The sequence below is a fragment of the Flavobacterium sp. RNTU_13 genome, from assembly GCF_046614455.1.
GTDB lineage: Bacteria > Bacteroidota > Bacteroidia > Flavobacteriales > Flavobacteriaceae > Flavobacterium.
In genome coordinates this window covers 516,297-745,130 of sequence record NZ_JBKJHB010000002.1, presented here as the reverse complement: position 1 = coordinate 745,130, position 228,834 = coordinate 516,297, and the positions used below count along the sequence as shown (strand labels likewise).

Below are 228,834 nucleotides of genomic sequence, written 5' to 3'. Positions count from 1 at the left end.
AAAGAGCGGCAGTGGTTGCCAACTCCGTTCCGCCTGTAGCAGCTGTGTACCATTTTAATGAGGTACCGTTTGCAGTTAATCCTGCTACTGTAGCTCCGTTACAGAAGGTCTGTGCCGATACTGTTGGGGCAGCAGTTGTATTTATTGTTACACTCACTGCTGTTCTTGTGCTCTCACAAGCGTTAAGTATTTGCGATACGTAGTACGTACCTGTTGCAAGCGCGGCAGTTGTTGCCAACTCCGTGCCGCCTGTAGCAGTTGTATACCATTTTATTGAAGTTCCGTTTGCTACAAGGTTAGACACCGTTGCACCGTTACAGAATGTTTGTGCCGATGCTGTAGGGGCCGGCGTAGTACACGGTATGTTTAAATTCCATGCAAGAGTAAAAGTACCCGAAGCGCTTTGGTAGCCATCCTGTACCCAATATACTCTTTGTGTACTGCCCGTTGTGTTGGTCCATGTAACCGGTGTATAATCATCGTCATCAAAGCAGGCTATACGCGTTGTGCCGGGGCATGAACCACCGTAGCCTATATAATTTTGAGAGTCGTAGCCATTAATCGTCTGGCCTATATTTAATGTAGCTCCGTTAGGAACATCTATATAAAAGAAAAGTTCTGGTGCCGTTGTTGTCGCCGCACATGTAAATGTATAATCGTTTGACGCACCTGCTGTGGTACCACTGTAAGGACTTGTAATTGATGCGAGGTTAATGGCATTAGAACAGGCATCGCCAGAAACTACTGATGAACCTACAAAAGGAGCAGATGTTGACCAGTCGCTATAGTTACCACTGCAATTGGTACGCACATGCAAATAGTATGTGGTTCCTGCTGTTATAGCATAGCCTGTAATCGATGTCCCGGGTGAAACAGTTCCACTTGCCGGCGGCGTAGACGATGTTGTTACCGCATACTGATAGCCTGTAGGTACTCCAGACGTTGGCGCCTGCCAGTTTAAGTTTACTGCCGTGGCCGACGTAACAGTTGCGGTAAGATTTATTGGCGGATTACATATTGGAGCTGTACTTCTAAACACCGTTGATGTTACCCATGAGCTATACGTTCCGTTGCAATTACTGCGTACATGCAGGTAGTAATCGGTATTAGGCGTAATCGGATAGTCCAAAACGTTTATGTTAGCTGTTTCTGTGCCGCTTGACGGTGGTGTTGACGATGTAGTTACGGCATATTGGTAGCCGGATGTGTTTCCTGTAATTGATGCTACCCATGCCAGATTAGCTGTTGTTGGCGTTATTACTGTTGCAAACGGACTTGTAGGCGCCGCACATGGAGCAGTACCCGTAAAAGGTGCTGAGGTTGTCCATGAGCTATAATTACCACTGCAGTTGCTGCGTACATGTAAATAGTATGTAGTACCTGCCGTTATAGAGTACCCTGTAACAGATCTTGAGGTTGTAGCAGTGCCGCTTGCAGGTGGCGTAACCGATGTGGTTACTGCGTATTGATAGCCTGTTGGTGTACCGGTAGTTGGAGCCGCCCAGTTGAGATTAACAGTTGTAGGCGATGTTGGTGTAGCGGTAACCGTTGCAGGAGGATTACACGCGGTGGTGCCTCCGGTAAGCGTCCAGGCAAGAGTAAAATTGCCCATTTCGGTAGAAATACGGCCACCCTGTACCCAGTATACAATTTGTGTACTTCCGGTAGTATTGGTCCATGTTATGGTTTGTATATCAGGGTTATCAAAACAGGCTATACTGTTATATCCCGGGCAAAACATGGCATCGCTGGTGTATTGAACAGAAACCTGAGAGTCATAGTCATTTGATGTTTGCCCTATGTTAAGCGTGGCTCCGTTAGGAACATATATGTAGTAATATAGGTCTTTTGAATTGTTAACATTACCATCGCATACTACCGTAGGGGTATTTGCCGAGGTATTTGCAGTAGTATTGGTATGAGGGCTTGTTAACGTAGAAAGATCTATGGCATTTGAACAAAAATCTCCATAAGTGGCACCCATAAATACAGGTGAAGTAACCCATGAACTATAACTGCCGTTACAATTTGTACGCACATGCAGGTAATAGTTTTCAAAAGCTACAAGACCATTATAATTGTTTATAGTGGTAGCGGTAGTAGGCGTGCCACTTGCCGGGGGTGTAGATGATGTAGTTACCGCATACTCATAACCAGTAGGTGTACTTACTTCCGGAGCCGTCCAGTAAAGGTTGGCCGAAGTATAGGTCATAGATAATGTTCTTGGATTTGTAGGCGGTGCACACCCGCCTGTTAGGCTCCAGGTAAGGGTAAAGTCTCCTGCACTTGTTGCAGAAAATGCTTCCTGTATCCAGTACACCCTTTGAGTACTTCCTGTACTATTAGTCCAAGTTGTAGTGTGTATATCCGGATCATCATAACATGAAATAATCGTAGTACCCGGACAGCTGTTTCCGTAAGCCATGTAATTGTGTGCATCAAAACCGCCTCTGGCGGTAAGGCCGATAACCAGGGTTTGACCGTGCAACACATCTATGTAGTATACCAAATCAGGTCCATCAAGCGTACAATCTATAGGGAAATTATTGTTATAAGCACCAGTAATTGTGCTGGAATACGGACTTGTAAGTGTTGCCAGGTTAATCGCCGTATCGCACGTATCACCCGGTGGAGGTGGTGTAAAAAACTGTGCCGAGGTTGCCCATGCGCTATATACACCGTTGCAGTTTGAGCGCACGTGCAGGTAATATTTAACGCCCGGGGTTATAACATAGCTTATTACCGAAGTATCAGTAATATTAATACCACTTGTAGGTGGCGTAGAAGAGGTGGTTACCGCATACTGGTATCCTGTAGGTGTACTGCTTGCCGGGGCCGTCCAGCTAAGATTTGCAGTAGTATTAGATGTAGCTACACCTGTTAATGCTGTAGGTGTACCGCATGGTGATGTAGCCCCCGTTAATGACCATTCAAGCGTATATCGGCCTGCGGCCGAAGCCGGGCTATAACCATCTTGTACCCAATACACTCTTTGCTGGCTTCCTGTGTTGTTTGTCCAGGTTATGTTTTGTATATCGTCGTTATCAAAACAGGCAATGCGTGTAGTACCAGGGCAAGATCCGCCATAGCCCATATAGTTTTCAGAATCATAGTTGTTAGATGTTTGCCCAATAACTATAGTAGCCCCATTAGGCACATCTATATAAAAGAACTGATCAGGGGAACTGTTGCCGTTTGCACATGCTATACTGTAGTCGTTACTGGCGCCTACAGTAGTACCATAATAAGGGCTGTATAATGTAGCAAGATTTATGGCTGTGCTACAGGTATCTGCCACAACAGCACCCCTAAACGGAGCAGATGTGACCCAATCGCTATACGTGCCATTACAATTAGAGCGCACATGCAGGTAGTATGTAACACCAGCAGTAAGCACAAAGTTATTTATGGTTATGGTTGACAACGTTGTACCAGATGCCGGTGGCGTTGCCGATGTGCTTACATGATACTGGTAGTTTGTAGGCCTGCTGTATGGATTAGGAAGCCAACTTAAATTTGCCGTTGTTGGCGATGTTACAAGTACAGCAACCTCAACCGGCGTACCACAAGTAGGATCATTTGATTTAGATACGGTAGCATCATAAGAATTATTGCTAACAACGCTGCGACCTACAGCATATGTATTTCCGCCATTGTCTGTAAATCCATCGCTTATAACATCAGTACCAGTAGATCCGAAATAGCTTCCCCACAGCTTGTTTGCTGGGTTCCTATTATCTGCAACCTGTCCGTTGTTTTCCATAAAAAGCAGACCTTGATCCGGGATTTTATTGGTATATGCCTCAAAATCAGATTTTTGAGAATAAGCGCAAATCGTAATTAGCAATGAAAATAGCGAGAGTAATAGTTGCCTCATGTGTAAATGGTTGATTTTTCGGCTCGCAAGATAACTTAATTAAGTGAACTGCAAAATACCTATGCTTGTGTATTGTTACGCTGCGATAACAACTTTCTACAATCTTAACATCTTTTACTAATAATTGATCAACATAAATTAACTTTTTATGATACTTCCTAATTGAGGTCAATTAGGAAGTTTATACCTCCTACCCTTTCATGGTTTAACGCAAAACAATTTCTGCAATACCGTATAAACTGATTAAATAAAACGGCAGAGGCTGCCAAAGGCTACCTCTGCCGTAAAGTAATGTGATGTAATAATTAGGTTTAGATTTTTAAACGCAAAATTGAGTAAGGCTTCTTTGTTTTGTTTACGTTGTTATTAAACCATGGCATTAGCTGGATTTGAGAGACAGAAACATACAGATAACCATCTTTTGAAATGCTGTAGCTGTCTGGCCATATTAATTTTTCAGTATCTGTTACTAATGTATGCATCTTTAAATCAGGAGTAATTTTTACAATGCTGCTTTTTTCAATATCTCCAAAATATAGATTGCCTTTATCATCGAACTCCATACCATCTGTTGTTACAAAGTGTCCCAAATCCTGAACACTCTCTAAAATTACCTTATAAGGCGTGGTAAAGTCTCTTAAAAGTTCGGTTTTAATCCTGTAAAGTTTGTCGTCTGTAAGGGGCTTGTAATACAGCCATGCCTTATCTGGTGAAAGCGCAATACCGTCTGAGTTTATCTTTGGGATACTACCGTCTGCCTTTTTTAGCTCTTTTCCGTAAAAAGAGAAACGATAAGCCGGATCTGATTTTACCGAAGACGATTCGTGCAACACAAAGCGGGATTCGCCGGAAGTGGTGTTAAGTACTACGATGCCACCGTTAGATGAACTGGTTAAATACGCAAAACCATTTTTATTGTCAATCCTGATATCGTTAATGTAGCTGTCTGCAGGAACTATGTTTGAAGGAAATTTGTATATCCTTTCTATAGTATTATCAGCCAGTTTTACTTTTAAAACTTTATTTGAGTTTTTATAAACGGGCCCCAGGCCTATCCCGGCTGCATCTACAATCCATAAATATCCGTTATCGTCTGCCACTACTGCCTGTACACAAACAAATTTACCTGAACCATCTTCGCCTTTCTTAAAACTGTTCCACTTTAAATCAGGATATGGAACGGGCTTACCATTTTTAATCTCTACTACCGAATACAAATGATTGTCCAGCCAATACGGGTAATTAGTAAACAAACGACCATTTGCAGCGACCGCCACCCCGGTAAGCTGATAAGAACTGTCTTTGTAAACTTCTTCCAGAACAGCTTCTTTTGGTTTAACAGCAGTAGTGTCGCTATAGGTATCTGGTTTTGCAGCATCCTGGTTAGCTTTGTTGTTACACGCAGTAAGTGTTAACAAAATAACAGATACTACTTCTATTAATTTGATTTTCATACAGTTTAAATTTTATTTGTAGCAAGTTACACAACTTAAAAACAATATTAAGATAGCTGTAATAAACATGCCGCTGCGAATATTGAGCGGCATGTTTATTACACTTTATTATAGAATTTATTTTATTGAAGCTTTTGAATTTCTTTCAATACAGCCTCTCCTACCCCGTGAGCTGACTGAGGATTTTGACCGGTTACAACGCGTTGATCTACAGTAACGTGTGGCTGCCAAAGACCTGATTTTTCGAAAATCGCACCCCTGTCTATCAGAGTAGTTTCCAGCATATACGGAACCACATGTTCTAGTTTTACTGCAATTTCCTCCTCGTTAGTAAATGCGTTAATCTTTTTACCATCCACCAGGTACTTACCGTTGCTGAGTTTAATATTTACCAATCCGGCCGGACCATGACACACAGCACTTACTATACCGTTGTTTTCATAAATCTTCTGTGCTATTTCTGCAAGTTCTGCATTATCGGCAAAATCCCACATGGTACCATGGCCTCCTGCATAATGTATAGCTACATAATTGTCCGGATTCACTTCAGATGGCTTCATGGAGTTATTAATTTTTGCATGATATTCCTCGTTTTCCCAAAACTTCCTGTTCACTTCGTCGCTTAAGTCAAAGCCGTCAACCGGAGGTGTGCCTCCTTTCGGGCTCACAAAGTCTATTTCGTAACCCGCATTGTGAAGTATTTCCCATGGATGAGAAACTTCAGATAAATAATATCCTGTGCTTTCGCCTGTGTTTCCTTTTTTGTCGTGGCTCGAAACCACAAATAAAACCTTATTTTTCATTGTTCTGTTTTTAATATATGTTAGTATTTTTATTAACCCTCAATAGCAAAATGTAACTCGCAGTAACATCATTTACTTTTAGTTAATGAGGTAACAAGCTGTTTAAAACTGATTTTCTTCTATTTGAAATACTTCCCTGGTTTCCAGTAGTGGCAGTATGCCATTAATAACAATTTCTTTAAAATGCGGACTATTTTTGTGGCACTCAAGAGCCTCTAAATCTGCGTATTCTTCATAAATAAAGAAGTTGTTCTCATTTGTAACGTCTGAATACGAACGATAAATCAAATTACCCGGCTCCTTTACGGTGTCCGCTACCATTTGAGCAAACAGTTTTTTAAACTCCTCTATCTTCCCTTGTTTAATAGCGTATTTTGCAAGAACTTTTATAGTTTTCATATCTTATTTATTGGTATGTTTAATCAATCTATTTTTACTTATTTACAGCAATTTTAAGCATACAAAGCATGCTGTAGCATACTTGTATATTTTGCTAATAGTTACAAGACAAAATTAGGCAGGCGTATCGGTATGCCACAGGAGGTAAGTCAAAAGTTTTGTGTGAGGTATGTCACACAAAAGATCCATTTACACACAACAAGGAAAACAAGAGATACACATAGATACTTAATAATCAAATCTTTAAACACGAAAATACAATTTAATTCCGCTTCGCCAAGTGAACATAGCGTCTATGACCTAAAAGCAAAAAACCGGTTGAATCACCACTATTAGCAGTAAATCAACCGGGTTAAAAAAATTACATAATTATATTATTCGCTTATTTTAGGTTCACGCTCCCATATACGGTGCCTGCCCATTTGGGTGGTAAAATCATCGGTGAAAGACTTAGCATTTCCATTGTTTATTATTATGCCCGGAAGCGAATTATCTTTTCCGTCATTCCATTTATTACCAATAGTTGTGGCCTTAATGAGGTCGTTTAAACCGTTATCAAAACCAATAACCTTGCAGTGCCTGTAAGCATCGTTAATAAACTCTATCACGTTATCATTTTCAGTTAGTTGACTATTGTCTTTAGCAGCAGGTACAAATACAGCATCAAAAAGTACCGAAGATGAAGAGAAAAAAGCGAAATCAACTTTAATTTCAGTTCCTGCATCTCCCGTAATGCTCCCTGCATGAGGCCCCACAATCTTAGCGGCTGCGCCCTTTGATTCTAACGCTTTTTTAAGGGCATTCAGCGATTTTTCGCTTACACCATCTGCGCACAAAAATGCTACCTGCCTTGTTTCTATACTGTTTGTGGTAGTAGGATTTTTAACCATACTAAGCGCATCGCTGTTTTTATAACTTGTGTCAATAGGCTTTGGCTCGTGTTTTTTAGGATCAGCATCTGCACCTATCCCATGGTTCATGGGCTTTTGTGGTTGTTTTGGAACCGCTATACCCAAACCGGAGGCAACTTTCGTAGCAAGTTCTGCACTTACGTTGCTTAGCAACCCTAACATGCGTTCGCGTATGGCTACAGTTTCTACTTTGCTTAACTCAAAACGTAGTGCTTTAATAATGTGATTTTGTTCAGGCTCTGTTTGGCTGTTAAAAAATAAGGCAGCCTGGCTAAAATGGTCCGAGAAACTTTCGCTACGTTCTCTAACTTTGTGTGCCTCTATACGCTCATAATGACTTACAAAACCTCCTTCGGCTTCCTTGGCCTGCGCCGGGTAACCATCGTTAAGCGAATTAGGGCTATAGCTTACACGCCCTACATTTATTTCCTGCCTCATGTGCCCATCACGCTGGTTGTTATGCATTGGGGCAATGGTGCGGTTAATAGGGATTTCATGGAAATTAGGGCTACCCAGCCTTGATAACTGCGTATCTGTATATGAAAACAACCTGCCTTGTAATAAGGGGTCATTACTAAAATCTATACCCGGTACTATATGCCCGGGGTGGAAAGCAACCTGCTCTGTTTCAGCAAAAAAGTTATCCGGGTTTCTATTAAGTACCAGTTTACCAATAGGTGTAACGGGCACTAATTCTTCAGGTATCAATTTGGTGGGGTCAAGAATATCAAAGTTAAACTTATGCTCATCTTCTTCGGCTACTAACTGAACGCCAAATTCCCACTCAGGGAAGTTACCCATTTCAATGTTGTCCCAAAGGTCGCGTCGATGAAAATCAGGATCGTTGCCCGAAATTTTCAAAGCCTCATCCCATACTACAGCATGAGTACCCAGTTTTGGCTTCAAATGGAATTTTACGAAGGTAGACTTTCCTTCTGCATTTATAAAGCGGAAGGTATGAATACCAAAACCTTCCATCATACGGTAAGAACGCGGAATGGCCCTGTCACTCATTGCCCACATAACCATATGCATAGATTCTGGCATTAATGATATAAAATCCCAAAAGGTATCGTGCGCAGAAGCCGCCTGAGGTATCTCGTTATGAGGTTCAGGTTTTACAGCATGGATAAGGTCTGGAAATTTCATGGCATCTTGTATAAAAAATACCGGGATATTATTACCCACCATGTCAAAAACACCTTCTTGGGTATAAAACTTAATTGCAAAGCCTCTTACATCCCTTGCCAGGTCTGTAGAGCCGCGAAATCCTGCAACGGTAGAAAAACGTACAAATACGGGCGTTTTAGTGGCAGTGTTATTAAGAAATGCTGCTTTAGTGTAGTCTGATACATTACCGTAAGATTCAAAATATCCATGGGCACCAGACCCGCGTGCATGCACAATGCGCTCCGGAATACGCTCGTGGTCAAAATGGGTGATTTTCTCACGCATTATAAAATCCTCCAGTAAAGACGGCCCTCTTTCGCCTGCTTTTAACGAATTATGATCATTATTTATCTTAACGCCATGGTCTGTAGTTATGTATTGCCCATCGCTGTATTCCCTGTTTTTTTCCAGATCCCGAAGTTTAGCGTTATCGGTTTTAGGTGTGTTACTTTTTTTCATTTGTTTTGGTTTTGTAAGGTGTGTATTAAGCAGTGAGTTGTTGTAGTTTAGCAATAGCTGCAGCATTTCCCTGCTGAGCGGCGAGGTCTTTAGCAGTAAAGCCCCTAAAATCTGTAATTGTGGCATCTGCCCCGGCCTCTAAAAGTATATCTACCAGTTCATTTCGCCCGAACATAGCCGCAAACATTAATGCTGTACCTCCGTTACCGTGTTGCGCATTCATGTTTGCGCCGTTTTCTATTAACACCCTGGCAACATGCGCATATCCTTTAAAGCAGGCCCCCATAAGCGGCGTGTTGCCACTGTTATCAGTTAAGTTAATATCGGCACCGGCATATATAAGTGCTTTAACTGCTTCTGGCTGGTTGTTATAGGCTGCAATGATTAATGGAGTAAATCCGCGTTCATCCTTAACGTCTACATTTGAAATAAGCTTAAATATTTCATGGAGAACCGGTACGTTGCCCTGCCGTGAGGCAGAGAATAAAGCATTTGTAATATCATTCATGGTTTTGATGTGTTATTCTTCTAAATGTACAAAACCTCGTTACAGCAGTTCCCCAAAATAATGCTAAATTATTGTGTATATATCTGTTACAATTTGTACCGCTACACCATTTAGCATAATGCTACCCAGTACTAATTAACTGTTTGCTTCACTTTTCTTCGGTCTTTTTAAAAAAAATGTTTTTGGCAAATCATCCCCTAAAAGATAGCCCCACGGTTCCAGTGATTCTATTCTGTCAAATATTACCTTGAGGATAGCCATTAACGGTATGGCCAGGAACATTCCCGAAATTCCGGCAATAGCCCCACCGATTATTATACCAACAATAGATGCTATAGAATTGATTTCTACCTTAGAGCTTACTACAATAGGTACTAAAACATTGTTATCTACAAACTGTACCACCACGTTTACAACTATAATTCCTATAAGTATTGTAAGGTCACTATTACCTGTTAATGATGCTGCTACGGTTAGCACACCTGCAATAAGAATGCCTATATACGGAATAAGGTTAAGCAGTCCTGTTATTACACCCAGTAATATGGCGTACTTAACCCCTATTATCATTAAACCTAATGCAGTGAGTACAGAAACTATGGCAAACTCAAACAGCAACCCCCGGATATAGCTTTGAACAGAAGTCTTTATTGTATTAAGGATATCTTCAAGCTTTGGATGGTGTTTTGGTTCAAATAGCTTGCATAAAAACTTAAGAAAATGAGTACGGTAAAGTAATATAAGAAACGTGTAAATGGGTATAAGTATCATGTTCATTAAAGAATCAGTAAATGAGGCCAATGTACTCCCCATTACAGATTTACCCGTTTCCATGGAGCCCGACGTAGCTTTTGAAACCATTTTATCCTGCTCGCGCTTACTAAGCTGAAATGTATCCTGCACATACGATTGCAGGTTACTATAGTGGTTGTGCAGGTTACTCTTTATTTTATCCCAGTCATCGGCCATATCGGCTACCTGATAGGTAATAAAATAAAAAATTGCAGCAAAAAACACTACAAACACAAATACTGCCAAAAGGCAAGATATTACATTTGGTATTTTCAGCTTTTCGTTTAAAAATGCTGCCACAGGCCGTAGCAATATGGCAAAAAGTAATGAAAGCAGTATGGGAGATAAAATTCCCTGGCCGGCGTAGCATATAGCAATAACAGCAATGATAATAAAAAGTATATGGGCAAAGCGGGCATAAAAAGGTAATGGTCTTACAGATTTTTTCATGTTTAATTTAATTGTGCCCTAAGTCGGCGTTGCATAATTCTTTGGGTAAGAGAGCGTAGTTTGGCTTTATAGTCTTCCTGTAGCCATTCGGTATAGTTCTTTGTAACCTTATCCAGGCATTTGGCGTATTGTTTTACCCTCCACTGCACCTCCTTATCCAGCATTGATGCAAGTTCCATTGCTGCACTTACGGTATCGGCATTATCAGCGCACATTAGCGCATGCTGGCGTATAGAGTCGCGCAATACGGTCTTTACTTTTGCGCCGGAGGCTACCGCCTGCTCATAGGCACTTACAACATCAAACCCCACTTCAAGACTGTTAGGAAATTTTGCTCTTAGCTGTGGAGGAATTGTGTGGTTATCAAAATCGCTATGGCCGTGCAAACCTGCATTAAACTCATCCGGATGGTCAAATATGTATTTCCAGTCCATGGGTGCATCCCATTCGCCAAAACGGTCTGTGTTGTTACCCAAATCAATTACGGTAAACCGCTTCTTTTGGGGCAGCCTCCGCGCTCCCCTGCCTATCATTTGATGGTATAGGGTAAGAGAATTGGTGGCCCTGTTAAGAATCACGCTTTGAACTGTAGGCTCATCAAAACCCGTGGTTAGTATAGATACAGAAGTAAGTATAGCCCCTTTTGTTTTTTTAAACCATTTAAGAATTTCTATGCGCTCAGCATCAGGCGTTTTATTATCAAGATGTTTGCAGGCGTAACCGGCATCATTAAACACTTGGCATACCAGGCGCGAAGTAACAATACCTGTATTAAAAATCAGCGTTTTACGGTTAAGCGAATGCTCTTTGTATGCATGAAGCAGTAACTCTAACATAGCCTTAGAGGAATACAGCAAATCAGAACTGCTTACGGTAAAATCACCATGTGGAGCTGTTTGTAACGATTGAAGCTCTACATCGTACCGCCATATCTTTGGCTTGGCTAAAAATCCCTGTTCGATAAGTGCACTTATAGGTGAACCCGTAATCAGCGTGTCATAATGACCGCGAAGCGGTAAATTGGTATCAGAACTTAGCGGCGTAGCGGTAACACCTATTACACAGGCATTACTAAACTTACCTAAAAGCTTGTGAAAAGAATTATGGTGCGCCTCATCTACAATAACAAGACCAACCGTTGCGGCATTAAACTGACCGGATTTGATTCTGTTTTTTAAGGTTTCTACCATGGCAACCATACACTGATACTTCCCCCTGATTACCTTTACAGTACTGGTAAGCACTTTTGGCGATACGCCAATGCGCTTTAAGGCACTACAGGTTTGGGTACATAATTCTTTTCTATGGGTAAGGATAATAACCTTGGTATTGTTTTGTTCTAAAAATCGCTTAGCAATCTCTGAAAAAACAACCGTTTTGCCGCCACCCGTAGGGAGTTGATACAACAAGCGCGATGGTTGCGGAGAATCGTATAAATGTTTAAATAAGTTGTCTATATCTTCTTGCTGATGATTATACAGAGCAATTGGTCTTTTTGTTTTAACTGCGACCGGAACCGAAATCATAGCGTCCATGATGTTGTAAGATTAAAGCACCAAATTAGCTTAATCCAAAAAACGCTAGCGGTAAATAAATATTAAATTTTTAAAGAATATTCATAAATTTTGCTAAAATAAGAAAATTACATAAAAATAAGCGTCCGATTTGTAACGATGCGAGTATCAAAGTCGCTTAGCTACTTATAGGCAGTAAAATACAAATATGACAAAATACATTTACACATATCAGACAATTTTATTTGATATAAAAAATTAAAGCCATCATAATTCAAAGGATAGACACCAAAGTATATATGTTTTTAATTATGATGGTTTTTTGAAAAACAAAATGTGCGTATTACATTTTAACCATTAACAACCGATAGATGATGATTTATAAGTGCTTTTGCAGCTTCCTCTCCGGAAAGTAACGCGGCACTTAAAGAACCATTTGCCAATGCATCGCCAGCAACAAAAATGGACTTAGAAAACACAACATTCTGAGGAATGTACGATACGCTTTTTATCTCAGGCAATGCCTTATTAATATGATAAAGCTTTACAAAATTAAGATTACTAAAACCACAGAACTTTTCAAGGTCGGCAATGGATCTTTGCACCAGACCATTGTCATCTAAGGTATTATCCTTAACTACAGTGACCGAAATCATTACATCGCTGCCGTCCTTAGGTACAATTCCCGGCACGTAGGAAACTGTATTTATTAATGCCTCCGGATCTGTTACTAAGCCTATGAGCTGAGAGTTACTTACACGTTTTGTCGCTTTAAAATATAGCGTAGTACATTTTTTCCATGAAGTAGCTTGTGTCTTGAAATCAAGCAATAATTTATCGCAATTTGTGGCTACAATAATATAATCAGATTTTATGACATCGCCATCCTGCAAGTAAATACTGTTATTTTCCTTATCTATTTTTACCACGCTTGCGTTTGTTCTTATAATAGATCTCTTTAAAGAATTAGCAAGGTGCTGCGCAACGTCCTGTATTCCGTTTTCGGGCACTGCTGCACTACCCTGGCTAAACATCTTGTAAATAAACTCAAACATTCTGGATGAAGTAGAGAGTTTATCTTCAAGATAAATACCTGCGAAAAAGGGCCTGAAAAATTTCTCAATCACTACATTACTGAAGCCATAACTTTTAAGGTATTCTAAAGTTGAAACTTCCCGCGAGGCGAATATGGCCTCAATACTCTTTGCCTTAAGCTGATTCGTGAGACGGTATACTAAAAGCTTATCCTTTACGGTAGCAGCAGAAGACAATAATGTTTTAAACAACATGGAGGGCTGCCGTAAGGGATCGCCCATTACAGACTGCTTACCTCCGCTAAAAATCACGGCACCCGGATGGAAATAATTTAGCTTCATACTGCCTAAATCCAGGTATTTTTTTACCGCCGGGTAAGCGGTTAAAAGTACCTGAAACCCATGATCAAGAGCGTATCCTTCAATGATGTCTGTTTTAAGACGCCCTCCAATTTTAGCGTCGGCCTCAAGCACTAATGGCGTATAGCCACTTTCTTCCAGCACCTTAGCAGCCACTAAACCGGCTGCTCCAGCGCCAATGATACATACAGATGGGGTTTTCAGCATAGTTTAAATAACTTAAAAGATTACACAAAAACAAATTTACACTTTAAACGAATTTATACCAACAAATAATGGCGCGGAGGGTAACGAGTTTTTAAATAATCATGTAAAATATATAGCCGAAGTTCTGGAAATATTCGCCACAGAGTGTAAGGGCTTGCAAAATGAGACTCAAGAAAAAACTACAGCCTTATAACTAAGAAAGCGTTGAGCAATACTTACAGTACATAATATCTTAATTTTAAACAGGGGAAAAAACCGAGCCTTTAAAAAAAGCATAGGTATTAAAATATCAGGCATTTTTTTTCGTTGTATTATCAAACTAACAGAATGAAAATAATAGCCATACCAACATTGTTACTTTTGCTTGTTTCCTGTAACCAGAATAGCTGCCACAACCTCAACCCGGTTTTTGATAAATATAAATCTGATGATTACCAATACACATACGAACTGGGAAAACAGTTACTAAAAAAGGGTATTGATAATTTTGATTATACTGTTGCAGGATGTAACGAAGAAGAACTGAAATTAACCATTCAAGGTGATAGATCTGCGCTGTCGCCACTTTGAGAATCATGCGAAAGGACGAAACAATAGTTAAACTAAAACAAGGCAAAGGTTATGTCGGCGCAAAAATCAAAGGATTAGACATGAGAGTTTTAAGAGATTTTCAGAGAACTTATTTCGTGTACGCAGGCTCAAAAAGTCTCGAAGACTAATCACACCAGCAAATTCAGCAGATGTGGTTGGTTATTAAGATAATCTACAAAAAAACCTCGCTCTTTCATATTAGTAATCAGGCTCTCAAATTCGGCCGCCTGCTTTAACTCAATGCCTACTACGGCAGTACCTTTTTCTTTGCTGTTCTTTTTAGTGTACTCAAAATGGGTAATGTCGTCTGTTGGCCCTAATACGTTCATTACAAATTCTCTGAGTGCACCCGGTCGTTGCGGAAATTTTACCAGAAAATAATGCTTAAGCCCTGCATAGAGTAAAGCACGCTCCTTAATTTCCTCCATACGGGTTATATCGTTATTACTACCCGATATAACACACACTACGTTTTTACCCTGTATTTCTTTAGCATAATCACTCAGTGCCGCCACAGATAGTGCACCTGCAGGCTCTACCACTATGGCATCTTTGTTATAAAGGCTAAGGATTACCTGGCATATACGTCCCTCGTCTACCGTATGCATATCATGCAGGGTATTTCGGCAGATATCAAAAGTATATTCGCCTACACGCTGCACTGCAGCCCCGTCTACAAACTTGTTGATTCGTTCCAGCAATACGGTTTCACCTTTTTCGAGAGCCTTCTTCATACTTGGCGCACCTGCGGGCTCTACCCCTATGATTTTAGTTTCGGGCGACAGGCTTTGCAGCACTGCACTTAACCCCGATGCGAGTCCGCCCCCGCCTACCGGTACAAAAACATAATCTATACGCTCTGGCAACTGTTCTAAAATCTCCAGGCCTATGGTTGCCTGGCCTTCTATAATATGCGGATCATCAAACGGGTGGATAAACACCGCCCTTTGCGATGCACAAAAATCAGCGGCGGCATCCTTGGCTTCGTCAAACGTATCCCCTGCCAATACCACATTAACAAACTCCCCGCCAAACATACGCACCTGTTCCAGCTTTTGGCCCGGCGTGGGTGTAGGCATAAAAATGGTACCGTACACCTTCATTTTATTACATGCAAATGCAACCCCCTGTGCATGGTTCCCCGCACTGGCGCATACTACACCTTTGGCAAGCTCATCTGCGCTTAGGGTAGCCATTTTATTGTATGCCCCTCGCAGTTTGTACGAGCGTACGGGTTGTAAATCCTCGCGCTTAAAGTAAATATTAGCACCATACATTTCGCATGCGGTACGGTTAAGTGTAAGCGGCGTATGGTTTATAATACCCTTTAAGCGTTCGGCTGCCTGTTGTACACTTTCTAAAGATGGGAAGTAAGTAGTATGGGTGTTCATAGTGTTTTTACTCCTGCAAGGTTTTAGCAACCTTTTGGATATGGTATAAATTAAACCTACAAGGTCTTGGAGACCTTGCAGGTTCTGAATTAAGTATGCAAAAAACTTCGCTGTCGCCGTGCGACTTAGTTATTCTCCGGCCTTAGGCTACGTACGGTTTTACCGGCCTGCCACATTTCGCTATTACGCAGTTCAGCAAGTTCTTCCTCCAGCTTTACACGATAATCAGGTTTACTATTGCTTGATATAGAATAGCCCGCCTCCTTACCGGTTTCCACACTTTCATATAGCTCCTCAAACACCGGCTTTGTAACATCGCGGAATTTCTTCCACCAGTCCAGCGCACCGCGTTGGGCAGTAGTAGAACAGTTGGCATACATCCAGTCCATACCGTTTTCGGCTACCAGCGGCATAAGCGATTGTGTAAGTTCTTCAACGGTTTCGTTAAAAGCTTCGCTTGGGGTATGCCCCTTAGCACGAAGCACCTCATACTGAGCGGCAAAAATACCCTGTATAGCCCCCATAAGCGTACCTCGCTCACCCGTAAGGTCGCTGTACACCTCTCGCTGAAAATCGGTTTCAAACAAATATCCTGAACCAATAGCAATACCTAATGATACTACACGCTCCCAAGCCTTGCCTGTAGCATCCTGGAAAATAGCAAAACTACTGTTTAGCCCACGGTTTTGCAGGAACATACGGCGTAATGAGGTACCCGACCCCTTAGGCGCTACAAGGAATACGTCTACATTTTCCGGGGGAATAATACCTGTTTGCTCATTAAACGTTACACCAAAACCGTGTGAAAAATATAGCGCTTTGCCTGCGGTAAGGCTCTCTTTAACTTTCGGCCACACCTCTATCTGCGCGGCATCGCTTAGCAGATAGCAAATAATCGTACCTTTTTCAAGGGCTTCTTCAATATCAAATAGGGTTTCGCCTTCCACAAAGCCATCGGCTACAGCCTTATCCCAAGACGCCGAATTTTTACGTTGCCCTACAATCACGCTAATACCGTTATCGCGCAGGTTAAGCGCCTGGCCTGGCCCCTGTACGCCGTAACCTATTACTGCTACTACCTCATCTTTTAAAACATGTTGTGCTTTTTGTAGCGGGAACTCCTCGCGGGTTACCACGTTTTCTTCAACCCCACCAAAATTTAATTTTGCCATTTTCTTCTGTTTGTTTATTATTTTAAGTTTCTTAGTTACTGAGCGGCTGAGCTTCTTAGCCAGCTACAATCAGTAATAATTATTTTGATTTCAAAATTGATTTGTTCCAACATTCCTGAACCTCTTTACCATCTGAGTTGCAACTTTAAACCTGAAACTTGGAACTAAAACCTCTACATCGTAAACACCCCATCCCTTTTATCCAGGAATTCATTCTCTACTACGGGTTCGCTGGGTTGTTCTGCTTCAAATTCCAGTGTTGCATTGTGTATGCCCTCACTTGCCTTAATGATTGCCACACGGGCACTGCGCACAAATTCGATTAACCCCCACGGTTGTAAGGCTTCTGCCAAAGCATCTATTTCTTCCCTGTGCCCCGTAGTTTCAAACACGGTATAGTCGTTACGTATCACTACCGTATTGGCTCCATACCGACGCAATAGGCGCTCTACCTTTACCTGTTCGGCAATGACTTTAGTGGGTACTTTGTACATGGCCATTTCCTGCCAAACGATTTCATCGTCTGTATTGTAAAACACTTTAAGCACCTCAACCTGCTTTTCAAGCTGGCGGGCTACTTTCTGTACCACTTCTTCTGATTCTTCTATGACAATGGTAAAACGGCTGATGCCCTTAACCTCTGTAGGTCCCACATTAATACTTTCTATATTGATTTTCCTGCGCGAAAAAACAATCGCTATGCGGGTCATTAGCCCCACGTGGTTTTCGGTATATACCGTTATGGTAAACTCTTGTTTCATTTTTTTAGTTTCAGGTTTCAGGTTTCAGGTTCTGAACGTTAAAACTAACTTGGAACCTTAAACTTGAAACAAATTAACCGCAGGCTCCGCCTGCTACATTTCATCCCTGCCCAACACAATTTCGCTTACGCTCTTACCCTGGGGCACCATAGGGAATACGTTATTTTCCTTGCCTGTCATTACCTCAAGCAGATAGCTGCCATTATGTTGCAGCATAGTTTGCAGGGCATCTTTCAGGTTCTCACGTTGGTCAACACTTTGCCCCGGTATACCGTAAGCACTTGCCAACTGTACAAAATCAGGACTTTGTATATCTACAAACGAATAACGCTTTTCATGGAACAGTTGCTGCCATTGGCGCACCATCCCCAAAAACGAGTTGTTAAGTATCAGTATTTTTACATTGGGCTTAAACTGCATAATGGTCCCCAGCTCCTGCAGTGTCATCTGGAAACCGCCATCGCCAATAACAGCAACGGTAGTACGCGTAGGGTCGCCATACGCAGCACCTATTGCCGCCGGTAACGCAAACCCCATAGTACCCAGGCCTCCACTGGTTATGTTGCTTTTGCTATGGTTATATTCGGCATAGCGGCAGGCTACCATTTGGTGCTGGCCTACATCGGTCACTATAATCGCGTTACCTTCCGTTAACTCATTTACCAGGCGGATAACCTCCCCCATAGTAAGTACCTCATCGGTAGGATACACTTCGGGGGTGATGACTTTTTCCTGCTCGCGCTCGTTACACTCTATAAATTTCTGGTGCCAGTCTGTATGTTTGCGCTCTGTTATAGCAGCAGTAAGCAATGGTAATGTTTCTTTACAATCGCCCCACACAGGTACATCGGCTTTTACATTTTTGTCTATTTCGGCAGGGTCTATATCCAGGTGGATTACTTTCGCCTGTTTGGCATACATATCCAGCCTGCCCGTAACCCGGTCGTCAAACCGCATCCCTATGGCAATGAGCACATCGCACTCGTTAGTTAATTTATTGGGTCCATAATTTCCGTGCATGCCTACCATGCCTACTCCAAGAGGATGGTTTGTAGGGATGGCACTCATACCCATAATGGTCCATGCAGCCGGTATGCCTGATTTTTCAAGGAACGCTTTAAATTCCGCTTCAGCCTTACCAAGGATAATACCTTGCCCAAATACTATAAACGGACGCTCTGCCTTGTTTATCAGTTCGGCTGCCTGTTGAATATATTCGGTACGTACAACGGGCTTAGGCCTGTAACTACGGATAAAGCCACATTTTTGATAGCCTTTAAACGCAATTTTTTGCAGCTGTGCATTTTTGGTAATATCAACCAAAACAGGCCCCGGCCTACCCGACCCCGCTATATAAAAGGCTTTCGCCAATACCGCCGGGAGTTCTTCGGCATCGGTAACCTGGTAGTTCCATTTGGTTACAGGAGTAGTAATGTTTATAACATCGGTTTCCTGAAAGGCATCGGTACCCAAAAGGTGCGCAAATACCTGCCCTGTGATAGCCACCAGCGGCGTGCTGTCTATCATAGCATCGGCAAGGCCCGTAACAAGGTTGGTAGCACCCGGCCCACTGGTAGCAAACACCACCCCCGTTTTACCCGAAGCACGCGCAAACCCTTGCGCCGCATGTATACCGCCCTGCTCATGGCGCACCAGTATATGCTTTAGCTTATCGTTATAATGATACAACTCATCATAAATGGGCATAATGGCACCGCCGGGATAACCAAAAATAGTGGTTACACCTTCAGCGAGAAGTGCCTCCAGTACAACCTGCCCGCCGCTGTGGGTTTTGGGCTCATCTGCTACTGCAGGTGTAGCAGCATTTTTCTCTATGATTTTCTCCATAGTATTATTTTTTTCGCCAATGGATAGTGCTCGTTGACGATAATTAAATCTTGTTGTGCATTAGTGTAGCCTAAAACTCATCGGTGACGCAGCCCTCAGCTGCCGATGAAACCGTACGGGCATACTTATATAATAAACCGCTTTTTACTTTTAGTTCCGGTTGCTGCCATACTGCCCTTCGAGCGGCGAGTTCCTCGTCCGTAACCAGTAGGTTTATGGTGTTATTCACCGCATCGAGTTCTATAACGTCGTTATCCTGAACAAGGGCTATTGTACCGCCTTCATACGCTTCGGGGGTAATATGCCCTACCACAAAACCGTGTGTCCCGCCACTAAAACGTCCATCGGTTATTAAGGCAACGCTTTTGCCAAGGCCCGCACCAATCAGCGCGCTGGTAGGCTTTAGCATTTCGGGCATACCCGGTGCGCCTTTAGGCCCTTCATTTTTTATAACAATAACATCGCCGTGTTTTACGGTTCCGTTAGAAATTCCTTCAATAAGATGTTTTTCACCATCAAATACACGTGCAGGCCCCGTAAACTTTTCACCTTCCTTACCGGTAATTTTAGCCACACTGCCCCCCGAAGCCAGGTTACCGTACATAATGCGCAGGTGACCATCGGGCTTAACAGGATCTGTAAGCGGACGTATTATTTTTTGGGTTTCAAAATCCAGCGAAGGAACATCGGCCAGGTTTTCGGCTACGGTTTTTCCGGTTACAGTAAGACAATCGCCATGCAACAGGCCGTTTTCCAGCATGTACTTCATTACCGCAGGCGTACCGCCATGGTTATGCAAATCCTGCATCAGGTATTTACCACTTGGCTTAAGGTCGGCCAATACGGGGGTAATGTCACTCATCTTTTGGAAATCATCCTGCGTTACCTTTACCCCTACGCTTTTGGCAATAGCCACAAAATGCAGCACGGCATTGGTGCTTCCGCCAAGGATAACAATAAGGCGAAGCGCGTTTTCAAATGCTTTGCGCGTCATAATATCGCTGGGCTTAATATCTTTTTCGAGTAGTATTTTAATATACTTACCCGCGTCCAGGCATTCCTGCTGTTTTTCAGGGCTTAGCGCAGGATTACTGCTGCTATACGGCAAACTCATGCCCAGTGCCTCTATAGCCGAAGCCATGGTATTAGCCGTATACATTCCCCCACAAGCCCCTGCGCCTGGACAAGCATTGCGTATTACTCCATTATAATCCTCATCAGATATGTTGCCTGCTATTTTTTGACCAAGGGCTTCAAACGCTGATACGATATTCAGGTTTTCGCCTTTGTAGCACCCCGGAGCTATAGTACCTCCGTACACCATAATGCTTGGCCTGTTTAGCCTGCCCATAGCCATAACGCTGCCTGGCATATTTTTATCACACCCCGGTATGGTAATCAGCCCGTCATAGTACTGACCTCCGCAAATGGCTTCTATGCTATCGGCAATCACATCACGGCTTACAAGGCTGTAACGCATCCCATCGGTTCCGTTACTCATACCATCGCTTACGCCAATGGTATTAAAAATAAGCCCTGCCAAACCCTGATCCCAGGTACCTTTTTTAACTACCTGTGCCAAATCGTTAAGGTGCATATTACAGGTGTTACCATCATAGCCCATACTGGCTATGCCTACCTGGGCTTTATTCATGTCGTCATCGGTAAAGCCTATGCCGTATAACATGGCTTTTGCTGCCGGTTGTGTATCGTCTTGCGTAAAAATACGCGAGTATTTATTCAGTGTCATTTAGTTGTTTGTTGATGGTTGTCGGTTGTTGGCAACTTCACTGCGCACAAATGAACCGACAAAAATTTAATTCATTATTCTAATTGCCGGTATGGTTATTTCTATAAACCAAAAAACCAACAACCAAAAACTTTCTCTATTAACTGTTAACCGTTAACTGTAATCTACCTTTAAACTCTTCAAGGCCTTTATCCAGCACCAGATTTTGATACGCTTTCTGTATTACACTACTCAGTGAATCTTCCCAGTCTTTTGTAAACGGAACATCATCAAGCGAATCTAAAGCCACAACTTCAGCCGCCGTACCGCAGAAAAAGGCCGCGTCGGCACCACGCATCTCATCAGGAGTAAAGAATTTTTCTACGACCGGAATATCAAGTTCTCGGCATATATCCATAACCGTAGCGCGGGTAATACCGGGCAGTATACTGCCTTTTGCGGGTGTGTAAAGCGTGCCGTCTTTTTCGTAAAACACATTAGCACCACTACTCTCTGCCACAAATCCGTTAGCATCAAGCACAAGGGCTTCATCGTAACCGGCATCTTTAGCCTCCTGGCACGCCAGTATAGAATTTACATAATGGCCGCTTACCTTGGCTTCCACCTTAAATGCCTGAGGATTTGGCCGCTGAAAGCTGCTGGTTTTTATACGCATTTTATTAGCCAGATACCCTCCGGTCCACTCCCAGGCCTCTATGGCAAGGTAGCTCTGCTGGCCTTTGCTTAAGGCCATATTTGGCGAACAAAACACAATGGGGCGGATATAAGCATTAGTAAAGCCATTGCGCTCCAGCACTTCGTAGGTTAATGCAGTGAGCTGCTCTGTAGTATATTCAAACGGTATATACATTAATTCTGCGCTGCGGCGCAAACGGTCGTAATGTTCTTTTGCTTTAAAAATTTTGGTACCGTTTTCGGTTTCATAGGATTTGATACCTTCAAAAACCGCATACCCGTAGTGCAATGACTGACCGTAAAGGTTAGTAGAAGCTTCAGATGCCTTAACAAATTCTCCGTTGTAGTAGATTATAGTCTTGTCTGTAAAATACATAGTAAAATGCTGTTATTCTGTTTGTTTATGTTTGCTTGTAAAAGAAAGGGCCCTTATCACCGTAGCGAGAAGGACCCAGATATAAATGCATGTGGATGCCTTCTCATAAGAGTGGAATAATAATGACGCTAATAATAATTTCTGGTAGTTGTTGTTTCATGGACTTTAAAAACATGGTTAAAAAAAACCGTTCCTTTATAAGGGAACGGCTTGTATGGTTGTAACAATCAGGCAGTATCCCTTACGCTTTATTGCTAATGACAATAATGCTAATAGTGTAGACTGCTATGATGTTTTGTGCTTTCATATATTATTTTGTTGATTACGAATTTATAAATAATAATTCAACAACCAAAAGAATTAACTAAGAATTATTCAACAAAAACCAATTACCAAACATATTATTCTCAACAAAAAAGCAACTTAATTACACATATAAAAATTTACACATGTAATTTTAATCATATACGAAAACAAGGATTAAAAATACCCGCTTAAATTCAGGTATCCGTAAAAATTCATGTTCGAAGAAAATTGTATAAACGATACCATTTAAAATGATAAAAACCCCATATTACAGCATGTATTTAACTGTAATATGGGGGTTTATTAAATATTAGAAAGTATATGATTTAGTATCCCGAAAGTGGAATTTCCATGGTATACTGCTTACCCACCGCCACATCTAGCTTACGATCGCGCAGCCATGGGTTATGTATTTTTACAATTTTATAGTTTACGCCCTGATTTTTTGCCCATACCGATAAATCAGGTATCGACTCTGTAACTGCTACTGCTTTTGTAGGGATTTGCGCATACATCTCGGCAGGCGTTAACCCAAAGCCATACTGAGCCGGGTGCTGCATGATTTCCTTTAAAGCAAGAATACGGAACACGTAGCGACTGGTTTCATCATTAAGCAGCAGGTCGTAGTAGCTATCTACACCTTGAAACGTCATTTGCTTATTGACCCCGGCTACCCCGGCATTGTACGATGCAGCAGCAAGCGTCCAGGAGCCAAACTTAGATTTGGCCCAAAGCAAATATTTACAGGCAGCCTCCGTGCTCTTAACCAAATGGTAGCGCTCGTCTACCAGCTCATTGATTTCAAGGCCATATTGTTTACCGGTATCGGGCATAAATTGCCATACACCCCTTGCCCCTGCCGGCGATACCACATTAACCAATCCACTTTCTATAACCGCAAGGTATTTAAAATCGTCGGGCACGCCGTATTGTTTTAATATGGGCTCTATTACCGGAAACGCCCGGTTAGCGCGTTTAATGATAAGCAAGGTCGTAGCATCAAGGTTAGCATTAACCAGCAACTCCCTGTCCAGCCGCTCCCTTACGTCACTTACATTAAGCGGAGCCTGTTCGCCTGCAAAATCTATTTGGTTAGGAAAAGCACGCTTTTCTGTTTTTTCTGTAATAATATCGGGCTTGTTTACTGCCTGCTGAACCGCAATACCGCTAAGTACAATAAGCGATGCTGCTATCCCTGTATTTTTAATCCATTCCATAATTCCGTCTCGTTTATCCTTGGTTATCTATTTTTTTATAAGTTCGGGCAAATGTTCATTCAGCCATTTTGCCTTATTTAATATCATTATGTGGGTTCCTCCCGGCACGGGTATAAAACTGGTTAAATACTTTGGCGGAAAAACCTCATCTTCGTCGCCGTGTATATGTATTACATCCATATTAGGAGTTTCGCAATCCCAGTTTATTATGGATTTAAACGCCCAGTCCAGGTATTTCTTATCGCGTACCGCTAAAAATTTTTCATACAGCTTTACCCGCTTGGCAAGCTTGCTGTTCCCTACCGAGAACCGTGCCAGCCACTCTATGTTTTGCATCATCCCCGTAGGGAATATATTATATATATGAGTACGCTTTGCAAAGACCATTCGCCTCGGAAACTCCGCATTACAGCGCACGCTCGATATTATGATGACCTTACGTACATTTACCAGCTTTGCCATTTCCTGCACCAGCACCCCACCAAATGACACGCCTATAAGTACCGCATTATTATGCTTAATACCTTTTGCTACCCGCGCAGCGTATTTGCTAAGCGGTTCGTTTACGCTTTCGGGCAGTAGCCATTCTAAATAAAAACATTCAAAAGTGTCTTCCGGCAGGTGTATGTTTTCAAATATTGTGGGGCTTGCTGCCAGCCCTGGCATAAAGTAAACCGGTATCTTGTCCATGTATAGTTTTAACGCCGTATTACGGGCTTTATCAAAATTTATTCCGAAATTTGTATAAAATTAAAGTTTTTACAGCAAAGCCGCGGTAATGCTGTTTTAATTTATACTGTTAAAATTGTATGAGAGCAAGATTATTCCCTAAAAGCGAACGCGGTACGGCAAACCATGGCTGGCTGCAGGCGAACTTTTCATTTTCGTTTGGTAACTACTACAACCCAGAAATGGTGCAGTTCGGTATGCTGCGCGTACTGAATGATGATACCATAGCACCGGGAACCGGTTTTGGCACCCATCCACATGATAATATGGAAATTATTACAATCCCTATGGAGGGCGGTCTTACACACCGCGACAGTATGGGCAATGAAGAAACCGTACGCTTTGGCGAAGTGCAGGTTATGAGTGCAGGTACCGGCATATTGCACAGCGAAATGAATGCCAGCCAAACCGAACAGGCAAAAACGCTGCAATTATGGATTTTTCCGGAACTGGAAAACGTGAAGCCCCGCTACGACCAAAAAGGATTTAATCCGGAAGCGAATAAGAACACCCTGATTAATGTGGTATCGCCTCACGATAAAAATGAAGGTGGTGCGTTGTGGATTTACCAGCAGGCATGGCTGCACCTGGGCGTTTTCGACGCCGGGCAAATCATTACCTACCCTATTCACCTGGAGGGTAACGGCATGTACCTGTTTTTGCTGGACGGACAGCTGGAAATTAACGGACAGGAAATAAATGCACGTGATGCCTATGGGGCGGTAGAATTTGAAACACTACAGATTACTACTAAAGCACCTTCGCGCATACTGATTATTGAGGTGCCAATGCAATTTAAAAACTAACACCGCATGGAAGTAAAGGACAACCAATTTAACCGCCAGTTTGAAGCCGAAGTAAACGGAAAAACCTACGCCATAGAATACAGCGTGCAGGAACGCAAACTGTTTCTAACCAAAATATTTCAGCCGGAAGGCGCCGAAGATGACACCGTGATTAACGATATGCTGAAAGAAATACTGGATAACGCCGAGGAAAAACGCCTGCGCGTAATGCCTATACATCCTAAAGTAGTAGCTTTCTTTAAAAAGAACCCGGGGTATAAAGATATGCTTCCGCCGGGCATACGGATTTAATATAAAAATACACACACGTAAATAAACCTAACAAAAACACAATGCAAAGTTTAAAAGGAAAAAATGCGCTGATTACCGGCGCAGGAAAAGGAATTGGCAAAGCTGTGGCACTCGCACTTGCCGAGGAAGGTGCAAATGTGATACTGGTAGCCCGTACTGCTGCCGATGTGGAAGCTGTGGCTAAGGAAGCTGAAGCTAAAGGCGTTAAAACCCTGGCGCTTGCCGCAGACGTAGCCGAAATTATATCTATCACTACTGCTATAGAAAAAGCGGTTGCCGAATTTGGCAAAATAGATATCCTTATCAATAATGCCGGAGTGGGTAAATTCGGCAAGTTTATGGATCTTACTCCTGACGAGTTTGAACACATTATAAAAGTAAACCTAATGGGCACGTACTACGCTACACGTACTGTACTGCCGGGCATGATAGAGCAGCAAAGCGGCGATATTGTAAACATATCTTCTACAGCAGGGCTTCGTGGTGCCGCTGCTACCAGCGCATACAGTGCAAGTAAATTTGCTGTTATGGGCCTTACCGAATCGTTAATGCAGGAAGTACGTAAGCACAACATACGTGTTACCGCCCTGGCACCAAGCACCATTGCTACAGATATGGCAAAAGACCTTAACCTTACCGATGGCAACCCGGAAAAGGTAATGCAGGCCGAAGACTTTGCAGAACTTATAGTAGCACAGCTAAAACTTAACAGGCGCGTTTTTATTAAAGAGAGTAGCATTTGGTCTACTAACCCATAATGATATGAGTGAGCTGAAGTGTCCTTTGTGCAGCGGCAGCTCACAAGTATATTACCTACACAAGGAAAGGGAGTTTTTACAATGCTCCCTTTGCTTTTCTGTATTCCTGAACCCGAAAGATTACCTAAGCATTGAAGAAGAGGTAAAACACTACAACTTTCATAATAATGACCCGGAAGATGTACGTTACCAAAATTTCCTGAGCCCGGTTAACAACCGTATCCTTGCTGATTTTGGTAAGGAACATGAAGGGCTTGATTTTGGTTCGGGAACGGGCTCACCGGTGGTTAAAGTATTAGGAGATAATGGGTATAACATCAGCCAATTTGACCTTTTTTACCATAACCACCCCGCAGTACTACAAAAAAAATACGACTACATAGCCTGCAGCGAAACCGCCGAACACTTTAAACAGCCTTATGCTGAGTTTGCGCAACTTTCAGGCCTTTTAAAACCGGGCGGAAAACTCTACATAATGACCGATCGTTTCAACCCGGAGCGCGACTTCGGCACGTGGTTTTACAAAACAGATCCTACCCATGTTTTCCTGTACAGTGATGAATCATTTAAATGGATACAGAAAGAATTTGGCTTTAAAAACATGATCATAGAGGGGCGTGTAGTGGTTCTTGGATTATGATTTTAACAAAAAACTCAGGCAATGCCTGAGTTTTTTGTTTATGCTAATACCGGTTCGTTTACAAAATTAAAACGTACCAGCCCATCTTCATCTATTTTGGTAAGTGTTACCTCATGCAGTGTATTTATAAGTTCAGGATTCCAGGGTGCTTTTACCTTCACATAGTTCTCTGTAAACCCATGTATATAGCCCTCTTTGTTCTCCCCTTCAAATAAAACAGTGCGCGTAGTACCTATCTGACTCTCGTAAAACGCCCTGCGTTTTTTAACCGAAAGCCCGCGAAGCATCTTACTGCGTTTGGCACGCACATTTGCAGGTACTGCACCGGGCATTTCTGCAGCAGGCGTATTATCGCGCTCACTGTACGTAAACACGTGCAGGTAGCTTATTTCAAGTTCGTTTAAGAAGTTATATGTTTCCAGGAAATGCTCATCAGTCTCGCCAGGGAAACCTACAATCACATCTACCCCAATACAAGCATGCGGCATTACCTCGCGGATTTTAGCCACGCGCTCGGTATATACGTTACGCAGGTAACGGCGGCGCATCAGTTTAAGGATATCATCGCTACCGCTTTGCAGTGGGATGTGGAAATGCGGCACAAACGTACGGCTTTGGCTCACGAACTCTATGGTTTCGTTACGCAGCAGGTTTGGCTCTATAGACGAGATACGCAGGCGCTCTATGCCCTCTACCTTATCCAATGCCTGTACAAGTTCATAAAACGTATGCTCGTGTTTTTTGTTACCAAACTCGCCTTTACCGTAGTCGCCTATATTAACGCCCGTGAGAACGATTTCCTTAATGTTTTGTGCGGAAATTTCGGCGGCGTTTTTCAATACATTTTCTAAGGTATCACTACGTGAAATACCACGTGCCAATGGAATGGTACAGTAGGTACACTTGTAGTCACAACCATCCTGCACTTTTAGGAAGGCGCGGGTACGATCGCCTATAGAATAGCTACCTACATAAAAATCAGCCTCGGCAATTTCGCAAGAGTGTACCTCACCCATGTCGTTTTTGCTCAGGTCGTTTATGTAATCGGTAATTTTAAACTTCTCGGTAGCACCCAGAACCAGGTCTACCCCATCTACAGCGGCAAGTTCCTCAGGCTTTAGCTGCGCATAGCAGCCCACCGCGGCAATAAAGGCTTTGTCATTGGTCTTCAGGGCTTTCTTTACAATTTGCTTAAACTGTTTATCGGCATTATCTGTAACCGAACACGTGTTGATTACATATATGTCGGCGGGGTCTTCAAAATCTACCCTGTCAAAACCATCTTCAGCAAAACTGCGTGCAATAGTACTGGTTTCAGAGAAATTCAGTTTGCAACCCAGCGTGTAAAAAGCGACTTTTTTCCTGTTTTCCATAATCAATAGCCCTAAAGCCTTAAAAATAAGTGTGCAAAGGTACAAACAAAAGTTGAGTTATAAAACACATTTCTGTCATTGAAAAGAGTAAAGCAATCTACTCATAGCAAACAACTTAAACCAACTCTAACAATACGATTATCCGAAATAACGCTCCTGTAATACCGCTACTCAAAATCGCTACATTAAGCAATTATTACATTACTCCATTAACCAAAAGCTTTCGTTTCCAGGTTGGCATCCTTATTTTCAAGCACCGAAGCCTCTTTGGTAAGAAACTCATCTACGTTGCGGGCACACTCACGGCCTTCGCTTATAGCCCAGACTACAAGGCTCTGACCACGGCGCATATCGCCACAGGTAAATATTTTATTATGCGATGTTTTATAGTTTGTGTCGTTTGCTAATACATTACCCTTAGCGTCTTTAGCTAGGTTATAGCGGTTTAAAAGTAGTTGTTCAGGTTTAGAGAAACCTATGGCTATGAGTGCCAAATCACACGGAAGTATACGTTCTGAACCCGGGTTTTCTACCGAATGTAAACGGCGACCATCGGGTGTAAACTCCCAATGCAGGTCGGCTACCTTAATACCGGTAAGATTCCCGTTTTCATCGCCAATAAATTCCTTGGTAGCGGTAGCAAACAAACGCTCGCAACCTTCCTCTTGCGACGAAGATGTTCTGTACACATCCGGGTAATCAGGCCACGGGGTATACGGGGGACGCTCGGTTCCCAATTGGTGCATCAGTGCCAATTGCGTAACACTCTTTGCCCCCTGGCGGATGCTGGTGCCTATACAGTCGCTGCCCGTATCGCCGCTTCCTATAATGATTACGTTTTTATCTTTAGCTATAATATCAAAATCCACAATATTGCTTTCTATACCGGCCCCTGCCAAAGGGTCTTTACCTGCCACACGTTTGTTTTGCTGTTTCAGAAACTCCATGGCATAGTGCACACCATTTAGTTCCCTACCCGGGATTTCTACATTGCGCGGCAGCATGGCGCCGCCTGCCAATATCACAGCGTCAAACTCATGCAGTATATCCGACAGAAATACATTTACTCCTACATTTGCATGGTACTGAAACTGTACGGCGGTCTGCTCCATAAGGGCAATACGGCGGTCTATTACACTTTTTTCTAATTTAAAATCAGGGATACCGTAACGCAGCAATCCACCTGCAGCATCGTCTTTTTCAAATACGGTAACGCTGTGCCCTACCGCATTCAGCTGATCTGCCGCTGCAAGCCCTGCCGGGCCACTACCCACAATAGCCACACGTTTTCCACTGCGTCCTTCGGGTAGATGTGGTTTTACAAAGCCTTTCTCAAAAGCAATTTCTATGATATGCTTTTCAATAGCTTCTATAGCCACAGCCGGGCGGTTGATGTTCAGCACACAAGACGACTCACACGGAGCTGGGCAAATCCTGCCGGTAAACTCCGGGAAGTTATTGGTACTGCTCAATATCTCGTAGGCTTCCTCCCACTTCTCGTGAAAAACCGCGTCGTTAAATTCCGGTATTACGTTGCCCAGCGGGCAACCGCTGTGGCAAAACGGTACACCGCAATCCATACACCGTGCCGACTGCTGGCGCAGTTTTTCATCGGTATACGGTTTGGCAAATTCTTTATAATGTGTAATGCGCTGCGCTACAGGTTCAACCTGTGGCAGTTCACGTTCATATAGTTTAAATCCTGTTATTTTTTCCTGCTTCATAAGTCGATATTTTACCAATCAGGTTGATTTGTATCAATTTTCACTTCTTTTACTGGCTCATACACACTATTAGCCATGTAATGTTGTCCTATCAGTTTATTACCTTCTTTTTTAAACTTCCATATAACTCTGAAACTGGAAGTATTAAAATTACCGGCACCTGTTTCAAGCTTTAGCACATAGTTTTTGTACGTGTAATATCCGACCTGAATTGCCATATCCGGGTTTAAACTTTCTAAAGGTTTTTTCTCAGAATAGTAGGCAAACTGTCCGGTTGGGTACAGTTGTAAGTAACTATGCCTTATATAATTTACCTGGCTGTTTTCATAGTAGCTATAGTAAACTTTACCATCAAAAATTGCCATTTCAGGCCTGAATTTCCTTTTATACCTCTTGTCTTTTAGCTCTATCCTGCCATTGATATTAGTATTTACATAATGGTCGTGTCCATTGATTATTTCTACAACACCACATGAAGAGGAAAACATTGCTACAATTATCAGAACTACAAGTTTTTTCATATTTAAACAGATAATTAAATACTGCATTCTATGTATCCTTTTTCTATTTGAACTATCCGAAATGAAGAAATCTCTTTAACTCGAAATATTGAGATTTCTAGGCTCCACTGCGTTTCGCTCAAAATGGAAAAGACGTCCACTGCACAGTCTTAATACTTAATACTTTGTACTTAATACCCTAAAACTACTTCGCCTTTGCGGCTTCAGCTTGTCTTTGCAGCGCCTTTTTGTACTCTTTAGGGAATACTTTTACAAAGCTGCCCACCTGGTTATCAAAATCTTTCAGTATAAAGTTGGCCGTGGCGCTGTTAGTATACTCATAGTGTTTTTGTAACAGTCCGTGCAGTTCTTCCCTGTCGGCATCGTTGCATTGTTCCAGGTCTATCATTTCGGGGTTGCAACGCTCGGCAAAATCCTTATGAACATCATAGATGTACGCAATACCACCGCTCATACCCGCACCGAAGTTGCGGCCTATTTTGCCCAATATCACTACGCGTCCGCCGGTCATGTATTCGCAACCGTGGTCACCAATGCCTTCTACAACCACCGTAGCACCCGAGTTTCGCACCGCAAAACGCTCACCGGCGCGTCCGTAGATATACGCCTCGCCACTGCTGGCACCATACAGCACCACATTACCCGCCACGCTGTTGGCTTCGGGTTTAAAGCCTGCATTGGCCGGAGGGCAAATAATCAGTTTACCACCGCTTAGGCCTTTGCCTACATAGTCGTTAGAGTCGCCCTCTATACGCAGGGTAAGTCCTTTGGATGCAAACGCCCCAAAACTCTGCCCTGCTGCACCATAAAACTTGAAGTTTATGGTATCATCGGGTAATCCTGCGCTTTTGTAAACTTTGGTAATCTCGTTACTCAGCAGCGTACCTACCGCACGGTTTATATTCCGTATGTTGAATTCTGCCTCCACCTTTTCGCCTTTAATAAGTGCAGGCTGGGCTTTTTCAAGCAATTGCCAATCAAGTATACCATCAAGGCCGTGATCCTGCTCCTCAGTTTTGTACAGGCTTACATTATCAGGGTTCGGTTCTTTATAAAGTACCCTGCCCAGGTCGATATTTTTATGTTTCCAGTATTCAATATCATCCCGTTGTTTCAGGTTGTCTACCTGGCCTATCATTTCGTCTACCGTACGGAAACCAAGCTCTGCCATGATTTCACGCAATTCTTCGGTAATGAACTTAAACAGGTTCACCACATGGTCTACTTCACCGGTAAAACGCTTACGCAATTCCTTATCCTGCGTAGCAACCCCTACAGGGCAACTGTTCAGGTGGCATTTGCGCATCAGTATACAGCCTTCAACTACAAGAGCAGCCGTGGCCACACCCCATTCTTCCGCGCCAAGCAGTGCCGCTATGGCTATATCGCGCCCGGTTTTCATTTGTCCATCGGCCTGAACGGTAACACGCGGACGCAGTTTATTTTTAATCAGGGTTTGGTGGGTTTCGGCAAGACCAAGTTCCCACGGCAATCCTGCATGCTTAATAGAACTTATAGGTGAAGCACCGGTACCACCATCAAATCCTGATACCAGCACCACATCGGCCTTAGCCTTTGTAACGCCCGAAGCTATGGTACCCACGCCTGCTTTACTTACCAGCTTCACGCTAATACGCGCGGCACGGTTGGCGTTCTTTAAGTCGAAGATCAGTTGGGCCAAATCTTCAATCGAATAAATATCGTGGTGCGGGGGTGGTGATATAAGCCCCACACCTGGTGTAGCATGGCGTGTACGGCCTATCCATTCGTCTACCTTTTCGCCCGGTAGCTGACCACCTTCGCCCGGTTTGGCTCCCTGCGCCATTTTTATTTGCAATTCATCGGCTTCGGTAAGGTAACGGCTGGTTACGCCAAAACGGCCACTGGCTACCTGCTTGATTCTCGAACGCATACTGGCACCATCGGTAAGCGGCTCGTAGCGGGCTTCATCTTCCCCGCCCTCACCGGTATTGCTGCGGGCACCTAATTTGTTCATGGCTAATGCCAATGTAGTATGTGCTTCCCAGGAAATAGAACCAAAACTCATGGCTCCGGTAGAGAAACGTTTGTAAATATTCGCGGCAGGTTCTACCTCATCAATAGCAATAGATTTACGTTGCTTATTGAATTCCAGCAGGCTACGAAGCGTACAAGCTTTTTCGCCCTGCTCGTTTATCAGTCGGCTGTATTTTTTAAATAAGTCGTAGTTACCGGTACGCGTACTCAGCTGCAACAGGTGAATGGTTTGCGGGTTAAATAAGTGAAACTCACCCTTACGTTTCCATTGCAGCTCACCGCCTACCGGCAGCCTGTCGTTTGGTATTTGTTTATTACTAAATGCAAAGCGGTGCTTTATCAGGGCTTCTTCTGCTATATCATCCAGCTTAAGTCCTTCAATATTGCTTACCGTGCCGCTAAAATAGGTATCTACCACCTGGCGGCTGATGCCCAGTATTTCAAATATCTGCGCACCTTGGTAACTCTGGAACGTAGAAATTCCCATTTTAGAGAACACTTTAAGCAGACCGCCTTTCATTGCATCTATGTAATTTTCTTTTAATTCTTCTGCGGTAAGATTGGTGTCTGTTTTTCCTTGCTCTACCCTATCGCGTATGGTAGCAAATGCCATGTAAGGGTTAATAGCGGTAGCACCATAGGCAATAAGGCAGGCGGCATGGTGCACTTCCCAAACGTCTCCGGCTTCGGCAATGATGCCCACTTCGCCACGGATGCCTTTACGGATAAGATGGTGGTGTACTGCCGCTACCAATAGTAACGATGGTATGGGTGCATGGCGCGAGTCTATGGCCCTATCTTGCAGGATAAGCATACGGTAACCGTCTTCTACAGCGTCAACAGCGTAACGGCATACACGATCCAGCGCTTTTTTAAGCGCATCTGGACTTCCATCGGCACGGAAATAACCCTGTATGGTTTTGCTCTGGAACGTCCCCGTATCCATACTGCGTATTTTTTCCAGGTAATGGTTATCCAGTATGGGGTGACGCAGTATAATGCTGTGTGCCGCCATTGGGTCTTCAGCCAAAATGTTACCGCTGGTTCCGGCAAAACTGGCTAATGACATTACCAGTTTTTCACGAATCGGGTCAATCGGCGGATTGGTTACCTGAGCAAAAAGCTGCTTGAAGTAGTTTGCCAAATGCTGCGGCTCCTGGCTTAGTACTGCCAGTGGGGTATCGGTACCCATAGAGCCCACCGGTTCTTTACCGGTAAGCGCCATAGGCATAATAATATCTTCTATAGCCTCGGTAGTATACCCGAAGGTTTTTTGGTACTTAAATACCTGATGATGTGCCAGGGGCGTAAATGTAATACGCGGCTCCGGCACCTTACTCATGGTAATTTTATATTTTTCGAGCCATTCGCCATAGGGCTTTTGGCTGCATATTCCTTTTTTAAGCTTGTCGTTGGTTATCAGTTCGCCTTTTTCCAGGTCTACCACCAGCATCTTCCCGGGGCGCAAACGACCTTTCTTCACCACCTCAGAAGCGTGAAGCCCGAGTACTCCCGTTTCAGAAGCCAGTATCATACGGTCATCTTTGGTTATGCTATAGCGTATCGGCCTAAGCCCATTACGGTCCAGGGTAGCACCTATCATTTTGCCATCGCTAAAGCACACTGCAGCCGGGCCATCCCAAGGCTCCATAAGGCATGAGTGGTATTCGTAGAAGGCTTTCTGAACAGGGTCCAGTGCTTCGTTTTCGTCCCAGGCTTCCGGTATTAGCATCATAAGTACGTGCGGAAGGCTCCGCCCACTAAGCATGAGCATCTCTACCATATTGTCAAGGCTTGCCGAGTCGGATTGCTTACCCGGAACTAAGGGCAGCAACATATTAATTTCCTCCTGTGTAAAATGTGGCGACGCAAAGTTTTTTTCATTGGTACGCAGCCAATTCAGGTTCCCCTGTAGCGTATTGATTTCGCCGTTGTGCGCTATGTAGCGGAAGGGTTGTGCCAACGCCCACGACGGGAAGGTATTAGTAGCAAAACGTGAGTGCACCAAGGCATACGCACTGGTCATACGCTTGCTTTGCAAATCCGGGAAATAATGGCGTACCTGCTCACTCGTCAACTGACCTTTGTACACTATGGTCTGCGACGAAAGCGAGGCGATGTAAAAACCGGTTTCGTTCTTTTTAATAATGCTGTTAATGGTGTGCGATGCATAATTGCGCAGTACAAACAGCTTTCGCTCAAAAGCAATATCCTCGGTAATATGTTCCGGACGTTGTATAAACACCTGTTCTATTTCGGGCTCTACACTCAGTGCGGTATCGCCTATCCCATGGCGGTTTACCGGCACCTTACGGTACCCTAAAATATTAAGACCAAGTTGTTCGGCAGTTTCGGCGATGATTTCCTTGCAGTCTTCCTCTAATCCCTTTGGGAAGAATACCATACCTACACCATATTGCCCGGCTTCGGGTAGTTTAATGCCAAGTTGTACGCACTCGCTTACCAAAAACGCATGGGGTACCTGAAACGAAATCCCCGCGCCATCGCCCGTGTTATTTTCACAGCCGCAAGCCCCTCGGTGCTCCAGGTTTTCCAGTATGGTAAGCGCATCAGATATATGCTGGTGACTTTTACGTCCTTTAATACTCGCCACAAAACCGATACCGCACGCATCGTGCTCATGCCGCGAATCGTATAATCCGTGTTGCTCATTCTCCATTAAAATGCTCATGTCTCCTGTTTGTTATGTAAAATCCGTTTATCTTTACTGCCGTGTGGTAATACGGCTGAGATAACGGCGGGTTAAATTATGAAAATTTTACATAATAAATGTTAAAACACAAAACATAAACAAGTGTAAAACCCTATTTTAAACAATTAAAAACAATTAAAACACCGAAACACTACACATAATTTAATATAAAAATCACAAATAATACCTTATAGTTACATTATTAAAAATTGATGGGTAATTTTTTGAAATATCTGTATATCGGGACAATTATGTTAATATTTGTTTCGTGCAATAAAAATACTGAAAACAGTGGCGACAACCTCGTTTTCAGGTATAATGAAAATGCTGCGGTTAACTCGCTCGATCCTGCCTTTGCTAAAATACGTCCGAGTATATGGGTGTGTAACCAGTTGTTTAACGGACTTGTACAGCTGGATGACAACCTTAACATACAACCCGACATCGCAAAAAAATGGGTTATTTCGCCGGATGGAAAAACTTATACCTTTACTTTAAGAAATGATGTGTACTTTCATAAAAGCGAACTGTTTGGCAATGATAGTACACGCCTTGTTACAGCCCATGATTTTGCTTACAGCATTAACCGATTGCGTAATGAAAAAGTAGCCTCACCAGGCGGATGGATTTTACAGAATGTAGAAAATTTCAGGGCGGTTAACGACAGCGTTTTTGAAATCAGGCTTACCAAAACCTTCCCGGCATTCCTGGGTTTACTTACCATGAAGTACGCATCGGTAGTACCACACGAAGCCTTTGAGAAACAAGGTTACGATTTCCGTTCGAATCCCATAGGTACCGGCCCGTTCCGTTTTAAAATATGGGAGGAAAACGTAAAACTGGTGCTCCGCAAAAATCCGCTGTATTATGAGCGAGATGAAAAAGGTGTGCAACTGCCTTATATGGAAGCGGTAGCGATCACTTTTTTACCGGATAAACAAAGTGGTTTCCTTCAATTTGTGCAAGGCAAGCTGGACTTTGTATCGGGGCTAGATCCCAGCTACAAAGATGAAATACTTACCCCGAAAGGCGAGCTTCAGCCAAAGTATAACGATAAGGTAAACATGATTACCGGCCCCTACCTTAACACTGAGTATATGGGCTTTAGGATGGATGGCGACAATGCAGCACTAAAAGACAAACGGCTGCGACAGGCACTTAACTATGGCTTTGATAAAGATAAAATGGTTAAGTACCTTAGAAACGGTATGGGTACAGGTGCCATACACGGCATAATACCTACAGGGCTGGGAGGCTATGGTGCCAAAGGCTACGAATACAATCCTGAAAAAGCCCGGGAACTGGTAGCGGCGTACAAAAAAGCTACCGGAGATAACAATCCTAAAATACAAATGAGCACCACCGCCAGCTATGCCGACCTGGGTGAATATGCGCAACGCGAGTGGCAAAAAATAGGCTTAACGGTAGAAGTAGATATTAACCCTCCTACTACGCTTACGCAAAGCATAGCTACCGGAAAGGCGCCGTTTTTTAAGGCTACATGGATAGCAGACTACCCTGACGCGGAGAACTACCTGAGCTTGTTTTACAGTAAAAACTTTGCGCCCGGTGGGCCTAACTATACCCACTTTAACAGCCCGAAATTTGACACACTGTACGAAGCGGCATTCCTGGAAACCGATGACGCAAAACGTTTTGAGCTGTACCGTCAAATGGACGAACTTGTAATGGAGGAAGCGCCTATTATTCCGCTGTTTTATGATAAGGCTTCGCGTTTTACACAAAAAAACATAAGCGGGCTGGGTATAAATCCGCTAAACTTACTGGTACTAAAACGGGTAAAGAAAAACTAACAGTTACCGGTAATCATACGTTACCGGTACTTTAGCAGATGATATTTGCGGTTCCTTTACAATTTTCTTTTCGTAACGGGGCTTTACCTCATAATCGGTATATTTTTCGTCTTTGTATTTAATGTGCTCTATAATTGCCGAAACCTTTACGTTTACGTCTATAGGCTGTACAAGGTTATCGTTAACTAACAGTACGTAAAATTTGCCCTGCTGTAACTTACTTTCGGTAAAGCGTTTATAAGCAGCAATACCTTTGCCATTATCGTAGGCTTTATAGTCTTTTTGAGCCATAAACAGGTTTTTGGCCTGCTCGTTACTGATTGCGTATTCTACATCTTCGCCGTTAACGGGTAGCACCAGGTTAGTAACGGCACCTGCAGCGATACCACCAAGAGGGGTTGTAAAAAATGTAGTGGCACCCTGTACGGCACCTACTATCATTTTACGGTTTTGTTTCCAAAACTCGTTACTCTCCTCGCCTACACCTACCCAGTACGCCCAGGCCACTACCTTTTTACTCTCATACTTGGTAACTTCGTTTACCGGAAGTGAAAATTCTACAAAAGTGCGCGTGGCACTAAAACTACTTTTAGCATTCACGCGCTGGCTCTTGTCTATAACCAGCTCCTCATAACGGTTTTCTGAAGCTACTACTTTACGGGTCTTTTGTACTTTAAGGGTATCATAGCCTACCATAACATCTTTGGTCACGGCTGTCCAGGCGGTATCCTGTACGGTAGCCCATTTTACAGCCGTATTAAAATTACGGGTGGCACTACCATCAGGAACGCGCTGTATGGTAACATTCATGGTGCGTTTTCCGCGGGCTGTGTTGGTAAACCTAAACACAAACACTCCCTTATCTGTAGCCGTAAATTCGCATTTCTCCTCACGTATGTTTTGCCCCCTGAATTTTAGCACATCCGGGTACTGTAAAATGCTTACCTCACCAAGCGCCGAACCATCCGCTTTAAGCGCTACAATAACGCGGTCTCCGGCGGCAAAGCCATACATTATTTCTTCGGTTTTATTGCCCTCCAGCTTTAATTGCAGCTCGGCAACCGTGATTTTTTGCCCAAAGCTGCCGCCTGCGATTAACAACAGGCAGCCGAGTAAAAATTGCTTCATTCCGTTATAGTTTTTTAGCTTCGTTCCAAAACACATCCATTTCTGCCAGGGTCATATCTGCCAGGGATTTACCCATTTCAGCAGCCTTACCCTCAAGATATGTAAAACGCTTTATAAACTTTTTATTAGTGCGCTCCAGCGCGTCTTCAGGGTTTACCTTCAAAAACCGTGCATAATTGATCAGCGAAAACAATACATCGCCAAATTCCGCCTCTATTTTATCGTGGTCGCCGCTTTGCACCTCCTCATAAAACTCGCCAAGCTCCTCCTGTACTTTTTCCCAAACCTGGTTAGGCTCCTCCCAGTCAAATCCCACACCACGGGCTTTATCCTGTATTCGGCTGGCCTTTACCAGCGCAGGCAAGCTTTTTGGCACACCTTCCAGCACTGATTTTTTGCCTTCTTTCAGCTTTAGTTTTTCCCAGTTTTGTTTTACTTCCTCCTCATCCTGCACTACCACGTCGCCATATATGTGCGGGTGGCGGTGAATCAGCTTATCGCAAATGCCGTTAGCTACATCGGCAATATCAAAATCGCCTGTTTCACTACCTATTTTGGCATAAAATACTATGTGCAGTAGTATATCGCCCAGCTCTTTCTTTACTTCTGTAAGGTCGTTATCCAGTATGGCATCGCCCAGTTCATAAGTTTCCTCTATGGTAAGGTGGCGCAGGGTTTGCAGGGTTTGCTTTTTATCCCACGGGCACTTTTCACGGAGGTCATCCATAATATCCAGTAAGCGGTTAAAGGCGTCGAGTTGTTGCTGGCGTGTATTCATGGCAGTAAATTTTGCGTAAAAGTACAGAAACCGCTACAATTAAACACGCACCACTGCTAAACCTTTACATTTAAGATAGATGCCTGAGGCGCAAATCCATGTGATTAATAAAATACCGTGCAAAAAAATAAACAATTACTACAAAGTCTACGGTTTGTGTACATCCTGTATAAGTAATAGATAAAATAATATATTTTTAAAAAGGAGGTTTTAGGTATTTTGGCAACGCTGTTACAACGTTTTCTTAACACATGGAACAGCTTTAAAACAAACATATTACATCATGAAAAAAAGTATATTACCCCTATTATTATTAGCCGGTGCTGCCGGATGGAGTCAAAAAAACCTTGTAAAAAACGGAGGGTTTGAAGCAGGATCTACCCAGGAATGGCGCGGTGAAGTAGCCGTGGTAAATAACTTTGACAAAAAAGCCGGAAAAAGCAGCGGCATGATAAACCAGTTTACAGGACAGCAATGGAAAGGGATAGATCAAATTGTATCTATACCAAAAGAAACCTTTGCCTTAGAGTTTAGCGTATGGATAAAAGCAGACAATATAGAAGGTGGTAAAGACGCCTGGAATGCGGGCGTAATGACCGTAGAACTTTTAACCGGTGGAGAATCAAACATAAGCTATGAAAATGTAGCGCAGGTTACCGGATCTACGGGATGGACAGAATATAAAAAGACTGTAATTGTACCTAATGGTGCCAAAAAGTTCAGGATTATGCTGGCTTTGGCACAAACTAACGGATCAGTTTTATTTGACGAAGTAACCGCCATACCCTACAGTACAGCCGACTTTGAAAAGAAAAAAGATGACGAGCGAAAAGCCGCACAGGCTGCAGCTGAAAAATTTAAAAACGGAAACTTTGAAGACGGCACTAAAGGCTGGCGTGGTAGTGTAAACCTTGTCAACACGGCTAAAGAAGGTACTTCGGCAGTAGCCATAAGTTCGCAACAGCCCACTTGGACCGGTATAGATCAAATTGCTACGGTACCTTCAGGCAGCAAAAAAATACAGGTATCGGGCTGGCTTAAAGCCGATAAAATAATCCGAGGTAAGGAAACCTGGAACAATGGCGTATTTATTTTAGAGCTGACTAAAGATGGACAAACCAAAGCCACTGACGATCAACTTATAGGGAGTGTTACCGCCAACGAAGACTGGACGTTTTTTGATAAAACCTTTGACCTGCCGCAGGATGCCGAAAAATTCAGGCTGATGCTGGCACTTAGCAATTGCACGGGTACGCTCCTTGCCGATGACATTAAAGTAACTTTCTTAAATCAATAATCCCGGAAAGTAAAGCCATGAAACGATTAATTCTAAAACTTCTGGCCCTGTGTGCACCGATATACGCAAGCGCTAATGTGGTACTGCCTTCGTTCTTTTCAGATAACATGGTGCTGCAACGCAATGCACCTGTAAAACTATGGGGGTGGTCGCACCCTAATGAGGAAATAACCGTAACCACAGGCTGGGATAATAAGGAATATAAGATAAAAGGATCTAACCAAGCTACCTGGAGCTTAAACGTACAAACACCGGGAGCGGGTGGACCTTACACCATAAAATTTAAAGGCTACAACGAGGTTACACTAAATAACGTAATGCTGGGCGAGGTATGGCTATGTAGCGGGCAGAGCAATATGGAATGGACTCCAAATGCAGGAATTACAGGTGGCGAGGCAGAAATAGCGAAGGCTAACTACCCTGATATCCGATTTTTTACGGTACCTAAAGTTACGGCTAAATATCCGCAGCAAAACCTACCGGGTAACTGGCAGGCGTGTAGCCCTGAAACCATGAAACACTTTAGTGCTATAGGTTATTTCTTTGCCCAACGCCTTCAGCAAGACCTTAAGGGAGTGGCGATTGGAGTAATCAATTCGAGTTGGGGTGGCACGCCGGCAGAAATCTGGTTTCCGGAAGAGGCCATTGCCGCTGATCCTATATTGAGCCAGGCAGCAGCAAAGCTAAAGCCCGCCGAATGGGGCCCTCATGAGCCCGGCCGCGCCTGGAATGCAATGGTTAACCCGCTTGCAGGCTATCGGATAGCGGGCGCGCTATGGTATCAGGGCGAAAGTAACGTGGGGAGCGAGGTATATAATAAAACACTTGCAGGGCTTATAACATCGTGGAGAAAAGCGTGGTCTTATGACTTTCCGTTTTATTATGTGCAAATTGCACCGTATAATTATGACGGGTACCCTGATGCCGACTGGGGTGTGAAGGTACGCGATGCGCAGCGCAGGGTACTAAACCAAGTGCCTAATACAGCCATGGCCGTAATAAGCGATGTGGGCAACCTTACCGACATTCACCCCCGCGATAAAAAGCCTGTAGGTATACGCCTGGCTAACATAGCGTTGAATAAAATATACGGCACAAACAAAGCGGTTGCCGAAAGCCCGCTATATAAAGATTTTACCGTTAAAGGCAATAAAGTTACTGTTCATTTCAGCAATGCTTCAGGACTTCATTTTGCAGGAAAAACGTCTACTTTATTTGAAATAGCCGGTGCCGATGGCAAGTTTTACCCGGCTTCAGCAAAACTGGAAAAAGACGCCGTAGTGGTAAGTTCTGCGGAGGTTTCCCGTCCTGTAAAAGTGCGCTACGGCTGGAAAAATGCCGCGGTGTCTGATCTGTTTAACAGTGCTAATCTACCCGCCTCATCATTTACAAGCGAGTAACTCCCTATAAAACAACGTGTAAAACCAAATGAAAAAATCACAAACCCTTATAGTACTGGCTTTGCTGGCGGCCGGCACAGCACAATCCCAGAAAAAGAAAAAAATGGAACAAACACAAGACATAGAAACCCGCATAGAAAGCCTCTTAGCCAAAATGACCTTAGAGGAAAAAGTAGGCCAAATGAACCAATACAACGGATTTTGGGAAGTTACAGGCCCTGCCCCTAAAGAAGGTAATGCTGCCATAAAATACGAACATCTTCGCAAAGGCTGGGTAGGCTCTATGCTTACGGTACGCGGTGTAGACCAGGTACGTGCAGTACAAAAAATAGCAGTAGAAGAAACTCGCCTGGGCATACCACTCATTATAGGTTTTGACGTGATTCACGGGTATAAAACCCTGTCTCCCATACCGCTTGCAGAGGCTGCAAGCTGGGATATGCAGGCCATACGAAAATCGGCAGAAACCGCTGCTGCCGAGGCTTCTGCATCGGGCATTAACTGGACGTTTGGGCCTATGGTAGACATAAGCCGTGACGCCCGATGGGGACGTGTAATGGAAGGCGCCGGAGAAGACCCGTTCCTTGGCGCTAAAGTAGCCGAGGCCCGCGTTAAGGGCTTTCAGGGAGATACCCGTGCAGACCTTGCCAAACCCAATACCATTGCGGCTTGCGCCAAGCACTTTGCTGCGTACGGATTTGCAGAGGCGGGACGCGACTACAACACTGTAGACATCAGTAATTCAACGTTATACAACGCTGTGTTACCACCATTTGAAGCGGCTAAAAATGCAGGTGTACGTACCTTTATGAACTCGTTTAACGTACTTAATGGTGTACCGGCAACGGGCAGCAGTTTCCTGCAAAGAGATATACTGAAAGGCAAATGGGGATTTGACGGTTTTGTGATAACCGACTGGGCATCAATACGCGAAATGATAAAATGGGGCCATGCCAAAGATGGGGCCGACGCGAGCCAAAAGGCCGTAACCGCCGGTGCAGACATGGATATGGAAAGCCATTTATATGTGTATGAACTGGTTAAGCTGGTACAGGAAGGCAAGGTAGACGTTAAGCTTATTGACGATGCTGTACGCCGCATATTACGTGTGAAGTTTGAACTTGGATTGTTTGACGACCCGTACCGTTACTGCAATGAAAAGACTGAAAAAGAGGTCATTGGCAGTAAAGCCAACCATGAAGCTGTACTGGACATGGCGAAGAAATCCATAGTGCTTTTAAAGAACGAAGGTAACCTGCTTCCGCTTAAAAAAACAGGACAGAAAATAGCTGTAATCGGTTCGCTTGCAGCAGATAAAAACAGTCCGTTGGGCAGCTGGCGTATTGCATCAGACGATAATACTGCCGTATCTGTTTTAGAAGGTTTACAACAATACAAAGGCAATGCCCTTACCTATGAAAAAGGCGCGGAACTTACTGTAAACAAGGCTACTTTCCTGGATGAAGTGGTGTACAATACTACCGACAGAAGCGGATTTGATGCGGCGAAAAAAGCTGCCAAAGAAGCCGATGTGGTAATTATGGTGCTAGGCGAGCACGGCTTTAGCAGCGGAGAAGGCCGCAGCCGTACCAACCTCGATTTGCCCGGTTTACAGCAGGAATTGCTTGAAGAAGTATATAAAATAAACAAAAATGTAGTACTTGTACTAAACAACGGAAGGCCACTTTCTGTTACTTGGGCAGATGCGCATATCCCTGCGATTGTAGAGGCGTGGCACTTGGGTACAGAAACCGGAAACGCTGTGGCACAGGTACTTTACGGTGATTATAACCCTAGCGGTAAGCTACCTATGACGTTCCCGAGGAACGTGGGCCAGGTGCCTATTTACTACGCGTTGCTAAACACCGGAAGGCCTACAAACGCTGATAATAACGTGTTCTGGTCGCATTACAGCGATGTAGAAAAAACACCGCTATACCCTTTCGGTCATGGTCTTAGCTACACTACTTTTGAGTATGGTAAAGTAACCCTACACAAAACATCTTACGCTAAGGGCGAGCCTGTAAAAGTAAGCGTAACCGTTAAAAACACAGGTAATTACGATGGTAAAGAAGTGGTGCAACTCTACATTAGAGATGAAGTAGCCAGCCTGGCACGCCCCATAAAAGAGCTTAAAGGCTTTGAGCTGGTGGCACTTAAAAAAGGCGAAACCAAAACCGTAACCTTTACCCTAACCGATAAAGAACTGGGCTTTTATAACAACGAAGGCCAGTATCTGTTAGAGCCGGGAACGTTTAAAGTTTTTGTAGGTTCATCATCTGAAAAAGTACAGGAAGCAACATTTGAACTTCAGTAAAAGTTAGCATACCTTAAACGAGAAAGCGGCGCAAATTTGCGCCGCTTTTATTTTATAGGAAAATTCCTTCAAAAAAGATATGTATATTGGTTAACGGTAATGATTCTTCCGCAATTGATGTATTTTTTTAAAAAACCATAAAACATAAATACCTGATAATCAAAAGCTATAAAATCTGGTATTTTCCGAAAAACAGCTACCTATTACGTTTTCGTTCGGCATTTGCATAATTTTAGCTTCAGAAATACATATATAGTTCTTAGCAGCGTTTACTGAACAAATGGCTTCAGTACTTTGTGTGGTGACAGGCTATAATTTTGCAACGCTTAAAAATATCATACATGGCTAAACAATGCGAAATAGAAATTCAGTATTATCAAAATCTTTTAAATCGTCATTAAAAAACCGGTAAGATTCTCTTTTCGCGGCAGGTCAAGTTTCTTGCGCAAGCGGTATCGGGCCAGCTCCACTCCCCCATCACTTATATTCATAATTTCGGCAATTTCTTTGGTACTCATGTTCATTAACAGGTACGTAGCCAAGTCCATTTCGCGCGGTGTAATAGCCGGGTATTTTTCTTTGAGCCTTTTTAGAAAGTCAAAGTGCACGTTACGTATGTGCTTTTCCAGGTTATTCCAACTTTTATCTGTATTTAGCTCTTTGCTTATTGTTTTATTTAATTTATTAAACTGCAGGCGTGTAGCCTCATCCATTTGTTCTGGATTAATATCTTTCAGCTTGTTAATAATACCATTTAACATCTTATTCTTTTTAACCACCTGCAACGAGTTGTTTACAAGCTCCTTATCTTTTGTAAGTATCTTTACTTTAAGCTGCTCGTTTTTAAGCCTTTCAATTTCCTTTTCTAGTTCATACTGTTCCTGCCTGATTTTTGTCTCTCGTTCCAGGTACAGGCGTCGCTGTTCCAGGGTTTCGTAATAGCGGCTTTGGCGCATTTTTAGTTTTACCCTCCTGCGCCCCAGATAAATCCCTGTACCTATCAACAAAATATAGAAAACATAGGCTACCGGATGCCTGTAAATGGGAGGGTTAATGCTAAAGGAAACCATAACAGGATCTGACTGCTCGCCAGAGCTATTAATGGCCTTTACCGCCATACGGTAACTACCTTCCGAAAGGTTAGTATACTCTTTTACAGGCACATTAGACCAATTACTCCATTTATCATCAAAGCCATCGAGCTTGTAGGAAAACTTTATATTTTCAGGGTTGTCATACGCCGGCGAGGAAAAATTGAACTTTACACTATTATATTTATAAGGTACAGCAGCAGGTTGTATATTAGGCTTGTTCCCGGTGTACAGCGTGTCGTTGTCAAACGAGAAACTTTTAATAAACACCTTTGGCTTGTCGGCATTACCGTAGTATAATTTGGGGTTATAATGTGCCAAACCTTCTGTTAGGCCAATAAAAATATTCCTTTCATCTATGGTATTTACCGATTCAAAAAAGTACACCAGGTTACCTGTAACTGCCGAAAACGGAGAACGTACATCTTTATACGTACCGTTTGGCTGTTTCATGAGCATACCCATAGATGACTCTGCGTAAAAATAGCAGATGTTACCTTTATTATCTTCAAAACAATAACGCAACTTAGGCAGTTTACTAAAAATGCCAGACATGTTCTTGTCTTCCACAAAACGATCGTTTGAAGCGTCATACAGGAAAAAACGATTCTGCCCCTGTACATATATTTTACCGTTAATCATTTGTGTACTGGTTATGTTCTTTACCGATTTAGACAACCCTTCATACGTAGCAGTAACCGTAAAACGCTTCATATCATTACTGAGCTTCAGTCGGTATAGCGTAAAGTTTTTTAAAAGCCACACGTTTTGCCCATCGGTAACAAAGCGGCTGTCACTTACGTTAAACCCATCTATTTGGTTACGGTACTGCCACCCTTGCGGCGTTTTTTCTAATATGGCAAACCCGTGGTAGTTACTGGCCATTAAGTAATTAGGTTTTCCGGGAATTTTCTTTAGGCCCAAATATCCCCTACGATCATCGAGCCAGCGGCCGGGCTTGCCATTTACAAGGGTAAAGAGCCCCCGGTTGTGCAAGCAAAGCATTTCATTATCTACAACCTCCAGCCCCCACGCCTGCCCTGTGGTGCCTGGTAAAAATGTAAAGTTATCTTCCTTAAAGGGCTGTTTCCATGAGTGGCTAAAAACACCTTGGTTTGTAGCAACATACAAATTACTTTGATACACCGCCGAAGCGTAGACCGAACTAAGATCAAAACTTGTACCCAGGTATGTGAACGGAGAATTAATATTCAGGTACGCTATACCGTTATCCAGCCCCAGCCAAAGATTGCCGGATGAATCAAGACAGGAGCTTAGTGCCGTATTGTTTAGCAAACCCTTCTTATTATTAATATGCTGAATTATATTGCCACTCATATCGCATATTATAATACCGTTTAATACGGTGTTAAGTTCTATAAAACGTTCATTTAAAATGCGACCGCCTAAGCTGCTGTTCTTCGCTACAAATGAAGATGCCTCGCATTTCCAGGGAGTTACCTGCCTAAAATCGTACAGGTAAATCCCCTTATCTATTGTTATAACCAGTAGGCGGTTACCTGTATACGGCAATATGCCCCATACTTCAGTATTGTTAAAAACCTCAGTATTAGGTAAGGAAGTAAGCGTACCATTGCGGTATTCCAACAAGCCGGCAGCAATATCCTGAAAATAAAGGGTATTGTTTAACACAAACGAAAACTGGAACCTGTTAGGTGCCTCCAGTACGGTTATTTTTCCGGACTTATATATGTAGGTGCGAAAAAAAGTTTGAAATATTACCTCGTCGCCAAGTATGTGCACTTTCCAAACAAAGTCGATGATTTTCTTGGAATTAGGGGTAGCGAGTTTAGATATGGAATGATACACCAGTTTTCCCTTTGCGTTTGCTTCAAAGTAGCCAAACTCATTGTACCCACCCACATATATACGCCCGGACTTATCTACCTTTAAAGAGCGCACGGTAGCGTTAGGTATTGGGTATTTAGTCCACGATGTGCCATTATACTGCAGCATACCCTCGGTGTTGGCAAAGTACATATTACCACGGCTATCCTGCCCCATTTCCCAGTTTTGAGCCCCCCCTAAATAGTCCGACTTTTTATAGTTTATAATTTTAGGCAAGCCTATGTTCTTAACCTGCCCGTTACAAAACGTGGTAGCAAATAGTGTAAGTAATAAAAAAAACGTAAACCTGCTGTTCATATCAAAAAACCAATTTTAAATCAGGTTAAAGTTACCTAAATAAAAAACATCTACATAAAACGTTGTAGTGGCAGGTAATTTCAACTCGGTTTTATGCCTAATTTTAGGTAAAAAACCTGCCTGTTTCAACGTTTCAAAATCAAGCAAAAACCCTCAAAAACACCTCAAAAATTAAGGATTAACAAAAACATAACACATTGACATATAATCAACTACAACGTTGTAATAGTAGTATTAAATTTTGTAAGGGTATTTTACACAAAGTTAAGATTTTAACAAAGATAAAAAAATATTTTTTTTAATTGATTTTCAATTCATTATAAAATATTTGATGGGTTTTTATATAGTTAAAAAAAACAAATTGATGAGTTTTTGTAGTAAATTATGGATGATAAAACACGAAAAATAGACGTATAATTGCTCATTATTAATAAATAATCAACCCAAATTTTAATGAGTATGAAATTATTAAAATTACGTTTTTTTCATGTAATTTGTCTGCTCTTCGCGCTTACCTCATGGGCGCAGGAATCTGTCGTTTCGGGACAGGTAACAGACGAAACCGGATTGCCGGTCCCGGGTGCCTCTATTTATGTAAAGGGAACCCAAAATGGTGTATCATCTGACATAGATGGTAAGTACCAAATTAAAACTGACAACGGGGCTACGCTTCAGTTCAGTTTTGTTGGCTACGCTACGCAAGAGGTAGCTGTATCCGGCAAAAAAGAAATTAATGTACAACTTGTACCGTCTACTAATGTACTTGAAGAAGTTGTTGTTGTAGGTTATGGTACACAAAAGAAATCGGTGGTTACCGGTGCAATTTCTTCTGTAAAAGCAGAACAACTTGAAAACCTTCCTTTAACCCGTATAGAGCAATCTCTACAAGGTAGGACTTCCGGTGTTACTATTTTTGCAAACTCTGGCCAGCCAGGCTCGTCTGCCACAGTACGTGTAAGGGGTGTAACGTCTTTTAGAGCAGATGCTAACAATCCACTATTTGTTGTTGACGGTGTTGTGATGGATAACATTAGCTTCATCAGCCAGTCAGACATCCTTTCAATGGAAGTACTAAAAGATGCAGCTTCTGCCGCTATCTACGGTACCAGGGCAGCTAGTGGTGTTATACTTGTAACTACCAAAAAAGGTAAATCAGGTAAAATTTCTGTTACTTACAACGGTTTTGGTGGCGTATCTCGCGCAGCACGCAAGCTAGACCTGCTGAATGCAGAGCAGTATGCTGCTTTAAGGAACGAGCAATATGCTAACGGTTATAACGGAGTTGGTGACTTTAAACTGCCTTACCCTAATGTAGGCACATACGGTAAAGGTACAGATTGGCAAAGCAAAATATTTAACGATAGCGCAGCACGTCAGCAACACGAATTTAGCTTGAGCGGCGGTAACGATAAATCTAACTTCTTTGCTTCATTTAGTTACACAGACCAGGAAGGTATAGTAACTTCGCAAATATCTAACTACCTGCGTAAAACCCTTAGGTTAAACTCTAACCACAAAGTAACAAGCTGGTTAAACGTAGGACAAACATTTACCTATTCTCGCGAAAAAACAGTAGGTTTAGGTAATACTAATGGTGAATTTGGCGGCCCTCTTGCTTCTGCCATTAACCTTGACCCTACTACACCTGCAATTGTTACAGATCCTTCAACAAGGCCAAACCCTAGCGATTATTCTCAGACGTTTGCTGTAAAAGATGCCGCAGGTAACTATTATGGTATTTCTGATGCTGTACAGCAGGAAATGACGAACCCACTTGCGTATGTACAAACAAGGCTTGGTAATTACGACTGGGCAGACAACATACTGGGTAGTGCTTTCGCTGAAATAACTCCTACAGAAGGTCTTAAGTTCAGAAGCCAGGTAAGCGGTAAACAGGCTTACTACGGCTCAGAGAGCTTTACGCCAAAATCGTACATGGGACCAAACAGCAACACACTAAGAAACAGCCTTTTCAGGTCTCAAAACCAATCGTTCCTTTGGAACATAGAAAACACTGTATCTTACTCTAAAAATATTGCAGGCCACAACTTTACAGTACTTGTAGGTCAGGGTGCTTATGTAAACAACATAGGCTACGGTCAGGGTACTACTTATTACAACCAGCCGGTAAACAACCATGCTGATGCATCATTTAACTGGAGTACTCCGGCTTCAGATATTCAAAGCTACGCTTTTGATACCGCAAAAAATACGCTAAGTTCTGTATTTGGTAGGATTACATACGATTATAAAGAGCGTTACCTGCTTACGGCGATTGTTCGTAGAGACGGTTCTTCTAAGTTTGGTTCAAATAAAAAATATGGTGTGTTCCCATCATTCTCTTTAGGTTGGAACATTAATAAAGAACAATTCTGGAAAGAAAACGACTACGTAAACCAGCTTAAACTTCGTGGTGGTTACGGTGTAACCGGTAACGACAACATTGATCAATTCGGCTATCTTTCACTTGTAGGTGGTGGTTATAACTATACAGTTGGTAATCAAGGTAACGTAGCTATAGGTAATACCCTGATACGCCCTAGTAACCAATCCCTAAGTTGGGAAGAAACGACGATGACAAACGTAGGTTTTGATGCTACCTTGCTTAAAGACTTTACATTTACTGCAGAGTACTATGTTAAAAAGACAAGCGGCATCCTTCAATATGTAACCATCCCAGGCTACATTGGTGCTTCTAACGCTCCACTAGGTAACGTTGCTTCTATTAAAAACAGCGGTATAGAATTTGAGCTGGGCTACCGTAAGCAAATCGGCGACCTTAAAATCAGTGCAAATGGTAACTTCTCTACACTTAAAAATACTGTAACAAGTGTAGGTGCAGACAGGAAGTTTAATGACGGTCCTGGTATACAATCCTCTGCTTATCCGTTAACCCGTAGTGCTGTAGGTACTTCTTACAACGCATTCTACGGCTTTATTAACGAAGGCATATTCCAAAACCAGGCAGAAATAGATGCTTACGTAGATGCAAGCGGTGCAAAAATTCAGCCTAACGCTGTACCGGGTGACTTTAAATGGGCTGACCTTAACAAAGATGGCCAGATTACAGAAAAAGACCGTACTTACATAGGTAAGCCTCTACCTGATTATACTTACGGACTTACCGTAAACCTTGAGTATAAAAACTTTGACCTTACCGTATTTGGCCAGGGTGTTGGTGGAAACCAAATATTCCAGGGAGTACGCAGGCTGGATATGATTAACAGCAACTGGCAAACAAACGCCCTAAACAGGTGGACCGGCGAAGGTACTTCTAACACCTACCCTAGGCTTTCTACATCAGACCCTAACCAAAACTTCAGCAAGCCGTCTAAATTCTATCTTCAGGATGGCGACTATTTCCGTATAAAAGTGGTTCAGCTTGGGTACTCACTTCCATCAAGCATTATATCTAAAGCAGGACTATCTAAAACAAGGCTTTATGTAACCGGAGAAAACCTTTTAACGTTTACTAAGTATACAGGTTTTGATCCTGAAATCGGTGGAGACGTAATGGGTATTGACCGCGGTTATTATCCTCAGGCAAGATCGTTTATGATTGGTTGTAACTTAGCATTCTAATTAAAATTGTGCGAAAAATGAAATACAGGAACATCAAATTAATAGTACTGGCCGCTATGGCGCTATCTGCACTAAACTCGTGCACCGATAGCTTTGTAGAAGTAGATCCTATAGCTAGTATAGATGAGTCTAACTACTACAAAACAGAAACTGAAGCCTATTCAGGGCTTGTAGCAGTATACGACATTATGAAAAAAGAATCAGGCGGATTTGAAAACATGATTGCCATGCTAAACGCCGGTTCAGATGATTTTTATGCAGGTGGCGGTAGCGCATCAGACGGTGCTGGTATACAGTCGTTCTCTAATTATACCATTAACCCTGCATCATTACCAAACAGTTTCTGGACAGATTACTACCAGGGAATTTTCAGGGCAAACGTGCTTTTACAAAAGCTTCCTACTACAAACATGGATGCTACCAAAAAAGCACGCTTTGTGGCAGAGACCAGAATGCTTAGGGCATACTACTATTTCCAGCTGGTTACCATGTTTAAAAACATACCGCTTATTACAGAGCCGGTTAACCCTACCAGCTATTATAATGTACTGCAGGCTAAGCCAGAAGACGTATATGCGTTTATAGAAAACGAACTTAAAGCTGCTATTACAGATCTTCCTACTACAATAAATGCTGAAACAGAAGCAGGACGTGTATCTCAGGGAGCTGGTAAGGCACTTCTTGGTAAAGTATACCTTTTCGAGAAGAAAAATACCGAGGCAGCACAGATACTTGCCGAAGTAAACGGAACACCGGGCGGAGCCAACCCTTACGGATATTCACTACTAACTGACTTTGCTGACCTTTGGAAAGTAGACAATAAATTTAATTCTGAGTCTATCTGGGAAGCTACGCACACCTCTAAAAGTAATGCTACATGGGGTGCCTGGGGCTCTGGAACAGATGAAGGTAACTCCTTAAACGTAATGGTAGGCCCACGTGGTTACAGTGCTGCTACACCTACTGCACCAAAGTATGAAACAGGCTGGAGCTTTAACACAGTAACTCAGGACCTGCGTGATGCACTAGTAGGCGATACCCGTTATGATGCTACAATTGCAGACCTTAGTAACCTTGTGGCAACAGGGCAGGCTACATATTCTCCGGGCTATATGGATACAGGCTATTTCCTTAAGAAATTTATGCCTACCAATGCAGACCTTACTACAGGAGGTGGTGATGTGGTGCTAAACTACAGGCAAAATACCTACGTAATACGCCTTGCAGATACCTACCTTATGGAGGCAGAAGCACTAGGTGGTACAGGCGCACGCGCACAGGCATTGCTAGACGCCGTACGCAGAAGGGCTAACATGCCGGTAATCACTGTATCTATGGATGCGGTAATGAAAGAGCGCAGGTTGGAGCTTGCGGGTGAAGGACACCGTTGGCACGATCTTATCCGCACAGGACAGGCTGCTTCTAAGCTTGCATCACGCGGATTTGTAGCCGGTAAGCACGAAATATGGCCTATACCGCTAAACCAACTGACTAACACCAAACTAATTCAAAACGATAAGTATTAATTTTTTGGAGCTATGAGAACCAATAATATTATAAAATCAAGCTGCTTTGCTGCCGTTATGGCAGCAGCAGCCCTAACCGTAGGTTGCCAGCCCGATGAAGTAAAATCAGGCAATGCGCTGTCTAACGACGATATTGATGCTTCGTTTACAGTAACGCAGATTGACGGAAACGCTAACAAGCTTAGGCTAACGGGTACTACAGAATCTACAAACAACATTTGGGATTTTGGTAACGGGCCGGTAAAAGCGCCGCAGGTGTACGATATTTTCCTTCCGGATGCTGGTACGTATACCATTACACACAAGGCTATTGGTTCGGGTGGTGCTATGAACACAGCAGTGCAAACCGTTACTGTAGCTACACCAGACCCTGTAGCGGGTAACCTTATACTAAACAACAGCTTTACAGATGGTGCTACAAACTGGACAGTGGCAAACATTAGTGCGTCTGGTGCAGAGTGGACATTTGCTAACGGTACTGCTACCGTATCTGCAAGCGGATGGAACCAAAAAGCTATTTACCAGGCGGTAAACGTAATAGCAGGTAAGCAGTATAAACTGGATATGAAAGTAAGCGGACAAGGCGCACAGGATACTTGGTTTGAAGTATACGTTTCACCAGTACGCCCTGTAGACGGACAAGACTATAACGAAGGTTTTGGTTCTGGCCCTAAGCGTTTTGCGCTTAACACCTGGGCAGGATGTGCTACCGCTCCGTTTAGCGGACTTATTTCAGATGTAGGATGTGGTGAACACACCGGTAATCCTATCACATTTGACACCGATGGTACAGTTTACCTTGTTATAAAATGTGGTGGCGGTAACAGCGGTAACATTACTCTGGATAATGTAGAATTCAGGAGAATCAATTAATTATTCATATAGGGTTAGTTTTGCAATAGCCTGTATTCATTAATTTGACTACAGGCTATTTTTTAACCATATTTTGAAAAACACCACTACAGCCAACTAATATTATCAGCGTAAATTTTATCTACAAAATGAAAAAAAACAGCATACTAGCGCTTTTTTTTGCTTTCGGAAGCATTGCCATGGCACAAAAGGGCAAAACCAATACAACCCAGCCGAAATACTCCGCAGCGGGCAAAAGCGTTACGCTATATACTACGGCAGAAAACACGCAACTACGGTTTACCAAATCAGAAGGTGGTGCTTTTAACAAAGCTATACAGCCCCTGGAAACAGAAATATGCGTATTTGTACAGCCAGATATTACATTTCAGCCTATAATGGGTATCGGTGGCGCAATTACCGATGCCTCTGCCGAAGTATTTGCAAAGTTGCCTGCCGATAAGCAAAAAGAGTTTTTAAAAGCGTATTTTGACACTACAGATGGTATAGGCTACTCTATTATCCGTACAAACATTCACAGCTGTGATTTTAGCAGCGACAGTTATACGTATATAAAAGAGGGCGACGCCTCGCTTAGCTCTTTTAATATAGACCACGACAGGAAATATAAACTGCCGCTAATAAAACAGGCTTTAAAGGAAGCCGATAACAAAGTTACATTTTACGCAAGCCCGTGGAGCCCCCCCGCTTTTATGAAAAGTACCGGTAATATGCTTAAAGGTGGCAAACTGTTACCGCAGTATTACCAGGCGTGGGCTAATTACTACGTAAAATTTATTGCCGCCTACGAAAAAGAAGGAATCCCTGTGTGGGGTATTTCCCTGCAAAACGAGCCTATGGCTACACAAACATGGGAATCTTGCGTGTACACAGCTGAAGAAGAAAGAGATTTTTTAAAAAATTACCTGGGTCCTACGGTTCGTAAAGCCTACAAAGACAAAAAAATAATTGTTTGGGACCACAACCGCGATCTTTTGTTTCAGCGTGCCAATACCATACTTAGCGATCCTGAAGCGGCTAAATATGCCTGGGGCGTAGGTTTCCACTGGTACGAAACATGGACGGGGGCAAAACCACTGTACGATAATGTGAAAAAAGTACATGAGGCCTACCCAGCCATAAACCTTATGTTTACCGAAGGCTGTGTAGAAAAATACGATGCTTCTAAAATGATGCTTTGGGCAAATGGCGAACGCTATGGCGAACAAATGATTAACGACTTTAACAACGGTACTACCGGCTGGACTGACTGGAACATTCTGCTCGATGAAAAAGGCGGGCCTAACCACGTAGGTAACTTTTGTTTTGCCCCTGTACACGCTGATTTAACTAAGGGAGAGGTTATTTACACCCCGTCTTACTACTACATAGGGCACTTCTCTAAGTTTGTTAAACCCGGGGCAAAAAGGCTAAGCTCGGCGGTAAGCCGCAGCACACTGCAAAGTGCTTCGTTTAAAAACCCTGACGGAAAGGTGGTAACCGTAGTTATGAACGCGTCAGACAACGCCGTTCAGTACCACCTTATGATTGCTAACAGCAAAGCAACGTTTATCATTCCGGCACACGGAATACATACTTTGGTATATTAAAAACAATAAACAACCAAAAAACGATTTATGAAAAAAGTAATACTATCGTTACTTATTAGTGTTATGATTCCTGCTATGGCGTTTAGCCAGGGCTTTTTGCACCAGCAGGGACAAAACATTGTAGACGGTAACGGAAATACGGTTATCCTGCGCGGGCTGGGCCTTGGCGGATGGATGATTCAGGAAGGATACATGCTGCAAACAGCAAGCTTTGCAGGCACACAGCGCGAAATCCGAAAAAAAATATCAGATCTGGTAGGCGAAACCAATACGGAGACGTTCTACCAAAAATACCGGGACAATGGTATTACAAAACGTGATATTGATTCGCTTAAAGCCTGGGGATTTAACTCGGTTCGTTTACCTATGCACTACAATCTGTATACATTACCTATAGAAAAGGAACCTGTAGCAGGGCAGCAAACCTGGCTGGATGAAGGCTTTAACCGCACAGACCAGTTACTGCAGTGGTGTGCAGCAAATCAAATGTACCTTATACTGGATATGCACGCTACACCGGGCGGACAGGGTAAGGATGCTAACATATCTGACTACGACCCGAGCAAACCATCGTTATGGGAAAGCGAAGCTAACAAGCAAAAGCTGGTGGCACTATGGAGAAAACTGGCAGAGCGCTACAAAGACAGCCCTTGGATAGGTGCTTACGATCTTATAAACGAGCCTAACTGGAACTTTACCGGTACCAACCAAAACGGATGCGACGAGGGCAACAACAGCCCACTACGCAGCATAATGGTGCAGCTTACGCAAACCATACGCGAGGTAGATCAAAACCACATGATTATTATAGAGGGTAACTGCTGGGGTAACAACTACGCCGGTATTATGCCCCTTTGGGATAATAACATGACGCTAAGCTTCCATAAATACTGGAACAGCAATACACAAGATGCCATACAGGGGTTACTAAACCTACGCAGCCAGTACAATGTACCATTATGGCTGGGCGAAAGTGGCGAAAACGGAAACGTATGGTTTAGGGATGCGATAAAACTGGTTGAAGACCTGGGTATAGGATGGTCTTGGTGGCCTATGAAAAAGGTAGAAAGCATTTCGGGTATGACCAGTGTGAAGATGCCTGCAGGTTACCAGCAATTACTGGATTACTGGGGGGGTACAGGTACCGCACCATCGGCATCAGCGGCATTTACTACACTAATGCAACTTGCCGAAAATTTTAAGATAGAAAACACCACTGTAAACACCAGCGTTATAGACGCTATGTTCAGGCAGGTACAAACTACCGATACTAAAAAGTATAAAACACACAATTTACCGGGCAAGCTTTACGCTACTGAGTACGATTACGGTACCAACGAATATGCATATAAAGACAATGATGTAGCTACCTACCACAGCGGCGGCGGTACCTATACCGCATGGAACCAGGGCTGGCAAATGCGTAACGACGGTGTAGATATACAAAGCTGTACCGATGCTGTAACCAATGGTTTCCACGTGAGCCATACGGCTCCTGGAGAGTGGATGCAATATACCCTTACAGTAGCTGCAGACACGGCTTATGATATAGACATACGCTATGCGGGTGTGGGTGGAAAGCTTCATTTTGAAGACCAAACCGGCAGGATTTCTGAAATGATAACCCTTGATAATACCGGCGGATACACCACTTGGGGAACAAAAACCTTACTGGGTGTTATACTTAAGGCAGGTACTAATAAATTCAGGATTTACGTAGATGCAGCAGGTTTTAACCTCAACTATCTTGAGTTTAAAAATGCTGTACCGGCATCGTCTGTAGCACTTAAAACTGTAGATGCGGGAACCAATGTTTTGGGTGATAAAATTTTGGTTACGTTTAACAAAGACCTTGCTTCAGGTATCAATTATACCGATAGCAACCTTACATTAAAAGCAAACGGAAACGCTGTAGCCATTACAGCTATTAATACCGTAAGCAGTAACAGCATTATCATTACCCCTGAAAGAGCCTTAAACAATACCGATGTAATTACCCTTACGTACGCAGGCTCTAACCTTGTAGCGGCAGACAATGCCGTACACAGTACCTACACAGATAAGTTGGTAATAAACCGTATAGGGAATGTACAGCAGCTACCTGGCACCATACAGGCAGAAAGCTTTTACGTAAATAACGGACTGGTGCTTGAAAATACTTCAGATACCGGAGGCGGGCAAAATATAGGCTACACCAGCCCCGGGGATTACCTAGACTATCTGGTTAATATAAACCAGGCGGGTAACTACAGAGTGGAGTACCGATATGCAAACCTGCAAACTAACGGTCAGATGTCTATTCAGCTTATTAATGCCGATACGCAAACCATAGAAACCGTTACCCTACCTCCTACCGGCGGATGGCAAACGTGGCAAACAAAAAACACACAGGTTATACTACCGGCAGGCAGGTATTACCTAAGGTTTTTAATTGTATCGCCTGAGTTTAACCTTAACTGGCTGCGCTTTACCTACACAGAGCCAGATGATGACTTTGACGGTATAGGTAACAACGTAGACCTTTGCCCTGATACCCCTGTGGGTGCTGTGGTAGATTTTAACGGCTGTCCGTTATTTACCTTACCACAAAACAACTTTGCCATTACAAACACCGGCGAAACCTGCAGAAATGCCAATAATGGAAGTATAGCGTTTACCACAGCGGCTAACCACAACTATACGGCTACACTTACCGCAACCGGATATAACCAAAGTACGGCGTTTACTACCACGGGGGCATTTACAAACCTTGATGGCGGCACTTACGAGTTGTGCTTTACTTTATCAGAAGCACTTGCCTACCGCCAGTGTTTTACGGTAGAAATAACACAACCGGCAGATCTTTCGGTGTTGTCTAAAATGAACCGCAATGCTAAAACGGTTAGTTTAAATATGGAAGGCGGAAGCCTGTATACCGTTACCGTTAACGGCGTATCTGTAGAAACAAACAACGACACCTACGAGGTTGCGTTAGCACCAGGTGAAAACACCATAGAGGTAAAAACCGATAAAGATTGCCAGGGCAAATACAAAGAAACCTTTGTACTGGATAATAAGGCCCTTGTATTCCCTAACCCGGTAGACAATGTGCTGAATGTTGTAGCGGCCTATGCCGAAAACACAACAGTTGGCATAGAGATATTCGATACAGTAGGTAAACTAATGACTGCTAAGGTTACCGCTTCTCAAACCGACGCCGTTACAATAGATACAGCTGCGCTACAAAGCGGCGTATACATAGTAAAGGTTACGGCTGGCGGTACCACGTCTTACTCTAAAATTGTAAAACAATGAAAAAGAAATTAATATACCTTTCTTTCGCAGCGCTTTTAGGAGCTGCCGGCTGTGGAGGCGACGACAACGGTTCGGCACCGGCTGGTGGTAATGCTGCTTCAGCCCTTTCTGCACCTGCAAACAACACAGAATGCCTTACCGGTACAGATGTATCTGATACCCAAAATAAAGTAACCTTTCAGTGGAATGCCTCCGAAGGTACGCAAAGCTATTACCTATACGTAAAAAACCTTAACACGCAGTCTCAGCTGCAATATAACGCTGCAACCGCTACTTCTTTTGATGTAACCCTTACAAAGGGCACCCCCTACTCCTGGTATGTAGGTGCTCGTAAATCTGACGGTACTACAGTAAAAAGCGATGTTTGGAAATTTTATAATGCAGGAACCGCTACGGTAAGCCACGCCCCGTTCCCGGCAGACCTTGTTTCCCCTGCTATGAGCAGCAGTGTAAACGGGCCGCAAATAAGCCTTAAATGGGCAGGTGCCGATGTGGATAATGATATTAGTGTTTATACGGTATATATGGATACTAACGCTAATCCTGCTACTCAGGTGGGTACTACCTCAACAGCAACAGAATTAAACGGTATAAATGTAGCATCGGGCACTAAGTACTACTGGAAAGTAGTAACTGAAGATGCTGCAGGAAACACTACTGCATCGCAGATATTTCAGTTTAAAGTGTACTAAACGCTTTGCCCTCTTTTTTATAATGCTATCCCCTGCATGCTTACGCACCGCAGGGGATTCTTTTTTAACGCAGTTTGATTCCTCTAACTTTTATTGTTTTAACTACATTTGTGTAAAAACAATATTCTATGAAAAAGAGCCTTCTTGCCCTTGTGGCAATAGTAATAGCATCATGCGCGTCTAAAACAGAGTATGCCGCATCGCCGGATAAATACCCTGCCAACCCCGAAAAGGGCATTGCCATAGGTACCTTAACCTTTGAGGGCGATACACCGGTGAATGAAATATACCGCTTCTTCTATGAGCCCACAGGTAACGATAAAACGTTTAAAAAGAAAAATGCCGGTAAAATAATAATCAATACGCCGCACAAATCGGGCGCAGGGTGGAATGGTGATTTTGGCAACAAAAAAACCTATCTGGTAATTATAGAGCGTGAACCCGGAACATACGCTTTTAACAGGTACAGTTACCTAAACCGCCTCGGCCCTACAGGTGAAGTGAGCTACAGTAAAGACTTTGCAATACCGTTTGAGATTAAAAAAGGCAGTGTAACGTATTTCGGCGAGCTAAACTACGTGGACAAGGCTGTTAAAGGAACACCAAGGATTTTTGTAGCCGATTATATGGAGCGCGACATGAAGGAATTTGAAAAAAAATATCCGGAACTTAAGGGTAAAAAAGTAGAAAATAACACTCCTAAGGCCGGAAATACCGGTGAGGGTACGGTTGATTTCAGGTTTTAATGGGCTAACCAAAACGTTTTTAACGCTTTATAACCAGAAGATAATTTTTACTAAATATTTGTTAAAACAACATTTGTATTTGCTAATTATACCATAAAAACCGCATTATTTTAAGAAATTTTAATTGAAATATATGCTAAATTTTAACATTTAATTCATTAATTAGTGTAATAAAAAACGGTCATAAATGTTAATTTTTCAAAATTTAACATTTTTAAAAAACCAAGTTACAGTCAAAAGTGTAATTTTATCATAACCTAAAATAGAAGCTTATGACTAAAATTACATTTGACACCATGCGTGAATTTATTGTAGAAAATGAATTAACAGACAGCGTGGCCATCGCACTGCACCCGGACAGTTTTGATGAACTGGTAATGGATTATCTTGATGTAAACGGACTGCTGCTTCAGCGCCCTTTTGAAATCCTTGGGATAGAGATTGTACAGGATCCTACGGGTGGCGTAGCAAAAAATGAAGTAAAATTACTGGATGTAGCATAACTGCTACTCCCCAAAAAAGTAAAATCCCGTAACGGTTTGCGTTACGGGATTTTTATATTTTTAAAACTACTGGATTACTTATTTAAGCGCTTCGGTAAGCTGCTCTATAGTTACACTATTCTGTTCGCCAGTAACAAGATTTTTAAGCGTGTACAGATTTGCTTCTACCTCAGCGTCACCCGCCATTACAGCATACGGTATGGCACGTTTATCGGCATGCTGAAACTGTTTGGCTATTTTTGCAGCATCAGGATACAACTCTGCCTTTATACCGGCTTTTCTTAAAGTGGTAATGGTACGCTGTGCATAAAGCGCTTCTTTATTACCAAAGTTAATAAACAATACTTTAGTACCCTCAGTGACCGTTTCAGGGAACAAGCCTAGCTCTTCTACCACCAGGTAAATACGGTCTAACCCAAAAGATATACCTACGCCACTCATGTTTTTTAGCCCAAAGATTCCGGTAAGGTCGTCATAGCGTCCACCACCACCTATAGACCCCATGGCAACACCTTTAGGCGCAGCTACTTCAAAAATGGCACCGGTATAGTAATTAAGTCCACGCGCAAGGGTAACGTCTAGGTCCAGTATGGCTGTGCCCAAACCAAGTTCTGACACGTTGCTACAAATAAAACGGAGCTCCTCTACACCTTTCATCCCTTCTTCAGATGAAGAAAGCAATACCGCCAGTTTTTCTATTTTCTCTGTGATAGTTCCGGTAAAATTAAATAGCGGCTGTACTTTTTCAATCGCAGCTGCGGTAATGCCTTTGGCTTCCATTTCGGCTTTTACACCTGCTTCCCCTATCTTATCAAGCTTATCAAGCGCTACGGTAAAATCAATCAGCTTATCTTTCGCGCCTATAACCTCGGCAATGCCGCTAAGTATTTTACGGTTATTTATCTTAATGGTTACCCCATGTAATCCCAGGGCGGTAAAAACGGCATCATACAGCTGTACAAGTTCTACCTCCTGCCATAATGATGTACTCCCTACCACGTCTGCATCGCACTGATAAAACTCGCGGAAACGCCCTTTTTGCGGGTTATCTGCCCTCCACACCGGCTGTACCTGGTAGCGTTTAAACGGAAACGTAATTTCATTCTGGTGCTGTACCACGTAGCGCGCAAACGGCACGGTAAGGTCATAACGCAGGGCTTTTTCAGAAATTTTAGCAGTAAATTTATTAAGGTCTACCAGCTGTTCTTTAGATATAGTTTCGGCAGAATTAGCCAATAGCTCGTTTAGCGAAGCCGGCAACTCTATGCCTTTTTTATCGTAAAAATAATTACCGCTGTTCAGTATCTTAAAAATAAGCCTGTCACCTTCCTCGCCGTATTTTCCCATCAGGGTATCTGAGTTTTCAAACGAAGGGGTTTCTATCGGCTGAAAGCCAAACAGTTCAAAATGTCGTTTAATTACCGACATGATGTACTGACGCTTAGCCACCTCTGCAGGTGAAAAATCTCTTGTTCCCTTAGGGATTCCGGGTTTTGCCATGGTATAAAATTTTGGTGCAAATATAGCCATTTCCGTATTTAGATTCCAGTTTTTACCCTACAGGGTGTAACATCCGCAGCATAAGTGCGACAAACCTGTGTACAACTGTGTATATATTTAGCATTAACTATCAATCAGGCACCGCAATATGTTTAACCTTTTCAGGGAAAATACCAAAATAGCACTAGACTCCATTAGGGGGCAAAAGCTGCGTACTACGCTTACCGTTTTTATAATAAGCCTGGGTGTATGGGCACTGGTAGGTATACTTGCGGCAGTTGCTGTACTGGAGAACAGTATAGCCAACAGTTTTGCAGGCATGGGAGCTAATACCTTTTCTATAAGCCGGTACGATAACAGCAACCGTGTGGGAAGGCAAAACGATGCCGAAAGCCGGGAAAATCCTATAATTACCTATCCGCAGGCAAAGGCTTTTCAGGACCGGTTTACGTTTCCGGGGGCTAAAACATCGCTTTCGTTTACCGCAGCGGGTAATGCAGAGGTAAAATATGCCGACAAAAAATCAGACCCGGAAATCACCGTAGTGGGTGCCGATGAATATTTTTTACCTAACTCAGGGTTAGAAATTACCTCGGGCAGAAACTTTACAAATTTTGACATTACAAACAACAATTACGTTTGTGTTATAGGCGCCGACTTTGAAAAAGGAATTCTTAAAGACGTTAACCCTATAGGGCAAACCATTTCGGTACGTGGCGCACGCTTTAAAGTTATAGGTGTGCTTAAAGCCCGAGGTTCTACCTTTGGTAACAGGCAGGATTTAAACTTGTTTATTCCTATTCAGATAGCGCGTTCAATGTTTACCGCTGCTAATATAGATTACACTATAAAAGTAAGCCTTACCAATCAGGACTTTTTAGAAGGCGCTGTGGGCGAAGCCACCCTGACAATGCGTCGCATTCGTAAATTAAGCCCTACTGCAGACACTAACTTTGGTATAGAACGCAGCGACGAACTGCTTGAAAACATGCGCTCTCAAACCGCTACACTTGGCGCCGCAGCATGGGTTATAGGAGTTATAACGGTATTTGGATCTTCGGTAGCCCTTATGAATATTATGCTGGTATCTGTAACAGAACGCACCCGCGAAATCGGGGTAAGAAAATCCCTGGGTGCCAAAAAGACGATCATAGCCATGCAGTTTTTTACCGAAACACTGGTTATTTGTTTCTTTGGGGGCTTATTGGGGCTTATACTGGGGCTGCTTACGGGTTACGGTGTATCTTTATTGTTCAGCATGGCGTTCCCTATGCCATGGCTGGCTACAATAGCTGCCCTGGGTACGGTTATTATTGTTACAATAGTTTCAGGGCTGCTTCCCGCAATTAAGGCTGCAAAATTAGACCCTGTAGAAGCGTTACGCTACGAATAATTTTAGTCGCAGTTTTCAGTCTCAGTAGGAAGTAACTGAAAACTGTGATCATATACTATTACTGGAAACTGTAACTGCGACTGAAAACTTATAAAGTACAGCTAATCATTCGGTCGTTTCCAAAAAGGTCTTTACGCAGAATAACGTTTGTAAACCCTATTTCTTCAAGAAGGGTTACGGTTTCTGCACCCAGGTATTGGTTGATTTCAAAGTACAACTTACCGCCCGGTGTAAGGTAATCAAGGGCTAGGTGTGCTATTTTCCGGTAAAATATAAGCGGATCTGAATCTTCAACAAATAATGCAAGGTGTGGTTCGTATTGAAGTACATTTGGTTTTATCTCTGCTTTTTCCAGATTACGCACATAAGGCGGGTTAGACACAATAACCTCGTACTGCTGCGGCAGTGTACTTGCCTGGAGTATATCGGTTAAAATAAAGTTTACACTTACCTCGTTGGCTTGAGCGTTCTCTTTTGCAACCGCAAGTGCATTGGCAGACACGTCTATTGTAGTTACTGCTGCCTGGGTAATATGTTTTGCAAGTGTAATGGGTATACAGCCAGATCCGGTACCTATATCCAGCACATTAAATGCAGGGCGCTTGTTGTTTTCATGAATTATCCATTCTACAAGCTCCTCTGTTTCCGGGCGTGGAATCAACGTATCTTCGTTTACTTTAAACTCAAGTCCATAAAAATGAGCCTTACCAAAAATGTACTGTATGGGTTGTTGCTGTTCCAGGCTGTTTAATACTGCTTTCCACCGCAGTTCATCGGTTGCTGTAATCTTAGCTTCAGGATGCATAAGGTAATCCATACGCCTCCATCCTGCCAGCTCCTCAAGGGTAATGTAAAAGAAGCGCTCTGCTTCGCCGGCATCTACTACGGGCACCAGCGTAGCCAAAAATAGATCTTTGTACTGCTTTAACGTCATAATGCTATGTTTTAAAGTGTCTTTATCATCCAGACCGGGCAAGAGCTGTGGCCCGTATTGCCCAATGGCGCATCCAGATATTCAAACCCGGATTTTGTATACAGTGCCTGTGCATCTTCCATAAACGGAAGTGTTTCCAGGTAAATTTTTTCGAATCCAAATTCCCTGGCAGCCTCCAGGCAGGCTTGCATTAACGCTTTACCTACACCTTTGCCCCTTGCACTCGGCATACTGTACATTTTTTGCAGTTCGCATACTCCCTGTGGACCGTTATCTAATGGCGCCACACCGGCACCGGCTACTACCGCGCCATTAAGTTCGGCCACAAAATACACCGTGTTATCTGCCTGATACACCGTACTCATATCGTTAAGCTGAGGATCAGCATAGGCAGTACCTACCTTTGGCGCATTAAGCTCATCAAAAACCCCTCTAATTATGGCAGCCAAAGCGGCATTGTCTTTAGGCTTAATTTTACGTATATGTATTTCTTGCATAAGGCAAAAATACGCTTTTGTTACGATTGCCGTATTTTAAAACGCAAAACCAGTAACTTTACCTTTTTATTTTTAGCATGAACCACGAAACGTACATGAAACGCTGCCTTGAACTTGCCGAAAACGGCATGCGTGCAGCAATGCCTAATCCCAGCGTAGGCGCCATATTGGTGCACAAAAACCGTATTATAGGCGAAGGGCATACATCGGCCTACGGCGGCCCGCACAGCGAGGTTAATTGTATAAACTCGGTACGCCCAGAAGACCGGCACCTGATTTCACAAAGTACGCTGTATGTAAGCCTGGAGCCCTGCAGCCATTACGGTAAAACGCCGCCGTGCTGCGACCTGATTATAGCGCATAGCATACCTAAGGTTGTTGTGGGTACTACAGACCCGCACGAAAAAGTGGCCGGTATGGGAATTAAAAAACTAAGGGAAGCGGGCAAAGAAGTAACTGTGGGCGTATTAGAAGCAGCGTGCAGGGAAAGTAACCGTCGTTTTTTTACATTTCATGAAAAGAAACGACCTTACATAATACTGAAATGGGCAAGCAGCGCAGACGGCTTTTTAAGTCCGGAAAAAAGGGATAAAATAGAGCCTGTATGGATAACAAATACATATTCCCGACAGTTGGTTCATAAATGGCGTAGCGAAGAAATGGCCATACTGGCCGGTACGCAGACCGTGCTGGACGACAATCCATCTTTAGACGTAAGAAACTGGGCTGGACCCTCGCCTACCCGGATAATACTGGACAAATCAGGCAAGATAAACGACAGCTTTAAAGTTAAAGACCAAAAAATCAATACAATAGTTTTGACTGAGCAAAAAGATTTTACTACCTTAGACAAACTGTTGTATGAGCAAACCGATTATGAAGGCAACATGCCCCAGGCTGTTGCCAATTTATTGTACCGACACAACCTGCTCTCTGTAATGGTAGAGGGAGGCAGTAAAACGTTGCAAAGTTTTATAAATGCAGGCCTTTGGGACGAGGCGCGTATATTTACGGGTACTACTGTATTTGGTACCGGTGTGCCCTCCCCAAAAATTTCGGGCAAGCTGGTTGCAAAACAACGAATCCTTGATGACGAACTTCAAATATTGAGGAATTATGGTACAGGCAATAATATTTGACCTTGGCGATGTTTTTTTAAATAAAAACCCTTACGCCAAAAACCAGGCCCTTGCTAACCTTGGCCTAACGAGCTGGAATAACCACCTTACAGCCCTGGAACAAAGATTTGAAACAGGAGCAGTAAACCGGACAGACTTTGTAAAGACATTACAGGGGTATACAAAAAATGCTTCTGAAATTGAAGTTATAGATGCCTGGAATGCCAGCATAGGCGATTTTCCGCTGGAACGTCTTGAGTTTTTACAAAACCTGTCTAATTCTTACAGGCTTTTTTTACTTAGCAATACAGACCCTATACATATAGATAAGTTTGAAGAAGATGCCGGTATTAGCTTCTACGGCGATTTTTACCGGTGTTTTGAAAAAGTATATTACTCGCATGAAACGGGTGTGCGCAAGCCCGATACAGCTGCGTTTAGTATGCTGGCAAAGAACCATGGCCTGCAACCAAAACGTACTTTAGTAGTAGACGACAAAAAAATAAACACCTCCGCCGCAGAAGCACTGGGTTTTAAAACATGGACACTGGAAAAAGAAACACAGGACGTTACAGAGCTTTTTGAACGCAGGATTGTGACACTTGAAAAAGCTCCATAAATTACTTTAACTGCTATGGTAATGACAGCCGGCAATTGCGTATTTTTGCAGAAAATTTTTAACCGATGAAATTTAAACACAGGCTTGCCTACTACCTTTTTGGGCTTACACTTGGCGGTTTCCTTGTTACAATGATATTTAACAAGCGTGGACAGGATTTTTGCTACCTGCCGAATTGCCGCGTACTTAAAAATATCCGCGAAAAAGGTATTTATATAGGTGACGACGCCAAGAAAGCACTAACCCAGGGATGGGTAAACCAAAAGGATATAGATAACACACTGCTTTACGGCGATGTAAATTTTGACAGTAGCAATAAACCGGTTAAAGGTGGCAAATTATACATAATAGAAGGCAAAAATGCTAATCTTGAACCCATTACACTTGAAGTAGTGAACTCTGACACAAAAGCGACTTTAGTCAACGTAAAAAAAATGTAATTTTTTTATTGCTTTAGCTTGCAGATATTAAAAACTGTGCTATCTTTGCACTCGCAATACGGAACTAACCACAGCAACGTAAAGCGATAGATAGGGGCGATTAGCTCAGCTGGTTCAGAGCACCTCGTTTACACCGAGGGGGTCGGGGGTTCGAACCCCTCATCGCCCACCACTACAAGGCTTTATTTTAGAATAAAGTTAGTTAAATCACAGAAAACCTGCACTTTACGAAGTTGCAGGTTTTTTTATTTTACCCTCCTGCACGATCAAAATTTACAAAAATGCCCATAATTTGTGGCACTTTTTGTGGCACCAAAGAAAATTTTGAAAATGTGCCACAAAATATGATGTAACACTTTGATTGTCAACCGGTAAACCTGCTTAACGACTTGATTTACAGACGCTATAATTCTAATTTTATTAATTTTTAAAATGTTGAATTATGTTAGCAACAAGTTTTGGGTTAACCTTCTTTCTGAAGACCCCGCGAAAAGAGACAAACGACAGGTTAATCTATCTTAGGATTACTGTCGACGGAGTACCAAAAGAAACCTCTACCCGCCGCCGGTGGGATGCCACCCGATGGGATCAGTCCAAGGAGCGCGCGACCGGTAACAAAGAAGATGCACGAACGGTGAACTTCTTTCTGGAAACCCTTGAGATGAAAATCCAGCAGTACCGTACAGACTTAATGTATGCCGGTAAGCCTGTGACCAGCGAGAAGCTTATGGACTATGTGATGGGCAAAGCTGCATCACAAAGCAAAATTGTACAGGAATTCCAAAAACACAATGACGAATTATTAGCCTTAGTCGAAAGAGGCGAATATGCTATTGGTACGCACGTACGTTTTGAGGTAGCTAAGAAGCACCTTAAGGAATACCTGCGCTTTAAGTACAATATGGAAGATATGGATTTCCGCGAACTCAACTTTGAGTTTGTAAAGGATTATGAGTTTTACCTGAAGACAGTTAAGAACATCAGCCATAATACGGCCGTAAAATACATTACCAACTTCAAGAAGATTGTATTACTCGCCATAGATAAAGAGATTATCACGGCCGATCCTTTTAAGCGTTTTAAGGCAAAGAAAATTAAGGTTCCTAAAAAGCCATTGAGCAGCTACGAACTTGCCCAATTGGAAAATCACACCTTTTCTACCCCACGCCTTTCTACCGTGCGGGATATTTTCGTATTCCAGTGCTATACCGGGCTGGCCTATATTGATGCGTTTAACTTGAAGAAATCCGATATTAAATTCGGGATTGACGGCGAGATGTGGATTATTACCGAAAGGCAGAAAACCGGAAGCAATATTAATATCCCACTTTTACCGAAAGCCAAAGCGATTATGGAACGCTACAAAGACCATAAGCTTTGCCTGGAACGTAATTCTGTGCTTCCGGTAACTTCCAACCAAAAGATGAATGCCTACCTGAAGGAAATAGCTGACCTGTGCGGCATTGAAAGTACTTTTAACAACCATAAGGCCAGACGAACCTTCGGAAGCACCGTAACGCTCAATAATGATGTACCTATTCATGTGGTGAAAGAACTGTTGGGACACCAGTCAGTAAAGCAAACCGAAGAGTATGCTATAACCGAACAGCAATCTGTTGGAAGGGAAATGAAGCAGTTGCAAATGAGGCTGAGCAGTAAGGAAACCACACCTCAACCACCATCACCGGATATCATATCCAAAATGCAGCAGGAAATACAGGAGTTAAAAGAACTGCTTGCACTGTCTCACGGAACTACCCATCTTAAAAAAGTTTAAATCATGGAAGATAATTTTATAGAAATAGTTCAAATCATAAAACAGTCACGCTCAAATGCGATTAAAGCTGTAAATGCGGAATTAATAAACTTATACTGGAATGTGGGTATGTACATCAGTAATAAATTAAAACTTTCTGATTGGGGAGATAAAACTGTTGCTGACTTATCAGAGTATATCCAACGTAACAATCCGGAAATTAAAGGATTCAGCCGAAGAGGCTTGTACAGGATGATTCAATTTTACGAAACGTATTCGAAAGACTACCGTCTCTTTGTGTTGGATAAATCATTAAATACTGAAAATCAACCATCTGTGATTGTGCCAACAGTGTTGACACAATTTAAACCGGCAGATATTAAAGGTAGTATGCTCTCAAAAATCAGTTGGTCACACCACATGGCGATATTCTCCCGATGTAAAGTAATGGAAGAACGTAAATATTACATAACACTTTGCATTCAGGAAAACTACAGCTTTCGAGAACTTGAACGGCAGATATCAGCAAGCTTGTTTGAACGGGCGATGACAAGCGAAAATCCTAAATCCGTTATACCGAAAAATTCTAAAACAGATATCCAAGATGTGTTTAAAGACAGCTATGTTTTTGACTTTCTAAATTTGCCGGACTCACACAGTGAAAGCGAACTGCAAAAAGGATTGCTCAACCGCATGAAGGATTTCATCCTGGAATTAGGCAGAGATTTTATTTTTATCGGCGAAGAATATAAACTAATGGTCGGGAACAGTGATTTTCACATTGACTTATTGTTTTATCATCGGGGTTTACAATGCTTGGTTGCTTTTGAGTTGAAAGCTGGTAAATTTAAACCGGAGCATATCGGGCAACTTAATTTCTATCTCGAAGCATTGGATAGAGACGTAAAGAAAGAACATGAAAACCCAAGTATTGGTATCTTGCTTTGTAAAGATAAGGATAATCAGGTAGTAGAATACGCCTTAAGCAGAAGCCTTTCCCCTACAATGGTTGCCGAATATCGCACACAACTTCCTGACAAGGAACTGTTGCAACAAAAGTTCAGCGATATTTTTGAAGATGAAGACGAACCAAATAGCAATCAAGATTAAAACTAAAAGCGTTACCAATACGGTAACGCTTTTTTTATATTTGTTTTTTAAATCAAAATAGATGTTACGATTAATCAGAACCGAACAACAGCATGAAGATACTCTCGCACGTATTTACGAACTGATGCAACTTGACTTGCACCCAGATAGTGAAGAATCGGACGAATTGGAAATTCTTTCGATGCTCTTAAAAAAAATATGAGGACGAGCATTATCCCATTCCCGAGCCCACCCCTCTTGAAGCAATAAAATACAGGATGGAGCAACTGAATATCTCTGATGCGGAACTCTCTGAAATCTTAGGTGCACGTTCACGAAAATCTAAAATTCTGTCCGGCAAGAGAAAGCTTAGCCTTTCCATGATACGTGCCTTAAAAGAACGGCTGAATATATCTGCGGATATATTAATACAACTTTACTGAAATACACTGAACCTCTAAAAATAAAATGACGTAATTGTCGCCGCAGTGATGCGACTGTTATATTTTTATAATTGTGCCATCACTGATGGCACAATTATAAAAATATGTTTTACAGCATTTTAAATTTATTTTTCGGAACCTCTATCCTGTCTTATTTTCTCCCGGTGTTGCATCCCCCAGCGGGTCATAGCACCTACAACTTCTTCTAAGGTATGGCTGTAGGGTAACAGCTGATATTCAATCGTAACCGGATATCCCACATCTACCTTTTTAACAATAAATCCATTCATTTCAAGTTCCTTAAGTTCACTTGATAGTACACGCGCAGATATGCCTTTAACCTGTTTTTGGATTTCAGTAAAGCGATTGTTACCCCTTGCTATAGCTATGATAATCATTAGCTTCCATTTTCCACCTATGGCATAAAGCGCATCGCTTACGGCCATTAACGTTTTGTGGCATTCGTCAGTAAACTCCTTGTTTACCTCACCCGGATTATTATCTCTTTTCATTCTCGGTTCATTTTAATTAGCTCCTAACCTTTAGGCAACAACTAATAAATTGTAAGCGAATATAAAATAATTTTGACAATCGATAAACGAAATATTGATCAGTATTTATACTTCCCAAAAAACTTTTTAATATAAAAAATAGAAAATTATGACACTTGAATTTTTAGAAACAAAAGACCAATTACGAAAACTAATTGATGACTATGCTACGCTGGGAGACCAGAAGAAAATAGCGGAACAAATGAATTTATTTGCAGATGAAATTGTTTATAAAGCATTTATGGGAGGCACTTTAGTATCACAAGCAGCGGGTAAAGACCAAATGGAAAAGGAGTTTAACGGTCATGCCTCATTTGTCAAAACCTACTTTACCCTAAATGGGCAGCATGAAATTACCATTGACGGTAATACAGCTACAGGTGTTTCCTTCTCACAAATAAAAATGATAAGGGAAGTAGATGGCAAAGATATACTTACCGATTACAGCGTCAGATACGATGACAGCTATGTTTTTCAAAATGGCAGGTGGCTTATACATGCGCGTGAAGGACATTTCTTAATTGTTGAAGAACGCTCCTTATCGAAATAGTCTTTAGAGTGAGCCAATGAGTAATGCTGTATGAGCTTTTCAGAAAAGAATCTATACTTTGGAATCAGTATCTTTGTGCTAAATCATCCTGTAAATATTTATGAACCAGGCAATAGAAGATAAGTTAAAAACAATAAGTTACTCAGGGATTTTCCTGTCGTGTTTCTCAGAACAGAGTGAAAAGTGTATCCATTCCACTCCGGAACACGTGTTGTTATATCTGTATTCCGGTGAACAAATCATTGAATACGGAAACAGGAAATATGTGATTAAACCCGGTGAATGTGTGCTAATACGCCGCGACCACCGCCTTTTGATGTACAAGAATAGTACTAACGAAGAACTATACAAAGGGATTTCTCTTACCTTTAGCAGGAACATACTAAGGGAATTTTACAGTAAACTCAACAAATCAGAGTTGCCTATTGATGTAACCGCCACTGATGAAGTCGTTTTCAAGGTGGCTCCCCGTGCCGATGTAACGAGTTTGTTTCAGTCATTAACCCCTTACTTTGATGAAGAGGTAAAGCCTACAGAAGGTGTAGTGCATTTGAAACTGCTTGAAGGTATTTATGCGCTTTTAAACAACAACGAAGCATTTTACCCAATATTATTTGACTTTACAGAACCCTGGAAAATAGATATTTTAGAGTTCCTGAATGAATATTTCCGTGATGACCTGAGTATGGCACAAATCGCAGCTTACACAGGGCGTAGCCTTGCTACATTCAAAAGGGATTTCAAGAAAATCAGTACCCTTAGCCCACAGAAATGGCTTATAAAAAGACGTTTGGAAGAAGCGTATGAAAAGCTTAAAGGAGGCCATAAAGTCCAGGACGTTTATATAGAAGTAGGTTTTAAAAATCCTTCCCATTTTTCAACCGCTTTCAAAAAACAGTATGGTATACCTCCCACTGAAGTATAATGAAAATGAGCTTCTGAGAAAAGCTATTTGAGCCCTGCAGTAAAGCCACTGCGGGGCTCTCTTTTTAATTTTGTCTTATCAATAAGTAGGACAAAAACGAAGGTTATGAGTAGCGATATTTTTGAACGATTATACAAGGGAGATACCATTTCGGCAGATGACGGCCAGATGGATTTGCTTCGGGAGGCTTCCTATGCCACTAAAAAATTAGTGTTGGAAATGAACCGTTCTTCAGACCCCGCTGAAATAAGAAACCTGCTGAGCCGGATAACCGGTACCGAAATACACGAAAGCACTGCCGTATTTACACCACTCCACATTAACTATGGCAAGCATACCAAAATAGGCAAAAACGTCTTTATAAACTTCGATTGCATTTTTCTGGATTTAGGAGGGATTACCATAGAGGACAACGTACAGATAGCCCCCAGGGTAAGTTTGCTTTCAGAAGGGCATCCGCTATCACCGCAGGACAGACATGCCCTTGTACCCGGGCAAATAACCATCAAAAAGAATGCGTGGATTGGTGCGGCTGCTACCATACTCCCTGGTGTAACAATAGGTGAAAATGCAGTAGTTGCAGCCGGTGCCGTAGTCACTAAAGATGTACCGAATAATGCAGTAGTAGCAGGCATCCCTGCAAAAATTATTAAAACAATTTAAATAGTAATAAAATGAAAAAGACAATAATTACAGCAATCTTATCCCTTTTTATGTTAGGGGTTAGTGCTCAAAACCAGAAAAAAGAAATGAAACAGTTAGACACAACAGACCATTACACCTTTCAGTTGAGCGATAAGGTAACACGCCAAAAAGTAACCTTTAAAAACAGGTTCGGAATAACGCTTACGGGTGACTTGTATATTCCTAAGAATAGTGGAACTGCATCGCTCGCAGCTATTGCCATTAGCGGACCTTATGGAGCAGTGAAGGAACAGTCATCAGGCTTGTACGCGAACCAATTAGCCCAACGTGGATTTATAACCCTTGCATTCGACCCTTCTTACACAGGCGAAAGCGGTGGCGAACCCCGTAATATTTCATCGCCCGATATAAATACCGAAGATTTCAGTGCCGCAGTAGATTTTTTGGGGTTACAGAAAAACATTGACCGAAATAAAATTGGCATTATTGGGATATGCGGATTTGGTGGGTATGCGCTGAATGCAGCAGCACCCGACAAACGGATCAAAGCGGTTGCCACCGCTACAATGTATGATATATCAAGAGGTACAGCAAACGGTTACTATGATAAAAAGACACTGGAAGAACGTACAAAAGAATACATACAGATAGGCGAACAACGCTGGAAAGATGCAGAAAAAGGAACGACGGCTTATGGTGCTACAGGACTAGCAAACGCGCCGGAAAATGCACCTCAATTTGTGAAAGAATATGCGGCGTATTACAGAACAAACAGAGGATTTCATCCCCGTTCGCTCAACTCCAATGCCTCGTGGTCATTGACCAACGCTGTGACCAATATGAATGCACCAATTCTGCATTACATAAAGGAGATTTCGCCAAGGCCTGTGTTAATCATTGCAGGCGAAAAAGCACACTCACGCTATTTCAGCGAAACGGCTTATGAAGCAGCGGCGGAGCCCAAAGAATTAGTAGTTATACCCAATGCAGTCCACACTGATTTGTATGACCAGGTAGATAAAATCCCTTTTGATAAACTGGAAACATTTTTTAAAGAGAATTTGAAATAATTGACTATTTATAAAAACGAAAAAGAGTCAATCCCAGAGTAAGTTATTGGCCGCGATATTGGATTTCTACTAATTGTTGCCTCAGTGCGGCAACAATTATAAGTCATTATTTTACAGTGTATTTAATTTGTCTCATCACCGATGAGACAAATTAAATACACTGTAATAAAAACTCGCACCATCAGTGCGAGTTTTTAATTATAGATTATCTGTTTTGGAATAACAGCTCAACCTCACTTCTATACCCCGGATGGTAGCAGGGTGTATAACGGATATACCCCATAACCTGAAGTTCCTTAAAGTATTTATGGTATGTTGGTAAAGTCTTTATATGCGAAAGCGCCATAATCTTACTACGACTGACCCTAATGAATTTTGACTGCTTCTGCCTGTACCCCAAATGGAGAATAGCACTCAGCAAAGCAAAATGCCAGACGTTAAGCCCGGCATCTCTCTCAAAGAACCTGATGTAATGCTGAAATTCATGTAGTTCCATAACCAGGCTCTTTATCGTTAAACAACCCCATTATATCAGCTTTGCTGTAATAATAAGAACCCAGTACCTTTTTAAACCGCACTTTGCCGGTTATCCTCAGGTTCTGTAAAGAACCTGCCGACATATCCAACAGCTTACGCACCACTCGGCTTTTAAGCCATTCAGGGTGTAAATCGTTTTTCTCCCCCGCATCCGATTGGATTAATTTTCTTACCTCACCAATAATCAGCAGCCCAAACTGCCTCAAATCATCTTTTGTTACTTGCTCTTCCATACCTCATTATTTATCCTGTTCGACATCGAGCAACCAATAAATGGTTAATGCATAAAGGTACGACAGCATTTTCAAACGATCCTAATCGAAATTCAGCGGGGATCGGAGGAGATGTGTGTGGTGTTTTAATCGTCTTTTTGTTGCTTCAACTTTAAATGCAACGCATAGCATTCATCCAATATCATGGTCTCTTCCATTGGCATTAACTGGAGTGCAATTTCAAGTACAGAAGAAATAGTTAAATTAGATGCTGTATCCTCTTCACCTAATGCAGCAACACAAACTTTCATTATATCCCTTACAGTAAGCATAAGGTCATTATATCCTGAAAAGTTAAGTTGTACTCCGAAGCCCTCCCTTCTTGGACGTTCCCAAAACACATTGAATTGGCTGGCATTTTTAATTTTTTCGGCGAAGTCTATTGCTTCTTTGATTTTATCATTTTCCATAGCTTATAAAATTAGGTGTGATTTATAGAGTTCATCAAGTTTGGCAAAAGCCAGTTGTTTTAGTTCCAAAAAGCAATCCTTACAGCGCAATTCCAGTTCATTACTGTCTTCAATAGCGTATTGGTTTACGACCTTGTAACGTATCATATCCGGGTTAGCGGATAGCAACAGGTACAATGAATTATCATCTTCCTGACGGAAATACAATGAAAAATCTTTACCAGTAATAAATTGCATCAGCGCAAACAGATGCCCAATGTTTACACGGTTTGGCCTGTACCCAAGGAATAGTTCTATAAAACCAAGGCAGCTGTTAACGATAGCCTGATGCAGCAGTGTATTTTTCAGCAGTGCATCATCGGGATTGATAAGTGATTTAGCTGTATTAAGATGGCTCTCTGCCAGCAGGGCGCGGTTACGCCAGTAGTTAACCGAATACTCCAAATCCCTTTCAAACGGCTGATCGGTAATGTTTAGAATACTACCAACCTGAAAACCGTTAACCGTAAGTTTGTTGAAGAACCAACGGTCGCTATCGCGTTTTTTAGACATCGACTGTTTACGGTGTACCAGCACTGTAACCTTATGCTTTTTACCAAAGGCTTCCCTTACTTTGGCTTCAATCATTGCAGCGGGGTTGTCTTTCGGCTCGAGAGTATAAACCAACAGATAAAAGTGATAACTGGGGTTGAAGTAATTAGACTTCGTTTTTTTAATTTCAGTATTAAACAGTTTGTAGCCAAAGCAGAATACCGCCCTTGTCTTGATGTACCCTGTAATAATTCCGTTTATTTGGTGTAGTAATTGGCCCGCAAAATAATCTTCAGGTAACTTTTGTTCAAGAATGCTAAGTCCAGCAGTTTCAGTTTGGTGTAACGTTTTAAGTTTTGCCTTGTAATCCACATACAACTTATTGTACAGGCTTCGCGCTTCTCCATAGAACTGACGCACCTTTTTGTTAGCTTCTTTCAACGTATCAATATTGACTTCTAATTCTGATTTAGATAGAATAGCGCTTCGCGAGGCATTCAGGAATTCCAGTAAAATTTTCCCTTCATCGGTATTTGGATTGATAATTTCATCAAGGGATGGCGCAAAATCTGCAACCCACCTGTACTGGCCAAATAAATCCTGACCACCTTTAAGCCCCTCTCCATGTAATTCCGATATCATCATGTATATAAACCGCAAGCCCTGATGCAGTGCATAGGAGGCTTCAAGGTGGCTTTCATTCTGCATATAATCGCTATACAAACGCAGGTACGCATCAATGGCGTAAATCATTTCGCCTGTGCGTTTTCTGAGGCGGTAAGTGTAATATTTTGTCTTGAGTTTTACAGGGTAGAAAACCTTTGCTTCGGGCAGGCAGTACACAAGTTTTTCGGCATTGCAGTGCATTATAAAATAAGGAAAACCTTTTTTATAAGCATGTTCTACCCAATGCCCGCTAAAATACTTAAACACAATATTGGGGTGGTCATCTGCCAGTTTACTATCATGCAGCGCATCGTCGTCCTGGGCATTACTATCGCTCATGATAACTGACACAAGTGTTTTGTGTGCCAGCGGTGAAACATACACTGCATCGATGTGCAGGAAACTGACCAAATGGTTTACGGCCTCTGCCAGTTCATTGTGATTGGGAAAGGCCTGCGGGATTTTAATTTCATACTTCATAAACTCCATTTTTGCTGTGAAACATCAGTGAAAAAGCTTATTTTTGCTTATACACAGCAAGTAACTACCTCATGGTAGCGTACCGAACCACAACGGGTTGTATCATACCAGTTACGGTTTGTGTTTTACCAACTGAATATTTCTTACAGAATTTTGAATACCTTTGAGTTATGAGCACAGCAACTAAAAACCACATAGGAAGAAAGATTAGCCGCATACGTGAACTACGCGATATTAAACAGGAAGCACTAGCCCAGGCTTTGGGTATAAGCCAACAAGCTGTTTCCGCTATTGAAAACAGTGAAACGGTTGAAGATGCTAAACTGGAAGAAATCGCGAAGGCACTGGGAGTGACTGTTGAGGGTATCAAGAATTTCTCTGAAGAAACAATACTTAATATTATCTCTAATACATTTACTAGTAATGATAGTTCAACTATCAATGCGATAAACATTCAACCGACTTTTAATCCAGTAGATAAAATAGTTGAACTTTACGAAAGGCTGTTACAGGCAGAAAAAGATAAAGTTGCTTATATGGAGAAATTGGTAAACAAGAACTAAAATATTATTTATACATGCCCACACTAAGTTCCATGAATATACCAACACCCAGGTCATGGGATGAATTTGAAGAATTAACTTTAGATGCATGCAAAATCAAATGGCAAAACCCCGATCTTCAAAGAAATGGTAGACAAGGACAAAGTCAAAATGGAGTAGATTTTTTTGGGTCAAATCACCTGTTCGATTTAATAGGAGTACAGTGTAAAAATTATAAGAGTAAATTAAATATAAATCTTATACGTAACGAAATAATTAAAGCTGAGTCTTTCTTGCCAAATTTAAAGATGTACTATTTTGCCTGTACAGATCGCTCAGATTCTTTGTTACAGTACGAAATTAGAGTTCTATCTCATGAAAGGACTAGGCAAAACAAGTTTCCTGTCATGATTCTTTTTTGGGATGATATCGTTCAAGAAATAATCAAAGATAAGACCATCTTTAAAAAACATTATCCACAACTAGATCTAAAACTTGACAATAACGTTCAAGACATAAATTTATACTGTATTCTAGATTTAACCTATTTGACTTCTAATCTTGAGTTTTACAATGAAATGGTTTTTGGGGAGTTTGGAGCTTTAGCTGGTGAAGACCCCCTACAAATCAATTCAGTATTACTCAAAATGAAATATGCAGCAAGTACAGTTTTACGGTCAGATGATTACAAAATAGTATCTAAACTTATAGATGATTATATAGACTATCTTTTTCCAAAAACAGAGAGAATAGATAAATTTTCATGGTCTAAAGCTAACCGTATTTCAAGTGAATTCTCGAACATTATATTAGGGCTTCAATATCAATTAGATAAAAGACAATTGGCAATTTACAATATTGCTAAAATATTAAGTAGATGGAATATTTGGGAAACGAATAGCAATGAAGAATTATGGGACGATGAAAATTGGGATAAACTAATAAAATTCATAGCGATTTTAGAATCCTCTGAAGTGCTAAATTTAATTTATAATCTTAAATCCCAATATGAAAATGGTGACCATTGGGTAAGATTAGATTTTCCTCATAAAGTTTATAACGAAATCAGACTAGCTGTAATGTATATATGATTTGTATGATACTAAAGGGATTTTATTTCGCTTATAGTTAAATCTAAAAGAAATTTAATATCTCCATTCGATAAGTCTTTATAAGTAATTGACTGTGCGTTGAAAGTGTCTATAGTGATGCAGTAGTCTTCAGAAATTTGAAAATTCTCTGAATAATTCTTTAAAAGAAATCTATATAACGCTTCGCAGAAAATTCCAAGTTCAATTTTTTTGAATCCATCGACTTGAGGAACCAGCCAAAGAGCGCCTATCTCCTTTTTACCATTTCTTTCGAACGAAAAGACTATTGTCGGTTTGATATATAAAGGAATACCATCTACTACGAGAATTTTATGTTCTGTTTGAACTCCCTGACGCGCAATTTTTTCAGGTCTCAAATTATATAATTCAAAATCCTTAAAATTTACCAATATATCTCTATTGCGTTTATACATTGAAAACGTTGTACTTTTTAAAGCAGGATTAAGCATTTTCGCTTCAAGCTCGGCAATTTTTGGGTCATAAAATTCATCACTTCTATTTTTAAAAACATTGTAAATGCAACTAGTGCTAAAAACCCAATAGTCTCGAGGTTCATCTTCTTCTCCTTCAATTTCGGATTTATCTTTTGGTAATCTCGTTTTAAGTTTAGTAACAAAATTTCTTTTGTATCTCTCAGATGTTTTACGTCGAAAATCAACCAGTTCATTAATTTTAATTTTCTCCATATTCAATGCGGTTAATGGTTTTACTTTTAATGTGTTACCTTCAAAATTAAGTAAAAATATCTGCTTCAACAAAACCTTCCGGCGCACCGTTAGGATTTGTTTTTATTACTGTGGCAAGAGCATGCTCTGGCATGCACTTTTAAAAACTAACTTTCCTCAAAAGACACTTCTACTTCAAGAAGATTATTTCCCACCACGAAACGGTAAAAAAGGCAGCTAAGTTAGCGTGCGCCGCAGGCTGCGCGCGCATAATGGAACTGTTCGCTTACTCACAGTCCCACCCTTCGGGACTTATAGCGCTCCGCATGCTTACCGCCCGCTGTTAGCTGGCTTTCTTTTTTTCCGTTTTTTCTTTGTGGAAAACATTTGTTTTTTATGGCGGAAGGCGGCTAAAAAAGAAAGTAACAACACTTTAATTTTTGTCAAATCCTTTAAAAGTAAATGTTATGGGACACAATCTGAATTTCAACGTGACAACAGGCCGTTATTCTTTTTTCAGCGTGAAGGAAATAGCCTGGCACAATCTGGGGCAAATCGTAACCGACTACACCACAAGCGCAGAAGCCTTTAAACACGCAGGGCTGGATTATGAGGTGGTTAAATCGCCACTATACACTATAGGTAATGATTTAATACAAGCTGGTCAGGATTTAGAAACTGCCGATACCCAATTAACCGTACCGAATTACTTTGCCAATGTCCGCAACGATAACAATACGGTACTGGGGGTGGTCGGTAAAGATTACCACATTGTACAGAACCGTGATGCCTTCAGTTTCTTTGATGCTATTGTAGGCGGCGAGGATGGAATTTTATACGAGACCGCAGGAGCTTTGGGCAATGGCGAACGCATATTTATAACTGCCAAACTGCCCGGTTATATCCGTGTAGGCAATGGCGATGACGTAACCGAAAAATATTTGTTCCTCACAACTTCGCACGACGGCAGCGGAAGCATTACGGCAGCCTTTACACCCATACGTATTGTATGCCGCAATACCCTGAACGCCTCACTGAAAAACATGACCAATGTAGTACGGATAAAACACACCTCGGGAGCAAAACAACGCCTTGAAGATGCCCACAAAGTTATGGGGCTGGCAAACACCCTGAGCCACCAGCTTGAAAGTATCTTTAACGAATGGTCAACCATCAGGGTAAAAAATGAAGAGGTTAAGAAGCTTATACAGCTGGCACTTTGCCCCAACAAAGAAACCTTTGACCTGCTTAAAAAAGGGGCATACGATGAACTGTCTACCAACTTCAAAAATATGGTAGAAGATGCCTTTGCCTATGCTATGGTAAACGATACCCAACAGATGGACACGACAAAGGGTACTTTGTTTGGTGCTTACAATGCCGTTACAGGCTACTATCAAAACGTAAGGAACTACAAAGACGACGAAGCAAAACTACAAAGTATTGTAATGGGCGGCACGGCACAAAACAGGGCACAAAAAGCCTTTGAACTGTGCAGCGGATTTGCCAAAAACGACAGCGGAATTTTCCTGATGAATTAGTAAAAAAACAATCTATTTCAAATCAGAAGACCAATACAAGGACAGGCCAAAAACCTGTCCTTTTCATTTACTATCCTAGTCGAAATTCAGCGGGGATTGCAATCCTCATTGATGCGTTTTAACTTTATAGAACATAAAAGCACCTGCCGGAGGTTGCCTTGTCTGCGGCAACGGCAAGATGTCCCGTTGTCGGACAACGGTCTATCTTGCGCCCTTACTCCGAAGTCGTGGGCGGTGGACTGCTACAATGTTTACAAAGCTGAAATGATAATGAAGAGGATACTATGGAGACTGAAAACAACAACCGCAAGAAGCGTATCTATGTGCGCCTGACGGACAAGGAATTTACTACACTTGAAAACCACCTAAAAAACACTACCTGCAACAAGCTGAGCGACTATGTAAGACGCTGCCTTTTTGATAAGCCCATCACGACCATTACAAGGGATGCTGCCACCGATGATTTGATTGTCAAAATGAGCCAGATGAACTTCGAGTTAAATGCAATCGGCAGCAATTTTAACCAGCTGGTGAAAAGGATAAATGCATCGTTTCAAGACACCCGTTTTTCTGAAACATTAGGGCTTATAACAATGCAGCGCGATGCTATCACAAGGAAGATGGAAGAAGTAAAAAATGAACTTCAAAAACTGGCAGAAAAATGGTTGCGGTGATCAAGACCGGGCATTCCATAAGAGGGATGCTCAACTACAACGAAAACAAGATTAAGGAAGGCAAAGCCCTATGCATCGGCCAGCACAATTACCCGCTGGATGCCGACAGACTATCCTATGCCATGAAATTAAACCTGATGCAACGCCAGGTGCAACTCAATGAAAATGTAAAACGCAACACCGTTCACATCTCCCTGAACTTTGACCCAAGCGAAGCGAACCTGCCAAAGGAAAAACTATTGGAAATAGCGGAAATGTACATGAATAAAATCGGCTTCGGGCAGCAGCCCTATTTAATCTACCAGCACCATGATGCAGGGCATCCTCATCTGCACATCACCACCATCAACGTCCAGGCTAACGGTAAGCGTATTGCTATGAACAATATCGGCAGGGATAAGTCAGAACCGGCGCGTAAGGAAATCGAACAGAGTTTTAACCTTGTAAAAGCTGAAGATCATAAAAAGATTTTCTACCGTCCCGAACCAGTATCGACAAGAGTCCAATACGGCAAAGCAGAAACTAAAAAAGCTATTGAGAGTACTTTAATGTATGTGATAAACAATTACCGCTACACCAGCCTTCCGGAATTGAATGCCGTACTAAAACTGTATAATATTACCGCTGATAAAGGGACGGAGAATTCAAGGCTTGCCAAACATAACGGACTACTATATCACGCACTGGATGCTAAGGGAAATCCGGTTGGTGTGCCGATTAAAGCAAGCAGGCTATATAGTTATCCCACATTGAAAGGGCTTGAAACGCTATTTAAGCGTAATGAAACTGTACGCTCAGATTATAAAATCCATATAAAGAGAGCTATTGACCAGGCATTTTTCAGGTCAAATATTATTATGCTGCCACAACTTATAAAAGCAATTGAAAAAGAAGGTATTGAAACGGTAATCCGCAAAAATGCGGAAGGGCTAGTTTATGGTATAACATTCGTAGACCATAAGAATCATTGTGTCTTTAACGGCAGCAGTATTGGCAAAGAATATAGCGCAAAAGGGCTTCACAATAAGTGCGATTCAAACCAAATTAAAATGACTGCTGAAGGCGAAAAAGTTGCCTTGTCAAAACAGGAACTAATTGAAATTCTTGAAGAAAATAAAGGTCTGATTCATTTTAATGAATTGCCTAAGTTTATGGATTTACTAATGAAGGCTGAAAATGATTACGAGTATGTTACTAAGGAGTTTAAAAGTCGGAGAAAAAAAAGAGGGCTAAGAAGTTAATCATCGATTTAATTGTATCAATATACCCATTACTAGGTATTTAGTATAAAAATAAATCAGGTATTTTTACTTGCTCTAATTGTTATCTCCTAACTTATCTTCAAGAAAAAATCCTATGCCTATATATTTTACTCCAGAAGGCCGGCTCATAGCTTGGTATAACCAAAAAAGTATAAGAAAATACAGACCTGTAATCTCTGCTGAATTGATCTCTAAATTTGGGAAAGGGCCATATACAGAAACTCAAGTAACTGAGATTCTATTCCATACTTTAGACTGGTATCAAAATAGATTTTTGAAGATTCTGGAAAGTGAAATTGAATTAACATTCTATCAATCATTATTCCTTCTTCATGAGTTTTCATGTCTTTTTCATCAGGAGCATCCTAATGTGTCACCTATAAAAGAGCTTGATAATAAGCAGTTTGCGGTTTATAGGAGAGTTCTTAAGCTATGTTTGGAACAGGGATGCGATATCAATATGATAAATGGATTGCCAGCTTCGCAAGAGTATTTAAAAAGCAAGGAAGATACTATTGACGATCTTCTATATCTTGGAGATTTTATATTTGCTTGTTCTAATTTGTTGGCAGAACAAACTCTTATTGAGGATTGTGTAGATTTACGATTTACGGATGCAGGTGAGTTTTATTTCGATCACAAGCATCATTATGGTTATTTAATTAGTGAATTGTTAAAATCTTTTAAAGGACACTTAGATTTTGCTGTAACAGGTAATAATGATTTACATGACTTTACCGAAGCGGTTAAACAATGTCTTGGCGTTGAATATGGAGCAGCTATTGGAACTATACAAGCTATTCATGAACATTTTGAGGGAGGTAAGTTCACCCTTGACGAGTGGTCCATTTATCCCGAAAATCTAGAGCATTTGTATGGTATACCATATGAGAAAGGAGAGGTTTTTTTTAAAGGACTTACCTTATCAAAAGATAATAAGATGTCTTTACAAGATGCTGTTTATAAACCGCATAATATAAATAAATATCTATATCGTCCTTTTCTGGTATATAACGTAGATGGGAAAGACTTAACTTTCGTTGGTGACAAATCTTTTGTAGAAAGTATTATGTCTCTTACAACAAATGCTATTGGTTGGGGAAAATACCCTGAGGAATGGAAAAATCCATGTTTTCAGCAATATGTAAAAGGAAAAGTTTCAAGTAATGACAAAATTTTAGAAGATAAAGCTGAGACTATAATTAAAAATAATAATCTAATTTATGATAGAAATTTAAAGAATCTCAAGCGATGGAATGGACAACACATAAATATTGATAATGATAAATGTGGCGAAATAGATTTTCTGTTTATTCATAACAATCGTGTTTATATTGCTGACAGCAAGCATCAAATAGCGAGGTATGATATGAATAATTTTAAAAATGATTATGCATATTTTGAAACAAATAAGAATTCATATAATAAAAAAATTAAACGTAAGATTGAATTTTTATCTACAATTATTCAAGCTGTAGAAGAACATTTTCAGGTCATCCAAAATGATAAGAACTTTAAAATTAGTCCGGAGTCCGTGGAGGGAATATTTATAGTAAATACGCCAACTTTTATAATGTTCAATAATGAATACAGAATTTATACTTTAAAATCTTTAGACGAATTTGTCAAAAATGAGTTTATTGATCAGACCTACACTCTATTTATTGAGGAAGACTATTATGACAAAATGTTGAACATTAGTTATCCGTATTTTAAAAAACCGACTTATCGGGTTATTAATGTTGATGATTATTATGACGATCAAGAAGATTGAATATTTTAGAGTTTTGATGAACATCTTACCCTACTAATTATGGAGAATGTATATTTTAATGGAATTCAAAATGAAATTATTGCATGTATTAACAGAGTACAAGTAGAGCTAAAGATAGCAGTTGCTTGGTTCACGAATGATAAGATATTTGAAACATTGCTTGTAAAGCTTGAAGAAGGGGTAAATGTTACAATTGTAATCATTGATGACTTTATAAATAATGGTGACTACGGATTAGACTTTCAAAAATTTATTGTTAAAGGGGGAAAATTATTTTACGGGAAGGAGGAAAACCCAATGCATCATAAATTTTGTATCATTGATAATAGCATCCTTCTAACAGGATCTTACAACTGGACCTATTTTGCTGAGTATAAAAACCATGAGAACATGGTTAAATTTGAATCTAATCAGGAAATCATTAAATCTTATGTGATTGAATTTAACAAGCTAATCGAATCATTGCCTGAAATTAAAACCGCAAATAAGATTTTGTTTGAGGAGATTGAAGTGAAAGATATATTCTCAATTAAGAGATACCTCGCGATGGATATTTTTTATTATGCAAAGCACAATTCAAAGATGGAGCTATTGGAGGCAGCAAAAAATATCTCACTGGACAATCAAATACTTTTACAAGAATATAAGTCAATTAAAAAAATGCAAATTGTCGAAAATTCAGCACTACAAAACACTTCTTCTAAAGCAACTGTAAAGTTAATTATACCTCAAAAAACGCTTAAGTATTCAATCGGAATTAAATGTAGACTTGAAGGAATTGACGGTAGGTTTTCCACTATTGTAGCTAAGGGCGAAAATATTCCTTGTAGCATGTCGCATGTTTACCATACCGTCGCAGACAATCAAATGCAGATGTCGATTGAAACTTTTAAGGGAGAGAATGATATAGCAGAGAAAAATGTACGGTTAGGGAAGTTTTTAGTTAGTGATTTGCCTAAAAAACCCGCCGGAGAAGCCAGTGTTAAAGTGACGATACAAATTAGAAACGATGGTAGTCTAATTGTGAAAGCGACCAGCATGGATACTGGAAATGAAATGGAAGCTAATTATTATGATAGTACATTAATGTAATAAATGATCTAGATTATGAGTGAATTTACTTTTAATAAGGTTTATGTTATAGAATCTCTCGACGATAACGAGAGGCATACAGGGACGGAGCTTTACAATGATTTATTGAGGTGGAAAGAATTTCAAATAGCCGATTTTAAGGCAGATCTTGTATTAATAAAAACTAAGGAAGAATTTCATGAGCAACTAAGCAAAATAAATGACGAGTGTGCCAATAATGGGTTTTATCCTATAATTCATTTTGAAATTCACGGAAGTAAAGACCAAAATGGCCTTGTGCTTAAATCAGGAGAGTTGGTTACTTGGGAGGATTTATCTGATGAATTACGGTTAATAAACACTACTATTGGAAATAATCTATTTGTTACTTTAGCAGTTTGCTATGGAGCGTTCTTAATGAGAATGATAAAATTGAGTGAGCCATCGCCGTTTTGGGGCATCTTAGGGTCTTTCGATGAGATTAATTTATCGGATATTTTGATTCGGTATAATGAATTTTACAATGATTTCCTTCGTGATTTTGATTTAAATAAGGCAATAGATAGACTTCATAATTCAAACAATGAAATACTATCAACATATAATTTCATAAATTCAGAACAAACTTTTATACAGGCCCAACAAAAATATTTTTTGGAAAAGTTTAGTGAAGACGAAATTGAGAATAGATTCAAAAATGGTCTTGAACAGGAAGGAATTGAAATAAAGAGCGAAAAGTTGTACAATGAATTGAGAAATAAATTCAAAGAAAAATTACTTAACTCCCGTGAAGATTATTTCTACAAACATAGAGAGAAATTTTTTATGTTAGACAAATTTACGGAGAATAGGAATAGATTTATGGTGACATTTGATGATGTTCAACCTGAGTAATTTACTCATCAAGGGTATTTTAATTGGGAAACTATTTTGCCCGAATGTAAAGAAAAGAAGTAATTTGATAAATGAAAGTTCGAAACAAACTAGACTGGAAACAATATGAATTCATCACAAAGTATATATATGAAACCTTAGGTCAAGGTTACAATATCAATATTGAAGGGTATGGCAACGATTGTAAAATCATGGGATATTCAGGAGTACCGCATCAGGTTGATGTCTTAACTTCAGAAACGGATCAAACAGGCACATTTCGAACTGCTATAGAATGTAAATATTGGGATAGGAAGGTCAACAAAGATATTGTGATGAAGCTTTTGGCTATTATTAACGATACCGATATACAACGCGGAATTATAGTTTCAAAAAGTGGCTACACGCCCGATGCGCAGCAATTTGCTAAGCATCACAATATATTGATTGTCCAGTTAAGGGAAGCCGGAAAAGAATACCCCGAACAGCAACGAGAACTTCATCTTTTCGATTTAGGGATAAACATTGGAATAACCAGAAGGCGACCTATCGTAACAAATATTGTAGCTAAAGATATTGAGAATAAATCCATTACGTTACACAAGGAAGATCAGTACTACATTTTTTTAAAACACGCTAATGGGAAAATAACCAATCTGTTCGATGAAATAATGGTATTCAATAGATATTTGCAAGAACAAGAGCCGTCTGTGAGTGTGACCAAAGAATATTCTCATAATCAGTGCTTATTATACTTCCCTGCCAGTGTACACCAAATAAAAAGTATTACATACACGGGCTTCTTAACAGTGCAGGCTACAAAAGAGCGAAAGGAGTTTTCAATCGTTGACCGGGTTTGGCTACTAATGGAAAAGATTTTCGAACAACAGACATTTGTGGTTTCGGAGAGCGGAATAATCGTTGACACAACGGGTAAAGTATAATTAGTTTCCCTTATTTATTTGGTAGCTTTTCTGTTGAAAATAATAATTACCAGCATTATTAATTCCCAATTTTCTGTTAATGGATTGATGTAATAAATCCTTATTTTTACAGGAAATCAACTCCTTAATATATGAAGTTTAACGAAGATTCCCGGGTAAAAATCCCCGCTTTATTGCACTTGATGCGCCTGGGATACAAATATATCCCTCTTAACCAGCAAATTAGAGTTGAGGAAAACAATATCTTTCCCTCTATTTTCGTCCCTAAAATCGCCACTTTAAATAATATTTCCGAGCAAGATGCACAACGTTTGCTGGATGAAATTAACCTGGAGCTTGATTATGAAGATTTAGGAAAGAAATTTTACGAACGTTTGGTTGCCACATCTGGACTGAAACTCATTGACTTTGCAGACTTTTCCAATAATGAATTTCATATTACTACCGAATTAACCTGTAAAACCGGTGACGAAGAGTTCCGTCCTGATATTACGGTGCTGATTAACGGTATGCCTTTAGCTTTTATAGAAGTCAAAAAGCCGCACAATAAAGAAGGTGTTATTGCCGAGCGCAACCGTATCAATAAACGTTTTGCTAATAAACACTTCCGTCGGTTTGCGAACATTACCCAGTTGTTGGTTTTCTCAAATAATATGGAATATGAAGATGGGATTGTTGACCCAGTTTTTGGAGCATTTTACGCTACACCGTCTTACGAACAGGTGCATTTCAATTTTTTTAGGGAGGACGAAGATTATCCGGTAAAGCAAAAGTTGCTTCTAATTGATGAGAAAACTGAGATTGACCTGCTTAAGGATAACAACCTGATTGTTATTAAAAACAGCCCTGAGTACCTTACCAATAAGCAGGAACATACACCAACGAACCGTATCTTAACTTCTTTGTTTAGCAGAGAACGCCTGCAATTCGTAATGAAATATGCTATCGCGTATGTTCAGGAAGAAAACGACGGAAAAGTTACGCATCAAAAACACATCATGCGATACCCGCAGCTGTTTGCTACACAAGCTATTGAAGCCAAATTGAGAGGCGGTCAAAACAAAGGAATTATCTGGCATACCCAGGGTTCTGGTAAAACGGCATTGGCGTATTACAATGTAAAATACCTTACTGATTACTATGCTAAGAGACAGGTTATCCCTAAATTCTACTTTATCGTAGACCGTCTGGATTTGCTAATCCAAGCCTCAGGGGAGTTTAATAATCGAGGTTTGCGGGTAAAGCAAGTCAATTCAAAGGAAGAGTTTGTTAAAGATTTACAGATCGTTGGCGCGCTACATAACGACTTAGGGGAACCTGAAATCACGGTCGTAAACATTCAAAAGTTTTCTGAAGATGCCGTTTCTGCAAAGGATTTGATGTACGACATCAATGTGCAACGGGTTTATTTCTTAGATGAAGCACACCGAAGCTACAATCCTAAGGGGAGCTATCTGGGGCATTTGATTAATTCCGACCGTTCGGCTGTTATGATTGCGTTAACTGGTACGCCACTACTCAAAGAAGTCGCTAAAGACTACGATTCAAAATTGTTGTTTGGTAATTACATCCATAAGTATTACTACAACATGTCTATTGCCGATGGCTACACACTTCGCCTTATCCGTGAACAAATTGAAGGTAACTTCAAGATGGAAATGAAAGAGGTTATGGATCAAATTAAGGTGTTGCAGGGTGATATAAGTACGCGACAAATTTATGCGCACTCTAAGTTCGCGGCACCGCTCTTAGATTATATTACGAAAGACCTTATAAAATTCCGAAGAGACCTGCAAGATTCCTCCTTGGGCGGTATGGTAGTTTGCGATTCTGCCGACCAGGCTAAGGAGCTTTTCCGTTTGTTTCAGGAACAATATGGTGTACAGGAAACAGATGCCAGCCTTCTAATGGCAGCTGAACCCAAAGCCAAATACGGTTTGCATGATGAACCAACATTAACTGCTGCGTTGATTTTACATGATGAAAACGACAAGGCTACGCGAAAGGAATTGATTAAGGCGTACAAGAAAGCGAAAGTAGATATATTGTTTGTGTACAATATGTTGCTTACGGGCTTTGATGCCAAAAGGTTGAAGAAATTGTACCTGGCCCGTGTAATTCAGGATCACAACCTGTTGCAGACACTTACGCGTGTAAACCGCCCCTATAAAAAATACCAGTATGGTTACGTGGTGGACTTTGCGGATATCTCTAAAGCGTTTGACCGCACCAATAAACTGTATTTTGACGAGTTGCAGGAGCAATTGGGAGATGAAATGGAAATGTACTCCCACCTGTTTAAATCAGAGGAAGAAATTCAAAAGGAAATACAGGAAATTAAAGAAACCTTATTTCACTATGATACGCAAAACAAAGAGTTGTTTTCACAGCAGATAGAACAGCTTACCGATAAAAAAGAGCTACTTCGATTAATCAAGGCTTTGCGTACCGCCAAAGAGTTAAAGAACATCATTGCGCTAAATGGTTACGAAGCATTAGACGGCATTGCTGATTTTGATATATGGAACCGTTTGTTGTCCGAAGCTCAAAACCGCTTGGATAACCTTAATTTCTTAGAAAGTATTGGTAATGAAGAAGCTTCGGCTAATTTATTGAACACCGCTTTAGAGGATATTGTTTTTCAGTTTATTAAAGTAGACGAGAGCGAACTCGTTTTGGCTGACGAGTTTAAAAATATATTACGCAAAACAAGAGAATCCCTACAGCATAATTTTGACCAGATTGATCCGCAATTCGTAAGTTTGCGCGAAGAACTAGAACGTATTTTTAAGAAGAAAAATTTAAGTGAGGTTTCCCAAGCTGATATGGTTGAAAACATGCATTTACTGCAAAAGATTTATGACCGTGCCAAGGAACTTAACCGCAAAAATGCTTTGCTGAAAGCCAAATATGAGAACGACGATAAATATGCCCGGATTCATAAAAGGCTAAATGAAAAAAGGACACTTAATGCTAAAGAAATGCAATTGCATAAAGCGCTGATGCAGGTAAAGCACCAAGTAGATAGCAAATTGGAAGGCCAAGAGGATGTACTAAAGAATGAGGCCTTTTTTAAACGCTATTTACTGCAATTAGTAGTTCAGGAATTCAAGAAAAAAGAAAAGATTGAAATGGATCAAGAGATGAAAAATAGTGTTTCCGCTTTAATCGCTAACGAATATTTACAACAATATCAATACAGATAATATACATGACCCAAGACATTAACTTCATGACTAAAACCAGGGCACTTATTGACAACCTAAAAAGTGTCTGTGCCAACTATGGTTTGGGAAATGATGGAAACGAATTTAAAATCATTACGCAGGTATTCTTATATAAATTTTTAAATGATAAATTCAGGTATGCCGTAAAGCAGGAAATGCCTGTTTTGGACGGATCGGACAATTTCTCTGAAGCATTACGAAACCTAAGTGAAGACGATTACTCTGATTTAGTTGATTCGTTAGATCCTAATATACCGCGACTAAGGCCGGAGCACCTTATTTCTCATTTGTTTGTAAAGCAAAACGATGCTGACTTTGCAAAGACGTTTGATGATACCTTGCGCCAGATTTCGATAGAGAATGCCGATGTATTCTCCGTGAAATCCTTTACAGGAGCCAAAGACAGTTTGTTTGATGAGCTTACACAGTTTATTTCTGACTCTTCACAGCGCGATGCTTTTGCCAAAGCATTAATAAATAAACTATTTGAGTTTAGTTTTGAAGAGATGTTTGAGCAGAAATACGATTTTTTTGCTACGATTTTTGAATACCTGATTAAAGATTACAACACTGATAGTGGCGGAAAATATGCCGAGTATTATACCCCGCATGCGGTTGCTCGCATTATGGCGCAGATTATGGTTCCCGAGCCTGTAAAGAGTGTAAAAGTATATGATCCATCAGCGGGGTCGGGCACGCTATTGATGAGCATAGCCCACGAAATTGGTGAGGAGAATTGTACGATTTACTCAGAAGATATTTCGCAGAAATCGAGTAATATGCTGCGTCTGAATCTGGTATTGAACAACCTGACGCATTCTATACCAAATATTATTAAAACCAATACGATAGCACAACCGAGCTACTTAGATGAAGAGTTTGATTACATAGTTTCCAACCCGCCTTTTAAATTAGATTTCTCTGATTTTCGTGCTGACCTGGAAAAGGATGCTTTTAAAAAACGTTTTTTTGCCGGGATTCCAAACATCCCCAAAAGCAAAAAAGAGTCAATGGCAATTTATTTGCTCTTTATTCAACACATAATGTATTCGTTGAGTGATACCGGAAAGGCAGCTATTGTAGTACCCACTGGTTTTATAACGGCTCAAAGTGGCATTGAAAAGAAAATACGTGAGCGGCTTGTTACCAACGGCTGGTTGCGTGGTGTGGTGAGTATGCCCAGTAATATTTTTGCCAGTACAGGTACTAACGTTTCAGTATTGTTTTTAGACAAAAAAGCCGATAGCGAACATATTGTACTGATGGATGCCTCTAAATTGGGGGAAACGGTAAAGGAAGGCAAAAACCAGCGTACGGTATTGACTCCTGCTGAGGAAAACCTCATAATTGAAACCTTTAATACCAAAGAGGTGGTAGCTGACCTTTCTGTAGTGGTTACCAAAGAACAAGTAATAGAAAAAAACTACAGTTTTAGTGCCGGGCAATATTTTGAGGTTAAAATTGAGTATATTGATATTACTGCTGAGGAATTTACCGAGAAAATGGACAATTTTCAAAACCGCCTCCAAAAACTATTTACAGAAGGCAATGTCTTAGACAAAAAAATTCAGCAACAATTAAAGAGTTTGAAGTATGAAAATTAATATAGGAAGGGATTTATACTTAAAAGGAAGAATTGGTTGGAAAGGATTATCAAAGGATGAATATTTAGATGAGGGTAAATATAGAATAATTAACGGCTATTCTTTAAGGGAAGGATATATTGACTGGAGTATTGCGGGATATATCACAAAAGAACGTTATTTAGAGTCGCCAGAAATAATGTTGAAAAATGGAGATATATTGATTTCGAAGGACGGCACTATTGGCAAAGTGGGTATCGTTAAAAACTTAAATTGTCAAGCAACCGTAGCCTCTGGTATCTTTGTTTTAAGAAATATAGTTCCTGAAAAGTTGGATACAGAATACTTATTTCAGTATCTTAAAAGTAATAATTTTAAAAACTTCATTAATGGAGTAAAAGCGGAAGGTTCAACAATTAATCATTTGTATCAAAGAGATTTGATTAAGTTAGAAATAGAAGTTCCAAGTGTTATTTACCAACGCAAAATCACTTCAATTTTATTGGCCTTGGATAACAAAATCGAGCTAAACAATAAAATGAATGATGAGTTAGAGTCTATTGCCAAAACGCTGTATGATTATTGGTTTGTACAGTTTGATTTTCCTGATGCCAATGGGAAGCCTTACAAATCATCAGGAGGTAAAATGGTTTGGAATGAGACTTTGAAGAGGGAGATTCCTGAGGGGTGGGAAGTGAAAAAATTGAGTTCACTTGTCGAAGTTAAAGATGGCACGCATGATTCTCCAAAATATATCTCAGATGAAGGGTATCCATTAATAACATCCAAAAATTTAAAGAAAACCGGAATTGATTTTACTGAAACTAATAGAATTTCAAAGTTCGATTTTGACCTTATAAATCAACGAAGTAAAGTTGATACTGGAGATATTCTTTTTTCAATGATTGGAAATATTGGTACAGTTTACAAAATTGAGGAAGAAATTATAAATTTTGCAATAAAAAATGTAGCTCTATTTAAAACATCATCTAATCCAGTTATAAAAAACTATTTATTTCAATATCTTCATGGTTATGACATGCAAAGGTATGTTCCTAATGTCATATCAGGTAGCATACAGAAATTTATTGCTTTGGGTTCGCTTAGAAACACTCCAATTTTATTTAAAAAGGCAATTATAGAGGAATTTAATAATATCAGTTTTTCAATATACAGTAAATTAAAAAATAACCTGAGACAAAACCAAGAACTTGCTCAATTGCGAGATTGGTTATTGCCTATGTTGATGAATGGGCAAATTACTGTGGGCGAGGCTGAGGTGAAAATAGGTATGGTGGCTGAAGAGGGTGTGGAATATAAAAAGCGTTAAGGATGAGATTAGCCTCTATATATATACATTATCATCAATACTTATTTAATGAACCTCAAACTTTAAATTTTGGCGGCGAATACTTATATTACTTTAAGATGGTTCGAAATCATATTAAGGTTACTAGGGTAAAGAACCAACAATTCATTCCCAATTTCTTTAATGTCACAAGCGCATTATCCAAAGTTGAACTGTTGAGTGCTATTGTTGGTCAAAATGGTATCGGTAAATCTTCTATTTTGGATTGTATAAGATCAATCTTCATTGGAAATGTTGGAGCCTTACCCGATGTACATATTACCGTTATTTTCGAAGAAGAAGAAGAAATTAAAGTTATAGATTCAGGATATGTTGTTTATCTAAGTGAGGGGAACCAGATAAAAAGACTCAAGTTTGTTGAAAAAAATTATATACAAACAATATATTATTCTCCACATTTCGATCTAAAGTATAACTTTAACTTCAGTGATGTTGACGCATACAATATTTCGTCTGATACATATATAGAGAAAGACCTAGAAGATTTAGATAAAAAAGATTCTAACGAAAGTGGATTTAGATATCATCCCGTTGAAGAGTTGGTGTTTAAAAATTCAATGCGCCAAATTTCGTTTCTGAGTTCAAATATTTATAGGGAGAATAATATTTTTTACAAGTTGTTAAGTATTCCGAGATATGAATCAGGAATTTTATTTTTTAGAGAGTATAAGATCGATGAACAGTATTGGAATGTACCTCGGGTATTTGGATATTTTTTCAGGAAATTATTTAAAAAAATTGATGAAGAAAATGATGGGTGGGTTAATATTAGGAAATTTAATGAGAATCATGATGTTTTAAACCAAGCGGAAATTTGGTGTTATTTATTAGAACGTAAAATAATCAGTTGCTTTTGTTCCGTTATAATTGAACAAATGAACAAACAAAATATTTATCTCGAAGAAGGTTTTTTTAACGTAGAGGATTTAGACGCTTCTACGAATAATATAGGATCTCTTGATTTATTATATTTTTTATTGGAGCATTCTTACATTGATAAAGGTCACCAAAAGTTTAAAGTGTTTAAACATGAAAATGCATTTGAATTAATTAATTACATTTTAGAAACAATTAGGAAGGTTGATGACGAATACAAAATATCAAAATCAAGTATACAATTAAATTTTGAGCAGATAAGTGAAATACTAAAATTACATCGATCGGTTTTGTTAGATCTTTTTAACTATTATCCTTCTCAAGATGGTTTATTAAGAAAAAGTTCTTACGTCGATGGTTTTATAGGATTTAGACCAACAGATAAATTCCTTAGTTCCGGCGAAAATGCATTACTAAATTTCTACTCTAAACTATATGACTTTGTCAATACAAACTTGTTAGAAGAAAGTAAATTTCTGGGGGATAAGAAGCAATATATCTTTTTATTGGACGAAGCAGATTTAGGGTATCACCCAACGTGGAAAAAGAAATTTGTTTATTCCATTATAAACACATTACCATACTTTTTTCAAAACTTAAGAATTGTACCAAATCTTCAAATTATTTTTACGACACATGATCCGCTTACACTATCAGATGTACCAAACAATTCAGTAGTCTATTTAAAAAAAGAAGGCAAATTTTCTAAAATTTTAAAAAGTGATGATTTAAATAGGCCAAAGAACACTTTCGGAGCTAATGTTCACGAATTGTTAGCTGATTCATTTTTTATCGAAGATGGATTATTAGGAGAGTTTGCCAAAGAAAAAATACAGGATTTAGTATTGTATTTAACTTATAACGAAAATTTACGTGAGACTGAGGAAAATATAAAATATACAGGAGTATGGGATAAACAGTCTGCTTCAAATCTTATACAAATTGTTGGAGAACCAATAATCAAAGAAAGGCTTCAATCACTGTTTGACAGGAAATTCTTGACATCAGAAAAAGAGAGCCTTGAATTGAGAATTAAAGAATTGCAACAAAAACTTGATGAATTAAATGAGAAGGATATTAATTGATAATTTACTTGAGGCAAAGGCAGCAGACTTTTCAGAAAATTTATTCAAACTCAAATGTAAGACCTTTAAACGCCCACTTGCTAATTTGGAGGAATTGAGGGATAGTTTGGGAAAAATAAAGCACAAACATCAAAGATTATATATACAGAAAATTATTGATGAGTATGATATAATTGTAAAAGCATCCCCTACTAAAATCAAAGACCTGATTTTTGAATTTAGTAACCTAATTGTAGGGGATTTTCTAGACACAAAAATTAATAAAAAAGACAAATTAAAGTTTCACGAGCGAATCGTGAAGGCTATGCGATATGATGAATTGAGAAATTCTGAGTTTCATCATTTTGTTGCAGTAACAGGTATAAAGACTTGTGTATATTGTAATTCGCAGTTAGCGGTTGTTACGGATTTTTCGTATTATGACAAAAAAGAGAAAAAGAGAAAGCCAAAGGTAATGGCTAAATTTGAATTAGATCATTATTACTCTAAGTCAAAATATCCTTTTCTCTGTACTTCATTTTACAATCTTTATCCAGTTTGTGGTAATTGTAATCGCGCAAAATCGGATAATCATATCGATTTTGAAGTTTATACGACTGATCCAAATAATTTGGATGTTTTTAAATTTTGGATTGATGAAAAAACAATACTTGATTATTGGTTAAGCCCTACGACAAGTCGTACAACATTAAAAGTACATTTTGAAGCCTTAGATGGTAATTATGATTTTCTAAATAGTTACAATGAAATGTTCGCAATACAAGGTATTTACGACACACAAACGGATTTGGCAGAAGAATTAGTACATAAGGCAAAAGTTTACACTGATGCTTATCAAAAAAGTTTGGTTGATAATTTTAAAGGTTTATTCCGTGATCAATCAATGATAAAACGACTTATTGTGGGTAATTATATGGAATCAAATGAGATCCATAAACGTCCTATGTCAAAATATTCTCAAGATTTAGCTAAACAGTTAGGTTTAATTTAAACGTGAAAAGTGCCAAAAATATTCACAATCGCAACCAATGGATAAAATATTAAATTTCTTAACTAAATCACTGGTTGATGAAGCGGCGGCTGTTATTGATAGTGGCGGCTTCACAGAAAACCAAGAACGTAGTAAATATGAAGTTGATATTAGTGGTAGACAGTATCCTTACAAACTTTTGGTCAACGAAGCAGCAAAAATAGCTGGAGGTGATTTAACTCACGGTGACTTTACTAGCCCAGTGAATCGAAAAGAATTTGAAGAACTCACAGGATATAATATTACCTCGATAGATGTCGAGTTAGAATACGATAATTTTAAGAAGCTACTAGAATATTTTGTTTCCCATTTAGAATGGATAGAAAACAAAGTTAAAGTAGAAAATGGTTATAGTGTATACATTGAAAAACATATAAGTAGCCAAAATTTTAAAATGACTGGTCAAGGTTATCACGGAGCCGGAATACAAAAGCAGATTGAGAACTGGGATTCCTATACTACAGGAAGAATTTGCATTAACATACAGGGCAATTTTGGATCTTACACCTCTGTAAAGTGCTATTTGAACTGGCAACACACTGGAATTAATATTCTTGCAAAATGGAAGGATGGGAAAGTTATTGGATTGTATCAAGACGAGTTTATTTGGTGGGAAAAACCAACCCGTAGAATTAATTCCGGAAAAGAATATACCTTAGATGAATTAAATCTTTTTGGAGGAGATTTAATAACGAATGAATTAGAAGATTTTTTCAGAACTTTTGAAGAAAGGCATAAACTACATATTAGGAACCAAATCAAGGCAAAGCAAATGGAACGCGTTCATAAAATTAAGGAACTACTTAATTACAAAAAACAAATCATTCTACAAGGCCCTCCTGGAACAGGAAAAACTCGCGTAGCTAAGTTGATTGCTGAATCAATGTTAGGGTTTGACGAAAAAGTTGAAATCGAGATTTTTAAAAATGCTTTAAAGAGTACAAAGAAATTTCCAGCCACAAATAACAACAACCCAATTATTGTTGACTCTTTCACCGAAGATACAATCCATTTTAAAGAAACAGCTAGTGTTAATAGTTATAGTTTTTCGCTAAAGGAGCTATATGATTGTTATCTTTCTGAAGACTACCTGAAAGATAATTTTGTGCAGTATCCCCAATACGCTAAACGATGTTTAGTGCTTCATATTCTCAAAACATATAAAAATTCAACAAGACATGAACAATTAAAAATTATCCAATTTCATCCAAGTTATACATATGAAGACTTTGTTAGGGGAATTGTTTCAAGACCTAATGAGAATGGTGATAATATTGTTTTTACAGAAGAAAATAAAATACTCGGTAAATTTATAGAGAAAGCACTGAGTAATTTTAACGACCTTAAGAAGGGCATAACCGAATTATCTTTAGAGAAATGGTTAGAAGAACAATTTGAAAAGTTTATAATTTACACATCAGAGAAATTAGAAAAAGGAGAAAACATTGAATTAACAGAATCGGTTTTTATTGTTGATTTAGATGAAGACGCTTTTAGATATAAAGGACGGGACGGTTGGAATAAGAAAGGTAATAGAATGCTGTTCAAAGATATTAAACAAGCCTATTTAGATGAAAATTTTGAACGACAGGATATAAAGCACAATCAAAACTTGTCTGGACTAGCGAAATGGCATGCCAGCTATTACATCAGAGTACTGGATATGTTTAAAACATATTTAAAAGAAAAAAACTTAATTTTTAAGCTTAATAACTTTAATACAGAGAAATCAAAAAAATACGTTTTAATCATCGACGAAATTAATCGTGCTAACCTTTCATCTGTATTGGGTGAACTTATATATGCTTTAGAGTACCGAGGAAAAGCTGTTGAAAGCATGTATGCTGTTAATGGAGATAATAAACTGATTTTACCACCTAACCTCTATATCATTGGAACCATGAACACGGCAGATCGTTCCGTAGGGCATATTGATTATGCTATTCGCCGACGTTTTGCTTTTGTCAATGTTCCGGCAGAAAACTTAAAATTAACACAGGGATTAGAGACATTTGATGCTGCTTTATTTGATGCTGTAACAGCTTTGTTTGATACCAACCTATCTCCCGAATTTGATAAGAAAGACGTTCAGTTAGGGCACTCTTATTTTATAGATAAATCAAGAGAGAAAGATGGTGTCACTATAGCGATACGCTTGGAATACGAGATCAAACCCATATTACGAGAGTATGTAAGGGATGGTGTTTTAACCGGAGAAAGTATCAAAGAAAAAATTGAAGCTCTAACTGTATCTGTCTAATGGGTATCCGTTTATACGAACATAAAAGCATTTCGATTCGCTTCATTGGTGATGAAAAACAACAGTCTGAAAAAGATGGCGGGCTTACAATAGATCACTCACAATTTCAACTGTTTCAGGCGGTAGTATCTAAACGATTTAATACCAGTACCCATTGTTTTGTTTACAAACGAAAAGAATCAGATTTTGAACTGAAAGCGGATTACTGTATTGGGCTTGACTGGTTAGGTAAAACCGGAAGATACCTGTATGTTGAACCTAAGATAAACAGTAAGTATGCCCAATTGTTCAATCAAAAAAGCGAAAGCGATCCTGAAGACGATAACTGGCGAACAAGTTTAAAGACTAATGACAATTCAGTATTTGAACTTGACTATCTAAGAATGCTTTTGCAGGTAACTTCTATTTCTGAAAGTAACGAAGAAATAAAAGACCTAGTGCAAATTGATTGGCTTTCCCAACCCATAAGAATTAATCAAAAAGATGACCGGTTAACACCTTTTCTGATTGTACGCTTTTTACAGATATTGAAAAATATTGTCCGTAAAGGACTAAAAAAGAATTATTATAAAGTAAAGGAAAATTTAAACAACAGGGTTAAAGGTAAAATTTTAGTTGGCCAGCATATTAAACAAAATATATTTAAAAACCGTTTTACAGCAACCTTTTGTGAGTACCAGCAGTTTGGTTATGACCATGCTGAAAACCGTTTCTTAAAAAAAGTGTTGCAATTTGCAACGTCTTATGTAGAGAACAACAATGACCTTTTTGGAAGCACTTATCATGATATGTTGCATACGATAGATTTTTGCCGTTCTGCTTTTGAACTCATTTCGGATAAAGTAAGCGACTATGAATTAAAGCATATCAAGCATAACCCATTTTACAAAGAGTATGATGATGCTTTGATAATTGGTAATTACATCTTAAAACTTTTTGCCTATAATATTACGCAAACCAGTAACAAAGAAATTGCAACACCTCCCTTTTGGATTGATATGCCCCGTTTATTTGAGTTATATGTTTACAGCCAAATGGTAGCCGCCAACCCAATTGACTGCAAGCAAATACATTTCCAATTTAAAACATATGGTAATGCATTAGATATTTTAGTATCAAAATCCAATTTTCAAATGATAATTGATGCCAAATACAAGCTGCATTATGAATCAGGGCAAATACATGAAGATATTCGGCAAGTATCGGGATATTCCAGATTAAAAAAGGTAAGAGAAAAATTAGAAATGAAAAATGATGACGATTCACATATCAATTGTCTGATCATCTACCCCAATATGAAAGATGGTATTGTAAATTTATCTTTCGAAAATATAAGAGCTAATCTCAAAGAATTACCTGCCTATTACAAAGTATATAAATTGGGGGTAAAGTTGCCATTTATATAATAATGCCGTACATTTGAATATTAATTTTAGCTCTGTGAAAAACGCAGGTTTAAAGACGATTTAAAAATTGTGTAGAAAGTTCATGGCACAGCCAAAACGAACTTAATAAAATATAGGAATGACGCGGGTTTTAAAGCAATAGTTCAAATCCCTCATCGCCCACCAATGAAAACTAAAGCCTGCAAGGAAATCCTTGCAGGCTTTTTTTAGGCCCAATATGGGCGTAACAAAATCCCTTCCCTTCTCTATTTCGCCCTTACGACAAGACGGGAAATAACTTTTGGCCCTCTCTTGGGATAAGCCAGGAATTTTATTCTATGCTAAATATAGAAAAAATTAATATTTACTTTAATTAAATTATTTTGATAGCCTATTAAATCACCACCCATTTGGTGTTTTTGTCTTACGTTGAATAGTTTTACTTCATTTCCTTACACACAAATAAGGTAAACAACTTTCACTTTAACATATTTGCGGTGATAGCTAATAATAAAACAGCCTTCTGAGCTAACAATTTATCTACATTTAATAAACAGGTATTTATAGCTTAGTACTAAAAATTCCTAATTTAATTTTTTTACAAATTATTATAAACTTATTTTTCAAGCTTATCTAATTGCCGGTTTCGATTTTTAAACCTCAACTATTTCAAAAAAATATTTCAAAAAAATTTAATAAATCACCGTAGATTGAAAAAGATCAAAGCATCAATACCCTTCCAAGTAAGGCCTTGCGTGGATAATCAGCGTTTCCATCAGCAGAACTATACGTCTGGCAGAAATATTGCCTTAAAAGTGTAAAATGCCCTACCAGGTGACTGCGTAAATAAAGTAAAATTTGAAGAAGAAACGGGACTTCGATGCAGTTCAAACTTCTAAATTACAGATTGCGCCAAATTGGCCAAATAATACGGAAATAATTTGACTATAAGCTATATTGAAATAAACAAGGTTGAAATTACGCTATTAGAACTTCTAATATAAAAAATCAGAAATTTTAAATTAGTAATGACATCTCCAAAAGTACCTAAAGGATATTTAGAAGAACAAAAAATTATTAAAAAACAATATGGTAAATGATCTTGTAATTAAAAAGTCGCCCTAAAAGGGCGCGGATTCAATACTCGCTGGGCAGCAGATAAAATTTTATGAATCTAGAGCTTAACACTATCTAAGTGCCGATAGTGCTAATGTTTTAAAATATTAATAAAATTGGAGTTTAATGGTAACATTACAAGTGCACATATTAATATTAAAAACATAATTACGGAATATGGTTTAAAAATGATTGATTTAAGCTACGGTACTGTAGCTAAAGACAAAAATCACCTATGAATAGGGAGTTGATTATGATTCTCTATTAATAATTGCTTGTGCATCTAATTCATGTGTCTCTTCCACTAAAATCCATAAAAAAAGCCTCCTGATTATGGACAAGAGGCAACCCAAATGTTTACACAACGGAATAATCCTTATTGTGAATTGCTTTCAAATTGTAGTGCAATATAATTAAATATCTTTTACACACAATAGCATAGTAGTAAAATACCTATTAATAGGTAATGCGTGGTTACCAAAAAAATCTTATAATTGAATATATAATATAAGATTTTTACTTAAAAATAAATCAACCATATATGAATATTGTCTTAGGATTAGACTTAGGCACAAACAGTATAGGCTGGGCCTTAGTACAGCAGGATTTTAAACAAAAGCAAGGAAAAATACTGGGTATGGGTAGCCGTATCATCCCAATGAGTCAGGATATTAAAGATGAATTTGGTAAAGGTAATTCAATATCACAAACTGCCGATCGTACCGGTTTCAGGAGTACACGCCACCTTAGAGAGAGAGGTTTACTCCGCAGGGAGCGTCTGCACAGGGTTTTAAATATCTTAGGTTTTTTACCCCGGCACTTTGCCGCGCAAATTGATTTTGAAAAGAAATTAGGGCAGTTCTATGAAGATACTGAACCTAAGCTGGCTTACAATAATAAAGAATTTATCTTTAAGAAGGCCTTTGAAGAAATGCTTGAGGATTTTAAAATGCATCAGCCCGAACTGGTTACCAAAGGCAAAAAGGTACCGTATGACTGGACTATTTTTTATTTGCGTAAAAAGGCGCTGACGCAAAAACTAAGTGGTGAAGAGCTTTCCTGGATACTACTAAACTTTAACCAAAAACGCGGTTACTATCAGTTACGTGGTGAAGAGGAAGAGGAAAACAAGAATAAGGAAGTGGCTTTTTACTCCCTTAAAATTATTGAAGTCATTGCTGATGAAGAGCCTAATAAAAAAGGTGAAACGTGGTATTCGTTAGTATTAGAAAACGGTTGGGTATACCGCCGTTCAAGCAAAATATCTTTAGAAAACTGGAAAGATAAAACCCGTGATTTTATTGTTACTACCGATTTAAATGACGATGGTACTGTAAAAACCGATAAGGATGGTATGGAAAAGCGGAGCTTCAGGGCTCCAGGCCCAGAGGATTGGGGACTGGTAAAGGCAAAAACGCAGCATGAAATTGACCGTTCTAATAAAACAGTGGGTACCTATATTTATGATGCCCTGCTCAAAAAACCTAACCAAAAAATTAAAGGCAAACTAGTACGCACCATAGAGCGTAAATTTTACAAGGATGAACTTATAGCTATTCTTATCAAACAAATAGCTTTACAGCCAGAGCTTTTTTCAGATGAACTTTACAACGATTGTATACGTGAGCTGTATCGTAATAATGAAGCACACAGGCTTAATCTCAGTAAAAGAGATTTTGTACATCTTTTTGTAGATGACATATTGTTTTACCAACGCCCGCTACGCAGCCAAAAATCTTCTGTGAGCAACTGTACCTTAGAGTACCGTATATTTAAAACAAAAGATAAAGATGGAAATACGGTTAATCAAAAAGAATACCTAAAAGCTATTCCTAAATCGCACCCACTGTATCAGGAATTTAGAGTGTGGCAATGGCTTTTTAACCTGAAAATTATCAATAAAGATAATGATACCGATGTAACGCCTTTATTTTTAAAAACCAATGAAGATTTAGAAAAGCTATTTGATTTTTTAATGTCACAAAACGAAGTTAACCATAAAGATGTACTTAATTATTTACTAACTCCGGTACTTAGAGAAAAGTTTCCGTCGGCTAAGCCTGCAGCATTTAATAAAGAACTTGCAAAAGAAGTAGCAAAGTTCCGCTGGAACTATGTATTTGACGACACCAAAGAAAAAGAAGATGATAAATCTAAAACATACCCCTGCAACGAAACGGGTTATGAAATAAGAAGAAGGCTTAATAAGATTAAAAATTTTCCGGATGGTTTCCTTACGCCCGAATTGGAATATAAACTGTGGCACCTTATATACTCTGTAAACGATAAAAGACAGTACGAACAGGCATTGGGTTCATTCGCAAGAAAAAACGGTTTGGACGAAGATACGTTTACAGAAAACTTTCAAAAATTTCCTCCTTTTAAAAGTGAGTATGACTCATTTTCAGAAAAAGCTGTAAAAAAACTATTACCCCTCATGCGTGTGGGTAGATACTGGGATTGGAATGCAATGTATACTCAAACAAAAAACAGGATTAACAAGATAATAACCGGTGAGTATGACGAGCAAATAAAAAACCGTGTGCGCGAAAAAGCAATTCATCTTATTACAGAAACTGATTTTAGAGGCTTACAGCTGTGGCTTGCACAATATATTGTATACGACCGGCATTCTGAAGCCTCATTGGCCGGTAAATGGGACTCTGTAACTGGACTTGAAGAGTTCTTAAAAGACTTCAGGCAACATTCATTACGCAACCCTGTAGTAGAGCAGGTAATTACAGAAACATTACGCGTAGTAAAGGATATATGGATAAAGTATGGAAATGGCGAGAAAGACTTTTTTAATGAAATCCATGTGGAGTTGGGGCGTGAGATGAAAAAAACGGCTGATGAACGCAAAAGGCTTACCAGCAAGATTTCGGAAAACGAAAACACCAATTTACGCATAAAAGCTTTGCTTACAGAATTACTAGCCGATAGTAACGTAGAAAACGTACGCCCGTTTTCGCCCATGCAGCAGGAAGCACTTAAAATATATGAAGACGGCGTACTAAATTCAAGCATACCTATTCCTGATGATATACTTAAAATAAGCAAAACAGCGCAACCCACTAAATCAGAACTGCAGCGCTACAAGCTATGGATGGAACAAAAATATTGTTCGCCATATACCGGACAAGTAATTCCGCTTAACAAGCTGTTTACGCATGAGTATGAAATTGAGCACATAATACCGCAAAGCCGCTATTTTGACGATAGCTTTAACAATAAAGTGATTTGCGAATCAGCAGTAAATAAACTGAAGGACAAACAACTGGGGCTTGAATTTATTAAAAATCATTATGGAGCTGAAGTACAGATAGGTAATAAATCTGTCTATATTCAGACGGAAGAAGCTTATAAAGCATTTATTAAAGACAATTATGCTAAAAGCCCGTCTAAGCGCAGCAAACTTTTATTAGAAGAAATTCCTGACAAGATGATAGAGCGCCAAATGAACGATACCCGTTATATTAGTAAATTTATTGCGCAAACCCTGTCAAACATTGTTCGTGAGGATATTAACGATGAGGGAATAAATTCGAAGAATGTATTACCAGGAAATGGGCAGATAACTTCTATACTCCGCCAAGACTGGGGGCTCAATGATGTGTGGAATGAACTGATGATACCACGTTTTGAACGTATGCAGCAATTACGGTCAGAAAAAGACATTGCCGAAGGTGTAAGCTTTATAGCCTTAAATAAGAACGGAAAGCCCATACCGGATTTGCACCCCCCTACCCTGCAAAAAGGATTTCAGAGAAAACGTATAGACCACCGCCATCATGCTTTAGATGCGCTGGTAATAGCTTGTGCAACTAGAGATCATATTAACTTACTAAATAACCAATTTGCAAAATCTGAGAAACGCTTTGACCTTAACCGTAAGCTCAGAAAATTTATAAAAACATCTTATAATGACGCAAAAACCGGGGAAAGAATAGAAAAGGAAGTTCCAAAAGATTTTTTAAAACCTTGGGAAACATTTACAGAAGATACTAAGGATATTCTTGGCGGCATTGTGGTAAGCTTTAAACAAAACCTCAGGGTTATTAATAAGACCATTAACAGATACCAAAGCTACAAGGATGAAGCCGGAAATTTGAGAATCGGTAAAGACGGTAAACCGAAAAAGGATTTTATAAAACAGGTTAAAGGCGATAGTTGGGCCATACGTAAGCCCATACATAAAGATACAGTTTCGGGTGCTGTGAAACTCAGAAAAACCAAAGAAATATCGTTAAATGCAGCGTTAGATAACCATAACGAAATTGTTGAGAAAGCCTTGAGGAAACACATTACGCTGCTTATCAAGGAAGGTTATGACAAAAAGCGCTTAATAAAGTATTTTAAAGACGCGGGTAACAAATGGAATGACAGTGATATTTCGAGGGTAAAGGTATATTATTGGGACAACGACAATGTTGCATCTCGTGTAAATCTGGATGTTTCATTCAATGAAAAACGGATTATTGAGACTATTACGGATACCGGGATCCAGAAAATTTTGTTGAATCATTTAAACCGTTATAAAGGTGTTACTGATGAAAAAGGTAAGGAAATAGCTCCTGAAACCCTCGCCTTTACCGCTGAGGGTATTGATGAAATGAATAAAAACATAGTTGCTTTAAACAACGATATTTTTCATCAGCCTATTTTAAAAGTAAGGACATATGAACCAAAGGGCAATAAATTTAATATCGGCCAAACCGGAAACAAGAAGGGCAAATTTGTAGAGGCAGCAAAAGGCACTAACCTGTTTTTTGCCATATATCAAGATGAAAACGGCAAGCGAAGCTATGAAACGGTTCCGCTGAATATAGTTATTGAACGCCAAAAGCAGGGGTTAAACTCAGTGCCTGAAACAAATTATAAAGGCAATACATTACTGTACTGCATTTCGCCAAGTGATTTGGTATACGTACCTACCGAAGAAGAAAGGGAGAATATCAAATCTATTGATTTTGAAAACCTAAGCAAGGATCAAAAGAATAGAATCTATAAGCTTGAAAAAGCGTCTGGAACCGAAAGCTATTTTGTTAGGCATGATATTGCATATTTAATTAAACAATACGACGCGAAAACAAGATTAGGAGAGTTGGAGAGTCAGAATAAGCTACAAACTACAATGACCCCAGATAGGATGAAGATATCTGAATTTTGTGTAAAATTAAATGTTGACCGGTTAGGCAATATTAATAAAGCATAATAATAGTCTGAAATTTTTTAATCTAAAGCAAATGGTAAAGCGAACCCTGTTTTTCGGTAACCCCGCTTATCTGAGTACAAAGAATGAGCAACTGGTGGTAAGTTTTCCTGATGAAGACAAACCACCAGTAACCATTCCTATAGAAGATTTAGGGTACATAGTACTGGAGCACCCACAAATTACAATTACAACCGGGGTATTAACAAAGCTCATAGAAAACAAAACTGCCGTAATAACCTGCGATAAACAACACTTACCTTGTGGCTTTTTGCAACCTCTTACCGGTCATAGCGAACAAACCGAACGCTACAGGCACCAGCTAAATGCAAGTGTACCGCTCAAAAAAAACCTTTGGCAGCAAACTATTAGTGCTAAAATAAGTAATCAGGCTTACCATTTAAATGCCAGAGAAATAGATGCAAAAAAATTAAGGCGTTGGGCAGACGAAGTTAAAAGTGGCGATGCAGAAAATCACGAAGCTATAGCTGCAGCATTTTATTTCCAGAATCTTTTTACACACATACCGGACTTTAGCCGAAATCAAAAGGGTGTGGCACCAAACGGACTATTAAATTATGGGTATGCAATACTAAGAGCCATAACTGCAAGGGCATTAATAAGTACAGGGCTGTTACCCGCTGTAGGTATTTTTCACAGTAATAAATATAATGCTTTTTGCCTGGCAGATGACATTATGGAGCCTTACAGGATATATGTTGATGCATTAGTATATGAATTAACGAAACAGGGTGATAATTTTGAGGAACTGTCTACACAAATCAAAGCGCAGTTGTTAACTATACCCGCACTTGATGTTGTTATAGAAGGAAAACGTAGCCCGCTTATGGTTGCTATGAGCCGTACAACAAATAGCTTATATGAATGCTATACAGGTGTAAGCAGAAAAATACTGTATCCGGTGTTTGAACTAACAGTATAAATATAGTATATGGAGCCTGACCATTATTCAAGATTAAACCAGTATCGTACTATGTGGGTATTAGTGTTTTTTGATCTTCCGACAGAAACAAAAACGGATCGCAAGGCCGCAACAAAGTTTAGAAAAGAGTTACTGGACGATGGCTTTACTATGTTTCAGTTTTCAATATACCTGAAGTTTTGTACCAGCCGAGAAAATGCCGAAGTGCATACAAAACGTGTAAAAAGAATTTTACCAAAACAAGGAAAAGTAGGTGTAATGCAAATAACGGATAAGCAATTTGGGATGATGGAAATTTTTTACGGCCAGAAAGAAATACCCAAGGACACCCCTGGACAACAATTAGAACTGTTTTAGGACTAAAAATCCTGCATTTATATTTTAGAGTTTACTAAAACATAGATGTTTTTTTAAATTCTAAAAGCAACATTAAATAACAGGATACCAGTTTTTTAGCACTGGTATCCTGTGAATCATCTACTAAAGATACAATTTTGAAAGCAATTCACAACAATACACCACTTTACCGTCTACTACTTTTCCTGTGAATCATCTACTAAAGATACAATTTTGAAAGCAATTCACAACATATAGTGCTTAATCATAAACTCCTTTATCCCTGTGAATCATCTACTAAAGATACAATTTTGAAAGCAATTCACAACTGTTTATTGGTTGATATTTGGTTAAAGTGTCCTGTGAATCATCTACTAAAGATACAATTTTGAAAGCAATTCACAACCATCTTGGCTTTATAGTTTGTTTCTGCTCACCTGTGAATCATCTACTAAAGATACAATTTTGAAAGCAATTCACAACTCTGTATCAATATTCTTTTCTACAAGGTATCCTGTGAATCATCTACTAAAGATACAATTTTGAAAGCAATTCACAACGTAGAATCAATTGCCCTTTCAATGGGAGATCCTGTGAATCATCTACTAAAGATACAATTTTGAAAGCAATTCACAACGTATAGCACTATCAGCAAATATTTGCTTGCCTGTGAATCATCTACTAAAGATACAATTTTGAAAGCAATTCACAACGGCCCGCAGTACATTAACGAGATTTTGCACCTGTGAATCATCTACTAAAGATACAATTTTGAAAGCAATTCACAACTACCTGCGGACCTGATATTACCACAACGTTCCTGTGAATCATCTACTAAAGATACAATTTTGAAAGCAATTCACAACTAATTTTGAAGTACAAAAAAATAACTTAAACCTGTGAATCATCTACTAAAGATACAATTTTGAAAGCAATTCACAACTGGTGGATGGGCAGGTTACCACCGTAAACACCTGTGAATCATCTACTAAAGATACAATTTTGAAAGCAATTCACAACTGTAATACCCTTTTACCTTTACGGTTTTTTCCTGTGAATCATCTACTAAAGATACAATTTTGAAAGCAATTCACAACTAAATCGGCTTCATCCCATGCATACTCGGGCCTGTGAATCATCTACTAAAGATACAATTTTGAAAGCAATTCACAACGTGTCGGTTTGCATGGTGTTTAGGTTTTTTCCTGTGAATCATCTACTAAAGATACAATTTTGAAAGCAATTCACAACAAACCAAAGACAAAGAAAACATTCGTGTTGCCTGTGAATCATCTACTAAAGATACAATTTTGAAAGCAATTCACAACCGATAACCTCATCAGGAGATGCTCCCATAACCTGTGAATCATCTACTAAAGATACAATTTTGAAAGCAATTCACAACATTTAAATTGTCGTGTATATCAATTTTGCACCTGTGAATCATCTATTAAAGATACAATTTTGAAAGCAATTCACAACCATATTTGGCGACTTTATAGCCATAACGGCCCTGTGAATCATCTATTAAAGATACAATTTTGAAAGCAATTCACAACAACCTTTAACTTTGTTATTTGACATTATCGCCTGTGAATCATCTATTAAAGATACAATTTTGAAAGCAATTCACAACTATTTCACCTAATTCCATTTATAATGTTTCCTGTGAATCATCTATTAAAGATACAATTTTGAGAGCAATTCACAACATATCAGTAAGTATATGGGTAAAGGCAGCACCTGTGAATCATCTATTAAAGATACAATTTTGAAAGCAATTCACAACGACACGTAAAGCAAAGTCGTTTTTAAGTCTCCTGTGAATCATCTACTAAAGATACAATTTTGAAAGCAATTCACAACCGATACCACCCGAAAGTAACTACCACACTTCCTGTGAATCATCTGCTAAAGATACAATTTTGAAAGCAATTCACAACTTGCTCGCTATTCAAAATCGAGGAATAGTTTAATAGATATGGTGCTTATAAACTGTTTTAATTTCGCCTCTGTGGCAGTAAATTCATAATCAGTGTTATAATCGCTATATTCAGATTCTGCATTAAATGAACCCTTGTGCTGTTTTTGACCATAAAAATAATAAGCTACGTTTCCGTAAATACCCATGCCAAATTCGCCGCCAAAACCAAAATCAAACCCCACGCCAGCAGCAGCCGATGAAAAGTTGCTGAGCAGTTTGCCATCAGTAGTACCCGTGGTTCGGGTATCAAGCGGTATTTTTATGGTGCTGTCTGTATAGGCTTCTTTGTCGCCAATCTGCATAAAGTTGTATTTGTATATCTGCTCAAAACTAAGGTGTATTGTGGCATCATCATTTAAGGCAAATCGCTCCTGAAAGCCAGCTACACCCCTGAAGAACTTTATTTCAGAATCAAAGCTAAGCTTCGTCTTATCAGTATATGCAGGCTGCCCGCCGCTGTAAGCCGCAAAAGAAGCATCAGGAAAGTCCATTATACCCAAGCCGCCCCCCAGCATAAACTTAAACCACCCTGGCAAAAATAGGAAACGCAGCTCCAGGTTATAGGTTTCGTAGAGAGTATCCGGGTTATTTTCAATAAGGCTTGTGGGCTGCAGACCAAGTGATCCTACCAATTCCCAGCGGGTAGAGGCACTCATAAGGCTTACAGCACTCTCGGCCATCTGATAAGATGGGGTTATTTTATTTAGTTCGTTTCTTAAGTATTGCACTTCGTCATCGGCTCCATACATGTTCATAAAATTATCACATTCGGTTATTACATAATCTACATAATTGTAAAAGCTCATACCATCAATGGTTACACTATTAAGATTGTACATATAATTGCTGTCATTCTTATAAGACATTACGTAACCATATTTTAGTTTAAGTTTGTATTTGCCCACCCTGTAATAATCTATGGTGGTGGTTTCTTCCACCTTTTTATTGTCGGTTTCTGTAGCATTTTTGCTATCGGCAGTTTTTTGTATCAATGGTTTGCCGGTACTGCTGTCGCTTCCGGCTGTTTTAGCGGCCTCCGTTTGATTTACTGTGGACTCTGATTCCGACTGATTATCATTGGGGTTTTGCTCCTTTGAAAGGCGTTCTTGTTCTGCTTCCTGCTCTCGCTTGTTTTTTTCGGACTCTATTTGTTCCTGCTCCCGCTGTTTTTTCTCGGCTTCCTTTTGTTCCTGCTGCTGCTTTATTTTTTCATTTCGTGCTGCGGCTTCTGCACTGTTTTTGAGTTCAATAAGCTGAGCCCTCGCATTATTAATCTGGTTTTGAAGTGAACAGGAGTTACACAACTGTGATGCGTTATCTAAGTAACCTTTTGCCGCAGCAAAATCGCCGTTGTTCATTTTGCTGTAGGCATTGTCTATGTATGATTGTATTTTGCCAAGCTTAGGTTTTATAAGGCTAACGTTACTTACCGAGGCAGACAATGCTGCGTTGCCGCTGGTAACACCACACTCTGTCTTTGCATTAAATGAGCCATTATATTCGCCAAAATTAACGGTTTTACCGGCAGGCACTTCTGTAGTAAGGCTACCGGATTTAACGGAGCCGCATGTAAGGTTGATGGCATAACTAAAAGATATTTTAATATCGTCGGTACCATTGTTTTTTACTACCGCATAATATAACTGGCTGTTTGACGGGTCTATTCCCTTAACCACAATAGTTATATTAACACCGCCTTGGTCGTTATAAGCGTCAAATTGTTTGGTTTGAGCGGAAAGTGTGAGGCCAAATAATAAAATTGACAGGCAAATTAGCGTTCTAGGGATTAATTTTTTCATATTTCGTTTAATTAGTTGTTAATTCCCAGTTCGGACTGAACAATGTGCAATTTCAAAAATAGAAAAAGAGGTAGTTTAAAACAATCACTAGTTTTAGCTATTTTTTTTTGAAATTTTACATATAAAAACTACTAATTATACGATAAAAATGAATTTTTAAAAGAAAAACCTTTGATGTATTTCTTTCGAAGGAAATTTGGTTTTAAATTTTGACACATTTCAAAACCAAAAAGTGAAAATTAACCTTTTAACAACTATTTCACTCAATGTAAAAGGCAATGGCATTGGGCTTAAATTCTGTAATTTTTCAAATATAGAATTGCTAATTTTAACCGGAGTTGTTTACTACTGGCGCTATAAGTATGTTGGCGATTTTTTTTTGGCGTGAAAGAGCTTCAATGATTTTTTTTACCTATTGTAAAATTCTATACCTACTGAAAATCCGTTTTAAAAAAAATATATTGTTTTTAAAAGGCAATAGTAATGTATTCAATTTTAAATCCATGCTTCCTTTACAGACTTTGAACCGAGCTCCACTAATGAAGTACACCCTGATTTACTAAAAATATTTTTCCGATGTGAGTTTACAGTATGCACTGAAATACACAGAAGTTCGGCAATTTCAGATGTGCTCTTACGGTTAAGAACCAGGCGCAATACCTGTTTTTCTCTTTTTGAAAATAAAGATTTACCAGGCAGTAAAAGTTGTGAATTTATCGGCACATTATAAAAGGACGGCTCGCCATCTAAACCGAGAAACGACAAACCAGACGGCACATTATCTGTCTTAAGATGTGTAATATCAGTTTTTACGCCTAAAACACGGATAACCGAACCACAATCATCTGTTTGCAGGGTTACGTTTTGCATCAGCATCCATTTGTAAGAGCCATCTGCGCAACGCAAACGGTAATCATAGCTCACTTTATATTTAAGTACTTTTTCAGGAAGGAGGTTACTAAAAAAATCGGTTACTTTTTGTTGGTATGCCACAAATCTGTCTTTGTCGTCCGGATGTATCTTTTCGAAAACATACTCTACAGTAAAGTCCTTTGGCGAAATGCCAATTATATCTAAAACTTTATCATTAACGTATTCCATTTCTACCGAAGCAATATTAATAATGTAGTAATAGAAATCTCGAGGATGAAAAACGTTGAGCATTTTTTTTATACACTTCCAAATCAAAGTTAGGCAAAGTTCTCCCGTCGTTGTTCCGGGCAATTTGATGCCACGTTTTTTTCATTTCATCAAACTTAATTATTTCCATAATCAATTATAATATATCAATTTACCTATTTCAAAAATACTAAAAACTAAAAAATCACTAACATTAGTGACTGTTTAGTTTGTTGGTTGTTCTAATTTTACATTAAAGGAATTAATTAGAAAAAACTTTGTGAATAATCTCTGTAAACTACCGCCTTTAATTCTTTTTACGGCAGCGGAAATACAGGACACAGGGAGAAACCGGAAACGGTTAAGTTAAAAATACTCAATATGAGTATCGGAATAAAATAGCCCTAGATTCATAATAGAAACAATTAGCAGAATAAGTCTTACAATTTCATAGAAACATACTGGATGAAAATATAATAAATATGCCAAATTAAACTGATAAAGCAATCATTATAAAAAACTTAAAAGTAGCCTTTATGCTACTAACAATACTTCTCACCCACCCTATCCTCGGGCAAGTAATTACAGATAAAGAATACGAAGAAGAAACGGGAAGGTACATAGGGAAAATAATTGCAGATAATGAAAAAGAGAGACAATATATCCCAAAAAAATACGAGTTTTTGGGATATAGTTACAATGCTATAATCGATGAACCTAAACAAAATGGCACTAATTACAAAACGGATAAAACGGATGACGGCAGCAGAGATGTGATTGTAGTAGATAGTTTCGGCTACAAAAATAAAGACAAGATGATTGAAGAAATCGTTTATTATTTTGACAAAAAACCGAAAATGTGAAATAGTAGAATCAATTAAACCTGTTCCTTACTCTCTGGAAAATGGCAACTACATTATATTAACCATAAATAGTGTTGAAGATGAACACTGGATGTGTAAAAATAGTGGGCTTTGCGAAATAGAAAAATACACTTATTTTGATTTGCCTGTTTACAAATGCAAGGGAAAAGAATCTTATTATAGTGTACCTTATACAGAAGATGTAAACCAGGACGGCATGATAGATATTGTAACTTTTTTGTACTTTCGTGATGCACCGAAGCCTTAGCCACTACCAGAAACTCTCCAATTTAAATTATGAAATCAATAGCTACCATTTTGTTTTTTCTAAATTCTGTCTTTGCTTTTTCTCAAACAACGAAAATCATTAAAATTCTGAATAAAGAGATAGCAAAAGAAATTATAGCTCAAAAAGACACAATTAATTACTTTGGAGAAAAGTTTGATGTAATAAAAAACTTTTCTTTGGAAAACAATGTCTTGAGTATTACATTAAAAAGGAAAAGTTATTACGGAGAAGACTTCTATAATGAAATAAGACAAGTGGAGCTATGTAAGATAAAACGAATCGTAAAAGACGTTAATATAATTTTTGAAACCGAACCCAATGCCGTTAAAATTACTCAAATCAATGCACACGGGGAAAAATCAGAAAAAACGACTGATATGTTTTTTCTGCAAATGTCCTCCGAAAAACAAAATGAGTATGTAGCAGATGATTTATTAGTTGCTTTTCGAAAGGCTGGATATACAATAGAAAAAGGATTTTGGTATGATTAAAAAATTTTTAGTTTTATTTATATTGGTTTGGTTGCAAACCAACGCTCAAAAAGCTGCAATAGACAGCTTATTTAGAGTACAAGACTATTTGTTAGAGGTAAAAAGTAGTGTAAACTCAAACGAAAGTCCAAAAAAGAAATTAGAAAAATTGAATCGTTTAATACAATCCGCAAGTACTCAAAAAGATATTTTTAGCAGGAACATTACTAAAATTTCAGGAAATACAGAGGAAACAACCCAGCTTAAATCGTCTCTAAACTTCATTTTACAATCCTTAGTATTATATACAACTGATTTAAAAAGGAATAATATGAAATCAGCAGAAAATGAATTAAAATATATGAATAAGAATATTTCTCATTTAGTTTATAAAATTGATTTTCATTGTAAGATGGCCAAAATAAAAACAGAAGAAAACACTCACAAATGATACGAGAGCGCTTTACAGATGAAAATAAGTTGCTCACAGAATTTCAGTCGGAAGTTTGGGTAAAGTGTCCTTGTTGTGAAAAAAAAGCCATTGCTATTGCTAATTGCGAAACAAAAACGGCTCGCTTATTTTGTATAAATTGCAGTTATCTTAAAGAAATATCCACAGAAACAGAATCTTCAGGTGGAAAACTAAACATAATAATGGCGGCACATAGATACTTCGATGCAGAGCTATGGCTGCAATATCAGTATAAGAGTGATGTTTTTTTGGCATATAACGACCAACATTTATATTATTTAGAGCACTATATTTCTGCAAAATTGCGAGAACATAAAACCCGTACACATTTTACTCTTTTAGAAAAACTGCCTAAGTTTTACCACGAGGGCAAAAACAGAAAAGCTCTTTTAAAAATTATTAAACATCTGAAAACTCGTTTCTAAAAATAAGTGTTCAAAGTTTATCGTACGACGACAAATAATAACATTATTTTCTAGCACTATCCTTATTTTATATTTATTTTAGAGCTTAAAAAAATATTAAAGCCACACAAGAGTTCGATTTTAGTCCTTTATAGTTTACATAATACCAAACAACATATTAATTCTTACTTTTTTTGACGATCCCTAAATTCATGCCTACACTATCATTTGATAAGGTTACAAATATATTGTTGTATGCTTTGCAAACATGACCGAAGGGCGATACACCCTCTTGCCGTTTACACCTACAATACCGGAGATACCAATAAAAAATACAGGAATGCTGGATAAGTTAAACACCTGGTTTACTGAAGAATGAGTAAAGGTACATGAAGCAGTAATTCTCGATGATAATAAAATTGAAAATCATTATTTTAGAAATAATACCACAATGCAAGTTTATGACATAAAAACAAAATATTATTATTAGCATCAAAATAAATTTAAAAAGATAAACTGATGGATATTATTGTTGAACAACTTACACAATCTAATAATAAAGGAGAAGAGTTTAAAAAAATAGCAACAATTTTATTAAAATCTATTAACGATTGGCCAATTGAAATTATCACTTTGGAACAATTTGTAAATGAAGTACGTTATTTCATTCAGAACGTTCATACCAAAAATAATATTTGTTTTACATTAAATAGAGTTAATTATTCAGTAAATTCTTGGCAAGCAGAATCATTGTATGGACTTCAAGATGTTTTCGAGTTTTATCAAGATGGAATTTCTTTATATGATATAATTAAGGATATACTTTCGAAAGTTAAAATTTAATGCTGTAATATTTCGATAATGTAGTACTGTTTCAGATTAGGTGTTTTTATAAAAGATTCTTTAATAGACTGAAATAGATACAATACCTAAATGTTAGATTTGATAATAAAGGTAACCGCTGGGTTGTCTTTGTTTTTGTAAATAATCTACTTCCACCCTAATCATTTGGGTAGCATCAACTACATAACCAACCAAACCGGGAGGGTAAGCCAGCACATGGAATATATGCCGTTTGGGGAAACACTCTTAGATGAGCATATTAACTCATTTAACTCTCCATTTAAGTTTAACGGAAAAGAATACGACGAAGAAATCGTAGCAAAGCTAAGATTCATAAAACACCAAAACCAATAAAATCAGTAGAATAAACAGGAAATTATTATTACTCAGCGCGTTATTATGACCCTAAATTTAGTATTTTTATAGGGGTGGACCCGCTGGCGGATAAGTATCCGGGTATCAGCCCTTTTGCGTATTGTTTGAATAATCCGGTGAAATTGACTGATCCCGATGGAATGGCTCCAACGCCACCTAACCTTAGTCGCATTACAATAGTTGAAAATGTTATGAGTGGTAAGAAATGGATTAATTACAATAATAACATTGTAACAACAACTACATTATTTGGAATGGAAGTAGATCGAACATCTAGACACGGAGAATGTGCAGACTATAGTAGATTACAAGTAGAACAAGGCTCAAATGGGAACTATACAGCTAAAGGTTCAAAAAGCAGAATTGATATGTATGTTGAAAAAGGAGGAGATACATCTAAACTCGATTTACAAAAAGGGGTTGATACAATTATTGAAAACTTGGCTGATGGTAAAGCTGTAATGGCAGGTGTTATGTATGATCCTGAACACGAAACAGGTAATGCAAACGGAGCAACTAATCACTATGTAACAATTGTAGGAATGGGGAGAGATGATCAAGGTGCTTATTTTTCTTATTATGATAATTATTCAGGGAGATATATACCAGCATCTGAACAAAAGTCAATAGGTACTGATATTGGTAAAAACAAGTTTAGACTGCATTTAGATAGTAAAGGAAATTATTATTTTGCTGATGCTGACAACAATATTCCTTTAAATGAAAATAAAGAAGTTAAGCTAAATATTAAAGAAAATAGACCTTCAAGATATGTATTAACCGAAATTAGAGACAATGACTAATAGTTGTATGAAAGCATTTAAAATAACAATTTGTTTATTACTTTTTTTGAATCTTATTAGTTGCTCGAAAATGGACAAAAGTCAGATTATAGGAAATTATGGAATAGACAAGGGTGTTTTAAGAGATGCTAATGTTAAAATTGAAGAGTACACTACTTTATCTTTAAATGAAGACAATACTTTTCAATTAAGAAATTACAAAGATGAAGTAAAAGTAAATGGTCAATGGGAAGTTATTGAAAATATGAATAAAGAAGAAGTTTTAATCAAATTCCATTACTCTAACAAGCAGATTACGGCATTGTTGAAAGGAACAATATTTACTTTTGAATATCCAAATGATTTTTATGATGGACGATATAGACATCTTATATATGTAAAATTATCAAATAATTAAATCATAAAACTCATTCTTTCATGAAGTTAGTTAGGTTATATTTTAGTTTTTTCTTGGCAATCACCAAGTAATGTTTCAGATGAGGTGTGATAATAAAAAGATGCTTTATTAGCCTAAAATACATAACAAAATTTCAATCTTATATCTAATAACAAAGACAACCTTAGGGTTGTCTTTGTTGTTTTTAATAATTTACTTCCACCCTAATCATTTGGGCAGCAGCAGTTACATAACCAACCAAACCGGTAGGGTAAGCCAGCACATGGAATACATGACGTTTGGAGAAACACTCGTAGATGAGTATATTAACTCTTTTAACTCACCGTTTAAGTTTAACGGAAAAAAATACGACGAAGAAACCGGAAATTATTATTACTCAGCGCGTTATTATGACCCAAAATTGAGTATTTTTATATCTGTTGACCCACTAGCGGAGAAGTATCCAAGTTGGTCGCCGTACAACTTTTGTATGAACAATCCAATCTATTTTATTGATCCAGACGAACGAGAAGTAAAAAAACCACCATTGAGAGGAACTAAAGAATTTAATAGTTTTGTAAAGGATATAGTTAATAAAAATAGTTCTTCTGTAAATTGGAGTTATAAAGATGGTACTTGGCGTTATGATGCAAAAAAACAATCTTGGATAAGAATTGATGAAACCAAAGGGAATAATATTAGTTTCAGTCCTTACAAAACTAGCACTACACACAAAATAATAAAATCAGGAGTTGTTTTAGCAAATGCTTATAGTGTTTATAATGAAGTTGTTGCAGGTGTTGGGGCTTTATTAGCACCAGAACCAACAGGCGTTGCAAAAGCGATTGGATTATATGGTATCGCTGACGGAGCCACGAGAATACTAAGTTCTCCATTAGCATTATACGGTACTATAACTGAAAATGAAATGCTTGAGAATGCTCCTTCAAATGTTCTTGGTTTAGTTGGAAATATAATTGATAATATAAATTCTCCAACTGAATCATATACAACAGGCGGTAGTGTACAGTTTTGGGGTGAACTTACAGGAGATTTTGGATTGTCAAGGAGAAATCTTATCAATACGTTAGAAAAAGAAGCTACTACAAATATGGACAAAATAATTAAAGGAGGGAAAATTGTTAAAGGTTGTCTATTTTTACCTGTAAACGGAACTATAAAATCTAAAAAATTACAAGAGAATGAATGATTTTTTTAGAACAGAAAAAGAGTTTTATATTATTGTCTTTCTTTTTATAGTTACACTTTTACTAGTGATTTATTTAATTAGAAAAACATTTTTAAGGCTAAGAAAGTTAGACAAAGATGATTTAATTAAAGAAAGAGATAAATCATTAAATAAATCTAGTAAATCTATTATTCCGAAAATGATATTAGATTTGTTTTCTTAAATTATATTTTTAGTAAAAAAAGATAGATAATAAGCATAAAAAAACCTTGCAAATTGCAAGGTTTTTTTATTATAACATTGCTGCATTTTTAGCAAAAAATTCTTAAAAAATCAAATTGAAAGAATTCTTAAAAAACTTTCATGTTGAAGCTTTGGATTTTGAATGTGTTAATGAGGGCTAAGAGCTAATGACAGAAAAAATCTTCGTGTCTTGATAGAGTTAATGATATTATAATGATTCCATAATCGGTAATGTTTAAGATTAGGTATTTTTACGAACTGATACTTTAAAAGCCGGTAATATTTCAGATTAGGCGTTTTTACGAACTGACGCTTTAAAAGTCTGAAATACACAACAAAATTTCAATCTTATAGATAGCATCAAAGGCAGCCTTAGGGCTGGCTTTGTTGTTTTTTAGGCTTTAAATAGCTTTTAATTGACTTATATCTCCGTGTATGAAATAAGGCATGAGAATAGTACGAAGTTTAAAAGATAGATTTTTTAAAAACAAATTACCTGATAAGCGAAAAATGCCCACGATACTCTGTACCGTCCTGCTGCTGAATTACAAACCAATAATCAGTGGCGGGCAAAGGGTGGCCGTTAAAGGTACCGTCCCACCCCCTGTCATTTGGTTTTACAGTGGTTATTAGCTTGCCGTAACGGTCAAAAATAGTTACCAGGATGCGTGCCGTGGCAGCATATTTAATATGCCAGTAGTCGGACTGACCATCCCCATTAGGGGTAAAGAATTTTGGATAGTTTAGCACCGCCACTGTTTTAACTGTAACTCCACATCCACCTTTGTCTTTTACATGCACAGTATACAGCCCACTCTCAAGGCCGGTAAATACGTTATCCTGCCCGTACGTGCCCCCGTTAAGAGCATACAGATTGTCTGGGCTAAATGGTAAAACTGTAATGCTGTTGTTGTTTCCTGCAAAATCAGTGGTAATTATATCGCTTACATAAGGCGCGTTATAAACATTTACGGTAAAGTCCTGTGTGTTTTGGCAAGTAACCCCTCCAACTACAGTAGTAATGGTGGCAGTATATGTTCCTCCTGCATCTGTAAAGCTTGCGTTTTGACCTAGTGCGCCGTTAGACCATTCATAACGATAGTATCCCCCTGGCAGCGACAGATTCAGTTTTTCTCCCTTACAGATATTATACACGGCTTCCAGGCCGAAATCAGGTTTTGGGATCGCAATGAGCAGCTGTTTAATTATGTAAGGACAAGAGCCAGGCGCCACCACCCTGTAATATACCGTTGTGCTGCCAGCCGTAACGGATAGTGTAGCATCAAGCGTATTGTTAGCTGTACCGTCTATAGCATCATTATAATTGTTATAATAGCTAAATTGGTAGTTATCTTCAGGCAAGGCTGCAGTAATCTTAGCCTGCTGTGAGGCGAGGTTAAACAATACCGGGCCGTTAACTTCGCACTCTATATAATCGGACAAGTCTAAATTAGTGGCATGGCCTGCCTTTAATTCAATGGTTCCGGTACCTATACATCCGGCACTGTTAACCAACTTTACATAAAGCGTATATAAAGGCGTAGTGGTGGTAAACGAACCTGTATTTACAATCGGTATAGCATTAGACAAATCTGATGCAGACGCATAGAATGTTACCGCATATTCATTACTAAGATTTAGAGACGGCAGGGCATCAGCAAGATTAAATATCTGCTGGCCAGTGCCAAAACATTTTTCCAGCGTATAGGCAGGGACAACAGGTGGAGCTATGCTTTGTAGCAACAGATTAGACACCGCATTACACCCACCTGGCAGTGCTACAACAACAAAAATTTGGGAAGACGTGGTAACCGTATAAGCCGTAGGGTTTGCGACTGCATTTATTTGCTGCTGCGCGTTTTGCGGATCGTCATAATAAGTAAATGTTGCACCCGGTATCTGGGTAATTAATGCTTGTGCCTGTGTAAGGTTAAACGGGGTGCCGTTACAACCGGAAAGCATTACGTTAGGCTCTACCGCTAATGCGGGTTGATTTACTACAACCTGCTGTTGCTGTGTGGTTACATTACCGCTGCTGTCAGTATACGTCCAGTTGATAGTATAATTACCGGGCACATTGTACACTAACGGATTTATAGTTGTTGCCGTTATCATGCCATCGCATCTGTCGGTAGCAGTAGGTATCTGGGTTACGCTAAGGGTGCAGTCTGCAGTAAGTGGAGGCAAATTGGTTACGGTAGGTACGGGCAGTTCTGTATCGCCTACTACAATCTCTATAGTTTGGGTGGCATCGCATCCCGTAGTGCCAGTTATGGCACAGCTGTATGTACCCGCCTTCAGCGCTGTAGCCGATGGTATTACTGGGTTTTGCTGTGTAGAGGTAAAACCATCAGGACCGCTCCAAAGGTAGTTTGCCCCACCCTGGGCGGTAAGGTTTATGGTTTGGCCTATACATACGGGTGAATTTGAAGACACTGTACTAAACGAATTACAATCGCGAAACTTTACAATATAAGTAGCACCTACATTTGCAGGAGAAATACTACTTTGATGTGCACCTGGTGTGGCTATGCCGGTCATACTGCCATTTGTTATGCCGTGCATGTAAATATCTCCTGCGGTATCAGTTGCTACTGCGCAATTTTGTTCCGCTTTATCACCGCCATAATAAGTGCCCCATATGCGCTCTCCCGCTGCACCAAGTTTAACAAGATATGATTTAGAATATGTGCCTTTAACAGGCATGTAAGCATCGGGTGTAGCTATGTTTTCATTAGAACTCGCATCTCCGCAAAATAAGGCTTGGTCGTTTTGGTTAACTGTAAGTCCGGTGATTTGGCTGGGAAAATAAGTTCCGTACAGTATGTTTTGGTTCTGTGTGTCAAAACACATCACAAAATAAGAGTCGGTGCCGTTGTCGCTAATTACATAGCTAGGAAATAAACTACCTGGAGTGCCAATGTTATTTGTACTGCTGGTACGCCCCTGTAAATACAATTTTGAGCCACGCAGTGCAGCTCTAAACATATAATCATACCCAGAGCCACCTGCATAAGTGCTCCATAATCTTGTTCCCGCAGTGTCAAATTTACCTATAAAGATTTCCGGTGTGCCATCCCAGTTTGGCTTATATGTACCGGGTGTTGTCATGTTTGCACTGTTTGTTGTACCGGTAACATAAATATAACCATCATCAGATATATTTACAGTACTTAGCCCATCGGGTCGCGTTCCTCCAAAATATGTTCCCCAAAGGCGTGATCCTGAAGGCGAAAATTTTGATATAAAGCCATCATAACCTCCAGAGAGAGCCGGCTGGAAGCTACCGGTTGTGGCCATATCCTGCGTGCTTTCAGTTTCGCCAACAAAGTAAATGTTGTTGTCGCTGTCGTGTGTAATAGAAACACCACCGGCATTGTCGTTACCATTGGCTCCGTAATACGTTCCCCAAAGCCTTTGCCCTGAAGAATTAAGTTTAACAATATAACAATCAGAATAGCTACTTTTAGAGGCCTGGTAAGCTCCGGAGGAAGTTACATTAGGGTAGCTACTATTGGTTGAGCCACAAAATATAACATTAAAATCAGAGTCTACAGTAATGGTTTTACCGCCAACAGGATAATATGTACCCCAAACCTGCGAGCCATTACTAGATAGTTTTGAGATATAGGCACCACTGCTACCTGATGTATAGGTAGACATAAAAGTTCCTTCTGTAGCCACAAATTGGGTACTGGCTGTTAAGCCGCTCACATAAACATTGTTAAGGGCATCGGTGGTTATATAACCGGGAAATGCGGCAGCATACCCGCCAAAATAAGTACCCCAAAGCCGTACAGGCACAGGGTCTATAATTATTTCCTTACCTTTTAATGAGGTATTAGCAGCAAACCCATATACATTTTTGCCCAGTCGCCTGTAGTTTATGCCAAGCGTTTCTTTTACGGTACCTGATTCTGTCCAGCTCAGCGGAATGGTTTCTTCAAAATCACCAAAACGTACACTGCATTTTATTACATTATCCTGAAGCCGGTTCCTGGCTCCTTTAATCCTGAACTTTATATCGCTTATATTGCCATTTTCATGCACTACAAAATTGTATTCTACGGGCTTTGAAGTATCATCAGGAATAGAAAACACCAGGTCTATGCCCGTATATAAATTCTGATACACTACTTTTTTATAGCTATTAACCATTTCTATCCCGGCAGACTTCCATGGCATGTTGTAGTAGTTAGTGTGCGACGCCAGTTTTTCCTCCCCTATTATTTTGACAAAGGGGTTGGCTCCCTCAAAGTCAAAATCTACCCTGTGTAGTTGTGTGGTATAGATATATTCAACCGTATCTTGCTGTGTGGACAAAAGGCCATAATGCTTTATCTTTTTTTTGCGGTGCTCGGTCCGGTAAAAATCATAACTAAATCCTGATTTACGCAGCTGTATGTTCATCCCGGGGGCATTCAGAAGAAAAGCAACATTATTATTCGGTTTGTTATGTTGGTTGCAAAGCTGGCCTTTGTTTTCAACAAAACCAGTACCGCCTGCATTTTTAAAATCGTTTTGCGCATGCAGCAACGTTACAACTAACAACAATAGTAGGGATATACTCTTTTTCATGGTAATTGGTTGGAGTACAAAATTACAAATTCTTTAGGACTGGTGAAATGTTTATTTTTGAGTTATTAGAAAACCTCTAAATTGGCACAAGCTGTTTGACTACGACCTTTGGGCGTCCTCCGTTATATGTACAGATTGTGCAGATATACAGCAGGATTTTAGTCAAAGGAAACAAAATGCGTTCATTCAGCGCGCAAGCAACAAAACGAATATTACTTTCAATCGCTTTTCTGTTGGCGATGACACATTAAAAGCGGCTGAAATTATAGAAGCAAATTCGAATTAATAGCCTAAATTGGCACTCCCATACATTTTACGATAAATAGATGAAAAACCTGAAATATATTTTTGTATGCTATTGTATCTTCATAAATTATGTTTTCCCGCAGGGTAAATTTGATAACTATCAGTTTAGGAATATACAGGAAACGAGTTCTAAAAGAGCTATCTCATCTATTGTTCAGGACAATAACGGTTTTTTGTGGATTGGTACAATCGGTTCAGGATTATTTCGGTACGATGGCGTTAACTATGTAGGATATCGGTATGACCAAAAGAAAAAAGGTTCGCTAAATAGTGATGTAATCTTTACCACATTTGTAGACTCATATAATAACTTATGGGTTGGCACAGATGAAGGATTGTGTTTATACAACAGGGATTTAGATAATTTTACAAAAATTACTATTGAAGATAGGATTAAAAACGGATTTCATGAACCGGTTACTATCAAAACAATTGCTCAGGATAATAGTGGTAATTTAATTTTGGGTACCTATGGCTTTGGATTGTTCAAACTCAATATTAGAACTCAGAAAGCTACACCGGTAAGGTCGAAATTATTTCAAAAACCAAATTTTTTGATAAAATGTTTCGCAAAAAACAGACAGGGAACTATTTATTTGGGAACCAGCTATGGCCTGTTAGAGATGGAACCTAATGGGAATATAAACCAGGTTTATACCGACAAATTTAAAACCAAGGGCGTTTCAGATGATATTGAAAGTATGGTTATAGATAAATTTGGGTATATATGGCTTGGTACATTTTCAAATGGTTTAACTAAAATTAAGCCTGAAACAGATAATTATGAGTATGAAAATTATGCAGTTACCAAAAATAAAATCTTATCTGTTATACAAAGCCGGCACGATTACATTATATGTGGTACCGAAAATGATGGGTTACTTATTATTGACTTTAAGGGCCGTATCGTAAAAAAGTATTTACACAATAAATACGATGATTTTAGTTTAAAGTCTAATTCAGTATGGTCCTTGTATGAGGATAAAGAGAAACGCCTTTGGTTAGGCTACTATAATAAAGGACTTGGCATATTTGATAAACCTAACAGTAAGTTCACAGCTATAGAATCGCTTGTAAATAACGACAATTCACTACAAACAAGTTATGTAACATCTGTTGTTAAAGACAAGGAAGACCGGCTGTTAATAAGCAATGAAGGCGGTGGCCTAGACATTTATAACCTCCGCGACAAAAATTTTATCCATGTTAATGACAAAAATCAAGGTTATTATTCCGGCTTAGATGCGCATTACATTCAGACCATATTTATAGACAGCAAACAAAATATTTGGATAGGAAGCTGGGATCGTGGAATCTACTTTTTAAAAAAAGGGACTACAAAGTTTATAAATTACAACACAAAAAATACACCGGGGCTAAAATCAAACGGGGTGTTTAGTTTTTCAGAAGATTCCGGAGGGAGAATTTGGATTGGTACGTTTATAAAGGGACTACATTACTTTGACAATAACCGCAATACATTTGTGCATTGTAGCTCTAAACCATTTTCAGATAACGGATTAGACAATGCCCTTATACGTAAAGTTTTGGTAGATTCTGATAATGTTTTATGGGTAGGCACCATATTGGGCCTGTATCAGGTACGTTTTGTTGGCAACTCAGGTTTTAAGGTAACCCCTATGCATAGCGCAATGTTAAGTGACATGCCCAAACACAAAAGCGTTCAAACTATATTGTCTATTTATGAGTCTAACGACAAAACAATTTGGGTTGGAACAGATGGTGCGGGGCTGTTTAGCTACAATAAAAAAAATAAGGCTTTTTTAAACTATAATGATTTTCCCGGCTTTACAGAGAAATCTGTACGCGCTATAATTTCAGATAATAACGGAGCTTTATGGGTAAGCGGCGGAAATGGGCTTACCAAACTTGACCTTAAAAACAAATTCAGCACTAATTTTAATAAAGACGACGGTCTTATAGATAATGATTTTAATAACAATGCGGTTTTTAAAGATGGCAATGGCAATTTATATTTTGGCGGATATGAGGGAGTAAATTATTTCAATCCTAACCAAATCAAAAAAAATGAGAAATCACCAAGGCTGTATTTTAGTGATTTAAAATTATTTAATTTCTCGGTAAAGCCACAAAATGACTCCTCTCCCCTATCTAAAGTAATTTCCCAAACAAAAGAAATTACCCTTAACCATTCGCAGTCGGTTTTTACGATAGAATATGTAGGGATAGATTATAATTTCCCCAAGAAAATTCAGTACGCATATTACCTTGAAGGCTTTGAAAAAAGCTGGAATTATGTAGGAAGTAAAAGAACGGCTACCTACACTAATTTACCACCCGGGGAATATATTTTTAAGGTTAAGTCGGCTAACGGCAACGCATCATGGAATAAGGTACCCTTAGCACTGAAAATAATCATTTTACCACCCTGGTGGAAAACCTCGTGGGCATACCTTGCTTACACATTACTGCTGGCTTCTGTAGTGATATATCTTAACAAAATTTACCAGGACCGTTTCAAGGCAAAGCAGGCTATACTTTTAGAAAAAGAGAAACTAGTACAAACTGAAAACTTAAACAATAAGAAACTACAATTTTTCACCAATATATCGCATGAGTTCAGAACTCCGTTAACCTTAATAATAAATCCGTTAGAAGATATATTACGGAGCAAAGGCATACCTGAGGAAATTAAAACCAAACTGAAAACAATACACAAAAGTTCTACCAGGCTATCCAGGTTAATTAACGAGCTTATGGACTTTAATAAAATACAGTTTAATAAAATACCTCTTAAAGTAAGAAAGATTGACATAATAGGATTTACAAAAGATGTTGTAAGCTATTTTGATGATGAGGCTATTGCCAGAAACATTACGCTTGATTTTAAAACCGATACAAATGAGCTTGAAGATTGGTTTGACCCAAATATGCTTGAAAAGATAATTTTTAATATTCTTTCTAACGCGTTTAAGTTTACACCCGATGATGGTTTTATAGACGTTATTATTGAAAATTCAAGACCTGACAACTTTTTAGTTATTGAGGGAAATGCTGTTCCTGCGATTTCCATTTCCATAAAAAACACCGGTTCGGGTATAAATGAAAATGATTTGGAAAGAATCTTTGACCGGTTTTACCAGGTGGATAATTTAAATAAAGCATACTACGGCAGTACCGGGATTGGCCTTGAGGTTGTAAAAGAATTTGTTGAGCTACATAAGGGTAAAATATATGTTGAAAGTAAAGAGGGAGAAGTAACGACATTTAAAATTTTGTTCCCCGCAGGCAATTCTTTTTACCATGAAAGTGAAATAGTTCATGAATCGTACAAGCGTAAAAAAAGTGATAAACGACTAAGCACTGAATTAAATGAAAGCCAAGATATTGATTATGAATTTGATGAAGAAGTTCAGGAAGAGGTTGTAAAAACCTACACTGTTTTAATTGTAGAAGATAATGTAGAGCTCAGGTCTTACCTTAAGGAAGAGCTCAGCAAGTCATATAAAGTAATTGTAGCAGAGAATGGTAAAAAAGGTTACGAGCTTGCTGTTGAGAGGTTACCTGATTTAATTATAACAGATGTTGTTATGCCTGTTATGGATGGTTTACAGCTTTGCAAGCAGATTAAAGGTGACTTAAAAACGAGTCACATCCCTTTGTTGATGCTCTCTGCAAAGGCTATGGTAAAAGACAAGTTAGAAGGAATTGATTCCGGCGCAGATATGTATTTAAGTAAACCTTTTGAGTTGGATATCCTCAAGGCAAGCCTGGCACAGCTTATTACAAGCAGGCAAATTATTTTTAAGAAATTCTACACAGGGATTACAAAATTGGGTATGGACAAAACTACTACCCTGGATAATGAGTTTATTCAAAAAATCCTGCAGTGTATTAATGAGAATATAAGCGATCCGCAACTAAGCGTAGAATTTTTATCTGAAAAAGTGTTCCTGAGCCGAAGCCAGCTGTATCGAAAAATAAAAACGCTTACGGGCGTGTCGGTAAATGAATTTGTTAGAAACGTAAGACTAGAAAAAGCAAAGCAACTGATAGAATTAGGCAATAACAATATAAACGAAATTACCTATATAGTAGGGTTTACCTCTCCTTCGTATTTTTCTAAATGCTACAAGGCTAAATACGGCAACCTGCCTACACAAGATAAAAAACCTAAAAAATAGACAAAGTTTGATTGCTATACATGAGATTTAAGCTACTAATTATGCCTCCATTAAATGGAGGCATTTTTATTTTATACCAACTCCGCTAATTTTAGTTTACAAAACTCTGTGCACAAAATGTCTATTTAGAAAAAATACGCGCTATTTTTTATCGGTAGTAGATTTTACACCCCTTTTTATGACGATAATTCATTAACATTTTTATTTACAGTGTTTTGAATTTGTCTAATAAAACGTTTTCATAAGCGCATAATGCAACAAATGTGCTATAATATGCTTCATTTATGTCATATTTCCGCGCTTTAACAATTTACATTCGTCATGTATCTGATACGTATTTTTTAACATTTCCCAGATAGCTGTATTTATCAGGTTAATGTCCATTTAAAAGTATATAACCAAACTCTAATTTTATAACTAACACAAAACTCTATGCAGAAAATTACATTAAAAAATGTCCTGTGTTTACTACTATGCATGTGGGCAAATTTTCTCTGTGCCCAGACCGTAAAAGGTAAAGTAACATCCGGGGGTGTAGCGTTACCGGGGGTAAGCGTAATAGTAGAAGGTACACGCAACACAACGGTTACCGATACCGACGGCAATTTTGTTTTAAACAACGTGGCAGATAATGCCCTTCTTACCTTTAAATCTTTAAACTATATTGACGTAACCACTCCTGTTAATTTTAAATCAGTAATGCAGGTAAATATGATTTTTGAACCCCAAAAATTAAACGAGGTGGTAATCGTAGGATATGGTACCGCAAAACGGAAAGATATAAACGGTGCGGTTTCTTCGGTTAAGGCATCTGAAATTCAGGGTAAGCCATTTACATCTATCGATCAGGCTCTTGTGGGCAAGGCCGCAGGTGTAAATGTTACGCAAAACTCTGGTACGCCCGGCGGAGGTATCTCGGTTCAGATCAGGGGTATTACTTCTATTAACGGAAATGAGCCGCTATACGTTATAGATGGCACACCGGTATTTGCCGATAAAAACAATGATTCTTTCTCGTTTAGCGCCTTAGGCGGAGGGAGCGGACAAACAAAAAACTCTGCTTTGGCTGGCTTAAACATGTCTGATATAGAATCTATTGACATTTTAAAAGATGCTTCGGCAACTGCTATTTATGGCGCAAACGGCGCAAATGGTGTGGTTTTAATTACAACCAAAAAAGGGAAAAAGGGAAAATCGACTGTTTCTTATGAAACCTACATGGGTGTTCAGCAGGTTATAAATTTTGTAGACGTGTTGAATTTGCCACAATATGCAAAGTATCAAACAAAAGTTTTGGAGTTAAACGGCGAGCCTATCCCCTATCAGTATCAAAGGCCCGACTTACTGGGAAAAGGTACTAACTGGCAGGACGAACTTTTTAGGTCGGCTGCCATATACAATCACCAGCTGTCTTTTTCAGGCGAAAAAGAAGGGACAAGATACTATTCGTCTGTAAACTATTTTAATCAGGAAGGGGTTGTTTTAAACTCAGCTTTTGACAGAATGTCGGTACGATTAAATGTTGATTCTGATGTGAAGCCCTGGCTAAAAATTGGCAACAACGTTTCATTAAGCAGGTCTACCCAAAAAGTTGTGCGAAATGACGACAGGGGCGGCTTAGTAATGAACTCGTTAAGGCAGTCTCCTGAGTTGCCGGTAAGATATCCGGACGGTTCCTTTGCCGGGCCTATAAACGGCTTAGGTTCTTCTGCAAATGAGGCTACTAATCCCATTGCATTAGCGCAGTATAACAATGCCCAAAATGAACGGTATAAGATGAACGGAAACTTGTTTGCTGACATTACGTTTACAAAAGGATTGGTTTTCCGTTCGGAACTAGGGTATGATTTAAATTTTGCAAAAAGTAGTTCGTTTGTTCCAGCCTACACGTTAGGTAACGTTACCGAACTCTTAAACAAATCGTTTAAACAGCAAGACCAAAGCTATTACTGGAATGTAAAGAACTATTTAACATACGATAAGACGCTTAACGACAAACATAATTTTACATTACTACTAGGCCAGGAGGCGCAGGAAAGCCGTTATGAATATTTAAGCGGTTACAGGACCGGGGCATTCCTAAGTTCAAACTTCCCTAATTTAAATTTAGGTGATATTGACACGGCTTTAAACGGAAATGGTTCAGGAAGGTGGTCTATGACGTCTTACATTTCCAGGCTGAACTATAGTTTTTCAGATAGATACTCCCTTACAGGCTCTATGAGGGCCGATGCTTCCTCAAACTTTGGGCCTAATAACAAGTGGGGCTATTTCCCTTCACTTTCAGGCGGATGGACGCTGAGTAATGAAAAGTTTTTTGAACCACTTTTAAACACTGTAAATTACCTAAAATTTAGAGCCGGTTATGGTTCTGTAGGTAACCAAAACATCCCTGCTAACAGGTATCAAACGATATTAACCTTAATAGCATCTCCATTTGGCGGCTCATCGCCTACAATTGATAACTTAGGCAATCCTAATATTAAATGGGAATCACTTAAATCGTTCAATGCCGGATTTGATGTAGATGTTTTTAACAGCAGGGTAAAATTAGCCTTTGATTACTACATAAAAAACTCATCGGATTTCCTTACAAAACAAATCAATGACGAGTCTAACCAAAGTGCGCTTAACTATTACCTAAATACTGGTAAAATTCAAACAAAGGGTGTTGATTTTACATTAAATACCAGAAATATAGATTCGGGTGATTTTACGTGGGACAGCACATTTATTATATCAAAATATAAAAATGAACTGACCAGCTTCCAGGGTGAGGGAAAATCGTTGCTTGGAAAAGTACAATTTGACCTTTATACCGTTACCAGAACTACCGAAGGGCAGCCGGTAGGCCAATTTTACGGTTATGTTACAGACGGGCTATTTAAAAATGCTGCTGAGTTAGCCGCCGGCCCCGTACAGGAAGCAGGTACGTCAGTAGGCGATATTCGTTTTAAAGACCTTAATAAAGACGGTAAAATCGACTCTAAAGACCAAACTAATATAGGCAGTGCAATACCCGATTTTACCTACTCTGTTACAAACAATTTTAAGTATAAAAACTTTAACCTCTCTGTAGTGTTAACCGGTAGTCAGGGTAATGAAATTTACAACTTTACACGTCATTACATAGATGGTATTTACCCGGGATTCGGAGACAGGTATGGTAATGTAAGCACGCGCGCTTTAAATGCTTTTGAGGCCGGTGTAAATGAAAATACAAATGAGCCAAGGATTACACTTACTGACCCTAATGGTAACGGAAGGATTTCAAACAGGTTTGTGGAAGACGGTTCGTATTTAAGGATTCAAAATGTGTCGTTAGGCTATACTTTACCAAGTACTATATTCGAAAAATCTATCTTCTCTTATGCAAGGATATATGTAAATGTGCAGAACCTGTACACGTTTACAAAATATTCAGGCTTTGACCCTGCATTAGGAAACTTAGATCAGAATATAACATTGAGTGGCATTGATTTAGGGCGATACCCTGTTCCAAGAACCACATCAGTGGGTGTTGATATAAGATTTTAATTATTATTAAAATGGTTAACTTATTAATTAGTATAGTTATGAAAAAAAGTTTAAAACTTTATATAATGGCAATGCTCACAGCATTGCTGTCTTTGATTTCCTGTTCGGACGAGTTTTTAAATGCTCCGTCTGAAAACCAGCTTACACCAAGTGATTTACCTGAAGGGGTAACAGCATTTGACGGAATAGCCGAGAGTTTATATTTTAAGCCCTGGTTTTCTTTCAACGATAAATTTTTAATTGCTGTAGGAGACATGTATGCCGGTAATGCCTTTACGTTTGACGGCGCCTATTCTCAATTCCTAAATGCCCAGGTAACATCTCAAAACCCAATTTTAACTGAAGGATACGTTTCACTCTTTTCGGTTATAGACCAGTCTAATAATTTAATGAGCCTGGTGGAAGACCAAAAGGCTACATTACCCGAACAGTCGTATAAAAGTGCCATAGCCATTTCCCGCTTTATGAGGGCAAACGCTTATTTCTACCTGGTAAGGACTTTTGGTGCTGTGCCTATTGTAGACAGGGCCGGTGCCGCAGCACAGCCAAAAAGAAACCGCGTTGAAGACGTTTATAAATTTATAAAGCTAGACCTGCAATATGCAGCTGAAAACTTGCCCGAAACCGCCCCAAAGAGAGGCTATATCACTAAGCTTGTAGCTAAGGGTATTTTGGCAAAAGTGCATTTAACGTTAAATGAGTATGCAGAATGTGCTGCGTTAACGCAGGAAATTATGGGTGAGCAATATACACTTATACAGCAGTACGGAAACTTATTTAGCAGCCCGGAAAATAATAATAGTGCAGAGAGTATGTTTGCCCTGCAATGGAAAGCTATTGCTACCGAATGGGGAACCCAGAATACCAACCAGGCTTACATAGTTCCTGCGGGTACGGGTATAACAGGAGGTGCAGACGGATGGGGCGTTTACCTGCCTTCTATTTCTTTACAAAGCAATTTTGAGCCTCAAGACGGCAGAAAAAAGAGCACCATTATGACAGATGGCGACTTCTACCCTGAGTTGCTAACCAGCAAAGGAGGCTTTACATACAAAAAAATATTATCTGCTACAGGAGCTAACTTCAGGAAGTATATTGTGGGTTCTGCCGCCGAAAGGAATGATGTATTTTTTATGCGTACGTCTCAAAACACTATTATTTTAAGGTATTCAGATATTTTGTTAATGCACGCCGAGGCGATTTTGGCCGGAGCCAACTCTACAACCGATGCCTCTGCACTTAATGCATTTAACCAGGTAAGGACCAGAGCGGGATTACCAATTAAAACTGTGCTTACAAGAGACGATTTATTTAAAGAAAGGCGTGTTGAATTTGCCCTTGAAGGCCAATATTTCTTTGACCTGAAACGCCGTGGCCTTGCAGAAGCAACCTCTATAATCTCGCAGCAGGAAGTAGGTTTTTATTCAGATGATGCAAGGACAGTACTGGTTTCAAACAGGATTACACCATCAAGTACTTACTTTGAACTACCGCTACCTCAATCTGCAATAGATACTAACCCATCGCTTTTAGAACCTCCGGTTCCTTTTAACTTTAATTAAAACCTTTACACCATGATAAATAAAATAAAATATAGCCTTCTACTACTCTGCACCCTGGCTTTTTTTGCGGGCTGTCAGGACGATAACGAGGGTCCCGTAACTATAGATGCCATGGTTGCAGAACCCGGTGATTTACTAAACCAGGCCTACCCCTTAAACAAAGTGAGGGTTGAAGGTACCAGCCTTACAGGACTTAAGAAAATAACGCTTGATAATAAGATAGATGTTGCGTTTAACCCCAATTATAATTCTGATAAGTCTTTTATTTTTACGGTTCCCTTTGATGAAAAACTCGGGAGCAGGTTTGGCATTCAACCTATTACGTTTGTTACTAAAAATGGTACCATAACTAAAAATATTGAAATTTTACAACCCACCCCTACCATAACCAATACCGTACCGGCTGTAGCCACACCCGGTTATCCTTTAGAGGTTGTAGGTACATGGTTTTATAATGTATCGTCAGTAACCTTAGGTGGCAGCGCAGTATCTTTTTCTGCAAATTCGCCTACTTCAATAATCGTAGCCTTGCCTGCAAACGCAGTGTCGGGTTCAGAGTTGGTAGTTACCACTCCGGGAGGTACGGTATCTATAACCATAGAATTTGCAACCGTAGTTATTGTATCAGATTTTGACGGAGGTGGCGTAAGAGAGTCATGGGTTTCTTACGGCGATGTGGCTTCGTTTAACGCGGCTACTTCTGGTGGGCCTACTGGCAATTATGCAGCACTTACCTGGGCAGGTTCTACCACTAATGGTTATAACGGCACTAGTGGTGGTGGTGGTGCAAGTTTTTTAAGCCCCACAAATAATGATGCAACAAGGACTTTTATAGATATAGATGTTAGTGCAAATGTTGTAGGTGCACAATTTGCCATTCAGCTTAATACTATAGATGGCGTAAACTATGGGTACAATTTTAAAGTAACAGACGTAAACTGGTCTACAAAGACCATAACACTTGCCGATTTTAAAGATAATTACGGTTTTGGGAGTAATACTGCCGCTACGCTTGATGCATCAAAAGTTAACGAAATTAAGGTAGGTATTGCACAGGGAGATACCCCTAACCCCAGTACAATAAAGTATGATAATATAAAGATACGTTACAATTAATCACTGATTTTAAGGGTTAGTCTTTTGTAAATCAGCATTAAAAAATTACAGAAGACTATCCTTTATCATCTCAGATGAATAAAATACAATACAAAAGATATGAAGAATATGATTTTACTAGTCTTAACCAGTGCCATGCTTTTTTTAAATTCATGCTCAAAAGACGATAATGCAGGTGCCGACGCTTTACAGGCACCTGTGGCAAACCCTGCAAAAGATATAACCAATACAGGTTTCAGAGCAAAATGGATGTACGTATCTACCGCCCAAAGTTACCTTTTGGATGTTTCTGCAAGTGCTGATTTTGAAACGTTTATTCCGAATTACAGTTCAAAACCCGTAACTGATTTAAATGAAGTTGTAACAGGATTAGATGGCGGTACACGATATTACTACAGGGTAAGGGCGAAAAGGAACGAAGAAATTTCGGCCTATTCTAATGTAATTAGTGTAGTAACTAACGGTGTAAGCAGCATTCCGGAAGACCCTACTTTCCTGAAAGTAAAGGTAAGCCAGCTACAAAATCCTTTTTATGTAGGTATGGCCGTAAAAGCAGATCAATTGGTAAGCGGAAATCCATACGACGTGATATTAAAGAATGAATTTAGCAGTATTTCAGCCGAATATGAAATGAAAATGAACCCTATATCTGTAGCCAGCGGCGTTTATAACTGGGAGGCTGCAGATAAAATTGTGGCTTACGGAAATAAAAACGGCATCAATGTTCACGGGCATGCTTTAGTATGGCATATGGCGGTTCCAAACTGGTTAGCAAACTATCAGGGTACTGACGCTGAATTTAGTAACGAAGTAAAAAAATACATTACCGATGTTGTTACCCATTATGCAGGGAAAGTAAGGTCTTGGGATGTAGTAAACGAAGCGGTAGACGACAATACCGGTAACCTGAGAAACACCATATTTCTGCAAAGAATGGGGCCAAACTACGTTAACCAATGTTTTCAGTGGGCCAGAGAAGCGGCTAATGCTGCCGGTGATACTGATTTATTGTTGTTTTATAATGATTATGCTACATCAACTAATATTCCTAAACAAAACAGGATGTACGAACTAATTGATGCTTTAAAAGCAAGTAACCTTATAGACGGTATTGGGTTTCAAATGCATAATACATACCTGAGCCCTACTAAATCGCAAATAGAAACGGATATTAACCGGGCTGTTGGCAAAGGTTTAAAAATTCATATTTCGGAGCTTGACATACAGGTAAATCCGTTTAATGATATTTCGACTTTTACAAACGAAAGAAGATTAGATCAAAAGGATAAATACAAAGAAATTGTAAAAATATACAATGCAATTCCTGCGGCTAATAAATATGCGCTTACCATTTGGGGAATGAGGGATAACGACTCGTGGATTCCTTACAACACCGAGCTAAATCACCCAGGAAACGACTGGCCATTATTATACGATTCTAATTTTGCAATAAAAAGTGCCCATACCGGGTTTCTACAAGGTTTAGATTAAACACACAGCATCAAGCCCTTTTTAAAAACATATTTTTTGAGTAGTTAAGTGGTTCCCGGGTTAATGCTTTAACCTGGGAATCTCTTTAATAGAAATTATGGTTGCTAAAACGGGAAGTTGGTACACCAAGAAAAGGTTACACTTACAGAAAAATAAATATTTCTCCGTTACGCGGTTGACTATACCCCAACTACTCCAAAATTTTTCATAATACAAAATATATGATAAAAACATTTACGGTTGCAATTTCAATGTTTACTCTGTGCGCTGTACACAGCCAGACACAGATGCCTACACAAGGTAAACAGGATATAGAGCAAAAAATAAACACATTAATGGCTAAGATGACCCTTGAAGAAAAAGTGGGCCAAATGAACCAGTACAATGGCTTTTGGGATGTTACCGGGCCGTCGCCTAAAGAAGGAAACGCGGCACTTAAGTATGAACACCTTCGTAAAGGATGGGTAGGCTCTATGCTTAGTGTGCGCGGCGTTAAAGAGGTGCGTGCCGTACAAAAAATAGCGGTGGAAGAAACCAGGCTGGGCATCCCTCTAATTATTGGTTTTGATGTAATACACGGCTACAAAACCCTATCCCCTATTCCATTGGCCGAAGCAGCAAGCTGGGATATGGATGCCGTAAAACGTTCTGCCCAAGTAGCAGCAGACGAGGCGTCGGCATCGGGCATTAACTGGACGTTTGGCCCAATGGTAGACATAAGCCGCGATGCACGCTGGGGACGCGTAATGGAAGGTGCAGGCGAAGACCCGTATCTGGGTAGCAAAGTTGCTGCGGCGCGCGTGCAGGGCTTTCAGGGAGATACAAAAGCTGACTTAGCCAAACCCAATACTATTGCTGCCTGTGCCAAACACTTTGCCGGTTACGGCTTTGCTGAAGCTGGCAGGGAGTATAACACTGTAGATATGAGCAATTCTACATTATACAACATAGTGCTGCCTCCTTTTAAAGCAGCTAAGGATGCAGGCGTACGCACTTTTATGAACTCATTTAACACACTTAACGGTATACCTGCTACGGGCAACAGTTTCCTGCAAAGAGATATACTAAAAGGTAAATGGGGTTTTGATGGCTTTGTAATTACAGACTGGGCATCCATCCGCGAGATGATTACCTGGGGATTTGCCAAAGACCGTAAAGAGGCATCGCTTAAAGCGGTTTCTGCCGGTGCTGATATGGATATGGAAAGCTATGCGTATGTAAACGAATTGGTAAAGCTTGTTAACGAAGGAAAGGTTGACATTTCGCTCATAGACGATGCAGTTAAACGGATATTACGCGTAAAATATGAACTCGGGCTTTTTGACGACCCGTACCGCTATTGTAATGAGAAACGCGAAAAAACGGTTATTAACAGTAAGGCAAACCATGAGGCGGTGCTCGATGTAGCAAAAAAATCTATAGTGCTGCTAAAGAACGATAACCACCTGCTCCCGTTAAAGAAGACCGGGCAAAAAATTGCGCTTATAGGTGCCCTTGCAGCCGATAAAAACAGTCCCCTGGGCAGCTGGAGGATAGCATCTGACGATAACACCGCAGTATCGGTTTTAGAAGGAATGCAGCAGTATAAGGGTAATTCTCTGCATTATGAAAAAGGGGCTGACCTGATAGTAGGCAAAGCTACGTTTCTTGATGAAGTAGTATACAACACTACAGACCGCAGCGGTTATGAAGCGGCTAAAAAAGCTGCTAAAGAGGCCGATGTAGTAGTAATGGTATTGGGTGAACACGGTTTTAGCAGCGGTGAAGCCCGCAGCCGTACAAGCATAGACCTGCCGGGCCTTCAACAAGAACTTTTAGAAGAGATATATAAAGTTAATCCTAACATTGTTTTGGTGTTAAACAACGGCAGGCCATTGGCGTTACCTTGGGCAGCCGCCCATATTCCTGCAATTGTTGAGGCCTGGCAGCTGGGCACAGAAACAGGTAATGCTGTAGCGCAGGTGTTGTATGGCGATTACAACCCAAGTGGCAAATTACCCATGAGCTTTCCCAGAAACCTGGGCCAGGTACCTATTTACTACAACTTGCTTAACACAGGAAGACCTGTAGACGCCGATAAAAATGTATTTTGGTCACACTACAGCGACGTTGAAAAAACGCCGCAGTTTGCTTTTGGTCACGGCCTTAGCTATACCACATTTAAATATAGCGCACCAAAAGCTAATAAAACAACGTACACTAAAGGCGAAGCGGTAAAAATACAAGTAAACATTACTAACACAGGTGCGTATGACGGGAAAGAAGTGGCGCAGCTGTACATACAGGATGTTACCGCAAGCCTGGCACGACCAATTAAAGAGCTTAAAGGCTTTGAAATGGTTTCGCTTAAAAAAGGCGAGAGCAAAACGGTGACATTTACGTTAACCGATAATGAATTAGGCTTTTACGATAATAATGGAAATTATATTGTTGAGCCCGGTATATTTAAGGTTTTTGTAGGTACAAGCAGCGACGATGTTCAGGAGCTTGAATTTGAATTAAAATAAGATATTGATTATCAAACAATAATACAATATCAAACACAAACCTTCAGTTGAAACTGAAGGTTTGTGTTTATAATAAACCGGATATTAAAACTTGCAGGAATTTTCATAATCCGATGTAATTTTTTTACGAGGATATTTAGAACTCATATTCCTAAACTCAAAATATTAGTTTCAAAATCAATTATTACTCTCTATCTCAATCAACTTTTTCCCCTTTGCGCCTAGGTAATAAACAAGTAATTCATTATAGAGCCTGTACCCCACATCAGAATTAGTAAACATTATTATTCCGCTGTTAGTCTTTGGAAGCAGAAATGTAAGACATTGCGTTCCGTTGTCAGAACCTCCGTGAGAAATAGCGTACTCCTTATCCCCTAAATCATAAAGCTCAAACCCAAGGCCGAAATATTTGTTATCTTTTGTCTTTACTTGTGGTTTTATCATTTCCCGGTATACCTCTTCACTCAGGGTGTTACCGCTTAAAACACTTGTAAGAAAAACACCATAATCTGCTACTGTCGTATGCAGGTCGTCAGCAGCATTAGCTGTTTTGTTTTTTGCATTAATATAGGGTTTGGCGTCACTGTTGTATCCGGTGGCAAATCTTGATTCATACTCCCTTTCGTTCCAAAGGTAAGAAGTGTCATGCATACCCATTGGTTGAAATATAAGTTCCTTAGCCAGTTGCTCTAAAGGTTTTTTAAACTTTGCTTCTAATGCCTTGCGTAAATATTCAAATCCCTCGCCTGAGTATTGGTATTTAGTACCCGGCTCAAACTCAAAACTTAGCGTATTACTTTTATTCAGGTACCTCCAGTTAGGGAATCCCGATTGATGGCTTAATATCATTCTTGTAGTTAGTTTCTTATGCCTGGGATCATTTTTAACTTCCTTATCAATCCAGTAGTGATAAATAGGCTCATCAAGGTTCCATTTTCCAAGACTTACTAATCGTAGCGTTACCATAGCAGTTACTGTTTTAGCCAACGATGCTACATTAAACACCGTATTAAACGGTGCCTGTACACTATCTTTAAGCGTACCATAAACTTTTACCTGCTTTAACTTCCCTCCTTCTATGATGCCCAAACCAAGTGTCTTTACATTGTTCTGCTTGAGCCAATTCTCAACTGCCGCATCATTATCTAAAGATATCGGTTTAATATCGCCTGAATAAGGCCTATGATCAAAGCTTGAGGAAATAGCTAATTTCCAGCTTCCATTTTCTAATTGCCACACATTAGAAAATTTCGCAATACCGGGTGTAGATCCGGTAGGGTCATAAAACAGGTGGCTGCCGTTTTGAACAGCACCGTATAAAACACCGTTTCTGTATAACGGATACACAGTAACAGACTCATTTTGCAGCACTCTTTTTACCTGTCTTACAGACGGATTTTTGCAAAGCCCGTTTTTAATATTATTTAAAAACTGTTGCTTGTTTGATACCCCATCTTTATCATGCATAAAAACAAGCTTATCACTTAACAGATTTTCAAACTGGCTAATATCGCATGTATTAAATCCTACCGAAAATAGAAGGCTGTCTTTTTCAAGAATTGTTTTGTATAGTGTGTCAGATTGGTTTAACTGGGCATTAGCCCCTGTTGAAAAAAGCAGTAAGAAGATAGAAAGTAATAGGACTTTGTTTGTCATGGTTTTTTTTTTGACAAAGGTTATCATTGCGATAAATTACACAAAAAAAACAGCCCGACAATAACCCGCCAATTACGCGACAGCGTTTATATAATACTGAAATTCAGCTTAAAATGCAGTCGTTTATTTCTATCTAATTCGGCAAGGTTAATCAATATTAACAGCACATTAGACAACGCTATACAGGCTATAAGCACAATGGTAAACGAGCTTCCGAGTTTTAACAAGATGCCTAATATAAAAACGATGGGTGCAAGAATAGTCCATAGAATCTGTAGCGATATTATTTGTTTCGCAATAGTATTGTTTTGTTTTAACAACCGCGATAAAACCAATGGGGTAATAATGTTTAACGGAGGTAAGAGAACGAACAATATTGAAGACAGATTGATTAGTTTTACTTTGGGGATATCAATGTGGGTTAACGTATTGTCCGAATCAACTGCATTTGTATCGGCAGTTGTAGACACAAATACAGTATCTTCGTTAACATCGGGGTTACCCAGCAAATCATTTTCTGAAACCTGCAGCGCTTTAGCCAGCGCTTTAAGTGTGTGTCCTTTTGGTAATACTCCCGACTCAATTCTCTGAATGGTTCTTACGGAAATACCGGAATTTGATGATAACTCTTCCTGCGTAAGATGCTGGCCTTCTCTTACCCGCTTTAATGCTGACATATACTTATATTGCTTTTAATACTAATCATTTGATTAGAAACCGCAGCAAATATAAGAAACATATATAGCTTATAATAGGTCGGCATTATTAGTTAAAGCCAGATTTTACTTCAATTAATTAATAAAATCAATGCTAAAAAACCTTGTAAATAAGGACATCATACGCTTTAAGCTGACGCTCCCCATACAGGATTTCAGCTTTTTTAGGAACTGAACAATAATATGGAGTCCCAAAATTAATAACCACTGTAACCTTTTCTGCATTCAATACGCGGGTGAACGAAATCCTGTTCTCATTATATGATAAATTTGTACATAAACCGTACTGTAAGGCTAGTTCTGTGTTACGTAGGGTGATTAGTTTTTTATAGCGGTTTAGTATAGACTCCTTATCGGCAGAAAGTACCGCCGCGTTGTTATTTTTAAAGTCAGCATTAACTTTAATCCAGGGCTTACCCGCAGAAAAGCCAGCATATTCGCCAGCATCCCATTGCATAGGGCTACGTGACTTATCCCTGTTATGCTGGTTAGCTATAACAAGCGATTCTGTTTCGGGTTTGCCTTGAGTCACGGCAATGTTATAGTGTGTTTTTGCCTGTATGTCTACAATTTCCGAAAAAGAATCTGCTGTAATGTTGCGCATTCCAAGTTCATCTCCATAATACACAAACGGAACGCCGCGAGCCGTTAGCGTAAGGGCTGCCAGGGCCAGTGCTTTATCTGTATTGCCATCAGCAAGCCTGTCGCGCATGCGTGGCATATCATGGCTACCAAAAAACAGCGTAGGATAACCGTTCATTTGATGCTCCATACCTTGCAGCTCATCACATATTTTCTGTACAGAAAATGTAGCCATGCTGCCGAAATTGAAGTTAAACACCACATCCATCATGTCCGATGCCTGGTATTGTTTCAGTACGTCGAGTTTATCACTGCCTATTTCGCCTACCGTAAAACGCCCGGGATAAGAAGACACCACCTTTTTTAACTGCTTAATAGCATTTTTTACGCCCGGCTGGCTAATGTCATACAAATGTTCCTGAACGCCATCTTTTACCGGATTGTCTTTTGTAATGCCGTCTGTAGTAAGAAAATTTATTACATCAAACCTAAAGCCATCGACCCCCATATCAAGCCAAAAACGCAGCACATTCTCTACCTCCTGCACTACCTTTGGGTTTTGCCAGTTGAGGTCGGCCATGGTTACGTCAAACTTGTGGTAGTAATATTGCCCTGATTCAGCATCCTTTTTCCAGGCCGTACCTCCAAAAAAAGACTCCCAGTTGTTAGGCGCATCCCTCCAGATGTAATAATCCCTGTAAGGACTTGTTTTTGATTTGGAAGCTTCCTTAAACCAGGCACATTCAGTAGAGGTATGGTTTACAACCATATCAATAATTACTTTAATATCCCGGCTGTGTGCTTCGTTTAAAAATTCCTTAAAATCATTGTTAGTACCATACACCGGGTCTACCGCGTAATAATCGGCTACATCATACCCATTATCTACCTTAGGTGATTTTAAAAAAGGTGTAAGCCATATACCCTTAACTCCCAGGCCTTTTATATAGTCCAGTTTAGAGGTTATTCCTTTAAAGTCGCCATAGCCATCCCCATTACTATCGGCGTAGCTGGGCATGTAAATTTGATAAAATACGGTTTCTTTCCACCACGTTTTTTCCTGGGCACACATGGTATAGGTATGCAATAAGCAAAGGAGTATGGCAACACCTGATATGTTACTTCTTTTTCTGCACATTGTAGTCTACTACTACATTATTAACCAACAATTTGGTATTACTATAGGTTACTTTACCGTTTGCAGGCGTTGTAACAATAACTGCAGAACCTTTTGCAGGAATAGTAACCTTTACAGATTTACTGTTTTTCGCCACAAAGCTGCCTGTAACGGTGTTATAAAAGCCCGACTTACCTTTAGGGGATGAAACCGTAATGGTTTTAGATTCATTATGCGGGTTATAATACAAGTAAGACGGATACGCTGCATTACGGAAAAAGTCGGTAGCCAACAGATTAAGCTGCAATATACCTTCTACTCCGGTCTTTTTAATAATACTGCCAAAAATACCCGCATGCCCACTGCCGTAAACACTCAGCTGGCTTTCGGCTGGGTTTTTTCCGGGTACCCAAAGCGGGCCATCTCCCTGGGCTACCGGTGCAGGTACATTTTGGTACTGATCCATATTAGATTTCTTTATAATACCTTCATAAGCAATAACCCCTTTGCTTACATCTGCAAGTTGCGGTATGGTTTCATGCTCATCTGGCATATACTGCGGATAAAAAAACTTAGAAGCATTAGCCGCGTTAAGCATCCACTTCCCTACTGCAGTGGCGTACGCTTGGTTGTAACGCACCATAGGTACTACAGGCCAAGCCATATCGTAAGTGTTCATTAAAAAGCCGTATCCTCCGCGGTCTACAGTACTCCCTACTGTACCCGATATATCGAAGCCATTCCAGTTCCCTACCAGTACGCCCCAGCCTTCTCTACACACGGCAGTACCGTCAAAAGTCCAGTCCAGCATTTTGTCTGTATCGTAATGCGTACCCTGCTCTGCATTTATACGTGCAGAAAGGTATGCACCAAAAGGCATAAGCAGCTCATAGGTAGGGTTTATTTTTTGCGACTCTAATGCCGAAAGGGCAGAAAGTGCGCCGTCAAGGTATTTTTTATCGCCAAACTTCTTGTATGCGGCATACAGCACCCATGCATGTCCTGCGGCAGCATCGGGCTGAGCGCAAATATTGTTTTTCATGGGCTGCATTTTTCCGTAATCAAAAAAAGAATAGTCATAGTTCCCTTTCAGTATAGCGTCAGCACCATAGAATTTATCGGCTATAGACCGTGCCATTTTCTCAAGGCCGGGTTGTTTAGGATACTTATCGTATATGGCGTAAAACAGTAGGTTTGGGTACACATCATACCACCAGTCGCGACCATAACCGCCACCCAGCAGCGCCACCTCAGGGCAGGTATTGTTCATCATTATATTCCAGCCGGTTTCGCTGTTATAATAATTTTTCAGCATAGCCACATAGTTTATGCCCCTGTCATTGGTTTTATCTACCCCTACCAGCGTAGCGCCAAGCGTAGCCCCCATATTAGCCAAAGCCTCATGGAACATACCCTTATTATTATCCGGTCCCTGCCTTACATCGCCTATAGCGGTATACATTCCTACCACATCCTGCGGAAAATTTTTATGTGATTTATCCATCCACACCAACGGCCAGAATTTTCCTTTGGCATTAAAGTCAAACACCGTTGTATTAAAATCGCGCGCCAGTTTATGGTAATCTATAATCTCAAAATGAGACGGCATATCGGGCATTTTATCTACACGTGGTATGGCTTTTTGCTGTACCTGGGCGGTAAGCGCAGCGGCGGTTAACAGAGATAATAAGGTAAATTTGAAGGTATTCATAATGGCTTTTAGATAAGGTTAGAGGCTGCTTCTTCCATAATTCTCTCCGGTGCAGCGGTTTCGGGTTCTTTGGCAATCCTGTTACCCTGGGCTATAATATTTTTACTGATGAATATAGAACATAATTGTAAAACGGCAATAATTCCTACGGCGTAACGCAAGGCAAAATCTTCAGACACCGTAAAATACAATACCAGGAATGTAGCAGCCCCAAGCAACCTGCCTACATACAAACCTGATTCATGGTTAAGTATGTACACAAATTCGCCACGCTTTTCTATTTTAGAAACTATATCTATAACACGCAGCTGTATAGGGTAATACGCCAAGTCCATAAGTGGTTTTGCTATAAGCAGTAGTAGTAGAAATATTATTACACTGGTTTTATTAAACAGTGCGCCGTTAATACAGGCACCCACCGCGAATAATATAAGGCCTACCGAAAATGTTTTAACGCGGTCTGATGGCTTGGAGAAACGGCCAATGATGTAAATAATTATGGCTGCCAGTACCGCACCAATACTTTGTGCATTACCCAGGGCACCTTCTTCACCTAATATTTTAAATATAAGCATAGCAGGAGCCGTAACCAGGAATCCCTGAGCCAGGCCTTTAAACATGGCCAAAGAAAGTAACTTATACCAAAGCGGGTGAAACTTAAAGAAGATGTACTTTTTTTCCGATGGGTTTACAAATTTCCCCCTGTAACACACCACCGAAGCGCAAATGGTAACAATAAACACAATGCCTGTTATGATTACGTAAGCATTCTGCTTGTCCTGATCTGTAGTTTTAGATTGTATGAACCAGCCTATGGCTACCGGAATTACAATGGCAATTATGGTATAAAAAAACGTCTCGAGCCCATAGTAATAATTACGGTTTTCATCGTTTGTAGTAGATATGGCCAGATAATCGCGGTTAGACCAATATAAACCGAAAGACAACCCCATGGTTATACCTGCTACACCTATCCCCATAAGGCTAAGTGATTTAAGTGACATCATTATAATCATGGAAACCCCGCTAAGCATCATGCCGAGAGAATACAGTTTCCTGATATTGATGTATTTAAGCAAAAAGCCATTTATAAGAAATGTAAGCGGTATGCCGGTATAAATAGCCAACTGGTAAATAACCACTTTACTGGTATCGCTGGAGTTTCGCATAATATAAGCCGCCACAAAAATATCTATAACCGGCTGTACTATAGCATACACTAAATTAGTAAGCACCAGTATTTTAAAGTTGTGCGACTGACTTTTAAAATGCGTTATCTCGTTTACTAGTTTCTTAAGCATCAGCTATATTTTAAAGTTGACAGTATTTCTTTAACCGATAGTGTAGCAGCACATACAAACTCATCTGAGGCGCCGTAATACATTGTAATAGTATCGCCATCATTTGCTACTACATGTCCGTTTGTAAACACCACATTACCGAAAAATCCGGTTAGCTCATAATACGCAGACGGTATCATTAACGGCTCTTCGCTACGGGCTAAAACGACCGATGGGTCATTTAAATCTAACAATAAAGCGCCCAGGCAGTACTGGTGTTCTGCATTAGCTCCATGATATATTTCCAGCCAGCCTGCCGGTGTTTTTATGGGTGCAGCACCGGCGCCTATACGCTTGCTGTCCCAACTGTTTTTGCGTGTGGTAGCTATACACTTGTGGTTTCCCCAGTGTATGCCATCTGGAGACGACGCTATCCATATATAGTTGCCTCCTATGTCTACACTGCTGGGGCGGTGAAGCGCATAGAAAAGGCCGTTTATTTTCTCTTCAAAAATGGCGCAGTCTTTATTGTGCGCCGGGAATATAAGACCGTGTTTTTCAAATGTCTTCCAGTCTTTAGTAGTACGTAGCCCCACGCCTACTCCTGTAGGTGATACCGAGGTAAACGTAAGGTAATAGGTGCCGTTAAGTTCTGTTACGCGGCAGTCTTCTATACCGAAGGTTTCCTGTGCGCCTTCCCCCATTAACCTGGGGTAACCCTCAGGTTCATAAAAACTAATGCCATCATCGCTACACAACAGGCGCAGGTGCGATAAGGTAGTTAGGTAATCAGCCCCTTTATAGTTTATTACACGGGCATCTGTAGCTATAAGCTCCGGATCGTTTTTGTCAATTTCAATAATTTCTATACCGCCTGTACCGGTAAGCACCGGGAACGATATAATGTTTTCTTGTTGTTTTGGCCTTTCGGCAACGCGTACAATAAGCCAGGTTTTACCATTAAAGGTAAACGCACCCGGATTTAGCAGGCAGGTAATTTCCAGCCCTTCGCGGCTGGGTTGTAAATCAGCTGGGGATAACAGAGGATTTGCTGTAAAGCGTGTTGCAATATCTTTCATTCTTTTTGTAATTAAACAGGTTAGGTTAGCCCGGACAGCCACTAATTACCGGCCGGGCACTAACCCAAACATGTATTAGTAACCTTGGTTTTGTGTAAGTGTACCTGCCGAAGCGTCTATTTCACTTTGAGGAATAGGATATAGCATATGCCTTGGCTGGAAGTTTTTACCATGTGCCTGCATAACCTCCTGGGCTATGCCCCAACGCTTAAGGTCGAGCATGCGCTGGTTTTCAAAACCAAGCTCTACCCTGCGCTCGTGTATAAGCCAGGTGCGCACGGTTGCAGCATCTGCAGCTGTAGATCTGTCCTGAAGTGTACCGGCCGGCACCGCATTGCCGTTAGCATCTACCCCATTACGGGCACGTTGCCTTATCTGGTTGATTATGGCAACAGCTGCGGCAGTATCGCCGTTGTTAAGTAGCGCTTCTGCTTTCCAAAGTAGAGCATCAGCATAGCGGATGTATACCTTATTATTCGGCGCATCATCATTACCTTTATTAGCCCCATTAAGGCTGCCCAGCATTTTGTTCACATTCTGTGCCCCTACATTTACGGTATAAAGCAGCCTTGGGTCATTAGCCTCAAACTCATTAAGAAAACTTTGCGAAGGCGCAAAGAACCCCCAGCCCAGTGGTGCACATATACCGTTACCGCGCCTGGGAACTACATTGGTTTGGTGATCAAATGCAAAAATCACTTCGTTATCTGTATACTCTGTGCTAAATGAATCAAAATAATTAGTATTTAAACCGTAACCTAAGGCTGCAATCTGATCTACAAGAGCAGGAACCTGCCCCCAATTTTGGTTGTACAAGTTCGATTTTGCCATAAGTGCCAGCACAGCTGCTTTAGAAACCCTCCATTTTTCTGAATCAGAAGAATATTTGGTATCAGGTAAAAGATCTTTTGCCTGGTTTAAGTCTAACATTATTTGATCCCATACTTCTTTTGGCTCTACTTGCCTTGCAAGGTCAAAAGCTTCTTGATAAGAAGTAATGGGTCTTGTAATCAATGGAACACGCCCAAAATTTGTTACTAAGGAAAAGTAATAGTAGGATCTTAAGAAATAACTCTCTGCCAAAAGTTGCTTTTTTCTCTCAGTAGTGATACCCGTTATCGTTTCTATATTTGGGTTAGTAAGAAATGAAATAGACTGATTGGCTTTTTTTATGCCTTCAAAATTATATTTCCAAAGCCCGTTAGGCCCTCCGTTAGTGGATGTAAATGTAAAGTTGTTAATATCATCCATCCACGGTTGGTCGCCATCGCTAACCCATTTCTTCTCCATATCGTCCGAGGCAATGTCTTGTAAAACATAATCGTTTTGAAATACAAGACCACCAGCCCAGTCCCAGCTTCCGTAAAGGTTTAGCGTATTTGCCAATGGCATATAAGAATTCTTTACAGAATTTTCAACTATGGTTAATGTAGGGGTTTCGTCTAGCTTGCCTTGTGTAAGTAGTCCTATAGGGTCTTTTTCAAGTGCGTCTTCGCAAGAGGCAAAAACTATAAATCCTGATAAAAGTGCCGTTTTTATATATCTTTTCATATAGCTCTTTTTAAAGTTTAATTCGTGCGCCAAAAAGGAATCCTTTTGTTTGAGGATATGTACCTTGGTCTTTTAATGCAGTAGATTCAGGATCAAGTCCTTTGTACTTAGTAAATGTCAATAGATTTTGAGACGATACATAAATCCTTAGTCCCATGGTATCTTTTAGCAGGCTGTTAAATGTATAACCTAGCTCAATGTTTTTTAATCGTAAGTAAGATGCATCTTCTACAAACTTGCTCGATACAAACCCACCACCGTTATTATTGAAAGTAAGGCGTGGTGTTGTGTTGCTGGTGCCTTCTCCATTCCAGCTGCTAAGTACATCTGTAGTAGAGTTAAACGGACGGCTGTCGTAGTTCAGTATCTGAATCATATCGTTGTAACGGTCTACATCCTGCACTCCCTGGAAAAGAAACGAAAAATCAAAGTTTTTGTACGATGCGTTGAAATTTAAACCGTAGGTAATTTTAGGTATTGGGTTACCTATAAACGTACGGTCATCTGCATTTATCTGTCCGTCATTGTTAAGATCCTTAAATTTCATGTCACCAGGCCTTGCTCCATTTGAATTTGTATTAAGGTAGGTGTCAATCTCATTTTGATTTTGGTATATACCATCAAAAACATATCCGTAATAAGAGTTTATAGGCTGCCCTACCTCTATTCGGGTATTAGTACTATTATTGGTTATGTTAGAAACATATTTGTTTAGCTTTCGGGCATCATTAGTTAGTGTAGCCATGTTGCCGTTAATACCGTATTTAAAGTCGTTGTCGTTATCTCTCCAGCCTATATTTAGTTCAAAACCTTTATTAAGTACTTCTCCTGAATTTATAAAGGTAGGATCTACCTGTCCTGCTGTAGAACCCGGAGGTGTAGTGGCTAATATTATATCAGAGGTTATTTTATGGAAATAATCAGCTGACACAGATAATTTTCCGTTTAAAAAGCCTAAGTCAACCCCTGCATTTACCTGCGTGGTAGTTTCCCATTTCATATCTGGGTTACCAAAGCGCTTTATACCCACTTGTCCGTTCTCATTTTTTACAAGTACCTGATAGCCATAAACGGGTATATTTTGATTACCATTTTGCCCCCAAGTTGCACGTAGTTTAGCAAATGAAAAAGTTTTTTGCTCTTTCATAAAGTTCTCATTACTAATTACCCAGTTAGCTGAAATCGCAGGGAAATATCCCCATTTGTTATTCGGCCCAAATTTTGAAGAGGCATCTGCCCTCATTGTACCAGTAACAAAGTATCTTTTATCATAGCCATAGGTTGCAGAACCAAAGACTGAAAATAAACTCCACTCTGTAGCTGAACCCGAAGAATAGGGATATGGAGTATTTGCACTACCTGTACCACCATAATCAAGATACTGCCACTCTGGTGTAGTTAGGTCGTAGTTAGACCGGGCTCCTCCCATTAAATCCAGTCTGTTTTCTATAAGCTCTGTACCTGCAAAAGCATTTACTTCATGTAATCCATTAAAAACCTTGGCATAATTAAGATAGTTAGACCAAGTAAATGTCACATCTTGCCCACGATTTTCGTTAAGGCTATTTGGCCTATTGTTACGGCCAAGTCCATAATAAACATTAGTCGGGTCGGCAATATTAGGATCTCCGTAATTTTGAGCAAAGTTTTTATTGTGTAAAAATTTGGCATCAACACCCAAGTTACTTTTTATTTTTAGCGACTTATCTGCTAAGATTGCAAATTCGGCAAATGCATTTCCAAACAACTGAAAGTTATCCCTCTTATCATTTGTAAAGTGAACTATAGCCAGCGGGTTAGAACTGTATTCGTATATTTTGCTCCATCCTCCATCAGGGCCGGTATAAAAAGGTAAGTCCGTATAAGGATCTGCTATGCTATAGGTAGGGTCGTTAACATCCTTGTATACCGCTAAAACCGGTGGACGTATAAGTGCATGGCGAATAACCCCAGGGGCATCGCCACTGGAAGATAATTTGTCTTGAGACTGATAACTTATTTGCATATTTGTACCTACTGTAAACCTATCAGTAAGTTTAGCGTTTAAATTAGTCCTAAAGTTTACGCGCTTATATTTATCGTTGTTTTCAGTTACGATACCATCCATATTGTAATATCCTCCTGAAATTAAATAACTTACCTTATCTGACGCACCTGTAGCAGAAACCTGTACATTTTGAGAAATACCTGTGGTAAAAAGTTCATCAAGCCAATCGGTATTTGCAAGATCAGTTCTGGTTCGCCTGTCTATAGCATATGGGCTCTCTGCATTAGGATCATTACCTATGGTATTATGCCATGCCATATCTTTTACAGTTAAGTACTGATCTGTATTAAGCAGTTTAGGTAAACGTGTAGCTGTATAAACACCCGTAAACATATCGGCCTCAAGAGTAGATTTACCCTGTACACCTTGCTTAGTAGTAATTACAATAACGCCGCCGGCAGCTCTTGAACCGTACATAGCAGCCGATGCAGCATCTTTAAGAACAGTCATTGTCTTGATGTCGTTCTGGTTTAGAAACGTAATATTTTCTGTAGGGGTTCCGTCTACAACGTACAGCACATTAGTACTGTTAAATGAAGCTACACCACGCACACGTATTTCACTACCATCGCCCGGAGCACCGGTGTTAGCTGCAACAAACACACCTGCAACCTGCCCCTGAAGTGCCTGCGACACGTCTGGTATGCGTGTTTTAGCCATATCATCCAGGTCTACCTGGGTTACAGCTCCTGATATTGATACTTTACTCTGGCTGGTGTAGCCTGTTACCACAACTTCGGTAAGTTGTGCAGCGTCTTCTCTAAGGGTTACATTTATAACACCCGATCCGTTATTAGGAATCTCCTGGGAGATATATCCTATGTACGCAAATACAAGAACGTCGTTAGGCTTTGCTTCAATAGTATACTTACCATCCAGGTCTGTAACAGTATTGGTAGATGTTCCTTTTACTATTACGGTAGCCGATGGTAATGGTCCGTTTTTATCGCTTACCGTACCAGATACGGTTTGGGCAAAGAGTGAGCCCACTGATAACATTGCCCAAGTAAGGAGCAAATTATAAATAAGTTTCCTGCTCATAGGGCTAAAGGATTTTGGTTAATAGACTGAGTAATTTTTTTCATGTTAATACTAAGTTTTGTTTAAATGGGTTATGGTCAATTTTCGGCTTTACGAAAACGTTGTAAATGTAGATAAGGCATAAAAAAACAGTGTACACTATTTCTTCAAAAGTGTACACTGCATGTTAAATCACTGATTATCAGTTTTCCGAAACAGCAGGCTTTTTGGCTTTAAATTGCAACTGATAATTTTTAGGGGTGGTATTATATATCTTTTTAAACTCCCTGTAAAAGTAAGAGCGGTTGTTAAAACCCGATTTATAGCAAATTTCAGATACCGTAAGTACATTTTTGCGCAACAATAACGCGGCGTATTTAAGCCTCATGGTACGTATAAGGTCGCCGGGAGAGAGGTTAAAAATTTCCTTGGTTTTACGATACAGCTGCGAGTTAGATATGCCGAGTTCTTTTTCTACAAAGGCACTATCTAGATTTTCATCTTCAATGTTTTTTTGTATAATTTCTATAACCTGTTTTATAAAAATCTTCTCTTCACTTTCTATCGGCATCTGCGGCAGGCTTTCTACTAAATTGTCCTGCGCAAAATGTTTTAATATAAGCTCTTTTTCTTCTAATAACTTTTGAATCCTTACCAAGAGATGATCTGGATAAAAAGGTTTTGGTATATAAGAATTGGCGCCGCTCTCTAACCCTTCTATGCGGTGCTCTACCGAACTTTTGGCGGTAAGCATTATAAACGGGATATGGCACGTGCGCACATCTGTCTTTATGCGCCTGCACAGTTCTACACCATCCATAACCGGCATCATAACATCACTTATTATAAGATCTGGCTGTTGCAGGTCTGCCATTCGCAGGGCTTCTTCTCCGTTAAATGCAAAATCCAGATTATACATTTCCGAAAGCAAATCGGCAAGATAGGTATGTATCTCTTTTTCGTCTTCTACAATAAGCAGGCGTTTGCGGGTATCCTGAGCCTTGCTTATAGAGGCCAGCTTACTGTGCTCGTTTTCAACAGATGTATCCGGCTCTTCCAGGATATCTTTAAGGTGTTTTGAAAGTAGCACCGAAGTATTGTTTCTATCCAGTTCTTTCTCCGTGAACGATTTTTCCCCACACGGTATTAAAATGGTAAAACTTGTTTCCTCATCGGGTATGCTCACCACGTCAATATCGCCTCTCAGCACGGTAACAAGTCGTTTTACATAGGCAAGGCCTATACCTGTACGGAACATCTCTGTATCAGACATTTGGTTAGGCCCCGCCAGGAAGAACCTGTCAAAGAGTGAGTCTAATTTCTCTTTCGGTATGCCTTTACCGGTATTTTTAACCACAATTTTCAATACATCTGTACCGGTATGCTCTACCTGGCAGCTAAAACTTACCTTACCACCCTGCGGAGTATACTTAAAAGCATTTGATAAAAGATTGAATAGTATCTTTTCTGTTTTTTCCTTATCAAACCATCCTGTAAGGCTGTGTGGTATATCAAGAGAATAATCAATGTTTTTATCGAGTGCCCAGTCGTCAAATAACTCGGCTATTTGTTCCAGTATGCTTACTAAATCAAAATCTCTCACGCAAATTTCAAGATGGTCATGCTCTGCTTTTCTAAACTCTAGCAACTGTTGTGTAAGAAACGAAAGGCGCGATGCATTTCTGCGTATCATTTTTACAAACTTGCGACTGCGGTCGTCAAGGTTATTCGCTTCAGACAGTTTTTCCACAGGCCCTGCTATGAGCGTAAGCGGCGTAAGGAACTCATGGGCTATATTGGTAAAAAAGGTAAGACGGTTTTCATGAAGTTCCTCCTCGCGCTGGCGGAACAATATATTTTGTTGTAACGATTGGCGTTTAAGGTAATAGCTTCGTACAAACAGCATAAAGCACACTGTAAGCAAGGCATAAATGGCTAATGCCACATTTGACTGCCACCAAACAGGCGTTACTCTAATATCTACAGTATGTACGGGCTGGGTCCAAACGCCATCTGGGTTAGACCATTTCATGTACAGCGAATAGTTGCCCGGAGGTACGTTTGTAAACGAAATTATTTTACGGTTACCTATGGCGTTCCAGCTTTTGTCAAAGCCGCGCAGTTCATACGCGTATTGGCACTTGTCGTTGTTGCTGTACGTAAGAGCGGTAAGGTATATGTCGAAAAAATTTTGGTTATGGTTTAAGGTTATTGCAGGTACAGCAGCATTTTCAGGAGAAACCAGTAACCCCTGATAGTAAGGCACAGGCTGGTTATGGCCACTTATACGGTCTATAAATAAATCAGGCACCTTGCCCGACTGGCTGATCGTTTGGGGTAAAAAATAATTGAATCCCTTAATACCACCCATAAAAATATGTCCCGAAACCTCATCGATGTAAAAAGCGCCATCGGCAAACTCATTGTTTTGCAGGCCGTCGGTTTTTACATAGTTGGTAAATTTTTTCTGCGCCATATTAAAATCAGAAAGCCCGAAGTTAGTACTTAGCCATACGCTTTGATCTTTATAGGGTACAATGCCGTGTATGGTATTGTTAGGTAGTCCATCTTTAACGGTATAACTTTTAAAAACAGGCTTTCCGCCTTTAAAATCCTGTAATAGATTAAGCCCATAGCTTGTACCTACCCAAAGTTTGCCGCTGTTGTCTGTAGCAAGGCACAATATGTCGTTGTTAGACAGGCTCGCAGTATCTTGCGGATTGTTCTTAAATGTTTTAAACGTTTGGGTATTTAAGTCAAAAAGACTAAGGCCTCCCAAACGTGTACCAATCCAGAATTGGCCTTTATTAGCGGGTATAATGCTAAAAATGATGTTACTGTTCAAGGCTGCAGGGTTGCCCGCCTTAGCGGTATACCGTTTAAAACCCGATACTGCCAAACGTCCGTCTTTTCGTGCAATTGAAAATTTTATCATGCCGTAACCGTTAGTTCCCAGCAATATGTTACCATCTGTATCCTGGCAAATCGAATACACAGAAGTAAAATAATCGCATTGCGCGCTGCCCTGTATTTCGGGCCAACTTACCATTTTGTTTGTAACCGTATCATACACTGTTATACCGGGGCTGTCTGTACCTATGTATATAAGGCCACCTTGCCCTTTACAAAGAGAATATACAGCATTATCTACAGGGCTGTTACCTTCGTTGTAAACTGAATATACCAATCCATCGGTAGTGTCACCTTCTAAACCCGACGTTATATGAAGAAGCCCCTTACCTTTAGTACCTACCCAAAGTGTGTTGCCGTCTTTAAGAAATGAGCGCGTAATACCACCGTTAAGCGCCGGCAACTGCCCCTTCGAAATATTTTTAAAAAGCCGCTCCTGGGGTGACGCCTTTAATAAGCCATCGCCATCGGTTCCCAGCCATACTATACCTTCAGTACCTTGGGAAACGGAGGTTACCTTGTATTTATCAAGAAAACCCGCCCAGGAGCCCGAAGTGGCATTTCCTGCAAAATCCTTAACAATGCATCCCTGCCTGGATTGCAGCACTATGCTCTGCGCGGTTATACCTATTATTCCTTCAACCCCGCTGCTAAGATTTGTCTTTCCCGTAAAATTTGAAGAAACAGTGTAAGCCTCACCTACAGCAGAAACGAGGCAAAGCTTTTTATTTGGCAAAATCTTGAATGATTTTATGCCTTTAGCGGCTAATTTTACATCATTTACCTGTATTGCATTTGCGGAAGTTGGGGCAAGGTTTATGCTGTACAGCGCGTTATCATCTGTAAGTGCAAACAGATTTTGTCCACAAAACTCAAAACGTGTTATATTTTTATCCTTCAGTGCCGGGATTGATAACTTTGTAAAATCACTTCCGGAAAAATAGCCTATTCCCCAACCTTTTACAGCGCAGTATATGTTTTTATTAGCATCTGCAGCAAGGTTAAACTGCGATTCAGATAATGGAGTAGCAGCGTCTGCCGAAAAGAAATAACGCGTAAACGTATCTGTACTTTTGTTGTAACGGTTAATGCCGTGCATGGTAAGTATCCACAAATCTCCCTTACCATCTTCCATAATCTTAAGCACTACCTGATTACTTAGCGAGCGTGCATTATCAGGCTCGGGCCTGAAAATTTTAAAGCTACTGCCATCATAGCGGTTAAGCCCGTCCCAGGTGCCTATCCAGAGTAAACCCTGTGAATCCTGAAAAGTACAGTTTACAGAACTGTTAGAGAGCCCGGCAGTATTATCAAGCTCCTCTAGCACATACTTGCTATACTTTTCCGGCCTTGTAGAACTGTGCCTACTAACATGTTTAAGCTGTGCGCTCTTTTGGTCATCTTTCGCGCAACTCACCGTTAGTACAGCAAGTAGAATGAATGCAGAACATATAGTAACTACGGGTGGAGTGCACTTAGCTGAAAAGAATTTATGTATCGAAAAAAAAAAATGCTGTGGGTTAAAGAACATGGGATTTTTATATTGTAACTTTAAAAATACAAAATATCCGCATTATAATTACGATATCGATAAAAGAATTAAAATAATTAAGCCGTTTACCTGTCAAAGCGGAATAGGTTTGCATCTTTATTTTCCTTACCCTGAATCATATCCCTGATTATGGCTGCGCCAATTTGACTGAAGGTAATACCGTTACCACCAAAACCTAACGAAAAGTACCCATTAGGCTTACCTTTATACGGGCCTATGTAAGGAAGTCCGTCCTTAGTTGACCCAAAGGTACCTGTCCAGCTAAACTCAGGCTTAAAATCAAGCTCCGGAAACAATTTGTCAATATCGGCTTTAAGCAGGTTAGTTTTCTTATTAATAAGTTTATCGCGTTTCCAGTCGGCATGAAAATCTTCATCCCTACCCCCAACCAACACGCGGTTGTCTGCTGTAGTCCTTACGTATAAATAAGGGTCGGCAGTGTTCCATATAAGCACCTCATCCTTCCAAAAATTGCGCTCATTATATTGTTCGCTTACTACTGCATAGGTGCTCAGCAGTTTTACAATATCTTGTTCTATAAAGTTTACCACCTCATAGCCTACTGCATATACAAGCTTTTTAGCCTTTATGGTACAACCGTTTTCGGTAGTAAGGGTTACTCCCCTGGTACTGTGCTTAATATCTGTTACAGGACTGCGGTCAAAAATGGTACCCTCCTCATATTTGTACCTTAACAAACAATGTGCCAGCATATACGCATTAGTCTGCGCCGCCAGTTCAGATAGAATTCCTCCATAGCTGTCAAAACCATATTGCTCCTTAATCTCCTCCGGCTCCAGCCAGGTAACATCAAAGGCAGCTTCTTTCCTGGCATCATATTCCTTCTTAAGCCAGGTAAGGTCGTTTTTATAAGCAGCATAATACAGGCTCTTTTTCCGCTCAAAGTACTTAATGCCTACATCGTAGGTAATCCTTTCCAGTTCCAGTATGGCATCGCCACAAAGCCTGTAGGCGCGTTCGGCATCTTCCTTACCTATCATCTCTATAAGCCGGTAAAGCGGTGTATCTATTTCGTATTGTAACAAAGACGTGCTGGCGCTGGTACTGCCTAGGCCTATGGTACGGGCATCAATAGTTACACAGGGTATGCCGGCCTCTACAAGATAGTACCGCATGAGCGCGCCGGAGATGCCGGCGCCCAGCACTACCACTTCGGTTTCTATATCATGATCTAATTTTGGGTATGTAAACGGAAGCCCGTCTCGTACGAGCCATAAAGGATATCCTGCCTTGAGTGCCATAAGTCGCTGTTTTTATTATAAAGTTATAACCTAATTTTAACCCGAAATAAATTATAGGATATGTTTAACTATTGATTAGGGCACCACATTTTTTTATAGCTTTGCAGCGTAATATCATTAACTGTAAAAATGATAAATCCAAGTGCCAGTGGTTGGATAGATAAGCTTTTCTTAAAGCTGTCTGCCAGATTACCCCAGTACGAAAACTCGCACGCCTTTTACAGGGCAGTACGCGATAGCGGCTTTATATACGGGCACGTGGCGTCGTTTACAAACCTTGACCAAAAGGAAACAAAAAACTGGACAGTAGAAGAAACTACAAAAGTAGCGCTGCTAAATACCCTGTTTGACGTTTACAGGCTTATAACCAAAACTTCAGATAAATCAGACTTTATACCGCGCGCCATAGCATTTTACAAAGAAATGCAACCCGAAGGCTTTGGCTTGCTTTATAAGGTAATTCCTGCCGGCACACCATCTTTAGAACTGGAAAACATACTGGATGAGCGCATAAAGACAAACGACAATATTATAAGCCGCAGCTTTAGCCATATACTTACCAATGCTTTGTTATTTATGGATGTACTGGCGTTCAGGCAGTTTCTTATAGAAGGCGAAAGGCCGCACAAATACCTGAAAAAACTGGAAGAAACTGTGGTAGGCATAGTAAACCTGGCACTTAACAGTAAACAGGACAAAACTCAGTATGATGATCTGTTGATTAAATTATTTGAGTCGTCTGTACGGTATACAAAATTGCAACACATAAGTGTAGACAGCCTTGAAGATGCCGGTTTTGATTACTTTGAATCAAAATCAGAAAAAAACTATTTGCTTGATGTAGCAGCCATGGCTATATGGAGCGATGGTACGGCGCAGGCCAGCGAAATTGCTTTTCTACACCAGCTGAACCACAGGCTGGGATTACGCACGGAAGCCGCTGACGAGAGTATGCAGTCTTACGGGGACTTTGTGCAAAAGTACCGAAAATACATACCGTACTTTAACTATAGTAATCCTGTAAAACACTTTTACGGACACACAAGCCAAAGTGTGATTAACTTAATAACCCGTAATAAAAACAGGCTTACAAAGGAACTGCTTAACAATGGCGAACTATTGCTGCTACTAACCCATAGCACACACCGTAACTTAAACGATAAGGAGAAGAAGAAGATAAAGAAACAACTGTTAGAGATTTGTAAAACAGTTCCGTCTCTTACCATTTTCCTGCTGCCGGGTGGTAGCTTGCTGCTTCCGCTGCTTATTAAGTTTATTCCGCAGATTATACCCAGCGTACTAAACGAAAACCTTGAGGAAGAGGAACCTGTATAAAATTACCTATATTTGATAGTATTTATATCAAATTTTATGAAAACCAATTTCCGCAATTACCTACCTATTTTAGCGGCTCTATTCATAATATCTATAATATACTGGATAACCGGAAACATTATTAACGTATACCACAACACGGTTGTAGGCGGGCTGTATGAGGTATTTTGGGTACCTATGATTGCAGCCTTTGTATTGCCACCAGTGGTATCGCTGGTACTATGGTACAGAGGTAAAAGAAACGGATTTCCGGCAAAGCCTTACCTAATCTTCGGAGTCGTTTCTGCGGCTATAGTTATAGCAGCGCTAACGGCTTAAAATAGCAAGCCCCCGCCATTTCTGGTCAGGGGCCCGCACACACATCACCTTAAAAATCTTTATGTGTTACAGCATCTGTGTTAGGATGCCGTACTGGTTTCTATATTGTTTACGCTGCTTAGCGTAGTTAATTTATTTTGATTAAGATACCCGTGAACAAACAGCTCCTCGCCTCTGTCCCATAGTTTCTTAATCACAGGATTACCGGCTATCTCGTAAAGGTAACGCTCAAAGTTAATTACCCCGTTTACAGGCAGGTTTGCTGCATTTACAATAATATCCCTAACCCTTAAAATGTTTACCACGTAGTCTAAAACACTCGCCAGGTTAAAATTACTATGGGCAGCAGTGTCTGCAGTTAGCGGCACCACAGCAACGCTATTAGTCTGTAATGTTTGGCAACTTGCATGCCCATCGCAATAACTGATAATCAGTGCCGGTTGTTTGTTATCATTTAAACCCTCTGCCGAAAGCAGTCCGGTTGATAGATTAATTGTTTTTTTACCTTTTCCTTTCCCGGAGTCAAAGGTAGTAAAATTATTTGTGCTCATAATCACAAGAAGTTTAGCAGCACCTAAGAGGCACCACAAATGAAAATTGTTGCTTAAAAATACCGGGAACATTACCTGAAAAACGCATAAATCCAAACACTACAAATGCTACAAACACTACAAACCAAATGATTAATGTCTGGAGCAAATTGTTATGAATACAGAGTACGCAGGTGGTTTCAGGAAACGATTCCGTTTAAAATTAAAATCCCGTTATGTTTAGCAACGCTCAGGAGGGGGTAAAAAAATATCTCCAAAAACACTTTCGTGTCCAAGGAGATTACAAGTAGGTATTTTTGATGATTTAGACACAACAGGAATAATGGCAGGTTCATATACGTAAACCATGCCCACTTTTATTTCTTTGATGTCTTTGTGGATTTCTTCTTCGTCAAGGCTAAGTACCACACAGGTTTCGGTATCGTCATCAGCAAGGATGCACACAATTGTGGGCGCCGCCAAAAACGTTATAAATAACAAAACCACTATGCTTACTATAGCTTTCATGTGGCGCAAAATACTACTTTTTTGCGAAAAGAGCTGTAAAAATTGTATTAAATTTCTTCCTCAGCCCATGCTTTCATCATCCACACGGTCTTTTCCTGTTCTTTAATAAAATCGCTCATCATGCTGTTAGTACCTTCGTCGTTTATATTGGCCGATTCTTCCAGTATAACACGCTCTATTTTAAGCAAATCAGCAAGCGAATCTATAATAAGGTTTACTGACTCAGTGTCTTTGCTAATGTTTTTTCCTACCCTTAGTTTGTTGTTTGCCACGTAGTCTTCAAAGGTATGCAGCGGCGTAGCACCCAGTGTAAGTACCCTTTCGGCTACCATATCTATTTTCTGCTGTGCATCGTTATACAGCTCTTCAAACTTTACGTGTAACTGAAAAAAGCGTTTCCCGCGAATGTTCCAGTGAATGCCGCGCAGGTTTTGGTAGTATACCTGGAAGTTGGCAAGCAGTATATTTAACTCAGCAGCAATAACTTCAGCTTCTTTTACGGGTAGCCCTAATACGTTTGTTTCTTTTTCTTTTGTTTTCATGGTTATTTGGAACTATAAATTTGTTAGACTTTACTGACATAAAATTACCGTAAATTTACCCTTTAAAACCATAATAAATATCAATCGTTTTTATAATTTTATCATAAATATCTATATCATGACGATTACACAACTACAGTATGTACTGGCCGTTGCTGAACACAAAAACTTTACCTCTGCTGCCGAAAAATGCTTTGTAACTCAGCCTACCCTGAGTATGCAGATACAAAAGCTTGAAGAAGAACTGGATGTGCAGATTTTCGATCGTAGTAAAAAACCCATTCAGCTTACAGATGTAGGCGAAAAAATAGTACAACAGGCCAAGAATATTGTAAATGAATCGACCCGTATTAAAGATATTGTAGACCAGCAAAAGGGCTTTATAGGCGGCGATTTTAAACTGGGCATCATACCTACGGTTACTCCTACCCTGCTGCCTATGTTTATGGCAGCGTTTATAAAAAAATACCCTAAAGTAAACCTGATTGTAGAAGAACGCCCCACAGAAGAAATCATCAGGATGCTAAAAAACGGCCAGCTCGATGCAGCCATAGCCGCAACTCCGCTGGAAGAAGACACCATAAAAGAGGTAGTACTATATTATGAACCGTTTGTAGCCTATGTACCCGAAAGCAACCCTGCTTTTGCTAAAAAAGAGTTTGAAATAGAAGATCTGGAAATGAACCTTAACAACATTTTGCTATTGCAGGATGGGCATTGTTTCCGTAACAATATTTTAAATATATGTAAAGCCAAAGGACTGCAGCAGGACAATCATTTTAGTATAGAGTGCGGTAGTTTTGAAACCATGATGAAACTGGCCGATGAGGGTCTTGGCATGACACTTTTACCCTACCTGCATACGCTTGACCTTTCTGAAAAAGCAAAAGCAAAACTACGCCATTTTAAGGCACCACAGCCATCAAGAGAGGTAAGCCTTATTTACAACAAGAAGGAGCTGAAAGTACATATTATAGATGCTTTGCGCAGCACTATAAACGGCGTGGTGCGTGGTGCAATTGCTTTCCAGGATGTGCAAATTGTAAGCCCCACAAATAAAAAGTAGCGCAAAACTCTCACAAACACATCTGCTACGCTTGCAAAAAAATATCCCGCCCATACCATAAGCCAGGGGCGGGATAACCTAAAAAACAGAAGCTGGAAAAAAATTCCTAGTTAAAGTAAAAACCGGCAGGTAAAACGCCTACAGTGTAGTCGTGCTCTTTAGTACCGGTTAGTGAGTAAACATAAACTTTTCCTGCAGAAGAATAATCTCCCGCATCGCCTACATATATATGATTGTTTTTAACTGCAAAAGCATACACGCCATATACACCCTGGCCTGTAGTGCTAAACAGGGCTGTTGCAGGTAGTACTGTTGCTGTAAGTGGCATACTGTAAATATCTGAACCTTCTGTGTAGTACAGTGTACCGTTATTTTCTACAAGGTTAGCAGGGTGCTTAGCGGCAGTAAAATTCAACGTACTTGTTACCGTATTATTGCTAAGATTAATGATGCTAAGGCTACCTGATGTTTCGTCTAATCCAGGTGCCCAGTCAGGTATACCAGAATTAAGCACATAAAGCTTACCGTTGTTTATGCACATACTCTCTGGCACATCGCCTACGGTAATTGTAGTTTCAAGTGTGTTAGTGCTGCCGTTTATAACCGATACTTTACTACCAAAACCGTAACCGCCTTTGTGGGCTACGTACAGCTTACCGTTTTCTTGTAAAATACGCTCAGGGCCTTCAACAACCGGTATTTTACCGGTAACCGCATTGGTTGCCAGATTTATTACAGCTATATAGTCGTCTGTTGCATCACTGGCAACACCCCAGTTTGTTACATACGCCTTACCGCCCTGAAAAGCAATATACCTTGGGTTTTTAAGCCCTTCCTCTATGGTAGCTACGCGTTTAAATGTGTAACGGTTAACCACCTCTATTTTATCAGAGTAGTTAAGCACCACATAAGCATAACCATCGTTAAGGCCTATATCCTGGCCCGTATCGCCCAGGGTAAAGCCCGGGTTGTTTGCTGCATAAACATTGTTTTCCAGCGTAAAGTCTTCAGCTATAAACGATACACCCGCATCGCCATGGCCAAAACCTCCCTGGTTAAGTACAATAACACCGTTATCATAAGCACCTTTAGGTGCATTATTGGTTTGTTCGTTATCATCACACGACACAAAAAACAGCGAACCTGCTATAAGCGTAAGAACTAGTTTGTTTAATTTCATTTGGTCTTATTAAAATTTAAAAATCATATACATATTATAATTGCGCCCCGGCATGGGCCTTGAAGCCACATTCATATACTGTTCATTGTACAGGTTATTTACCTGGGCACCCAGGCTACAACCTTTCAATACTTTAAACGTGTACTCTGCCCCTGCACCCGAAACATTGTACGCGTTGATAGGGCCGCTGTCATCTGAGGTAAAATATACCCTTCCGGTAAACAAATGGCGGTAATACACCGAAAGTCTCCTGTAAGCATAAGATGCCGATGCTACGGCGCGGTGCTTTGGCACATACATAAGCTGGTACGGGTTACCATCTTTTTTAGAAATAGTGTATGAGTAGGTAGCTGCCAAACTTACAGTATGGCTGCCAAAAGTTTTATTATATCCGAAAACCGACTCGGCGCCATAACTACGGGCTTTATCTACATTTTCGGGTCGCCATACACCATCGGTTCCGGGCAACCAGCGCAGCATATCTTTAAAGCGTATGTAGTATCCTGTAATGGTTAACGATGCCCCAAATTTGGTAAAAACGTTAGAAAGCTCTGCCTGAGTGGAGATTTCAGGCTTAAGGTTAGGGTTACCGGTTCCGCTCCAGTACAGGTCGTTATAGGTGGGTGCCCTAAAATTTCGCGAGCCATTAACACGCACTGTATACAATGGACTTATGGTAAATTTCCCTCCGCCAGAAAATAACAATGGGCTGCTGTATGCAGATCCTGATTCTTTCCTGATGCCAGCCTCATACGTAACTACATTGCTTACCACCTGGCTCCACAGCAACGCACCGGAGTAAGTGGTTCTGTCTGGCTTACCAAAACTGCTACCGCTCCCCTGATTAGTAGTTACATCGGCAATGGCATTCAGTTTCATTTTTGGCGTAAAATGATACATGGCATCATAGCGGCCTATAAAGGTGTTCACCTTGCCAAAGGAATGTAACGGTGAACTAAAGTCTTCGTAATACCTAAAAAACTCATGTAACCAGGCAGCTTTTACCCTCGATGTAAAGTTACCGTACAAGCCGGTCCATTCCAGCAAATTCCGGGCGTTTACATCATCGTATAAACTTTTTGAAGGTGCTGCCAGCGTGCGGCTAAAGTGGCGTTCTCCACTAAACAGCGTACTGTAAAAACGCAAAATGTTTTTAGCACTTATTTTGTAACCAAAAGCCGCATTGTAGCTGTTGTTATGGTACTGTCCGTTATCGTTATAAAGGGTGTACCCGGGGTAGCGAAAGCGATTTTGGCTGCTGTTGCGCGATGCCGAAACGTTAATGCTGTACTTTTCGGTACCCGCCTGCACTTTATAGTTTAGCCCATACGTTTCAAAGCTGCCATAATCTGCACGGAACTCGTTTTCAAAACGTTTTTTAAACAGTAACTCATTGTCCAGGTGTATGCTGCCGCCTATGGCACTGCTGCCATAAACTACACTACCACCACCTGCCCGTACCGATACCTGGTTAAAATCGCGCGCGTTAACGGTACTGAAATCGGTTTGCCCGTTAAGCTGAGAGTTGATATTTAACCCGTTCCATATTACGGCGGTCTGCTGTGCCGATGTACCCCTGAATGATGGCGAAGAAACCATACCGGGGCCGTTCTCTTTAAAATAAACGGCTGTATTAGCCAGCAACAAAGCAGTAAGCGATGCCCCGCTACGTGCCATTACCGAATCTGTTAGCTGCTGTACCGACTGCGTTTGAGAAAAATCACGCAGCTGTGTATCGGCTATTACCAGCTCTTTAAGGGTAATAGTATCGTTTTGGGCATGTGCTACCGCACATCCTAAGAGGAATAAAACTGTAAAAAGATTTTTATATGTCATAATCTGTAAGCCTTTTTTCCCGAAGGCTTCATTTTAATTATGAGTAAGGCAGGTCTCCTGGCTTGCGTACTGTTGTTTAACCTTCCCGCACATTGCTGTACAGTGGTTTAAAGTAGATTAACAACAGCCTCCCCTAAGGGATAAGCTTACAGTTGCGGGAACAGCTCAGGCCTTAAACCTGATTCCCTTTTAATGCGCCGTTGCCGGTAAGGCAAGGCACAACCTTAAACAGTTGCAAAGATAAACGTTTTGTGGTAACTTTTAATTTATAACTTTGCCACAATTCAATTTTTTTATGAAAAAGCTGCTCTGCATCGCCATTATTGCAGTTATGGTGCTGTTTTCCTGTAAAAAAGACAATAACACCGCCACTGCCACCACCCCCGTACAAAACAGCATTAAGTATGCTAACGGGCTTCAACTCTACAAATACAACGGATATAGCATTGTAAAAGTTACACAGCCATGGCCGGGCGCGGTAAAACCTTACACCTATGTAATGCGCCAAAAAAACGCAACGTTGCCCGATAGCCTTAAGCAGTATACAGTGGTAAACGTGCCCGTAAAAAAACTGGTTGCAACAAGTACCACCCACATTCCGTCACTCGAAATGCTTGGGGTAGAAAACACGCTTACCGGATTTGCCGGAACCAAATATGTTTCGTCTGACAAAACCCGTGCGCTTATAGATTCGGGGAAAATTAAAGAGGCGGGCGATAACGAAACGCTTAATGCCGAGGTGGTGATAGACCTGATGCCTGACGCTATTGTGGCCTTTGCTGTAGATGGCACTAATAAAACGCTGGCTACCCTGCAAAATTCGGGGCTAAACGTGCTTTATAACGGCGACTGGACAGAGCAATCCCCCTTGGGAAAGGCAGAATGGATAAAATTTTTCGGTGCCTTATACGGCATGGAGGAAAAATCTGAAAAAATATTTAACAGTATTGAAAAAGATTACTATGATGCCCAAAAGCTTGCAAAACAGGTTACTGCAAAACCTACTGTAATGGGCGGTGCAATGCTTAACGACCAATGGCTGTTGCCACAGGGCGAAAGTTGGGCAGCGCAGTTTTTTAATGACGCCGGAGCTTCTTATATTTGGGCTCAGAGTAAAGGAACGGGAAGCCTTAGCCTGCCTTTTGAGCAAGTGCTGGATAAAGCATCGAATGCCGATTTTTGGATCGGGCCAAGCCAGTTTACTTCATTTAGCGAAATGCGAAGCGCCAACCCGCATTACGCAGAATTTAAACCCTTTAAAACAAAAAAAGTGTACTCTTACAGTATAAAAAAAGGAAAAACAGGTGGACTGATTTTCTATGAAATGGCCCCTAACCGGCCAGATGTTGTACTGAAAGACTTTATATACATTTTTCATCCTGAACTGTTGCCCGGGTACCAGTTACAGTTTTTTGAACAACTAAAATAAGCAACTTACAACCATCATGGCCGATCTTCGCCGGAATAGTATTTTATTTTTTATCATGGCCCTGGGTGTGCTTGGGCTCTTTTTAGCCAATGTAAGCCTGGGAAGTATAAAGATTCCGTTTAGCGAAGTTATAAAACCCTTTATAGGCGAATATGCCTCAAGGCCATCATGGGATTATATCATTACAAATTACAGATTACCCAAAGCCATTGTGGCTTTACTTGCGGGCATAGCCCTATCGGTAAGTGGATTGCTTATGCAAACCCTTTTTCGAAACCCTCTTGCCGGGCCCGATGTTTTAGGGCTTAGCAGTGGTGCCAGCCTTGGTGTGGCACTGGTTATTATGGGATCTGGTTTGCTGCCCGCCGCGCTTGGTTTGTATTTAACTTCAGAATACGGATTGGTGCTGGCGTCTGTATCAGGCACATTTGCTGTGCTGGTGCTTGTGCTTGGCGTGGCACAACGCCTGCGCGATACCATGTCTATACTCATTACGGGGATTATGTTTGGTAGCTTTACCGGTGCTATTGTGGGTGTGCTAAGCTACTTTAGCCCAGCCGAGCAACTAAAAAAATATACGTTTTGGGCCTTGGGCAGTTTAGGTAATCTTTCATGGCAGTCTGTGGGCATACTAGCCCTGCTTACATTTATAGGTATTATAATGGGTATTGCCTGTATAAAACCACTGGATGCACTGCTTATGGGCGAACGCTATGCGGCAAGCATGGGCATAAACATAAAACGATCAAGACTACTTATTATATTAGCCACAAGCTTATTAACGGGGTGTGTAACTGCTTTTGCAGGCCCTATTTCGTTTGTGGGGCTTATAGTACCGCACATAGCGCGGCTACTGTTTAAGGCCAGTAACCACCGTGTGCTGTTTTTTGCCACGCTGCTTACCGGCGCCATACTTATGCTGGCGTGCGATATACTTACTCAACTACCGGGAACCGATGTAGTGTTACCTATTAACGGCATTACCTCTATTGTAGGGGCACCGGTAGTGATAGCACTGTTAATAAAGAACAAGAAAGGGAGCTTCAGATGAAAAGCAGGAAGGTAATTTTGCACGCCGACAATATAACCATAGGCTACAGCGACAAGCGCGGCAATATAGTAGCCGAAGGTGTAAACATAACGCTGAGAAAAGGCACGTTTACGACCCTGATAGGTGCTAACGGCATAGGAAAAAGTACCCTGCTGCGTACCCTTAGCGGGCTACAGAAGCCCCTGTCCGGAGATATAATGCTAAAAGGACAACCGCTTTTTAAATACACCCCTAACCAGCTGGCGCAGGAATTGTCTTTAGTACTTACCGAAACCCTGCCGAACGGAAACCTTACGGTTTACGAGCTGGTGGCACTGGGCAGGCAGCCCTACACTAACTGGATAGGGAGCCTTAACGAATATGATAATGCATTGATAAAGAAATCACTGCGCCTTACAGATACTACCCACTTATCGCACAAAAAAATAAACGAAATAAGTGATGGGCAACTTCAAAATGTGCTTATAGCAAGAACATTAGCCCAGGATACTTCGCTCATTATATTAGATGAACCTACCACACACCTTGATTTACCGCACAAAATAGCTTTGCTACGGCTGTTAAAGAACCTGGCTGAAAAACAGGATAAATCAATACTATATTCCACGCACGACCTTGACCTGGCGTTACAAATGAGCGAGGAAATTGTGGTAATGAAAAAAGGCCACCTTGAGCAAGGTAGCCTTGTGGAGCTAAATGAACGCGACAGTTTATCTGATTTATTTGATGATGAAAATATTTTTTACGACAAGCAAAACAGTCGTTTCATATACAGATAATCAAATGTAAGAACACCATACCTCCTGAAAAATACCCATTGATGAGGATTTTAATAAAATTTTGGGGAGAGTATAACATAACCTAAACACAGTTACTACTCCATGTGTTGTAATTTTATAATATTCATTATAAACTATCATGAGACATGGACAACCAATTTAAATTTAACTATCCTGGTGATAAGCAACAGCTTATTTTTAAGATAAAGAATGCCATAGGAAACAAAGGAAGCCTTATAGGCAATGAGCAACAAGGTAACTTTAAAGGCAGCACGCCAATAGGTAGTTTTGAAGGCGATTATGCAATTAACGGTAATGATATTGTTGTTACCATCCATAAAAAACCGTTCTTGGTTTCTAACAGCCGCATTCGCGACGAGTTTGAAAAAGCCCTTAAAAACACTTAGCCATGAAACTTTTAGCCCTTTGCCTACTTGTGAGTTTTAGCGCACTGTGCCAGCCGCGTGCCACAGTAACATCGGGGCGGGTTAATACCGCCAGTGGTACACTACCCGGTATAGAAGGTAAAAAACTTATAGACCTTACAAAATCGTGGATTACAGAAGTACAGCGCAGTGGTGGGCAGTTTGAAATCAGTAACGTTTCAGATGGCAGTTTTACGCTATCCGGCTATAAGAAGAATGCGTTTTATTACCGTGACCGTGGCGAAACCCATTGGCAGGATGCCAAACTGGTTTTTAATGTAAGCTATACGGCTAACGCAATAGAAATAAAACCTACAGTGCCCGAAATATACAACCCCGGGGGGACCCCAATAACCTATACCTTACCCGATTACTTTTATGATGGTAAACTTAAAGAGGGGTACGACGGATTAATCCCTTCACTGGAAAAAAGCATTAACAGTGTAATTACCAGCTACTACAATTTTATAGTTAACTACAACTAAAACCAAGCATTATGAGCAACGAACAACCTAATAAAGATAAAAAGGTAAATAATAGCCAAAAAGACGGATCTCTGAACGAGGGCTTTAGCGGCGAAAACCTTCCAAAAAACTACAACCCTGCCAAGGCGAAACTAACAACTGAAATTGAAACCGATACGGAAGGCAACACCGAAGCGGTAAAGCGCAACCGCGACCCTGAAGAAAAACAGGCTGCTGCGGTAAACAGTACTTCGGGCTACGCAAATGAAGATGGAAGTACTGTAAAGAAAAGCCGAGGCACGAGCACAGATAGCCAGGACGAAAAAACAGCCGAGAATCGGGATTTTAACAGCGACGTTGATGGAAAAAGACAGGTTGAGGCTAACGAACCGACAAAAAAATAAACTTTAACACCTTTTTGCCGCATCTTGTAAGATAGGTATTTCAAAAGTAGTGTTAATCTGTTTTCGCTGGTAGATTTGATGCTGTAAATTAGCATAACTATTTGATTACAAAACAAAACCATTTAAATACTTATCTCATGGAACGTCCGGTAAATATATTAAGTAAAAACAACAGCAGGCTTAACAGTGCTGCTGCGATACAAAGGAGCAACCCTCTTTTTGACAACTCACTGCGAAGCATGTCTGCAGGTGATTACATCAATATCCACCAGAAACAACATACCCGGGTTACAGGCCGTTTTAACTGGCTGGCACCCGAAGAAGATTAAAGTACACAAATTTTTTCATGAAAAGGCGGAACCTTACCTTACGGTGGTTCCGCCTTTGTCGTTTTAAAGATTTTCGAGCTGGTTTGTTTTTTTGTTGCTGCTTATCGTCCAGAAAAAGCCCACAAAAAAGAACCTGCTGGCGGGCTGTGTAATGGCCTGGCGGGCATATACTCCGTTAGCATCGGGACTATTAGCGTAAGTATACCCAAACACGTTATCTGAACCCAAAACATTTGATGCAGAAAAGTAGAGTATTTTTTGCTGGCTAAGTAAATATGCCCAGCTTACACTAAGGTTGTTATAGCTTTTAGTATGCCCGTTCATAAACACAGCCTGGTTAGGATCATCATACGGGCGGCCGCTGTTATAGCTATGTGTAACCCCCAGCTGAGACCGAAGGTCGCTAATCCAGTACTTGGTTACTATACTAAAATTATGTTTGGCTATAAATGAAGGAGTAACGGATGCGCTGTAATTTTTATAATCGCGCTTACTGTCTATGTATGAATACGAAATCCAATAATCAAGGTTTTTAATGGTTTTGCTATCGCGGTAAAAAAGGTCTATACCCTTGGCAAAACCATATCCGTTATTGTTGTAAAGGCTGTTGTACTGCGCTGTAGGTGTATTGTACTTTACAAAGCTATGATAATCTTTATAGTACGCCTCTGCCCTAAAGGTTTTGCCTTCGTTATTATACATGTAGTTAAAAATGTAATGGCTGGTACGCTCATAATTAAAATCAGTATGGTACTTTAGGTAATCTTGCCTTGGGGTTTGATGAAAATCGCCATATGCCAACGAAAACTGACCTGTTTTTCCGGCTTTGTACGCTAATGCTGCCCTGGGTTCTGCTACAAACTGGCCTATTACGCTGCTGTAGGTAGCCCTTGCACCTGCTTTTAGTGCAAAGCTTTTAGAGAATATAACATCCGTTTCGGCATAAGCAGCTGTAATACTATTGTTATAACCGCTTGTAAAATCAGTAACTGCCGGTTGGTTGTAATTTTCAGTAAAATCGGTTACAAAATGATCGGCTCCAACTGATAGCTTTACCCTCCTGCTAAACCCCTTTGTAAGTTTTACCTTAAGGTGAGCGCTATTTTCGGTATTGATAACCTTATCGGCATTAAGTCGTATATTGTTGTTACTGTAGCCATACCCTACCCCGCTTTGCAGCGTCCATTGTGTACCAAACTGCGCTTTATATGACGTATTTACATACAAGTTATTGTTTGTTATAGCAGTGCGTATAGGAGCGGTATAATTTACATCATTCTGGTCCAGGCTAAAATCGGCGCGGTCAAAGGCTGCATAAAACTTCAGCATGCCATTTTGGGTTTTATAGCGGTATACCGTTTCGCCAGAAGTACTTTCGTACGGCTTAATCCATTTTACATTTTGTGGTACCACCCATTGATACGGCGCCAGGTTAATATAAGAAAGGTTAAGGCTCACCGAACTACGCTCCCACTTTTTTGTATGGCCAAGGCCTCCGCCCACAGTCATTACAGAAACATCGGTTCGGTTTTGATCGGGTTCCTCTATGGTATTAAGCAGCAACACGCTCGACAGCGCTTCGCCAAATTCGGCAGAATAACCACCGGTACTGAAAGTCATCCCCTTAAACAAAAACGGAGAAAAGCGCCCGCGTGTTGGCAGGTTATTTGCCGTGGCTCCGTAAGGCTGTGCTACACGTATGCCGTCTACAAAAGTTTGTGTTTCATCGCTTTCGCCACCACGTACAAAAAGGCGCCCGCTTTCGCCTACGGTTTGCGTACCCGGTAGCGTTTGCAGCGCAGCAATAATATTACCGGCAGAGCCTGCGGTTGTAACAATATCAAGCGGTTTAAGCGCGGTAACTTTTGTGTTATCGCCAGCACTAAACGTACCTGCAGATATTACCACGGTATCCAGGGTGTTTACGCTTTCGCGAAGTTTGTATGCCTGTGGCTTATAATTTTCTATGGTAATGGTTTGTTTAAAATCATCAAAACCTAAAAAGGTAATTACCAATACCTGTGTGCCGGTAGCATCTGTAGTGAAGGTAAAGTTTCCGTTTTCATCGGTAGTTGCACCGTCGTAGGTGCCTTCTATATACACGTTTGCTGCAATGGCGGGATGGCCTTTAGCATCGGTCACCGAACCTGATATTGCAGTCTGCGCGTGTAACAATGCTGAAAAAAATAAAACTAAAAGGGTAATTGCCTGTTTCATGGTGTTTGTTTTGATGCAGCAAAGATGCACCGCTTACGGCTAATGTAATAAAAAAGCTTACCCAACTGTAAAACCACGCGGACGAACTGTAAAAACATGATATTAGCAGCGCAACGAAAACGTTTTAAGATTTTTTTAATACATTAGCAGCGTCTAAAACGTCTACTTTCATGAAGCTACGTAGCCTTTGTGTTGCCTTTAGTGCCGTTATAGCTTTATCGTGCAGCGATGATACAGAAAATCATTCGCTAAACGGCACCTGGTACCTTACTAATACTACTAACACAGATGGGTCTTCGCTTAGTTACACCAAAGGCGATGTCACCTGGACGTTTAATGAAAATGCAAACACCATTACCGTAAATAACAGGGTTATAGCACTGGTGCCAAACAGTAACCCTGTGGACATTGCAAGCGGGGATTACTCTTATTCTCTAAAAAGGCAAGATAACCTTACGTACCTTTATGTAGACAATAAAGCGGTAGGCGCGCTGGCTAATACGGCAGACAACCTGGTGATAACTAACGACAGTACTACTATGATTTTCCGCAAATAAATTACTACCTTTGCACCGTAATTATCGCTTACAAACCAACCAAGAATGAAACCAACATCCTGCAAAAACAAGCCTACTACGCTATTATATTCTATTATTACGGCATAGCGTATTTATTGCTGTCACTTAAAATTTCCAACAAACAACAAAATCAATTTACATAATGGTATTTACTACAAATGCAAAACAACTTGCTTTTATGCTGTTCTTTGTAATTACGGCAGCCTTTGCACAGAGTAACTTTAAAAACGGCTACTTTATAGATAATAATGGCACTAAAACAGCGTGCCTTATTGAGAATGAAATATGGCTTACTAACCCTACGTCTTTTAAATACAAACTTTCTGAAAATGGAGAGATTAATAAACGTGATATAGAGAATACCAAGGAATTTGAAGTAGAAGACTTTCACTACATACGCTTCATTGTAGATATAGACTACAGCACTAATAACGTAGAGCGCATGACGTATGATAAAGAACCTTCTTTTAAACCAGAACAACTTTTTTTACGCGAGCTTTCGACAGGTGCCGCTACCTTGTATCATGTACAGACTAATGCGTTAGAGCGGTTTTTTATGTCTAAAGACAACAGCGCCCCTACCCAGCTGGTGTATAAACCCTATAAATCAGGAAACGGTATACTGAAAAACCGCAGCTACAGAGGGCAACTATATGCTGCCATGAAGGACAAATTTAGTAATGTAAACGATTTTAAATCTGTAGATTACAACACTAATGATCTTATAAAGCTTTTTAATAACTATAATGGAAATAAAAACGAAAGTAAAGTACAGCGTATGGAAGCCGAATCTAAAGGCAGCTTAAGTTTTACAGTATATGCAGGTGGCGGTATATCAACAGTTAATAATTACGTACGAGGAACCCTTGAAGAGTTTAACGGTACCGCGCCAAGTACTATTGTAGGGTTAGAGCTGGAGCATAGGCTTCCGTTTAACAAGAAAGCGTGGAGCATTTTCACAGCGCCGTGTTTTGAACAGTTTAGCATCAATAAAAGTATTACCGGGTACAGCAACGCCAGTTTCTCCACGTACGAATCTACGCTTGACTTAAAATACTCTAGTATTAATATTCCGCTGGGATTGCGCTATAATTTAAATTTTAATGAAAATAATCGCTTAAGTTTCTCTGCTGCTTACATGTTTTTCATTGCCAGTAAAAATTCCTCTGCAACCTACGGGCGTACGTACGAAAAAATAACGCTGCCGATGGGAACAAAAGCTTTGTTAGCTAACAGTAATACCATTTATTTTTCGGCTATTTACACGTATAAACGCCTGGGGCTGGAACTAAGGTATTTACCGAGCCGCGTTATTAACAGAAATTCATCTCAGATAACCAGCGAAGTAACTAGTGTTTCGGGGCTGCTTCGCTACAGTATTTTATAACCAATTAATGACATAACTTATAAGCGGTTTAAAGCGAATTAAAAGTTTAAAATATCCTAAAGGCTAACCACCATAAACAAGCCTATTTAATTGTTTAGAAATATATTTTACCACAAAACCATGAAAAAATTACTAACAGGATTATTACTCATTACATGTGTAAGCCTTTTTGCGCAAATCAGATTCGAACCAGGCTACTACATTGACAATCAAGGCAAAAAAACAGACTGCCTTATTAAAAACGTGGCCTGGAAAAATAATCCTACCACATTTGAGTACAAGCTTACTGAAACCGATACCGAAAAGCAGCAGCAGATAAGCCAGGTATCGGCATTTGAAACCGGTGGGTATAAATTTGAGCGATACACTGTACAAATGGAACGCTCATCTACTGATATAAAATCCCTGGACAATAAAGCGGTACCAGACTTTACTACTGAAACACTTTTTCTTAAAGTTCTTGTAGAGGCAAAAATAACGCTGTATGCTTACGAAGATGGCTACGTACGGAAGTTTTTTTATAAAACACCTACAGATAATGTACCGCAGCTGTTACTTTACAAGCAGTATGAAGAAGACCAAACGGTTAAAGAAAACAGGCGTTATCAATACCAACTCGCATTTTTGTTTGCATATAAAAAGTTGCCACAAAGCGCTTTTGCCGAAGTAAAATATAACCAGACATCTTTAAAGGATTTCTTTATAAAACACAGCGCTGTAGAAGGCACGGCAAATGTGGTAGACAAAACCCTTAGCCAAAACAAAGGGAAGTTTATGCTTAGGGTAACTGCCGGAGCTGCCATAACATCTTTAAAGAGCGAGGCTTCTATAGCAGTTATCGACAATTTTGAATTTGATAAAAAAACTATATTTAACGCCGGAATCGAAGCTGAGTTTATACTTCCGTTTAATAATAACAAATGGTCTGTTTTTATAAGCCCCTACTTTACATCATACAAAAACGACGGAACAAAGGTAAACACAGCAAGTACCGCAGGACAGGATAAATGGAGTGCCGACTTTAAAGCTGTAAGCGTTCCGCTGGGTGCACGTTACTATATGTACTTAAATCAAAACTCTAAAGTATTTTTAAATGCCGCTTATGTTATAAACACCAATGTAGGCAAAGGGAAAATACAAAAAAACGCGTCTGTTTTTGATCTCTCTAACCGCATGAACTGGCTTGCAGGTGCAGGCTATTCGTACAAACGTATTAACCTTGAACTTCGTTACTCATTTAATCGCGATTTATTTAACTACAGTGCCCGTAGCGCTATTTATAACAGCTATGGCGTAGTGGTTTCGTACCAAGTTTTATAGTTTTAAAAAAACTTAAAATAACACCCCATAATTTAAAATTATATAGGCAACAGGTAGCATTACATAAGGGTAATGTTACCTGTTGTTTTTTTACATACTTTATAAGCACGTAAATATCAAAAGGTAAAAAACGTACAGATTATTTATATTTGTATTGATGACTATTTGCAAAACTATAAGCTAAGCATTAATAACCCGTTATAAATACCTGTACAACACAACCTGGGCTACGCAGGTAGCGTATAGCACGGTTGTACGGAATAAATAATTTTCAATACCTGGAACTCTGATGATAAATTCTGTAAAAATACACCACACCGCTATTATTTGCGGCAACTATGAGGTTTCTAAAAAGTTTTATACCGAAGTACTTGGGCTTACCATTATAGCCGAAAACTATCGCGCAGAACGGGAATCTTATAAACTGGATCTTGCCCTGAACGGCGAATACATTATAGAGCTGTTTTCTTTCCCAAACAGGCCTGCGCGCCCTACCCGCCCTGAGGCGATAGGGCTACGTCACCTGGCATTTCAGGTACCTGATATTGACACAACACTTAGATGGCTGGATGAAAAAGGGGTAATCTATGAGCCTGTAAGGGTAGATGAAATAACGGGATGCCGTTTTACGTTTATTGCAGATCCGGATGACCTTCCTATAGAATTTTATGAAGTTACTGTATAGTAAAGTTATAAAGACGCGCTTTGCCACACAGAGGATTTAATATGATTTTTTTCTAAAAATCCTAAAACAGAAATATAGAATTAATGGCTACCTTTGGCCTAAATAATTACACAGAATATGGTTTACAAATTTAGGGTAATCCTGGATGCTGAGGAAGATGTGTTCAGGGATATAGCTATATTAGAAGAAGATACGCTTGAGGATTTACACAATGCGATTATAAACGCATTTGGTTTTGATGGGCTTGAGCCGGGTTCTTTTTACACCAGCGACGACGAATGGAGCCAGGGTGATGAAATTCCGCTTTTTGATACCGGCGATACTCCGGGCGAGCAAAAAGTAATGGCCGATTACCCGCTAAATACCATACTGGATGAGGATAATACCAAGATAATCTACGTGTATGATTTCCTTAATATGTGGACGTTCTTTGTAGAGCTTGCCGCCATTGAGGAGCCGGAAGCAGCGGCATCTTACCCGGACCTGCTTTTTGCCCACGGCGAAATGCCTGCAAATGCGCCTGAAAACGCTTTTAGCACCAATATGGAGGATGACATATACGGCGAGTTTGACGATGACTATGACGAAGAAGACATGGACATGTTTAACGATGAAGATTTTGAAGACATAGGCGGATACGACGACCATAGCTGGAATTAAGTAAAGCTTCTAAGCTGACGCAAAAAGTCGCTTAGATACTTAGTTTCTTAGATCCTTAGATTTTTACCGGTATGGGAAATTTCAGAACACTTTTAATTTGGCAAAAAGCGATGTTGCTTGTTACACAGACTTACAACGCAACAAAACTGTTTCCGAAAGAAGAAATATTTGGGCTTACCTCTCAAATAAGAAGATGTGCAGTTTCTATTCCCAGTAATATAGCCGAAGGATATGGACGAAAATCAAATCCTGAATTTATACGGTTTGTTAACATAGCATCCGGCTCACTTTTTGAGCTTCAAACGCAAATTGAAATAGCCCTGAATGTGGGGTTATTAAATGAAGTAGATTTTAAAAACCTTTATGAAAACACCAGAGAATTAGAGATTATGATTGTTTCTTTTCGGAAGAAACTTAAAGAGAACCTTTAGGTGACTGCAAAGAAGCTAAGTAACTCAGATTCTCAGAAACTCAAAAAAAATGATTAACCTATTTAACGCACATATAGATAACCTATCGGTTCACCGTGTAGGGAATAAAAGCCGCAGCGAGGCTATATTTTTATCTGAAACCCCATACACGCTGAGCGACGAGCTTGCACCACTTCTAAAGGAGTATTTCTTTAAGCCTTTTAGGGAGAAAGAAGAAAACTACTACCAGTTTGCGCACGATGTAGACCTGGATTATAACGATATGTATAACTATGTGTCTGAAGTATTTAATAACCCGGGGTCTGCACACGAGGTTTCTAAAAAAATTACCAAGCACCTGTATGAGCAGAGCAACCATCCGCATATAAAAAACGGCGAGGTTTACGTAATTTATCTTACTAATCTTACCATAGACAACAACCCGGTAGATGCGGTGGGTATTTTTAAAAGTGAAATAAAAACCGATTTCCTTTTAGTAGACGAGGAAGGCAGTAACCTGGAAATGAGGCTTCAGCAAGGGATAAACCTTAACAAGCTAGATAAAGGGTGCCTTGTGTTTAACTACAAGAAAGAAGAAGGTTATAAAATACTTACCATAGACCATAACCGCTATGATGCGCGTTACTGGCTGGAGCACTTCCTAAGTGTAGATGTTTTTCAGGATGAAAACTTTATGACTAAAAAGTACATGCAGTTTGTAAAAGACTTTGCAAAAGATGTGGTACTGCCTGCAGAGGATAAAAAGGAAGAAGTAATGTTCCTTAACCGTTCTGTAAATTACTTTGCCAAAAACGACGAGTTTGAAGAAACAGCGTTTTTAAATGAAGTTATAGACAACCCAGATCTTATACCGGAGTTTAAAAACTATAAAGTAGAAAAGGCGCCTAAGTATAGTATTGAAGATGTAACCAATTTCCCTATTGCAAACGCAGCAGTGTCAGACGTGCGCAAGAAGATAAAGAGCGTTATAAGCCTCGATACCAATATAGAAATCAAACTTGACTTTATAAATCCTGAAAGTGCAGAGAAATTTGTAGAAAAAGGATGGGATGAAGAAAAGCAAATGTATTATTACCTTGTGTACTTTAACAAAGAACAAAAGAGCTAAATACACATACTTTAAAATCCGCAGTTTACCCTGCGGATTTTTAGTTTAAATCAACTAAAATCCTAAAATAGTACCGTTTTCAAAAATTTTAAGTTTTTATTAGTATCAACTTATAATACATAAGTAAAAAATAACATCACACATTACATTAATTAACGTTTAATCGTTAAAAAACTGCTATTCAACTATATATTGCGTTTATTGACATATATACAAAACCACTAATATAACGTTTTCGTAAATTTATGTTATAAAAATATAACTTTATGAAAATCAACACTACACCTCCACAGAAAACACTTTTCGCTTGCTTACTAAGCATTGTTGCTATATCAAATTCTCTTGCTTCAATTGCCACTCCCTCTACCAGCACTGTAGTGCCATCACGGTTTTGGCTCGATCTTAAATCAGAAACAAATGCTGCCAGTCAAATGGCAGTAGCTTATCTGCCACAGTGCACCTTGGGAGTAGACTTTGGGTATGACGCTGCAAAGTTTGCTGAAGCTAATGTAATGAGCATATATTCCCTAATAGATAACATACCATTTACTATACAGGCGCGTCCTTCCTTTACGCAGGAAGATGTGGTACCTATTGGCATACAAACCGTAACAGCCGGAATACACAGTATATCGCTTAACCGCTGTGACGGTGTTTTTGACCAGGGACAAGACTTATTTGTTCTGGATATGGTAACAGGGAATATTATCAACTTACACGAACGCCCTATAGTTGCTGACCTTGATGCCGGTACATATGACAACAGGTTTGTTATGGGATATTCTTACGATATACTGCAAACACTCGCCACTAAAAAAGCACTGGCTACACAACTAAAAGTGTATACAACCAACAATATTATTACTGTAGAAAGTGGTACGCCGGTACAAAACATAATGATCTATGATATAAGCGGAAAACTGCTTTACAACAGCTCAGGATTACAGTCGCAAAACATTGCTATAAATGGAGAGGCATGGAAAAGCCAACCTATTATTTTACAGATTTATACGGGAAATAAACGCACCACTAAAAAGATAGTATACTAAAAACAAAACGCCGAAGGATATCCCTCGGCGTTTCTGTAAATTATATATTGGATTAACTAGTCTATTGGCCTTCTACGACCGCTGATAAGGTTAAACAGTATCATGATAACAGCTACCACAAGTAGCAAATGTATCAGTGCATTAGCGGTATGCCATGCAAAACTGCCCAGAGCCCAGCCGATTATAAGTAATACGGCTATAACATATAATAAACTTCTCATAGCAATTTTTTTTTTAATGGTTCTTATTTAAGAGCGTCTGTTTTTTCTTTAAGTGCTTTTGCGCTTGCAAGATGCTCTTTTAGAGCAGGAAGCATATTAGCAGCCCACATTTTAATATCCGGGTCTTTAGCTTTTTCAGCCGCTTTTTCAATTTTGCTTACCGCTTTTTCATGACCGCTTACAAGATCATCTGCAAAAGCTTTATCAAAGTCGTTACCCGTCTTTTCATTAAGCTTGTTGTACTCTTCCTGTTTGTCTTCTGTAAGCGCTACAGGGATTGTAATGTTCTTTTTACCGGCAAGTGCTTTTACATCGCTTTCAGCTTTAGTATGAGCAGTTTCCATCATTTTAGCAAGTGCCTTAACGTCTGCGTTCGTACTTTTTTTCTGAGCCAGTTTAGAAAGCTCTATTTCTGCCCTGTTGATTTCGGCAGCAGCTACAAGATAGCTTGAGTCGTCTTCAAGGCTGTCGTTTGGCATATCTTCGAATTTCTCTTCGTTTGAGTCTTCAGCCATTTCTTTAGGATCTTCTTGCTTAGGCTCTTGCTTACAAGATACTAGCGAAAGGCTAAGAACTGCTGCACCAAGAAACAGTTTGCCAAGTAATAATGATGTCTTTTTCATAATTAGGTTATTTAATTGTTTATACAGGCAAATTTATAGGGTTAAACCGCACAAATATGTTAGCGACTTCACAAGTAATGTTATACAAATACTAATATTTAACCATAATTATTAATATATCACAATTTTCAATTGGATGAATTTTAAATTTTGCAGTTAATTTAAGAAATTACCGTTTATCGACATTTTAACACACTTTAACGACACTTACTGCCCTACGGTAGAAAATTCTCACCTAAACACCAGTATATCAGTACTTTTGACATGTAAATAAAACCCCAAAAAAATGAACACCTTTACAAAAACTACCCTTTCTGCAATAATTACGCTTTTCATGAGTGTAAGTGCAGTATCTCAAAATCAAGCATATAGTGCTGCAGATATCACCTCTACCCTCCCATCAAGGGTTTGGATAAACATTACCGCTCCTAACGGCGGTGTAAGCCAGGCTGCAATAGCCTACCTGCCACAGTGCACCTTCGGCATGGACTTCGGATATGATGCAACCATCTTTGCGGAGAATAACACAATAGCCTTATATTCAATACAAAACGATGCTCACCTTGCCATACAGGCCAGACCTGCATTTAGTAATATAGATGAAGTTGCACTCGGGTATAACGCCACAATAGCAGGTTCATACACAATATCTATAGATCATGGCGATGGTGTGTTCGCACAGCAACAGGAAGTATATATAAAGGATAACGTAACCGGTACGGTTAACAAACTAAATGACAGCCCTTACTTCTTTGATACAGAGGCTGGTGAGTTTAATACGCGCTTTACCCTCCAATATACAAATACTACTATGGGCACTGCGCCTGTAACAGCGATTAGCAGTGACGTAACCATACTGAATGCTAACGGATTAATAAACATTCAGGCAGAAAACGCTACTATAAATGCCCTACGCATATACGATATAAACGGACGCACCCTTTTTACGCAAAACAGCGTAAATGCACAGCAAACTTCTGTAAGCAGTGTAGCTGCCCAAAAACAGGTTCTCATAGTACAAGTGATGACTGACAAAGGCGTTACAAGCAAGCGGATTGTTTACTAACAGGAACCTTTCTTCTGTTTTAGGAAGAGGCGCCCCGCAATGCGGGGCGTTTTTTATAAAGGCCTAGCCAAAAAAAACCTACCTTTGCAAAAATAAAGACAATGAATAACAACGATATATTTAAGAAACTTCGTGTGGCACTTCAACTGCGCGATGACCAGATTGCAGAAATACTGGAGCTGGCAGACTTTAGGATTTCTAAGGCAGAACTGGGTGCTTTTTTCCGTAATGCAGACCACCCTAACTATATGGAATGTGGCGACCAGGTGTTGCGTAACTTCCTGAATGGATTAATTATACACCTGCGCGGTACTAAAGACAACCCTAAAGACCCTAACGCTGTACTGGAGCAAAATAAGCAGGCATTAAAAACGGCTAAGCCAAAAACACAGGCCGACGGTAAGCCGGCTGCCAAGGCACCCGCCGCAAAAAAACCGTTTAAAAAGGCGGCTCCGGCAAAAGCAAAAAAACCGGTTCCGGTGGTAGAGAAAGTCCGTTTTAAAAACGGCAAGAACAAATAATGATTTTGAAAGTTTTTTCTATAAAAAAAAAATCAAAACTATATAAAATTAGCAAAAAACAATCTTCGACATTCGGGGGTTGTTTTTTTGGTTTTTAACAATACTGTAAACGCCTTGCTCGTAATGGTTAGCAAATATTCTTCCGCTTTTTGATTAAAATTTATCAGCGTTTTCAGGCAAAAAAATGCTTTTTAGGCAAAACACCGTGTATAGCACTTTACAACGTACTGAACGATCGCCTTCAGTACTTTTTATAAAACGCTGTTGTAACTTTGCAGCGTGGAGAAAGTAAGTAAGATTACTTCTTTTTGCGAGTCGATTTTGTCACTGCCTTTTTTACCTCGGCAGGTGGGTTGCGGAACACGCTGGTTTTAAAATCGCCCAGGGGTTCGCGGTGGCGGTAGCGTTCTATGTCTTCCCACGTGGCGCATTTTTCGTTGTAGGTTTCGCCGTCTACTACTATAGGCAGGGTTACGGTTTCTACGCCGCTAAGCTCCTCGCCCAGATAGTCTTCCATATCAAAAACCGAGTAAAACCATTCGCGGTCATACTGTATTTTTCGTATCGACATGTCTTTCCGTATCAGGGCTTCGGTAATCTTCTTCATAGCGCAAAAATAAAAACCAAAGATACGGCAAACAAACCTGCCGCACTTTGGTTTTAATATTTGTTTAGTGTAATTATTTACTGCGGTTTGTTGCCGCTAATCATTTTAGATACAATGCCGCGCTCGCCGCCCAGCTCAGCGCCCAGTACCCCTGCGGTGTGCAGCAGTATAAACGCTATCATGTAAACCGTACCTTTTTCATGCAGTTCTTCCATTTCGTGGCCTATGCTTTGCGGGCCAAATTCCATAAGCAATGCAGAAACCAACGACACCGCAAGCAATACATAAAAAATAACATAAACCCATGATTTAAAACGGTCTTTACCACTTATACCCGCCTTAAACGGACTGGGGAATGCAGCTCCCTGTTTAAACGTAATGATCATTCGGATAATATATAGCCCTAGCATAATATAGCCTGCAAGTTCATGGGTTTCCCACATGGGGTGTAGTATGTGGTGCGCAATTTCCCGGGTTACGTCCTTATCCGCAGTAATACCCTTTTCGGTAAGCCCATGGCTTATGGTATCGCTCATGGCATGGCCGTTCATAAAGCCGATGCGAAGGAAAACCGTAAGCATAAGGTACAAAAATGTAAACGCCATAGCCCAGTGTATGAGCCTGCTGGCCAGCGAAAAACGTTTGTCTTCCATAAAATTGAATGTTTTAAAGGTGTGGTGTAAAAAACTTAGTCAACGTGCCCATCGGGCTCTATATGGATGTGAATATACGCAAATTGTGGCAATACGTGTTGTATGTGGTCTTTAACCGCATGCGCTATGCTGTGCCCCTGCTCTACCGTAAGGTCTTTGTTAACCCATACGTGCATATCGGCATGGTTCATTACGCCCATTTTACGTATGTGTACTTTTTGCACAAACACCACCCCGGCTACCTCACTGGCCAGTTCTTTTACACGCTCATTAAGTTCAGGCTGAAGCTCCTCATCCAGCAGTTCCCCTATGGCGGGGCGCGCTATAAGCCAGGCATTTATAACAATAACTATGGCTGCCAGCAGTGCCGCCCAGTCGTCGGCCACTTCATAACCCGGGCCGCCCAGTATGCCTATGGCAATGCCTATAAATGCTGCGCCGCTGCTTATGGCATCAGACCGGTGGTGAAACGCATCGGCCTTAACCGCGCCACTGTTTATTTCCTCGCCCGTTTTAATAACGTAGCGGTACAATATTTCTTTGGTAATAATCACGCCCGCCAATATAATCAGTGTAAAGGCCTTAGGTGCCTTATGCGGCGTACGTATGTTATGAATACTGTCTACACAAATAACCCCTGCCGCAAAACAAAGTGCCAGGGCTATACCCAAGGCTATGAGTGCCTCTGCCTTTCCGTGTCCGTAGGGGTGCTCTTTATCGGCAGGCTTACCACTCCACTTAAGCCCCACATACAGCATGCCGCTGCTTACTATGTCGGTAGTGCTTTCTATGGCATCGGCTATAAGAGCGTAAGAGTTGCCCATAATACCGCCAAGTGCCTTAACCACAGCCAGTATGCTACTTACTACAATCCCTATAAGGGTAGTTTTTAGTCCGGCAGCATTCGCGGCCTCGTTGCCTTGTTGCATGTGTAAAGGTATATTAAAAGTGTGCCTGCAAAAATAAGGGATATAGTGGTTGTAAGGGGTTATTTTTTGCTTAAAGTTTGAGGGAGTTGCTAATGGAAATACTACCAATGTTTTAGTATATTTGGGGAGAACAAAATTTCAACCATGAAAACGAAAATACTCCTATTACTACTGTGTTTAAGTTTTCTATGCTGTAAAAAATCGGAGAAACGCAACAACGAGATAACCAAAATAACTCTTTCTACCGGTGTCTGTGGCTGGATATGCCCGTACCAAACCATTGAAATTGACAGCAGCCTTACATTGCGCTACCACGGTATGGAGAATGGAAAACTCAAAGGATATTTCATTGGAAAAATATCTGAGAAGCTTTGGGATAGCATAAACCACAGATTTGAAATAATAGGCTACAAAAAATTTCACTCGAAATATACTGCAAAAGCAAGTGATGATACGTCTATGTACCTGAAAATTGATTACCAAAACCAACAAAAGTGTGTAAAAGCACAATCATCAGGATTACCCAATTATTTGGACAATACACTTTATTGGCTAATTACCTTAAAAGATAGCATAAAACTAAGACAAACTACAGACACGTTGAGTTTTGACCACGAAAACATAAACCACACCAACCATCCATTGCCAATCCTAATAGAAAAGAAATAATTTAGCTGATGTAGTGCGGATTTGCAACCAAACGTAGTATATTACTTTTTTGATTTACAATTACATTTTTAATGAAACCAAAACATCTACTATTATTACTAACTATCTTTGCACTGCAGTGTACCTTTTCCCAAACTCCTGAAAAAGTAATTGTGTTTAAGGAAGACCCGCACAACCTGTATAACTTTGAGCCTACCGATACCACCAGCCTTTTCTACCTGAAGCTGGTGCCAAAGGTAAAGCCCACTGCCTGCCTTGTTATACTGCCATCGTCTGGTGAGTTGGTAGAAAGTGTTATGGCGCAAATAACCCTGCACAAACTTGCTGTACAAAAAGGGATGCTGGTTGTTTTTCCGTCTATTAACTGGGGGACCAATAGATTTAATGAGGAACATAAATTCCTGGATGTAATTTTTAAGCAAATTGTAGCGCAGTACAAAATACCTAAGGACAAATTTGTTATCGGCGGTTTTTCGGGTGGCGGTATGATTTCGCTTAGCTATGCCGAAAAGGCAAACCGGGAGCCGGGCGCCACGTACATTGTGCCAAGGGCAGTTTTTGCCTTAGATCCTCCTGTAGATTATGCACACCTGTACCATCATGCCAAACGCGATGTAGAACGCAACTTTTCTGAACCCGCCGTTAACGAAGGTAAATGGATTATGGACTCCTATAAAAAAGAATTTGGTGGAAGCCCGGAAGAATTTCCGGAAGAGTACCTTAAATATTCTATCTACTCGCACAGCGACCCAAATGGTGGTAACGCCCGCTACCTGCTTAACACGCCGCTACGTATTTATACAGAACCTGATATTGAATGGCAAATGAAAAACAGGCACCGCGACGCATACGACATGAATAGTACTGACCTTTCGGCTATGGTTAACTTATTGCAAACCAAAGGAAACAAAAAAGCCCAACTTATAGTTACGCACAATAGGGGCTATCGCCCGGATGGTACAAGGCATCCGCATTCGTGGAGCATTATGGATTCTAAGGCGTGCCTGGACTGGATAGTATTACAACTAAAATAGCTGCATTTCACAAAAAAACTTTTTTTTCATCATACCATACAACCATTTGCTGTCGTTATACGTCTATCCTTACAAAATCAATGAGTATAACAAAAACCAGCATTTAAAAACTTTTGATGAAAAAACTAATCACCTTACTGCTGCTTACCGCAGGCTTTTTACTAAACGCCCAGATTAAAGGAAAAATAACCGACAAAGAAGGGCACGGCATTCCGTTTGTATCGGTATCCATAGAAAACACGTACAACAACACCACCGCTAACGAAAACGGCGGTTATGAACTCCCCGTAAAACAACCGGGCAAATACACCGTGGTTTTCCAGAGCATTGGTTTTAAAACCAAAAAGGTTACGGTAAACGCACAGTCACTGCCACACCTGCAAAACGTAACCCTGGACGATGATAACTACGAACTGAAAGAGGTGGTTGTTAACAGCGGCGACAACCCGGCTAACGAGATCATCCGCCAGGCCATAGCGCACAAAAAAGAAAACAGTGAAAAACTGGGGCGTTTTGAGGCCGACTTTTACAGCAAGGGTATTTTTAGGGTGGGGAACCTGCCTAAAAAACTAATGGGTATGAAGATAGAAGGCCCGGAAGGTTTAGACAAAAACGGCAATGGCGTTATTTACCTGAGCGAAACCGTATCGCACCTTACCTTTGAGCAGCCCAATAAGCTAAAAGAACGTGTTATAGCCACTAAAGTAAGTGGCAGCGATAATGGCTTTAGCTACGGTACGGCGCTTACCACTTTTTATAATTTTTACGATGATTATGTGGATTTTGAGGTGAAAATGGTATCGCCTCTTGCTAAGGGAGCCTTTGGTTACTATAAGTATAAATTTGAAGGCAGCACGTTTGATGAGCAGGGGCACGAAATCAACAAGATTAAGATAATACCCCGCCGCGACAAAGAGCCTGTTTTTGAAGGTTATATATACATTGTAAGCGGTAGCTGGGCCATATATGCTGTAGATGTAGATATTAAAGGCTACCGTGTGCAAATGCCGCCGCTAAAATCACTAAAGCTACAGCAAAACTTTAGCCACAACACAAGTAATGGCCTGTGGGCAAAAAACTCACAAACGTTTGACTTTGAAGCAGGAATGTTCGGTATAAACTTTACCGGTAAGTTTACACACGTATACAGTAACTACGTGTTTCACGATAAGTTTGATAAAAAAACCTTTGGTCGCGAAGTGGTATCGTATGAAAAAGATGCCATTAAAAAAGACAGCACCTACTGGACAGCTAACCGCCCTGTACCACTAACTGATGAGGAAACCAAAGATTACATAAAAAAAGACAGCCTGCGCAAAGTTCGCGAAAACCCTGCAAGGCTGGATTCTATAGCTAAAAAACACAGCCGCTTTGGGGTATTAAGCGTAATATCAGGCCATAGCTGGAACGGCACAAGGCGCGACAGCACCAATACTAAAAACATAATCACATCTCGCTTTACCTACAATGGTTTTGAAATCCCTATGTACAACACCGTACAGGGATGGAATACAGAGAACGGTTTTTCGTATTCTAAATACGGGGGCAAGCTGCCATTTACCGCTTCGGTTACCGCAAACTACGGCCTTGCCGAAGACCGTTTCAGGTTCCGTGGCGCGTTTTCGCCTTACATAAGAAAGGTGGGTACATTCCACTTTACGGGCGGAAACAGCATAGTGCAGTTTAACCCTAATGAACCCATATCGCCACTGGTAAATACCATTAGCTCGCTGGTGTTTAAAAACAACTACATGAAACTGTATGACAAAACCTTTATGGGCGTATCGTACAGTAAAACACTTTTCGACAGGCTTTCGTTAACGGGCGGTGTAGAATATTCGCGTCGCAAAGCACTGTTTAACAACACCGATTATGTGCTTATAAAAAACACCGACGACTATTTTTCTAACAATCCGCTAAACCCGCTTGATAATACATCGGTACCGTTTGCCACACACTACGTAACCAAGGCTACGGTAGACGGGCAGTTTATTTGGCCTTACGATTACATGAGCACACCGTACGGAGGGAAAGTAAAACTGAGCGATGACAACCTCCCTACCCTGGGTTTCCATTACGAAAAAATATTTGCGGCGAACAAAGAACAATACAAATACGACTTTGTAAGTGTTTCCTCTACCTACCGTACCAGCTTTGATAATAAAGGAAACTTTGGCATAGCGGTAAACGCCGGTAAATTCTTTGGTGCCGATGGTATTTCGTTTGCCGATTATAAACACTTTAACGGTAACCAAACCCATTACACTACTATGGATAGCAGGCTGAAGTCGTTTAACCTATTACCGTACTACACCGCAAGCACAAACAACTCGTACCTGGAACTGCATGCAGAGCACGATTTTAACGGCTACATTATGAACAAAATCCCGCTGCTAAACCTGCTGCAATGGAACCTTATTGTAGGCTACCACGGCCTTATGACGCCCGATACCAAACCTTACCACGAGTTTACTGCCGGTTTTGGAAACATAGGCCTAGGTGCTTTCAGGATACTGAGGGTAGACTATGTACACTCGTTCCAGGGTAACGTAGCTACAAACGGCGTTATGTTCAGCCTGGCGCTTTAAACCGTAAAACATATAGGTCTATATACAAGAACCGCCTGCTCTGTGAGCAGGCGGTTCTTGTATAAAAAAATAGTGATTGTCTAAATCTTTGCACGAGATGAAAATACAATAACAAACAGTGCCATAAGTGCCACAAACGCAAAAGATATGCGAAGGTTAAACGCTTCTGCCAGCAGGCCTATAACCGGTGGCCCTATAAGGAATCCTAAAAAACTAATGGTGCTTACTGCTGCTATTGCAGGGCCCGGAGCCATAGTGGTACTTCTGCCTGCCACGCTATACACCAGCGGTACCACGCTGGATATACCCGAACCTATAAGCATAAGCCCTATAATGCCCGGTACTAAATACGGGAATACAATTACCGTAAGCAGCCCTGTAAGGCTAAGTGCCCCGCTTACCTGTAAAGTACGCTTAAGCCCAAAACGTGCCGAAAACCTATCGGCTATAAAACGCCCGGTAGCCATCATACACATACCGGCGGTAAAGCCAAGCCCGGCATTAGCATCGGTAGCGTTGATTACTTTTTTAAAATAAATGGTCGTCCAGTCAAACATGGTACCCTCTACCACCATAGAACAAAATGCTATAACGCCCAGGGTTATAAGTGCCGCATCGGGCTTTGCAAAGGCTTTCTTTTTTTCGGTTGCAGGCGTGCGGTCATCATTAAGGTGGCGCCAGCAAATAAAAACCGATGCCACTACTACTACAGCCATTATAATAAAGTGCATTGAAGGCGGTATGTGGTTCCCTATCATAAGTGTGCCCACACCCCCACCTATAAATCCTGCCATACTCCACACCCCGTGAAACGACGCCATAATAGGCTTTTTAAACAAAGCCTCTGTAGCCACGGCTTGCGCGTTTACAGATACGTTTACCGCATTACTAAAAAAACCGAATACCATAATATTTGCTGCCAACGTATAAATACTGGGCATAAAACCAAGCCCGGTTAATGCTACGGCGTACCCTATAAGTGCTGTGCAAACCACCTTTCGGCTGCCAAAACGGTTTACCGCCCAGCCCGATACCGGTAACGAAAGCATAAGCCCTACCGGCATGGCAAAAAGCACCGCACCAAAAACACCTTCGGAAATAGAAAGCTTTTGCTGTATTGTAGCAATACGCGAAGCCCAACTGCTAAAGCAAATACCGGCCATAAAGAACATAGCCGCCACGGCAGCCCTTATTGCTGCAGGAGATTGTTTCATATTGTAAGGGGTGTAAATGTAATTGTGAGGTGCAAAGATACCGATTAGTGTACGATTTACAATTGTACTGCAATAATCTGCCCGCATTATTTCCACAATGTTAATTTTCTGCCGAAAAATTACCAACTATACATTTTTTTATAAGAACACTTGTATATGTCAAAAAATTAGTGTTATTTCGACACTTATTATTTTTAGTGTTATTTTAACACTATAACGTTTTATAAACCTAAATTGAAAACCAGGCCTTTGGCCGAAACAAAAACATCAAATTTTACAGCTTAAGTTATGATAAATCTAAAGACATTCGAAGTATGGTTCGTTACCGGAAGCCAAAACCTATATGGCGAGGAAACGCTTAAACAAGTTGCAGCACACTCTCAGGAACTGGCAAAAGGACTTGATGCCAGCGGAAACATTCCGGTAAGGGTAGTATATAAGCCTACCGTAAAATCTACACAGGAAATATACGATACCCTTGTAGCGGCCAATACTGCTGAGAATGTTATAGGCGTTATTGCATGGATGCATACCTTCTCCCCTGCTAAAATGTGGATCCGCGGCCTTGCTGCGCTAAAAAAACCGCTACTACACCTACACACGCAGTTTAACAGAGATATTCCGTGGAACTCTATAGATATGGACTTTATGAACCTTAACCAAAGTGCACACGGCGACCGTGAGTTTGGTTTTATGGTATCGCGCATGCGCAAAAACCGCAAGGTGGTGGTAGGCCACTGGCAAGACCCTGAGGTAGAAAAACAAATAGGCGACTGGAGCCGTGCGGCTGCCGGCTGGTATGATTGGCAAGGTGCCAAAATTGCCCGTTTTGGAGACAACATGCGCTTTGTAGCCGTAACCGATGGCGACAAAGTAGAAGCAGAACTACAGTTTGGCTTCTCGGTTAACAGCTATGGTATAGGCGACCTTGTAGCCATTATAAACGAAGTAAGCCACGCAGAAATCAAAGAACAAATTGCGGTTTATAATACTGAGTACACTGTAGCAGATGACCTTAAAGAAGGCGGGGCACGCTATGCATCGGTTTATGAAGCTGCCAGGATAGAAGTTGCTCTGCGTAAATTCTTAGTAGACGGTGGTTTTGTAGGCTTCTCAGATACGTTTGAAGACCTTCACGGTATGGTACAGCTTCCGGGCCTTGCTGTACAAAGGCTTCTTGCAGAAGGATATGGCTTTGCAGGTGAAGGCGACTGGAAAACAGCAGCCCTTGTACGTGCCTTTAAAGTTATGGGCGCCGGCCTGCCGGGCGGAAACGGCTTTATGGAAGACTATACGTATCATTTTGACCCTAATAACGAACTGGTACTGGGTTCGCACATGCTGGAAATCGACGCATCGCTTGCGGCTACCAAGCCAAGCCTTGAGGTGCACCCACTGGGCATAGGCGGAAAAGCAGACCCTGCGCGCCTTGTATTTAACGTAGCTGGTGGTGCTGCCCTAAACGCGTCTATCATAGATGTAGGAAACCGTTTCCGTATGATTGTAAACGAAGTAGAAGCAGTAGAAGTAGAAAACGAGCTACCGAAACTACCTGTAGCGCGCGTACTGTGGAAACCGCTACCGGATATGAAAACCGGCTGCGCAGCATGGATTTACGCAGGTGGTGCACACCACACGGCATACAGCCAAAACCTTTCGGCTGAAATCATTCAGGACTTTGCCGAAATGGCCGGAATAGAATTTATAAGAATAGGCAAAAACACTACCATAGACAGCATTAAAAATGAGTTAAGGTGGAATGACGCCTCGTTCAAATAAGACCTTGTAGTATTTTAGGCGGCACAAAAGTGTCGCCTATACACAAAAAATACTATATTAGGCACCGCTATAACCAAAATCCTTAACACACACAATTATGGGCAAATTTGCTATTATTGATTATGTAATATTCATTGTATACTTTTTTCTTGTTGCCGGTTACGGTTACTGGGTGTACCGCAACAAAAAAAGCTCTGAGGAAAACGTATCTGACTCTAAAGACTTTTTCCTTGCAGAGGGCTCCCTTACCTGGTGGGCCATTGGCGCATCGTTAATCGCTTCTAACATTTCTGCAGAACAGTTTATAGGCATGAGTGGTAACGGCTTTGTAGTAGGTGTGGCAGTAGCCGCCTATGAGTGGATAGCCGCCCTTGCACTTATTATAGTGGCTGTATGGTTTATACCCATGTATCTTAAAAACAAGATATCTACCATGCCACAGTTCCTGGAAACCCGCTATAACCAAACCACAAGCCTTATTATGGCAGTGTTTTGGCTGTTCCTTTATGTATTTGTAAACCTTACTTCCATTTTATACCTGGGTGCCATTGCTATAGCCGGTATAGCCGGGCCAGAGTACTTCCACATCATTGTAATAGCTATGGCCATATTCTCACTGATTATCACACTTGGTGGTATGAAGGTTATTGGTTTTACCGATGTTATTCAGGTAGTAGTGCTTGTGGTAGGTGGCCTTGCCACTACTTATATAGCGCTGACCAAAGTAGGCGAACACTTTGGCCTTGGTGCCGATGCTATTGCAGGATTTAAAGCCATGATGCAGGACGCCCCTGAACACTTTAAACTAATGGTAGACAAGCCTACCGCAAGCTCGCCTCAGGCCGATATTAATAAATACCTTATGCTGCCGGGTATAGCCATGTATTTTGCAGGTATCTGGATTGTAAACCTTAACTACTGGGGTTGTAATCAGTACATTACCCAGCGTGCCCTTGGTGCCGACCTTAAAACAGCACGTACGGGTATTCTTTTTGCCGGTTTTATGAAGCTTGCCATGCCTGTTATTGTAATGCTTCCGGGTATAGCTGCTTATGTGCTGTATAAAAACGGTGCACTGCAAACCGAAATGGGTGTAGGCGAAGCCTTTAAGGCAGACAACGCATACTCTGCGGTACTTACCTTCCTGCCTACAGGACTAAAAGGACTGTCGGTAGCTGCGCTTACTGCCGCTATTGTAGCCTCACTTGCAGGTAAGGCAAACAGTATCTCTACCATCTTTACCTTAGACATTTACCAACGCTACATTAACAAAGACGCTTCTGAAAAGAAACTGGTTATTGTAGGGCGTTTAGCCATACTTGCTGCTATTGTATTCTCTGTAGCGCTTACCTGGAATGATACATTGGGCATAGGCGGAGAAGGCGGCTTTACCTTTATACAAAAATATACAGGTTTCTTTAGTCCGGGTGTATTTGCCATGTTCCTGCTGGGTATGTTCTGGAAACGTACTACAGGAGCGGCAGCGGTAGCAGGCGTAATTGCAGGTTTTGCATTATCTATCTTCTTTAACAGCTTTGCCGTTGATATTTTTGGCGCTGAAACGCTGCTTTGGACTGCCTACAAAAATGGCGAAGGCATTTACGAAATACCGTTCCTTATTAGTATGGGGTGGTCGTTTGTGTTTACCATGCTGCTAATGATAGTAATGAGCTTTGCCGGCCCTAAAGTAAATCCTAAGGCCTTTAGCATTGATACCAAAATGTTCCGCGTAGAGCCTACTACACTCGTACTTATTGTACTAACATTACTCTGCCTTACGGTACTTTACGTACGATTCTGGTAAGAACAAAACTAACTTAAAACTCACACGTATATGAAGTTCTTTATTGACACTGCTAACCTTGACCAAATCAGGGAAGCCCATGAAATGGGTATCCTGGACGGGGTTACCACTAATCCTTCGCTTATGGCAAAGGAAGGCATTACAGGCCACGAGAACATTATTAACCACTACAAAGCCATTTGCGAAATTACCGATGGCGATGTTAGCGCAGAGGTTATTGCCACAGACTACGAAGGCATGATACGCGAGGGCGAAGCTCTTGCTGCACTACACGAGCGCATAGTGGTAAAATTACCTATGATAAAAGACGGCGTAAAAGCTGCAAAATATTTTTCTGAAAAAGGGATTAAAACTAACGTTACCCTTGTATTTTCTGCCGGGCAGGCATTACTAGCCGCTAAGGCAGGTGCTACCTATGTATCGCCGTTCCTGGGCAGGCTCGATGATATTTCTACAGACGGCCTTCATCTTATTGAGGAAATCCGCCAGATTTATGATAACTACGGTTACGAAACCGAAATCCTGGCAGCATCTGTACGCCATGCCATGCACATTGTAAACTGCGCTAAAATAGGTGCCGATGTAATGACAGGCCCGCTTAGCGCTATGACTGCCTTACTTAAACACCCGCTTACCGATAACGGACTTGCACAATTCCTTGCAGACCACGCGGCAGCGGCTTCTAAAAACGCTTAATATTTTATGGAAAAGATAACCGATATTAAAAAACTTGAGGCTATAGTAAGCCAGGTACGCAGAGACATAGTGCGTATGGTACACGGCTGCCAGAGTGGCCACCCGGGTGGCTCGCTGGGCTGTGCTGATTATGTTACCGCACTGTACTTTAACGCCATGGATCGCAAAGAAGGCTTTGACATGAACGGTACAAACGAAGACCTGTTCTTCCTTTCAAACGGACACATTTCTCCGCTTTTCTATAGCGTACTGGCACACGCAGGCTACTTTGATAAAGCGGAACTGGCTACATTCCGTAAGCTGGATTCGCGCCTTCAGGGGCACCCTACCACGCATGAACACCTACCGGGTGTACGCATTGCGTCGGGTTCTCTTGGCCAGGGCATGAGTGTAGCCGTAGGTGCTGCACTTGCCAAAAAACTAAACGGCGATAACAAACTTGTATACGCTCTTTTTGGCGATGGCGAGCTTCAGGAAGGCCAGATTTGGGAAGCGGCTATGTTTGCCCCGCACAACCAGGTAGACAACCTTATTTGTGCGGTAGACTATAACGGTCAGCAGATAGACGGGCCTACCAGCAAAGTACTTTCGCTAGGCGACCTTAAAGGTAAATTTGAAGCCTTTGGCTGGACGGTAATAGAAAGTGCCGGCAACGATATGGCGGTTCTTGTAGAAACACTGGCGCATGCCAAATCGCTTACAGGCCAAGGCAAACCAATTATGATACTGCTAAAAACCGATATGGGCTTTGGTGTAGACTATATGATGGGTACCCACAAATGGCACGGTGCCGCACCAAACGATGCCCAGCTTGAAGCTGCTCTTGTACAACTTGAGGAAACACTTGGAGATTATTAATTTAAAGATTGAAAAATTTAAACATTGAAAGATTCGTAGTGATGGATGACATCCTGAATTTTTAAATCTTTCAATCATTAAATTCTTAAATGAAAAACTAATGAAAAAATATACCTATACAGAATCAAAAGATACGCGCTCTGGCTTTGGAGCCGGATTGCTTGAAGCGGGCAGGAAAAACGAAAACGTGGTGGCACTGTGTGCAGACCTTGTTGCCTCGCTAAAAATGCAGGACTTTATAAACGAGTTCCCGGAGCGTTTTATACAGGTGGGTATTGCCGAAGCTAACATGATTGGCATAGCGGCAGGGCTTACCATAGGTGGCAAAATTCCGTTTACCGGAACATTTGCTAACTTCTCTACCGGTCGTGTATACGACCAGATACGCCAGTCTGTAGCCTATTCAGACAAAAACGTAAAAATATGTGCTTCGCACGCGGGTCTTACCCTGGGTGAAGACGGTGCTACTCACCAGATCCTTGAAGACATAGGTCTTATGAAGATGCTTCCGGGTATGACGGTAATAAACCCATGCGATTATAACCAGACTAAAGCCGCTACTATAGCTATTGCAGAGCACGAGGGCCCTGTATACCTGCGTTTCGGTCGTCCGGTAGTGCCGGTATTTACCGATGCTGACCAGAAGTTTGAAATAGGTAAAGCATGGATGGTAAACGAAGGTGCCGATGTATCGATATTCGCTACAGGCCACCTGGTATGGGAAGCCATACAAGCTGGTGAAAAACTAGCCGAGCTGGGTATTGATGCAGAAATCATCAACATCCACACCATTAAGCCACTGGATGCCGAAGCAGTACTTAAATCAGTAGCCAAAACCGGCTGCGTGGTTACTGCCGAAGAGCACAACCGCCTTGGTGGCCTTGGCGACAGCATAGCCCAACTGCTTGCTACTAACAACCCTGTACCACAGGAGTACGTAGCGGTAAACGACAGTTTCGGCGAAAGCGGAACCCCGGCACAGCTAATGACAAAATACGGCCTTGATGCAGAACACATTGTTAAAGCCGTACAAAAGGTTATTGCACGTAAAAAATAATGTTCTAAAAAAACCATTTATTAAATTCAACTCCAAAGCCATTTTACTGAGCCAATAGCTCTTTAAAGTGGCTTTTTTACAAAAACTCACGCAAACGTTTTACTAATAACCAAATTTTTAAAAAACCATGAAAAAGTACGTTAGCGTTGCTACCCTCGCTTTAATCCTGGCGTCGTGCGCATCGGGCAGTAAAGCACCCGGTATGGTAACGAGCCCAAACGGTAAACTGCAGGTAGATTTTGGCCTTAATAAAAGTAAGCAGGCCTGGTATGTTGTAAAAAATAACAACCAAAAAGTGATTGACACCTCTTTAGTAGGTGTTATACGCAAAGACGCGGATTTTTTTAATAATCTTAAAGAAACATCTGTAGGGGATAATGGAAAGATTACCGATAGCTACACCATGCTACAGGGTAAAAAAACAAATATTACCTACACGGCTAACCAAAAAGTATTACACCTTGAAAACGATAAGGGTGAAAAAATGGACGTTATTTTTAATGTTTCAGATAACGGTGTGGCGTTCCGCTACAGTTTCCCTGATCCGTCTGGCGATGTAAAGTACATTACCGAAGAAAAAACATCATTCAATTTTAATAAAGATGTAAAAGCGTGGCTTCAGCCCATGAGCGAAGCAAAATCAGGTTGGGAACAGTGTAACCCTGCCTACGAAGAATACTATCAAATGGGCGTTCCGGTAGACACTAAGGCGCCTATAGGCCAGGGATGGGTATTCCCTGCGCTGTTTAATGAGGGTGACACGTGGCTTGCCGTTACCGAAACCGGACTGGGCAGTAATTACTGCGCATCGCACCTGGACTATAGCACAGAAATGGGAGCCATGAAAATCGTGTTCCCGCAAGATAAAGAGCGCTTTGCCCCTACTGCGGCACTTTACCCTGAAGCAAAAACTCCTTGGCAAACACCTTGGCGCGTGATTGCTATAGGCAGCCTTGCTGATATTGCCGAGTCTACCCTGGGTACAGACCTTGCCGATAAGGCGGTTACCACCAAAACCGATTTTGTGCATCCGGGCAACGCTGCCTGGAGCTGGGCCATACTTAAAGATGATTCGGTTAACTACGAAACGACTAAAGAGTTTATAGACTACGCCCAGAAAATGCACTGGCCATACTGCCTTATTGATGCCGACTGGCACAAACGTATAGGTATCGACAAGGTTAAAGAACTTATTGCCTATGGTAAGGAACGTAATGTAAAGATTATCCTTTGGTACAACTCTGCCGGTACATGGAACACCGTGCCTTATGGCCCTAAAGACAAATTTATTACCGAAGAAAGCCGTGATAAAGAGTTTAAGTGGCTGCACGATATAGGGGTAGCCGGTGTAAAAATCGACTTTTTCGGTGGCGATGGCCAGAGTATGATTGCCTACTACCATGACATCCTGAAGTCGGCGCTGAAGCACGAAATACTGGTTAACTTCCACGGGGCTACCCTGCCACGCGGCTGGCAACGCACCTACCCTAACCTTATGACCGCCGAGGCTATTAAAGGTTTTGAATTCATTTCGTTTGAACAAAAAGTAGCCGATGAAGCACCGGCACACATGGCCATGCTACCCTTTGGCCGTAACCTGTTCGACCCAATGGACTTTACACCAATGGCACTGTACGAAATACCAAGAATTAACCGCAGGAGCACCAGCGCGTTTGAGTTGGCACTCCCTACCCTGTTCCTTTCGGGCATACAGCACCTTGCCGAAACACCAAAAGGTATGAGCCATATGCCAGACTATGTTGTGGATTACCTGAAAGACATTCCTGTGGCTTGGGACGAAACCAAACTATTGGCAGGTTTTCCGGGTAAGGATGTGGTTATGGCACGCCGTAAGGGCGATACCTGGTTCATTACAGGCATTAACGGCGAAAACAAAGCCAAAGACCTTACCATAGACCTTTCGTTCATTAAAAAGGACGGATACAAAATAACCGACGGTAACGGGCAACTGTTTGAAAAAACAGCCGTGAAACCGGGCAAAACTACGGTAACGCTAAAACCATACGGTGGCTTTATTATGAAGTTTTAAACGTAAACCAATACCGATTACCATTATGAAAAAGCAGCCCTACAGGGCTGTTTTTTTATGTCTCTGAAAAAGCTCTTATAAAAAAGGAACACAGAGCTACACGGAGGAAGCACAGAGATTCACAGAGAAAAAGAGATTACACCTTTGGTGTGAGAGTACAAAGCGTGTCGGATAATTACGCCCGGCTTTGTGTTCTTGCGCTTTGAGCGCAATCTTGTTTACTTAATATAAAACTTCGTGAATCTCTGTGCTTCCTCCGTGTAGCTCTGTGTTACCAAAAAATCCCCATACGGAGGAGTGGCTAAAAGCCGGGGGGGGGGGAATCGAAAATTCGTGCAATTCGTGTAATTCGTGTCAAACAAAAACAAAATAAAAAAACCGGTTCCCTGCCAGGAACCGGTATCATTAGCAAATAAGTAACCCAAACTTATTGTAACTAACCTAACAAACTATCATTAGATGCTATTTTTTAGCAGAAAATTTGTAAATGGTGGTAGAGGTATATTTCTCTCCCGGGTTCAGCACTGTGGTAGGGAATTTCGGCTGGTTAGGCGAATCCGGATAATGCTGTGTTTCAAGACAAAGGCCACTGCGTTTTTCATAGTTACCACCTGCTTTGCTTGGTTTTGTATTATCGAGGAAGTTACCGCTGTAAAACTGCACTGCTGGCTCGTCTGTAAATACCTGCATATAACGCCCTGATGCTTTGTGGTACAGGCTTGCCACTTCCTTAACCTTTTTACTGCTGTCTGTAAATACCCAGCAGTGGTCAAATCCCCCGCCTTTTTCAAGTTGGTCGTCTTTAGCATTAATGTCCTTACCTATTTCTTTGGCAGTTGTAAAGTCAAACGGTGTACCTGCAACGGCTTTAAGCTCGCCTGTAGGGATAAGCGTTTTATCTACCGGAAGGAATTTATCTGCCTTGATTTCAAGCTCATGATCCAGGATGGTTTTAAACTTGCCGCTCAGGTTAAAGTAACTGTGCTGCGTAAGGTTAACCACTGTTTTCTTATCGGTTTCAGCCTCGTATTTAATTTCAAGGGCGTTGTCGTTAGTAAGCACGTAGGTAACGGTTACTTTAAGGTTGCCCGGGTAGCCTTCTTCGCCATCTTTAGCCGTATAAGAAAGCTTAAGCGTTGGCGCATCGCCCTCTACAGGCTCTGCAGTCCATACCCTTTTGTCAAAGCCTTTACCACCGTGTAGCGAGTTAGGGCCATCGTTAACAGTAAGTTGGTATTCCTTACCATCAAGGCTAAATTTACCTTTAGCTATACGGTTACCATAACGGCCTATCACCGCACCAAAAAAGTACGGGTTAGACGTAAGGTATAAATCAGGCGAAGTATAACCCAATACCACATCTTCAAACTTACCATCCTTATCCGGAGCGGTAAGCGAAAGGATATCTCCACCCATAGTGATTACTTCCATCTTCATACCGTTAGCATTGGTAAGGGTGTATTTTTCAATTTTCACCCCTTCGGCTGTAGTGGCATAATCAGATTTTTCAATCCCTGCTTTAGTAGCGACGGGCGCGGTAGTTTCGGTCATTGGTTCTTCTTTTTTTTCTTCCTTACAGCTAAAAAGCAATGAGGCGGCCATTAGCGTGCACAAGGTTATTTTCACGTTTTTCATGATAATTTTGGTTTGTGTTATAGCATTATGTTTACCGATATTGCCCGGTTAAGCACTGTGCTTTCCCCGGACAAGCCTGTGAGGACAATATCGGTAAAATAATTGTAAACTACTGCCCGTAGTAAGCATCTTTACCATGCTTACGGTCGTAGTGTTTTTGTATTAGCGAATCTTTAAGGCGTGGTGCCGCAGGATTAATCTGTAAGGTTAGGTAGGCCATCTCAGCCACCGCCTCAAGCACCTTGCTGTTATACACTGCCTTGGCAGCATTTTTACCCCAGGTAAACGGCCCGTGGTTGCCCAGCAATACCATTTCTACTTCCTGATAAGAAAGCCCTTTTTCTTTAAAGCAGTCCAATATCTGGATACCTGTATTGTGCTCGTAGTTCCCCTGAATCAAGTGGTCTGCCATAGGAGAAGCACACGGTATATCTGCTGTAAGGTGGTCGGCGTGCGTGGTACCAAATACAGGGATATCGCGCTGTGCCTGTGCCCATGCTACAGAGTACGTAGCGTGGGTATGGGCAATACCGCCTATGTGTTCCCAGTGCTTGTAAAGATACGCATGCGTTTTTGTATCAGAGGATGGTCTCATGCTGCCTTCTATAATGTTATTGTCAAAATCAACAATTACAATATCTTCCGGCTTCAGGATTTCGTAAGGCACGCCGCTCGGCTTTATGGCAAAAACGCCATGCTCGCGGTCTACCGCGCTTACATTACCAAAAGTATAGATAACCAGTTTCAGCGCATCGAGCTGCATATTGGCTTCATAACACTCCTGTTTCAGGTCTTTATATATGGACATATTCTTTCTTTTTGATAACGTTTTCTACAAAACCTCCCAGCTCAGCATACGACTGCATCAGCAGCTCATATTTTTCTACCTGGTCTGTTTGCGGGAAATATTCTGCCTCAAAATCAGAACCCATTTTTTTGCTGGCTTCAATTACATCACCATACACACCACCAGCTACGGCAGCGTAAATAGCAGCACCCAGTGCCGGTGCCTGGTCGCTTTCGGCAACTTTAATAGGCATATTAAGTACATTGGCAAGTGTTTGCATAATAAATGGCGACTTACGTGCCACACCACCAATACCGATTACCGAGGTAATTTTAACGCCTTCTGATTCAAAACGATTTACAATCATTTTAGATCCGAAGCAGATAGCGTTTACAAGCGCCTTAAAAATATGTGGTGCCTTAGTACCCAGCGAAAGACCGGTCATAGCAGCTTTAAGCTCTTGGTTAGCATCAGGAGTACGGCGGCCGTTAACCCAGTCGAGCGCTACCGGAACGGCTTCATGCAATGGAATCGCCTCTGCCTGCTTGGTTAGCGTACGTATAAAGTTAGCATCTATCTCGTCGGCAAGCTTGGCTTTTTGCTCATCAGTAAGGATGCTTGATGTAAGTACAAGGTTATCTATAGGCCAAGAAAGCACATTTTTAAACCATGCAAGTACGTCACCAAAGGCACTTTGACCTGCCTCAAGGCCTACAAGCCCTGGTATAACAGAGCCATCTACCTGTCCGCAGATACCTTTTACGGTATTGGTACCAATGGCACTATCCTGCGCAATCATTATATCGCAGGTAGAAGTACCCATTATACGTACCAGTACGTTTTCGTCTACTTTAGCTCCTACCGCGCCAGAGTGCGCGTCAAAGGTACCTACAGCAACAACGGTTTTAGTCGTCAGTCCAAGCTTTTCGGCCCACTCGGCATTAAGGTTACCTGCAACAAGGTCGCTGGTATAGGTTTCATCATATAAATTACCCCTTAGCGTAGCAAGGTACGGGTGCAGTTGCGAAAGGAATTCTTCCGGCGGTAGCCCGTTCCAGCTTTCGTGCCACATGGCTTTGTGCCCTGCAGCGCAACGGCTGCGCTTAAAGGTTGTAAGGTCTTTTTGGTCGGCAAGCAAATACGTCATGAGGTCGCAATGCTCCATCCAGGTATGTGCAGCGTTTTTAACCGCTTCGTCTTCGCGAACAATGTGAAGAATCTTAGCCCAGAACCACTCAGACGAGTAAATGCCCCCTTCGTACTTGGTAAAATCCTCTCCACCCCATGAAGCTGCAAGCGCGTTGATTTCACCTGCTTCTTTAATGGAGGTATGGTCTTTCCAAAGCACCATCATGGCATTAGGGTTTTCCTCAAAGCCCGGAACCAGTGCCAGCGGTGTACCATCTTTTGTTACAGGCACAGGTGACGACCCCGTGGTATCTATACAAATACCCACTACACTTTCAGGGTTTACCTCGCTGGTAGCCACTACTGATTTTATAGTATTTTCAAGACCCTCAATATGATCTAAAGGGTGCTGACGGAACCTGTTTGAAGGTGCATCGCAGTACATCCCTTTTTTCCAGCGGGCATACCAATGCACGTCTGAAGCAAGCTCTGCCCCATTTTCTGTATCTATAAGTACTGCCCTTACCGAGTCTGTACCGTAATCTAATCCTATTACATACTTTTTCATTGTAGCCTATAATTGTGTGTTTTGTTTTATTTACAAATATAAGATTCTATTTTAATAAATGTATTTTTTACACTTATATTTTTTCACGAAATTCTTACGCGTAGGATTACAAAAGAATAAGCAGGAATTTCGGACTCAATCTTGCTCTTGCCTGTTTTAAATTTACTTTCTTTAGGCGCTACGGTTTCTTTAGTAAAATCGTTTTCTGCCTTAAGGTTTTCGTTTTTAAGTACCGTCATTTTACCTTCTGCTGCCAGTTTTTTACCCTTTACATCCAGCCTGTAACTTTGCGCTTTATCTGACGTATTTACCAGTTTCACAATGATTTCGTTACTGGCTTTATCCAGCACAGCCGAGGCGTACATACCATTTTGGCCTGTTACCGCTTTACCATCTGCAGTAAGCGATAGCAGGTTAGTACCGGCATTGTTACCGTATAATTTTTGTACGTAGTAGTTTGGCGTGGCATAACTCTGCAGGTTGTTAAACCAAATAAGGTCTGGCGTCCACTGCCAGCCATCGGCATGGGCAAACAGCGGCGCATAGCTGGTCATGTATACCACATCGGCATTGCGCTCAAGTCCGGTCATAAATGCTGCTTCAGAAAGCGCTGTTTCCCAACTGTTACGGTTATCAGGGCTGGCTATGTCTACGGTTTGTACTGCATATTCCCCTGCAAATACTTTTGGCCCTTTACGGTCGTACTTGTCATAACGGGTAGCGTTTTTCCTAAACCAGTCAGGGCTGTTGTAGTAGTGTTCGTCTACGTAGTCTGCCTTAAGCTGTTTTAGTTGCTCCCAGCCATAATCAAAGTATTCTCCAGAAGGGAACGGCCCACTACCCGAAATAATTTTTATGTTAGGATATTTAGCACGGATGGCTTTTTCAAACACTTTGTAGCGCGCTATATAATCAGGCCCCCACTGCTCGTTACCTACACCTATCATTTTAAGGTTAAAAGGTTGCGGGTGTCCCATATCGGCACGCAGTTTACCCCACTTGGTTGTTGTGGCACCGTTTGCAAATTCAATAAGGTCCAGTGCATCCTGTACATACGGATCCAGCTCGGCAAGTGGCACAAGCTCACCAGTGTTAAACTGGCAGGCAATACCACAGCTTAGTACCGGCAGCGGCTCTGCCCCTATGTCTTCAGCCAACTGAAAATATTCAAAAAAGCCAAGGCCAAATGTTTGGAAATAATCCGGTGTTTTCTTGTGGTCAAACTCTACGTTCCAGCGGTTGATAAGGGTTTCGCGGTCGTCTACATTACCTACGGTTTTTTTCCATTGGTAACGCTGCTCCAGCGTGCGGCCTTCTACAATGCATCCGCCCGGAAAACGCAGGAAGCCCGGGTTAAGATCGTATAGTTTTTGCACCAAATCTTTACGTAATCCTCCCGGCCTGTTTTTCCAGGTATCCTGCGGAAAAATAGAAACCATGTCTATATTTATAATACCCTTACCCGTAAACGTTACCCTAAGCTTACCTTTAGCTACGGTCTTTGTAGCTTTCATTTGGGCGGTATATTTTTTCCATTCTTTACCTGCAGGGCTTACCGAAGTCTCCGCCACTACATTACCTTGTTCGTCTAAAAACTGAAAGTTAATTTTACTTATGTTCCCTTCCTGGTTCGCAGCCATTATTGAAACATTGTACGCATCGCCCTCTTTAATACCCATGCCGCGGAAACCTTCATTAATAAGGCTGTACCCCTTATCATCGTTTACCTCTATGCTGGCGTAGTTTTTATTTCCTGATTTTTTAGCCTCTACAACATTGGCGTAGCCCGACTTTTTGTTTAAGGAAAGTTTATCGCTGTTTGGCTGAGCCCATCCCATAAGCGGGGTGTCAAATTCAAACGAACGGTTTTTTACCATTTCGGCATAAAGCCCGCCATCGGCCCCCAGGTTAATATCTTCAAAGAAAATACCGTACATGGTAGGCTGAATTTTTACGCCTGTTTCTTTGGTATCCAATACATACTTGTTCTGCTGTGCTGTGGCAAAAAGGCCGCTTAGCGCAATAGCCGAAAACGCAGCATTTCTTAAAACGTGTTTTTTCATTGTATTATTCAGTTTGTTCTTTTAGTTACTTTATTTTGACTCCGGCAACCATACCTTCATTTCGTTAACACCGCGGTTACTCCAGGTGTAATACGGTATGGCTGTAAATGTTTTTCCGTTAGTTTTTCCCTCAATCGTGTAAATTCCTTTAAGGAGTGTGGGCATTTTTTTTACCGTAAATTTAGTCCGCGAATTTATCGTTGCAACTTTCATATCAGCGTTATCAGCAGCTTCTACCGTATACACTAGCGGGCCACGCTCTAAGGCTAACTTACCTTTATCCTCCGCTATTTTTTCACTGGCCTGTACTTCCCTAACTTCCATTGGGAATGTAAGCGCAACCACATCGCCTTTTTTCCAGGTACGGTCTATGGTATAGTAACCGTCGTTAATGGCTAAACTTTGCTTTTTTCCATTTATGGATAATTGAGGTGACGCTTTAAGTGATGTAGTATAATGATATAATCCGCCCGGCATTACCTCATCTCTCGCCCAGCCCGGAACCCTCAGTTTTAAAGTGAACACCCCCTGCTTCTCCGGGGTAACGGTAACCTTAACGGCACCATCCCTAGGGTAGGCGGTTTGCTGGCTTATTTCCACGTTTTGAGAGGCCAGCGTTACCTGTGCGTTGTTGCTCATGTAAAGGTTTACATAAAGAGTATTATCTTGCTGGGCATAAATAAGTCCGGGGATAGATGGAATAAAGCGAATAAGGTTTGTAGGGCAGCACGAACAGTCGAACCAAGCCGACCTTGTACACGCTCCACGGTTAAACAGGTACTTACCGTCGCTCTCCAGTGCATTAGGGTAAAAAAACTCGGTCCCCTTTAACGACATACCCGAAATAAGCCCGTTATACATGGTGCGCTCCAGCACATCGGTATATTTTACATCTCCTGTAAGGTTAAACAAGCGGTTGTTCCAGTACACCGAACCTATGGCTGCACAGGTTTCGTTATATGCGGTTAGGTTTGGCAACTCATAGTTGTCGCCAAAAGCCTCGCCATCGTGGCGGGCACCTATACCCCCCGTTATGTAAATTTTCTTCTCTACCATGTTATGCCAAATCTTATCTATGGCGGCGCGGTAGGCAGCATCATTATATATAGCTGCAATATCGGTCATTCCCGCATACAGGTATACGGCACGCACCGCATGCCCCACCGCCTCATCTTGCTTTGTAACCGGAAGATGGTCTTGCGCGTAGGCACCGTATTGTTCCTTTTTATTAGGGTCTCCCCTGTGGTCCAGGTAAAACTTAGCCAGTTTAAGGTAGTCTTCCTTACCGGTAATCTGGTACAGTTTTATAAGCCCTGTCTCTATGATTTCGTGCCCCGGTACGGCAAGTATTTGCCCCGGTTTGTCGCCAAAGGTTTTTACAAAAAGGTCGGCATTCTTAAGCGCAATATCCAGAAAATTACGTTTTCCTGTAGCCCAGTAATGTACTGCAGCAGCTTCGTACATGTGCCCGGCGTTATATTCTTCATGGCTCATACTCATATACTCCCAACGCTCACCTTTCTCTACCTTTACCCAGGGGGCAGGTGGCTTAGCCGGGTTAATGGTACGCCAGGTGGTAAGGTAACCATCTTTCTCCTGGCCTACTTTTATAATGCTGATGAGCGAATCCAGTAACACTTCAAGTTTTTCATCGGGTGCGCTGATAAGCGAGTTAGACGCGCCTTCAATAATTTTGTAAACATCGCTGTCGTCAAAAGGCATTTGACCTTTTACCTCGCCTTTTTTTACACCGCCTGCAATAAGAAAGTTTTCAAAACGGCCTTCCTCAGTGCATTTTTGTATGGCGTAGGCAATGGTTTTTTCCTGTACGCGCTTTATAATAGGCAGCCAAAACCCATCGGTTACCTTAACCTGGCTTATGGGCACTGCCTGTATAGGATACCCAATAGGTTTTTGAGTGGCTGCCTCACTCTTAGTACCAGACTGTGCAAAGCCCGTAACGTTAAACGCTACGAGTGCCAGTACGCTGTATAGTATATTTTTTTTCATGTAACTGTAACAGAAAATTAGTCCATAGGCAGTACGGTGGGCCAACCCTCTTTCCACTGTATTTCTTTAATAATCAGTTTAGGTGTACCTTTTTTTGAAACATCGTACCCATGGAAAACCAAATAGTCTTTATTATCAAAGGTATACGCGCTGTTATGGCCTACACCCGCCCAGTTTTTATTGCCTTCAATAACCAGTCTACCACCACCCTGAAAAAGTTCTTTGCCCGAGGCATCTACATACGGTCCGGTAACGGTTTTGCTGCGGCCAACAACCACCTTATAGGTACTGTTTTCGCCACGGCAACAAAAATCCCATGATAAGAACAGGTAGTACCAACCGTCTTTTTTAAACACAAACGGCGCTTCCAGCGCGGCATCTCCGGGATCTTTATCGTCCAGCTTAAAACTGCGCTCCCTGCGCGCCAGAGTATGCCATTCCTGCGGTTGCTTTGCTATAGAAGTTAAATCAGGATTTAGCTTAACCATTTTAAGCCCATCCCAAAACGAGCCAAACGTAAGGTATGGAACGCCTTTTTCATCAAGTATTAAATTAGGGTCTATAGCATTCCACAGGTCGCGATTGGGTACAGATTCTATTACAATGCCGTGGTCTACCCACTTAAAATTTTTATCTTTCGGATTCAGGGTTTTGTTAGTTGCCACCCCTATGGCAGAGGTGTTTTTAGCAAACGAAGACACTGAATAGTACAGGTAGTACTGCCCATTGTGATAGCTTACATCGGGAGCCCAGATGTGCCCTTTAAAATCAGGTGCTACCGTAGTGGCCCATTTTGGCTGCTCTGCAAAAACAGGTTTTTCAGGCGTCCAGTTTTTCATATCTGGCGATGAGTATACCGATATGCCGTGACCGGTACAAAAAAGGTAGTATATGTTTCCCTGCTGAATCATTACCGGGTCGTGTACCACCGTTTCGATTGCCGGCAGCGCCTTCTGCGAAAAAGCGCTACCGCAAACGAAAAACAAAATGAATATACTCCAATGAAATGAGCATTGCTTTTTCATACGCTGTTACTTTTGAATGCCTTCTGAGGTCATTATTACTCGTTTCATAGTACCATCCGGGTTATAGTACAACCTGTCTATACAAACCGAACGGCGAAAACTGCCGCCATTTGGCTGAATGGCACCATTGTGGTAAATAAAATACCACTGACCTTTAAACTCTATAATACTTTGGTGGTTGGTGTTAGAGTTACCGGCAAGTTCATTTAGTATACCTTTATATTCCCACGGGCCTTCTATACTCCTGCTCATGGCATAGGCTATTTTTTCAGGAAACTCGTAAGCATAAGAAAGGTAGTACCAGCCGTTTCGTTTGTGTATCCACGGAGCCTCGGTAAAATGAGGCAGGTCTACCGTTTGTATGTCGCCTTCGGTTTCGGTCATATTCTTTTTTAGCTTAACAAAGTGGCACACGGTGTTTCCCCAGTACAGGTAGGCCTGCCCTTTATCATCTATATAAACCGTTGGGTCTATATCATCCCATGTAATTTGCGTTTGGGTAGTCATGTCATTTGTTATAAGTGCATGTCCTAAGGCATCTTTAAACGGCCCCAAGGGCGAATCACTTACCGCTACACCTATGGCTTTCCCCTTTATTGTTTTATGCTCTGCACATACGTACCAGTAAAACTTACCGTTTCTTTCTATTACCTGAGAGGCCCACGCATCGCCGCTTGCCCAACTGAACTCGCTTACTTTTAGCGGAACTCTATGAGATTTCCAGTGTACCATATCTGCAGAGGAGTACACCAGCCATTCGTTCATCTTATAGAAATTGAAATCGTTTGGTGCCTCATCATGCCCTGCGTACAGGTATACCGAATCCTTATACACCAGCGCAGCAGGATCGCCCATGTAAGTATCTTTTATAATAGGGTTGTTTAACACCGGCTCTTTGGCGGTAACCGCTTTTTTTTGTGCGTTACAAGCCAATGAAAGCACGGCAGCCATACAAACCAAACCTATCTTCTTCATAATTGTGTGTGTTGTTTATCGGTTACTTTAAACAAAGCCGGCCTTACATACGTTAAGGCCGACAGTGTTTTTAGTTTACTTTTTTACCCCATACTGCTGTACCGGCATTGTTTAAGCCCGATAACAGTATGGTGCTCTCCACTTTATTTTCCCAGTCGCGACCGCGTTCTGCATATACCTTATCGGTAAATCCGTTACCCCATGTAAGGGTAATCCACGGTGCACTGTACGTCCAGTGGTTATTGGCATTACCATTAATGGTTCCCGCAGCATCCAGCGTCATTGACACAGACGACTGAAAATCGGGGCTTACCTGAGTTTCGGCATAACCAGGCACTACATTATACCCCAGTACAATTTGCTCATAGTTACCGGCAATATCTGCAGCCGTAATGGCGGTTTGCTCTACCGCAGCATAGCGCTCCGGAGAAACTACAGGCCAGCCGTTTTCAGTCCACAATACTTTACGTACGTGCAGGTCCATATAAAAGCTGTCGGCTCCCGGCCTGCCCTGGTGCGCCATATAGTACTGGTTGTTACCATCGCTAAATACGGCACAGTGAGCTACACCCTGCCAACCCGATTGGTTGTTGAATTTATACGGAGCCAGTACCATAGGGCTATCGTCCTGAACGTTATTAATATCGTTTCCTGCATAATCAAGGAACGGGCCTTCCGGCGAATCAGAGCGGCCTACACGCACATTGTATTTGGTTTGTAGCCAATCGTATGATATAAAAAGGTAGTACTTATTAAACGTTGGGTTATAAATAACCTCCGGCCCTTCAATGTTTCCATTTACTACGCCGTTAGTAAATCCGCGCTGCGCTACCCTGATACCTTTATCTCCATTAGCCTTCGCCAAACCGGTTGAAGGGTTAAGTTCCAGCTTGTAAATACCATCCCACGCAGAGCCGTAATACATAAAGTGTCGGCCACTTTGGTCTATAACCACAGTAGGGTCTATAGCATTAGTTTGTACGGTACTGTCGTCTTTAGAAGTTACTACAAGGCCTTTCTCTGTCCATGGACCAAGTGGCGCGCTGGCGGTAGCCATACCTATTACACTAAGGCGTGCGGTAGGCGAAGACAAAGAGTAATACAACCTGTACTCGCTACCCACCTTCATAATGTAAGGTGCCCAAAGCGAATTAAAAGGAGTGCCTCCGCTACTGGTTATAAAATTAGCACCCTGAGATGGCAGCGAATTAAACACCCAGCCCATAAAATCCCACTTAATAAGGTCTTTTGATTTTCTTATCTGGATTCCCGGGCGTATATCGGCACCGTAACATACGTCTGTACTGTAACAGTAGTAGGTGTCACCATCTTTAAGAACAGAAGGATCGTGTACGTTACGATATCCCCACTGGTATACGTTAGATGGGCCATACCCCGGATAGGTATCAGTAATGGTATTAATATCAAACGCTGTGGTGCCTCCGCCCCCGCCTCCGTTGTTATTACCGCTTGGTGCAGGATCATCTCCCCCGCATGATACTGCCGCCATACCCGTTAACAGGCAAAGCATCAATTTATTTATATTTTTAATGATTGTATTCATAGCAATGTTGTCTTGTGTTATTTAGCTTCAAAAACCACTACAGAGAATGGAGGAAGCGTTACGCTTAGTGTACCGTTTTTGTATTTAAAGTCTTTAAACGCTTTTGGTGTAATTGCATTTGGATTTTCAAACGTATTACAGTCTTGTAGTTTACCTGAAGTAATGATTTTAGCAGTAAAATCTTTTAGGTTAAGACCCGATAGGTTAATGTCTGTAGTTACTTTTTCTTTAGCATGGATGTTTACCAATGAAATGTGCGTTTTGCCATCCTTTACCGAAGCAGATGCAGAAATAGCGGGCAACGATTCGTTACCTAATTTGTATTCAGCAGCAGAAACTGTAACCGGAAGCAACTTTGCATCCTGATGTACTTTGTACATATTCATTACATGGTAGGTAGGTGTAAGCAGCATTTTATCTCCCTTAGTAAGTATTACTGCCTGCAATACGTTTACAGTCTGTGCCAGGTTAGCCATACGCACCCTGTCTGCATGGTTATGGAAAATATTAAGCGTACAACCGGCAATCATAGCATCGCGCATGGTATTTTGCTGATACAGGAAACCAGGATTTGTACCTTCTTCCACATCGTACCAGCCACCCCATTCGTCTACAATAAGGGCTATTTTTTTCTCCGGATCGTATTTATCCATTATGGCGGCGTGCTTGGTTACCAGCTCATCCATAAATAAAGCCGACTTCATGGTTGAGAAATACAGTTTTTCGTCAAACTTAGTGGCTGAACCTTTATTATTCCAGTCTATTACAGAATATGAATGCAGTGCAACACCTTCTATCATATTTTTAGGAATGTCTCGCATTAATACCTCTGTCCAGTGATAGTCCCCCGCATTAGCACCCGACGCTATACGGAACAGTTTACCACTGTTAGACCAGTCTCCCATAAAAGTAGCGTATTGCCTGTATAGGTTTGCATAGTGCTCAGGAGTCATGTTACCACCACATCCCCACATTTCGTTACCTACACCCCAAAACTTAACACCCCATGGGGTTTCACGGTTATTCTTTTTCCTAAGGTCGCTCATTGGGCTTTTGCCACCGTGGTTTACATACTGTACCCATTCGGCAAATTCCTGTACGGTACCGCTGCCTACGTTTGCTGCCAAATAGGGCTCTGTGCCTATTGTTTCGCATAGATCAAGAAAGTCATGCGTACCGAAACTATTATCTTCTGTAACGCCACCCCACCATTGGTTTACAATAGTAGGCCTTTGGTTCTTTGGCCCGATACCGTCTTTCCAATGGTAGGTATCGGCAAAACAACCACCAGGCCAGCGCAGGTTAGGTATTTTCAGTTCTTTCAGTGCTGCAATAATGTCGTTCCGTACACCATGTGTATTTGGTATAGCACTGCTTTCGCCCACATAAAACCCATCGTATATACAACGCCCCAGGTGTTCAGAAAAATGCCCGTAAATATGCTTGTTTATCGTAGGCGCATCGGCCTTTGCAGTAATGCTTACCGTTGCTTTTTGCTGCGCGCTAATGCCTGATGGCAATATAGAAACAGCAGTAAAAAGTAATGTGGTAAAAATTGTGTTTTGTTTGCCCATAAAAGTGAGTTTGGAGTTTAAAATTTGGCTTTTTTTAATACCTGTGCGGCGGGCCCTCACATACCCGCCGCACGGCATCAAAACTGAAAAAATGTATTGTATTAGTACCCTGTGTTTTGCTGGGTACCCGGATTGTTATCCATTTCCAGCTGTGGTATTGGGAAATACTCCCTACCGGTTTGATACGTATTAAACTCTGCATCGCGCGTTTTAAGCCATGCCAGTTTAGAAGCATCCTGTAACCAGCCCCAACGGCGAATATCGTCAAAACGGTGGCCTTCGGCAGCAAATTCAAGGAAACGCTCATGTCCTATCTGCTCCCTCATTTGTGCCTGGCTCATTCCTGGTTTTACCGTAGCAAGGTCTGGCAGTCCTACCCTGGTCCTTACCTGCTGAATATAGCTGTAAGCCTGGGTGGTTTGGCCTAGTTCGTTTAAGCACTCCGCGTACATAAGCAGTACATCGGCATAGCGTAGCAAACGCTCATTAATACCACTCCTCCAGTCGTACTCATTAGCAAACTCGCCATCGGCATTTTCATATTTTCTCCAGAAAAGGTCATTAAGGTCTGCAGGGCTTGCTGCATACACTTCCTGGAACGACCTGCCGTATAGCGTCATACCCGGTTTGTTGTATATAATGGTAGCATCCAGCCTTGGGTCTACACCTCCCGATGTTGTTGCCTCTTCCTTAAATTCATTAAACAGTGCCCATGTAGGCTGCATATCTGTCCACCCGAAGCTGCGTGGTGCATAAGTAATGGCACGGGCACTGGTTTTACCCCAGTTAGATGCAGGTGCACCACCCCAGCCTAGTCCTACACCACCGGCATCGCGGCTAAATTGTACTTCAAAAATAGACTCTGAGTTGTTTTCGTTAGCAGTAGTAAAGTTATCCCTGTAATTTGAAACCAGTGAATATATACCAAGATTCATCACACTTTCAAAAGAGGTTTTAGCCCCTGCGTAATCCTTGGTAAATAACTGTGCCTTACCAAGGTAAGCAAGCGCAGCACCTTTTGTAGCACGGCCTTTATCTGACTGGTCTGGGCCGGTAACATCGGCGTAGGCGACAGGTAGCAGCTCTGCAGCCTTAGTAAGGTCTGCTTTTACCTGAGCCCAGCCATCTTCCTGAGTTTTTTGCGGGTGGTATACCTCATCGCTACTAAGCGGGATAGGTACGTTTTTAAACATATTTACCGCGTGGAACAGGTAAAGCCCCCTTAAAAAGTACGCCTGGCCCAAAATTCGGTTTTTATATGCTTCATCTGCAAAGGTTATACCCGGTACATTATCCAGCACCTGGTTAGCACGGTATATACCCTGATAGTAGGTTTCATAAGCCCATCCGTAAATAGAGGCATCTGCAATACTGGAGTTAAACCTACCCACGTTTGCCATAGCAGCCCACGGACTGTTACTACGGGAGTCGTCTGCCTTACCATCCAGTAGTAGCGGCGTACTCCTCATATAGGTACCATCTGTTAGTAAACTTCCGTATACAGCGTTTACTGCTTTTAACGCGTCATCTTCGGTCTTCCAAAATTTAGCTTCGCTGTCAAAGTTAGGATCTACCTGTACCAGGTCCTCCTCTTTTACACAACCGGTAAGCGTTAGTGCCAGTGCCGGAAGTAGTATTGCATTTTTTAGAGTAAATATTTTTTTCATGACTTTTTCATATTTTTTTTTAGAAACTAGCTTCAATACCAAATGAAATTGTTCTTGGGTTAGGGAATGATCCCGGATCAAAACCTCTTGAGAATAATCCATCGTTAGCATTAAAATCAGGGTCTACGCCTTTATAAGGAGTTATGGTAACAAGATTAGATCCCTGTGCAAATAAACGAATACGCTCTATAAATTTATTTTTTTCAAGCGGAACATTGTACCCCAGCTGAAGGTTTTGCAGCCTTAGGTAATCACCCTTTTGGATAAAACGGTCTGACGGCCTTGCGTTAGCGTTTGTTTCCAATACATCAGGGCGCGGTACGTTAGTGTTTGTATTGTCCGGAGTCCAGTAATTAAGCTCGTCTGTATGGTGGTTAATAAGGCCTCCTATCATCAGGCTGTTGTATAAACCGTTATACACTTTATTACCTCCATGACCTTGCCAGAATACGTTAATATCAAAGTTTTCATAGCTTGCATTAAAGGTAAAACCGTAGCTGTATTTTGGTATAGTAACACCCTGGCGTGTGCGGTCGTCATCAGTAATTTTTCCGTCGCCGTTTATATCTTTAAACTTAATATCACCCGGCTGTGCACCTGGCTGGTTAGCATGGCTGGCTACATCTGCTGCATCCTGAAATATACCTTCTACCTTATAGGCATACAGTTCGCCTATACTATAACCTACCTCTGTAATAGAGTTTGCGCCGTAAATTGGAAGTCCGTCGTTAGATATTTTAAGGACTTCGTTTTTAAGAAGACCCAGGTTAGCGTTTACATCCCACTTAAAATCGTTATCATGGTTGGTGTAACCTAAGGTAAATTCCCATCCTGTATTCCTCATTTTACCTACATTGGTACGAATGTTAGCAGGGAAAGCACCTGTAGAATATGGCAGTGGCTGACCGGCAAGGATGTCGTCTGAAGTTCTTACATAATACTCTGTAGTAAACTGTAATTTGTTTTTAAACATGGCAAACTCTAATGCAACGTTAGCAGTAGTTACATCTTCCCATTTAATATTAGGGTCTTTAAGGTCTACTACTATGGTACCGGGAGCAAGCTGGTTATTAAAATTATAACCGGCAAATGGATTAACCACCGCAGCATAGTCGTAGTTAGCTATAGTGTTGTTACCCAGTAGACCGTAACCACCCCTTAGCTTAAGAGTATTCCACCAATCTGGCAGCTTAAGATCGTTGCTGATTTTGTACGCACCAGACACTGAATAATAATTACCTACATTATTCTTTTTAGAGAATTTAGAAGACTTATCCTGACGGAAGTTTAATGAAAGATAGTAGGTTTCATTATAGTTATAATCTGCTCTACCCAAGTAAGAAAGCCTTGTTTCCCTTGCAAAGTTTTCACCTCCCGAAATATCATCGGCATATTCAATATGAGAAATTTCGTTAACATCGTAACCTACACCACGTGCCCACAGGTACTCGTTTTTCCAGTCTTCCATAACCATACCACCCATCAAGCTTAACCTGTGTTTTCCAAAGGCAACGTCATAGTTAAGGAGGTTATCCATAATGGTCCTGGTGTTTTTTGTGGTGTTTACATCTAACGACGCTTCTTCTTTAGTAGTAATATAATACCACCCAAGATCACTCTGTGGCACATAAAGCCTGTTTTTAGCATTGAGCTGATCAGCTGTAATCCTTGTAGTGTACTTAAGGCCCTTAACAAGTTCAAGCTCACCCCAAACGTTAGCTATAAACCGATTTCTTTTTGAGTTGTTTTGTAGCAGGTTATTCCATCCTATAACGTTTAGTACAATAGCCCTTTGTGTAAGGTTATCTGTACCACCGTAGCCACCAAGTCTGTTAGGATCGTACACCGGCATTGTAGGTATGGCGGTTAGTAACGCACCAATTTGAGATTCGCCGTTGTACGAGTTAAAGTTTTCTTTACCAGAATCTGTGTAACCCAGTTTTGCACCGTACTTAAATTTACCTTTTTGCCCGCCTACATTTACTGTAGTTGCATAACGCTCATAAGCCTGAGGCGTTTTAAGGTAACTGGTGTTTTTAAAGTAATCTACGTTTACACTGTAGTTCATGTTTTCGGCACCACCTGTAAACGTAAGCGCGTGGTTATCTACCTGCCCTGTACGGTAAGCAGCATCCTGCCAGTTAGTATCTACATTCTTAATAAAGTACGGGCTGCTCGGGTCGTTACCCGGAAGTATAGCCTGACCAGAGTTAAGGTATGCCTGGTTAGTAATTTGCTGATACTGTTCCCTGTTTGTAACCGGTATACGCTTTGCCACGGTCTGGAAACCTGTGTAAGCGCGGTAGTTAATACTGGTTTTACCGGCCTTACCTTTTTTAGTAGTAATAATTACTACACCGTTTGCGCCACGAACCCCGTAAATAGCAGCCGAAGATGCATCCTTTAATACCTGCATAGATTCAACTTCGCCCGGAGCAAAATCATAAGGTGCATCGGTAATCATGCCATCTATTACAAATAGCGGGTTGTTGTTGTTAAAAGATGAAATACCACGGATTTTAATGTTTACAAAACCACCCGGCTCTCCAGACGATTGTACTGTAACACCCGCTACCTGGCCCTGAAGCTGTTTTGCCACATCGTAAGTAATGGTTTTCTTAGCATCTTCAACTTTTACTACACCTACCGCACCGGTAAGGTCGGATTTTTTAGCGGTTCCGTAACCTACCACTACAACGTCGTCTAGCTGGGTAGCCGATGCAGATAGTTTTGCATTAATTACAGTTTGATTACCTACTGTAATCTCCTGAGACGCGAAACCTACGTAAGAAAATACTAATACATCGTTTGCGTTTGCCTTGATAGAGTAGCCCCCGTCAAGGTCTGTAGACACACTGTTTGAAGTTCCTTTTACAGTAACGCTGGCCATGGGAAGTCCCATTTTATCGTCAGATGATGTTACTGTTCCTGTTACAGTACTTTGGGCTGATGCTGTGAGTACCGTAAAGAATACAAACATAAATCCGGCTAACCTGGATTTTAATACCCTGCCGGCGGTGTCTTTTAATAATGTGGTTAATGCCATCATAAAATTAAAATTTGGTTCGTTTAATAAATGTATTTTTTACACTTCCAAATTTAATTAAAGATTGTTTAAAAAAGCAAATCTTTTTTTCATTTTTTTAAAAATTAAAAGAAATAATCTAATAACCTCGTAATACTATATCGTTCTCGCAGAAAAAATGTATTTTTATGCCAAAATTGCAATATTCTTGCTATTTGTTCCCGTTGTTAGTAACTTGCCGCCAATTCAGAAACCAATGAATAGTTATCACAAAGAAGAAAAAGTGCTCTTAGCAGTAGACTGTATTATATTTGGATTCGATAAAAAGAATCTAAAAATACTACTGATTAAAAGGGATTTTGAACCCGAAAAAGGAAAATGGTCGCTTATGGGCGGTTTCCTCAGAGACGATGAAACCCTGGATGAGTCGGCTAACAGGGTACTACACCACCTTACAGGACTTAGTAATGTATACTTGGAACAGCTGCGCGCCTATAGTGCGCTAGACAGGGATCCTGTAGGCAGAACGGTTTCGGTGTCCTACTACGCACTTATTAATATTACAGAGCATACCGAGATAAACTCTAACTTCTCGGCAGAATGGTTTGATATTAATGAGTTCCCCAGCCTAATTTTCGACCACAATATTATGGTAGCAAACGCCCTTACGCGCCTGCGCTACCGTGCTTCTACCAAACCGGTAGGTTTTGAACTGCTTCCGGAAAAGTTTACCATGAAGCAGCTTCAGTCTTTATACGAAGCCATACTGGGTGAAAAGCTGGACAAGCGTAACTTTATAAATAAGATAAACGGGTTAGATATTTTGGTTAAAACCGAAGAAAAAGACATGAAATCATCCCGCAAAGGATCATTCCTATATATGTTTGACCAGGAAAAGTACAACAGTAAAGTATCAGACGGCTTTACCTTTAAACTATAAAACAAAAAAGCAGATTGTAATCAATCTGCTTTTTTGTTATTCGTTATTTGTACGCTGTTTCCATTGTCGTTTCAGCGCAGGATAATCTATGGTAAAGGCGGGCTCCTGGTTTACTAGCCTGCGTTCTTCAAAAGCCTTACGCAAGAAACCTTCTATCATGAAGTCTTCTGCTTCTGTGGCGGGTGTATAGCCTTTTTTAAGGTCTATGCTAAAAAGGTGCGCCATACGATTGCTCCAAAAAGCCTTCCATCCGCTTTTTTGCTCACGTATAAGATCGTAGGTAGTTTTACCGGTTTGCCTGTATATAAGTTTTACCAGTATTTGCCCTTCCTTACGAGATAGCTTTTTTAACTGGCCCTCAAACTCATCCTCAAGATATTTTTCTACCATTTTAGCATACTTCTTCTTATCCTTCTCAGTTTTAAGGCGTGCCATATTCTGGTTTAGCATGGTAAGCCTCTCGGCAGCTATTTTAGCATACGGGTATACCTTAAGCACTCGCCTGCGCAGTTGCAGCAACTGCAGCTTTTTATCGGGCGATATAGAGTCTTTTACATTAGAAATAATAAGATCGGGCAGCTGGGTAGTAAACACTATAGAGTCTGCAGCAATACTGTCTTTTTCAGTAATCTGGGCAAAGGCCGTTGTACCGAAAAAGAACAGTAACAAAACAAAGTAGAATGTTGGTTTCATCCGCATAAAAATTGTGTTCAAAAGTATACAATTATACGTAACTGTGCTATGTTATTTATATTTTAGCCAAAAATTAAATTTATGTCTGCAAAAACCATACTAAACGATGCCTCAATGGCATTTTTGGAAAAATATTTAAACAATGCCTCCCCTACCGGATATGAAAGCGAAGGGCAAAAAATATGGATGGAGTACCTTACACCTTATGTAGACACGTTTATTACTGATACCTATGGCACAGCAGTGGGCGTAATTAACCCAGATGCTCCTTATAAAGTAGTGATTGAAGGCCATAGCGACGAGATTTCATGGTACGTAAACTACATAAGCGATAACGGCCTTATCTATGTTATACGCAACGGCGGCAGCGACCACATGATAGCCCCCAGCAAGCGCGTAAACATACATACCAAAAATGGTATTGTGAAAGGCGTTTTTGGGTGGCCGGCCATACATACCCGTATGCGCGGCAAGGAAGAAGCCGTAAAAATAGAAACCCTGTTTATAGACCTGGGCTGCAATAACAAGGAAGAAGTAGAGAAACTGGGTGTACATGTAGGCTGCGTTATTACCTACCCAGACGAGTTTATGGTACTAAACGAAAATAAGTTTGTATGCCGTGCCATAGACAACCGAATAGGCGGATTTATGATTGCCGAAGTAGCGCGCCTTCTAAAAGAAAACGGTAAAACGCTTCCGTTTGGGCTTTATATAACCAACTCGGTTCAGGAGGAAGTGGGCTTGCGCGGGGCAGAAATGATTACTAAAACCATTCGCCCTAACGTAGCTATTGTTACAGATGTATGCCACGACAGCACCACGCCTATGATTGATAAAAAAATTGAAGGCGATACACAAATTGGCAAGGGTCCGGTTATTACCTATGCCCCGGCGGTGCAAAACAAACTGCGTGAATTAATTGTAGATACAGCAGAGAAAAATGAAATCCCGTTTCAGCGCCTGGCATCGAGCCGGGTTACCGGTACCGATACAGATGCTTTTGCGTACAGCAACGGCGGTGTAGCTTCGGCTCTTATTTCGCTACCACTTCGCTACATGCATACCACAGTAGAAATGGTACATAAAGAAGATGTGGAAAACGTGATTAAGCTGATATACGAAACGCTGCTTAACTTAGAAAACGGAGAAACTTTTTCGTATTTTAAATAAAAGTTGCTAAGTTGCTTAATAAAAAAATCCCGTGAGCATAATTATTCACGGGATTTTTTTGTATTATGATGTCTCTTCTAAAAACTTAGAAGCTAAGTAGCTCAGCCGCTTAAGAATACATCTTCTTTCTTAGCTCCTGTATTTTATCGTCATCAAGGTAATCGTCAAACGTCATGTAACGGTCTATAACACCTTTAGGGGTAATTTCTAAAACGCGGTTGGCTACGGTTTGTGCAAACTCGTGATCGTGCGTGGTAAACAGTACAGAACCCTTAAAGTTTTTAAGCGAGTTGTTAAACGCGGTAATACTTTCAAGGTCAAGGTGGTTTGTAGGCTCATCGAGCATTAGTACGTTAGCGCGTAGCATCATCATACGGCTAAGCATACAACGCACTTTTTCCCCTCCCGAAAGTACACGGCCGGTCTTAAGGGCTTCTTCACCACTAAAAATCATTTTACCAAGGAAACCACGTACATAAACCTCATCGCGCTCCTCCTCTGTTTTAGCCCATTGGCGCAGCCAGTCTACAAGAGTTAAGTCATTATCAAAAAACGCATGGTTATCTGCCGGAAGGTAACTCTGGTTAGTAGTAATACCCCACTCAAAAGTACCCGAGTCAGCTGTCATGTTACCATTAAGTATTTCATAAAAAGCAGTAGTGGCACGGCTGTCTTTAGAAAACACCACCACCTTATCGCCTTTAGCCATGTTAAGGTCTACGTTTTTAAACAACACTTCGCCGTCTATAGAAGCAGAAAGGTCTTTAACGTTAAGTATTTGGTCGCCTGCCTCACGCTCCTGGTCAAAAATAATGGCAGGGTAGCGTCGGCTCGATGGTTTAATATCGTCTACCTTTAGCTTTTCAAGCATTTTTTTACGGCTGGTAGCCTGCTTACTTTTAGCCACGTTAGCACTAAAGCGCATAATAAACTCCTGTAGCTCCTTCTTCTTTTCCTCAGCCTTTTTATTTTGCTGGGCACGTTGCCTCAACGCCAGCTGGCTAGATTCGTACCAGAAGGTATAGTTACCGCTAAAGTGGTTTATTTTACCAAAATCGATATCAGAAATATGTGTACAAACCGCATCCAGGAAGTGACGGTCGTGCGATACAACAATAACCGTATTATCATAGTTAGCCAGGAAATTTTCAAGCCAAGATATGGTTTCAAAGTCAAGGTCGTTAGTAGGCTCATCCATAATAAGCACGTCTGGGTTGCCAAAAAGGGCCTGTGCCAATAGCACACGTACTTTAAGCTTACCATCCATATCGCCCATTAAGGTGTAGTGAAACTCCTCGCCTATACCAAGGTTGCTTAGCATGGTAGCCGCATCAGAATCGGCATTCCAGCCGTTCATTTCTTCAAAAATAATCTGGAGCTCGCCTACCCTTTCGCCGTCTTTATCGCTAAAATCCGGCTTAAGGTAAATTTCGTCCATTTCTTTTTTTACAGCAAACAGGGTTTTGTTGCCCATCATTACCGTTTCAAGCACCGTATGCTCGTCAAACATGTTGTGGTTCTGGTTCAGTACGCTCATACGCTTACCCGGTTCCAGGTGTACACGGCCCGATGTAGGGTCCATATCTCCTGAAAGAATTTTAAGGAACGTAGACTTACCGGCACCATTTGCACCGATGATACCATAACAGTTGCCCTGGGTAAAGGTTGTGTTTACTTCGTCAAACAAAATCCTTTTGCCAAACTGTACTGATAGATTTGAAACTGATAGCATGATAAAATTTTTTGCAAAAATAGAAAAAATAAGCATTTATTTGCAGTTGCAAACTATATACCTCATTTTGCTTATTTTAACTGTCTTTTAACAACAGGCGGAATAATATGGGGTAAATTTGTGGTTGCGCGTTTTTAAAGACCCAAATGTATCTGAACAAGCCCTTTACAGCACTATTGTTTTTTTCGCTGCTGCTACTTAACGGATGTGCCGGAGATAGTTCCGGTTACAAAGCCTATTTTTCGGGACAGATAAAAAACCCGAGGCAGCCCTATGTGTTGTTTTGCAGGAACAATACCGTTACAGATACCCTGAAACTGGACAAAGAAAACCGCTTTAGCATTGCATTTGACTCACTTACCCCGGGTATATACAGCTTTAAGCATGAGCCCGATTTCCAATATGTTTATTTTGATAAAAATGACAGCATATCTGTTTCTATAGATGCGGATGATTTTGATAAGTCAATAGTGTTTAGCGGAAAAGGTGCCGAGAAAAACAACTTTATGATGGAGTTGTTTACTATGATAGATACAGACAGGCGAAACTCTTACGACAGCTTTTCGCTTGATTACAAGGGATTTGAACGATTTGCCGACTCTACACACACCAACCGTTTAAACTTTTACAACGCAAAGAAGAAAGAACTCGGCTGGAGTGTGGGCTTTGACTTTTATGCTAAAAACCGTGTGTGGCTTAATTACTACGGTTATCAGGAATTTTATCCTTACCTGTATGCAAGGCGTAACGGCGAAAGCATAAAAGAATCACTGCCGGCAAACTACTACGATTATCGAAAAAAGATAGACTTTAACAACAGCAAACTAATCCATTTTTCTCCATTTATACGCTATTGCGTGGGCTACACCACTAACCGAGCGTATTATAAAACGTTTAAAAAAGGTGGAGTAGACGAGTTTTCTATAGACTTTAACCTTAACAGGCTAAACGCAGCCGACTCACTTTTTGCTAATAAAGACCTGAAGAATATTGTTTTAGATAATATTGCCTTTGGCTACCTGCTGGAAGACGAAAACATAGCGAACAACAACCGGTTCCTGGAGCGTTACAACACGCTTTCTACAAATAAACGCCCGGATAATGAAATAAGGCAGCTTAGCCTTGCCATAAAAGACCTTACACCAGGCACTTATTTACCCGATGTAAAACTTATAACTACCGATGGTAAGCCGTATAACGTAAGAAATACCATAAAACGAAAAACGGTTATATTTTTCTGGACCGGATGTGCACGTGTGCTGTTACAGCAGGTATACAACCGCGTAGGCGAACTACAGAAAAAACATCCGGAGATTGATTTTGTAGCCATTAACGTAGATAATGATACCGAGTGGAAAAAGAACCTGGGAGCCTATGAGCACAAGGGCGTTACACAGGTGCGTAGTACTGATTTTGAACAACTGCACCACAAATGGGTATTAAACAAAATAAACCGTACTATAGTGCTTAACAGCAATGGCACCATACACAATGCGTTTACTAACCTGCTTGACGAATCTTTTGAAAAAGAGCTAAAATAAACCGCTTTTACTAAATACATTATAACAAAAAAGGTTACTCTGCAGAGTAACCTTTTTACTTTACCGTAAGGTGTTAATACTTATTTTGTGCTTTCCATACCGGTAAGGCATCCCTGCAATTCCGGTCGGGTTGTTGTAAACTTGTACAGCCAATCTACTAACCTTTCCAGGTCGTAAGGCAGCAACATTTTAAAAGCTTTTTCTACTTCCTTGCAAAAAAGTACGGGATCAAAACTTACGTTTTCCAGTACCATCTTTGTGTAATTAAACATGGATGCAGGCATATGTAATAAAATTTAAAATGAGGTTAGGTTTTTAAGAACGATGAAGTAAAATTATAAAATTAAATTCGACTAAAAAAATGAATTTGATAATTTTTATAGATTAAAATTTTTAATAATATAATTTTAAGCTTAAAAAACCTACTTATATCCTCTTAACATTTCTCGCTTGCCCGGTGGGCCGGGTAGCTTTTCTGTGCTAAAGCCTGCCGCTTTCATGGCATTTTTTATAACAGTGCGGCACGCATAGGTAACTAATATGCCGTTAGGCTTTAGAGCCTTATACATTTTGGCGAAAATCTCCTCACTCCACAGCTCCGGTTGTGCATGGTAACCAAAGGCATCAAAATAAATCAGATCATACAAACCTTCGTCTGTTATATCCTGAAAAAACTTATGCTGCTTAACCAGCGTAAAATTACCGGGTAGCACTACAGGCTGCTCCCACCCGGCGCGGTGCATTTGCTCATAAACCCCCATATAGTTTATGGCGTTAAGTTCGGTTACGTAGTTTAGCTGCATGGCTTCTTCTACCGCTACAGGGTAAGCCTCTACCCCAGTGTAGTGTATCTGCTGGCCTGATTTAAGTGCTTCGAGGTAGGTTATAAAAGCATTAAGCCCGGTACCGAAACCTATTTCTAAAACAGCAACGGGCTGCCCTTTAGTTAAGGCCAGCCCGTTTTGTATGAATACATGATACGCCTCGCGTATGGCACCAAACTTAGAATGGTAACTCTCCTTCATGTCAGGAAGGTGTATGGTTACAGATCCGTCGCCGGTTATAATGATTTCTCTTTTCAAAATGGTAGATTTATTTAAGCAAAAGTACCTAAAAAAATCATCATTTTACTTTATATAAAGCTTTTGAATCCTGGGTATAGGCCCGCCGCATTTTCCTTCGTGGCATTGTATACACGCCGAAACCGCATCGTTAAAATGCTGTTTGGCGTTTTTAGGGTCTTTGTAAATGAGCTCCTGTGCCTTTATAAAGTTAGCCGCATTTTCCTTAAAAAACGCATCCCTGTCAGACTCGTCTGTCATGGCAGCTGAATGTATTTTTATTATGTGCTGCGGAAAGCTCCCTACCGTATCGCCTTTTATAATACGCTGCTTTAGCTGTTCATTTTCCACATACATTTGTTCCATGAGCGCAGCAAGCTCGCTCATTTCATACATCTTAAATTTTTTCTTAGGCTTTGCGCAGGCCGCTGAAACAGTATCTGTTTTCTTAGCATCGGTTGCCGCTGTTTCTTTTTTACAGGCAGCAAAGGCCATGCAGATGCAAACTATAAGTAATAACTTCTTCATTATTCGCTTATAAGCACACCATCGGCCATAAAGCCGTATTTAAATTCAGGCTTTGTGATTTTGGCAATCTCAGCTTCGCTTTTACCACCGTCTTTAGCATAGTGCTTTAATTGCGCTACCGAAATCTCGCTTACAAACGCCTTACCGTGTACTATAGCTTCCTGCCCACCTGCATTTAACGGCACAAAAAATCCGTAGTCTTTAAATTTTACAAACGATTCTTTACCCTGGGTAAGATCTAGTGACATCCAGCAGCCTTTCTTTTGGCAAACTTCCTTTATATCAGTTTTAAACTTTACAGTAATGGTATCTCCAGGTTTAAGGGTACTGTATTTTTTAAGCATTTGCGCCTTAGTAATGGCATTGTCTGCAGTAATTTTATCGCCAAACGACTGATAGTTTTCCTTAACGGCAGCAGTGGTTTTAGCTGCCGGTGCTTTTTCTTTTGCCGGTGTTGTAGCATCAGGCGTTTCGGCTTCTTCGGCCTCAGGCGTTTCGGCAGGTGCCACACTGTCTTTAGTAACGGTATCAGTATCTACCATAGTAGTATCTTTACCTTCTATAACAGTATCTTCGGCTTTAACCTCGGTTTCATTTTTTTTGCAGGCTACTAGGCTTAGCAGTGCGGCTGCAAGTACAAGTGTTTTTTTCATTTGTAACTATTTGGGTTAATGTTGTGACAAATTTATACAGTTTCTTTAATTATGCCAACGCCAGAGAGTTATTTATATTTCTTTGTTTCAGCCCTTTGTTTTTTTATTTTTCATTTTTTTAACCCAAAACAGCCCCAACGATGATTTTTTAGTAAATTTGCGAGAACGCGAATAACTCTAAACTACAATACACTAATGAGCGCTAACCCTACTTTTGCCATTGAAGTGCACAAAGCCCAAACCTCAAAAATAGGTGACGTTGACTTCAACAACCTGCCTTTCGGGAACGTATTTACAGACCACATGCTGTACTGCGATTATAAGGATGGTAAGTGGGGTACCCCTGTTATTACGCCTTATGCCCCTATGCCCATGGATCCTTCATCGAGGGTGTTTCATTACGGCCAGGCGATTTTTGAAGGCATGAAAGCGTATAAAGACGAGAACGACGACGTATGGCTGTTTAGGCCTGACCAAAACTTTATCCGCTTTAACAAGTCGGCTGTAAGGCTCGCCATGCCCGAAGTACCCGAAGATGTTTTTATTGAGGGGCTTAAGCAACTGATTAACCTGGATAAAGAATGGGTAAAAAAAGGTAACGGAAACTCACTATACCTGCGCCCTTTTATGATAGCTACAGGCCATGGCGTTATAGCATCGCCATCGCAGGAATACCGCTTTATGATTATTATGTCTCCTGCCAAATCCTACTACTCTGGCGAGGTAAAAGTACTTATAGCAGAACACTTTAGCCGCGCGGCAAACGGTGGTATCGGTGCTGCAAAAGCAGCAGGTAACTACTCAGCTCAGTTTTACCCAACAAAACTGGCTAATGAAGAAGGCTACCAGCAGGTTATATGGACCGATGATGCTACACATACAAAACTGGAAGAAGCAGGCACAATGAACGTGTTTTTCCGATTTAATGACACCCTGTGTACCGCTCCTACAAGCGAGCGTATACTGGATGGTGTAACCCGTAAAAGTATTTTAGAACTTGCCGAAAGCGAAGGCCTTAAGGTAGAAGTGCGCCCGGTATTAGTTACAGAACTTGTGGAAGGCATTAAAAACGGCTCACTTAAAGAAATTTTTGGCGCCGGTACCGCTGCTGTTGTAAATCCTATTATTGGGTTTAAATACCAGGATACCTACTACGAACTTCCAAAACAGGAAAAACCGCTTTCGCTGGAAATTAAAGAAAAGCTAACAAGCATACAGTATAAACTTGCCGAAGATAAATTTGGCTGGACAGTGAAGATATAGTCTGTCATCAATAGCATTCTATACACTGACACATAACAAAAATGCCTTAGAATTTCTAAGGCATTTTTGTTTTCAGTTTATGGTTCGTGGTTTATTGTTTATAGTTCCACTCAGAACCACAAACTATAAACTACAAACCTGAAAGAATTTCGGCGAAATCGGGCTTAAAATAATTAGGTCCTTTCATTACCTTGCCATCTTCACGGTAAATTGGCTCACCGTTATCATCCAGCTTGCTCATGTTACTGCGCTGTATTTCATCAAATACCTCCTCTATTTTGTGTTGCAGGCCGTGTTCTATAATGGTTCCGCATAAAATGTACAGCATATCGCCCAGCGCATCGGCTACCTCGGTAAGGTCGTTATTCTGCGCAGCTTCTAAATATTCTTCATTTTCTTCCTTCATAAGGCTGTAACGCAGTGTATTAAGGTTTTCACCAAGGCTTGCGCGGGTAGTTTCGCCTACTCCTAGTTTAAACGACTTATGGAACAGCCCTACGGCATCTAATTGTTTTTTCATGACACTGAATTTTTGTGCCCTAAAAATACCCTGAAATAAAACCGCTTGTTGTAGCTTTGCATAAAAGATTTCAACATGTTTACAACAGGACAGATAATATTTGCAGCATTGTTTGTGGTGGCGTTTGTCACCATTATTACAATTATGTACCGTAAAGACCTGCCTTTGCACAAGCTGTATTATAAACGCACGTATTTGGTGCTACTGGCATTCTTATCATTTGTAGCACTCCTCTTTATTATAAAAGTACTCACCAAAGACACAGTGCACTAAAGGCAAAATTAAAATCCCCACCAATGGGGATTTTTTTATTACAGTATTTAGATAATTTTTGTAATATTAATTTTAAATTAACCAGGTATGCCACACGCAATTTATTCAGGAGAAGGAGAGTACAACAGCGCCACCTTAATGGCTGTTTACAAAGCCTATTTACCAAAAGAGTACGACGAAAAGTACGAGTTTAAAACCGATACCATCTACAATCTTTCTTGCAAAGACTACCCAAACAGGATTTTAATGTTTATGCGACTGGTAGAAGTACAAAATACAGATCTTACCAACTACACCGCAGACGGAACTACGACAGACGAGCCACAAACCATACTGTTTAGCCTAAACAGCGCTTTTATACAGGACATAAGCCTGGATGTTGAACCGCTTGACTTTACAAAAGATATAAGTCTTGTACTCTTCCATGATGCTTATTATGATATCAGTTACGTAAAAGATTACTTAGCTTGCAGCCCTGACGCCGACTTTGAAACAGGGCCCCTAGTAAATGACGATGAGCAATTAGAATCCCCTGTAATGATTATGCCTAAACGAGGCATGACCGGATTAGTAGTAAAAAAAATAAAATAACAAAACTGTTTGATGCTATTAAAAAGATATTTTTTAAAAACTGCCTTTATACTTATTTATATGGTAAGCATGAAGGCAGTTTGCCAATATAACAAGACACTTTTAGAACTTAAGAAAAAATCCGGAAAAGAATTGCCTGCAGTATTGATTAAAGAGATTAAAGCCCTACCCTATAAGTCGTATAAAGGAGCCGATAAAGCTTTATATAATAGAATATTAGCTGATTACTACGAAAGTACTAATCAGGACGATAAGGCTTTGACATTGTTGCTTGAGGCAAAAAAAATATACAAATCTATAGATAGCACAGACGCCTTAATGGATACCAATCTGGGTATTTACTCCGTTATTTATTACAGCAACACCAACACTACAGACCCTATTAATTACTTACGGGATTACATAACATATATAGAAAAAACCGACAATAAAGACAAAAAATCTACGGCTTACGTATATTTAGCCGATTACTATCAGGAGGGCAGAAATGCCGAACTAAGCAGAAAATACTACAAGAAAGCACTAAAGCTTTGCCAGGAAATAAAAGACGATCGTGGGATTTACATTGTATATACTAATATGTCTATGTTATACACTGGCATGCTTAAGAAACCGGATTCTTCTATATATTTCCTTAACAAAACTTTACCGTACTTGGAAAAACAAGGTACTGTAGAAGATAAAAATTATTACCTGGTTAATATGGCGGCCTCATACCGCATAAAAAAGAATTATAAAAAGTCTGTAGAATATCTTTTAGAAGCGTTTAATCAAAAAACGGAACGTGCAGAGTATGGATATAAACAGGCAAGTGCCGAAGAGCTGTACGAAACATATAAAGAAGCACAAGATTATAAAAACGCTTTTAAATTTCAGGAATTGGCCTATCGCTACAGCGACAGTATGAAAGAACAGGAGCGTAACATAGCTAAGAACGATATAGAATCTAAATACCGGGCGAAGGAAAAAGAGCTTGAAAACAAAGTACTTAAAAGCGATGTTAAGGTAAGTAAACTGGTTACTTATGCTACAGGCACTGTAAGTGCAGCACTGGTAGTTATAGGCTTCCTGATTGTAAAAAATGCCCGCCGTAAGGAAAAAATAAGCCATCAGGAAACATTGATTGAGCAACAAAAACTGGAAAAAACACTAAAGGAGCACGAGCTTCAAATAATAGATACCATGCTCGAAGGGCAGGAACGCGAGCGTCAGCGCATAGCAAACGATCTGCATGACAACCTTGGCAGCATGCTGGCCACCCTGAAACTAAACTTTGAAAACCTAAGGATGCGTAAAAAAAATACAGATCCTACAGATGATGTTTTATATGAGCGTACTGATGAGCTTATAGATGAGGCATACCATAAAGTGAGAAGGCTTGCCCATGGTAAAAACGCCGGGGTAATGTCTGGCGATGGCCTTATACCGGCTGTAAAAAAGCTTGCCGAAAAAATATCGGTACCCGGAAAAATAGAAATGCAGTTTATACCTTATGGTTTTACCACAAGGCTTGATAACACGCTCGAAATAAATATTTTCAGGACCATACAGGAGTTGTGCACAAATATTATTAAGCACAGCCAGGCTACAGAGGCATCTATTCAGCTAACCCACCACGAAGACAGCATAAATATAATTATTGAAGATAACGGTGTAGGTTTTAACACCGCTACGCTTTCAAACGACGGTATGGGCTTAGGCGCTATACAAAAGAAAATTGAGCAATTAAACGGTACCTTTGAAGTAGACAGTACACCCGGTAAGGGGACAACCATAATAATAGATATCCCGGTATGATAAAATTAGCTATAGCAGAAGATCATCAGGCACTTATAGACGGCATGAAGGTGTTCCTTGAATACGAGGAAGATATAAAAATTGTAGGCGAAGCCAGCAATGGCGACCGCCTGCTGGATATTGTGCGCAGTAAAAAGCCCGACGTGGTATTAACCGATATCCGCATGCCGGTGATGGACGGTATAACTGCGGCACGCCACATTAAGCAGGAGTTTCCTAACTGTAAAATAATAGCCTTTAGTATGTTTGAACAAGACGAAGCTATTCATCAAATGCAGGAGGCCGGTGCCAGCGGGTATATACTTAAAAACTCATCCTTAAAAAAAGTAATAGAAGCCATACGTGCCGTGCACAAAGGCGAAACCTACTTTGATACGGGCATTAAAGGTAAAGAAACTACTGTAACAGATGAAGTACCATTAAGCAAGCGCGAAAAAGAAATACTTAAACTGGTGGGTGAAGGAAAAACATCACAGGAAATTGCCGATACACTTTTTATTGGAAAAACTACTGTGGACACGCACCGAAAAAACATCCTTAAAAAACTTAACCTTCAAGGCAAGTCAGAACTAATGCGTTATTCGGTAGAAAAAAAATACGATTTTTAAATAAATACCTATTAATAGGTATTTTCAAATATAAATTAAATAAGCAATTTTGCTGGGACAACAAGTGCACTAAAATAGGCAAAAGGGGACTTTTTAATATTAGTTATTTGTAGTTGGTTTAGGACAAGCCGTGGAAAAATTCCACGGCTTTATTTTTTGGCATATAATTTGTAATCCACTACGCGTTAAGAAATGAAATTTGTATTTTTATCAATCAAAAAAACAATCACAATGAAAAATATTACCCTTACTATCTTAGCAGCTGCAGCGATTATAACTACTACAGGATGCTCATCATCTAAAAGCAACGTACAACGTGTAAACGAAAACACGGTAACAGACATAAGCGGCCGTTGGAACGATACAGATTCTCGCCTTACTGCCGAAGAAATCACCGCCGAACTAATGGATCATTCTTGGTACAGCACGTTTGCCAGTGAAAATACAGGTAAAAAACCGGTACTTATTGTGGGCATGATTACAAATAAATCCCATGAACATATAGCCACCGAAACGTTTTCTAAAGACATAGAAAAAGCTATAATAAATTCAGGACGTATGAGGCTGGTACAGGCCGGCACAATGCGCGAGGAAATTCGCGGGGAGCGTGCCGAACAGCAAAATAATGCATCAGCAAGTACCATGAAAAAATTTGGACTTGAGCATGGCGCCGACTTTATGCTACAGGGCACTGTAAACTCTATTGTAGACGAAAACAAAAAAGAGAAAGCGGTTTATTACCAAATAGAC

At 40.5% G+C, this 228,834-nt stretch carries 174 protein-coding genes, 1 tRNA gene, 2 pseudogenes, 1 CRISPR repeat array and 1 riboswitch (1 of these 179 cut by a window edge); of the genes and pseudogenes, 102 read left to right on the top strand and 75 right to left on the bottom strand.

Annotated elements, in window-relative coordinates; genetic code table 11:
• The 9 genes from ACLI08_RS08280 to ACLI08_RS08240 form a co-directional block, all read right to left on the bottom strand.
• Window positions 1–3,877 (bottom strand): hypothetical protein (locus ACLI08_RS08280; protein WP_411428002.1); only part of this gene is annotated, 3,877 nt, incomplete at its 3' end.
• Between the two features lie 311 nt (window positions 3,878–4,188).
• Window positions 4,189–5,331: an L-dopachrome tautomerase-related protein gene (locus ACLI08_RS08275; RefSeq protein ID WP_411428001.1), complete on the bottom strand. Its 1,143-nt coding sequence runs from the start codon at window positions 5,329–5,331 to the stop codon at window positions 4,189–4,191.
• 122 nt (window positions 5,332–5,453) lie between these two features.
• Window positions 5,454–6,134, bottom strand: coding sequence for a type 1 glutamine amidotransferase domain-containing protein (locus ACLI08_RS08270; protein ID WP_411428000.1), 681 nt, complete (start codon window positions 6,132–6,134; stop codon window positions 5,454–5,456).
• 102 nt (window positions 6,135–6,236) lie between these two features.
• Window positions 6,237–6,533 (bottom strand): putative quinol monooxygenase, encoded by a 297-nt coding sequence (locus ACLI08_RS08265; RefSeq protein ID WP_411427999.1) that lies wholly within the window; start codon window positions 6,531–6,533, stop codon window positions 6,237–6,239.
• Between the two features lie 374 nt (window positions 6,534–6,907).
• Window positions 6,908–9,073 (bottom strand): catalase, encoded by a 2,166-nt coding sequence (locus tag ACLI08_RS08260; RefSeq protein WP_411427998.1) that lies wholly within the window; start codon window positions 9,071–9,073, stop codon window positions 6,908–6,910.
• Window positions 9,074–9,098: 25 nt separating this feature from the next.
• Window positions 9,099–9,581 carry an ankyrin repeat domain-containing protein gene (locus ACLI08_RS08255; protein ID WP_411427997.1) on the bottom strand — a complete coding sequence of 161 codons (483 nt, stop codon included), beginning with the start codon at window positions 9,579–9,581 and terminating at the stop codon, window positions 9,099–9,101.
• Window positions 9,582–9,716: 135 nt separating this feature from the next.
• Window positions 9,717–10,823 carry an AI-2E family transporter gene (locus ACLI08_RS08250; RefSeq protein WP_411427996.1) on the bottom strand — a complete coding sequence of 369 codons (1,107 nt, stop codon included), beginning with the start codon at window positions 10,821–10,823 and terminating at the stop codon, window positions 9,717–9,719.
• A gap of 2 nt (window positions 10,824–10,825) precedes the next feature.
• Window positions 10,826–12,358, bottom strand: a complete 1,533-nt coding sequence (locus tag ACLI08_RS08245) for a DEAD/DEAH box helicase (RefSeq protein ID WP_411427995.1) — start codon at window positions 12,356–12,358, stop codon at window positions 10,826–10,828.
• 329 nt (window positions 12,359–12,687) lie between these two features.
• On the bottom strand, window positions 12,688–13,938 hold the full coding sequence (locus ACLI08_RS08240) for an FAD-dependent oxidoreductase (RefSeq protein ID WP_411427994.1): 1,251 nt from the start codon (window positions 13,936–13,938) through the stop codon (window positions 12,688–12,690).
• 327 nt (window positions 13,939–14,265) lie between these two features.
• On the opposite strand from ACLI08_RS08240, the gene ACLI08_RS08235 reads away from it, so the two are divergent.
• Window positions 14,266–14,508 carry a hypothetical protein gene (locus tag ACLI08_RS08235; RefSeq protein WP_411427993.1) on the top strand — a complete coding sequence of 81 codons (243 nt, stop codon included), beginning with the start codon at window positions 14,266–14,268 and terminating at the stop codon, window positions 14,506–14,508.
• A 149-nt stretch (window positions 14,509–14,657) separates the two neighbouring features.
• On the opposite strand, the gene ilvA is transcribed toward ACLI08_RS08235, so the two are convergent.
• The 8 genes from ilvA to ACLI08_RS08195 all read right to left on the bottom strand — a co-directional run bounded on the left by ilvA (window position 14,658) and on the right by ACLI08_RS08195 (window position 24,715).
• The gene (gene ilvA, locus ACLI08_RS08230; protein ID WP_411427992.1) at window positions 14,658–15,920 is read right to left on the bottom strand and encodes a threonine ammonia-lyase IlvA; all 1,263 of its coding nucleotides are present in this window, start codon (window positions 15,918–15,920) and stop codon (window positions 14,658–14,660) included.
• A 125-nt stretch (window positions 15,921–16,045) separates the two neighbouring features.
• On the bottom strand, window positions 16,046–17,092 hold the full coding sequence (gene ilvC / locus ACLI08_RS08225) for a ketol-acid reductoisomerase (RefSeq protein WP_411427991.1): 1,047 nt from the start codon (window positions 17,090–17,092) through the stop codon (window positions 16,046–16,048).
• Between the two features lie 173 nt (window positions 17,093–17,265).
• On the bottom strand, window positions 17,266–17,853 hold the full coding sequence (ilvN, locus tag ACLI08_RS08220) for an acetolactate synthase small subunit (protein ID WP_411427990.1): 588 nt from the start codon (window positions 17,851–17,853) through the stop codon (window positions 17,266–17,268).
• Between the two features lie 93 nt (window positions 17,854–17,946).
• On the bottom strand, window positions 17,947–19,701 hold the full coding sequence (ilvB, locus tag ACLI08_RS08215) for a biosynthetic-type acetolactate synthase large subunit (RefSeq protein WP_411427989.1): 1,755 nt from the start codon (window positions 19,699–19,701) through the stop codon (window positions 17,947–17,949).
• Between the two features lie 70 nt (window positions 19,702–19,771).
• The gene (gene ilvD / locus ACLI08_RS08210) at window positions 19,772–21,451 is read right to left on the bottom strand and encodes a dihydroxy-acid dehydratase (protein ID WP_411427988.1); all 1,680 of its coding nucleotides are present in this window, start codon (window positions 21,449–21,451) and stop codon (window positions 19,772–19,774) included.
• 139 nt (window positions 21,452–21,590) lie between these two features.
• Window positions 21,591–22,502, bottom strand: a complete 912-nt coding sequence (locus ACLI08_RS08205) for a branched-chain amino acid transaminase (protein ID WP_411427987.1) — start codon at window positions 22,500–22,502, stop codon at window positions 21,591–21,593.
• Window positions 22,503–23,134: 632 nt separating this feature from the next.
• A complete protein-coding gene (locus ACLI08_RS08200) occupies window positions 23,135–24,025 on the bottom strand; it encodes a lytic transglycosylase domain-containing protein (RefSeq protein WP_411427986.1) in 891 nt (296 codons plus the stop codon).
• A gap of 27 nt (window positions 24,026–24,052) precedes the next feature.
• Window positions 24,053–24,715, bottom strand: coding sequence for an alpha/beta hydrolase (locus tag ACLI08_RS08195; protein ID WP_411427985.1), 663 nt, complete (start codon window positions 24,713–24,715; stop codon window positions 24,053–24,055).
• A gap of 119 nt (window positions 24,716–24,834) precedes the next feature.
• On the opposite strand from ACLI08_RS08195, the gene ACLI08_RS08190 reads away from it, so the two are divergent.
• The 4 genes and pseudogenes from ACLI08_RS08190 (at window position 24,835) to ACLI08_RS08175 (ending at window position 27,249) form a co-directional block, all read left to right on the top strand.
• On the top strand, window positions 24,835–25,560 hold the full coding sequence (locus ACLI08_RS08190; protein ID WP_411427984.1) for a pirin family protein: 726 nt from the start codon (window positions 24,835–24,837) through the stop codon (window positions 25,558–25,560).
• A gap of 6 nt (window positions 25,561–25,566) precedes the next feature.
• Window positions 25,567–25,851 (top strand): GNAT family N-acetyltransferase, encoded by a 285-nt coding sequence (locus ACLI08_RS08185; protein WP_411427983.1) that lies wholly within the window; start codon window positions 25,567–25,569, stop codon window positions 25,849–25,851.
• Window positions 25,852–25,883: 32 nt separating this feature from the next.
• Window positions 25,884–26,609, top strand: a pseudogene (locus ACLI08_RS08180) (3-ketoacyl-ACP reductase); the annotation flags it as partial.
• A gap of 4 nt (window positions 26,610–26,613) precedes the next feature.
• Window positions 26,614–27,249 (top strand): class I SAM-dependent methyltransferase, encoded by a 636-nt coding sequence (locus ACLI08_RS08175; protein WP_411427982.1) that lies wholly within the window; start codon window positions 26,614–26,616, stop codon window positions 27,247–27,249.
• A 38-nt stretch (window positions 27,250–27,287) separates the two neighbouring features.
• Here ACLI08_RS08175 and mtaB read toward each other — a convergent pair whose 3' ends face one another.
• The 4 genes from mtaB to gltB form a co-directional block, all read right to left on the bottom strand.
• Window positions 27,288–28,622 (bottom strand): tRNA (N(6)-L-threonylcarbamoyladenosine(37)-C(2))-methylthiotransferase MtaB, encoded by a 1,335-nt coding sequence (gene mtaB, locus ACLI08_RS08170; RefSeq protein ID WP_411427981.1) that lies wholly within the window; start codon window positions 28,620–28,622, stop codon window positions 27,288–27,290.
• A gap of 209 nt (window positions 28,623–28,831) precedes the next feature.
• Window positions 28,832–30,346 (bottom strand): glutamate synthase subunit beta, encoded by a 1,515-nt coding sequence (locus tag ACLI08_RS08165; RefSeq protein ID WP_411427980.1) that lies wholly within the window; start codon window positions 30,344–30,346, stop codon window positions 28,832–28,834.
• 11 nt (window positions 30,347–30,357) lie between these two features.
• Window positions 30,358–30,867, bottom strand: coding sequence for a hypothetical protein (locus ACLI08_RS08160; RefSeq protein WP_411427979.1), 510 nt, complete (start codon window positions 30,865–30,867; stop codon window positions 30,358–30,360).
• A gap of 184 nt (window positions 30,868–31,051) precedes the next feature.
• Window positions 31,052–35,575: a glutamate synthase large subunit gene (gltB, locus tag ACLI08_RS08155; RefSeq protein WP_411427978.1), complete on the bottom strand. Its 4,524-nt coding sequence runs from the start codon at window positions 35,573–35,575 to the stop codon at window positions 31,052–31,054.
• A 233-nt stretch (window positions 35,576–35,808) separates the two neighbouring features.
• Here gltB and ACLI08_RS08150 point away from each other — a divergent pair, with 233 nt between their 5' ends.
• Window positions 35,809–37,410 (top strand): ABC transporter substrate-binding protein, encoded by a 1,602-nt coding sequence (locus ACLI08_RS08150; protein WP_411427977.1) that lies wholly within the window; start codon window positions 35,809–35,811, stop codon window positions 37,408–37,410.
• Between the two features lie 3 nt (window positions 37,411–37,413).
• Here ACLI08_RS08150 and ACLI08_RS08145 read toward each other — a convergent pair whose 3' ends face one another.
• Window positions 37,414–38,538, bottom strand: coding sequence for a hypothetical protein (locus ACLI08_RS08145; RefSeq protein ID WP_411427976.1), 1,125 nt, complete (start codon window positions 38,536–38,538; stop codon window positions 37,414–37,416).
• Between the two features lie 4 nt (window positions 38,539–38,542).
• Window positions 38,543–39,316: a nucleoside triphosphate pyrophosphohydrolase gene (gene mazG, locus ACLI08_RS08140; RefSeq protein ID WP_411427975.1), complete on the bottom strand. Its 774-nt coding sequence runs from the start codon at window positions 39,314–39,316 to the stop codon at window positions 38,543–38,545.
• A gap of 283 nt (window positions 39,317–39,599) precedes the next feature.
• On the opposite strand from mazG, the gene ACLI08_RS08135 reads away from it, so the two are divergent.
• The 3 genes from ACLI08_RS08135 to bglX (ACLI08_RS08125) are packed head-to-tail and all read left to right on the top strand — an operon-like array spanning window position 39,600 to window position 44,330.
• On the top strand, window positions 39,600–40,613 hold the full coding sequence (locus ACLI08_RS08135; RefSeq protein WP_411427974.1) for a carbohydrate binding domain-containing protein: 1,014 nt from the start codon (window positions 39,600–39,602) through the stop codon (window positions 40,611–40,613).
• A 17-nt stretch (window positions 40,614–40,630) separates the two neighbouring features.
• Complete coding sequence (locus ACLI08_RS08130) at window positions 40,631–42,013, top strand: sialate O-acetylesterase (RefSeq protein WP_411427973.1); 1,383 nt, start codon at window positions 40,631–40,633, stop codon at window positions 42,011–42,013.
• A 28-nt stretch (window positions 42,014–42,041) separates the two neighbouring features.
• The gene (gene bglX / locus ACLI08_RS08125; RefSeq protein ID WP_411427972.1) at window positions 42,042–44,330 is read left to right on the top strand and encodes a beta-glucosidase BglX; all 2,289 of its coding nucleotides are present in this window, start codon (window positions 42,042–42,044) and stop codon (window positions 44,328–44,330) included.
• A gap of 386 nt (window positions 44,331–44,716) precedes the next feature.
• Here the strand turns inward: bglX (ACLI08_RS08125) and ACLI08_RS08120 are convergent, their stop codons facing one another.
• Window positions 44,717–47,587, bottom strand: a complete 2,871-nt coding sequence (locus ACLI08_RS08120) for a triple tyrosine motif-containing protein (RefSeq protein ID WP_411427971.1) — start codon at window positions 47,585–47,587, stop codon at window positions 44,717–44,719.
• A gap of 459 nt (window positions 47,588–48,046) precedes the next feature.
• Here ACLI08_RS08120 and ACLI08_RS08115 point away from each other — a divergent pair, with 459 nt between their 5' ends.
• The 8 genes from ACLI08_RS08115 (at window position 48,047) to ACLI08_RS08080 (ending at window position 60,392) form a co-directional block, all read left to right on the top strand.
• Entirely contained in the window at window positions 48,047–51,169 is a 3,123-nt protein-coding gene (locus ACLI08_RS08115; protein WP_411427970.1) for a SusC/RagA family TonB-linked outer membrane protein, read from the top strand.
• A gap of 17 nt (window positions 51,170–51,186) precedes the next feature.
• Complete coding sequence (locus ACLI08_RS08110) at window positions 51,187–52,695, top strand: RagB/SusD family nutrient uptake outer membrane protein (protein ID WP_411427969.1); 1,509 nt, start codon at window positions 51,187–51,189, stop codon at window positions 52,693–52,695.
• A gap of 12 nt (window positions 52,696–52,707) precedes the next feature.
• Window positions 52,708–53,568, top strand: coding sequence for a hypothetical protein (locus tag ACLI08_RS08105; protein WP_411427968.1), 861 nt, complete (start codon window positions 52,708–52,710; stop codon window positions 53,566–53,568).
• A 128-nt stretch (window positions 53,569–53,696) separates the two neighbouring features.
• Window positions 53,697–55,157: a glycoside hydrolase family 30 protein gene (locus tag ACLI08_RS08100; protein WP_411427967.1), complete on the top strand. Its 1,461-nt coding sequence runs from the start codon at window positions 53,697–53,699 to the stop codon at window positions 55,155–55,157.
• A 27-nt stretch (window positions 55,158–55,184) separates the two neighbouring features.
• Window positions 55,185–58,451, top strand: coding sequence for a carbohydrate-binding protein (locus tag ACLI08_RS08095; protein ID WP_411427966.1), 3,267 nt, complete (start codon window positions 55,185–55,187; stop codon window positions 58,449–58,451).
• Window positions 58,448–59,143 (top strand): hypothetical protein, encoded by a 696-nt coding sequence (locus tag ACLI08_RS08090; RefSeq protein WP_411427965.1) that lies wholly within the window; start codon window positions 58,448–58,450, stop codon window positions 59,141–59,143. The genes ACLI08_RS08095 and ACLI08_RS08090 overlap by 4 nt, the downstream gene beginning before the upstream one ends.
• Before the next feature lie 128 nt (window positions 59,144–59,271).
• On the top strand, window positions 59,272–59,889 hold the full coding sequence (locus ACLI08_RS08085) for a hypothetical protein (protein WP_411427964.1): 618 nt from the start codon (window positions 59,272–59,274) through the stop codon (window positions 59,887–59,889).
• A 272-nt stretch (window positions 59,890–60,161) separates the two neighbouring features.
• Window positions 60,162–60,392, top strand: coding sequence for a hypothetical protein (locus tag ACLI08_RS08080; RefSeq protein WP_411427963.1), 231 nt, complete (start codon window positions 60,162–60,164; stop codon window positions 60,390–60,392).
• Window positions 60,393–60,470: 78 nt separating this feature from the next.
• Here ACLI08_RS08080 and hisS read toward each other — a convergent pair whose 3' ends face one another.
• Window positions 60,471–61,892 carry a histidine--tRNA ligase gene (gene hisS / locus ACLI08_RS08075; protein ID WP_411427962.1) on the bottom strand — a complete coding sequence of 474 codons (1,422 nt, stop codon included), beginning with the start codon at window positions 61,890–61,892 and terminating at the stop codon, window positions 60,471–60,473.
• A 148-nt stretch (window positions 61,893–62,040) separates the two neighbouring features.
• On the opposite strand from hisS, the gene ACLI08_RS08070 reads away from it, so the two are divergent.
• A complete protein-coding gene (locus ACLI08_RS08070) occupies window positions 62,041–63,285 on the top strand; it encodes an ABC transporter permease (RefSeq protein ID WP_411427961.1) in 1,245 nt (414 codons plus the stop codon).
• Between the two features lie 88 nt (window positions 63,286–63,373).
• Here the strand turns inward: ACLI08_RS08070 and prmC are convergent, their stop codons facing one another.
• Both prmC and ACLI08_RS08060 read right to left on the bottom strand, forming a co-directional pair.
• Window positions 63,374–64,219, bottom strand: coding sequence for a peptide chain release factor N(5)-glutamine methyltransferase (gene prmC / locus ACLI08_RS08065; protein WP_411427960.1), 846 nt, complete (start codon window positions 64,217–64,219; stop codon window positions 63,374–63,376).
• 11 nt (window positions 64,220–64,230) lie between these two features.
• Window positions 64,231–64,716, bottom strand: a complete 486-nt coding sequence (locus tag ACLI08_RS08060; protein WP_411427959.1) for a GNAT family N-acetyltransferase — start codon at window positions 64,714–64,716, stop codon at window positions 64,231–64,233.
• Between the two features lie 77 nt (window positions 64,717–64,793).
• On the opposite strand from ACLI08_RS08060, the gene ribD reads away from it, so the two are divergent.
• From ribD to ACLI08_RS08025, 7 genes are all read left to right on the top strand, one after another.
• A complete protein-coding gene (gene ribD / locus ACLI08_RS08055; RefSeq protein ID WP_411427958.1) occupies window positions 64,794–65,855 on the top strand; it encodes a bifunctional diaminohydroxyphosphoribosylaminopyrimidine deaminase/5-amino-6-(5-phosphoribosylamino)uracil reductase RibD in 1,062 nt (353 codons plus the stop codon).
• Window positions 65,833–66,453, top strand: a complete 621-nt coding sequence (locus ACLI08_RS08050) for an HAD family hydrolase (protein ID WP_411427957.1) — start codon at window positions 65,833–65,835, stop codon at window positions 66,451–66,453. Before ribD ends, ACLI08_RS08050 begins: the two co-directional genes overlap by 23 nt.
• Window positions 66,454–66,518: 65 nt before the next feature.
• A complete protein-coding gene (locus ACLI08_RS08045) occupies window positions 66,519–66,893 on the top strand; it encodes a DUF4258 domain-containing protein (protein WP_411427956.1) in 375 nt (124 codons plus the stop codon).
• A 94-nt stretch (window positions 66,894–66,987) separates the two neighbouring features.
• Window positions 66,988–67,065: transfer RNA gene (locus ACLI08_RS08040), tRNA-Val, on the top strand.
• A 270-nt stretch (window positions 67,066–67,335) separates the two neighbouring features.
• Window positions 67,336–68,670, top strand: coding sequence for a site-specific integrase (locus ACLI08_RS08035; RefSeq protein ID WP_411427955.1), 1,335 nt, complete (start codon window positions 67,336–67,338; stop codon window positions 68,668–68,670).
• 3 nt (window positions 68,671–68,673) lie between these two features.
• Window positions 68,674–69,759 carry a PDDEXK nuclease domain-containing protein gene (locus ACLI08_RS08030; protein ID WP_411427954.1) on the top strand — a complete coding sequence of 362 codons (1,086 nt, stop codon included), beginning with the start codon at window positions 68,674–68,676 and terminating at the stop codon, window positions 69,757–69,759.
• Window positions 69,760–70,016: 257 nt separating this feature from the next.
• A complete protein-coding gene (locus ACLI08_RS08025; protein WP_411427953.1) occupies window positions 70,017–70,181 on the top strand; it encodes a helix-turn-helix domain-containing protein in 165 nt (54 codons plus the stop codon).
• A 125-nt stretch (window positions 70,182–70,306) separates the two neighbouring features.
• Here ACLI08_RS08025 and ACLI08_RS08020 read toward each other — a convergent pair whose 3' ends face one another.
• Window positions 70,307–70,693 (bottom strand): winged helix-turn-helix transcriptional regulator, encoded by a 387-nt coding sequence (locus tag ACLI08_RS08020; protein WP_411427952.1) that lies wholly within the window; start codon window positions 70,691–70,693, stop codon window positions 70,307–70,309.
• 148 nt (window positions 70,694–70,841) lie between these two features.
• On the opposite strand from ACLI08_RS08020, the gene ACLI08_RS08015 reads away from it, so the two are divergent.
• The 4 genes from ACLI08_RS08015 to ACLI08_RS08000 all read left to right on the top strand — a co-directional run bounded on the left by ACLI08_RS08015 (window position 70,842) and on the right by ACLI08_RS08000 (window position 73,922).
• Entirely contained in the window at window positions 70,842–71,282 is a 441-nt protein-coding gene (locus ACLI08_RS08015) for a nuclear transport factor 2 family protein (RefSeq protein ID WP_411427951.1), read from the top strand.
• A gap of 100 nt (window positions 71,283–71,382) precedes the next feature.
• Complete coding sequence (locus tag ACLI08_RS08010) at window positions 71,383–72,207, top strand: AraC family transcriptional regulator (protein WP_411427950.1); 825 nt, start codon at window positions 71,383–71,385, stop codon at window positions 72,205–72,207.
• Between the two features lie 105 nt (window positions 72,208–72,312).
• Window positions 72,313–72,870: a DapH/DapD/GlmU-related protein gene (locus ACLI08_RS08005; RefSeq protein ID WP_411427949.1), complete on the top strand. Its 558-nt coding sequence runs from the start codon at window positions 72,313–72,315 to the stop codon at window positions 72,868–72,870.
• 86 nt (window positions 72,871–72,956) lie between these two features.
• Window positions 72,957–73,922 (top strand): alpha/beta hydrolase, encoded by a 966-nt coding sequence (locus ACLI08_RS08000; protein WP_411427948.1) that lies wholly within the window; start codon window positions 72,957–72,959, stop codon window positions 73,920–73,922.
• Window positions 73,923–74,404: 482 nt separating this feature from the next.
• Here ACLI08_RS08000 and ACLI08_RS07995 read toward each other — a convergent pair whose 3' ends face one another.
• From ACLI08_RS07995 to ACLI08_RS07985, 3 genes are all read right to left on the bottom strand, one after another.
• Complete coding sequence (locus ACLI08_RS07995) at window positions 74,405–74,692, bottom strand: DNA-binding protein (protein ID WP_411427947.1); 288 nt, start codon at window positions 74,690–74,692, stop codon at window positions 74,405–74,407.
• Between the two features lie 125 nt (window positions 74,693–74,817).
• The gene (locus ACLI08_RS07990) at window positions 74,818–75,141 is read right to left on the bottom strand and encodes a hypothetical protein (RefSeq protein WP_411427946.1); all 324 of its coding nucleotides are present in this window, start codon (window positions 75,139–75,141) and stop codon (window positions 74,818–74,820) included.
• A gap of 3 nt (window positions 75,142–75,144) precedes the next feature.
• Entirely contained in the window at window positions 75,145–76,818 is a 1,674-nt protein-coding gene (locus ACLI08_RS07985) for a hypothetical protein (RefSeq protein ID WP_411427945.1), read from the bottom strand.
• Between the two features lie 170 nt (window positions 76,819–76,988).
• Here ACLI08_RS07985 and ACLI08_RS07980 point away from each other — a divergent pair, with 170 nt between their 5' ends.
• Both ACLI08_RS07980 and ACLI08_RS07975 read left to right on the top strand, forming a co-directional pair.
• Complete coding sequence (locus ACLI08_RS07980; RefSeq protein ID WP_411427944.1) at window positions 76,989–77,381, top strand: helix-turn-helix domain-containing protein; 393 nt, start codon at window positions 76,989–76,991, stop codon at window positions 77,379–77,381.
• A 32-nt stretch (window positions 77,382–77,413) separates the two neighbouring features.
• Window positions 77,414–78,451, top strand: coding sequence for a hypothetical protein (locus ACLI08_RS07975; protein WP_411427943.1), 1,038 nt, complete (start codon window positions 77,414–77,416; stop codon window positions 78,449–78,451).
• An 11-nt stretch (window positions 78,452–78,462) separates the two neighbouring features.
• Here ACLI08_RS07975 and ACLI08_RS07970 read toward each other — a convergent pair whose 3' ends face one another.
• Window positions 78,463–79,158, bottom strand: coding sequence for a hypothetical protein (locus tag ACLI08_RS07970; protein ID WP_411427942.1), 696 nt, complete (start codon window positions 79,156–79,158; stop codon window positions 78,463–78,465).
• A 446-nt stretch (window positions 79,159–79,604) separates the two neighbouring features.
• Here ACLI08_RS07970 and ACLI08_RS07965 point away from each other — a divergent pair, with 446 nt between their 5' ends.
• The 17 genes from ACLI08_RS07965 (at window position 79,605) to cas2 (ending at window position 107,719) form a co-directional block, all read left to right on the top strand.
• The gene (locus ACLI08_RS07965; protein ID WP_411427941.1) at window positions 79,605–80,678 is read left to right on the top strand and encodes a DUF932 domain-containing protein; all 1,074 of its coding nucleotides are present in this window, start codon (window positions 79,605–79,607) and stop codon (window positions 80,676–80,678) included.
• 284 nt (window positions 80,679–80,962) lie between these two features.
• Complete coding sequence (locus tag ACLI08_RS07960) at window positions 80,963–81,352, top strand: plasmid mobilization protein (protein ID WP_411427940.1); 390 nt, start codon at window positions 80,963–80,965, stop codon at window positions 81,350–81,352.
• Complete coding sequence (locus ACLI08_RS07955) at window positions 81,340–82,593, top strand: relaxase/mobilization nuclease domain-containing protein (RefSeq protein ID WP_411427939.1); 1,254 nt, start codon at window positions 81,340–81,342, stop codon at window positions 82,591–82,593. Before ACLI08_RS07960 ends, ACLI08_RS07955 begins: the two co-directional genes overlap by 13 nt.
• A 115-nt stretch (window positions 82,594–82,708) precedes the next feature.
• Window positions 82,709–84,388, top strand: coding sequence for a hypothetical protein (locus ACLI08_RS07950; RefSeq protein WP_411427938.1), 1,680 nt, complete (start codon window positions 82,709–82,711; stop codon window positions 84,386–84,388).
• A 39-nt stretch (window positions 84,389–84,427) separates the two neighbouring features.
• Window positions 84,428–85,480 carry a phospholipase D-like domain-containing protein gene (locus ACLI08_RS07945; RefSeq protein ID WP_411427937.1) on the top strand — a complete coding sequence of 351 codons (1,053 nt, stop codon included), beginning with the start codon at window positions 84,428–84,430 and terminating at the stop codon, window positions 85,478–85,480.
• A 15-nt stretch (window positions 85,481–85,495) separates the two neighbouring features.
• Window positions 85,496–86,353 (top strand): hypothetical protein, encoded by an 858-nt coding sequence (locus ACLI08_RS07940; protein ID WP_411427936.1) that lies wholly within the window; start codon window positions 85,496–85,498, stop codon window positions 86,351–86,353.
• A gap of 71 nt (window positions 86,354–86,424) precedes the next feature.
• Window positions 86,425–87,276, top strand: a complete 852-nt coding sequence (locus ACLI08_RS07935) for a restriction endonuclease (protein ID WP_411427935.1) — start codon at window positions 86,425–86,427, stop codon at window positions 87,274–87,276.
• 131 nt (window positions 87,277–87,407) lie between these two features.
• The gene (locus tag ACLI08_RS07930) at window positions 87,408–90,482 is read left to right on the top strand and encodes a type I restriction endonuclease (RefSeq protein ID WP_411427934.1); all 3,075 of its coding nucleotides are present in this window, start codon (window positions 87,408–87,410) and stop codon (window positions 90,480–90,482) included.
• A gap of 5 nt (window positions 90,483–90,487) precedes the next feature.
• Entirely contained in the window at window positions 90,488–92,107 is a 1,620-nt protein-coding gene (locus tag ACLI08_RS07925) for a class I SAM-dependent DNA methyltransferase (protein WP_411427933.1), read from the top strand.
• Window positions 92,097–93,416, top strand: coding sequence for a restriction endonuclease subunit S (locus tag ACLI08_RS07920; protein ID WP_411427932.1), 1,320 nt, complete (start codon window positions 92,097–92,099; stop codon window positions 93,414–93,416). Before ACLI08_RS07925 ends, ACLI08_RS07920 begins: the two co-directional genes overlap by 11 nt.
• Before the next feature lie 2 nt (window positions 93,417–93,418).
• Window positions 93,419–95,416: an AAA family ATPase gene (locus ACLI08_RS07915; RefSeq protein ID WP_411427931.1), complete on the top strand. Its 1,998-nt coding sequence runs from the start codon at window positions 93,419–93,421 to the stop codon at window positions 95,414–95,416.
• The gene (locus ACLI08_RS07910) at window positions 95,397–96,407 is read left to right on the top strand and encodes a hypothetical protein (protein WP_411427930.1); all 1,011 of its coding nucleotides are present in this window, start codon (window positions 95,397–95,399) and stop codon (window positions 96,405–96,407) included. The genes ACLI08_RS07915 and ACLI08_RS07910 overlap by 20 nt, the downstream gene beginning before the upstream one ends.
• 37 nt (window positions 96,408–96,444) lie before the next feature.
• Window positions 96,445–98,706 carry an AAA family ATPase gene (locus ACLI08_RS07905; protein ID WP_411427929.1) on the top strand — a complete coding sequence of 754 codons (2,262 nt, stop codon included), beginning with the start codon at window positions 96,445–96,447 and terminating at the stop codon, window positions 98,704–98,706.
• On the top strand, window positions 98,706–100,112 hold the full coding sequence (locus ACLI08_RS07900) for a 5-methylcytosine restriction system specificity protein McrC (RefSeq protein WP_411427928.1): 1,407 nt from the start codon (window positions 98,706–98,708) through the stop codon (window positions 100,110–100,112). The genes ACLI08_RS07905 and ACLI08_RS07900 overlap by 1 nt, the downstream gene beginning before the upstream one ends.
• A 1,636-nt stretch (window positions 100,113–101,748) precedes the next feature.
• Window positions 101,749–106,422 (top strand): type II CRISPR RNA-guided endonuclease Cas9, encoded by a 4,674-nt coding sequence (cas9, locus tag ACLI08_RS07895; RefSeq protein WP_411427927.1) that lies wholly within the window; start codon window positions 101,749–101,751, stop codon window positions 106,420–106,422.
• A 31-nt stretch (window positions 106,423–106,453) separates the two neighbouring features.
• The gene (gene cas1 / locus ACLI08_RS07890; RefSeq protein ID WP_411427926.1) at window positions 106,454–107,362 is read left to right on the top strand and encodes a type II CRISPR-associated endonuclease Cas1; all 909 of its coding nucleotides are present in this window, start codon (window positions 106,454–106,456) and stop codon (window positions 107,360–107,362) included.
• Between the two features lie 9 nt (window positions 107,363–107,371).
• Window positions 107,372–107,719 (top strand): CRISPR-associated endonuclease Cas2, encoded by a 348-nt coding sequence (gene cas2, locus ACLI08_RS07885; RefSeq protein WP_411427925.1) that lies wholly within the window; start codon window positions 107,372–107,374, stop codon window positions 107,717–107,719.
• 108 nt (window positions 107,720–107,827) lie between these two features.
• A CRISPR array of direct repeats spans window positions 107,828–109,641; the repeat unit is 47 nt; unit sequence CCTGTGAATCATCTACTAAAGATACAATTTTGAAAGCAATTCACAAC.
• A gap of 7 nt (window positions 109,642–109,648) precedes the next feature.
• On the opposite strand, the gene ACLI08_RS07880 is transcribed toward cas2, so the two are convergent.
• Together ACLI08_RS07880 and ACLI08_RS07875 are read right to left on the bottom strand one after the other, a co-directional pair.
• Complete coding sequence (locus ACLI08_RS07880) at window positions 109,649–111,481, bottom strand: hypothetical protein (RefSeq protein WP_411427924.1); 1,833 nt, start codon at window positions 111,479–111,481, stop codon at window positions 109,649–109,651.
• A gap of 495 nt (window positions 111,482–111,976) precedes the next feature.
• The gene (locus tag ACLI08_RS07875; RefSeq protein ID WP_411427923.1) at window positions 111,977–112,645 is read right to left on the bottom strand and encodes a LuxR C-terminal-related transcriptional regulator; all 669 of its coding nucleotides are present in this window, start codon (window positions 112,643–112,645) and stop codon (window positions 111,977–111,979) included.
• Window positions 112,646–113,136: 491 nt separating this feature from the next.
• On the opposite strand from ACLI08_RS07875, the gene ACLI08_RS07870 reads away from it, so the two are divergent.
• From ACLI08_RS07870 to ACLI08_RS07825, 10 genes and pseudogenes are all read left to right on the top strand, one after another.
• Window positions 113,137–113,463, top strand: a complete 327-nt coding sequence (locus ACLI08_RS07870; RefSeq protein WP_411427922.1) for a hypothetical protein — start codon at window positions 113,137–113,139, stop codon at window positions 113,461–113,463.
• Window positions 113,464–113,760: 297 nt separating this feature from the next.
• Window positions 113,761–114,243, top strand: coding sequence for a hypothetical protein (locus ACLI08_RS07865; RefSeq protein WP_411427921.1), 483 nt, complete (start codon window positions 113,761–113,763; stop codon window positions 114,241–114,243).
• Window positions 114,236–114,673 (top strand): hypothetical protein, encoded by a 438-nt coding sequence (locus ACLI08_RS07860; RefSeq protein ID WP_411427920.1) that lies wholly within the window; start codon window positions 114,236–114,238, stop codon window positions 114,671–114,673. The genes ACLI08_RS07865 and ACLI08_RS07860 overlap by 8 nt, the downstream gene beginning before the upstream one ends.
• Window positions 114,670–115,119, top strand: a complete 450-nt coding sequence (locus ACLI08_RS07855; RefSeq protein WP_411427919.1) for a hypothetical protein — start codon at window positions 114,670–114,672, stop codon at window positions 115,117–115,119. The genes ACLI08_RS07860 and ACLI08_RS07855 overlap by 4 nt, the downstream gene beginning before the upstream one ends.
• A gap of 498 nt (window positions 115,120–115,617) precedes the next feature.
• Window positions 115,618–115,941, top strand: a complete 324-nt coding sequence (locus ACLI08_RS07850) for a hypothetical protein (protein ID WP_411427918.1) — start codon at window positions 115,618–115,620, stop codon at window positions 115,939–115,941.
• Between the two features lie 165 nt (window positions 115,942–116,106).
• Window positions 116,107–116,295 (top strand): hypothetical protein, encoded by a 189-nt coding sequence (locus tag ACLI08_RS07845; protein WP_411427917.1) that lies wholly within the window; start codon window positions 116,107–116,109, stop codon window positions 116,293–116,295.
• Window positions 116,296–116,321: 26 nt separating this feature from the next.
• Window positions 116,322–117,119, top strand: a pseudogene (locus ACLI08_RS07840) (RHS repeat-associated core domain-containing protein); the annotation flags it as partial.
• Between the two features lie 7 nt (window positions 117,120–117,126).
• Entirely contained in the window at window positions 117,127–117,516 is a 390-nt protein-coding gene (locus ACLI08_RS07835; RefSeq protein ID WP_411427916.1) for a hypothetical protein, read from the top strand.
• Between the two features lie 271 nt (window positions 117,517–117,787).
• Entirely contained in the window at window positions 117,788–118,705 is a 918-nt protein-coding gene (locus ACLI08_RS07830; protein ID WP_411427915.1) for an RHS repeat-associated core domain-containing protein, read from the top strand.
• On the top strand, window positions 118,698–118,907 hold the full coding sequence (locus tag ACLI08_RS07825) for a hypothetical protein (protein ID WP_411427914.1): 210 nt from the start codon (window positions 118,698–118,700) through the stop codon (window positions 118,905–118,907). The genes ACLI08_RS07830 and ACLI08_RS07825 overlap by 8 nt, the downstream gene beginning before the upstream one ends.
• Before the next feature lie 512 nt (window positions 118,908–119,419).
• On the opposite strand, the gene ACLI08_RS07820 is transcribed toward ACLI08_RS07825, so the two are convergent.
• Window positions 119,420–123,505 carry a T9SS type B sorting domain-containing protein gene (locus ACLI08_RS07820; RefSeq protein ID WP_411427913.1) on the bottom strand — a complete coding sequence of 1,362 codons (4,086 nt, stop codon included), beginning with the start codon at window positions 123,503–123,505 and terminating at the stop codon, window positions 119,420–119,422.
• A 326-nt stretch (window positions 123,506–123,831) separates the two neighbouring features.
• On the opposite strand from ACLI08_RS07820, the gene ACLI08_RS07815 reads away from it, so the two are divergent.
• The 6 genes from ACLI08_RS07815 (at window position 123,832) to bglX (ACLI08_RS07790) (ending at window position 138,190) form a co-directional block, all read left to right on the top strand.
• Window positions 123,832–127,977 carry a two-component regulator propeller domain-containing protein gene (locus ACLI08_RS07815; protein ID WP_411427912.1) on the top strand — a complete coding sequence of 1,382 codons (4,146 nt, stop codon included), beginning with the start codon at window positions 123,832–123,834 and terminating at the stop codon, window positions 127,975–127,977.
• A gap of 477 nt (window positions 127,978–128,454) precedes the next feature.
• Window positions 128,455–131,514, top strand: coding sequence for a SusC/RagA family TonB-linked outer membrane protein (locus ACLI08_RS07810; RefSeq protein ID WP_411427911.1), 3,060 nt, complete (start codon window positions 128,455–128,457; stop codon window positions 131,512–131,514).
• A 65-nt stretch (window positions 131,515–131,579) separates the two neighbouring features.
• The gene (locus tag ACLI08_RS07805; protein WP_411427910.1) at window positions 131,580–133,076 is read left to right on the top strand and encodes a RagB/SusD family nutrient uptake outer membrane protein; all 1,497 of its coding nucleotides are present in this window, start codon (window positions 131,580–131,582) and stop codon (window positions 133,074–133,076) included.
• Window positions 133,077–133,088: 12 nt separating this feature from the next.
• On the top strand, window positions 133,089–134,192 hold the full coding sequence (locus ACLI08_RS07800) for a hypothetical protein (RefSeq protein WP_411427909.1): 1,104 nt from the start codon (window positions 133,089–133,091) through the stop codon (window positions 134,190–134,192).
• Between the two features lie 108 nt (window positions 134,193–134,300).
• Complete coding sequence (locus ACLI08_RS07795) at window positions 134,301–135,683, top strand: endo-1,4-beta-xylanase (RefSeq protein WP_411427908.1); 1,383 nt, start codon at window positions 134,301–134,303, stop codon at window positions 135,681–135,683.
• 221 nt (window positions 135,684–135,904) lie between these two features.
• On the top strand, window positions 135,905–138,190 hold the full coding sequence (bglX, locus tag ACLI08_RS07790; RefSeq protein ID WP_411427907.1) for a beta-glucosidase BglX: 2,286 nt from the start codon (window positions 135,905–135,907) through the stop codon (window positions 138,188–138,190).
• Between the two features lie 177 nt (window positions 138,191–138,367).
• On the opposite strand, the gene ACLI08_RS07785 is transcribed toward bglX (ACLI08_RS07790), so the two are convergent.
• The 10 genes from ACLI08_RS07785 to ACLI08_RS07740 all read right to left on the bottom strand — a co-directional run bounded on the left by ACLI08_RS07785 (window position 138,368) and on the right by ACLI08_RS07740 (window position 156,673).
• Window positions 138,368–139,846: a serine hydrolase gene (locus ACLI08_RS07785; RefSeq protein WP_411427906.1), complete on the bottom strand. Its 1,479-nt coding sequence runs from the start codon at window positions 139,844–139,846 to the stop codon at window positions 138,368–138,370.
• Between the two features lie 86 nt (window positions 139,847–139,932).
• Window positions 139,933–140,523 carry a helix-turn-helix domain-containing protein gene (locus tag ACLI08_RS07780; protein WP_411427905.1) on the bottom strand — a complete coding sequence of 197 codons (591 nt, stop codon included), beginning with the start codon at window positions 140,521–140,523 and terminating at the stop codon, window positions 139,933–139,935.
• Window positions 140,524–140,656: 133 nt separating this feature from the next.
• Entirely contained in the window at window positions 140,657–142,282 is a 1,626-nt protein-coding gene (locus ACLI08_RS07775; protein ID WP_411427904.1) for an alpha-glucosidase, read from the bottom strand.
• The gene (locus ACLI08_RS07770) at window positions 142,263–143,972 is read right to left on the bottom strand and encodes a hypothetical protein (protein ID WP_411427903.1); all 1,710 of its coding nucleotides are present in this window, start codon (window positions 143,970–143,972) and stop codon (window positions 142,263–142,265) included. Before ACLI08_RS07770 ends, ACLI08_RS07775 begins: the two co-directional genes overlap by 20 nt.
• A gap of 8 nt (window positions 143,973–143,980) precedes the next feature.
• Window positions 143,981–145,273: an MFS transporter gene (locus ACLI08_RS07765; RefSeq protein ID WP_411427902.1), complete on the bottom strand. Its 1,293-nt coding sequence runs from the start codon at window positions 145,271–145,273 to the stop codon at window positions 143,981–143,983.
• Window positions 145,273–146,331, bottom strand: a complete 1,059-nt coding sequence (locus ACLI08_RS07760; RefSeq protein ID WP_411427901.1) for a glycoside hydrolase family 130 protein — start codon at window positions 146,329–146,331, stop codon at window positions 145,273–145,275. The genes ACLI08_RS07765 and ACLI08_RS07760 overlap by 1 nt, the downstream gene beginning before the upstream one ends.
• 75 nt (window positions 146,332–146,406) lie before the next feature.
• Entirely contained in the window at window positions 146,407–147,882 is a 1,476-nt protein-coding gene (locus ACLI08_RS07755; RefSeq protein WP_411427900.1) for a RagB/SusD family nutrient uptake outer membrane protein, read from the bottom strand.
• Window positions 147,883–147,892: 10 nt separating this feature from the next.
• Complete coding sequence (locus ACLI08_RS07750) at window positions 147,893–150,970, bottom strand: SusC/RagA family TonB-linked outer membrane protein (protein WP_411427899.1); 3,078 nt, start codon at window positions 150,968–150,970, stop codon at window positions 147,893–147,895.
• Window positions 150,971–151,151: 181 nt separating this feature from the next.
• Entirely contained in the window at window positions 151,152–155,276 is a 4,125-nt protein-coding gene (locus ACLI08_RS07745) for a two-component regulator propeller domain-containing protein (RefSeq protein ID WP_411427898.1), read from the bottom strand.
• A gap of 200 nt (window positions 155,277–155,476) precedes the next feature.
• Window positions 155,477–156,673, bottom strand: a complete 1,197-nt coding sequence (locus ACLI08_RS07740) for an NAD(P)/FAD-dependent oxidoreductase (RefSeq protein ID WP_411427897.1) — start codon at window positions 156,671–156,673, stop codon at window positions 155,477–155,479.
• Window positions 156,674–156,802: 129 nt separating this feature from the next.
• Between ACLI08_RS07740 and ACLI08_RS07735 the strand changes: the two genes are divergently transcribed.
• Both ACLI08_RS07735 and ACLI08_RS07730 read left to right on the top strand, forming a co-directional pair.
• On the top strand, window positions 156,803–158,008 hold the full coding sequence (locus ACLI08_RS07735; RefSeq protein WP_411427896.1) for an LETM1-related biofilm-associated protein: 1,206 nt from the start codon (window positions 156,803–156,805) through the stop codon (window positions 158,006–158,008).
• A gap of 36 nt (window positions 158,009–158,044) precedes the next feature.
• Window positions 158,045–158,326: a hypothetical protein gene (locus ACLI08_RS07730; RefSeq protein WP_411427895.1), complete on the top strand. Its 282-nt coding sequence runs from the start codon at window positions 158,045–158,047 to the stop codon at window positions 158,324–158,326.
• A gap of 80 nt (window positions 158,327–158,406) precedes the next feature.
• Here the strand turns inward: ACLI08_RS07730 and ACLI08_RS07725 are convergent, their stop codons facing one another.
• From ACLI08_RS07725 to ACLI08_RS07715, 3 genes are all read right to left on the bottom strand, one after another.
• Window positions 158,407–158,877: a hypothetical protein gene (locus ACLI08_RS07725; RefSeq protein ID WP_411427894.1), complete on the bottom strand. Its 471-nt coding sequence runs from the start codon at window positions 158,875–158,877 to the stop codon at window positions 158,407–158,409.
• A 219-nt stretch (window positions 158,878–159,096) separates the two neighbouring features.
• Window positions 159,097–159,384 carry a hypothetical protein gene (locus ACLI08_RS07720; protein ID WP_411427893.1) on the bottom strand — a complete coding sequence of 96 codons (288 nt, stop codon included), beginning with the start codon at window positions 159,382–159,384 and terminating at the stop codon, window positions 159,097–159,099.
• Window positions 159,385–159,431: 47 nt separating this feature from the next.
• Window positions 159,432–159,926, bottom strand: coding sequence for a Dps family protein (locus ACLI08_RS07715; RefSeq protein ID WP_411427892.1), 495 nt, complete (start codon window positions 159,924–159,926; stop codon window positions 159,432–159,434).
• 118 nt (window positions 159,927–160,044) lie between these two features.
• Here ACLI08_RS07715 and ACLI08_RS07710 point away from each other — a divergent pair, with 118 nt between their 5' ends.
• Entirely contained in the window at window positions 160,045–160,992 is a 948-nt protein-coding gene (locus ACLI08_RS07710; protein WP_411427891.1) for a LysR substrate-binding domain-containing protein, read from the top strand.
• Between the two features lie 106 nt (window positions 160,993–161,098).
• Here the strand turns inward: ACLI08_RS07710 and ACLI08_RS07705 are convergent, their stop codons facing one another.
• Together ACLI08_RS07705 and ACLI08_RS07700 are read right to left on the bottom strand one after the other, a co-directional pair.
• Window positions 161,099–162,172 (bottom strand): YncE family protein, encoded by a 1,074-nt coding sequence (locus ACLI08_RS07705; RefSeq protein WP_411427890.1) that lies wholly within the window; start codon window positions 162,170–162,172, stop codon window positions 161,099–161,101.
• A gap of 9 nt (window positions 162,173–162,181) precedes the next feature.
• On the bottom strand, window positions 162,182–164,008 hold the full coding sequence (locus ACLI08_RS07700; RefSeq protein WP_411427889.1) for a TonB-dependent receptor plug domain-containing protein: 1,827 nt from the start codon (window positions 164,006–164,008) through the stop codon (window positions 162,182–162,184).
• Between the two features lie 29 nt (window positions 164,009–164,037).
• Window positions 164,038–164,250: riboswitch (cobalamin riboswitch) on the bottom strand.
• Window positions 164,251–164,303: 53 nt separating this feature from the next.
• Between ACLI08_RS07700 and ACLI08_RS07695 the strand changes: the two genes are divergently transcribed.
• The 7 genes from ACLI08_RS07695 (at window position 164,304) to ACLI08_RS07665 (ending at window position 168,889) form a co-directional block, all read left to right on the top strand.
• A complete protein-coding gene (locus tag ACLI08_RS07695) occupies window positions 164,304–165,437 on the top strand; it encodes an ABC transporter substrate-binding protein (RefSeq protein ID WP_411427888.1) in 1,134 nt (377 codons plus the stop codon).
• Window positions 165,438–165,453: 16 nt separating this feature from the next.
• Complete coding sequence (locus ACLI08_RS07690; RefSeq protein WP_411427887.1) at window positions 165,454–166,488, top strand: iron chelate uptake ABC transporter family permease subunit; 1,035 nt, start codon at window positions 165,454–165,456, stop codon at window positions 166,486–166,488.
• Complete coding sequence (locus ACLI08_RS07685) at window positions 166,485–167,267, top strand: ABC transporter ATP-binding protein (protein WP_411427886.1); 783 nt, start codon at window positions 166,485–166,487, stop codon at window positions 167,265–167,267. The genes ACLI08_RS07690 and ACLI08_RS07685 overlap by 4 nt, the downstream gene beginning before the upstream one ends.
• A gap of 146 nt (window positions 167,268–167,413) precedes the next feature.
• The gene (locus tag ACLI08_RS07680; protein ID WP_411427885.1) at window positions 167,414–167,674 is read left to right on the top strand and encodes a hypothetical protein; all 261 of its coding nucleotides are present in this window, start codon (window positions 167,414–167,416) and stop codon (window positions 167,672–167,674) included.
• Window positions 167,675–167,676: 2 nt separating this feature from the next.
• Complete coding sequence (locus tag ACLI08_RS07675; protein ID WP_411427884.1) at window positions 167,677–168,177, top strand: hypothetical protein; 501 nt, start codon at window positions 167,677–167,679, stop codon at window positions 168,175–168,177.
• A gap of 11 nt (window positions 168,178–168,188) precedes the next feature.
• Window positions 168,189–168,560, top strand: coding sequence for a hypothetical protein (locus tag ACLI08_RS07670; protein WP_411427883.1), 372 nt, complete (start codon window positions 168,189–168,191; stop codon window positions 168,558–168,560).
• Window positions 168,561–168,697: 137 nt separating this feature from the next.
• Entirely contained in the window at window positions 168,698–168,889 is a 192-nt protein-coding gene (locus ACLI08_RS07665) for a hypothetical protein (protein WP_411427882.1), read from the top strand.
• 63 nt (window positions 168,890–168,952) lie between these two features.
• Here the strand turns inward: ACLI08_RS07665 and ACLI08_RS07660 are convergent, their stop codons facing one another.
• Window positions 168,953–171,106, bottom strand: a complete 2,154-nt coding sequence (locus ACLI08_RS07660) for a TonB-dependent receptor (protein WP_411427881.1) — start codon at window positions 171,104–171,106, stop codon at window positions 168,953–168,955.
• A 170-nt stretch (window positions 171,107–171,276) separates the two neighbouring features.
• Here ACLI08_RS07660 and ACLI08_RS07655 point away from each other — a divergent pair, with 170 nt between their 5' ends.
• The 8 genes from ACLI08_RS07655 (at window position 171,277) to ACLI08_RS07620 (ending at window position 178,324) form a co-directional block, all read left to right on the top strand.
• Window positions 171,277–171,663 carry a hypothetical protein gene (locus tag ACLI08_RS07655; protein ID WP_411427880.1) on the top strand — a complete coding sequence of 129 codons (387 nt, stop codon included), beginning with the start codon at window positions 171,277–171,279 and terminating at the stop codon, window positions 171,661–171,663.
• A gap of 163 nt (window positions 171,664–171,826) precedes the next feature.
• Entirely contained in the window at window positions 171,827–173,071 is a 1,245-nt protein-coding gene (locus ACLI08_RS07650) for a hypothetical protein (RefSeq protein ID WP_411427879.1), read from the top strand.
• A gap of 120 nt (window positions 173,072–173,191) precedes the next feature.
• Window positions 173,192–174,391, top strand: coding sequence for a hypothetical protein (locus ACLI08_RS07645; protein ID WP_411427878.1), 1,200 nt, complete (start codon window positions 173,192–173,194; stop codon window positions 174,389–174,391).
• 289 nt (window positions 174,392–174,680) lie between these two features.
• Entirely contained in the window at window positions 174,681–175,076 is a 396-nt protein-coding gene (locus tag ACLI08_RS07640) for a VOC family protein (RefSeq protein WP_411427877.1), read from the top strand.
• A 117-nt stretch (window positions 175,077–175,193) separates the two neighbouring features.
• The gene (locus ACLI08_RS07635; protein WP_411427876.1) at window positions 175,194–175,736 is read left to right on the top strand and encodes an IS1096 element passenger TnpR family protein; all 543 of its coding nucleotides are present in this window, start codon (window positions 175,194–175,196) and stop codon (window positions 175,734–175,736) included.
• Between the two features lie 71 nt (window positions 175,737–175,807).
• Window positions 175,808–176,167 carry a four helix bundle protein gene (locus ACLI08_RS07630; RefSeq protein WP_411427875.1) on the top strand — a complete coding sequence of 120 codons (360 nt, stop codon included), beginning with the start codon at window positions 175,808–175,810 and terminating at the stop codon, window positions 176,165–176,167.
• Window positions 176,168–176,216: 49 nt separating this feature from the next.
• Window positions 176,217–177,275: a nucleoid-associated protein gene (locus ACLI08_RS07625; RefSeq protein ID WP_411427874.1), complete on the top strand. Its 1,059-nt coding sequence runs from the start codon at window positions 176,217–176,219 to the stop codon at window positions 177,273–177,275.
• Between the two features lie 266 nt (window positions 177,276–177,541).
• On the top strand, window positions 177,542–178,324 hold the full coding sequence (locus tag ACLI08_RS07620; protein WP_411427873.1) for a hypothetical protein: 783 nt from the start codon (window positions 177,542–177,544) through the stop codon (window positions 178,322–178,324).
• A 56-nt stretch (window positions 178,325–178,380) separates the two neighbouring features.
• On the opposite strand, the gene ACLI08_RS07615 is transcribed toward ACLI08_RS07620, so the two are convergent.
• Together ACLI08_RS07615 and ACLI08_RS07610 are read right to left on the bottom strand one after the other, a co-directional pair.
• On the bottom strand, window positions 178,381–178,545 hold the full coding sequence (locus ACLI08_RS07615) for a lmo0937 family membrane protein (RefSeq protein ID WP_411427872.1): 165 nt from the start codon (window positions 178,543–178,545) through the stop codon (window positions 178,381–178,383).
• 23 nt (window positions 178,546–178,568) lie between these two features.
• Window positions 178,569–179,168 carry a DUF4142 domain-containing protein gene (locus ACLI08_RS07610; protein ID WP_411427871.1) on the bottom strand — a complete coding sequence of 200 codons (600 nt, stop codon included), beginning with the start codon at window positions 179,166–179,168 and terminating at the stop codon, window positions 178,569–178,571.
• Window positions 179,169–179,454: 286 nt separating this feature from the next.
• On the opposite strand from ACLI08_RS07610, the gene ACLI08_RS07605 reads away from it, so the two are divergent.
• A complete protein-coding gene (locus ACLI08_RS07605; protein ID WP_411427870.1) occupies window positions 179,455–180,234 on the top strand; it encodes a T9SS sorting signal type C domain-containing protein in 780 nt (259 codons plus the stop codon).
• Between the two features lie 101 nt (window positions 180,235–180,335).
• Window positions 180,336–180,755, top strand: coding sequence for a DUF1456 family protein (locus tag ACLI08_RS07600; protein ID WP_411427869.1), 420 nt, complete (start codon window positions 180,336–180,338; stop codon window positions 180,753–180,755).
• Window positions 180,756–181,053: 298 nt separating this feature from the next.
• Here the strand turns inward: ACLI08_RS07600 and ACLI08_RS07595 are convergent, their stop codons facing one another.
• From ACLI08_RS07595 to ACLI08_RS07585, 3 genes are all read right to left on the bottom strand, one after another.
• On the bottom strand, window positions 181,054–181,362 hold the full coding sequence (locus ACLI08_RS07595) for a hypothetical protein (RefSeq protein WP_411427868.1): 309 nt from the start codon (window positions 181,360–181,362) through the stop codon (window positions 181,054–181,056).
• 77 nt (window positions 181,363–181,439) lie between these two features.
• Window positions 181,440–182,015: a cytochrome b/b6 domain-containing protein gene (locus tag ACLI08_RS07590; RefSeq protein WP_411427867.1), complete on the bottom strand. Its 576-nt coding sequence runs from the start codon at window positions 182,013–182,015 to the stop codon at window positions 181,440–181,442.
• Window positions 182,016–182,050: 35 nt separating this feature from the next.
• Entirely contained in the window at window positions 182,051–182,944 is an 894-nt protein-coding gene (locus tag ACLI08_RS07585) for a cation diffusion facilitator family transporter (RefSeq protein WP_411427866.1), read from the bottom strand.
• Window positions 182,945–183,088: 144 nt separating this feature from the next.
• On the opposite strand from ACLI08_RS07585, the gene ACLI08_RS07580 reads away from it, so the two are divergent.
• The 3 genes from ACLI08_RS07580 to ACLI08_RS07570 all read left to right on the top strand — a co-directional run bounded on the left by ACLI08_RS07580 (window position 183,089) and on the right by ACLI08_RS07570 (window position 187,235).
• Window positions 183,089–183,613 carry a DUF6438 domain-containing protein gene (locus tag ACLI08_RS07580; protein WP_411427865.1) on the top strand — a complete coding sequence of 175 codons (525 nt, stop codon included), beginning with the start codon at window positions 183,089–183,091 and terminating at the stop codon, window positions 183,611–183,613.
• A 71-nt stretch (window positions 183,614–183,684) separates the two neighbouring features.
• Complete coding sequence (locus ACLI08_RS07575) at window positions 183,685–184,647, top strand: hypothetical protein (protein ID WP_411427864.1); 963 nt, start codon at window positions 183,685–183,687, stop codon at window positions 184,645–184,647.
• Between the two features lie 116 nt (window positions 184,648–184,763).
• A complete protein-coding gene (locus ACLI08_RS07570; protein WP_411427863.1) occupies window positions 184,764–187,235 on the top strand; it encodes a DUF5686 and carboxypeptidase regulatory-like domain-containing protein in 2,472 nt (823 codons plus the stop codon).
• Window positions 187,236–187,315: 80 nt separating this feature from the next.
• Here ACLI08_RS07570 and ACLI08_RS07565 read toward each other — a convergent pair whose 3' ends face one another.
• Window positions 187,316–188,449 carry an MFS transporter gene (locus ACLI08_RS07565; RefSeq protein ID WP_411427862.1) on the bottom strand — a complete coding sequence of 378 codons (1,134 nt, stop codon included), beginning with the start codon at window positions 188,447–188,449 and terminating at the stop codon, window positions 187,316–187,318.
• 288 nt (window positions 188,450–188,737) lie between these two features.
• On the opposite strand from ACLI08_RS07565, the gene araA reads away from it, so the two are divergent.
• From araA to ACLI08_RS07535, 6 genes are all read left to right on the top strand, one after another.
• Window positions 188,738–190,228 carry an L-arabinose isomerase gene (araA, locus tag ACLI08_RS07560; RefSeq protein WP_411427861.1) on the top strand — a complete coding sequence of 497 codons (1,491 nt, stop codon included), beginning with the start codon at window positions 188,738–188,740 and terminating at the stop codon, window positions 190,226–190,228.
• A gap of 97 nt (window positions 190,229–190,325) precedes the next feature.
• On the top strand, window positions 190,326–192,032 hold the full coding sequence (locus ACLI08_RS07555; RefSeq protein WP_411427860.1) for a sodium:solute symporter family transporter: 1,707 nt from the start codon (window positions 190,326–190,328) through the stop codon (window positions 192,030–192,032).
• A gap of 30 nt (window positions 192,033–192,062) precedes the next feature.
• Entirely contained in the window at window positions 192,063–192,728 is a 666-nt protein-coding gene (gene fsa / locus ACLI08_RS07550; protein ID WP_411427859.1) for a fructose-6-phosphate aldolase, read from the top strand.
• A gap of 15 nt (window positions 192,729–192,743) precedes the next feature.
• Window positions 192,744–193,586: a transketolase gene (locus ACLI08_RS07545; protein WP_411428011.1), complete on the top strand. Its 843-nt coding sequence runs from the start codon at window positions 192,744–192,746 to the stop codon at window positions 193,584–193,586.
• A gap of 100 nt (window positions 193,587–193,686) precedes the next feature.
• Window positions 193,687–194,643, top strand: coding sequence for a transketolase family protein (locus ACLI08_RS07540; protein WP_411427858.1), 957 nt, complete (start codon window positions 193,687–193,689; stop codon window positions 194,641–194,643).
• A gap of 127 nt (window positions 194,644–194,770) precedes the next feature.
• Window positions 194,771–196,693 (top strand): glycoside hydrolase family 97 catalytic domain-containing protein, encoded by a 1,923-nt coding sequence (locus tag ACLI08_RS07535; RefSeq protein ID WP_411427857.1) that lies wholly within the window; start codon window positions 194,771–194,773, stop codon window positions 196,691–196,693.
• Between the two features lie 462 nt (window positions 196,694–197,155).
• Here the strand turns inward: ACLI08_RS07535 and ACLI08_RS07530 are convergent, their stop codons facing one another.
• The 11 genes from ACLI08_RS07530 to ACLI08_RS07480 form a co-directional block, all read right to left on the bottom strand.
• Window positions 197,156–198,328 (bottom strand): aldose epimerase family protein, encoded by a 1,173-nt coding sequence (locus tag ACLI08_RS07530; protein WP_411427856.1) that lies wholly within the window; start codon window positions 198,326–198,328, stop codon window positions 197,156–197,158.
• Between the two features lie 109 nt (window positions 198,329–198,437).
• On the bottom strand, window positions 198,438–199,136 hold the full coding sequence (locus tag ACLI08_RS07525; RefSeq protein WP_411427855.1) for an L-ribulose-5-phosphate 4-epimerase: 699 nt from the start codon (window positions 199,134–199,136) through the stop codon (window positions 198,438–198,440).
• Window positions 199,123–200,811, bottom strand: coding sequence for a ribulokinase (locus ACLI08_RS07520; RefSeq protein WP_411427854.1), 1,689 nt, complete (start codon window positions 200,809–200,811; stop codon window positions 199,123–199,125). The genes ACLI08_RS07525 and ACLI08_RS07520 overlap by 14 nt, the downstream gene beginning before the upstream one ends.
• A gap of 83 nt (window positions 200,812–200,894) precedes the next feature.
• Window positions 200,895–202,874: an alpha-L-arabinofuranosidase C-terminal domain-containing protein gene (locus ACLI08_RS07515; RefSeq protein ID WP_411427853.1), complete on the bottom strand. Its 1,980-nt coding sequence runs from the start codon at window positions 202,872–202,874 to the stop codon at window positions 200,895–200,897.
• A 30-nt stretch (window positions 202,875–202,904) separates the two neighbouring features.
• On the bottom strand, window positions 202,905–204,884 hold the full coding sequence (locus ACLI08_RS07510; protein ID WP_411427852.1) for a glycoside hydrolase family 127 protein: 1,980 nt from the start codon (window positions 204,882–204,884) through the stop codon (window positions 202,905–202,907).
• A gap of 17 nt (window positions 204,885–204,901) precedes the next feature.
• A complete protein-coding gene (locus ACLI08_RS07505; protein WP_411427851.1) occupies window positions 204,902–205,909 on the bottom strand; it encodes an arabinan endo-1,5-alpha-L-arabinosidase in 1,008 nt (335 codons plus the stop codon).
• A 6-nt stretch (window positions 205,910–205,915) separates the two neighbouring features.
• Window positions 205,916–206,884, bottom strand: a complete 969-nt coding sequence (locus ACLI08_RS07500) for a glycoside hydrolase family 43 protein (RefSeq protein ID WP_411427850.1) — start codon at window positions 206,882–206,884, stop codon at window positions 205,916–205,918.
• 70 nt (window positions 206,885–206,954) lie between these two features.
• Window positions 206,955–208,448: an arabinan endo-1,5-alpha-L-arabinosidase gene (locus tag ACLI08_RS07495; RefSeq protein WP_411427849.1), complete on the bottom strand. Its 1,494-nt coding sequence runs from the start codon at window positions 208,446–208,448 to the stop codon at window positions 206,955–206,957.
• A gap of 17 nt (window positions 208,449–208,465) precedes the next feature.
• A complete protein-coding gene (locus tag ACLI08_RS07490) occupies window positions 208,466–210,022 on the bottom strand; it encodes an alpha-N-arabinofuranosidase (protein WP_411427848.1) in 1,557 nt (518 codons plus the stop codon).
• Between the two features lie 101 nt (window positions 210,023–210,123).
• On the bottom strand, window positions 210,124–211,689 hold the full coding sequence (locus tag ACLI08_RS07485; RefSeq protein ID WP_411427847.1) for a RagB/SusD family nutrient uptake outer membrane protein: 1,566 nt from the start codon (window positions 211,687–211,689) through the stop codon (window positions 210,124–210,126).
• A gap of 19 nt (window positions 211,690–211,708) precedes the next feature.
• Complete coding sequence (locus ACLI08_RS07480; RefSeq protein WP_411427846.1) at window positions 211,709–214,738, bottom strand: SusC/RagA family TonB-linked outer membrane protein; 3,030 nt, start codon at window positions 214,736–214,738, stop codon at window positions 211,709–211,711.
• A 232-nt stretch (window positions 214,739–214,970) separates the two neighbouring features.
• On the opposite strand from ACLI08_RS07480, the gene ACLI08_RS07475 reads away from it, so the two are divergent.
• Window positions 214,971–215,654 carry an NUDIX hydrolase gene (locus tag ACLI08_RS07475; RefSeq protein WP_411427845.1) on the top strand — a complete coding sequence of 228 codons (684 nt, stop codon included), beginning with the start codon at window positions 214,971–214,973 and terminating at the stop codon, window positions 215,652–215,654.
• Window positions 215,655–215,690: 36 nt separating this feature from the next.
• Here ACLI08_RS07475 and ACLI08_RS07470 read toward each other — a convergent pair whose 3' ends face one another.
• On the bottom strand, window positions 215,691–216,347 hold the full coding sequence (locus ACLI08_RS07470) for a DUF4294 domain-containing protein (protein WP_411427844.1): 657 nt from the start codon (window positions 216,345–216,347) through the stop codon (window positions 215,691–215,693).
• Window positions 216,348–216,428: 81 nt separating this feature from the next.
• On the opposite strand from ACLI08_RS07470, the gene ACLI08_RS07465 reads away from it, so the two are divergent.
• Window positions 216,429–217,517, top strand: a complete 1,089-nt coding sequence (locus tag ACLI08_RS07465) for a M42 family metallopeptidase (protein ID WP_411427843.1) — start codon at window positions 216,429–216,431, stop codon at window positions 217,515–217,517.
• Between the two features lie 109 nt (window positions 217,518–217,626).
• On the opposite strand, the gene ACLI08_RS07460 is transcribed toward ACLI08_RS07465, so the two are convergent.
• Window positions 217,627–219,249 (bottom strand): ABC-F family ATP-binding cassette domain-containing protein, encoded by a 1,623-nt coding sequence (locus ACLI08_RS07460; RefSeq protein WP_411427842.1) that lies wholly within the window; start codon window positions 219,247–219,249, stop codon window positions 217,627–217,629.
• A 146-nt stretch (window positions 219,250–219,395) separates the two neighbouring features.
• Here ACLI08_RS07460 and ACLI08_RS07455 point away from each other — a divergent pair, with 146 nt between their 5' ends.
• Complete coding sequence (locus ACLI08_RS07455; protein WP_411427841.1) at window positions 219,396–220,790, top strand: TlpA family protein disulfide reductase; 1,395 nt, start codon at window positions 219,396–219,398, stop codon at window positions 220,788–220,790.
• Window positions 220,791–220,870: 80 nt separating this feature from the next.
• Here ACLI08_RS07455 and ACLI08_RS07450 read toward each other — a convergent pair whose 3' ends face one another.
• The 4 genes from ACLI08_RS07450 to ACLI08_RS07435 all read right to left on the bottom strand — a co-directional run bounded on the left by ACLI08_RS07450 (window position 220,871) and on the right by ACLI08_RS07435 (window position 223,032).
• Window positions 220,871–221,062 carry a hypothetical protein gene (locus ACLI08_RS07450; protein ID WP_411427840.1) on the bottom strand — a complete coding sequence of 64 codons (192 nt, stop codon included), beginning with the start codon at window positions 221,060–221,062 and terminating at the stop codon, window positions 220,871–220,873.
• A 150-nt stretch (window positions 221,063–221,212) separates the two neighbouring features.
• Window positions 221,213–221,872 carry a tRNA (5-methylaminomethyl-2-thiouridine)(34)-methyltransferase MnmD gene (mnmD, locus tag ACLI08_RS07445; protein WP_411427839.1) on the bottom strand — a complete coding sequence of 220 codons (660 nt, stop codon included), beginning with the start codon at window positions 221,870–221,872 and terminating at the stop codon, window positions 221,213–221,215.
• A 45-nt stretch (window positions 221,873–221,917) separates the two neighbouring features.
• The gene (locus tag ACLI08_RS07440; RefSeq protein WP_411427838.1) at window positions 221,918–222,379 is read right to left on the bottom strand and encodes a hypothetical protein; all 462 of its coding nucleotides are present in this window, start codon (window positions 222,377–222,379) and stop codon (window positions 221,918–221,920) included.
• Window positions 222,379–223,032, bottom strand: coding sequence for a DUF4920 domain-containing protein (locus ACLI08_RS07435; protein WP_411427837.1), 654 nt, complete (start codon window positions 223,030–223,032; stop codon window positions 222,379–222,381). Before ACLI08_RS07435 ends, ACLI08_RS07440 begins: the two co-directional genes overlap by 1 nt.
• 195 nt (window positions 223,033–223,227) lie before the next feature.
• On the opposite strand from ACLI08_RS07435, the gene ACLI08_RS07430 reads away from it, so the two are divergent.
• Window positions 223,228–224,295 carry a branched-chain amino acid aminotransferase gene (locus ACLI08_RS07430; protein WP_411427836.1) on the top strand — a complete coding sequence of 356 codons (1,068 nt, stop codon included), beginning with the start codon at window positions 223,228–223,230 and terminating at the stop codon, window positions 224,293–224,295.
• Between the two features lie 130 nt (window positions 224,296–224,425).
• On the opposite strand, the gene ACLI08_RS07425 is transcribed toward ACLI08_RS07430, so the two are convergent.
• Entirely contained in the window at window positions 224,426–224,815 is a 390-nt protein-coding gene (locus ACLI08_RS07425) for a hypothetical protein (protein ID WP_411427835.1), read from the bottom strand.
• Window positions 224,816–224,890: 75 nt separating this feature from the next.
• Between ACLI08_RS07425 and ACLI08_RS07420 the strand changes: the two genes are divergently transcribed.
• From ACLI08_RS07420 to ACLI08_RS07400, 5 genes are all read left to right on the top strand, one after another.
• The gene (locus tag ACLI08_RS07420; RefSeq protein WP_411427834.1) at window positions 224,891–225,088 is read left to right on the top strand and encodes a hypothetical protein; all 198 of its coding nucleotides are present in this window, start codon (window positions 224,891–224,893) and stop codon (window positions 225,086–225,088) included.
• A gap of 87 nt (window positions 225,089–225,175) precedes the next feature.
• Entirely contained in the window at window positions 225,176–225,679 is a 504-nt protein-coding gene (locus ACLI08_RS07415) for a hypothetical protein (RefSeq protein WP_411427833.1), read from the top strand.
• A gap of 12 nt (window positions 225,680–225,691) precedes the next feature.
• Window positions 225,692–227,476 carry an ATP-binding protein gene (locus tag ACLI08_RS07410; protein ID WP_411427832.1) on the top strand — a complete coding sequence of 595 codons (1,785 nt, stop codon included), beginning with the start codon at window positions 225,692–225,694 and terminating at the stop codon, window positions 227,474–227,476.
• On the top strand, window positions 227,473–228,084 hold the full coding sequence (locus tag ACLI08_RS07405) for a response regulator (RefSeq protein ID WP_411427831.1): 612 nt from the start codon (window positions 227,473–227,475) through the stop codon (window positions 228,082–228,084). Before ACLI08_RS07410 ends, ACLI08_RS07405 begins: the two co-directional genes overlap by 4 nt.
• Before the next feature lie 231 nt (window positions 228,085–228,315).
• Window positions 228,316–228,834: the 5' portion of a penicillin-binding protein activator LpoB gene (locus ACLI08_RS07400; RefSeq protein ID WP_411427830.1), read on the top strand. 75 nt of this gene lie beyond the right edge of the window; 519 of the gene's 594 nt are visible here — the first part of the coding sequence; it begins with the start codon at window positions 228,316–228,318; its stop codon lies off the right edge, out of view.

Excerpts from the sequence above, each read along its gene's own strand:
- ACLI08_RS08275 (WP_411428001.1), bottom strand. The coding sequence starts at position 5,331 with ATGAAAATCAAATTAATAGAAGTAGTATCTGTTATTTTGTTAACACTT.
- ACLI08_RS08270 (WP_411428000.1), bottom strand. The coding sequence starts at position 6,134 with ATGAAAAATAAGGTTTTATTTGTGGTTTCGAGCCACGACAAAAAAGGA.
- ACLI08_RS08265 (WP_411427999.1), bottom strand. The coding sequence starts at position 6,533 with ATGAAAACTATAAAAGTTCTTGCAAAATACGCTATTAAACAAGGGAAG.
- ACLI08_RS08260 (WP_411427998.1), bottom strand. The coding sequence starts at position 9,073 with ATGAAAAAAAGTAACACACCTAAAACCGATAACGCTAAACTTCGGGAT.
- ACLI08_RS08255 (WP_411427997.1), bottom strand. The coding sequence starts at position 9,581 with ATGAATGATATTACAAATGCTTTATTCTCTGCCTCACGGCAGGGCAAC.
- ACLI08_RS08250 (WP_411427996.1), bottom strand. The coding sequence starts at position 10,823 with ATGAAAAAATCTGTAAGACCATTACCTTTTTATGCCCGCTTTGCCCAT.
- ACLI08_RS08245 (WP_411427995.1), bottom strand. The coding sequence starts at position 12,358 with ATGGACGCTATGATTTCGGTTCCGGTCGCAGTTAAAACAAAAAGACCA.
- ACLI08_RS08240 (WP_411427994.1), bottom strand. The coding sequence starts at position 13,938 with ATGCTGAAAACCCCATCTGTATGTATCATTGGCGCTGGAGCAGCCGGT.
- ACLI08_RS08235 (WP_411427993.1), top strand. The coding sequence starts at position 14,266 with ATGAAAATAATAGCCATACCAACATTGTTACTTTTGCTTGTTTCCTGT.
- ilvA (WP_411427992.1), bottom strand. The coding sequence starts at position 15,920 with ATGAACACCCATACTACTTACTTCCCATCTTTAGAAAGTGTACAACAG.
- ilvC (WP_411427991.1), bottom strand. The coding sequence starts at position 17,092 with ATGGCAAAATTAAATTTTGGTGGGGTTGAAGAAAACGTGGTAACCCGC.
- ilvN (WP_411427990.1), bottom strand. The coding sequence starts at position 17,853 with ATGAAACAAGAGTTTACCATAACGGTATATACCGAAAACCACGTGGGG.
- ilvB (WP_411427989.1), bottom strand. The coding sequence starts at position 19,701 with ATGGAGAAAATCATAGAGAAAAATGCTGCTACACCTGCAGTAGCAGAT.
- ilvD (WP_411427988.1), bottom strand. The coding sequence starts at position 21,451 with ATGACACTGAATAAATACTCGCGTATTTTTACGCAAGACGATACACAA.
- ACLI08_RS08205 (WP_411427987.1), bottom strand. The coding sequence starts at position 22,502 with ATGTATTTTACAGACAAGACTATAATCTACTACAACGGAGAATTTGTT.
- ACLI08_RS08200 (WP_411427986.1), bottom strand. The coding sequence starts at position 24,025 with ATGGAATGGATTAAAAATACAGGGATAGCAGCATCGCTTATTGTACTT.
- ACLI08_RS08195 (WP_411427985.1), bottom strand. The coding sequence starts at position 24,715 with ATGGACAAGATACCGGTTTACTTTATGCCAGGGCTGGCAGCAAGCCCC.
- ACLI08_RS08190 (WP_411427984.1), top strand. The coding sequence starts at position 24,835 with ATGAGAGCAAGATTATTCCCTAAAAGCGAACGCGGTACGGCAAACCAT.
- ACLI08_RS08185 (WP_411427983.1), top strand. The coding sequence starts at position 25,567 with ATGGAAGTAAAGGACAACCAATTTAACCGCCAGTTTGAAGCCGAAGTA.
- ACLI08_RS08175 (WP_411427982.1), top strand. The coding sequence starts at position 26,614 with ATGAGTGAGCTGAAGTGTCCTTTGTGCAGCGGCAGCTCACAAGTATAT.
- mtaB (WP_411427981.1), bottom strand. The coding sequence starts at position 28,622 with ATGGAAAACAGGAAAAAAGTCGCTTTTTACACGCTGGGTTGCAAACTG.
- ACLI08_RS08165 (WP_411427980.1), bottom strand. The coding sequence starts at position 30,346 with ATGAAGCAGGAAAAAATAACAGGATTTAAACTATATGAACGTGAACTG.
- ACLI08_RS08160 (WP_411427979.1), bottom strand. The coding sequence starts at position 30,867 with ATGAAAAAACTTGTAGTTCTGATAATTGTAGCAATGTTTTCCTCTTCA.
- gltB (WP_411427978.1), bottom strand. The coding sequence starts at position 35,575 with ATGAGCATTTTAATGGAGAATGAGCAACACGGATTATACGATTCGCGG.
- ACLI08_RS08150 (WP_411427977.1), top strand. The coding sequence starts at position 35,809 with ATGGGTAATTTTTTGAAATATCTGTATATCGGGACAATTATGTTAATA.
- ACLI08_RS08145 (WP_411427976.1), bottom strand. The coding sequence starts at position 38,538 with ATGAAGCAATTTTTACTCGGCTGCCTGTTGTTAATCGCAGGCGGCAGC.
- mazG (WP_411427975.1), bottom strand. The coding sequence starts at position 39,316 with ATGAATACACGCCAGCAACAACTCGACGCCTTTAACCGCTTACTGGAT.
- ACLI08_RS08135 (WP_411427974.1), top strand. The coding sequence starts at position 39,600 with ATGAAAAAAAGTATATTACCCCTATTATTATTAGCCGGTGCTGCCGGA.
- ACLI08_RS08130 (WP_411427973.1), top strand. The coding sequence starts at position 40,631 with ATGAAACGATTAATTCTAAAACTTCTGGCCCTGTGTGCACCGATATAC.
- bglX (WP_411427972.1), top strand. The coding sequence starts at position 42,042 with ATGAAAAAATCACAAACCCTTATAGTACTGGCTTTGCTGGCGGCCGGC.
- ACLI08_RS08120 (WP_411427971.1), bottom strand. The coding sequence starts at position 47,587 with ATGAACAGCAGGTTTACGTTTTTTTTATTACTTACACTATTTGCTACC.
- ACLI08_RS08115 (WP_411427970.1), top strand. The coding sequence starts at position 48,047 with ATGAAATTATTAAAATTACGTTTTTTTCATGTAATTTGTCTGCTCTTC.
- ACLI08_RS08110 (WP_411427969.1), top strand. The coding sequence starts at position 51,187 with ATGAAATACAGGAACATCAAATTAATAGTACTGGCCGCTATGGCGCTA.
- ACLI08_RS08105 (WP_411427968.1), top strand. The coding sequence starts at position 52,708 with ATGAGAACCAATAATATTATAAAATCAAGCTGCTTTGCTGCCGTTATG.
- ACLI08_RS08100 (WP_411427967.1), top strand. The coding sequence starts at position 53,697 with ATGAAAAAAAACAGCATACTAGCGCTTTTTTTTGCTTTCGGAAGCATT.
- ACLI08_RS08095 (WP_411427966.1), top strand. The coding sequence starts at position 55,185 with ATGAAAAAAGTAATACTATCGTTACTTATTAGTGTTATGATTCCTGCT.
- ACLI08_RS08090 (WP_411427965.1), top strand. The coding sequence starts at position 58,448 with ATGAAAAAGAAATTAATATACCTTTCTTTCGCAGCGCTTTTAGGAGCT.
- ACLI08_RS08085 (WP_411427964.1), top strand. The coding sequence starts at position 59,272 with ATGAAAAAGAGCCTTCTTGCCCTTGTGGCAATAGTAATAGCATCATGC.
- ACLI08_RS08080 (WP_411427963.1), top strand. The coding sequence starts at position 60,162 with ATGACTAAAATTACATTTGACACCATGCGTGAATTTATTGTAGAAAAT.
- hisS (WP_411427962.1), bottom strand. The coding sequence starts at position 61,892 with ATGGCAAAACCCGGAATCCCTAAGGGAACAAGAGATTTTTCACCTGCA.
- ACLI08_RS08070 (WP_411427961.1), top strand. The coding sequence starts at position 62,041 with ATGTTTAACCTTTTCAGGGAAAATACCAAAATAGCACTAGACTCCATT.
- prmC (WP_411427960.1), bottom strand. The coding sequence starts at position 64,219 with ATGACGTTAAAGCAGTACAAAGATCTATTTTTGGCTACGCTGGTGCCC.
- ACLI08_RS08060 (WP_411427959.1), bottom strand. The coding sequence starts at position 64,716 with ATGCAAGAAATACATATACGTAAAATTAAGCCTAAAGACAATGCCGCT.
- ribD (WP_411427958.1), top strand. The coding sequence starts at position 64,794 with ATGAACCACGAAACGTACATGAAACGCTGCCTTGAACTTGCCGAAAAC.
- ACLI08_RS08050 (WP_411427957.1), top strand. The coding sequence starts at position 65,833 with ATGGTACAGGCAATAATATTTGACCTTGGCGATGTTTTTTTAAATAAA.
- ACLI08_RS08045 (WP_411427956.1), top strand. The coding sequence starts at position 66,519 with ATGAAATTTAAACACAGGCTTGCCTACTACCTTTTTGGGCTTACACTT.
- ACLI08_RS08035 (WP_411427955.1), top strand. The coding sequence starts at position 67,336 with ATGTTAGCAACAAGTTTTGGGTTAACCTTCTTTCTGAAGACCCCGCGA.
- ACLI08_RS08030 (WP_411427954.1), top strand. The coding sequence starts at position 68,674 with ATGGAAGATAATTTTATAGAAATAGTTCAAATCATAAAACAGTCACGC.
- ACLI08_RS08025 (WP_411427953.1), top strand. The coding sequence starts at position 70,017 with ATGGAGCAACTGAATATCTCTGATGCGGAACTCTCTGAAATCTTAGGT.
- ACLI08_RS08020 (WP_411427952.1), bottom strand. The coding sequence starts at position 70,693 with ATGAAAAGAGATAATAATCCGGGTGAGGTAAACAAGGAGTTTACTGAC.
- ACLI08_RS08015 (WP_411427951.1), top strand. The coding sequence starts at position 70,842 with ATGACACTTGAATTTTTAGAAACAAAAGACCAATTACGAAAACTAATT.
- ACLI08_RS08010 (WP_411427950.1), top strand. The coding sequence starts at position 71,383 with ATGAACCAGGCAATAGAAGATAAGTTAAAAACAATAAGTTACTCAGGG.
- ACLI08_RS08005 (WP_411427949.1), top strand. The coding sequence starts at position 72,313 with ATGAGTAGCGATATTTTTGAACGATTATACAAGGGAGATACCATTTCG.
- ACLI08_RS08000 (WP_411427948.1), top strand. The coding sequence starts at position 72,957 with ATGAAACAGTTAGACACAACAGACCATTACACCTTTCAGTTGAGCGAT.
- ACLI08_RS07995 (WP_411427947.1), bottom strand. The coding sequence starts at position 74,692 with ATGGAAGAGCAAGTAACAAAAGATGATTTGAGGCAGTTTGGGCTGCTG.
- ACLI08_RS07990 (WP_411427946.1), bottom strand. The coding sequence starts at position 75,141 with ATGGAAAATGATAAAATCAAAGAAGCAATAGACTTCGCCGAAAAAATT.
- ACLI08_RS07985 (WP_411427945.1), bottom strand. The coding sequence starts at position 76,818 with ATGAAGTATGAAATTAAAATCCCGCAGGCCTTTCCCAATCACAATGAA.
- ACLI08_RS07980 (WP_411427944.1), top strand. The coding sequence starts at position 76,989 with ATGAGCACAGCAACTAAAAACCACATAGGAAGAAAGATTAGCCGCATA.
- ACLI08_RS07975 (WP_411427943.1), top strand. The coding sequence starts at position 77,414 with ATGAATATACCAACACCCAGGTCATGGGATGAATTTGAAGAATTAACT.
- ACLI08_RS07970 (WP_411427942.1), bottom strand. The coding sequence starts at position 79,158 with ATGGAGAAAATTAAAATTAATGAACTGGTTGATTTTCGACGTAAAACA.
- ACLI08_RS07965 (WP_411427941.1), top strand. The coding sequence starts at position 79,605 with ATGGGACACAATCTGAATTTCAACGTGACAACAGGCCGTTATTCTTTT.
- ACLI08_RS07960 (WP_411427940.1), top strand. The coding sequence starts at position 80,963 with ATGGAGACTGAAAACAACAACCGCAAGAAGCGTATCTATGTGCGCCTG.
- ACLI08_RS07955 (WP_411427939.1), top strand. The coding sequence starts at position 81,340 with ATGGTTGCGGTGATCAAGACCGGGCATTCCATAAGAGGGATGCTCAAC.
- ACLI08_RS07950 (WP_411427938.1), top strand. The coding sequence starts at position 82,709 with ATGCCTATATATTTTACTCCAGAAGGCCGGCTCATAGCTTGGTATAAC.
- ACLI08_RS07945 (WP_411427937.1), top strand. The coding sequence starts at position 84,428 with ATGGAGAATGTATATTTTAATGGAATTCAAAATGAAATTATTGCATGT.
- ACLI08_RS07940 (WP_411427936.1), top strand. The coding sequence starts at position 85,496 with ATGAGTGAATTTACTTTTAATAAGGTTTATGTTATAGAATCTCTCGAC.
- ACLI08_RS07935 (WP_411427935.1), top strand. The coding sequence starts at position 86,425 with ATGAAAGTTCGAAACAAACTAGACTGGAAACAATATGAATTCATCACA.
- ACLI08_RS07930 (WP_411427934.1), top strand. The coding sequence starts at position 87,408 with ATGAAGTTTAACGAAGATTCCCGGGTAAAAATCCCCGCTTTATTGCAC.
- ACLI08_RS07925 (WP_411427933.1), top strand. The coding sequence starts at position 90,488 with ATGACCCAAGACATTAACTTCATGACTAAAACCAGGGCACTTATTGAC.
- ACLI08_RS07920 (WP_411427932.1), top strand. The coding sequence starts at position 92,097 with ATGAAAATTAATATAGGAAGGGATTTATACTTAAAAGGAAGAATTGGT.
- ACLI08_RS07915 (WP_411427931.1), top strand. The coding sequence starts at position 93,419 with ATGAGATTAGCCTCTATATATATACATTATCATCAATACTTATTTAAT.
- ACLI08_RS07910 (WP_411427930.1), top strand. The coding sequence starts at position 95,397 with ATGAGAAGGATATTAATTGATAATTTACTTGAGGCAAAGGCAGCAGAC.
- ACLI08_RS07905 (WP_411427929.1), top strand. The coding sequence starts at position 96,445 with ATGGATAAAATATTAAATTTCTTAACTAAATCACTGGTTGATGAAGCG.
- ACLI08_RS07900 (WP_411427928.1), top strand. The coding sequence starts at position 98,706 with ATGGGTATCCGTTTATACGAACATAAAAGCATTTCGATTCGCTTCATT.
- cas9 (WP_411427927.1), top strand. The coding sequence starts at position 101,749 with ATGAATATTGTCTTAGGATTAGACTTAGGCACAAACAGTATAGGCTGG.
- cas1 (WP_411427926.1), top strand. The coding sequence starts at position 106,454 with ATGGTAAAGCGAACCCTGTTTTTCGGTAACCCCGCTTATCTGAGTACA.
- cas2 (WP_411427925.1), top strand. The coding sequence starts at position 107,372 with ATGGAGCCTGACCATTATTCAAGATTAAACCAGTATCGTACTATGTGG.
- ACLI08_RS07880 (WP_411427924.1), bottom strand. The coding sequence starts at position 111,481 with ATGAAAAAATTAATCCCTAGAACGCTAATTTGCCTGTCAATTTTATTA.
- ACLI08_RS07875 (WP_411427923.1), bottom strand. The coding sequence starts at position 112,645 with ATGCTCAACGTTTTTCATCCTCGAGATTTCTATTACTACATTATTAAT.
- ACLI08_RS07870 (WP_411427922.1), top strand. The coding sequence starts at position 113,137 with ATGCTACTAACAATACTTCTCACCCACCCTATCCTCGGGCAAGTAATT.
- ACLI08_RS07865 (WP_411427921.1), top strand. The coding sequence starts at position 113,761 with ATGAAATCAATAGCTACCATTTTGTTTTTTCTAAATTCTGTCTTTGCT.
- ACLI08_RS07860 (WP_411427920.1), top strand. The coding sequence starts at position 114,236 with ATGATTAAAAAATTTTTAGTTTTATTTATATTGGTTTGGTTGCAAACC.
- ACLI08_RS07855 (WP_411427919.1), top strand. The coding sequence starts at position 114,670 with ATGATACGAGAGCGCTTTACAGATGAAAATAAGTTGCTCACAGAATTT.
- ACLI08_RS07850 (WP_411427918.1), top strand. The coding sequence starts at position 115,618 with ATGGATATTATTGTTGAACAACTTACACAATCTAATAATAAAGGAGAA.
- ACLI08_RS07835 (WP_411427916.1), top strand. The coding sequence starts at position 117,127 with ATGAAAGCATTTAAAATAACAATTTGTTTATTACTTTTTTTGAATCTT.
- ACLI08_RS07830 (WP_411427915.1), top strand. The coding sequence starts at position 117,788 with ATGACGTTTGGAGAAACACTCGTAGATGAGTATATTAACTCTTTTAAC.
- ACLI08_RS07825 (WP_411427914.1), top strand. The coding sequence starts at position 118,698 with ATGAATGATTTTTTTAGAACAGAAAAAGAGTTTTATATTATTGTCTTT.
- ACLI08_RS07820 (WP_411427913.1), bottom strand. The coding sequence starts at position 123,505 with ATGAAAAAGAGTATATCCCTACTATTGTTGTTAGTTGTAACGTTGCTG.
- ACLI08_RS07815 (WP_411427912.1), top strand. The coding sequence starts at position 123,832 with ATGAAAAACCTGAAATATATTTTTGTATGCTATTGTATCTTCATAAAT.
- ACLI08_RS07810 (WP_411427911.1), top strand. The coding sequence starts at position 128,455 with ATGTGGGCAAATTTTCTCTGTGCCCAGACCGTAAAAGGTAAAGTAACA.
- ACLI08_RS07805 (WP_411427910.1), top strand. The coding sequence starts at position 131,580 with ATGGCAATGCTCACAGCATTGCTGTCTTTGATTTCCTGTTCGGACGAG.
- ACLI08_RS07800 (WP_411427909.1), top strand. The coding sequence starts at position 133,089 with ATGATAAATAAAATAAAATATAGCCTTCTACTACTCTGCACCCTGGCT.
- ACLI08_RS07795 (WP_411427908.1), top strand. The coding sequence starts at position 134,301 with ATGATTTTACTAGTCTTAACCAGTGCCATGCTTTTTTTAAATTCATGC.
- bglX (WP_411427907.1), top strand. The coding sequence starts at position 135,905 with ATGATAAAAACATTTACGGTTGCAATTTCAATGTTTACTCTGTGCGCT.
- ACLI08_RS07785 (WP_411427906.1), bottom strand. The coding sequence starts at position 139,846 with ATGACAAACAAAGTCCTATTACTTTCTATCTTCTTACTGCTTTTTTCA.
- ACLI08_RS07780 (WP_411427905.1), bottom strand. The coding sequence starts at position 140,523 with ATGTCAGCATTAAAGCGGGTAAGAGAAGGCCAGCATCTTACGCAGGAA.
- ACLI08_RS07775 (WP_411427904.1), bottom strand. The coding sequence starts at position 142,282 with ATGTGCAGAAAAAGAAGTAACATATCAGGTGTTGCCATACTCCTTTGC.
- ACLI08_RS07770 (WP_411427903.1), bottom strand. The coding sequence starts at position 143,972 with ATGAATACCTTCAAATTTACCTTATTATCTCTGTTAACCGCCGCTGCG.
- ACLI08_RS07765 (WP_411427902.1), bottom strand. The coding sequence starts at position 145,273 with ATGCTTAAGAAACTAGTAAACGAGATAACGCATTTTAAAAGTCAGTCG.
- ACLI08_RS07760 (WP_411427901.1), bottom strand. The coding sequence starts at position 146,331 with ATGAAAGATATTGCAACACGCTTTACAGCAAATCCTCTGTTATCCCCA.
- ACLI08_RS07755 (WP_411427900.1), bottom strand. The coding sequence starts at position 147,882 with ATGAAAAGATATATAAAAACGGCACTTTTATCAGGATTTATAGTTTTT.
- ACLI08_RS07750 (WP_411427899.1), bottom strand. The coding sequence starts at position 150,970 with ATGAGCAGGAAACTTATTTATAATTTGCTCCTTACTTGGGCAATGTTA.
- ACLI08_RS07740 (WP_411427897.1), bottom strand. The coding sequence starts at position 156,673 with ATGGCACTCAAGGCAGGATATCCTTTATGGCTCGTACGAGACGGGCTT.
- ACLI08_RS07735 (WP_411427896.1), top strand. The coding sequence starts at position 156,803 with ATGATAAATCCAAGTGCCAGTGGTTGGATAGATAAGCTTTTCTTAAAG.
- ACLI08_RS07730 (WP_411427895.1), top strand. The coding sequence starts at position 158,045 with ATGAAAACCAATTTCCGCAATTACCTACCTATTTTAGCGGCTCTATTC.
- ACLI08_RS07725 (WP_411427894.1), bottom strand. The coding sequence starts at position 158,877 with ATGAGCACAAATAATTTTACTACCTTTGACTCCGGGAAAGGAAAAGGT.
- ACLI08_RS07720 (WP_411427893.1), bottom strand. The coding sequence starts at position 159,384 with ATGAAAGCTATAGTAAGCATAGTGGTTTTGTTATTTATAACGTTTTTG.
- ACLI08_RS07715 (WP_411427892.1), bottom strand. The coding sequence starts at position 159,926 with ATGAAAACAAAAGAAAAAGAAACAAACGTATTAGGGCTACCCGTAAAA.
- ACLI08_RS07710 (WP_411427891.1), top strand. The coding sequence starts at position 160,045 with ATGACGATTACACAACTACAGTATGTACTGGCCGTTGCTGAACACAAA.
- ACLI08_RS07705 (WP_411427890.1), bottom strand. The coding sequence starts at position 162,172 with ATGAAATTAAACAAACTAGTTCTTACGCTTATAGCAGGTTCGCTGTTT.
- ACLI08_RS07700 (WP_411427889.1), bottom strand. The coding sequence starts at position 164,008 with ATGACATATAAAAATCTTTTTACAGTTTTATTCCTCTTAGGATGTGCG.
- ACLI08_RS07695 (WP_411427888.1), top strand. The coding sequence starts at position 164,304 with ATGAAAAAGCTGCTCTGCATCGCCATTATTGCAGTTATGGTGCTGTTT.
- ACLI08_RS07690 (WP_411427887.1), top strand. The coding sequence starts at position 165,454 with ATGGCCGATCTTCGCCGGAATAGTATTTTATTTTTTATCATGGCCCTG.
- ACLI08_RS07685 (WP_411427886.1), top strand. The coding sequence starts at position 166,485 with ATGAAAAGCAGGAAGGTAATTTTGCACGCCGACAATATAACCATAGGC.
- ACLI08_RS07680 (WP_411427885.1), top strand. The coding sequence starts at position 167,414 with ATGGACAACCAATTTAAATTTAACTATCCTGGTGATAAGCAACAGCTT.
- ACLI08_RS07675 (WP_411427884.1), top strand. The coding sequence starts at position 167,677 with ATGAAACTTTTAGCCCTTTGCCTACTTGTGAGTTTTAGCGCACTGTGC.
- ACLI08_RS07670 (WP_411427883.1), top strand. The coding sequence starts at position 168,189 with ATGAGCAACGAACAACCTAATAAAGATAAAAAGGTAAATAATAGCCAA.
- ACLI08_RS07665 (WP_411427882.1), top strand. The coding sequence starts at position 168,698 with ATGGAACGTCCGGTAAATATATTAAGTAAAAACAACAGCAGGCTTAAC.
- ACLI08_RS07660 (WP_411427881.1), bottom strand. The coding sequence starts at position 171,106 with ATGAAACAGGCAATTACCCTTTTAGTTTTATTTTTTTCAGCATTGTTA.
- ACLI08_RS07655 (WP_411427880.1), top strand. The coding sequence starts at position 171,277 with ATGAAGCTACGTAGCCTTTGTGTTGCCTTTAGTGCCGTTATAGCTTTA.
- ACLI08_RS07650 (WP_411427879.1), top strand. The coding sequence starts at position 171,827 with ATGGTATTTACTACAAATGCAAAACAACTTGCTTTTATGCTGTTCTTT.
- ACLI08_RS07645 (WP_411427878.1), top strand. The coding sequence starts at position 173,192 with ATGAAAAAATTACTAACAGGATTATTACTCATTACATGTGTAAGCCTT.
- ACLI08_RS07640 (WP_411427877.1), top strand. The coding sequence starts at position 174,681 with ATGATAAATTCTGTAAAAATACACCACACCGCTATTATTTGCGGCAAC.
- ACLI08_RS07635 (WP_411427876.1), top strand. The coding sequence starts at position 175,194 with ATGGTTTACAAATTTAGGGTAATCCTGGATGCTGAGGAAGATGTGTTC.
- ACLI08_RS07630 (WP_411427875.1), top strand. The coding sequence starts at position 175,808 with ATGGGAAATTTCAGAACACTTTTAATTTGGCAAAAAGCGATGTTGCTT.
- ACLI08_RS07625 (WP_411427874.1), top strand. The coding sequence starts at position 176,217 with ATGATTAACCTATTTAACGCACATATAGATAACCTATCGGTTCACCGT.
- ACLI08_RS07620 (WP_411427873.1), top strand. The coding sequence starts at position 177,542 with ATGAAAATCAACACTACACCTCCACAGAAAACACTTTTCGCTTGCTTA.
- ACLI08_RS07615 (WP_411427872.1), bottom strand. The coding sequence starts at position 178,545 with ATGAGAAGTTTATTATATGTTATAGCCGTATTACTTATAATCGGCTGG.
- ACLI08_RS07610 (WP_411427871.1), bottom strand. The coding sequence starts at position 179,168 with ATGAAAAAGACATCATTATTACTTGGCAAACTGTTTCTTGGTGCAGCA.
- ACLI08_RS07605 (WP_411427870.1), top strand. The coding sequence starts at position 179,455 with ATGAACACCTTTACAAAAACTACCCTTTCTGCAATAATTACGCTTTTC.
- ACLI08_RS07600 (WP_411427869.1), top strand. The coding sequence starts at position 180,336 with ATGAATAACAACGATATATTTAAGAAACTTCGTGTGGCACTTCAACTG.
- ACLI08_RS07595 (WP_411427868.1), bottom strand. The coding sequence starts at position 181,362 with ATGAAGAAGATTACCGAAGCCCTGATACGGAAAGACATGTCGATACGA.
- ACLI08_RS07590 (WP_411427867.1), bottom strand. The coding sequence starts at position 182,015 with ATGGAAGACAAACGTTTTTCGCTGGCCAGCAGGCTCATACACTGGGCT.
- ACLI08_RS07585 (WP_411427866.1), bottom strand. The coding sequence starts at position 182,944 with ATGCAACAAGGCAACGAGGCCGCGAATGCTGCCGGACTAAAAACTACC.
- ACLI08_RS07580 (WP_411427865.1), top strand. The coding sequence starts at position 183,089 with ATGAAAACGAAAATACTCCTATTACTACTGTGTTTAAGTTTTCTATGC.
- ACLI08_RS07575 (WP_411427864.1), top strand. The coding sequence starts at position 183,685 with ATGAAACCAAAACATCTACTATTATTACTAACTATCTTTGCACTGCAG.
- ACLI08_RS07570 (WP_411427863.1), top strand. The coding sequence starts at position 184,764 with ATGAAAAAACTAATCACCTTACTGCTGCTTACCGCAGGCTTTTTACTA.
- ACLI08_RS07565 (WP_411427862.1), bottom strand. The coding sequence starts at position 188,449 with ATGAAACAATCTCCTGCAGCAATAAGGGCTGCCGTGGCGGCTATGTTC.
- araA (WP_411427861.1), top strand. The coding sequence starts at position 188,738 with ATGATAAATCTAAAGACATTCGAAGTATGGTTCGTTACCGGAAGCCAA.
- ACLI08_RS07555 (WP_411427860.1), top strand. The coding sequence starts at position 190,326 with ATGGGCAAATTTGCTATTATTGATTATGTAATATTCATTGTATACTTT.
- fsa (WP_411427859.1), top strand. The coding sequence starts at position 192,063 with ATGAAGTTCTTTATTGACACTGCTAACCTTGACCAAATCAGGGAAGCC.
- ACLI08_RS07540 (WP_411427858.1), top strand. The coding sequence starts at position 193,687 with ATGAAAAAATATACCTATACAGAATCAAAAGATACGCGCTCTGGCTTT.
- ACLI08_RS07535 (WP_411427857.1), top strand. The coding sequence starts at position 194,771 with ATGAAAAAGTACGTTAGCGTTGCTACCCTCGCTTTAATCCTGGCGTCG.
- ACLI08_RS07530 (WP_411427856.1), bottom strand. The coding sequence starts at position 198,328 with ATGAAAAACGTGAAAATAACCTTGTGCACGCTAATGGCCGCCTCATTG.
- ACLI08_RS07525 (WP_411427855.1), bottom strand. The coding sequence starts at position 199,136 with ATGTCCATATATAAAGACCTGAAACAGGAGTGTTATGAAGCCAATATG.
- ACLI08_RS07520 (WP_411427854.1), bottom strand. The coding sequence starts at position 200,811 with ATGAAAAAGTATGTAATAGGATTAGATTACGGTACAGACTCGGTAAGG.
- ACLI08_RS07515 (WP_411427853.1), bottom strand. The coding sequence starts at position 202,874 with ATGAAAAAACACGTTTTAAGAAATGCTGCGTTTTCGGCTATTGCGCTA.
- ACLI08_RS07510 (WP_411427852.1), bottom strand. The coding sequence starts at position 204,884 with ATGAAAAAAAATATACTATACAGCGTACTGGCACTCGTAGCGTTTAAC.
- ACLI08_RS07505 (WP_411427851.1), bottom strand. The coding sequence starts at position 205,909 with ATGAAAAAGCAATGCTCATTTCATTGGAGTATATTCATTTTGTTTTTC.
- ACLI08_RS07500 (WP_411427850.1), bottom strand. The coding sequence starts at position 206,884 with ATGAAGAAGATAGGTTTGGTTTGTATGGCTGCCGTGCTTTCATTGGCT.
- ACLI08_RS07495 (WP_411427849.1), bottom strand. The coding sequence starts at position 208,448 with ATGAATACAATCATTAAAAATATAAATAAATTGATGCTTTGCCTGTTA.
- ACLI08_RS07490 (WP_411427848.1), bottom strand. The coding sequence starts at position 210,022 with ATGGGCAAACAAAACACAATTTTTACCACATTACTTTTTACTGCTGTT.
- ACLI08_RS07485 (WP_411427847.1), bottom strand. The coding sequence starts at position 211,689 with ATGAAAAAAATATTTACTCTAAAAAATGCAATACTACTTCCGGCACTG.
- ACLI08_RS07480 (WP_411427846.1), bottom strand. The coding sequence starts at position 214,738 with ATGATGGCATTAACCACATTATTAAAAGACACCGCCGGCAGGGTATTA.
- ACLI08_RS07475 (WP_411427845.1), top strand. The coding sequence starts at position 214,971 with ATGAATAGTTATCACAAAGAAGAAAAAGTGCTCTTAGCAGTAGACTGT.
- ACLI08_RS07470 (WP_411427844.1), bottom strand. The coding sequence starts at position 216,347 with ATGAAACCAACATTCTACTTTGTTTTGTTACTGTTCTTTTTCGGTACA.
- ACLI08_RS07465 (WP_411427843.1), top strand. The coding sequence starts at position 216,429 with ATGTCTGCAAAAACCATACTAAACGATGCCTCAATGGCATTTTTGGAA.
- ACLI08_RS07460 (WP_411427842.1), bottom strand. The coding sequence starts at position 219,249 with ATGCTATCAGTTTCAAATCTATCAGTACAGTTTGGCAAAAGGATTTTG.
- ACLI08_RS07455 (WP_411427841.1), top strand. The coding sequence starts at position 219,396 with ATGTATCTGAACAAGCCCTTTACAGCACTATTGTTTTTTTCGCTGCTG.
- ACLI08_RS07450 (WP_411427840.1), bottom strand. The coding sequence starts at position 221,062 with ATGTTTAATTACACAAAGATGGTACTGGAAAACGTAAGTTTTGATCCC.
- ACLI08_RS07440 (WP_411427838.1), bottom strand. The coding sequence starts at position 222,379 with ATGAAGAAGTTATTACTTATAGTTTGCATCTGCATGGCCTTTGCTGCC.
- ACLI08_RS07435 (WP_411427837.1), bottom strand. The coding sequence starts at position 223,032 with ATGAAAAAAACACTTGTACTTGCAGCCGCACTGCTAAGCCTAGTAGCC.
- ACLI08_RS07430 (WP_411427836.1), top strand. The coding sequence starts at position 223,228 with ATGAGCGCTAACCCTACTTTTGCCATTGAAGTGCACAAAGCCCAAACC.
- ACLI08_RS07425 (WP_411427835.1), bottom strand. The coding sequence starts at position 224,815 with ATGAAAAAACAATTAGATGCCGTAGGGCTGTTCCATAAGTCGTTTAAA.
- ACLI08_RS07420 (WP_411427834.1), top strand. The coding sequence starts at position 224,891 with ATGTTTACAACAGGACAGATAATATTTGCAGCATTGTTTGTGGTGGCG.
- ACLI08_RS07415 (WP_411427833.1), top strand. The coding sequence starts at position 225,176 with ATGCCACACGCAATTTATTCAGGAGAAGGAGAGTACAACAGCGCCACC.
- ACLI08_RS07410 (WP_411427832.1), top strand. The coding sequence starts at position 225,692 with ATGCTATTAAAAAGATATTTTTTAAAAACTGCCTTTATACTTATTTAT.
- ACLI08_RS07405 (WP_411427831.1), top strand. The coding sequence starts at position 227,473 with ATGATAAAATTAGCTATAGCAGAAGATCATCAGGCACTTATAGACGGC.